At 45.3% G+C, this 230686-nt stretch carries 222 protein-coding genes, 1 tRNA gene, 1 pseudogene and 1 other annotated feature (1 of these 225 cut by a window edge); of the genes and pseudogenes, 46 read left to right on the top strand and 178 right to left on the bottom strand.

Annotated features, from left to right (window positions below; genetic code table 11):
- A partial coding sequence (locus ACI48K_RS13460; RefSeq protein WP_475028116.1) for a transposase occupies positions 1–869 on the top strand: 869 nt, incomplete at its 5' end.
- Positions 870–1371: 502 nt separating this feature from the next.
- Here the strand turns inward: ACI48K_RS13460 and gpr are convergent.
- On the bottom strand, positions 1372–2382 hold the full coding sequence (gene gpr / locus ACI48K_RS13465) for a GPR endopeptidase (RefSeq protein ID WP_475028117.1): 1011 nt from the start codon (positions 2380–2382) through the stop codon (positions 1372–1374).
- 157 nt (positions 2383–2539) lie between these two features.
- On the opposite strand from gpr, the gene rpsT reads away from it, so the two are divergent.
- Positions 2540–2812, top strand: coding sequence for a 30S ribosomal protein S20 (gene rpsT, locus ACI48K_RS13470; RefSeq protein WP_475028118.1), 273 nt, complete (start codon positions 2540–2542; stop codon positions 2810–2812).
- A gap of 242 nt (positions 2813–3054) precedes the next feature.
- Here the strand turns inward: rpsT and ACI48K_RS13475 are convergent, their stop codons facing one another.
- Complete coding sequence (locus tag ACI48K_RS13475; RefSeq protein ID WP_475028119.1) at positions 3055–4932, bottom strand: ABC transporter ATP-binding protein; 1878 nt, start codon at positions 4930–4932, stop codon at positions 3055–3057.
- Entirely contained in the window at positions 4932–6659 is a 1728-nt protein-coding gene (locus ACI48K_RS13480; RefSeq protein ID WP_475028120.1) for an ABC transporter ATP-binding protein, read from the bottom strand. Before ACI48K_RS13480 ends, ACI48K_RS13475 begins: the two co-directional genes overlap by 1 nt.
- Positions 6660–6755: 96 nt before the next feature.
- Here ACI48K_RS13480 and ACI48K_RS13485 point away from each other — a divergent pair, with 96 nt between their 5' ends.
- Entirely contained in the window at positions 6756–7103 is a 348-nt protein-coding gene (locus ACI48K_RS13485; protein WP_475028121.1) for a helix-turn-helix transcriptional regulator, read from the top strand.
- 239 nt (positions 7104–7342) lie between these two features.
- Here ACI48K_RS13485 and holA read toward each other — a convergent pair whose 3' ends face one another.
- From holA to ACI48K_RS13515, 6 genes are all read right to left on the bottom strand, one after another.
- Positions 7343–8362: a DNA polymerase III subunit delta gene (holA, locus tag ACI48K_RS13490; protein ID WP_475028122.1), complete on the bottom strand. Its 1020-nt coding sequence runs from the start codon at positions 8360–8362 to the stop codon at positions 7343–7345.
- Between the two features lie 304 nt (positions 8363–8666).
- The gene (locus tag ACI48K_RS13495; RefSeq protein WP_475028123.1) at positions 8667–9890 is read right to left on the bottom strand and encodes an anti-sigma factor family protein; all 1224 of its coding nucleotides are present in this window, start codon (positions 9888–9890) and stop codon (positions 8667–8669) included.
- On the bottom strand, positions 9887–10435 hold the full coding sequence (locus ACI48K_RS13500) for an RNA polymerase sigma factor (protein WP_475028124.1): 549 nt from the start codon (positions 10433–10435) through the stop codon (positions 9887–9889). The genes ACI48K_RS13495 and ACI48K_RS13500 overlap by 4 nt, the downstream gene beginning before the upstream one ends.
- Before the next feature lie 1423 nt (positions 10436–11858).
- The gene (locus tag ACI48K_RS13505) at positions 11859–14492 is read right to left on the bottom strand and encodes a ComEC/Rec2 family competence protein (protein ID WP_475028125.1); all 2634 of its coding nucleotides are present in this window, start codon (positions 14490–14492) and stop codon (positions 11859–11861) included.
- Between the two features lie 125 nt (positions 14493–14617).
- On the bottom strand, positions 14618–15139 hold the full coding sequence (locus ACI48K_RS13510; RefSeq protein WP_475028126.1) for a deoxycytidylate deaminase: 522 nt from the start codon (positions 15137–15139) through the stop codon (positions 14618–14620).
- Positions 15140–15158: 19 nt separating this feature from the next.
- Positions 15159–15668, bottom strand: a complete 510-nt coding sequence (locus ACI48K_RS13515) for a ComEA family DNA-binding protein (protein WP_475028127.1) — start codon at positions 15666–15668, stop codon at positions 15159–15161.
- A 204-nt stretch (positions 15669–15872) separates the two neighbouring features.
- On the opposite strand from ACI48K_RS13515, the gene comER reads away from it, so the two are divergent.
- Positions 15873–16748, top strand: a complete 876-nt coding sequence (gene comER / locus ACI48K_RS13520; protein ID WP_475028128.1) for a late competence protein ComER — start codon at positions 15873–15875, stop codon at positions 16746–16748.
- 67 nt (positions 16749–16815) lie between these two features.
- On the opposite strand, the gene leuS is transcribed toward comER, so the two are convergent.
- Complete coding sequence (leuS, locus tag ACI48K_RS13525) at positions 16816–19257, bottom strand: leucine--tRNA ligase (RefSeq protein WP_475028129.1); 2442 nt, start codon at positions 19255–19257, stop codon at positions 16816–16818.
- 76 nt (positions 19258–19333) lie between these two features.
- Positions 19334–19559, bottom strand: a binding site (T-box leader).
- Positions 19560–19734: 175 nt separating this feature from the next.
- On the opposite strand from leuS, the gene splB reads away from it, so the two are divergent.
- Positions 19735–20739 carry a spore photoproduct lyase gene (gene splB / locus ACI48K_RS13530; RefSeq protein ID WP_475028345.1) on the top strand — a complete coding sequence of 335 codons (1005 nt, stop codon included), beginning with the start codon at positions 19735–19737 and terminating at the stop codon, positions 20737–20739.
- A gap of 74 nt (positions 20740–20813) precedes the next feature.
- On the opposite strand, the gene ACI48K_RS13535 is transcribed toward splB, so the two are convergent.
- The 10 genes from ACI48K_RS13535 to ACI48K_RS13580 form a co-directional block, all read right to left on the bottom strand.
- Positions 20814–22532, bottom strand: coding sequence for a methyl-accepting chemotaxis protein (locus ACI48K_RS13535; protein ID WP_475028346.1), 1719 nt, complete (start codon positions 22530–22532; stop codon positions 20814–20816).
- A gap of 44 nt (positions 22533–22576) precedes the next feature.
- Entirely contained in the window at positions 22577–24238 is a 1662-nt protein-coding gene (locus tag ACI48K_RS13540) for a pyridoxal phosphate-dependent decarboxylase family protein (RefSeq protein WP_475028130.1), read from the bottom strand.
- Between the two features lie 767 nt (positions 24239–25005).
- Positions 25006–27492, bottom strand: a complete 2487-nt coding sequence (locus ACI48K_RS13545; RefSeq protein ID WP_475028131.1) for a beta-mannosidase — start codon at positions 27490–27492, stop codon at positions 25006–25008.
- Positions 27489–28595, bottom strand: a complete 1107-nt coding sequence (locus ACI48K_RS13550) for a class I mannose-6-phosphate isomerase (protein ID WP_475028132.1) — start codon at positions 28593–28595, stop codon at positions 27489–27491. Before ACI48K_RS13550 ends, ACI48K_RS13545 begins: the two co-directional genes overlap by 4 nt.
- On the bottom strand, positions 28592–30649 hold the full coding sequence (locus tag ACI48K_RS13555; protein WP_475028133.1) for a beta-galactosidase: 2058 nt from the start codon (positions 30647–30649) through the stop codon (positions 28592–28594). The genes ACI48K_RS13550 and ACI48K_RS13555 overlap by 4 nt, the downstream gene beginning before the upstream one ends.
- 112 nt (positions 30650–30761) lie before the next feature.
- Positions 30762–32363, bottom strand: a complete 1602-nt coding sequence (locus tag ACI48K_RS13560; protein WP_475028134.1) for a response regulator — start codon at positions 32361–32363, stop codon at positions 30762–30764.
- Positions 32360–34105 carry a cache domain-containing sensor histidine kinase gene (locus ACI48K_RS13565; protein WP_475028135.1) on the bottom strand — a complete coding sequence of 582 codons (1746 nt, stop codon included), beginning with the start codon at positions 34103–34105 and terminating at the stop codon, positions 32360–32362. Before ACI48K_RS13565 ends, ACI48K_RS13560 begins: the two co-directional genes overlap by 4 nt.
- 70 nt (positions 34106–34175) lie before the next feature.
- Positions 34176–35033 (bottom strand): carbohydrate ABC transporter permease, encoded by an 858-nt coding sequence (locus ACI48K_RS13570; protein WP_475028136.1) that lies wholly within the window; start codon positions 35031–35033, stop codon positions 34176–34178.
- Positions 35030–35911 carry a carbohydrate ABC transporter permease gene (locus ACI48K_RS13575; protein WP_475028137.1) on the bottom strand — a complete coding sequence of 294 codons (882 nt, stop codon included), beginning with the start codon at positions 35909–35911 and terminating at the stop codon, positions 35030–35032. The genes ACI48K_RS13570 and ACI48K_RS13575 overlap by 4 nt, the downstream gene beginning before the upstream one ends.
- Positions 35912–35991: 80 nt before the next feature.
- Entirely contained in the window at positions 35992–37350 is a 1359-nt protein-coding gene (locus ACI48K_RS13580) for an extracellular solute-binding protein (protein ID WP_475028138.1), read from the bottom strand.
- 398 nt (positions 37351–37748) lie between these two features.
- Here ACI48K_RS13580 and ACI48K_RS13585 point away from each other — a divergent pair.
- Positions 37749–37822 (top strand) — tRNA-Pro (locus ACI48K_RS13585).
- A 207-nt stretch (positions 37823–38029) separates the two neighbouring features.
- On the opposite strand, the gene ACI48K_RS13590 is transcribed toward ACI48K_RS13585, so the two are convergent.
- The 17 genes from ACI48K_RS13590 to ACI48K_RS13670 all read right to left on the bottom strand — a co-directional run bounded on the left by ACI48K_RS13590 (position 38030) and on the right by ACI48K_RS13670 (position 52419).
- Positions 38030–38233, bottom strand: coding sequence for a helix-turn-helix domain-containing protein (locus ACI48K_RS13590; protein WP_475028139.1), 204 nt, complete (start codon positions 38231–38233; stop codon positions 38030–38032).
- A gap of 84 nt (positions 38234–38317) precedes the next feature.
- Positions 38318–38995 carry a hypothetical protein gene (locus ACI48K_RS13595; protein WP_475028362.1) on the bottom strand — a complete coding sequence of 226 codons (678 nt, stop codon included), beginning with the start codon at positions 38993–38995 and terminating at the stop codon, positions 38318–38320.
- Entirely contained in the window at positions 38940–39908 is a 969-nt protein-coding gene (locus ACI48K_RS13600; protein ID WP_475028140.1) for a DUF262 domain-containing protein, read from the bottom strand. Before ACI48K_RS13600 ends, ACI48K_RS13595 begins: the two co-directional genes overlap by 56 nt.
- 58 nt (positions 39909–39966) lie before the next feature.
- A complete protein-coding gene (locus ACI48K_RS13605) occupies positions 39967–41322 on the bottom strand; it encodes a vWA domain-containing protein (RefSeq protein WP_475028141.1) in 1356 nt (451 codons plus the stop codon).
- A gap of 15 nt (positions 41323–41337) precedes the next feature.
- Positions 41338–42423: an AAA family ATPase gene (locus tag ACI48K_RS13610; protein WP_475028347.1), complete on the bottom strand. Its 1086-nt coding sequence runs from the start codon at positions 42421–42423 to the stop codon at positions 41338–41340.
- Positions 42424–42523: 100 nt separating this feature from the next.
- A complete protein-coding gene (locus tag ACI48K_RS13615; RefSeq protein WP_475028142.1) occupies positions 42524–42823 on the bottom strand; it encodes a hypothetical protein in 300 nt (99 codons plus the stop codon).
- Positions 42824–42894: 71 nt separating this feature from the next.
- Complete coding sequence (locus ACI48K_RS13620) at positions 42895–43254, bottom strand: hypothetical protein (RefSeq protein WP_475028143.1); 360 nt, start codon at positions 43252–43254, stop codon at positions 42895–42897.
- Positions 43255–43295: 41 nt separating this feature from the next.
- The gene (locus tag ACI48K_RS13625; RefSeq protein ID WP_475028144.1) at positions 43296–44192 is read right to left on the bottom strand and encodes a DUF6744 family protein; all 897 of its coding nucleotides are present in this window, start codon (positions 44190–44192) and stop codon (positions 43296–43298) included.
- Between the two features lie 100 nt (positions 44193–44292).
- Positions 44293–44739 (bottom strand): hypothetical protein, encoded by a 447-nt coding sequence (locus ACI48K_RS13630; protein ID WP_475028145.1) that lies wholly within the window; start codon positions 44737–44739, stop codon positions 44293–44295.
- Between the two features lie 724 nt (positions 44740–45463).
- Complete coding sequence (locus ACI48K_RS13635) at positions 45464–45658, bottom strand: hypothetical protein (protein WP_475028146.1); 195 nt, start codon at positions 45656–45658, stop codon at positions 45464–45466.
- Positions 45659–45759: 101 nt separating this feature from the next.
- Entirely contained in the window at positions 45760–46224 is a 465-nt protein-coding gene (locus ACI48K_RS13640) for a MarR family winged helix-turn-helix transcriptional regulator (RefSeq protein ID WP_475028147.1), read from the bottom strand.
- A gap of 180 nt (positions 46225–46404) precedes the next feature.
- Positions 46405–47796, bottom strand: a complete 1392-nt coding sequence (locus tag ACI48K_RS13645; RefSeq protein WP_475028148.1) for a sensor histidine kinase — start codon at positions 47794–47796, stop codon at positions 46405–46407.
- 4 nt (positions 47797–47800) lie between these two features.
- The gene (locus ACI48K_RS13650; protein ID WP_475028149.1) at positions 47801–48478 is read right to left on the bottom strand and encodes a response regulator transcription factor; all 678 of its coding nucleotides are present in this window, start codon (positions 48476–48478) and stop codon (positions 47801–47803) included.
- A gap of 62 nt (positions 48479–48540) precedes the next feature.
- A complete protein-coding gene (locus tag ACI48K_RS13655) occupies positions 48541–48936 on the bottom strand; it encodes a cupredoxin domain-containing protein (RefSeq protein ID WP_475028150.1) in 396 nt (131 codons plus the stop codon).
- Positions 48937–49154: 218 nt separating this feature from the next.
- Positions 49155–49352: a heavy-metal-associated domain-containing protein gene (locus tag ACI48K_RS13660; protein ID WP_475028151.1), complete on the bottom strand. Its 198-nt coding sequence runs from the start codon at positions 49350–49352 to the stop codon at positions 49155–49157.
- Between the two features lie 41 nt (positions 49353–49393).
- Positions 49394–51802, bottom strand: a complete 2409-nt coding sequence (locus ACI48K_RS13665; protein WP_475028152.1) for a heavy metal translocating P-type ATPase — start codon at positions 51800–51802, stop codon at positions 49394–49396.
- A gap of 269 nt (positions 51803–52071) precedes the next feature.
- Positions 52072–52419 (bottom strand): metal-sensitive transcriptional regulator, encoded by a 348-nt coding sequence (locus ACI48K_RS13670; RefSeq protein ID WP_475028153.1) that lies wholly within the window; start codon positions 52417–52419, stop codon positions 52072–52074.
- Positions 52420–52550: 131 nt separating this feature from the next.
- On the opposite strand from ACI48K_RS13670, the gene ACI48K_RS13675 reads away from it, so the two are divergent.
- Entirely contained in the window at positions 52551–53069 is a 519-nt protein-coding gene (locus ACI48K_RS13675) for a hypothetical protein (RefSeq protein ID WP_475028154.1), read from the top strand.
- Between the two features lie 57 nt (positions 53070–53126).
- Here the strand turns inward: ACI48K_RS13675 and ACI48K_RS13680 are convergent, their stop codons facing one another.
- The gene (locus ACI48K_RS13680) at positions 53127–53456 is read right to left on the bottom strand and encodes a four-helix bundle copper-binding protein (protein WP_475028155.1); all 330 of its coding nucleotides are present in this window, start codon (positions 53454–53456) and stop codon (positions 53127–53129) included.
- A 176-nt stretch (positions 53457–53632) separates the two neighbouring features.
- Here ACI48K_RS13680 and ACI48K_RS13685 point away from each other — a divergent pair, with 176 nt between their 5' ends.
- Positions 53633–54040, top strand: coding sequence for a NusG domain II-containing protein (locus ACI48K_RS13685; protein ID WP_475028156.1), 408 nt, complete (start codon positions 53633–53635; stop codon positions 54038–54040).
- 283 nt (positions 54041–54323) lie between these two features.
- On the opposite strand, the gene ACI48K_RS13690 is transcribed toward ACI48K_RS13685, so the two are convergent.
- From ACI48K_RS13690 to ACI48K_RS13720, 7 genes are all read right to left on the bottom strand, one after another.
- Positions 54324–54944, bottom strand: a complete 621-nt coding sequence (locus ACI48K_RS13690) for a class I SAM-dependent methyltransferase (RefSeq protein WP_475028157.1) — start codon at positions 54942–54944, stop codon at positions 54324–54326.
- 229 nt (positions 54945–55173) lie between these two features.
- Entirely contained in the window at positions 55174–56577 is a 1404-nt protein-coding gene (locus ACI48K_RS13695) for a sensor histidine kinase (RefSeq protein WP_475028158.1), read from the bottom strand.
- On the bottom strand, positions 56564–57280 hold the full coding sequence (locus tag ACI48K_RS13700; RefSeq protein ID WP_475028159.1) for a response regulator transcription factor: 717 nt from the start codon (positions 57278–57280) through the stop codon (positions 56564–56566). Before ACI48K_RS13700 ends, ACI48K_RS13695 begins: the two co-directional genes overlap by 14 nt.
- Before the next feature lie 33 nt (positions 57281–57313).
- Positions 57314–58096: a prolipoprotein diacylglyceryl transferase gene (lgt, locus tag ACI48K_RS13705; protein WP_475028160.1), complete on the bottom strand. Its 783-nt coding sequence runs from the start codon at positions 58094–58096 to the stop codon at positions 57314–57316.
- A gap of 150 nt (positions 58097–58246) precedes the next feature.
- Positions 58247–59668 (bottom strand): YncE family protein, encoded by a 1422-nt coding sequence (locus ACI48K_RS13710; protein WP_475028161.1) that lies wholly within the window; start codon positions 59666–59668, stop codon positions 58247–58249.
- A 315-nt stretch (positions 59669–59983) separates the two neighbouring features.
- Positions 59984–60184 carry a DUF2933 domain-containing protein gene (locus ACI48K_RS13715; protein ID WP_475028162.1) on the bottom strand — a complete coding sequence of 67 codons (201 nt, stop codon included), beginning with the start codon at positions 60182–60184 and terminating at the stop codon, positions 59984–59986.
- Positions 60185–60352: 168 nt separating this feature from the next.
- A complete protein-coding gene (locus tag ACI48K_RS13720; RefSeq protein ID WP_475028163.1) occupies positions 60353–61567 on the bottom strand; it encodes a cell wall-binding repeat-containing protein in 1215 nt (404 codons plus the stop codon).
- Between the two features lie 223 nt (positions 61568–61790).
- Between ACI48K_RS13720 and ACI48K_RS13725 the strand changes: the two genes are divergently transcribed.
- Complete coding sequence (locus tag ACI48K_RS13725) at positions 61791–62348, top strand: C40 family peptidase (RefSeq protein WP_475028164.1); 558 nt, start codon at positions 61791–61793, stop codon at positions 62346–62348.
- A 49-nt stretch (positions 62349–62397) separates the two neighbouring features.
- Here ACI48K_RS13725 and ACI48K_RS13730 read toward each other — a convergent pair whose 3' ends face one another.
- The 30 genes from ACI48K_RS13730 to ACI48K_RS13875 form a co-directional block, all read right to left on the bottom strand.
- The gene (locus ACI48K_RS13730; protein WP_475028165.1) at positions 62398–64074 is read right to left on the bottom strand and encodes a methyl-accepting chemotaxis protein; all 1677 of its coding nucleotides are present in this window, start codon (positions 64072–64074) and stop codon (positions 62398–62400) included.
- A 31-nt stretch (positions 64075–64105) separates the two neighbouring features.
- Positions 64106–64780, bottom strand: a complete 675-nt coding sequence (locus tag ACI48K_RS13735; RefSeq protein ID WP_475028166.1) for a methyltransferase family protein — start codon at positions 64778–64780, stop codon at positions 64106–64108.
- A 25-nt stretch (positions 64781–64805) separates the two neighbouring features.
- Positions 64806–67106, bottom strand: coding sequence for a spermine/spermidine synthase domain-containing protein (locus ACI48K_RS13740; RefSeq protein ID WP_475028167.1), 2301 nt, complete (start codon positions 67104–67106; stop codon positions 64806–64808).
- 134 nt (positions 67107–67240) lie between these two features.
- Entirely contained in the window at positions 67241–67711 is a 471-nt protein-coding gene (locus tag ACI48K_RS13745) for a C40 family peptidase (protein WP_475028168.1), read from the bottom strand.
- A gap of 454 nt (positions 67712–68165) precedes the next feature.
- Positions 68166–68417: a stage V sporulation protein S gene (locus ACI48K_RS13750; protein ID WP_475028169.1), complete on the bottom strand. Its 252-nt coding sequence runs from the start codon at positions 68415–68417 to the stop codon at positions 68166–68168.
- Positions 68414–68599 carry a hypothetical protein gene (locus tag ACI48K_RS13755; RefSeq protein WP_475028170.1) on the bottom strand — a complete coding sequence of 62 codons (186 nt, stop codon included), beginning with the start codon at positions 68597–68599 and terminating at the stop codon, positions 68414–68416. Before ACI48K_RS13755 ends, ACI48K_RS13750 begins: the two co-directional genes overlap by 4 nt.
- A complete protein-coding gene (locus ACI48K_RS13760) occupies positions 68596–69081 on the bottom strand; it encodes a JAB domain-containing protein (RefSeq protein WP_475028171.1) in 486 nt (161 codons plus the stop codon). The genes ACI48K_RS13755 and ACI48K_RS13760 overlap by 4 nt, the downstream gene beginning before the upstream one ends.
- Before the next feature lie 105 nt (positions 69082–69186).
- Complete coding sequence (locus tag ACI48K_RS13765; protein ID WP_475028172.1) at positions 69187–69543, bottom strand: hypothetical protein; 357 nt, start codon at positions 69541–69543, stop codon at positions 69187–69189.
- Positions 69540–70235, bottom strand: a complete 696-nt coding sequence (locus ACI48K_RS13770; RefSeq protein WP_475028173.1) for a PD-(D/E)XK nuclease family protein — start codon at positions 70233–70235, stop codon at positions 69540–69542. Before ACI48K_RS13770 ends, ACI48K_RS13765 begins: the two co-directional genes overlap by 4 nt.
- Positions 70235–70675 carry a single-stranded DNA-binding protein gene (ssb, locus tag ACI48K_RS13775; protein ID WP_475028174.1) on the bottom strand — a complete coding sequence of 147 codons (441 nt, stop codon included), beginning with the start codon at positions 70673–70675 and terminating at the stop codon, positions 70235–70237. Before ssb ends, ACI48K_RS13770 begins: the two co-directional genes overlap by 1 nt.
- The gene (locus ACI48K_RS13780; protein WP_475028175.1) at positions 70672–71352 is read right to left on the bottom strand and encodes a hypothetical protein; all 681 of its coding nucleotides are present in this window, start codon (positions 71350–71352) and stop codon (positions 70672–70674) included. Before ACI48K_RS13780 ends, ssb begins: the two co-directional genes overlap by 4 nt.
- A complete protein-coding gene (locus ACI48K_RS13785; RefSeq protein ID WP_475028176.1) occupies positions 71342–71668 on the bottom strand; it encodes a hypothetical protein in 327 nt (108 codons plus the stop codon). Before ACI48K_RS13785 ends, ACI48K_RS13780 begins: the two co-directional genes overlap by 11 nt.
- Positions 71665–73587, bottom strand: a complete 1923-nt coding sequence (locus ACI48K_RS13790) for a hypothetical protein (RefSeq protein WP_475028177.1) — start codon at positions 73585–73587, stop codon at positions 71665–71667. Before ACI48K_RS13790 ends, ACI48K_RS13785 begins: the two co-directional genes overlap by 4 nt.
- A gap of 114 nt (positions 73588–73701) precedes the next feature.
- Positions 73702–74019 carry a hypothetical protein gene (locus tag ACI48K_RS13795; RefSeq protein WP_475028178.1) on the bottom strand — a complete coding sequence of 106 codons (318 nt, stop codon included), beginning with the start codon at positions 74017–74019 and terminating at the stop codon, positions 73702–73704.
- Positions 74020–74432: 413 nt separating this feature from the next.
- Positions 74433–74885, bottom strand: coding sequence for a hypothetical protein (locus tag ACI48K_RS13800; RefSeq protein WP_475028179.1), 453 nt, complete (start codon positions 74883–74885; stop codon positions 74433–74435).
- Positions 74886–75226: 341 nt separating this feature from the next.
- Positions 75227–75679 (bottom strand): putative iron-sulfur cluster-binding metallochaperone, encoded by a 453-nt coding sequence (locus tag ACI48K_RS13805; protein ID WP_475028180.1) that lies wholly within the window; start codon positions 75677–75679, stop codon positions 75227–75229.
- Between the two features lie 25 nt (positions 75680–75704).
- Positions 75705–76100 (bottom strand): mercury resistance transcriptional regulator MerR1, encoded by a 396-nt coding sequence (merR1, locus tag ACI48K_RS13810; RefSeq protein WP_475028181.1) that lies wholly within the window; start codon positions 76098–76100, stop codon positions 75705–75707.
- 404 nt (positions 76101–76504) lie between these two features.
- Positions 76505–77554, bottom strand: coding sequence for a recombinase RecA (gene recA / locus ACI48K_RS13815; RefSeq protein WP_475028182.1), 1050 nt, complete (start codon positions 77552–77554; stop codon positions 76505–76507).
- Positions 77555–77663: 109 nt separating this feature from the next.
- The gene (locus tag ACI48K_RS13820; RefSeq protein WP_475028183.1) at positions 77664–78332 is read right to left on the bottom strand and encodes a hypothetical protein; all 669 of its coding nucleotides are present in this window, start codon (positions 78330–78332) and stop codon (positions 77664–77666) included.
- Between the two features lie 51 nt (positions 78333–78383).
- Positions 78384–79199, bottom strand: coding sequence for a S1 RNA-binding domain-containing protein (locus tag ACI48K_RS13825; RefSeq protein ID WP_475028184.1), 816 nt, complete (start codon positions 79197–79199; stop codon positions 78384–78386).
- Positions 79200–79266: 67 nt separating this feature from the next.
- Complete coding sequence (locus ACI48K_RS13830; protein ID WP_475028185.1) at positions 79267–80781, bottom strand: type IV secretory system conjugative DNA transfer family protein; 1515 nt, start codon at positions 80779–80781, stop codon at positions 79267–79269.
- 5 nt (positions 80782–80786) lie between these two features.
- A complete protein-coding gene (locus ACI48K_RS13835; protein ID WP_475028186.1) occupies positions 80787–81272 on the bottom strand; it encodes a hypothetical protein in 486 nt (161 codons plus the stop codon).
- A gap of 32 nt (positions 81273–81304) precedes the next feature.
- Entirely contained in the window at positions 81305–82315 is a 1011-nt protein-coding gene (locus ACI48K_RS13840) for a hypothetical protein (protein ID WP_475028187.1), read from the bottom strand.
- A gap of 266 nt (positions 82316–82581) precedes the next feature.
- Positions 82582–83178 (bottom strand): hypothetical protein, encoded by a 597-nt coding sequence (locus ACI48K_RS13845; protein WP_475028188.1) that lies wholly within the window; start codon positions 83176–83178, stop codon positions 82582–82584.
- A gap of 105 nt (positions 83179–83283) precedes the next feature.
- A complete protein-coding gene (locus tag ACI48K_RS13850) occupies positions 83284–84537 on the bottom strand; it encodes an FtsZ/tubulin family protein (protein ID WP_475028189.1) in 1254 nt (417 codons plus the stop codon).
- Complete coding sequence (locus tag ACI48K_RS13855) at positions 84534–84893, bottom strand: hypothetical protein (RefSeq protein ID WP_475028190.1); 360 nt, start codon at positions 84891–84893, stop codon at positions 84534–84536. The genes ACI48K_RS13850 and ACI48K_RS13855 overlap by 4 nt, the downstream gene beginning before the upstream one ends.
- Positions 84894–84967: 74 nt before the next feature.
- On the bottom strand, positions 84968–85537 hold the full coding sequence (locus ACI48K_RS13860; RefSeq protein ID WP_475028191.1) for a hypothetical protein: 570 nt from the start codon (positions 85535–85537) through the stop codon (positions 84968–84970).
- A 178-nt stretch (positions 85538–85715) separates the two neighbouring features.
- Positions 85716–85886, bottom strand: coding sequence for a hypothetical protein (locus ACI48K_RS13865; protein ID WP_475028192.1), 171 nt, complete (start codon positions 85884–85886; stop codon positions 85716–85718).
- A gap of 12 nt (positions 85887–85898) precedes the next feature.
- Positions 85899–86363: a hypothetical protein gene (locus ACI48K_RS13870; protein WP_475028193.1), complete on the bottom strand. Its 465-nt coding sequence runs from the start codon at positions 86361–86363 to the stop codon at positions 85899–85901.
- Positions 86364–86753: 390 nt separating this feature from the next.
- Positions 86754–87179 carry a prepilin peptidase gene (locus tag ACI48K_RS13875; RefSeq protein WP_475028194.1) on the bottom strand — a complete coding sequence of 142 codons (426 nt, stop codon included), beginning with the start codon at positions 87177–87179 and terminating at the stop codon, positions 86754–86756.
- Between the two features lie 148 nt (positions 87180–87327).
- Here ACI48K_RS13875 and ACI48K_RS13880 point away from each other — a divergent pair, with 148 nt between their 5' ends.
- Complete coding sequence (locus ACI48K_RS13880; RefSeq protein WP_475028195.1) at positions 87328–87417, top strand: putative holin-like toxin; 90 nt, start codon at positions 87328–87330, stop codon at positions 87415–87417.
- Between the two features lie 200 nt (positions 87418–87617).
- Here ACI48K_RS13880 and ACI48K_RS13885 read toward each other — a convergent pair whose 3' ends face one another.
- From ACI48K_RS13885 to ACI48K_RS14020, 28 genes are all read right to left on the bottom strand, one after another.
- Positions 87618–90014, bottom strand: coding sequence for a CARDB domain-containing protein (locus tag ACI48K_RS13885; RefSeq protein WP_475028196.1), 2397 nt, complete (start codon positions 90012–90014; stop codon positions 87618–87620).
- A gap of 93 nt (positions 90015–90107) precedes the next feature.
- Positions 90108–90974 carry a stalk domain-containing protein gene (locus ACI48K_RS13890; RefSeq protein WP_475028197.1) on the bottom strand — a complete coding sequence of 289 codons (867 nt, stop codon included), beginning with the start codon at positions 90972–90974 and terminating at the stop codon, positions 90108–90110.
- 231 nt (positions 90975–91205) lie between these two features.
- On the bottom strand, positions 91206–91388 hold the full coding sequence (locus ACI48K_RS13895) for a type II toxin-antitoxin system RelE family toxin (protein WP_475028348.1): 183 nt from the start codon (positions 91386–91388) through the stop codon (positions 91206–91208).
- A gap of 83 nt (positions 91389–91471) precedes the next feature.
- The gene (locus ACI48K_RS13900) at positions 91472–91693 is read right to left on the bottom strand and encodes a hypothetical protein (RefSeq protein ID WP_475028198.1); all 222 of its coding nucleotides are present in this window, start codon (positions 91691–91693) and stop codon (positions 91472–91474) included.
- A 315-nt stretch (positions 91694–92008) separates the two neighbouring features.
- Positions 92009–93061 (bottom strand): reverse transcriptase family protein, encoded by a 1053-nt coding sequence (locus ACI48K_RS13905; RefSeq protein WP_475028199.1) that lies wholly within the window; start codon positions 93059–93061, stop codon positions 92009–92011.
- Positions 93062–93347: 286 nt separating this feature from the next.
- Positions 93348–93662, bottom strand: coding sequence for a hypothetical protein (locus ACI48K_RS13910; protein ID WP_475028200.1), 315 nt, complete (start codon positions 93660–93662; stop codon positions 93348–93350).
- Positions 93659–94423 (bottom strand): phosphoribosyltransferase-like protein, encoded by a 765-nt coding sequence (locus tag ACI48K_RS13915; protein ID WP_475028201.1) that lies wholly within the window; start codon positions 94421–94423, stop codon positions 93659–93661. Before ACI48K_RS13915 ends, ACI48K_RS13910 begins: the two co-directional genes overlap by 4 nt.
- A gap of 250 nt (positions 94424–94673) precedes the next feature.
- The gene (locus tag ACI48K_RS13920) at positions 94674–96683 is read right to left on the bottom strand and encodes an ATP-binding protein (protein ID WP_475028202.1); all 2010 of its coding nucleotides are present in this window, start codon (positions 96681–96683) and stop codon (positions 94674–94676) included.
- A 322-nt stretch (positions 96684–97005) separates the two neighbouring features.
- Entirely contained in the window at positions 97006–97341 is a 336-nt protein-coding gene (locus ACI48K_RS13925) for a hypothetical protein (RefSeq protein ID WP_475028203.1), read from the bottom strand.
- Positions 97341–98465, bottom strand: a complete 1125-nt coding sequence (locus ACI48K_RS13930; RefSeq protein ID WP_475028204.1) for a hypothetical protein — start codon at positions 98463–98465, stop codon at positions 97341–97343. The genes ACI48K_RS13925 and ACI48K_RS13930 overlap by 1 nt, the downstream gene beginning before the upstream one ends.
- A gap of 326 nt (positions 98466–98791) precedes the next feature.
- On the bottom strand, positions 98792–99448 hold the full coding sequence (locus ACI48K_RS13935) for a hypothetical protein (RefSeq protein WP_475028205.1): 657 nt from the start codon (positions 99446–99448) through the stop codon (positions 98792–98794).
- A 28-nt stretch (positions 99449–99476) separates the two neighbouring features.
- Positions 99477–99704, bottom strand: coding sequence for a hypothetical protein (locus tag ACI48K_RS13940; RefSeq protein ID WP_475028206.1), 228 nt, complete (start codon positions 99702–99704; stop codon positions 99477–99479).
- Positions 99705–100522: 818 nt separating this feature from the next.
- A complete protein-coding gene (locus tag ACI48K_RS13945) occupies positions 100523–101242 on the bottom strand; it encodes an ABC transporter permease subunit (RefSeq protein ID WP_475028207.1) in 720 nt (239 codons plus the stop codon).
- 2 nt (positions 101243–101244) lie between these two features.
- A complete protein-coding gene (locus ACI48K_RS13950) occupies positions 101245–102150 on the bottom strand; it encodes an ABC transporter ATP-binding protein (RefSeq protein ID WP_475028208.1) in 906 nt (301 codons plus the stop codon).
- A gap of 17 nt (positions 102151–102167) precedes the next feature.
- Complete coding sequence (locus ACI48K_RS13955) at positions 102168–103064, bottom strand: ABC transporter ATP-binding protein (protein WP_475028209.1); 897 nt, start codon at positions 103062–103064, stop codon at positions 102168–102170.
- A 308-nt stretch (positions 103065–103372) separates the two neighbouring features.
- On the bottom strand, positions 103373–104431 hold the full coding sequence (locus ACI48K_RS13960; protein ID WP_475028210.1) for a HAMP domain-containing sensor histidine kinase: 1059 nt from the start codon (positions 104429–104431) through the stop codon (positions 103373–103375).
- Positions 104428–105099 (bottom strand): response regulator transcription factor, encoded by a 672-nt coding sequence (locus tag ACI48K_RS13965; RefSeq protein ID WP_475028211.1) that lies wholly within the window; start codon positions 105097–105099, stop codon positions 104428–104430. Before ACI48K_RS13965 ends, ACI48K_RS13960 begins: the two co-directional genes overlap by 4 nt.
- Positions 105100–105406: 307 nt before the next feature.
- Entirely contained in the window at positions 105407–105664 is a 258-nt protein-coding gene (locus ACI48K_RS13970) for a hypothetical protein (protein WP_475028212.1), read from the bottom strand.
- A gap of 355 nt (positions 105665–106019) precedes the next feature.
- Positions 106020–106460, bottom strand: coding sequence for a protein-tyrosine phosphatase family protein (locus ACI48K_RS13975; RefSeq protein ID WP_475028213.1), 441 nt, complete (start codon positions 106458–106460; stop codon positions 106020–106022).
- A 20-nt stretch (positions 106461–106480) separates the two neighbouring features.
- The gene (locus ACI48K_RS13980) at positions 106481–106762 is read right to left on the bottom strand and encodes a HesB/IscA family protein (protein ID WP_475028214.1); all 282 of its coding nucleotides are present in this window, start codon (positions 106760–106762) and stop codon (positions 106481–106483) included.
- A gap of 14 nt (positions 106763–106776) precedes the next feature.
- Positions 106777–108552, bottom strand: coding sequence for an arsenical pump-driving ATPase (arsA, locus tag ACI48K_RS13985; protein WP_475028215.1), 1776 nt, complete (start codon positions 108550–108552; stop codon positions 106777–106779).
- 18 nt (positions 108553–108570) lie between these two features.
- Positions 108571–108933, bottom strand: a complete 363-nt coding sequence (arsD, locus tag ACI48K_RS13990) for an arsenite efflux transporter metallochaperone ArsD (RefSeq protein WP_475028216.1) — start codon at positions 108931–108933, stop codon at positions 108571–108573.
- A gap of 60 nt (positions 108934–108993) precedes the next feature.
- Positions 108994–109413 carry an arsenate reductase (thioredoxin) gene (gene arsC / locus ACI48K_RS13995; protein WP_475028217.1) on the bottom strand — a complete coding sequence of 140 codons (420 nt, stop codon included), beginning with the start codon at positions 109411–109413 and terminating at the stop codon, positions 108994–108996.
- 21 nt (positions 109414–109434) lie between these two features.
- Positions 109435–110724: an arsenic transporter gene (locus tag ACI48K_RS14000; protein WP_475028349.1), complete on the bottom strand. Its 1290-nt coding sequence runs from the start codon at positions 110722–110724 to the stop codon at positions 109435–109437.
- A 21-nt stretch (positions 110725–110745) separates the two neighbouring features.
- Complete coding sequence (locus tag ACI48K_RS14005) at positions 110746–111090, bottom strand: ArsR/SmtB family transcription factor (RefSeq protein WP_475028218.1); 345 nt, start codon at positions 111088–111090, stop codon at positions 110746–110748.
- A 93-nt stretch (positions 111091–111183) separates the two neighbouring features.
- Positions 111184–111507 (bottom strand): ArsR/SmtB family transcription factor, encoded by a 324-nt coding sequence (locus ACI48K_RS14010; RefSeq protein WP_475028219.1) that lies wholly within the window; start codon positions 111505–111507, stop codon positions 111184–111186.
- Between the two features lie 101 nt (positions 111508–111608).
- On the bottom strand, positions 111609–112076 hold the full coding sequence (gene arsC, locus ACI48K_RS14015) for an arsenate reductase (thioredoxin) (protein ID WP_475028220.1): 468 nt from the start codon (positions 112074–112076) through the stop codon (positions 111609–111611).
- A gap of 73 nt (positions 112077–112149) precedes the next feature.
- On the bottom strand, positions 112150–112575 hold the full coding sequence (locus ACI48K_RS14020) for an arsenate reductase ArsC (RefSeq protein WP_475028221.1): 426 nt from the start codon (positions 112573–112575) through the stop codon (positions 112150–112152).
- A gap of 219 nt (positions 112576–112794) precedes the next feature.
- Here ACI48K_RS14020 and ACI48K_RS14025 point away from each other — a divergent pair, with 219 nt between their 5' ends.
- The 3 genes from ACI48K_RS14025 to ACI48K_RS14035 all read left to right on the top strand — a co-directional run bounded on the left by ACI48K_RS14025 (position 112795) and on the right by ACI48K_RS14035 (position 114865).
- A complete protein-coding gene (locus ACI48K_RS14025; protein WP_475028222.1) occupies positions 112795–113244 on the top strand; it encodes a MarR family winged helix-turn-helix transcriptional regulator in 450 nt (149 codons plus the stop codon).
- Positions 113245–113524: 280 nt separating this feature from the next.
- Positions 113525–114316 carry an arsenite methyltransferase gene (locus ACI48K_RS14030; RefSeq protein WP_475028223.1) on the top strand — a complete coding sequence of 264 codons (792 nt, stop codon included), beginning with the start codon at positions 113525–113527 and terminating at the stop codon, positions 114314–114316.
- A 24-nt stretch (positions 114317–114340) separates the two neighbouring features.
- On the top strand, positions 114341–114865 hold the full coding sequence (locus ACI48K_RS14035; protein WP_475028224.1) for an arsinothricin resistance N-acetyltransferase ArsN1 family A: 525 nt from the start codon (positions 114341–114343) through the stop codon (positions 114863–114865).
- 114 nt (positions 114866–114979) lie between these two features.
- Here the strand turns inward: ACI48K_RS14035 and ACI48K_RS14040 are convergent, their stop codons facing one another.
- Together ACI48K_RS14040 and ACI48K_RS14045 are read right to left on the bottom strand one after the other, a co-directional pair.
- Positions 114980–115453, bottom strand: coding sequence for a YhjD family protein (locus ACI48K_RS14040; protein WP_475028225.1), 474 nt, complete (start codon positions 115451–115453; stop codon positions 114980–114982).
- Complete coding sequence (locus tag ACI48K_RS14045; protein WP_475028226.1) at positions 115450–116718, bottom strand: DNA polymerase IV; 1269 nt, start codon at positions 116716–116718, stop codon at positions 115450–115452. The genes ACI48K_RS14040 and ACI48K_RS14045 overlap by 4 nt, the downstream gene beginning before the upstream one ends.
- Before the next feature lie 208 nt (positions 116719–116926).
- Here ACI48K_RS14045 and ACI48K_RS14050 point away from each other — a divergent pair, with 208 nt between their 5' ends.
- Positions 116927–117349, top strand: coding sequence for a hypothetical protein (locus tag ACI48K_RS14050; protein WP_475028227.1), 423 nt, complete (start codon positions 116927–116929; stop codon positions 117347–117349).
- Between the two features lie 154 nt (positions 117350–117503).
- Positions 117504–118175 carry an SOS response-associated peptidase gene (locus ACI48K_RS14055; protein WP_475028350.1) on the top strand — a complete coding sequence of 224 codons (672 nt, stop codon included), beginning with the start codon at positions 117504–117506 and terminating at the stop codon, positions 118173–118175.
- A 67-nt stretch (positions 118176–118242) separates the two neighbouring features.
- Here the strand turns inward: ACI48K_RS14055 and ACI48K_RS14060 are convergent, their stop codons facing one another.
- The 21 genes from ACI48K_RS14060 to ACI48K_RS14160 form a co-directional block, all read right to left on the bottom strand.
- Entirely contained in the window at positions 118243–123120 is a 4878-nt protein-coding gene (locus ACI48K_RS14060) for an S-layer homology domain-containing protein (RefSeq protein WP_475028228.1), read from the bottom strand.
- 41 nt (positions 123121–123161) lie between these two features.
- Positions 123162–123905: a CpaB family protein gene (locus ACI48K_RS14065; protein WP_475028229.1), complete on the bottom strand. Its 744-nt coding sequence runs from the start codon at positions 123903–123905 to the stop codon at positions 123162–123164.
- 15 nt (positions 123906–123920) lie between these two features.
- Entirely contained in the window at positions 123921–124346 is a 426-nt protein-coding gene (locus tag ACI48K_RS14070) for a hypothetical protein (protein WP_475028230.1), read from the bottom strand.
- A 14-nt stretch (positions 124347–124360) separates the two neighbouring features.
- Complete coding sequence (locus tag ACI48K_RS14075; RefSeq protein WP_475028231.1) at positions 124361–124780, bottom strand: DUF4320 family protein; 420 nt, start codon at positions 124778–124780, stop codon at positions 124361–124363.
- A 37-nt stretch (positions 124781–124817) separates the two neighbouring features.
- Complete coding sequence (locus ACI48K_RS14080; RefSeq protein WP_475028232.1) at positions 124818–125066, bottom strand: hypothetical protein; 249 nt, start codon at positions 125064–125066, stop codon at positions 124818–124820.
- A 20-nt stretch (positions 125067–125086) separates the two neighbouring features.
- Positions 125087–125986 (bottom strand): hypothetical protein, encoded by a 900-nt coding sequence (locus ACI48K_RS14085; RefSeq protein WP_475028233.1) that lies wholly within the window; start codon positions 125984–125986, stop codon positions 125087–125089.
- Between the two features lie 15 nt (positions 125987–126001).
- Positions 126002–126868 (bottom strand): type II secretion system F family protein, encoded by an 867-nt coding sequence (locus ACI48K_RS14090; protein WP_475028234.1) that lies wholly within the window; start codon positions 126866–126868, stop codon positions 126002–126004.
- A 4-nt stretch (positions 126869–126872) separates the two neighbouring features.
- Positions 126873–128216, bottom strand: coding sequence for an ATPase, T2SS/T4P/T4SS family (locus tag ACI48K_RS14095; protein ID WP_475028235.1), 1344 nt, complete (start codon positions 128214–128216; stop codon positions 126873–126875).
- Positions 128164–128892, bottom strand: coding sequence for a hypothetical protein (locus ACI48K_RS14100; protein WP_475028236.1), 729 nt, complete (start codon positions 128890–128892; stop codon positions 128164–128166). The genes ACI48K_RS14095 and ACI48K_RS14100 overlap by 53 nt, the downstream gene beginning before the upstream one ends.
- A gap of 99 nt (positions 128893–128991) precedes the next feature.
- Positions 128992–130257 carry a hypothetical protein gene (locus ACI48K_RS14105; RefSeq protein WP_475028237.1) on the bottom strand — a complete coding sequence of 422 codons (1266 nt, stop codon included), beginning with the start codon at positions 130255–130257 and terminating at the stop codon, positions 128992–128994.
- Complete coding sequence (locus ACI48K_RS14110; RefSeq protein ID WP_475028238.1) at positions 130235–130660, bottom strand: hypothetical protein; 426 nt, start codon at positions 130658–130660, stop codon at positions 130235–130237. Before ACI48K_RS14110 ends, ACI48K_RS14105 begins: the two co-directional genes overlap by 23 nt.
- A gap of 136 nt (positions 130661–130796) precedes the next feature.
- Positions 130797–132509 carry a M23 family metallopeptidase gene (locus tag ACI48K_RS14115; protein WP_475028239.1) on the bottom strand — a complete coding sequence of 571 codons (1713 nt, stop codon included), beginning with the start codon at positions 132507–132509 and terminating at the stop codon, positions 130797–130799.
- Between the two features lie 9 nt (positions 132510–132518).
- Complete coding sequence (locus ACI48K_RS14120) at positions 132519–134405, bottom strand: hypothetical protein (protein ID WP_475028240.1); 1887 nt, start codon at positions 134403–134405, stop codon at positions 132519–132521.
- 1 nt (position 134406) lies between these two features.
- Positions 134407–136401, bottom strand: a complete 1995-nt coding sequence (locus ACI48K_RS14125) for a VirB4 family type IV secretion system protein (RefSeq protein ID WP_475028241.1) — start codon at positions 136399–136401, stop codon at positions 134407–134409.
- A 28-nt stretch (positions 136402–136429) separates the two neighbouring features.
- The gene (locus tag ACI48K_RS14130; protein ID WP_475028242.1) at positions 136430–137215 is read right to left on the bottom strand and encodes a hypothetical protein; all 786 of its coding nucleotides are present in this window, start codon (positions 137213–137215) and stop codon (positions 136430–136432) included.
- A gap of 337 nt (positions 137216–137552) precedes the next feature.
- A complete protein-coding gene (locus ACI48K_RS14135) occupies positions 137553–137951 on the bottom strand; it encodes a hypothetical protein (RefSeq protein ID WP_475028243.1) in 399 nt (132 codons plus the stop codon).
- 198 nt (positions 137952–138149) lie between these two features.
- Positions 138150–138605, bottom strand: coding sequence for a metal-dependent hydrolase (locus ACI48K_RS14140; protein ID WP_475028244.1), 456 nt, complete (start codon positions 138603–138605; stop codon positions 138150–138152).
- Complete coding sequence (locus tag ACI48K_RS14145) at positions 138602–139144, bottom strand: HD-GYP domain-containing protein (protein ID WP_475028245.1); 543 nt, start codon at positions 139142–139144, stop codon at positions 138602–138604. The genes ACI48K_RS14140 and ACI48K_RS14145 overlap by 4 nt, the downstream gene beginning before the upstream one ends.
- Positions 139141–139980 (bottom strand): HNH endonuclease, encoded by an 840-nt coding sequence (locus ACI48K_RS14150; protein ID WP_475028246.1) that lies wholly within the window; start codon positions 139978–139980, stop codon positions 139141–139143. Before ACI48K_RS14150 ends, ACI48K_RS14145 begins: the two co-directional genes overlap by 4 nt.
- 15 nt (positions 139981–139995) lie before the next feature.
- Entirely contained in the window at positions 139996–140397 is a 402-nt protein-coding gene (locus tag ACI48K_RS14155) for a hypothetical protein (protein ID WP_475028247.1), read from the bottom strand.
- A gap of 53 nt (positions 140398–140450) precedes the next feature.
- Positions 140451–140723 carry a stage V sporulation protein S gene (locus ACI48K_RS14160; protein ID WP_475028248.1) on the bottom strand — a complete coding sequence of 91 codons (273 nt, stop codon included), beginning with the start codon at positions 140721–140723 and terminating at the stop codon, positions 140451–140453.
- Positions 140724–140914: 191 nt separating this feature from the next.
- On the opposite strand from ACI48K_RS14160, the gene ACI48K_RS14165 reads away from it, so the two are divergent.
- Positions 140915–141358 (top strand): hypothetical protein, encoded by a 444-nt coding sequence (locus tag ACI48K_RS14165; protein ID WP_475028249.1) that lies wholly within the window; start codon positions 140915–140917, stop codon positions 141356–141358.
- Positions 141359–141845: 487 nt separating this feature from the next.
- On the opposite strand, the gene ACI48K_RS14170 is transcribed toward ACI48K_RS14165, so the two are convergent.
- The 4 genes from ACI48K_RS14170 to ACI48K_RS14185 form a co-directional block, all read right to left on the bottom strand.
- Positions 141846–142502 carry a hypothetical protein gene (locus ACI48K_RS14170; protein ID WP_475028250.1) on the bottom strand — a complete coding sequence of 219 codons (657 nt, stop codon included), beginning with the start codon at positions 142500–142502 and terminating at the stop codon, positions 141846–141848.
- 47 nt (positions 142503–142549) lie between these two features.
- The gene (gene recD2 / locus ACI48K_RS14175; RefSeq protein WP_475028251.1) at positions 142550–144796 is read right to left on the bottom strand and encodes an SF1B family DNA helicase RecD2; all 2247 of its coding nucleotides are present in this window, start codon (positions 144794–144796) and stop codon (positions 142550–142552) included.
- The gene (locus tag ACI48K_RS14180) at positions 144796–145596 is read right to left on the bottom strand and encodes a transcription termination/antitermination NusG family protein (protein WP_475028252.1); all 801 of its coding nucleotides are present in this window, start codon (positions 145594–145596) and stop codon (positions 144796–144798) included. The genes recD2 and ACI48K_RS14180 overlap by 1 nt, the downstream gene beginning before the upstream one ends.
- Before the next feature lie 107 nt (positions 145597–145703).
- Complete coding sequence (locus ACI48K_RS14185) at positions 145704–145913, bottom strand: hypothetical protein (protein ID WP_475028253.1); 210 nt, start codon at positions 145911–145913, stop codon at positions 145704–145706.
- Positions 145914–146055: 142 nt separating this feature from the next.
- Here ACI48K_RS14185 and ACI48K_RS14190 point away from each other — a divergent pair, with 142 nt between their 5' ends.
- From ACI48K_RS14190 to ACI48K_RS14200, 3 genes are all read left to right on the top strand, one after another.
- Positions 146056–146490 (top strand): hypothetical protein, encoded by a 435-nt coding sequence (locus ACI48K_RS14190; protein ID WP_475028254.1) that lies wholly within the window; start codon positions 146056–146058, stop codon positions 146488–146490.
- Between the two features lie 99 nt (positions 146491–146589).
- Positions 146590–147069 (top strand): ImmA/IrrE family metallo-endopeptidase, encoded by a 480-nt coding sequence (locus ACI48K_RS14195; RefSeq protein WP_475028255.1) that lies wholly within the window; start codon positions 146590–146592, stop codon positions 147067–147069.
- 33 nt (positions 147070–147102) lie between these two features.
- Positions 147103–148251, top strand: coding sequence for a site-specific integrase (locus ACI48K_RS14200; RefSeq protein ID WP_475028256.1), 1149 nt, complete (start codon positions 147103–147105; stop codon positions 148249–148251).
- A gap of 1216 nt (positions 148252–149467) precedes the next feature.
- On the opposite strand, the gene ACI48K_RS14205 is transcribed toward ACI48K_RS14200, so the two are convergent.
- Entirely contained in the window at positions 149468–150199 is a 732-nt protein-coding gene (locus tag ACI48K_RS14205; protein ID WP_475028257.1) for a restriction endonuclease, read from the bottom strand.
- Between the two features lie 329 nt (positions 150200–150528).
- Between ACI48K_RS14205 and ACI48K_RS14210 the strand changes: the two are divergent.
- Positions 150529–150702 (top strand): annotated as a pseudogene (locus tag ACI48K_RS14210) (IS3 family transposase); the annotation flags it as partial.
- Between the two features lie 222 nt (positions 150703–150924).
- On the opposite strand, the gene ACI48K_RS14215 reads toward ACI48K_RS14210, so the two are convergent.
- Together ACI48K_RS14215 and ACI48K_RS14220 are read right to left on the bottom strand one after the other, a co-directional pair.
- Entirely contained in the window at positions 150925–151668 is a 744-nt protein-coding gene (locus ACI48K_RS14215) for a hypothetical protein (protein ID WP_475028258.1), read from the bottom strand.
- A gap of 40 nt (positions 151669–151708) precedes the next feature.
- Complete coding sequence (locus ACI48K_RS14220; RefSeq protein ID WP_475028259.1) at positions 151709–152167, bottom strand: prepilin peptidase; 459 nt, start codon at positions 152165–152167, stop codon at positions 151709–151711.
- Positions 152168–152288: 121 nt separating this feature from the next.
- On the opposite strand from ACI48K_RS14220, the gene ACI48K_RS14225 reads away from it, so the two are divergent.
- The gene (locus ACI48K_RS14225) at positions 152289–152378 is read left to right on the top strand and encodes a putative holin-like toxin (protein WP_222860704.1); all 90 of its coding nucleotides are present in this window, start codon (positions 152289–152291) and stop codon (positions 152376–152378) included.
- 1527 nt (positions 152379–153905) lie between these two features.
- Here the strand turns inward: ACI48K_RS14225 and ACI48K_RS14230 are convergent.
- The 8 genes from ACI48K_RS14230 to ACI48K_RS14265 form a co-directional block, all read right to left on the bottom strand.
- Positions 153906–154199, bottom strand: coding sequence for a DUF3888 domain-containing protein (locus ACI48K_RS14230; protein WP_475028351.1), 294 nt, complete (start codon positions 154197–154199; stop codon positions 153906–153908).
- 348 nt (positions 154200–154547) lie between these two features.
- On the bottom strand, positions 154548–156986 hold the full coding sequence (locus tag ACI48K_RS14235) for a glycoside hydrolase family 2 protein (RefSeq protein ID WP_475028352.1): 2439 nt from the start codon (positions 156984–156986) through the stop codon (positions 154548–154550).
- 101 nt (positions 156987–157087) lie between these two features.
- Entirely contained in the window at positions 157088–157924 is an 837-nt protein-coding gene (locus tag ACI48K_RS14240; RefSeq protein ID WP_475028260.1) for a carbohydrate ABC transporter permease, read from the bottom strand.
- Complete coding sequence (locus ACI48K_RS14245; protein WP_475028261.1) at positions 157924–158820, bottom strand: carbohydrate ABC transporter permease; 897 nt, start codon at positions 158818–158820, stop codon at positions 157924–157926. Before ACI48K_RS14245 ends, ACI48K_RS14240 begins: the two co-directional genes overlap by 1 nt.
- A gap of 107 nt (positions 158821–158927) precedes the next feature.
- The gene (locus ACI48K_RS14250; protein ID WP_475028262.1) at positions 158928–160289 is read right to left on the bottom strand and encodes an ABC transporter substrate-binding protein; all 1362 of its coding nucleotides are present in this window, start codon (positions 160287–160289) and stop codon (positions 158928–158930) included.
- A gap of 197 nt (positions 160290–160486) precedes the next feature.
- A complete protein-coding gene (locus tag ACI48K_RS14255) occupies positions 160487–162088 on the bottom strand; it encodes a response regulator (protein WP_475028263.1) in 1602 nt (533 codons plus the stop codon).
- A 15-nt stretch (positions 162089–162103) separates the two neighbouring features.
- Positions 162104–163891, bottom strand: a complete 1788-nt coding sequence (locus tag ACI48K_RS14260; protein ID WP_475028264.1) for a sensor histidine kinase — start codon at positions 163889–163891, stop codon at positions 162104–162106.
- 1062 nt (positions 163892–164953) lie between these two features.
- On the bottom strand, positions 164954–165379 hold the full coding sequence (locus ACI48K_RS14265; RefSeq protein WP_475028265.1) for a DUF3888 domain-containing protein: 426 nt from the start codon (positions 165377–165379) through the stop codon (positions 164954–164956).
- A gap of 347 nt (positions 165380–165726) precedes the next feature.
- Between ACI48K_RS14265 and ACI48K_RS14270 the strand changes: the two genes are divergently transcribed.
- On the top strand, positions 165727–166149 hold the full coding sequence (locus ACI48K_RS14270; protein ID WP_475028266.1) for a hypothetical protein: 423 nt from the start codon (positions 165727–165729) through the stop codon (positions 166147–166149).
- A 155-nt stretch (positions 166150–166304) separates the two neighbouring features.
- Positions 166305–166868: an SOS response-associated peptidase gene (locus ACI48K_RS14275; RefSeq protein WP_475028267.1), complete on the top strand. Its 564-nt coding sequence runs from the start codon at positions 166305–166307 to the stop codon at positions 166866–166868.
- 265 nt (positions 166869–167133) lie between these two features.
- On the opposite strand, the gene ACI48K_RS14280 is transcribed toward ACI48K_RS14275, so the two are convergent.
- The 6 genes from ACI48K_RS14280 to ACI48K_RS14305 form a co-directional block, all read right to left on the bottom strand.
- A complete protein-coding gene (locus tag ACI48K_RS14280) occupies positions 167134–167268 on the bottom strand; it encodes a hypothetical protein (RefSeq protein ID WP_475028268.1) in 135 nt (44 codons plus the stop codon).
- A 312-nt stretch (positions 167269–167580) separates the two neighbouring features.
- Positions 167581–167943: a hypothetical protein gene (locus ACI48K_RS14285; RefSeq protein ID WP_475028269.1), complete on the bottom strand. Its 363-nt coding sequence runs from the start codon at positions 167941–167943 to the stop codon at positions 167581–167583.
- Between the two features lie 13 nt (positions 167944–167956).
- Positions 167957–169195, bottom strand: coding sequence for a S8 family peptidase (locus tag ACI48K_RS14290; protein ID WP_475028270.1), 1239 nt, complete (start codon positions 169193–169195; stop codon positions 167957–167959).
- A gap of 19 nt (positions 169196–169214) precedes the next feature.
- The gene (locus ACI48K_RS14295) at positions 169215–169316 is read right to left on the bottom strand and encodes an S-layer homology domain-containing protein (RefSeq protein WP_475028353.1); all 102 of its coding nucleotides are present in this window, start codon (positions 169314–169316) and stop codon (positions 169215–169217) included.
- A complete protein-coding gene (locus ACI48K_RS14300; RefSeq protein ID WP_475028354.1) occupies positions 169313–169576 on the bottom strand; it encodes an S-layer homology domain-containing protein in 264 nt (87 codons plus the stop codon). The genes ACI48K_RS14295 and ACI48K_RS14300 overlap by 4 nt, the downstream gene beginning before the upstream one ends.
- 129 nt (positions 169577–169705) lie before the next feature.
- The gene (locus tag ACI48K_RS14305) at positions 169706–170692 is read right to left on the bottom strand and encodes an aldo/keto reductase (RefSeq protein ID WP_475028355.1); all 987 of its coding nucleotides are present in this window, start codon (positions 170690–170692) and stop codon (positions 169706–169708) included.
- A 283-nt stretch (positions 170693–170975) separates the two neighbouring features.
- Here ACI48K_RS14305 and ACI48K_RS14310 point away from each other — a divergent pair, with 283 nt between their 5' ends.
- Entirely contained in the window at positions 170976–171929 is a 954-nt protein-coding gene (locus ACI48K_RS14310; RefSeq protein ID WP_475028271.1) for an AraC family transcriptional regulator, read from the top strand.
- Here ACI48K_RS14310 and ACI48K_RS14315 read toward each other — a convergent pair.
- The gene (locus ACI48K_RS14315) at positions 171918–172331 is read right to left on the bottom strand and encodes a MerR family transcriptional regulator (protein WP_475028272.1); all 414 of its coding nucleotides are present in this window, start codon (positions 172329–172331) and stop codon (positions 171918–171920) included. The two genes, ACI48K_RS14310 and ACI48K_RS14315, sit on opposite strands and share 12 nt — an antisense overlap.
- 94 nt (positions 172332–172425) lie before the next feature.
- Here ACI48K_RS14315 and ACI48K_RS14320 point away from each other — a divergent pair, with 94 nt between their 5' ends.
- The gene (locus ACI48K_RS14320) at positions 172426–173271 is read left to right on the top strand and encodes an SDR family oxidoreductase (RefSeq protein ID WP_475028356.1); all 846 of its coding nucleotides are present in this window, start codon (positions 172426–172428) and stop codon (positions 173269–173271) included.
- A 157-nt stretch (positions 173272–173428) separates the two neighbouring features.
- Here ACI48K_RS14320 and ACI48K_RS14325 read toward each other — a convergent pair whose 3' ends face one another.
- The 5 genes from ACI48K_RS14325 to ACI48K_RS14345 all read right to left on the bottom strand — a co-directional run bounded on the left by ACI48K_RS14325 (position 173429) and on the right by ACI48K_RS14345 (position 180511).
- The gene (locus ACI48K_RS14325; RefSeq protein ID WP_475028273.1) at positions 173429–174064 is read right to left on the bottom strand and encodes an NAD(P)-dependent oxidoreductase; all 636 of its coding nucleotides are present in this window, start codon (positions 174062–174064) and stop codon (positions 173429–173431) included.
- Positions 174065–174325: 261 nt separating this feature from the next.
- The gene (locus ACI48K_RS14330) at positions 174326–174988 is read right to left on the bottom strand and encodes a hypothetical protein (RefSeq protein ID WP_475028274.1); all 663 of its coding nucleotides are present in this window, start codon (positions 174986–174988) and stop codon (positions 174326–174328) included.
- Complete coding sequence (locus ACI48K_RS14335; protein WP_475028275.1) at positions 174985–175509, bottom strand: flavodoxin family protein; 525 nt, start codon at positions 175507–175509, stop codon at positions 174985–174987. Before ACI48K_RS14335 ends, ACI48K_RS14330 begins: the two co-directional genes overlap by 4 nt.
- Before the next feature lie 3 nt (positions 175510–175512).
- Positions 175513–176100: a TetR/AcrR family transcriptional regulator gene (locus ACI48K_RS14340; RefSeq protein WP_475028276.1), complete on the bottom strand. Its 588-nt coding sequence runs from the start codon at positions 176098–176100 to the stop codon at positions 175513–175515.
- Positions 176101–177601: 1501 nt separating this feature from the next.
- On the bottom strand, positions 177602–180511 hold the full coding sequence (locus ACI48K_RS14345; RefSeq protein ID WP_475028277.1) for a glycoside hydrolase family 3 C-terminal domain-containing protein: 2910 nt from the start codon (positions 180509–180511) through the stop codon (positions 177602–177604).
- A 166-nt stretch (positions 180512–180677) separates the two neighbouring features.
- On the opposite strand from ACI48K_RS14345, the gene ACI48K_RS14350 reads away from it, so the two are divergent.
- Positions 180678–181541: a helix-turn-helix domain-containing protein gene (locus ACI48K_RS14350; protein ID WP_475028278.1), complete on the top strand. Its 864-nt coding sequence runs from the start codon at positions 180678–180680 to the stop codon at positions 181539–181541.
- A gap of 1 nt (position 181542) precedes the next feature.
- Here ACI48K_RS14350 and ACI48K_RS14355 read toward each other — a convergent pair whose 3' ends face one another.
- From ACI48K_RS14355 to ACI48K_RS14390, 8 genes are all read right to left on the bottom strand, one after another.
- Positions 181543–182976, bottom strand: coding sequence for a family 43 glycosylhydrolase (locus tag ACI48K_RS14355; RefSeq protein WP_475028279.1), 1434 nt, complete (start codon positions 182974–182976; stop codon positions 181543–181545).
- Between the two features lie 75 nt (positions 182977–183051).
- Positions 183052–184767 carry an ABC transporter substrate-binding protein gene (locus tag ACI48K_RS14360; protein WP_475028280.1) on the bottom strand — a complete coding sequence of 572 codons (1716 nt, stop codon included), beginning with the start codon at positions 184765–184767 and terminating at the stop codon, positions 183052–183054.
- A gap of 242 nt (positions 184768–185009) precedes the next feature.
- Positions 185010–185912, bottom strand: a complete 903-nt coding sequence (locus ACI48K_RS14365; RefSeq protein WP_475028281.1) for a carbohydrate ABC transporter permease — start codon at positions 185910–185912, stop codon at positions 185010–185012.
- A gap of 12 nt (positions 185913–185924) precedes the next feature.
- On the bottom strand, positions 185925–186989 hold the full coding sequence (locus tag ACI48K_RS14370; protein ID WP_475028282.1) for an ABC transporter permease: 1065 nt from the start codon (positions 186987–186989) through the stop codon (positions 185925–185927).
- 127 nt (positions 186990–187116) lie between these two features.
- Positions 187117–188898, bottom strand: coding sequence for a sensor histidine kinase (locus ACI48K_RS14375; RefSeq protein ID WP_475028283.1), 1782 nt, complete (start codon positions 188896–188898; stop codon positions 187117–187119).
- A 348-nt stretch (positions 188899–189246) separates the two neighbouring features.
- Positions 189247–190818: a response regulator gene (locus ACI48K_RS14380; protein WP_475028357.1), complete on the bottom strand. Its 1572-nt coding sequence runs from the start codon at positions 190816–190818 to the stop codon at positions 189247–189249.
- A gap of 53 nt (positions 190819–190871) precedes the next feature.
- The gene (locus ACI48K_RS14385; protein WP_475028284.1) at positions 190872–192395 is read right to left on the bottom strand and encodes a glycoside hydrolase family 43 protein; all 1524 of its coding nucleotides are present in this window, start codon (positions 192393–192395) and stop codon (positions 190872–190874) included.
- Between the two features lie 520 nt (positions 192396–192915).
- On the bottom strand, positions 192916–193770 hold the full coding sequence (locus ACI48K_RS14390) for a discoidin domain-containing protein (protein ID WP_475028285.1): 855 nt from the start codon (positions 193768–193770) through the stop codon (positions 192916–192918).
- Positions 193771–194992: 1222 nt separating this feature from the next.
- Here ACI48K_RS14390 and ACI48K_RS14395 point away from each other — a divergent pair.
- A complete protein-coding gene (locus ACI48K_RS14395) occupies positions 194993–195952 on the top strand; it encodes a sugar kinase (protein WP_475028286.1) in 960 nt (319 codons plus the stop codon).
- Positions 195953–196147: 195 nt separating this feature from the next.
- Here ACI48K_RS14395 and ACI48K_RS14400 read toward each other — a convergent pair whose 3' ends face one another.
- Entirely contained in the window at positions 196148–197173 is a 1026-nt protein-coding gene (locus ACI48K_RS14400; protein WP_475028358.1) for a LacI family DNA-binding transcriptional regulator, read from the bottom strand.
- 328 nt (positions 197174–197501) lie between these two features.
- Between ACI48K_RS14400 and ACI48K_RS14405 the strand changes: the two genes are divergently transcribed.
- The 4 genes from ACI48K_RS14405 (at position 197502) to uxaC (ending at position 202933) form a co-directional block, all read left to right on the top strand.
- A complete protein-coding gene (locus ACI48K_RS14405; protein WP_475028287.1) occupies positions 197502–198506 on the top strand; it encodes a LacI family DNA-binding transcriptional regulator in 1005 nt (334 codons plus the stop codon).
- Between the two features lie 113 nt (positions 198507–198619).
- Positions 198620–200032 (top strand): tagaturonate reductase, encoded by a 1413-nt coding sequence (locus tag ACI48K_RS14410; protein ID WP_475028288.1) that lies wholly within the window; start codon positions 198620–198622, stop codon positions 200030–200032.
- 13 nt (positions 200033–200045) lie between these two features.
- Positions 200046–201533: a UxaA family hydrolase gene (locus tag ACI48K_RS14415; RefSeq protein WP_475028289.1), complete on the top strand. Its 1488-nt coding sequence runs from the start codon at positions 200046–200048 to the stop codon at positions 201531–201533.
- Positions 201530–202933 (top strand): glucuronate isomerase, encoded by a 1404-nt coding sequence (uxaC, locus tag ACI48K_RS14420; RefSeq protein ID WP_475028290.1) that lies wholly within the window; start codon positions 201530–201532, stop codon positions 202931–202933. Before ACI48K_RS14415 ends, uxaC begins: the two co-directional genes overlap by 4 nt.
- Before the next feature lie 83 nt (positions 202934–203016).
- On the opposite strand, the gene ACI48K_RS14425 is transcribed toward uxaC, so the two are convergent.
- From ACI48K_RS14425 to ACI48K_RS14435, 3 genes are all read right to left on the bottom strand, one after another.
- The gene (locus ACI48K_RS14425; protein ID WP_475028291.1) at positions 203017–203655 is read right to left on the bottom strand and encodes a bifunctional 2-keto-4-hydroxyglutarate aldolase/2-keto-3-deoxy-6-phosphogluconate aldolase; all 639 of its coding nucleotides are present in this window, start codon (positions 203653–203655) and stop codon (positions 203017–203019) included.
- Positions 203656–203878: 223 nt separating this feature from the next.
- The gene (locus ACI48K_RS14430) at positions 203879–204109 is read right to left on the bottom strand and encodes a hypothetical protein (RefSeq protein ID WP_475028292.1); all 231 of its coding nucleotides are present in this window, start codon (positions 204107–204109) and stop codon (positions 203879–203881) included.
- Between the two features lie 12 nt (positions 204110–204121).
- On the bottom strand, positions 204122–204337 hold the full coding sequence (locus ACI48K_RS14435; protein WP_475028293.1) for a hypothetical protein: 216 nt from the start codon (positions 204335–204337) through the stop codon (positions 204122–204124).
- A gap of 210 nt (positions 204338–204547) precedes the next feature.
- On the opposite strand from ACI48K_RS14435, the gene ACI48K_RS14440 reads away from it, so the two are divergent.
- From ACI48K_RS14440 to ACI48K_RS14465, 6 genes are read left to right on the top strand one after another with little or no spacing between them, the layout of a single operon-like run.
- Positions 204548–204877, top strand: a complete 330-nt coding sequence (locus ACI48K_RS14440; RefSeq protein ID WP_475028294.1) for a PadR family transcriptional regulator — start codon at positions 204548–204550, stop codon at positions 204875–204877.
- Positions 204878–204892: 15 nt separating this feature from the next.
- Positions 204893–205762, top strand: a complete 870-nt coding sequence (locus ACI48K_RS14445; protein ID WP_475028295.1) for a pentapeptide repeat-containing protein — start codon at positions 204893–204895, stop codon at positions 205760–205762.
- 25 nt (positions 205763–205787) lie between these two features.
- Entirely contained in the window at positions 205788–206657 is an 870-nt protein-coding gene (locus ACI48K_RS14450; protein ID WP_475028295.1) for a pentapeptide repeat-containing protein, read from the top strand.
- A 25-nt stretch (positions 206658–206682) separates the two neighbouring features.
- Positions 206683–207549 (top strand): pentapeptide repeat-containing protein, encoded by an 867-nt coding sequence (locus ACI48K_RS14455; protein WP_475028296.1) that lies wholly within the window; start codon positions 206683–206685, stop codon positions 207547–207549.
- A 19-nt stretch (positions 207550–207568) separates the two neighbouring features.
- Positions 207569–208330, top strand: coding sequence for an ABC transporter ATP-binding protein (locus ACI48K_RS14460; RefSeq protein WP_475028297.1), 762 nt, complete (start codon positions 207569–207571; stop codon positions 208328–208330).
- A 2-nt stretch (positions 208331–208332) separates the two neighbouring features.
- Entirely contained in the window at positions 208333–209091 is a 759-nt protein-coding gene (locus ACI48K_RS14465) for an ABC transporter permease (RefSeq protein WP_475028298.1), read from the top strand.
- A gap of 114 nt (positions 209092–209205) precedes the next feature.
- Here ACI48K_RS14465 and ACI48K_RS14470 read toward each other — a convergent pair whose 3' ends face one another.
- Positions 209206–209970 (bottom strand): SDR family NAD(P)-dependent oxidoreductase, encoded by a 765-nt coding sequence (locus ACI48K_RS14470; RefSeq protein WP_475028299.1) that lies wholly within the window; start codon positions 209968–209970, stop codon positions 209206–209208.
- Positions 209971–210110: 140 nt separating this feature from the next.
- Between ACI48K_RS14470 and ACI48K_RS14475 the strand changes: the two genes are divergently transcribed.
- On the top strand, positions 210111–210689 hold the full coding sequence (locus ACI48K_RS14475) for a TetR family transcriptional regulator (protein ID WP_475028300.1): 579 nt from the start codon (positions 210111–210113) through the stop codon (positions 210687–210689).
- Between the two features lie 202 nt (positions 210690–210891).
- Positions 210892–211452: an LbetaH domain-containing protein gene (locus ACI48K_RS14480; protein ID WP_475028301.1), complete on the top strand. Its 561-nt coding sequence runs from the start codon at positions 210892–210894 to the stop codon at positions 211450–211452.
- A 71-nt stretch (positions 211453–211523) separates the two neighbouring features.
- On the opposite strand, the gene ACI48K_RS14485 is transcribed toward ACI48K_RS14480, so the two are convergent.
- Positions 211524–212063, bottom strand: coding sequence for a CueP family metal-binding protein (locus ACI48K_RS14485; protein WP_475028302.1), 540 nt, complete (start codon positions 212061–212063; stop codon positions 211524–211526).
- A 98-nt stretch (positions 212064–212161) separates the two neighbouring features.
- Positions 212162–213022, bottom strand: a complete 861-nt coding sequence (locus tag ACI48K_RS14490; protein ID WP_475028303.1) for a chemotaxis protein — start codon at positions 213020–213022, stop codon at positions 212162–212164.
- 124 nt (positions 213023–213146) lie between these two features.
- Between ACI48K_RS14490 and ACI48K_RS14495 the strand changes: the two genes are divergently transcribed.
- The 6 genes from ACI48K_RS14495 to hcp all read left to right on the top strand — a co-directional run bounded on the left by ACI48K_RS14495 (position 213147) and on the right by hcp (position 220441).
- Positions 213147–214991 carry a spore germination protein gene (locus ACI48K_RS14495; RefSeq protein ID WP_475028304.1) on the top strand — a complete coding sequence of 615 codons (1845 nt, stop codon included), beginning with the start codon at positions 213147–213149 and terminating at the stop codon, positions 214989–214991.
- A 7-nt stretch (positions 214992–214998) separates the two neighbouring features.
- Complete coding sequence (locus ACI48K_RS14500) at positions 214999–216102, top strand: GerAB/ArcD/ProY family transporter (protein WP_475028305.1); 1104 nt, start codon at positions 214999–215001, stop codon at positions 216100–216102.
- Complete coding sequence (locus ACI48K_RS14505; RefSeq protein WP_475028306.1) at positions 216099–217349, top strand: Ger(x)C family spore germination protein; 1251 nt, start codon at positions 216099–216101, stop codon at positions 217347–217349. Before ACI48K_RS14500 ends, ACI48K_RS14505 begins: the two co-directional genes overlap by 4 nt.
- A 6-nt stretch (positions 217350–217355) precedes the next feature.
- A complete protein-coding gene (locus ACI48K_RS14510; protein WP_475028307.1) occupies positions 217356–217589 on the top strand; it encodes a hypothetical protein in 234 nt (77 codons plus the stop codon).
- Positions 217590–217594: 5 nt separating this feature from the next.
- Positions 217595–218725: a GerAB/ArcD/ProY family transporter gene (locus tag ACI48K_RS14515; RefSeq protein ID WP_475028308.1), complete on the top strand. Its 1131-nt coding sequence runs from the start codon at positions 217595–217597 to the stop codon at positions 218723–218725.
- Between the two features lie 72 nt (positions 218726–218797).
- Positions 218798–220441 carry a hydroxylamine reductase gene (gene hcp / locus ACI48K_RS14520; protein WP_475028359.1) on the top strand — a complete coding sequence of 548 codons (1644 nt, stop codon included), beginning with the start codon at positions 218798–218800 and terminating at the stop codon, positions 220439–220441.
- Positions 220442–220530: 89 nt separating this feature from the next.
- Here the strand turns inward: hcp and ACI48K_RS14525 are convergent, their stop codons facing one another.
- Positions 220531–220854, bottom strand: coding sequence for an iron-sulfur cluster biosynthesis family protein (locus ACI48K_RS14525; protein ID WP_475028309.1), 324 nt, complete (start codon positions 220852–220854; stop codon positions 220531–220533).
- Positions 220855–220944: 90 nt separating this feature from the next.
- On the opposite strand from ACI48K_RS14525, the gene ACI48K_RS14530 reads away from it, so the two are divergent.
- Entirely contained in the window at positions 220945–221661 is a 717-nt protein-coding gene (locus tag ACI48K_RS14530) for a YwiC-like family protein (RefSeq protein ID WP_475028310.1), read from the top strand.
- Here the strand turns inward: ACI48K_RS14530 and moaA are convergent.
- The 9 genes from moaA to ACI48K_RS14575 all read right to left on the bottom strand — a co-directional run.
- Positions 221658–222674, bottom strand: coding sequence for a GTP 3',8-cyclase MoaA (gene moaA / locus ACI48K_RS14535; protein ID WP_475028311.1), 1017 nt, complete (start codon positions 222672–222674; stop codon positions 221658–221660). The two genes, ACI48K_RS14530 and moaA, sit on opposite strands and share 4 nt — an antisense overlap.
- Positions 222671–223834, bottom strand: a complete 1164-nt coding sequence (locus tag ACI48K_RS14540) for a nitrate/nitrite transporter (RefSeq protein WP_475028312.1) — start codon at positions 223832–223834, stop codon at positions 222671–222673. The genes moaA and ACI48K_RS14540 overlap by 4 nt, the downstream gene beginning before the upstream one ends.
- 189 nt (positions 223835–224023) lie before the next feature.
- Entirely contained in the window at positions 224024–224665 is a 642-nt protein-coding gene (locus tag ACI48K_RS14545; RefSeq protein ID WP_475028360.1) for a response regulator, read from the bottom strand.
- The gene (locus tag ACI48K_RS14550) at positions 224665–225729 is read right to left on the bottom strand and encodes a sensor histidine kinase (protein WP_475028361.1); all 1065 of its coding nucleotides are present in this window, start codon (positions 225727–225729) and stop codon (positions 224665–224667) included. The genes ACI48K_RS14545 and ACI48K_RS14550 overlap by 1 nt, the downstream gene beginning before the upstream one ends.
- Positions 225730–225731: 2 nt before the next feature.
- Complete coding sequence (locus ACI48K_RS14555; protein WP_475028313.1) at positions 225732–226190, bottom strand: GAF domain-containing protein; 459 nt, start codon at positions 226188–226190, stop codon at positions 225732–225734.
- Positions 226191–226230: 40 nt separating this feature from the next.
- Positions 226231–226917 carry a respiratory nitrate reductase subunit gamma gene (gene narI / locus ACI48K_RS14560; RefSeq protein WP_475028314.1) on the bottom strand — a complete coding sequence of 229 codons (687 nt, stop codon included), beginning with the start codon at positions 226915–226917 and terminating at the stop codon, positions 226231–226233.
- A complete protein-coding gene (narJ, locus tag ACI48K_RS14565) occupies positions 226914–227480 on the bottom strand; it encodes a nitrate reductase molybdenum cofactor assembly chaperone (protein ID WP_475028315.1) in 567 nt (188 codons plus the stop codon). Before narJ ends, narI begins: the two co-directional genes overlap by 4 nt.
- Positions 227473–229056: a nitrate reductase subunit beta gene (narH, locus tag ACI48K_RS14570; RefSeq protein ID WP_475028316.1), complete on the bottom strand. Its 1584-nt coding sequence runs from the start codon at positions 229054–229056 to the stop codon at positions 227473–227475. The genes narJ and narH overlap by 8 nt, the downstream gene beginning before the upstream one ends.
- A protein-coding gene (locus ACI48K_RS14575) for a nitrate reductase subunit alpha (RefSeq protein WP_475028317.1) crosses the window boundary here: on the bottom strand, positions 229046–230686 show its 3' portion. The gene runs 2034 nt beyond the window's last position; 1641 of the gene's 3675 nt are visible here — the last part of the coding sequence; its start codon lies off the right edge, out of view; it ends in the stop codon at positions 229046–229048. Before ACI48K_RS14575 ends, narH begins: the two co-directional genes overlap by 11 nt.

The following is a 230686-nucleotide window of genomic DNA, read 5'->3' on the forward strand; positions in this document are numbered from 1 at the left end:
GAATCGCCGAGTCAACCTATTACGATCGAAAAACTGCTTCAAAGACCGAACCGTCATCCGCAGGCAAGCGAGGGCGGCCTATCCCTGGGTACTCTCTGACGGTGACAGGCCTCCCCGTCAGCGACGAACAAATCAAGGAATGGCTCCTTGAGCTGCTGGAAGGCGAAGAACACATCTATGGCTATAAACTGTTGGGTCAGTGCATTCGAGATGTTCACCAAGTGATTCTGAACAAGAAAAAAAACTATCGACTTTGCAAAGAACTCGGCATTCTGCAAAAGGCTCGAAAACAGGTTCCGGCACATCCACGTACTCTCCCAAAGAATCGGTTTATTACCGGTTCCAATCAGTTGTGGCAAATGGATATCAAATACGGATATGTTGTGGGACAGAAGCGATTTTTCTTTGTTCTTAGCATCATCGATGTGTTCGACCGCGTGATCGTCTGGCAATATCGGGGGCGAACTTGTGAAGCGAAGCATGCCATTCAGACACTACGGTATGCCATAAAAAGCCGGATTCAGCCAGGAGAAGCACTACCGGTCATCCGGACAGACAATGGACCTCAATTCGTCAGTAAGTTGTTTGGAGATACCTGTGAGAGCTTGGAAATGATCCATGAGCGGATTCCGCCGCGGACCCCGAATATGAATGCCTACATTGAGTCGTTTCATAGCATACTTGAGCGCAACTTATTCAGCAAACGAGAGTTCATGACGTTTGAAGAAGCTTTTGAAGCGCTCGATCAATACATGGATTTTTATAATCATCGAAGAATGCATGGTAGCTTAAAACGAATGGCGCCGGTAAAGTTTTCATCATGGGTCAAGACGCTTAAGGATACCACGGAGTTCCATAAATCGATGTAAACACGCGAAAAAATGAGCTAGCCTGCGATTGCAAAAATCTTGTAGGTCAGGACTCCGGAATTAGGGGGCCTAGCCGATAATGCAGTTTTTTCTTGCCCCAAGTACCCGAAAATTCAAAACACCTGCAAATCTACAGTTATTTTTCATGTTTTCGGCTCTGACGGAGGGGAAACGCGGGAAATACCTGCACTTTTGCAGGTATTGTCCGATCAAGGGGAGTCAAGTGTGAAAAAAACTGTATTATTGCAGGAAAATCGCAGGAAGATCGCCCGGAGAAGCCGACCCTCCTCATGGAGAGGGGGAAAAAACTAGGAAATACCCCTAAATTGCTCATGAATCTCTTTCCAAAAAAAGAGCTCCCTGCCGTCTTGAAAACAAGACAGAGGGCTCTCGAAAATCCGGAAGTCCGCTAGATTAGCGGACTTGGGAGTCGGCGAAGCATCTTTATGTTGGTCGAGAACCGTTCAGTCAATTCAATCCGATTCCGCCGCATTCTTAGCAGCTAATGAGTATACGCGGCCACATTGTCATCGTTCACTGCCTCGTGCAGCGCCATATTTAGTCCGCTGGCGATGACATTGGCGATGTCCTCGATAAACTCGTCGATTTCCTTGGGCGTCACGATCAGGTCGTGCCCGAGCGGCTCCAGCACTTCCTTAACCAGCCCCAATCGTTCGCTTTCGCTGAGGTCGTTTAACAGTCCCATGATCTGCTTGGTATGTCCGCCGTCGCCGCTTTCCTGATTGAAGTGGGTCTTCATCAGGTCAAACACATTGTTGACGATCGTCGATGCGTAACATACGGTAGGCACGCCGATCGCGATGCATGGGATGCCCAATATTTCCTGGGTCAAGCCTCTTCGCTTGTTGCCGATTCCGGATCCCGGATGAATACCGATATCGGCGATCTGAACCGTCGTATTGACGCGTTCGAGCGAGCGGGAAGCCAATGCGTCGATTGCGATGATCAAATCCGGCTTCGTCCGGTCTACAATGCCTTGAACGACCTCACTCGATTCGATGCCGGTGATCCCCAGCACGCCGGGAGCAATGGCGCTAACTTCGCGGTAACCGGGCGCAACCCGTTCCGGCGCCAGTTCAAAGTAATGCCGGGTCACCATAACATTCTCCACGACCAGCGGCCCAAGAGCATCGGGGGTAACGTTCCAGTTTCCCAAACCCACAATTAACACCTTTGCTCCCCGGCCTACTCCGATTTTGTCCAAAAAAGCGGTGAACTCCTTGGCAAAAGCCGCAGATACCCGTTCCTGAAGCCCAGTATCCTGACTCCGCAATCCGGGCACCTCGAGCGTAATATAATGGCCTTTGATTTTTCCGATTTGCTTCGAGGCGGCCTCATCGGTTACATCCAGGCGAGTGATTTTGATCCCGTTCTCTTCCTCGACTTGTTCGTTCAGCCCCGGCACCGGCCCGCCGTGAGCGGTTTCGGCCAGCTCTTTCGACTCCACGGCCAGGTCGGTACGTACGGAATATTCCTGCAAATCCAGATTCATGGGTTGACGACCTCCTTTTCCTCGGTTGCCTATATTGTGCGGGAGTGGGAAAGCGATTATACATGATGAATTTATTGCATTTTGCTGTGCCCCGTGATAAACTATTTTAAGTTGTGAATCATCTGGGTTGATATATGCTTTACAGGAGGTGAATGCAATGCCAAACATTAAATCCGCAATCAAACGTGTGAAAACGAACGACAAGCGCCGCGCGTTGAACGCTTCGCAAAAATCCGCTCTGCGTACGGTAGTGAAATCCGCCGACAACGCTCTGGCGAACAACGAAGTAGATACAGCTAAAGCCGCTTTCGCCGCTGCAACCAAAAAATTGGACAAAGCCGTTACTAAAGGTTTGATCCACAAAAATGCAGCTGCCCGTAAGAAATCCCGCTTGGCTAAAAAATTGAACGCCCTTACGTCTGAAGCGTAAGCGTCGCTATTCATACAATGAAGCTCAAAAAGCCCCGAACGAATTCGTTCGGGGCTTTTTGATTTCGCTTGCTTTTCTCTAGAATTGAACGAAATAACAGACAGGATAGAAGCAAGTGTGAAATGTTCTGGCAGAAACGGCAGTGGTCGCCTTTGTGAGAGGATTTCAACTCTATATGAATGTAGTTAATCAGAGAAATCCACGAACAACAGCGATCGAAAGAACATTTTCACATGGCTACCCTAGTCCATACTGTTACTTAGTTCAATGCCTTCCTCCACCCTATTTTGAAACTGGCTGTAATAGAGATGATGATAAAATCCCTGCTGCGCCAGCAGGCTCTCGTGATTTCCCATTTCCCTAAGTTGCCCGCCTTCGATCACCATGATAATATCGGCACCCTTAATAGTGCTCAGCCGGTGGGCGATGATAAAGCAAGTGCGGCCTTTCATGAGCCGGACCATCGCTTCCTGGATGCGCATCTCCGTGCGGGTATCGACGCTGCTCGTCGCTTCGTCCAGGATGAGGATCGGCCGGTCCGCCAATATAGCCCGGGCAATCGCCAGCAGCTGGCGTTGGCCTTGACTGAGGTTGCTGCCGCTTTCCGACAGCATCGTATCATAGCCGTCCTTCAACTTGCGAATAAAACCGTCCGCTCCCGCTTCCGCCGCGGCCCGGCGCACTTCATCGTCCGTAGCGTCCAGCTTGCCGTAGCGGATATTTTCCCGGATCGAGCCGGAAAACAGATAGGTATCCTGCAGCACAATGCCGAAAATGTCCCGCAGGCTGGCGCGCGTAAACTCGCGAATATCGGCGCCGTCAAGCAAAATCCGTCCGCCCGTCACATCGTAAAACCGGTTCACGAGGTTCACGAGCGTCGTTTTCCCCGCTCCTGTCGGCCCTACGAGCGCAATCGTGCTTCCCGCCTCGGCTTTGAAGCTGATCCCTTTCAGAATCGGAGTGCCCCCGGGATAGGCGAAATCCACGTTTTGAAACTCGATTTCACCGCGAGGTTTCGATATATCCTGGGCTCCCTTGGAGTCGGCCGTTTCCTCGTCATCGTCCATGACCTCGAAGATCCGCTCCGCCCCGGCCACCGCCGTTTGCAACGTGTTAAAAATGTTGGCCACATCGTTTAACGGACGCGAGAACTGCTTGGAGTAAGTCAGAAAGCTTGCGATTACGCCGACGGTAATGATGTCCCGCACCGCCAGCACGCCTCCAACGCCGGCAATGACGGCAAAGCCGATATTGCTGATGATGTTCATGAGCGGCATCAGGTAACCAGAGGTGATCTGAGCTTTAAGACCAACCTTGAACAACTCGTTATTGATCCCGTCAAATTCGGCAATCGCCTCCTGCTCCCGATTAAACGCTTTGACGACCTGCAGCCCGGAAATATTCTCCTCGATGTGTCCGTTAAGCCGCCCCAGCGAGTTTTGCTGCTCCTTGAATAAAACGCGGGTGCGTTTGGCTATGGTCCGCGAAAGGATAAACACCAAAGGCACGGTGATCATACCCGCGAAGGTAAGCACGGGATTCAGGAAGAGCATCAGGATAAAAGAACCCAAAATCGAAACGACATCCGACATCAGGGATACGGTGGAGGTCGAGATCGTTGTGCTGATATTATCGATATCGTTCGTGAAACGACTCATTAAATCCCCATGCGTCCGTCTGTCAAAGAAAGCGATCGGCAGCCGCTGCAGCTTCGAAAACAGCGTCGTTCGCATGCTTTTGACGATACGCTGCGAGACTCCCGCCATGAGAAAGTTATTGGAAAAGGTCAGCATCAGATCGCAAAAATAAACGGCCAGCAAAACGGCGATCGCCGATTTCAGCGGAGCGAAATGCACCGCTCCTTGGCCGCCCGACATGAAGTCCACCGCCCGGCCGATCATATACGGAACAGTGAGCAGCAGGGCCGCATCCACCAGCACAAAACCAAAAATAAGCATCAGCAGCTTCTTTTCGGAGCCGAAAAATTCCCAAAGCCGCTGCAGCGTACCTTTGAAATCCTTCGGTTTAACCACGGGCATACCGCGCATCATTCCGCCCGCGGGCCGGCGCATGGGCATATAATTTTCCGAGCCGCGCTCTTTTCTTGTCGTGTCCGCCATCAGATTGCCGCCTCCCCGAACTGAGATACATAGATGTCCCGATAAATGTCGCAGCTTTGCATCAGCTCGGCGTGCGTGCCGCGCCCGGAGATTTCGCCGCCGTCCAGCACGAGGATCTGGTCCGCTCCCATCACGGAGGTGATGCGCTGACCGATAACCATACAGATCAGATCCCTGGAATGCTCCCGCAAGCCGTTTAAAATTTTGGACTCCGTAATGACGTCCACCGCGCTGGTGCAGTCGTCCAGGATCAATACATCCGAATTTCTGACCAGCGCCCGCGCGATCGACAAACGCTGCTTCTGTCCGCCGGAAAGATTCACGCCGCCTTGGCCAAGCATGGTATTGTATCCCTCGGGCAGGGACGCGATAAAATCATGTGCCTGGGCGACACGGGCCGCCTGCTCGATTTCGGCCATACTCGCGTTTTCGTTGCCCCAGCGAATATTGTCCAGGATCGTTCCCGTAAACAAAGTGTTCTTCTGCGGAACCATGGCGATACGGCCGCGCAGTTCATGCTCGTCGAGGCCGGTTACGTCCGCTCCGCCCACCAGCACACTGCCGGAAGTCGCCTCATAAAAACGCGGGATCAGGTTAATAATGCTTGATTTGCCCGAGCCGGTCGAACCGATGATGCCCAGCGTCATGCCCGAGTGGAGATCAAAGCTGATCCCCTTCAGCACCGGTTCAGCGAGATTCCCCGTGTAGGAAAAGCTTACGTTTCTAAACTCCACACTCATGTTTTCCGCGGCTTCCAGCGGCGTCCGCCCTTTATCCGCGACCTGTTCCTCCACGTTCATCACTTCGCCGATCCGCTCCGCGGAAGCGCGGGCGCGAACAAACATCGTAAATACCATCGAGAGCATCATCAGCGAATTCGAAAGCTGCGTCATATAGTTGATGAAAGCGATCGTTTTGCCCACTTCAAGCGAGCCGTTATTGATCGCAATTCCGCCGAACCAAAGCACGAACACAATCCCCAGATTAATGATCAGGGTAATTGTCGGCGAAAAGACCGCCATGACGCGCATAGCCTTAGTTTGTTCGTTCATCAGGTTTTCGCTCGCACCGGAAAAACGCGTTTCTTCAAAATCAAAGCGGTTGAACGCCTTAACGACGCGAATGCCCGATAAATACTCCCGCATGACGCCGTTAAGCCGGTCGATCGCATGCTGGACCCTTTTGAATAACGGATACCCTACTCTGGTGTTCAGAAAAATAATGACGATGACAACCGGAACAATAAACGCAATGATCAGGGAAAGCTTCGGATCAAGGATTACGGCCGTAACGATGCTGCCGATGCCAAGGAGCGGCGATTTGATGAAAATACGCATCATGCCGTTGACGAAGTTTTGCGTCTGGGTGACGTCGTTGGTAAGCCGGGTTACCAGTGAGGCGGTATCGAATTTCCCCGCGTTTTCATAAGAGAGCGTCTGGATCTTGCGGAAAAGATCGAGGCGCAGCTCGGTGCCGTATCGCTGCGAAACCCGGCTGGATATGTTGTTGCGCGCCACCGCGCCGATCGCACCGATCCCCGTCACGAGCAGCATAAATCCGCCGGCCAGCAGAACGTACCGCAGATCCCGATTCGCGATGCCGTTATCGACCATTTTGGACATGATCGTCGGCTGGAGCAAATCGCAAAAGGCTTCCACGGACAGAAAAAAGAGGCCCAGCAGCGCCAGCTTATAATACTTTTTCACATATTTTCCGAGGTATCCCAAGATTGTTCATATCCTTTCAAACGAGCCGCTTTCTTTGCTTTAGGCCCGTTTTGTAGTATGCTTTGTAATGAGAAAATTGTGTCATGGAGTGTAGCAATGATGGAAAGCAAATCAAAAAATCGGCGGACTTACCGCTTTGCCCCTGCCTTTATCCTGCTGTTTCTGGCGGAAAAAAAGCTGTACGGCTCAGCCATACTTAACGAATTCCGGGACAGACTTCCTGACTATAACGTGGACAGTGCGGTGGTCTACCGCTCACTGCAGGAGCTCGAGAAAGAAGGAGCCTTGAAATCGAGCTGGAATACGGAAAATCCGGGGCCCGCGACCAAATGGTACGAAATTACGGACACGGGACTGCAAAAGCTGGCCGTGTATCATGGGGATATCGAAAAACGCAAGAAAAATCTCGATTTTTTCCTCGACACCTACCGGAACCTGCCTTAAGAGAAGCGCTTGGCTCTCGGCTTATTACGATAGGTGTCTTTTTTCGGACTCGTATATGTTATTTACATATAGGTGCCCGACACATCAACGATTATATTCCCGGCCATTTTCAAAGTCAAGCATCCCAATCGGGAAGGGATATCTTGGATTATGACGGTTCAGCGCAAAAAAACAATCCCGAATCCCCCTTCAAGTTAATCAGGGGTTCATCGGGATTGTTAGGTTTGCACGCTTGCGGATCATGCGGCCAAATTCAGCAGGAACAGCTCAAGTCCCAGCACTTTGTCGATTTGTCCGCTTTTCATTCGGTAATCCAGCTCGGCCAATTCAGCCAAAATCCGCCGCAGATGGGACGTTTCGAATTTGCGGGCCTGATCGCCCGCGATTTTGACGGCGTACGGATGCAGACCAAGCTGCGAGGCGATTTGCTGTTGGGAATAGCTCTGCCTGCCCAGGTCTTTGACCTGCAGCATAATCCGGAACTGCCGGGCAATCAGGGCCGCGATTTTGATCGGCTCCTCGCGCTGCTTCAGCAGTTCGTAAAAGATGTTCAGCGCCTGCTCCAGCTTGAGCCCGGCGATATGTTCAACCATCGCGAACACATTTTGCTCCGTGCTGCGCGCGACAAGCTGATCCACCGCCGCCGTATCGACCGTTCCTCCCTTGCCCGCAAAAAGACACAGCTTGCCGATCTCCGCCGCCAGCGCGGCCATCTGCACACCGCTGGCCGCGATCAAGGCTTCGGCGGCTTCCTTGCCGATCCGGCATCCAAGTTTTTCCACCTCGCTCACGACCCACTGCACCAGCTCTCCTCCGCCCAGCGGCATAAACGAAAGCACCGTTCCGGAGATTTTCATCGCTTTGACGATCTTTTTGCGTTCATCCAATTTCTCGCCGTTTACGATAAACACGATGACGCTGTGCTCCGCAGGGTTGGAGATATAGGATTGCAGCGTCTCCACTTTATGCTCGATTTTACCGCCTTCCCGCCCCGCGGTAAACAGGCTGGCGTCGCGGACGATGATCAGCTTGCGCTCCACCAGAAACGGCAAGGTTTCCGCTTCCTCCACGACAACTTCAATAGGCGTTTCCGCCAAATCAAAAGCCGCCGTGGCGAAATCCCGCTGATCCGGGTCGACCAGCTTGTCCTGAAGGAGCCCGACAAACTCCTGTATCTGGTATTTTTCCGTACCGTAGCACAAATATAACGGGGAGATTCGCCCCTGTCCGACCTCTTTGATCGCCATTTTTGCGTCCATCCGGCATCTCCCTTTCCTGTTTTCTCTATATTTAAGATGATACTTGATTTCCGCAGCCAGGCCAAGGACAAACAAGAACTCCAACAACGCAACAAAGGGACCTTTGCCTCGCGGCCAAAGATCCCTCTGTCCCGTAACATCTATATAAACGCGGGCTGAAAAGCTCTAGAAACTCTCCCGCCGGCGGTCATACGACGTGTCAGGGTTAAAACCTCTCTCACTATCTATATAACCTATTCCATATCTCCTGAAAAGGTGCATTCTGTGTCTGTTTTTAGAAACCCGCCTGCCAAGGCAGGCATTCTCAAGGTTGGGTTGGAGCTTGTTCCGTCCCGTTCGCGCTCTCTACTTCAACCTTGTATGAGGTATTGGTCTGATCCTTTGCCGTTTCATAAGTAAAGACTTTGCTGTCTTCGGACCATTCTCCCTTAACCCAATCGCCGTCCAGCACTACATCGGATACAAGCAAGCGGTCCTGGAACTGATTTTTGTAAATATACAAATGTCCTTCCTGCAGCTCGGCTTCATACATCCCGTCGGGAGATGCCCACACGTTTGGAGCAATCATCACGGACATGCCCATGAATGATTTGAATGCCGGGTCTTCTCCGTCGATAATATTCTTCTTGAGCTCCGGCGGATTTCCGCTTTCGTCCGATGCGCTGTCGTCCACCGTACTGCTCATATCATGCATTTGGCCGTCCGTGTCCCCGCTTTCGGCAGGCGCGCCGCCGGCTTTGGAAGAATTGGAATCTTGCGCCTTCCGGTCTGCCGGAGCTACCGTATCATTAGCCGGTTTTTTCATGTCCTTCACACTGTCCCTGGCCGGAACCTCAGGTTTCTTGCTTCCGGTATCTACGGATCCGCCGGATCCATCCGAGCTGCCGCCATCCTTGACGCTTTCGCTCGTGTCCTGGTCTGCAGACGGAGCTGCCGGACTCTCGTCTATTGAAGATTTAGGCGCTGTCGAAGAAAATGCGTTTGGATCGGCCATATCCTGGCTTTGGGCGGAATCGTCTCCGCTCCCCCCCGCCGAACCGGAAGAGGAGGACATTTCGGAGTTCTGCATATCCATATTCGCCGATTGAGAAGCAATCTCCGCGTCGGGGATCGTTCGGGGTTCATATTGATATATGAATACGCCCAAAATCAAAGCCGCCGCCACGCCTAAAGTTCCCATTCGATAACCGCGGCTGCGCTGCCGCGTGTTGTTGCTGCGTTTGCTGCGGTCAGGCAAGCCCGCTTCCACGCCCGAGATCGTCCCTTTTGTCGTTTCCGCCGCACTTCCGCCTTCCCGCCGGGCCCGGTCGATTTCGTCCAACTGAGGCATAATCGCATCAACGAGGCTGAAGTTCGGAACTACCTTAGGAAGCTCCTCGAGCCGGGCGGAAAGCCGCTTCAGAATCTCGAAATCCTCCGCGCAATTTTTGCAATTGCGAATATGCTCAAACAGAAGAAAACTTTCCTTTTCGCTTAGGTCGTGGTCGACATAACGATGCATCCATTCCACCGCCTCCGGGCAATTCATCCTGATACACCACCTTTCTGATAATCTTGGAGTAATTGCTGCAATTGTTGCCTGGCCCTGAATATATACGATTTCACCGTGTTCAGCGGCAAATTCAGACTGTCGGCAATTTCGTTATACGAGAAATCCTGCAAATACCTCAACACAATCACTGAACGATGATGCTCCGGCAGCTGATCGATCGCGCTGCGGATATCTTCGGCCAAATAACCGGACATGACCTCCCGTTCAACACTTTCGCTGCCTTGAAAGACCAGTTCGTGTTCTTCGATGGAAACCGTCGGTTTATTCCGCCGAAATTTATCGATGCAAATGTTGGTCACGATGCGCTGCACCCAAGTTTTAAATTGAGCCTTTTCTTCATAGGAATCAATTTTGGTATAAATCCGGATCAGTGCTTCCTGGGCGGCATCGTGTGCATCCTGTTCATTATTTAAGATGTAGTAGGCTGTCCGATACACATGATTCTCGATTTCTCGCAATAGGGTGATTAGAGCGTCGCGATCGCCCGCTTGAGCGGCTCTGATGAGTCCTTGCTCCACCACAAAGGCTCCCCCTTCCTTGCAACCTTACAGACGCTATAGTCCGACAATATGTTGCAATGTTGTTACTATTTTTTTTATAATATAACGCCAATAATCTCACCTAAGGATACCAAAAAAAACAGGACCCGTCATCCCGGCCATAAGCGGCAAAATAGGGCAGAGGTCCGGCTGCGATTGGGACAAAAAACAGCCGGTCGGTTCCGCTTCTGCCGCACGTCGCCGAGGAGACGACCCGGTGTTACCGCGAGCACTACCGGATGCTGACCGGTCAAAAGCAAAGCTAGGAAGCCGTTGTAGCGGCTGCCCTGGTAATTTGGACGTTTGCACTTTGCACCATTTGCTAACGGGCTAGCAACGAAGGGGACGACGAAGGGACGATGACGACCACGATTCGGCCAATGCAGCTCCGCAATAAGCGAGGCAGCAAGCCACAACAAACGTGGCTGCGCGTCTGTCATTTGCCAAGGCGACTCCGCAAACTAGTATGGCTACGCGCCATTATTCGGCTGACGAACTCCCAAATCTGACTAACGTACGCACTCTGTGGCTGGCGGACTCCCCCAACCCGAATCACGCACCCGCTCTGCGGCTAACGGGCTCCCAACCCGAATAGTTCACCCACTCTTTGGCTGGCAAGCTCCCCAACCCGAATCACGCACCCACTCTGCGGCTAACGGACTCCCAACCCGAATAGTTCACCCACTCTTTGGCTGGCAAGCTCCCCAACCCGAATCACGCACCCGCTCTGCGGCTAACGGGCTCCCAACCCGAATAGTTCACCCACTCTTTGGCTGGCAAGCTCCCCAACCCGAATCACGCACCCACTCTGCGGCTAACGGACTCCCAACCCGAATAGTTCACCCACTCTTTGGCTGGCAAGCTCCCCAACCCGAATCACGCACCCACTCTGCGGCTAACAGACTCCCAACCCGAATAGTGCACCCACTCTTTGGCGGGCGAGCTCCCCAACCCGAACCACGCACCCACTCTGCGGCTAACGGACTCCCAACCCGAATAGTTCACCCACTCTTTGGCTGGCAAGCTCCCCAACCCGAATCACGCACCCACTCTGCGGCTAACAGACTCCAGGAGCGTTATTTGTAGAAAAAATGGCGGTTTGGGGATCTAACGGATCCAAGAGACCTTATTTCGGAGAAAATCATACAAATTGCCTCTGTTGGAGTCAAATAACGTCTGTGGAGTCCGTTAAATGGGAAGATCGTCAGAAAATGAGCGAATAACGTCATTACGATTCGTTACAGTGAGGGAAGGTAAGCGGAACCTGCTACTTCGGCTTACTTTAGCTTACTTTAGCTTACTTAGACTTACTTAGACTTACTTAGACTTACTTAGACTTACTTAGACTTACTATAGCTTACTTCGGCCACTCGGCACGGGAGTGATCGGCGGCGGCCCCCTTCGATTAAGGCAATTTGTGTCTAGCTTCGATCCTGCCATTCTTCACTTTCATCTGGACCTCTCCTTGTTCATCGGTCCGAAAAATGGCGGTATGCCAATCGCTCAAACGCTGAACCACCGTAGGATGAGGATGTCCGTAGCTATTATGCTCGCCTACCGAAATGACCGCGGCTTCCGGCTGCCAATAGTCAAGCCACTCGGAGGAGGTCGATGTTTTACTGCCGTGATGCGCCACCTTCAATACATCGATACGCGAGGAAGCCTCAGCCTCATGATCCCTCCGCTCCAACTCCAGCACCTCCAGTTCGGCCGGTTCGTCCATATCTCCGCCGAATAAAAAAATCACGCCGTCCATGTTCATGCGAAACACAACGGATTCATGGTTTTGTTCCTTTATATAAGGAAGCGGGCGATCGTGCTCCACTGAGGGCAGCGGATACAGAAATTCAAGCGACGTCTCGCGGTCCGGGTTCAGCTTCATCCCCCGGGAAGCCGAGTAGACCGGAATCCCTTTGGAGAGCGCCGTCTCAAGCATTTTCTCCATGGTACTCGTATCCGCCAAGCTGCCGTTAATGATCAGCGCCTCCGCCGGGATTTCTTCAAGAACCGCCTGCGCTCCCCCGATATGATCCTGATCCCCATGGGTCAAAATCATCGCATCCAAGCGGTGGATGCCTCTTTTTTTCAGCAGCGGCACAACGGTCTTGGCCCCGACTTCAAACGGTTCCTTCCGGTCGCGCCAGGAATCCGACGGCTTCCGAAACGAGACTGTGCCCCCGGCATCCACCAAGATATGGGCACCGCCCGGAGTTGTAATGAGCGCGCAATCTCCTTGTCCTACATCGATGAACTCCACATATCCGGTGCCTCCGGCAAAAGCCGGCTGGTAACCGGAATAGAACATAACCCCTAACAGACCAGCGAGAAAAATTCGCGCTCCGTCCTTTTGCCGTAAAATCGATGGCCTTTGCCGTCCGGATGAGCCTTGTCTAGCCGTCGCCTTTGCCGGGTGCCCCTCCAATGGAGGAAGCGGCGCCGTCTCATCTGACAATAGGCCGGGATCCGGCTTATATTTCTCGGCGAAGCGGTTCCCTAAACGGAGCAGCAGAAAAAATACCGCATAAAAAAGCATAATCCAAAACAGCGGCGGCGATTTCCAATACGTCATAAAGCCGCCCCGGCCGCTAAGCCATTCCGTAATCCAAAAGGTGGCCGAATTGAGCAGGCGAACGGGAAAAGCGATCCATTGCCCCAGCTTGAGCCAAAGGAAACTCAGCAGCAAAGCCGCCGTTCCGGCGGGGAGCGCAACCAATCCGATGACGGGAACGATCAGCAAATTCGCCGCCAAGGACAGCAGCGAAAATTGGTTGAAGTAGTACAATGTCAGAGGAAAAGAAACAATCTGCGCCGCCAGGGTGATCGCAGCCGTTCCGCGGATCTTCGGAGGAAGCCAGGCAAAGTACGGCATAATCAGCGGTACGAATACGATGATGCCCGCCGTCACGGCAAAAGAAAGCTGAAAGCTGACGTTCAGCATAAAATACGGATCCCACAAAAGCATCAGCAGCGCGGTGGCCGACAATACGTTCAGGCTGTCCTTCATCAGGCCGCGCCTCAGCAAATAGATGCCGAGCATCGTCATGATCCCGGAGCGGATTACGGAGGGAGAAAACCCTGTGATAAGCACGTAGACGGGAACGAAAAGCATAACGACGCGCAGCGAGGTTTCCCGGGTGACCCGGAGCAAGCGAAGCAAGCCAAACACCAGTGCCACATTGATCGCGACATGGCTGCCGGAGATCGCCAGGATATGGGTTAAGCCGAGTTTGGTGAATTCGGCATATTTGTCCGGGTCGAGTTCATCCGACAGGCCGATCAGCAGTCCTTTCATGTAACCGGCCTGCCAATCGGGGAACAGCCGCTCCAGACGGGCGCCGAGCCGCTGACGTAGAGAGTCTATTTCCCCAAACAGGGCCGCCGAACCGAATTTTCCAGGCAGCTCTTGAAGCGACGATGCGCCCGAAGCCGTGAGCAACCAATGAATTTGTTGATTTCTCAAGTACCGGCGATAATCGAAACCGCCGAAGTTTTTGGCGGTCTGGGGCTGCTCCAGACTCCCCAGCAGCTTGACGTTTTGGCCGCGCCGCCACGAGAATGCGGTCTTCAGCTCCTCGGAAGCGTCCAAACGAAGTTGTACCGCGAGCTTTTCTCCCGCAGCTGCCCGTTCCTGCCGATTCGCTTCGCCGCCTTCCGCTGCTTTGTCCGAAGCAATGCGGCTAAGCTTCAAGGTGAAGGACACCCGATCTCCATCGATCTCGACCGTGGATATGATTGTGCCTTCCGCCTTCACCGCTGCCCCGTCCACTTCTTCGAGCGACAGCGACAAAGCGGCGGGAATATGGCTGACATTTCGCATATCGTTATAAGCCCAGTAGGCCGCTCCTATCGTAAAGGACAGCCATAGCAAAGCCAGCTTCCGCCATGATAGGCGCAAGACAAGCCGAAGCAGCGGACTTATCAGTATCATGCCGCCAATAATAAGCCAAATGGTGGACCCATGCTGCATGTAAGTTAAGCCGCTTCCGGCAATCCAGCAGCATATAACGACAGCAAGAGGTCTTCGGTTAAACAACGACATGGCTAATCCCTCTCTCCGAAGCGATGGTGTTAAACCGCGAAAACAAAAAGAACCCCATCCGCCTATAGGCAGATGAGGTTCTTCCTTCATCTCAGGTAAAGCTATTCGTCTTTTTGCAAAAAAGTTCAGTTCACGACCTGGTCGCCAAGCGCATCATGAGGCGGTTGATAAGCTTCGATGCGCCGAAAATTGATGCCTTTTTGAGCCATCATTGCCGTAACCTTTCCCGTATCCTTCGGATAGGGACGATGGAACACGATTTCCGTTATGCCGCTGTTAGCCAGCATATTGGCGCAAGTCCAGCAAGGTTCGTCGGTCACGTATACGCTGGAGCCTTCCCGGTCGATCCGGTCGGTGAACAGCAGCAAATTCTGCTCGGCATGAATCGTCCGGACGCAGCGCTGTTTTTTCAGCACGGTCTCTTTCCCGTCCACGGTAACCAGTTCGAACTCTTCTGCAATCATGCAGCCGGCTTCCGAACAGTCGGGAACGCCTGAAGGAGCGCCGTTATAGGCGGTTCCCAGCAGCTTCTTGCCCTGCACCAGCACAGCTCCAACACGTCGCCGACTGCAGCGCGAACGCGTCGACACCATATAAGCGATATCCATAAAATACGTATCCCAATCTTTACGTTTGTCCGGACTCATCCCTTTGGCCTCCCCAGTTCTACAGCCCAATATATGGCTTCATTTTTTCCAGTATTTTATCTCCGATTCCTTTTACCTTCGTCAGATCGTTTACGGAAGCAAAATCGCCATGCGCACTGCGGTAATCGATAATCGCCTGCGCCTTTTTCTCGCCAATCCCGGGGATTTCCTGCAGTTCCCGGAGTCCGGCTTGATTGATATTGATCGCTTCCTTCTTGTTGGAAGCATCCGCTGCAACCTTTTTAGCGGAATCGCCTCCGATTGCCGCTCCGGTTCCAGCTTCCATGCCCGCTTCGCCTTGTGATTGTGAGGAAGTTCCGCCTTTGGCTGTATCGGAGACTTTCTCGTCCCTTTCCAGGCTTCCCGAATCAGGCTTCGCTTCATTTTGCTGCATGGCGGACACCACTTGCGAAGTAACCGGCGCCCAGCCTTCGATTCCCGCCGGATTCCCGCCGCCGACCGCCAGCAGCATCAATCCCGCACCCACAATTGCCGAAACGACCGACGTCAGCACGTGCTCTCGTCTCATGAAAGGCACTCCTATCTTAAAAGAATCTGTCTACCGCAGGTCATGAAGATCCATTCAAGATGCATACATATGAAAATAGTGAGATAGAAACGGCAGTGCCCTCCATCCGGAACACTAACCGTTTCTCGCATGAGATAGAAGCCGGGATATGCCCGTTCTTCTATTTCATAGAAATGGTGCGCTCAGCACGGAAGGGGGAACCGGATGAAAGTCGCATTCATCGGAACAGGATCCATGGGAAGTCTGCTCATCGAAGCTTTCCTGCGTTCCGGTGCGCTGCTCCCGCAAAGCATTTGCGTCAGCAACCGTTCTCCGTACAAACCGGAGATGCTGGCCCAGCGATATCCCGGGCTTCAGGTATGCGGAAGCAATGCGGAAGCCGCCCAAGGGGGCAAAATCATATTTTTGTGCGTCAAACCTCTGGATTTTCCTCAAGTTATTGAAGAAATCCGGGAAAGCTTGACCGAAAACCAGATTGTCGTCTCCATCACCAGCCCGGTGCAAATCCAAACGCTGGAGCAATTCCTGCCCGCCAAAATTGCCAAAATCGTTCCAAGCATTACGCATTCCGTACATAGCGGAGCTTCGCTATGTATATACGGAAGCCGGATTCGGCCCGAGGATCGACTGCTGCTAGAGCAGTTGATGTCTTCGATCAGTACTCCATTCACTCTAAAAGAACCGGAAATGCGCATCGCCTCGGACATCGCCAGCTGCGGTCCGGCCTTTATCGCATACATCCTGCAGCAATGGGCGGAAGCCGCCGCGGAATTGACCGGGATCCGTCGTTCGGAGGCCATTGCTCTCGGAGCCGAAATGCTGCTGGGCACCGGGCGCTTGCTGACGGAAGGCGGCTTTACGCCGGAAAACCTGCAGAAGCGCGTCGCCGTGCCCGGCGGCGTTACGGCCGAAGGCCTGGCCATCCTGGAGGTCGGACTTCGCGGGGTGTTCGCCAAGTTAATTGAAGCGACGCACCGCAAATACGATGATGACCTTAGTAAGCTGCATTCACTGTTTTCTGGAGCCGACAACGATTCAGCCCCGGCCCCGAAAGAGCCGGTTCCTAAATCCACGGAATGACGGCCCCGACTATCGAAAAAACGCAGCACCATTCGGGAACCGCTTCCGCTCGTATTGCATAAGCTTATCAGCCGACTACAATGTTGACCAGCTTGCCGGGAACGGCAATCACTTTGCGAACCGTTTTGCCTTCCACCGCCTGCTTGACGTTCGGCAGGCTTAAGCTATGCTCTTGCATAGCCGCTTGGTCCAGGTCCTTGGAAATTTTCGTCCGGTCAACGATTTTGCCGTTGACCTGGACGACGATTTCCACTTCGGACTCGCTGGTCCAGGCTTCATCAAAGGTTGGCCAAGACTCGTACGAGATCGATTCCGAATGGCCAAGACGCTCCCATAGCTCTTCCGCAAGATGCGGAGCCAGCGGGGACAGCAATTGCACGAAGTTTTCCGCGGCGGCTTTCGGAATGGAATCCGTCTTGTAGGCTTCATTGATGAAAATCATCAGTTGGCTGATCGCCGTGTTGAAACGCAAGTTATCAAAATCCTCGGTTACTTTTTTGATCGTTTTGTGCCAGGTCCGTTTGAAATCGTCGCTGCCGCCGTCGGCAGCGATTTTACTGTTCAGGCTGCCGTTCTCGGCCACGAACAGCCGCCATACCCGGGACAGGAACCGGTGCGTGCCTTCCACGCCGTTCGCGCTCCAAGGTTTGGTCGCCTCCAAAGGCCCCATAAACATTTCATACATGCGCAGCGTATCAGCCCCGAAGTCACCCACGATTTCGTCCGGGTTGATCACGTTGCCGCGGGATTTACTCATTTTTTCGTTATTCGTTCCGAGGATCATTCCTTGGTTCACCAGCTTGTGGAACGGTTCCTTCGTGGATACGACCCCGAGATCGTACAGCACTTTATGCCAGAAGCGGGCGTACAAAAGGTGAAGCACCGCATGCTCCGCGCCGCCGATATACAGATCAACCGGCAGCCACTCCTGCTGCTTCTCTTTGGAGCACAGCTCCTTATCGTTATGCGGATCGATATAGCGCAGGTAGTACCAGCAGCTTCCCGCCCATTGCGGCATCGTGTTCGTTTCGCGCCGGGCCGGAAGTCCCGTTTCCGGATCGGTGGTGTTCACCCATTCCGTGACGTTGGCCAACGGCGATTCGCCGGTTCCCGACGGCTTGATTGCGTCGACGTCCGGCAAGACAAGCGGCAGCTGATCCTCCGGCACCGGCTTCATCGTGCCGTCTTCCAGATGCAGAATCGGAATCGGCTCGCCCCAATAACGCTGCCGGCTGAACAGCCAATCGCGCAAACGGTAGGTCACTTTGCCGTGTCCCTTACCGTTTTCCTCAAGCCAGCCAATCATTTTACGGATCGCTTCCTCATTTCGAAGTCCGTTCAGGAACTCGGAGTTCACGTGAGCTCCGTCGCCCGCGTAAGCCTCTTTCGTTACGTCTCCGCCTTCGACAACCTCAACGATTGGCAGACCGAATTGTTTCGCGAACTCGAAATCGCGTTCGTCATGGCCCGGTACGGCCATAATCGCTCCGGTTCCGTATCCGGCAAGGACATAATCGGCAATCCAGATCGGCAGCTTGGCGCCGTTCACCGGGTTGATCGCATAAGCTCCGGTGAATACACCGGTTTTTTCTTTGGCAAGATCAGTCCGCTCAAGATCGCTTTTGCGGGCGGCTTGATCCTGATACGCTTGAACGGCTTCCCGCTGAGCGTCGGTCGTGATGGCCTTCACGAGCTCGTGCTCAGGTGCAAGCACCGCGTAGCTGGCGCCGAACAAAGTATCAGGACGCGTCGTAAATACGGTCAACATCGCTTCATGGCCTTCGATGCCGAAATTCACTTCCGCGCCTTCGGATTTGCCAATCCAGTTGCGCTGCATATCTTTGATGCTTTCCGACCAGTCCAATTCTTCCAGGTCTTCAAGCAAGCGCTCCGCATATTCCGTAATTTTCAGTACCCATTGGCGCATTGGCTTTCGAATAACCGGGTGGCCGCCGCGTTCGCTCTTGCCGTCGATGACTTCTTCGTTGGCAAGCACAGTTCCGAGCGCAGGACACCAGTTCACCGGCACCTCGGCTACGTAAGCGAGACCTCTTTTGTACAGCTGAATGAAAATCCACTGCGTCCATTTATAGTACTCCGGATCGGTTGTGCTGATTTCCCGGTCCCAATCGTAGGAGAAGCCCAGCGATTTGATCTGCCGCCGGAAGTTGTTGACGTTCTTGACCGTAATATCGCGCGGATGCTCGCCCGTATCAAGCGCATGCTGTTCCGCCGGCAAGCCGAATGCATCCCATCCCATCGGGTGCAGGACGTTGTAACCGCGCATCCGTTTGTAACGAGAAACGATATCCGTTGCCGTATATCCTTCAGGGTGACCTACATGCAGCCCCGCTCCCGAAGGATAAGGGAACATATCGAGCGCGTAAAACTTCGGTCTGCCCGCTTCTTCCCGGGTTTTGAAGGTATGGTGCTTATCCCAGTAAGCCTGCCATTTCGGTTCGATTTCCTGAGCCTTGTAAACATCTTGAGGCGTTTGATTGTCCGCCATAAACAAAATCCCCCTTGAACTGCCATCTTCTTAAATGGTAATAAACTAAAAAACCTCCCGATCCGTAGCGTATATCGCTAGGGACGAGAGGTATGTTTCCCGTGGTACCACCCTAGTTAGCGCCGGACATGCTTTGTCCTTCGCTCACTTTGACCCTTAACGCGGGCAAGACGATAGTGCCGCACAACCAGCGCCGCACCATAACTCCGAGGCGAGTTCGCTTCGATCGCCAACCGGCTTTCACCTTCCGCCGGCTCTCTGGGTGGTTTTTCGAAGCTAATAATCCTCATCACTGCTGCTTGCTTATGTTTGAAAACTGATTACCAATTATTATATCCAATATCGTCCTTTGAAGTCAACGACTTAGCTATTGGATAGCGCTCCTGATTTTCGGCCAAAATAGCTCCAGCCAAGCCGAAACGGTTCGAAAAATCTGGTATTCGGAGGTCGTTCGCAGTGAAACAATTCAATCCCGACATGGTATTTTTTGAGCCGGAATCGATAAAATACCCACTCGGAAGCAAGTTGCTGCTGCATTTCGAGAAATTGGGGACACCCATTAAAATGACCACGTCCCACAACCGGGTGACGGGCATCCCGGGTGAAACGGAAGCGGAGAAGTACCGCAGCGCCAAAAGAACGCTGGTCGTCGGCGTCAGGAAAACGCTTGATTTCGACACCTCGAAGCCGTCCGCCGAATACGCGATTCCGCTCACCACCGGATGCTCCGGCCACTGCCATTACTGCTATCTGCAAACCACTTTAAGTTCAAATCCGTATATCCGGATTTATGTGAATCTTGAGGAAATATTAGAGAGTGCCGCAAAATACATTGCCGAACGCAAACCCGAAATCACCCGGTTCGAAGCCGCTTGCACCGGCGACCCGGTCGCCCTGGAGCATCTTACCGGAGCGCTGGAACAGTTCATTTCCTTTATGGCGAAGCAGGAATTCGGCCGCCTCCGGTTTGTGACCAAGTTTGCCAATATCGATTCTCTGCTTGATGTCGATCACGGGGGACACACCCGAATCCGATTTTCCATTAACTCCGATTATGTCATCAGGAATTTCGAACCGGCCACATCCTCCTTCGAGGAACGAATTGAAGCGGCAGGACACGTTGCCGAAGCGGGCTATCCGCTGGGCTTCATCATCGCCCCGATTATCAAGCATGATGCGTGGCAGGAAGGGTATATGGAGCTTTTGACCAAACTGCATGACCGGCTAAAAAACATCGAGACGCCTGACCTGACTTTTGAGCTCATTCAGCATCGTTTCACGAAAGTGGCCAAAAATACGATTATGAGGCGCTACCCCAAATCCAAGCTCGACATGGACGAAGCGGAGCGGCAATTGAAATGGGGAAGATACGGAAGGTTCAAATACGTATATAAAATGGAAACGGTGGAGGAATTTCAAGAGCTTTTCCGGCAGGCCATCACGGAATATTTTCCGCAAGCCCGAATCGAATATTTTGTATAAACAAAGAAGATGTCCCGAAGTCATTGATCGACCCCTGGACATCCACCGTCACAAATATGATATTTATAAATCGATTAAAGCTTGAAGAGGGATACGGCTCTTTGCAGTTCTTCCGCCAGGCTGGAAAGCTGACGGATCGAGGCGGCAATCTGCTGCATAGCCGCGCTTTGCTGTTCCGATGCGGCGGCCACTTCTTCGGAAGCGGCTGCTTGCTCCTGCGTTACGCCGGAGATTTGCTGAACCGAATCGGCAATGTTCGTATAGGAGTTCTCCACCAGAATCAAGGATTGAAGCAGCTGATCCGTGCGGCTGGAGAAATCATTGATGCCTTGGAAGATACTTTGGAAATTTTGATAAGTGATGTTCATCAATTTTTGCCCTTCTTCGATAGCGCGGCTGCCCTCGCCGATACTATCAATAACAAGGCGGCTGTTTTCTTGGGTTCCCGCTACCAATTCGGTGATCGATGAAGCGGCGTCAGCCGACTGTTCGGCCAGCTTGCGAACTTCTCCCGCAACCACGGCAAAACCTTTCCCCAGTTCGCCAACTCTTGCCGCTTCGATCGAAGCGTTGAGCGCCAGCAGGTTCGTCTGCTGCGCAATCCCCGTGATCATGCCGATCACTTCGCCGATTTCTCTCGAGCGTTCTTGGAGCTGGCCGGCGGTTGTTTCCGAATGACGCATCACCTGCTCGATCAAATTCATTTGGCGAAGCGTTTGATCAACGACGTCTTGTCCCTCGGACGACTGCTTGCTGACCTTCTTGGCGATGAGCTGCATGTCGTTCACTTCAATCGCCACACCCGATAATTGATCTTTGATTTCCAGTACGGACGAAGAGCTTTGGCCGATGGATTCGACCACCTCGTTGATTCCTTCGCTCATGCTGTTCATCGATTGGGCTACCTGTTGAGCGCTTTCGCTCGATTCTTTCGTAACATGTTCGAGCTGCGCGCTAGTGCCGGCCACTTCTTGCGAAGAAGCCGAAATATGTCCGATAAGCTGCTTCATATTGCCGCTCATCGTGCGGAATGCCTCCGCTAATCGTCCCACTTCGTCTATCGTTTTGACCTCAACCTCGCGGGTTAAGTCGCCTTGAGCAAACTGCTCCGTGGCAAGCATCAGCTTTTTGAGCGGCTTCGAAATAATCCGGCCCTGCAGATAAGCGAAAAGCAAGCCGATCAGGAGCACGAGCAGCGAAATACCGACGCTGTACCACACCACCTTCGTTGTGGTATCCGGAATCACCGAAGCGTCGAGGTCGATCCCCAGCAGACCGGCATTGGCGCCGGCGTCGTTTTTCAGTGGAACGAAAATCGATTTATGTACTCCGAACTCATCTGTGTAAATTTCACTAATTGTCTCCTTTCCTTGTGTGATGGTATCCTTCATCTCCTGGGAGAAAGGGTAATCCATGTTGTAATCTCCCTCGGTATCCGAAAGGGCGATAATTCTTTCTTTCCCTCCATCGTTGGATAAAATATATACGTTCTCCAGATTGTGCGCCTTTTTCAGTTCATCCATCATTTTGCGGGTTTGCTGATACAGCGGACTGCCGGTTCCGTCGATTCCAAGCTTGTTGCCGCCAATTCGGTCAAGCTCGGTTTGTACAATATTGATGTTGCTCTCGAGACGTTTATCAAGTTCATTCTTGAGCTCCCCGCTCAAGGTGGTATTCACCACCGTGAGCAGCCCGATGAAGCAGAGAATTGCTGCAAGGATCAAACCCGTGGTACCCAGCATGATTTTCGAAGAGATATGTCCGAACAGCAATCGTTTGATCTTTTGATTCATTATCATGTTCATCTCCTGAATGTGAGTTCATTGATTGGAAAAAGCTATTTGCTCATCGCTACGCTAAACTGCTCACAAACCTCGGATATGCATTCTTTTAAATACTGCACGATCCCAGGCACATGCTCAGGCAAAGTATGAGGCGAAATGACAAAAAATTTGCTGACATAAAGCGGAATTTGACGCCCCTCGGCGGTACCGACCAGCAGATGCTTTTTCGTATCCCCGAAAAACATCCGGTCGCGCTGCTCACCGAGTTTCTCGAACACCCGCTCATTAAGCCGGTTATTTTGCTCGATTTCCGCAGCCCGGCATTTTCCGCTGATTTCTTCGGCAAGTCGCGGACCGTCCGGCTGATAAATCCGAATTAATGTAGAAATACCGGGATTCTCGGGATTTGCGATCTCGGCCTGCGGAATTTCGGCGACAAGCTGCTCCCGGAACTGGTGGCTTACCTCCATAAATTGGGCCAGAAGACGCTGATAACCCTCTACGCCAAAGGACAGCAGCGAGCTGTACATGCTGATTGAACTGGCCATGCGTGAGCATTCCAGCGTATAGCCGGTATGGTAATCGCCATAACCGCGATGCCCGACATATGGAGTTTCGTCCGCTTCCAGATCAAGCCGTCCCAAGTCGCTTCCTTTTTTCAGCAGGAACAAGCTGGAGACATAAGGCGCCTGCCCAAGCTTTTGGAAATCGAAGCACATGGAATCCGCCAAAGAAAGATGTCTCATTTTCTTCTGAATCGGCTTAAGCATTTCGATGACGCCGGTACTAAACTGAAGCGGATTCTTGTCCAGATCGTACTCGTTAAAGAAAGCAAAAAATCCGCCCAACGCCGAGTCCGCGTGGATGTGCGGGCTTGGAAACCCAAATCGCCGCGCGACTTCATCCGCCGTTTCGCGAATTTGGCGAACATCGTCGATCCCGAGGGCGTCCGTCGTTCCCGTCGTTGCAACAATGTACAACGGCACGCCGCCATTTGCGGCGACCTCTTCCATTTTGCGTTTCAAATCGAATACGTCCATCGAGCTGTCGGTCAGGGTTTTGATTTTGACAAGATGATCGCTGCCGATCCCCGTCGCTTCCATGGACTTGAACAAGCTGTAATGGGCCGACTCCGAGCAAAACGCGTACAGATTGCCCGGAACCCCGTGCTGAAGCGCGGCAGGGTCGTATTTGGCGATCGCGATCCGCAGTCCGGAGAATACGGCGCCCTGACCTCCCCAAGTCGTATACCCTCCGCTGACTTTGGAGTCATACCCGACCAGCTTGGACATCATGGCCGTTACTCTGACTTCGGCCTCGGCCCCGGCAGGTCCGTAAACATCCCATAGATTATTGCCGTTCACCAGCATCGCGGTAAGCATGCCAAGCATGCCCGGAATGGAGGCCATGGGCAAAATGTTCGTGAAGAAATATTTGGTATGATAGGGATGGCCGTGGAGCAGTTTCAATAATTCATCGTTCACCTCCTTCATCGGCGTCCCATCGTAAGGAATTTCGCTGGCCGCCGCCAATTGGCCGTAAAAATCCCCATCCCTCCGTTTTTCTCCTTTAAGATTGACTTGATCAGGATTCTTCAACTCATCCACGCCACGAATCATTTGCTCGATCAGTTCCAGCATCCGCCCGCGCTGCTCCGAATTTCCGTCCTCGCTTGGAAACCAATCCCTTACATCCGGTTTGCTGTCTGTTTTCATATGCATCTTCTCCTCATTGTTCCGATTGTGTAGAGTTTTCCTTGGACATACAGTTGAAGAAGTTTCCTGCCCCCCTATGATAAAATTTCGACGAATGAGATTGCTTTTATTAAAAAATCTTCATTTCCTTACATTTCTAAATTATACAAGCTATCCAAGGCAAACTACAGATACGAATAGGTATATATTCCATCAATTGTCATTAAATTTTTCTTACTTTAAATATCTTTACAAATTATTGAAGCACGCCAGTGTAAAATCTATAAACCGCAATTGATTACGGCCCTGTCAAATTTTGCAATGGGATAATTTGAAAATGAAACAAGAGGGTGCCCCTTTGTCACCTACGATGACTTTTGGGACACCCTCTAAATTTATATAACAACAGAGCAGAAAAACCCTGACAGACCGCTGCCAGATACCGGATCGACTTCAAGGAATGGACTGGCGTTCGAGCAAATGGTTAAGAACAAATGATTAGAACAAGTTGTCTGGCCTGATCAACGGCGTCCCCAAACGCCGCATCCCCCTGACCCTTAAAATAGCGACCTTTTGGGGCTTTATTTCCACTGTGGAACCTCATTCCGGGTGAATAGCGCCATTTTATGGCCTTATTTCTTCAGAAGAGCTCCTTTTCCCTCGATTTTGAACGTTTCGCCGAAAATAAGACCATTTTGCACCGCTATTCTCAGGAAAACGTGCTTTCGGAGTGAAATAGAGCCATTTTATAGCGCTATTCGAGAAATCGGCTGAAAGTCTTCCGCAGACTAAGCCCTGTCAAATGTGTCGCAAATACTTCGGATGCGCAGTTCCTTCAGCAGTTTACTAACGTCGGCTCCCTCCGGAAGCCCTGCCTTCTCCACCTCAACCGTGACTCCTTCCGGCCCGGTGTTATTAAAATAATTATCGGAAAGCACGGATTCAAACGACCGAAAAGACAGCTCGACATGCTGGGCGTAACGATCGGCGGACACCAGTATCTTATATTTTTCGCCCGCATCTTCTACTCGTGCTTGATAGCTGCAAACCGGAAAATCGAATTGTTTGGGACGGACAAACAAAAGACTGTCGCCGCATATCCTCCGCCCCTCCTCCAGCAATTCGAATGCCACGTAAGTCTTGTCTGCAGCTTGTTCCGCCATTCGCAGCGTAAAATCGCAGGCAAAGACGGAACCCGCGCTTAACGCTTCCGCTCGCACCTCTGCGGCATGCTCCTCCAGCACCTCGAAATTTGTATTCATCAGCTTGATCCGAAGCTGACCGCCCAGCGGCAGTCTGCTCTCGTTGTGCAAGAAGAAGGTTACCTTATACCCGTCGTTCACGGCCGTAAGCAAATGCGGCGCAAAAAAACGTTTCGCTGCATAATGCAGCGCTTTCCAACGGCCGAAATAATCGATGCTCGCCCAAGAAGCTACCGGCCAGCAATCGTTGAGCTGCCAATAGATAGCTCCCATACAGCGGCCGCGATGGCGCCGCCAATGCTCTACACCGTAGCGGATCGCTTCCGCCTGAAGTAGCTGCGAGACATAAAGCAGGCTGTCGAAATCTTTGGGATAACGATAATAACTCGATAAATAATACATGATTTTGCCGTTGGCCGCTCCGTTTTTCTGATGGCTTTCCATGACCGGGGAGAAAATGTTGCGATCCTCGGGCAATGTATAGCTTTTGACGGTTTCCAGCGAAGGGAACGACTGAAAGCCGAATTCGGAGCAAAACCGGAAAAAGTAGTTGCGATAATCCGTAAAGGGCTTCATACCGTGCCATACTTCCCAGTAGTGAACGTCGCCCCGGTTTTCATCATTCGGGTTGTCGAAACATCCCCCGGAAGAAGGTGAGGAAGCCCAGTAGAATGTTGCGGGATCGGCGCTTTTGACGGCTTTTGGCAAAATGTATTCAAATTGTTTGATATAATCCGCTTTCAGTTTATCCGAATGACAGGTAACTCTCGGCCAGCTGCACCAGCCTTCTTCCATTTCGTTATTGCCGCACCACAGCCCCAAACTGGCATGATGACGGATACGCCGTACGTTCTCCTCCACTTCCAGACGGATATTTTCCTCAAACGCCTCATTCAGGGAATAAACATTGCAGGCGAACATCAAATCCTGCCATACAATAAGACCGTTCCGGTCGCAGCTGTCGTAAAAGAAATCGTCCGGATAATATCCGCCGCCCCATACCCGGATACAGTTGAAGTTCGCCTTGGCGCAATCGGAAATCAGGCGCTCCGTTCCGTCCGCATTAACCCTGCTCAGCAGACTGTCCTCCGGGATATAGTCAGCCCCCATCGCGAAGATTTTGACGCCGTTGACGACAAAGGCAAATTCCTCTCCGTAGCCGTCTTTTTCCGTGCTTACGGTCAAAGTTCGGAGTCCGATCGTATGCACGGAGCTTTCGATTACATTTCCTGCAATCCGAAGGGAGGTTTCCAACTGATAAAGCGGTTGGCTCCCATAGCCGTTAGGCCACCAGAGGAGCGGATTCTCGACCGTAAGCCGAAGTTTCGTCCCTTCCGGTTCCCCGCTCACCGGCGCTTCGGTCTCCAAAACGGAGCCGTCCGGGCCGGTTAACCTCAAATGCGCCAAACCTTCACCAGACCGGAGACCCGAAACCTGAACCATAACATCCAATTCTACGGAGTCTTTGTTATGCTCCTGCAAAATTAACACATCGTCCAGTTTCGCTCCTCCACCCGCTTCCAGGCTGATCGGACGCCAAATTCCCGCGTCCGGAAGCTGCGGCCCCCAATCCCAGCCATACATGGAGTGGGCTTTGCGAATGAAGTTGCTTCCGCCGATTCCTCCGGTCGGTTCATAAGTGATGACATCCGGGCAAGCCTCCCGGGCCTCTTCGATATACCGCAAGGGAGAACGAAACACGATTTCCAGGAAGTTCGCTCCAGGACGCAGCAGCCCCTTAACGTTATAGCTCCAGGTGCGGTGCATATTGTCGGCTTTGCCCAGCGCTTTTCCGTTCAGCGAAAGCTCGGCGATTGTATCCAACCCGCGGCAGACCAGATCGGCCCGCTCTTGCTCCAGAATCTCGGCCGAGGGCTCGAACACGGTGGAATATACATAATCCTTCCGGAATAAATCCCGGGCGGGATATTCCTCCATCCGCCAATAAGGATCCCGGATCATTTTGTGCTCGAGCAGGGCGGACAGGACAGAGCCGGGGACCTTGGCGTCAATGGTCCAGTCTTCCTCTGAACATTTCAATTGCCAGGTTCCGTTCAAAGGTTGCTTCATCATTTTATTCTCTCCAATCTTGGAATTTGTACGGGTTTTACCAGAATCAGCTCCGCTTCGCCGGCCGACGTTCCTTCCACGGTCAAGTCAGGCGCATCGGCTGCAATGAACACGCTGTCCCCCTTCCCCAGCTCCAAAGCTTCCTCCCCGCAGCAAAGCCGGACCGATCCGCCCGTGACAAGGCCTATTTGCGGGAACCCGCCGTCAAGCCTTGCTTGTCCTCCTTGAATACTCAGTCTGTGAACCTCGAAACTGACCGTGATTTCATGGCCGATAAGCGACTCCAGCTTGTAGTTTGCAGCCTTTTTCAGCAAGTGAGGCTCCACCCGGTTTTTTTGCCGGATTTCGCCTACGGAGTAAGCACTGTAGTCGAAAATATCCAGGCAGAAATCAAGTCCTTTTCCCATAAAACGGGCTTCCGGCGGAACAATCACGCCCTCGCGCTCAAACTCGCACCGTACAACGAGATCGGAAGGCTCCATGATTTCCAGCATCAAAATATTCTCGCCTATGGCATGCGGCATTCCGCCGGGAATATACCAAACTTCTCCTTCATTAACCGGAACCGGTTCAAAACAAGCATCCATCGCGGGGATATCCTGCTCTTCAATCATTCGTTTCCATTCCCCCCGGCCCGGCGGATGCTGGAAACCGAGCCTTATGTAGGGACTGGTCCCCTCCCTGACTTTCAGGATATAATAGCACTCCAGCTTGCCGTACCGTGAATTCAGATATTGCTGCGCAAAGGCCGCGGAAGGGTGCGCCTGCACATGCAGCCGCATGGACGAATCCAGGATTTTAAACAGAAACCCCAGATCCAAGCCTTTTTGCCGAAAATAGTCCTTCCCCAGGTAAAACTCGGGATCCTGCCGAATCAGGTCGATCAGCAGCATCTCCCGGCCATCCGCTAAACATGCGGAGTAACCCTCGTTCCGGACGGGCGCCATGCCCGGATTGCTCGCCGGTACCAAGGAAGCGATCCATTCTTCCGGACGATCACCGTCCTGACCCTCTATTTGTCCATGCAGCCCGTCGATTCCGGCACCGCCCCGGTAATTTCGCCGTACCCGGTTGGGAGGGAGCTTGATAAAGGGACTCTTCGTCATGGCTTCTCCCAGGCGAAGACGGAACAAGCGGACGCCGGCAGCGAAATTTCGGTTTTCTGTTCCGCGCTGACATTCTTGCCGGTGAACAGATCGGTCATTACACATCCGTCCGGCAGTCCGCTCAGAACGACGCGCTGTTCTTCTCCGGTGAAGTTGATGGCCAGCATCGCTTTTTTGCTTGCGGATTCAATAAAGGACAGATGCACCTTTTCATTTTTCCAAGCACGAATACCGCCTTCCCCCTCCATAACGTCCATAATGAGCTTTTCCACCTCAGGGAGCGCTTGATCCAGCAAGGCCAGCCCCATGAAAGAATTGAAGTACAACGTTTTTCCCTTCCCTTTACGGTGCAAGACCACGGCCGGCGTCCCGTCTTCCATATAGGCCAGAACCTCGGAGTCTTCGCTTGCTTCAAGCTGCTGACTCATGTAAGCCGCAGGAATTTTCACCCCGTCCAGCACGAACTTCTCTCCCGAAGTCACATCCGCCTCTTTGATTCCAAACAACTCGGAAAGCCGTTTCCCGGGAATCCCTTCTTCCGGAACCACCGCTTTCTCGTTAATGGCAGCCATGCGTCCGTCGGCGATCAGAAGCCCGCCCCGTTCAACATATTCCGTCAATCTTATCGCCTCCGCCTCGCTTACCCGGACGGCGGCCGGCAAAATCAGAACGGGCGTCTGCATATCCTCCTCATCGAGCTTTTCCAGATTGGAGAATTCGGCAGGCATTCCGTTGTTCCAGAAAAGCTTGTACCAGCCCTCCGTATTTTTCGCCCAGAAGCTGCCGTTCCATTTAAGCAGAGAATCGAAGTACAGGCGGATCGAATAATTGTAAGCGATGCGAACGACCGGCTTCGACACGGTAAAGTCGTCAAACAGATCGCCGTTTTGGTGCATCATCTTGAGCAGCTTCGCCGTCGAATCGCTCCGGTCGTTGGGCGTTCCGTCGATGCGGGTAAGTCCGCGCCCGGTGGATTGATACCCATGCAGGAAAGGGCGCCAGCGCCACAGCTGCATGCCCGCCGGACCGGTAAAAACGCACATTAAAATCCAGTTCCGCAGTTCCTCCGGACTAACCTCGGAGCCCGGTGTAAGGACGGATTGCGTATGAGTTTGCAGCTCGTTGACGAAATAGGGCTTTCCCGCCTTGCGGGCGGCTCCTGCCGGAATGGAAAAATACATGGAAAGGGTCCAAGGCGTATCCCGGTAGTCGCGCCCCCAGCTTTTCGGATAAAAGGTGGCCCCGTAAACATCAGAGATATGCGCCGTTTCAAATTCGTCGTTGTTGCGAAGCGTCACGTTCCCGGCAAGGATATGGGCCGAAGTGCCGTCAATGATAATCGGGTGGGTGCTGTCGTATTTGCGCGCCGTTTCATACAAGAAGCGGCAAATCGCCGTCAAATTCTCGCTGCGGAACTTCTCGTATTCCACATCCGGCAGCAGGCTGCTCCAGATACTGTAGGGTGCGCGGCGTTTCTCGGGGCGAATCTGGGAGAAGCTTTCGTATCTGCGATACCAGTCGCGATTCAGATTTTGGATGCTGACGTATTTTTCGGCCAGCCATTCCTGATAAAGCCGGGTCGTGTAAGGATCGTCGCTGCGGAAATGCGCTTCGTTGAAAACATCCCAGCCATAAACGGCCGGGTGGTCCTTAAGCGCGACGATGGCCTCGCGAAAATAAGAATCAAAATATTCCCTCACGGTCGGATGGTTCAAATTGGCCCAAAAGCAGTCTTCATTGACAAAAAATCCGGTCTCATCCTTGATCTGCATATCCGGCGTAAGCGCGGCATCCGGCATAAACTCCTGGGCCTGGTTTTGCCCGAACAGCTGCATAACGGCTTTGAGCCCCAAGTTCTCGCAGATATCGAGTACCTTTCTTGTTTCGGTAAAGATCCACTCATGAGAGCTTTTGGCCAGCCAGGGATTGGCAACCGGCCACAAGGTGACCAGGTTGTATCCGCATTTTTGCATGTTGGACAGATCTCTCCTGATGGTTTCCTCACTGTAATCCTGCTCGATAATGTATACGGCGCCAAACAGATATTTGCCCATATAAACTAACCTCCATCCCATAGATTACGTTCAGTATATCGAGTGGCGGAGCCGCTTTAAATTCAGCAAAAATGCACAGTCATACCGTAAATCTACACACTTGACTTCGGCTTCACCCGCGAAGCTGTTTGTACGTCCCCGGGGTATAACCGGTATACTTTTTGAAAATATAGACGAAATACTTATAATCCTTAAATCCCACCTCCATGGCTATCTGGTAGGTCTTCAAGGTCGGCTGCTTCAGCACCTTCTCCTTGGCTTTTTCGATACGGTACTTATTCAGCCACTCCGTAAAATTCTCGCCCGTCTCCTGCTTGAAAATTTTGCTGAAATAGTTGGGTGTGACGAACACCGCTCCCGCAATATCGGCGACCTGGAGGGCTTCCGTATAATGCTCCTGTGCGTATTCGATGCCCTTTTTCACGATGTTTTTGTATTTGTTCGTATGCTGGCCCTCCAGCGCCTGGAGCGCCCGGACGAATATGTTCTTAATCCACAGCTCGATCTCGTCCAGCGTTTCGTATTTTTTGATCTCCTCATAAAGGTCGGCGCTTTCGGAAAATATCATTTGTGAAGTTATTTGCATCGCTTCCAGTTCTTTGAAAGCGATTCCAACAAGGTGGATGCAAAATTGCTCGGTGACCTTTCGGGGAACGTTTTTTCCTTTAAAATATTGCGCAAAAATCGTGTTCAATTTTTTCTGCACATCCATGTTCTTGAGCAGCTTCAGGTTTTCCCGCAGCTCTTGTTCATCCGCTTCCCGCAAAAACAGCGGAGTTTGTCTGGGCAAAGGCACGTCTTCAGCCACGATGACCCGGTTCTTTCCTTTATATATTTTGTTGTCAACCGCATCCCAGGCTTGACGGTAGGTATCCTTCAGCAGGCCGAGTTTGTCCACTTGCTGCCCCAAGCCGATCGTGACGGTAATTTTATAATATTGGGTAACGTAAAACTGGATTTGCTTGCAGCACTCCACGATTTCGTCGGTATGTGCCTTCGTGCTCAGCAGGACCAGCAGGCTGTTTTCCCCACTGTACCCAACAGTAACGGAGGCTTCGCTGCGGAAGATCTCTTCCGCGATATTGGCCAGGGAGTACCGCAGCAATTTCGGGTCGCAGATTGAATAACCGGCTTGATGACGGTCGTCGATATCGATCGCCACAACCTGAAAAAGCGGGCCGGCCAGATCCATATCAACCGCACCCGCCGCTTGACGGACGAATTGCCGCTCCGTGATCTCTCCCTCGATGAAATCCTTGATGCAGTTGGCGCGGATGATCGGAAGATTGCTGTTAAGAAGACGGTCGGCCAGGTCGGTCTCCATCTGCCGATGCTTCTCTTCCTCGATTTGGCGGCGCAAATTCAGCATCAGATCGGTAAGCTCGTCGACGCTGACCGGCTTGAGAATATAATCGATGGCTCCGGCTTTTAACGCCTGCCTCGAATATTCGAAATCATTGTAGCCGCTAAGAATAACGATTCTCGTATACGGAAGTTTTTCCTTGAGCCGATTGGCCATGTGAATCCCGTCCATCACCGGCATTTTTATATCGGTGATTACGATAGCCGGCTTGGTTACCAATGCTTTGGCCAGGCCGTCCCGGCCGTTAGCCGCTTCGCCTATGATCTCCATCCCCAGTTCCTGCCAGTCGATGGCAGTTGAGATGCCCTTTCGAATCGTGGCTTCATCATCCACGATCATCACCGTAATCATGCTGACGCCCCCCTATTGATATAAGGCTGTTCTACCACGGCCCTGACGCCTTGAGGCTTATTAGTATAAAAATGAAGGCCGTATTCCTGTCCATAATGAAGCTGAATTCGGCTGTTCACTCCCGAAATGGCCATGCCTCGCTTTCCTTGGGTGTAGCTGCGCAAGATATGCTCCATTTCTTCAATGTTGGCGTTTTCTCCATCGTTTTCTACAATATAAACCAGCCTGTCCTCTCTCCGGCAGATGGTGATCGAAATCGTACCGCCCTCCTCCCGGTTTTCAAGACCGTGATGAATGGCGTTTTCGATCAAAGGCTGGAGTACGAAGCTAACCGTCTCGCACTCTTCCAGTTCCGGTTCGACTTGAATCACGAAATTGATGGAATCGGAATACCTGCATTCCTGGATCATCAGATAATTGCGGGTATATTCCAACTCGCTCGCAACCGTGGTTTCCTTCTGTTCCGCTTGAACCGACATCCTAAACAACTTGGATAAAGCCTCGACCAGACTGCAGGTCTCATATGCATTTTCCATGCGGCTCATCCAGCATATCGTATCCAGTGTATTATAGAGAAAATGAGGGTTGATGTAAGCTTGCAGCGCCTTGATCTGCGCGTCCTTCTCGCGGAGTTCGGTTACATATACCTGGTTGACGAGTTCATCCAAGCGAACGCTCATCTTATTAAAGCTTCGCGCCAGCACGGTGATTTCGTCGTTTCCTTTCAACGGTACGCTGATATTGAAATTTTTCTTCTCCAGATTTTTCATCGATTGCGTCACGGTCTTAAGCGGCGAGAGGATATAAGCCGACACCCAATAGGCGATGATGCTGCAAATGACGGTGGCCAAAACAATGGTGGAGACCAGCATCTGAACGATCAGGGATTTCTCGCGGTTGATCTGCTCCAGCGAAAACAGGTTAACCACGTACCAATCGGGATATTTTAAATTATAGTAGGTCAGCATCTGCTTCGTTCCTTCTACCGGCAAAGTCGCGCTGCCCTTTTTCCCCTGGAGTTTAAAGTTCCCAAGAATATCGCCGATCGGTTTTCCAACGTATTGCTCCTCTTGAGAGATAATGATTTGTCCGTTCTGAACGATAAAATAACTGTTCCGGCTGGCCAGCGGGATGTTGGAGAACAGATCCAGGATGCGCTTCTTATCGATATACAGCTGCATCACACCCAGCGGTTTGCCGAGATTGTAAACGTCGTTGACCTTCCTAGTGAACACATAGGCCGCTTTGCCTTTGGGGAACAAGCTGTCCACCGAACCCATAAGCGTAAGTTTGCCGGTCTGTCCAAGGATTTCCTCAGCTTCGGTGTCGCCGATTCCATTATAATCGGAGCTGGAACGGTACTGGGTGCCGTCCAAACGGCGGATATCGACGGCGCTGAGGTATTTGTCGTAAGACAACATATTCAGGATGGAGGCGTCGAGGCGCAAATAGCTTTCCTTCAGATCATCGGACTGCCGCGCCTGGAGAAAGCTGCGAGCGTCGGCGTTCTGATAGATCAGCAGCGAATTCTGCTTGATATCGTCAAAGATGTACTCCAGATTAGTGCCGATTTGCGTCAAAGTATTCAGATTGGACTGATTCACCTTTTCGGAAATGATCTGGGCATTTTGACTGTAAAAGAAAACGCCTATTCCCGTGATCGGCAGCACAATCAAAGCGATGATGAGCGTAAACACCTTGACCTGAAGACTGACGAACCGCTTCTTTAATTTCCCCCCCACATAACCACCCCATCTGTTCCTGCCATGCTGATGAAAAAGGCAAACCCATAATAGAGTTCACCTTTTCGACTTATCCTTTTACCGCCCCCGCAACCATGCCTTCCATGATCTGATTATAGAATAAAAGATAGATAATGATAACCGGAAGCGTCGAAATGACTAAAGCGGCCATCATTAACGGGTAGTTGACGGTATAAGCGCCGACGAAATTGGTAAGTCCGATCGGCATTGTTTTTAGCTTGTTGCTGCGGATCAGCACTAAAGCCAACGGGAATTCGTTCCATGTATTTAAAAAGGTAAGAATCGCCGTGGTCGCCAGAACCGGCTTGCACACCGGCATAATGATAGAGAACATGCTCCGGACCAGAGAGCAGCCATCGATAAAAGCAGCCTCTTCCAATTCCGTCGGTATCCCCTTCACATAACTTTCAATCAAAAACACAGCGATAGGCAGCGCAAACGCAATATAAGGCAAGATCAGCGTGTAAGGCTTGTTCAAAAGGTCCAACGTTTTGAATTCGATAAAGATCGGGATCAACAGCGCATAGATAGGGATCAGCATTCCGGATAAGAACAAGTAATAGATGAAGCTGCGCCCCCGGAACACAAAACGCGACAAGCAGTACCCGGTGACGAAAGAAATCAGGATCACAACCGCCACCGTTATTACCGTATTGAACATGCTGGTGGTAAAATAATTTCCGATATTCCCTTCGACAAACGCCTGTTTATAATTTTCGAAATGCAGCTTTTTCGGCAGTCCTACGGTATCCAGCGAAAACTCCTTTTGGGATTTCAACGAGGAGTATATCATCCAGATGATCGGGAAAATACAAGTGATGGATAACAGGGTTACAAGCAGGTTGCTGGTTACGGCAGAAGCGCCGGTTTTGATTTTTAGCGAGATCTGTCCACTTGGTTGGCTCATGCCTTTTTCCTCCCTCCGACCAGCTTGCTGAGTCCGATTAGCGACAAACTGAGGATCAGGATGCCGATGGCTACCGCGCTTCCGTACCCGAAACGCATGCGGTCCATGGAGATGCTGTACGCGTACATGGCGACAACCTGGGAGCTTGTTCCCGGACCGCCTCCGGTCATGACGAAAATCTGGTCGAACGTCTTCATATTCCCCGAGATGCAAAGCATCACCGTAACGAGGAGCGTGTCCCTGATGAGAGGCATTACGATATAAACCGATTTTCTCCAGCCCGTGGCTCCGTCCAGCTCGGCCACTTCCAATATCTCTTTGTCGATGCTCTGAATCGAAGCCAAAAGAATGACCATATAATAGCCGATGTACTGCCATATTTTCGGAATCGCGAGCGAAGTGATTACGATCTTCGGATCATCCAGCCAAGGCTTGATCCATTGCTGCTGTCCGAGGAAATCAAGCAATTGATTCAGCAGGCCGTAATCCTTGTTATAAATGATTCTCCACAGGAAACCGACAACGACGGCGGATAAAATAACCGGGAAAAAGATGACGGTCCGATGCGCGGTTTTGAATTTGAGCAATCGGGATACCAGAAGCATCGATATAATAAACGCGATGCCGATTTGTCCGATCACCGTCCATATGATAAAAACCACATTGTTCTGAAAGGCGCTCCAGAAATCGGCATCCCTTGCCAATTCAAAATAGTTGCCTAAACCGAGAAAAGTCTTGTGCGGCCCTCCGTCCCATTTAAAAAAGCTGTAATAAAAAGCGACGAACAGAGGAGCAATGCTGCATAACGTAAAGAGAAGGGCGCCCGGGGCCAGCAAACCCGCCAAAAGGAATCTGCCTGGCTTAAGTTTCTCGCTCATATGATCACCTGCCTTTCAAGAATCCCGCACGCGTCTTGAAGAAGACGCGTGCGGTAAGAAGCGAGCTTCGAAAACTTGCGTTATTCCCGTGCGTATTCGTCTTGAACCGATTTCGCAAGTTCTTCCGGAGTCACTCCGCCGATCAGCAACTCCTGAAGGCCGGATTGAAGCGCGTCCATAATGCCGGAGGAGAGCTGATGATCGTACACCGGAATGAACGGGCGGTCCTTCTGGAACTCGTCGAATTCTTTGAAAACTACGGATTTGGGATCGATTTCGAAATCGTTCGGAGTTACCGCGGTAAGGCTGCCTGCCTTGGCTTCTTCCGTCGCAAATTCCACTCCGGTCATGGCGCGAATGAATTTTTCAACCGCCGGCAGTTTTGACTTGTCAATATTGGCGTTCACCGCGTAAGCCCAGCCGGCTCCGCCCGTAATGGCTTTCGGGTCGCCTTTGCCGCCGTCTACGGATGGGATGGCCGCAATTTTAGTGGCGTTTTTGATATCGTCGGGACTGTTGGCGTCCAGTTCGGCCAGCGCCCACGTCCCGTCAATGGACATCGCAGCCTTGCCGTTCATGTATACCTGGCGCTGCTGGGAATCGTCGATACTGTTCACATCCGAGTTGAAGGCGCCCGCTTTGGCCAAATCATTCAAGGCGGTAAGCGACGCAACAAACTCCGGATCCGTAAATTTGGCGCCGCTCTTGTCGCGGATGCTTTGATACCATTCGTCGCCGGTGTAGCGATTGCCCAGCGTACTCATGATGACCGATTCGGCGTTCCATTTCCCCTTGTTGCCAAGTTCAATCGGGGTTACGCCGGTAGCCTTAATTTTTTTCACGGCGTCAAGCAGTTCGCTCCATGTCGTCGGAAATTGGTCGACACCCGCGGCTTTCAGCAAAGTTTCGTTGTAGAAAATACACGTGTTGGTAATCTGATAAGGAATTCCGTAAATTTTATCGCCATAAGTAAAGTTGGAGAATACGCCGTCCTTGAAGCTCGCCTTCCAGTCCGGATCGTTATTCAAGAAATCGTCCAGCGGCATGACCTTTCCGTTATTTACAAAGGTTTCGGCCATTTGCCCTTTCAGCATAAAAATGTCGGGCAGTTCGTCGGCAGCGGCCAACGTCTGTACCTTGGTAGCCAAATCGGCGTTTGCGATCGTTTCTTCATCAATCGTAACGTTAGGATTCTCCTTCTGGAATTTGTCCAGAACATTGCGGAAGGCGACGCTCATTCCATCGCCGGGAGTAAACGAGTCCAGCATCGTCAGCGATACTTCGGCATCCTTGGAAGCGCCGTCATTGCCGCCGGAAGAAGCCGCTCCTTGGCCGTTATTGCTGTTATTGCTGTTGTTCCCGCCGCCGCACGCTGTTAATGCCAAACCAAGCGCAAGGGCACAGGTAAAACTTAAGATGGATTTCATGCGTTTGTTCATCTTTTCCCCTCCTGAATAACGTAATGGATATTGGATGTTTCTCGGCATGCCGGGACCCGCAAGGGATCCGTTGGCTTTATTATGCGGCGGTTCCCATCCCCGTAAAAGGCGACAAAACCATCATTGATTCCGTAAAACTACACGTTTTGCGTGCGACGGATGTTATTTTCTACGGCTGCATTCTTTGCCGTTTTGCGTCTCCATGATTTCATTGATGTTTACGTTTTCATTTTACCCGAGCCCTCTGCAACTTCGATATGAATTGAGCTCATTTCGATGTGGCTTGTCCTAATTCATTAACAGTTATAAATCGGCGTATTTCGGAAATTATCTAAGTTTATCTTCCCTTTACAAATGCCCTTAACCCGAGTAAAATTACATGTTGTCATCACCCTTAACGAGACGTGGCTCAGCTTGGTAGAGCGCTTGCTTCGGGAGCAAGAGGTCGCAGGTTCAAATCCTGTCGTCTCGATATCTTAAAATGCCAAAAACCCTTGATACATCAAGGGTTTTTTAATTTGTTATTTTTTTGAATTTCATTTTTTAATTCGATGTCTATCGAATTGGTGTCAATCTGGTGTCCTTTAGTTCACTAAAGTTTTTTGGGCTATGCATATTTACTCATACTCTCCATTATTTCTAGTGTGTGATTATTCAGAATAAAGCTGATATTCCCAAGCTATTTTAGGCTGACTTCCTCCCCTTTTAACCAACTCCGAAAAACCTCTTTATCAATCAGAAATTTTCTTCCGGATCTTACCACATGGAATTGTCCCGACTTTACCAGTGAATATGTTTGATCACGTCCAATACCTAAATATTCTTGAATATGTTCTACATAGAGAACGTCAGGATAATCAGCCAACGTCTTTTGATTTTCCAATTCCATCAACCTCCTCAATAAAATAAAAATAGACCCATGATGAATTCATCACAGGTCATATTTAAAATGACACCATTACTTTATCTAATATGTTACAGCATCCCCTGCTTTTATATCTGCCAGCTTCAAGAATTCTCCCCTTAGCCAATCAAACCACTCGCTGTCTGAGCGTTCTAAGCCAACTGTGTTCTTCGCATTTAACCGGTACTCTTTAATTTCTCCAGTCAGCCTCGCACGGAAAAGATAAAGCCACTTTGGGTCATACAAAATTGATAACTTGTCCGCCCAGCACAACTTGCTTGGTGGTTGGCCTTGAAGTCTCGCATAGTGTCGGCTATGATATAGAACCAGCTCACCATATTCCCTGCCAAGTAATTGAGTTGCAATTCTAGCTCCAAGTTCTGGATGTCGCTGTCCCTTAACCCCATCCATATTAGGAGCACTCCAATAGCCCCAATCATGAACGAAAATGCAAATGATCTCACGCCAACTTGGACGACCATATAAGCTCGTCCAAGCTCTGTATACCGTCCATGGATGCCACAAAAAATTATGAACGCCAAAGAGTAAACTCCGGCGTCCAAGCGGAAACAGTTTTTTCAAATCGACCACTCCTCTTTGGAAATGTTTCTTTTCAATTTTTACAAAAAAGGGCGAAGACGGTTTGAATCGCCATCTTCGCCCTAAAATTATAGGATATTCAGATTTAAGATCGAAATTGCTCCATATCTTTGGCCATGTGGTTAATGCGATTTGCAACAAATTGCTTACTCGTTGCTCCTTTCTGGCACAACTGGCCATATGGACTGTCTGTTGAGTAGCGATCAATTAAAAACGATCCAGCCCACTCACCAAAACTATCCTCTGTCCAGTTCTGCTCAAGGGCAAAGTCCACCACCTGAAACAGGCTCCCAACGTGAACCTTTTTCAGTACCTTCCGTTTGCTCTGATCCCAATTCCTGAATGCGGCATCCATATAGTCAATCTTTTGCTCTATCAGTTCCGTGACATGGGCTGGAACCTCATCCAAGCCGGATATGAACTTATTCAAACTTGCTCCTCCAAAGTCAATGTCCTGGTTGGAAGCTGAAGCGATAAACTGCCAAATTAATTGCTCATCCACATATCTATTGTGATCTGCTTTCGTGAAGGCAATTTTCTCGAAGAACAAACTCTTACCCAGCTCCTGTACCGTTTCACGAACCGCAGGACTTACCTTGACCCTGATCTTTTCAGTAGAAGTCAGGGGAACCGATTGATTTACCCGATAGAACATTTCTTCCACTTCTTCAAAGCTGCACTCGCGGAACTCTGTTACGGTAAAGTTGTATGTTAGGAATTCAAACTGAGTATCATCAGATAGTTCCCCATATTTCTTACCAGCAATGCATTCACCTTTAAAATCCGCTGTTCCCTTGCTCAGACGATAATCACCATCGGAAAAGAAGAAAATCGACTCCCAACGCTGCCTTCCATCTATAACCCAGATGTACCCGTCACCGTTATCCCAAATAAGAATGTTTGGAATGTAGCGATCCCGAATCGTCGAATCTACGAGATACGAGCGGCGATCGTTCTTCCACACACTGTTACGCTGGAACGGCAAATCAAAGCGAATACGGTCCCTCATATTCAAAAGGCTTTTTGTGGTGCGTTGAATACTTGATCTTTTCATGAATTGGTCCTCCCCAAAATTAAGGAGCAGAACAGTAAATATCTGCCCCGCTCCTTTTTTAAATTTCAAAAGCCTGATACACCGACTCATCTTCAAATGATGAGGCCCTGACAATTCGATCTGAGAAGCTTTGTACTCCTTGGATCGACTCACTACCAAGTAGTAAAGACAAGACCGAGAACCCCTTCTTTTCTTTTAACTCATTCCATGATCTTAAAAACTGATCACTCACATGAGATTCGCCATCTGTTACAAACACAATATCTGCTTGATTAAACCGGCTCAGCTTAATGACTTCGCTTGCGGCCTTTAGTGGCGGTTCAAATCTCGTTCCACCATCCAAGAAAAATGTTGCAAGCTGAATCATATCCTGTACAGCAATCTTCCCTCTCTCATAGATCATGGGATCAGCAGAATAAGAAGCAAACGGAATCCATGCAAAATCTCTTCTTTGCTTTCGGGAAATACTCATCAGCGCAAGAGCAAAGCCTTTTGAGATTGCATCTTGGTTTGTCATGCTTCCCGATTGATCCAAGCATAGAACAATCGGACCTTTACCAAGCTGTTCTGGCCCCTTTGTATCATACTGAAGCGTTTGGCCCTCAACATATCGGCGCAGGAAATCCATTTTGGTTAGAGGGCTGGCATAACTGCCAAGCTCCATCGGTAATAGCTGCTCTACAGCATTGCCCTGCCGGACACCATTACGGTTGATCGCATCCTTATGCTTGGAACGCTGCTTACGATTGGCGATTACTTTCATACGACCGGCCCATGTTGCAATCTCTTTCAATTTTTTATCGTGACTCAATTTTTCGGCCAAAAGCAGTTGATCCTTGAGGGGGATTTTTTTCAGCTCACTATCCCCACTTCCCGCTTTCACTCCACCTAAAAGAGACTTCACGTTTTCCTTGGCATCTATAGCTTCCTGAGCAGCTTGAGAAAGCATTTTTGATAAAGAATTCCCTTGCTGATTCAAGGCTGAGGACAAAGCCTCTGACGCCTGCTGTGAAGCACCCTGTTCTCCATTCATCAGGTTTCGTAATGCTTCCGCTAATTCCTGATCTCTCTGCGCTTGTTCCTTCACCCAGCCAAGAACTGTTTCGCTGTATTTTGTTGTACCAAGAGCAGCAGCCAGATCATCCAGACGGGTAAACTCACGAAACCCCTGATAGCCTTCATCCGTTATGACCTTTTCCATGAGTTGACGGTTCATCTCCATGTCATCAGGAACTTGCTCCAGTAATTCAGGCTTCATTTTGAATAATCCAGCCCACAAATCACCCATTAATGGCTGAAAGGAGGGGAATATCTCATTCCCCTCTTTCTCAACCTCCCGGAGCTTTTCGGACATATCCAAGAGCTGTCCGAAGCGTCTGCGATCATATGAATCTGTGTTTAAAACGGATTTCATCGGCCCCCTCATCCGCTACACTCCCAAAACTTGAGATGCAATATCATTTAGTGACTTCCGGACAAGAGCAATGGTTTGCTCAATCTCTGAACGGTTCGGATTATCCTTTTGAAGCTTTTTAAGCTCGTTGACCAAGGTCTTGAGCTTTTTTGTACTTTCTACGGCCATATCCGTGGAGTTGTTGGATTCATCGAGGTTTTTTAATATATCTGCTGCTTCGGCTTCAATTTCTTCCACGCGCGTCTTCACTGCATCTTGGGCATGATTTCGTACAATCTTCGCTACCTTATCACGCTGTTCCGGCTTCTCCCACAGGCTATGTTTAAGGATCAAGAGGTCTTCCAGTACGGCCTGATCCCTGCCTGCTAATACAGCTTTAGCACGAATCACAGAAAGAACTTGCTTAAACCGCCGATCAGAAGGTCGAATCCCCTCATCCATCAGTTCCCGTCGAATCTTACTCAGCGCATTGTAAACTTCATCTGGAATTGTTACCGTGTCGCTAAAAAATTGAAGTTCAAACAACTCCTCAACGCTCATATCGGCCGGAGATGGGGATGAACCTTTGAGCATAGAAACAAAGGATTGGTCTTCACCGATATAATCCACTTCATAACGAAGCAGGAACCGGTCAAACAATGCTTCTAAGCCCTCTCCTTCCTCGGGATATTCATTAGAAGAGCCGATTAAGCACATTAAAGGTGCCTGTGCCGGTATTCCATCGTTGTAGAAAATCCGTTCATTGATGAGCGTCAGCAAAGCATTCAATATCGCACTGTTAGCCTTGAAAATCTCATCTAGGAATGAAGTATGAGCTTCTGGCAGCTTACCAGCCGTATTCCTTTTATAAACGCCTTGTTCCAGCTCTTTGAGAGATACAGGGCCGAACAGTTCCTCCGGCGTGCTGAAGCGTGTCAGCAACCATTGAAAATAATTGGCTCCTGTAATCCGCTTGGTTAGATCACTAACAAGAGCGCTTTTTCCCGTTCCTGGTGGGCCAATCAAAAGAGCATGCTGCCGGGCGACCATTGCCACCATCAGCCCCTCAATGACTTCATCACGCTCTGAATATTGATTCGATAACGCTTGTTTAATATCCATGATTTTCAAAATAATCCCTCCACTTTTAGTGAAATAAAAAAGAGCTGAAGCTTCCTCTTTTGGAAGCCATCAGCTCTTCATTTTTATTTTGTGTTACACTTTAGTTTGGAAATGCGCCCTCTTGATCCAAGGTTTCCAACAGTTTACGCTCATGATCTGCGGCTTCCTTCGGATCTACTGAACGGATGCCCAGCTCTATCTTCACCTTGTTAAAATACGATTCGGGAATCCGGTCGTAATCAATAATAACGGAAGGTTTAACAGCATCCGGGATCTGTTCGGTAATGCTTTCAACCACTGCGGCAGAATGCAAAGGGTAATGTTCTTCCCCATCAATCACTTCGTAAGGAAAGTTTTGGGTTTTGACATTGTTAATCAACATGTCTTTTTTTCCTTTCATCTTCATTTTCACCGCCCGTTTTAAGATGTAGTTATTATACACCAAACCGGGGGATAAAGCATTTCATCAGGTTATTGCACATGCCGTCCATGTTCAGAATGCATGACCGTCACCACCGTAAATACAATGCCATGCTTTTTTCTTTTCATCGCTAATCCAACCGCAATCGTACGATGATCAAATTCCCCAACCACCGTCAGAACAGGATCGATATTGGTAAAAGGATGTTCGCCAAACGGATATTTCTTAACTTCGTGCATTTCTTTAGGATCATGATGATAAAGAACAGCTTCCACAGCTTTTTTGGTGATTTCTCGCTCTTCCATCCGTTCCCCAGCATGAAGGCTATACCGTACCTTATTGGAATTGATGTGGTCCTGCAACACCTGTCTAATCAAAGACCAGTGCTGCAAAAAGGCTTGTCCTTCCATAATATTATCCTTTCCGTTATCTTCCGATAACAAATCCTGTTTTAATCAGCCATGTTTGCCAGAGCCACCGCAACTTTTTCACGAATAAGTCCAACGTAAGCCTCCATCTCATACAAATCACCGGTGACGATGGCTTCATAATCCTTGTAATTGGAGACAACACTTTTTGCATCTTCCAGAATAGCTTTAAGCTCATTTTTTTTGAGTTGATTAGCTACACCATTTTCACAGGCTTGAAGTGTTCCGCGCAGATGGTCCAAAAGTTTCCTAGTAACCATGTGTTTCATATCCGTGGTGTTCATGACAGGAACCTTCTCAGCCTCGCCCTTTTCCAAAGACGTGACAAACCGGACTAATCCATCCAGGTTACCCTCAAACTGCGCCGGCACAAAATATACGCCTCCAGACGGCCTCACTGGCGTTGGAGACATACTCTTCAGGACGTTAGTGATCAGGGTTCGAAGTGTAGTGGAACCATAGTTATTCCGATAAATATCAAACTGTAACGCAGCGTTATTAGTCAGTTGCTGCGCCATCGCCGATATATAACTGACCTCTACCTTTTCCGTTTTTCGGTCCAATACCAATGCACCCGCATCAGAAACATAATTTAATCTGCGTCCTTTTGTATCCTTGGTTTCACAAACAAGATTCCGCTGCACAAAAGCGCTGGTAGATGCCACTTCACGAAACATGTAATTTTCATACACGCCCGGCGACATTTCCCGTTTGAACTTTTCACTTGTTGCTCGTCTGAATGCGTCCGGAAGCCGAATATCTTTCGGCATCCATCCAGCACCCAACCCGGAATCAACAAGCTTTTGTTTAAGCTCATTAGGTGTAATTAGCATCCCTGCCAACGAACTCCAGGTCAAAAAACCAATGGCATTTCCCTGAGTCAACGGAACGACAACAGCATTCTTGAGAATCGAATTCATTAGAAAGCCTCCTCATTTTTTAAAATATAAAAAAGCCAATTCCTTAAACATGCGAGGAATTAGCCTTTAAATAAAATCTTCAAATTCATAATTTAGTCAATTACACTCGGAGCAGTTTAGCTTTTATACCCACAATCTGACTTTCTTTCATTTTTTGCGTCAAAGAAGTCATGTCGGAAATAAGCTGATTTCTTCCTTCTTCTCTTTCCTTGATGTCATCCAGCAAATCATGCGCAAAATCCATAACCTGTTGAACACTCTGCCAAAAAGGTTGACCTTTCAGCAAGTGAACATTGGTCTCAAACTCGTCGCTTTCATTTTTGAAAAGGAAGTTTTTCTTGGTCATGTCGAATCTGACCGTATCACTTATTTTAACCTCTTGATCGGAGGTTCCCCATACTTCTTCAGCAACATAAAAAACGATCTCAACCATCATTTGAAGGAAATCCTCCGCATTTTTATGTCGCTTTTTTTCTTCCTGCAAAAATCCTCCCATTGCTTCATGGATTGTACCTTTCGTAATCTTTCCGTTAAATAAGTTGAACATTTTCAAATCATCCTCTCATTATTTTAAAATGCAAAAAAGCCGACCTCTACATAGAATGATCCATGCAAAAATCGGCTTTTAAATCACATTATCAACATTAACAGGCACATGCTCGTGCGATGAGATTTTTATCGGAGCCTTTCGGTACTCTTCTTCCCTTATTCTCGGCATTGGAGACTTCGGGCAAACTTACTTTATCCTACTTTTTCCTCACTTGTAACCAAGCTCGTAGGAGAGGTCTTGCATTACTTCACCAATAAGGTGCTCTTATCTCCGGCAAAATGGGAGTATAGAGATCAAGATTATTTACAGGAATATTATAGCATTAGGCTTACAAAAATACAATCATACGTTCGCAATTTTTTTGTGCAAATGTCGTTCAGTCTTTTTTTGAATCAGCCTTAAGTTTCCTCTCAAATAAAAAAAAGAGACCATTTCATCAATGTAGATAATTCATTTTTTCGTGACGCCTATTAATCCCTATTCAGGGAATAAAACTCCTTCAACATAATATTATTATCCGAACGTTTCTCTTTCGCCAATGCTTTAGCCTCTTCGACTGTTGAAGCCAATCCCATCTCGATTAAAAGAGCGATAACAATGGTTCCAGTCCGATTACGGTCACCTACACAGTGGAAATACACGATTTTCTACGGCTGCTTTCACCGCCAAAAGAATTTTGTCTATTTTGTATCAGAAAACATTAATATAAATGAAACGTAAATTACGACGATAAATCTTTAAGTTCCTTTTTCAGCCTTTCACTCTCAACCATCAATTCAAAGTATTCGGAATGAAGACCCCAATCAGACTCAGTTTGTCTAGAATATATAACCAAACTTTCATTAGTTTTTTTCCCAAATATAAATGATCCTACATTCATGGGAATAATCATAAACATGCGTAGCAATGATGGCATATTATAACCTCCTGTTTATAAAGCTTCTATTATTATTCTCTTTATTAAAAATTGTTTGCATAAAAAAACTTGTCGAAGATGAGTCAATCTAATAGATGATATTACTTTAAAAATTCTATTAACTTCTTTATTCCTTTCTCAAATGACCTAAGTTCTCTTTCATTAAGTTCATCTCGAATCCATTTATCAAACCGTAAAACATAAAACTCTTCGTAGGCAAAATAAGCTGATTTCCCTTTATCGGTTAATACGACATTTACTTTTCTTGAACCTCTAACAAGCGAGCGCTGTACCAATCCTTTGTTTTCCATTCGCTCAACGATTTGTGTAATGGCCCCATTGGTTACGTCAAGAGTGGCTGCCAACTGGCCCATGATAGTTCCTTTATGAATACCAATTGTTTGAATTACATGGATTTCGCTGGGAGTAAATGAGCCAACCGAGCCTAGATTTCTCGATTGTCGTTCACGTAACCTAATTTGGTGCAGTAGCCGTGTAAATATAAGACTAGTCACCGTACTAGAGAGTCCTTTCTCCAATGCAATAGAATCTAAGCTTTTGCTCATTTCCTCACTCCTTTGGTGTTTTTAAATCTTACATAGAAGGTTTTTTCATTTTCTAAATTTTACTTTCTAGCAATAGATTACTAAAAATAACTTAGATTACACTGAGACTATCCTTAGAATTTGATAAGAATATAATTTTGAAACAAATAATAATGCTCCCTTCGAGATATCGATGGAGCATTATTGGTTTCCATTTTTAATTTTAGGTAAACACACTTTGAAAATGCTTCCTTGGCCTGGAGTGCTTGTCACCACAATAGATCCATCGTGGAGGTCAACAATACTCTTTGCAAGTGCTAATCCCAGGCCAGTACCTTCGGATGCGTGCATTCTTGCAGATTTACTACGATAAAAACGTTCAAAAATATTTGGCATATCATTTGGTTCGATTCCAATACCCGTATCGGAAACTTGTATGCCACAATATTCCGAGTTATAAAATGTCGATAATATAATCAAGCCGCTTTCTGGTGTATATCTTATTGCATTTTCAAGTAATATGAGTACCAGTTGTTTAAGTAAATCTTCATTCCCCCAGGTCATAACTGTAGGATGATATTTAATAACAATTTCCGTTTCAAGACTGAAGGTTGGAATTCTAGGTTCTATATCCTTCAAGATATTGGATAAATCAACGACTCCTTTTTGAATCTCATTTCCAGCATCTGCCCTTGCAAGAGATAACAAGTCTCCTACTAGTTTCGACATCCGTTTGGCTTCTTTGGATGCGTCGTTCAAGATCTCAGCTTTTTCTTCGGAAGGAATATTACCGTTCTTCTGTAAGATATCCAAATTTCCACGTATTGTTGTCAAGGGAGCCCTAAGCTCATGAGATGCATAAGAAATAAATCTACGTTGGCTGACAAACGCTCTCTCTAAACTATCTAACATTTCATTAAAAGTCTCCGCAAGTTGACCAAGTTCATCTTTGGCTCCTGAATATACAACCCTTTGATTAAAGCTTTGTGATATTGTTATAGCTTGTGCCGTTTGGTTGATGATTTCTACTCCTTTCAATGACTTACGTGACATAAACCAACTGGCGATGGCTGCTAGAAACAGTCCTGTAAAAGTTATACCAAAGATCATCCAGCCTAAACGTACCAAGGAGGCATCAATTTGCTGTAAAGAAACCTCCGATTGTATATAACCAATTGTTTTTTGTCCAAATCGAATCGGTGTCACCATCACACGAAAACGAATATTTTTTTTAGGATCCGTGTAAGTTTGCAAATTGCTTTGCATCTTATTAAACTCGGTGATTTGAGTATCTGGAGCTTGATAAGAATTGGTGCTCTTTGCAATACTCTCCCCCATCAAATCCCTGACGATCACATAAACTCCATTTAAAGAAAACTCCTCGAAAGAAAGATTCGATTTGGTTAATGGAATTCCTTTTAATAAACTTTTCTCAAGTTCCTCCCTTATATGCAAGGATACACTCTTAAGTAATCGGTCTTGGTCTCGATAATATGAGACTTGATGCATAAAAAAAATCGATGATGTAATCCCAACCAACAACAATCCAAAAATTAAAGTACTCCAAAGAGTTAATCGCATACGTATTGGCATCGTACTAATCCCTCAAAACGTAACCGGCGCCTCTAACTGTATGAATTAGGCGAGGTTCCCCTTGCAATTCCAGTTTATTTCTTAAATAACCTACATAAACCTCCAATACATTTGACTCCCCTCGAAAATCGAATCCCCATACTCTTTCCATAAGAAGATCCCTAGTCAAAACTTGCTTAGGATGTTTCATAAAAAAGCAAAGTAGATTAAACTCGGTTGTCGAGAATTCAATCATTCGTTTTCCCCGAAATACCTCGCGCGTTGAAAAATTAAGTGTAAGGTCCGAAAAGGTAAGTTTTTCATCTTCTTTCTTTTGATGATCAAGACGTCGTAATAATGCTTTAACCCTTGCAACTAACTCTTCGAATGCAAATGGTTTTACCAAGTAATCATCAGCACCTGTTTCAAGGCCATTGACACGATCTGCAATGGAATCCATACCAGTAACCATAAGTATTGGTATGTTCACTTCTTTTCTTAACCTTTTACAAACTTCCAAGCCATCAAGGTCAGGCATCATGACATCAAGAACGATTAGATCAGGCTCATTCTCTAGCACATAATTTAGTCCTTCTCTTCCACCGTTCGCAACGGTTACCTCAAACCCTTCGTATGTTAATCCCCTTCGAATCATTGTAGATATTGTCTTGTCATCATCTATTATTAAAATTTTGGCACTCAATTAATTCCCACCTCTCAACTACCCATTAACCTTTGACTTTATTTATTGTAGTCCTAAGGGCTTTATTTATACTTTCCCATTGTATCTCGAACAACCATAGTCCCTTGATACTTTCCCATTTGACTAGTGAACAAGTAGCGCCCTTTATCTTTAGGAAACAGTTCGACAATTGTCTTTTGTCCGTATGGCAACAGTATACTTTTATGATAATGGGGGAATATTACAAGATCTGAATAAGCCGTTCTTTCCTCCCTGACAAATTCTATGCGTACAGGTTTACCACGTTGTACAGTTATCGTACTTGGTCTGTATCTTCCATTGACGCGAATCTTGACTTTTTGATAACCTGATGAGTCGAATGTAATTTGACTTGTTTTATTTTTCTTAATAAAAAGCCCGATAGTCACTACAAGAAATAATATCATTAATAAGATACCTCCCCATTGATAAATTCTCATGGAGCTCCCCGCTTTCAAGGATTTCATCTTTCAAATAGTTCACTACATATTCTTATTTCCGAATTATAATCAATGAAAATTAGATTATTATGAGATAAATTTAAGAACTTCATAAGAAATGTCTCACTTCCAAATCAATCTAATTTACTGAAATAAAAAACAAGCACTCAATTGAGTGCTTGTGGAGAATTAATTATCGGATATATCCCACTAAAGATTTAATTTACCTTGTATCCGGTCTTATTAATTGCTTCTTTAATTTCATTTAGAGTCACTTTACTTTCATCAAAATCAACAGAAACGGATTTAGATACCAAATCAACTTCTCCAAATGCCCCCACACTCTGTACTGATGCCTCAACCTTTTTAGCGCAACCTCCACAATGCATACCTTCAACGATTAGATTTGCTTTCATCTTAAATTACCTCCGAATGAATTTTAGTTTTTAACTCCGTATCACAGTTTTACCCTTTGAAGACGAAGTGAATTAAGCACGACGGATACAGAACTAAACGCCATCGCCGCCCCTGCAAGCCATGGGGCCAGGAAACCTAGAGCCGCAATCGGAATTCCCAAAGAGTTATAAGCCAACGCCCAAAAGAAGTTTTGTCTAATGTTGCTCATGGTTTTACGGCTCATAAAGATTGCATCTGGAATGCTGTTTAGATCTCCCCGCATTAAGGTGACATCTGCTGCTTCCATGGCCACGTCGGTACCTGTCCCAATTGCCATACCAATGTCCGCAGTTGCAAGAGCGGGAGCATCATTAATACCGTCACCAACCATCGCTACTTTTTTGCCTTGAGCTTGAAGCTTCTTAACTTCTTCAGCTTTACCTTCAGGTAAAACCTCCGCCAAAACATGTTCAATGCCTACTTCTTTGGCAATAGCGTTAGCCGTTCTTAGGTTGTCCCCTGTAATCATAACAACTTCTATACCAAGTTGTTTCAATCGAGAGACAGCTGCTTTTGATGTTTCTTTAATTGTATCGGCAACCGCTACGAGTCCGGCATAGGTACCGTTCATAGCAACCAACATTGCCGTTTTGCCACCCGTCTCAAGATCCTCCATTTTGGAAACTGCCTCAGTATAAACGATGCTACGAGAAGAAAGAAGTTTTCGAGTCCCAACCAGTAATTCTTGCCCATCTACAACAGCACGAATTCCATGGCCGGGTATGGCTTCAAATTGTTCAGTTTCCGGGATGTTGATCCCTCTAGATATGGCTCCATTCACGATTGCTTCTGCAAGCGGATGCTCCGACTTTTTCTCAGCAGCCGCAACCAAACGCAAAAGCTCATTTTCGTTTAATGCGTTTGTGATCACATCCGTAAGCTCAGGTTTCCCTTTGGTAAGAGTCCCCGTTTTATCCAGAATTATTGCATTAATCTTATGTGTCGACTCTAAATGCTCACCTCCCTTAAATAGTATTCCTGCCTCAGCAGCCCGTCCGGAACCAGCCATGATCGAAGTTGGCGTTGCTAATCCGAGTGCACAAGGGCATGCTATTACAAGAACGGCAATTAATTTTTCCAACGCCTCGGCAAAATCACCTGGTGCTACAAAGAAATACCATATTAGAAACGTTACTACAGCAATGGCAATAACGATCGGGACAAACACGCCCGATATACGATCTGCCACTCTTTGAATAGGAGCCTTCGTACCTTGGGCTTCTTCGACTACTTTTATAATTTGAGCCAAGGCAGTTTCCTTTCCAACTTTCGTAGCTTTAATTTTGAGAGAACCATTTTTATTGATTGTGGCTCCAATAACATCTTCACCAGGATTTTTTTCGACCGGGATACTTTCACCCGTAATCATGGACTCATCAATCGATGAAGTGCCATCCACAACTACGCCATCAACCGGTATCTTTTCACCTGGCTTGACCAAGATCAAGTCACCGACAATGACTTGTTCTACCGGCACCGACACTTCCTGGCCGTCACGAATAACCATAGCCGTTTTAGCCTGTAACCCCATTAATGTTTTTATCGCTTCAGAAGTACGTCCTTTTGCAAGCATTTCAAACAATTTACCTAAGATTACCAAAGTGATGAGGACTGAACTCGTTTCAAAATAAAGCTCAGCAGCCCCGTGATGACCCCCCATAAATTCCCACTCAAATGTCTTATATACACTATAGAAATAGGCTGCGGATGTACCAAGAGCAATCAGGACGTCCATATTTGCACTTTTGTTTCTAAGAGCTTTGTAAGCTCCCGTATAAAATTCTTTACCAATCCAAAATTGCACTGGAGCGGCTAGCACCAATTGAATCCAAGGATTCAATAGAAATTCAGGAATCCACATGGATGAGGTCCATTTGAAGTGTGCTATCATTGCCCAAAGTAATGGTAAGGAAAGTGCTGCGGATATAATCAACTTCATTTTCTGTTTTCGGATAGTCTTAGCTCTGTGGTCCTCTTGCTTCGACTCGCTTTTCGGTGTGGCTTGATAGCCCAACTTCTTAACCCTTTGAATCATATCCTCTACAGTAACCTCTGAAGGAGTGTATTCCACGTGAGCCGATTCCATAGCCAAATTCACATTAGCCATTGTTACTCCTGGAAGTTTGGAGAGCCCTTTCTCAATTCGTGTAGCACATGCGGCGCATGTCATTCCTCCAATTTGAAAATCCGCCGAAGACTTTACCGTTCCGTATCCAAGATCAGAAATTTTCTTCTCAAAGGCTTCGATGTTGGTTTTATCCGAATCAAAATGAACTGTTGCTTTTTCTAAAGCCAAGTTGACATTAGCTGACTCAACGCCGTTCACTTTTGTTAATCCTTTTTCTATCCTTGTAGCACAAGCAGCGCATGTCATACCTGAGATTTGCAAAGATACTTGTTTGCTTGCCATGGTCTATCCACCTCGTTTAATTTCATTAATTTCTTTAATCAAAATATACCCTACAGGGGTACCCTATGTCAACACTTATTTTTGTTTGTGAAGAGCTTTTCTTAGTTTGTCCACTTGTAAAAAAGAAACTCTACAGAGAAGTGTCTTAAGTTTTCAGTCATAAAAGAAAATTGCTTTAATGCAACCATTTGTTCAAATGGTTTAGAAAAAGGGGGAATTAAAATCAACAAAAAAAGAGCCCATTTTAGGGCTCCTTTCAAATTATTACGTTATCTCATCAACTTGTTGACTGTTACCATAAGTTCCTTTAATACTTCTGTATCCCCTTCTTGAATACGATCAATAACACAACTCTTCATATGGTGCTCCAAAAGCAATTTTGAAACGCCATTTAAAGCGGATTGTACCGAGGCTATTTGGTTTAGTACATTATCACAATAAGTATCCCGTTCAATCATTCCTTTTATTCCTCTAATCTGACCTTCAATTCGATTCAAGCGGTTAGATAGATCGTTTTTTGTAGCCTCTGAATGATGGCTCTTGCGATCTGTAGTTGAACAGCAATCCACTTTATCGCTTTCCGTTGCTTGATTCACGATTTCAGTCGTCAAGTTCATGTTACCACCTCCACTTATATAAACAATATACTCCCACCCCCTATGTTTTGCAATTGCAAAAATAAAATGCATATAAAAAATAAACAAGCCATATTCATTAATATATAATATAGGTATGGGGGGTATAAATATTGATCGTTTTACCAATCATTGCTTTGTTCTTTCTTCTAACTGCATGGGTTTATTGTTTTATTTTATCTTTCCGAACACAATTGAGTAATATGGCTGGCATGATGGCGGCAATGGCAACAGGAATGTCAGTTGGTTTGGGGATGGGCAGCCTCCTAACCATAATAATTTCAGGCGACTTTTTTACAACGACTTGGCTTAGCATGTTATTAGGTGGCCTTACCGGCACATTCATCGGATGGCCCAAAGGCCTTATGGCAGTGATAGATGGATTATTGTCTGGAGTTATGGCCGGAATGATGGGAACAATGCTTCTGGTAATGATACCCGATTCTTCAATTCAAACCATGTTGAATATTATTTCTTTGTTTACAATCGCAATCCTGTTCATGGTCTATATACTGCTGCACGGTGAAATCGCTCCTAGAGATTTATATAAAAAATCATTCCTTCTATCCAACCCACTTTGGATGTTTATAACAATTTGTTTTTTTCTAGCGGGAAATCTGTTTATCAAGTAAATTCGAAATTAAAAATAACCCCCAAAACCCGAATGAACGAATTTTGGGGCTTTGTAATTATGCTGCCATTTTACGGCATGCTTCAGCACATTTAAAGCATGCTTCAGCACATTGTTGGCAATGTTCTGAACCATGACTTTTGCATTCGTTTCCACATTCTTCACAAACGTCTGCGCAGATCTTACAAACCTGTTTCGCATAAGTACTGTTCATGGACATCGCTGTCGCAGCGAAAGTGCAAATATCAGCACATTCTCGATCCAATTGTATACATTTTTTCATCATCCCTACATTCTCTTCTTCCAAACAAGATGTGTAACAATGGTTGCATGCCACCATACAGCGAAGGCATTCATCGATGCAATGTTGAAACTGCTCATGAGACATCTGTGCTCAATCCTTTCTTTGGGTTAGTTGAAATAACATAAAGTATTATGTTCCCATATAATCAATAAAATTCAATTTGCACAGGATAATCGTTCTGAGTACCACATCATTTCCACAGAGAAAACACATACATTTTAGATAAAATAATAAAGACATTATTCTGGGGATGACAGCAAATGAACGATAGGCTTAAAAAAGGTGACTTGATATTAATTTTATGTATTGTTTTAGTGGCGTTCTTTTTAATGGGAGCCAAATGGCTAAAAAATAATTCTGTGAATGAATCGAATGAGGATTATTATGCAACAATTAGAGTGGATAATCAGGTCTTCAAGAAAGTGAAACTAACCGATGAACCCCAAGTTATCGAGGTTAGAACAAAACTAGGTTACGATATCCTGAAGATCCATGACAAAGGAATCGAAGTAATTGAGTCCGATTGCCCACAGAAGATTTGCTTTACTTTTGGGAAGATATCTAAACCAAATGAAGCTATAATTTGTTTGCCACTACGAATGTTCGTTGAAATTAGCAAATCAGAAAAACCAAATGATGAAAATGAGGTCGATGCCTATGTTCAATAAGCAAACCTTGTGAAATAGTAAAAATGATTTTGCTGCTCGCCTTATGAATTTCATGAACTGGGATACGACAACAAAAGTTCGATTCATTACGCTTGAAACAAAAACCAAAGTAAAAATAAGCTTTCTTAAAAAGAAGCTCATCTTTTATTTTGGTTTTTTAGTAAGAATGGTTATACGGTTAAAAATGTTAAGCATATTTTTGGGCTCAAAAATTTTATTTTTGTCTTTGATCGCATGATATTCAAGGCTGCTATGTCACTATTAGTAATACCGAATACAGAGTTTACTTAACAGTCCACTTTTTACTCATGGTTAAACTCCTAACTATGGTGGAAAGCAACCGCTCGTTGTGTTCTATATTGAGGCCTGCATTCTCAATGTTTTCTAATGTCTTTCGATTAATATTAGCTCCAGAGATTCGTACTGTTAATGGATTAAATAAATCCATGACAGCCCCCACAAACGGATTATCACTGCGCATGTGCTCCAATAAACGGATTTGACCTTCCGGCTTACATACGCGAGCTATTTCCTTCAGTCCTTGAACAGGATCCGGAACAGAACAAAAAACACAAGTGGCAATTACATAATCGAAGGTGTTGTCTGCAAAATCCAAGTGTTGTAAATCCATTTCAAATAAATTAACCTTCATTTTAAGTTCGGAAGCACGTACCTTTGCATAGTTCAGCATCTTCGGACTAAAATCGATGCCCGTTAATGAAAGAGATGAAGGATAATAAGAAAGATTAGCTCCTGTACCAATCCCAACCTCTAAAATGTTACCGCTTAATCCCGATAACAAATTCCTCCTCCAAGTTTTCATCATCTTGCTGTCTATTTTATGAAACAAAGGAGCTACACGGTTGTATCGCTTTTTTATTATTTCTGTTTTTGATTCATTCAAGGCTATAACCTCATCTTATGGATTTTGTTTTTAGGGTTTGTTCCTTTGCAAAAGCCAATATATAAAACCGATAATCCCAGTTAACACAATCATCAATAAACAAGCGCGTCCGATCGAAAGCCCCGTTTGAAGAAAAGATGTGCCGCGGAATGAGAAGGCTGATATAAATAAACATGACAATCCCATAGCTATAAGAAAAATAACAATAAGCCAATCCGCCCTCTTCATATTAGTTCCTCCCGGTATCAAGCACAAATCGGATCTCAAATCGAGTCCCTAGGCCTAATTTGCTGGAAACAAGGAGTTCGCCGTTTTGCAACTCCACCAGCTTTTTGGCAATCGGTAAACCAAGCCCTGTTCCGCCATGCTGCCTGGATCGGGATTTCTCCACTCGGTAAAAGCGTTCAAAGATATATGGGAGCTCCTCTTCCGGAATTCCAATACCGGTATCTTCCACCGCTAAATAAACATAGGAGTTGTTTTGGTATAATTCAACGGTAATGCTCCCCTTCTCCGTATAACGAACGGCATTTTCTAATAAGATTAGAAGAACTTGTTCCATCCGCAAACCATCTCCAAAAATCAGCGGATTATTCTTATTGATCTTTGTCTGAAGAGACAGGTTTTTCGTATCTGCTTTTAGTTTGATCTTATGCACCGCATTGTCCGCAATTTCAACTAAGTCAATCCACTCCAGGGACAAGCTGATTTTGCCTTCTTCCATCTTGGCAAGATCGAATAAATCATTTACTAGGTGTTGTAAACGAATGGCTTCCTCGTGAATAATATCTAAATACTTATTCTTCTCATCCTCTGTTTCATACAAATGATTCTTAAGGACTTGGGCGTATCCTTCCAAGTAAGTAATGGGAGTTCGAAGTTCGTGAGAGATATTTGCAAAAAATTCCTGTCTGGTATCCCGGTATCTTTGAAGCTCAATGCCCAGGTGATTAATGGAATCCGACAGAATACCAATTTCATCATTCCGTTTTATCGTTAATCGGGTTTCTAATTCCCCTGCGGCAATTTTTCGAGTTGCTGCTTGCATTTGCAATAATGGTCGAGAAAGGATTTGGGCAATGATCCAAGTGATTCCTATAGCGATTAAAAATGCCCCTATTCCAGACAACATCAGCACGCTACGAACGGCAGAAATGGATTCATCCATGTGTTGTGTTGAAGAAAGGACATAAACCGCTGCTTTAATATTTACTCCTGTTGCATCCATAATAGGTCTAGCTGCAATGAAATAACGATCTCCTTTGGGATCGGTATATTCAGTATCCAGAGATTTCCCGGAAAAAAGAAGCTGCAAATCCCTTGATTTAATAAATGTACGATCAGATAACTCAAGGGATCCCGAGTTGGCCAAGATGCTTCCTTTTTCCGAAACTAATATAATGCTGACATTTGAAAAATCAGCAAATTTGAGTAGTGTCTCTTCGGATAATATCTCAGGTGATTCGCTCATCGCTGTGAAATGAGTCGTTAGTTCATTGACCTCCGTTCTCAAATCCGAGTTATAGAAGTTCGTGAACATCCGATCAATGGTAAGGCCCAGTGAAAGAATTACAACGACAAAAGCGAAAAGAATCATCGAACCAAGCTTTAAACCAATCTTATTCCTTATCATTAGAAAAACCTGCTCCGTTAAATTTATAGCCCACTCCCCAGACCGTTTGAATCGGGTTATAACCGAGCCCAGCCTTCTGCACCTTTTCCCGGATGTTCTTGATATGGGTGTCTACGACGCGAGATTCTCCCTCATACTCATCTCCCCAGATTAAATTGACCAATTCTTCTCTGCTGAACGCACGTTGGCCATTTTTAGCAAGAGTGATGAATAAATCAAATTCTTTGGGCGTGAATTCAACAGAATGATCATGGATCATTACCTCTCTTCCCTCTGCTAGTATCCTTAGATGAGAAAACTCTAAAGCGGGTTCTTTTTGTCTTATGGACTGAGTAATCGTCGAACGACGAATTAAGGAATAGATCCGAGCAAGTAACTCCTCAGGTTCAAATGGCTTTGTCAAATAATCATCTGCGCCAATTCCAAGTCCAAAAATTTTGTCTTTTGTTTCTGAACGCGCCGTAAGCATCAAAATGGCAACATTATCACTCTCACGAATCTTTTTGCATACTTGCCACCCGTCCATATCCGGTAACATAAGGTCAAGCAGAATAATGTCGAAAATATGGTTGGCCGCCATTTCCAGAGCTTCGTTTCCATTGGTAGCCTCTTTAACCTCGAATCCCTCTCGAGTTAAATAAATCCGTAAAAGATTTCGCATATTCCATTCATCATCTACAATAAGCACTTGAAGTTTTGACATGCCGTCACCTACCTTTACCGACTTAACGTTGACTTATTTTTGCATGCTTACTGCCTCTTGGTTTCGTATGAAAAACCAAACCAATAAAGCTGTCGAGATCAGTAACATGACAATACTTGTCCATTGCCCGGCAGTCCACCCCAAGGCATATCGCGGTGAATCTCCTCGCAAGAATTCCAGCGAAAAACGAACAAAAGCGTACATGATATTATAACTTAAGAACAGCCCACCAACGGGAAGCTTAATATTCTTCATGGCTATGAGAACTCCAAATACGATAAGATCAAGCTGTCCCTCCCAAACTTCGGCCGGCCACAAAGGGGTGGAGCCGTATCGCTCAAAAGCAATTGTACCTTCAGGATACACAATTCCAAATCCTGTTCCCGTTGGAGCCCCGAATGCATCTCCGTTTAGGAAACAGGCAATCCTCCCTACAGCCTGCCCTAATATGATGGCAGGGGCTAAGATGTCTGCGAGCTCCCAAAACGAAATTTTATTTTTCCAGGTATATACAGCCGTGGTCAAGATACCACCGACCAATGCTCCCAGAATGGAAATTCCTCCATTCCAAATCGCAAAAATTTCGGATATATGATTCGAGTAGTATCCCCATTGAAAGAAAAATACATGCCATATTCTTGCTCCAATAATGGCACCAACAAGCACATAAAACAACAGATTAAAGATATGCTTTTGATATTGGGTACCCCGAGCTAAATAATATGCAACACCAACTGCAATTAAAATGGCTAAACCCACCACTACGCCATAGGATCTAAGGGAAAACCCTCCAATTTCAAATAAAATTACTCTCAAGTGAACTATCCCCTTATTTTTTATGGAGTCACAAATCAAAATAAAGTTTATTTTGCCTTACGACCGCGTTATATCAAATTTGTTTATTTGTATTTTTATATTTATCCCCAAAAAATATAGTGAGTGAGCTCACTATATTTCCAGATTCACTTACTCGCTCCAGGATAATGAAACATTGTCACCATTTGGCCCCTTGATGTTCATTTGTGCCTGGGCTCCTACCTCAGTTTTGGGAAACCAAGCCATATACAGCGGGTGGTGCGAGTCATTACTTACGGAAATCATCCGAGAAGGAGAAACATTTTTACCATCTGAGTCTTGCATGCTAATCATCTTCTCATTTAGTAAATTAGAAATATCTCCAGAATGAGCGGTCAATGAAATTCCAAATACATCATTCTTTTGAAAATCATCCGCTTTTAAATCCGCTAAAGAAGGATCACTGCCTAGGTCAGTTACTTGTAACTTTTGAACTGTGAGTTGTGCCGGTCCAAGAGTCCCGTTCTGGACAAGGGAATTCTGGTTATCGTCTGCAACCGTTAAATCTGTGGATTGGACAGGAACGATATTATCTTCTAGCGATATTTCATGCGGCTGAGATCCTACCGGTATCCTGTCTGCCACCTTTCTTTCCTCCCGGTTAATCTTTACAATATCGTTTGATTCCCGGTTTGAAACAAAGGCCCATAATCCATCAGGTGTAAAGCCTACGTGATTTGCGTAAGAACCTGTTGAAATGGTTGCCAAAACCCGAAAGGTATCCGTACTAATGACAGTCACATCATTTGATTTATTATTACTAACCCATAATTCCTTTCCATCTGGCGTAATAGTTACTCCATGCGGAGCCTCCCCTGCTTCAATATCCTTGATTACCTGCAGGGTTTTCATATCAATGACTGATACCTTATTTGATTCTACATTAGCTGTAAAAGCGTAACTAGAATCCGGCATGACTGCCACCTCATTGGGTACTTTTCCAACAGCAATTGTTTTTATAACCTTTGCCGATTTGGAGTCTACGACAGAAATCGTGTTATCGTTCACATTGGCTGTCCATATTTGGGAACCATCTGCAGTAACAGCAACATGAGCCGGACCCTCTCCCGTCTTGATCAAGGCAGTTTTTCTAAAATTAACCGTATCTACAATGGCCAATTCTCCGCCCAACTTTCCAAGCCCTGGATTGAGGGATACATACAAATTTTTGCCGTCTGGACTTATATCAATCCCATGAACACCTTCATCAAACGCGAGTTCCTTTAATTTCTTTTTGGTTTTTGTATCGATAGCAACTAGCGTTTTACCGTCAAAGCCGGTACCCGCATAGAGTACTTTTCGGTCTAAGCTTAATGCAATACCATGGGATGCTTGAGCTGTTCCCAGCTTAATTGTATCGACTGTTTTTCCCCGTTCATAATCAACTACAGAAATGGTTCCGTCTCCGGCGTTAGGCACGTAAAAAACCGAGGAAGAAGCTGCTTGCCCCTTGGGCAGTGTTACTATAATTAACAAACTGACAATGAGCAGCAAGAAAAGGAAAGCTCCCACCCATCTAAATTTATTTTTCATGAACTCATTCACCTCATGGTTTGTCGTTTGTTAATGTCGCTTCTTTCCCATCATCGGCATCAATAGCATGTGGAACAAAGGACAAATTAGTAGAAGTAAAAAAGGAATTATGTTCCCTGTAGAGCTATTTAATCCGTTAAAAAGCAATATTACCGCGAATAAAGCGATCGGCAGAACGCAGCATACTAACATCATCCAATTATGTTTTTTGGAATGGTTAGCATGCGACCCGTCAGCATGATTATTTTCGTCATGATTATGATTACCACAGCAACTCATAATAGTTCCTCCTTATAAAATCCGATTTTGAATGATTTACTTGGAAAGTCTTTGAAGTTCTTGCTTCATTTGCTCATTTTGAATTTTTAATTCATTAAGCTGTGATTGAATTGCTTGATCGTTCGAAGAATGGTCCGAATGAGAAGACCCATGACCGTGACCATGACCTTTCATTCCAAACATCATAAACACCATCATTAGTGGACAAGCCAACAACAGTAGCAAAGACCAATCCATTTATTATTCCTCCCTTATTAATCTCAAATTGCTTGATGAGTACATTGTATAAGGTGATTGTGTGGAAATCGTGTTGAAAGAGTGCGCATTCAATGAAGCTGGATATAATTTTAAAAAGAAAAAGCACAGCTCAAAGAACTGTGCTTTTCTTAATCATTTTTGATCACTTTAATGACTTCCGTGCCCTTCTCCAGATTTCGCAACAATTTCTAGCATAGAGTCAATCTCCCCTTGCGCAGCCTCACTAATTGTAGACACAGCACCTGTCAGCCAAGCATGATTGTATGGCCCTTCTGTAGGCGACTTTACAAACTTTGGTTGGACAGACATAACGAAGGACATGACGGATTCAGGCATGGAATCCTTATTAGTCCATAATAACGGAGCATGTTTTCCTAAATGAGAAAACGGCGCTGCGGCAATAGCCAAATCTGGTGAATCGCTACTTACAAAGGAGAAGTTATGCCCGGGAGTTGCGATTCCCCATCCAAAGCCGGTTTTAGGGTCTTTATACTTAGCAAATGCAACTGCATTTGCAAAAGGATCTTCACCGGAAATACGAACTGTATTACCGAATTGTTTTAGCTCATCTTCTACTTTTGAAGAAATTACAGATTTGGGTCCCAGAATATAAATATTTGCCCTCCCACCTCTTGTTTGCAACGCTTCAACGGTTTCTTTCGGAATTTCGTCTTTCATGACATACAACAATGGCTCCGGCATATGGGCGATCCAGTTGATTGCCGGCATGGTATACTCTTGTCTTTCCATCGATCCAATAATGACGGAAGATGGATTTTCCCCAGCTACTTTTGCGTAATACGCATCGATAATTTTAGCCAAAGCAGCAGGATTATCGGCAGTAAGTTTGTCCGTTTTAAATCCTAGCTTCTTTACCTGATCCTCTACTTTTTGACCGAGGTCACCTACCAAGATCACTTGGACTCCCCCGTTACTCTCCACACCTTTGGGCTGTAGTCTCTTCATTTCATTTGCGGTAGCTTCGGGTAGACCATCTTTATTTGCGAACAAAATGGGTCCATTGCTTGGATGGTGGATCAAATCGGCACTAACGACTGCATTTTGCCAGTCATCAGCAGAAGTAAGAATAATGCTTCCCGGGCGGTTATCCTCACTAGTGGCCATCCAAAGTGTTTTTGAAACCAAAACAGCAGCTTCCACAGGATCATCTGTATTAATCCGCGTCGTGTTTTTTGAGGAGATCCATGGGACCGCCACTTTTGTCTCTGAAATCGCTGCATTACTTGGAGTTTGAGAAAAACTATCCGCTTGTACTGCGTTGTTTTTTTCTGAATTCGTACATGCCGATAAAACAAGAACCACAGCAAAAAATACCATTCCAATTTGCACTGATTTCTTCATATAGCCTCCCGTAAATTGTCATTATTTAATAAGTATCATTATTAAATGAAACCTATTTTAACCAGAATTTTAATCAAAAAGAGTGTAGAAAGTATGTGGTTTCCGTGGAGTTCTCGTTTTATTATTAACTTTTTCACTTCCAAATATTACGTCTAAACAAACCCTCAAGGCATGTGTTAGTATGACGTCAGTTTCACAACAAAACAATTGGAGGGGATTCGATATGAAGAAATCTTTAGCAATTATAGTCATGTCCGTATCTTTGGTATTGAGTCTATTTGGAGTCCAAACAACTCATGCTGCAAGCAATGCTCCTGCATCAGCCCAAGCAACAGTAAGCAGTGTACGGGAAAATGTCATCTCAAAGGGAATGAAATATATAGGGACTCCTTACGAGTTTGGATCCAGTAGAAGTAATACCAAAACATTTGACTGTTCCGACTTTGTAAGACAAGCCTACCTGGAAGGGGCAGGAATTAAGCTGCCTGCGGACTCAAGAACTCAAGGCGCATATATCAAGAAAAACGGAACGTATACGACGAATTGGAAAAATCTAAAACGGGGAGATATTATGTTCTTTATGTCTTACCGGGGTAACAAAGCCTCAGACTATCAAGGAATCAATAAAAGTACTGCCCGTATTACCCATGACGGGATTTACCTTGGAAACGGAAAGATTCTACAAACTTATTCCAAAGAATCGGGGGGCGTTCGAATCGATAGTATTGAGGGTACACAATGGGAAAAACGCTTTCTCTTTGGAGGAAGTGTCCTGAAATAGAACAAACGAGCCAGTGTGAAATAATCACACTGGCTCATTTTCTTTTGAACTATACTTGGAATTGGTTAACCGCATTTTTCAATTTTTCAATAGTTTCTAGCATTTGGGATGAGGTTTCGGATATATCCTCTGTTCCATCTACTTGCGAATGGCTGGCATTCTTAATGAATTGAACATTTTTCACTGTTTCATCAGCGATTAAAGTAACCGTCTGAAATGAGGTGGCGATTTCTTCAGTTCCTGCAGATATTTCCTGAGTTAGGGCTGATACTTCCTGGTTTTGATGAGTTACAACTCTAGCAAAATTGACTATGTTACTAAATGCATGATCTGCTTCTTGTAAGACTTTCATCCCTCGATCAAGCTGTTCGAGTCCTATTTTTACCATCTCGGTAGCGCCATTTGTTTTATGTTGAACAGTACCAATTAATGAACGAATATCATTTGAGGAACTCTCAGATTGTTCAGCCAGCTTTTTCACTTCATCGGCAACTACTGTAAATCCTCTACCTTCCTCTCCTGCTCGAGCTGCCTCAATTGCGGCATTTAATGCCAAGAGGTGAGTTTGTGATGCAATTTCGGTAATCATGCCTGCAATAATACTAACGTTGTCAGACATATGGTACAACTCATTAATGCTTTCCGCCATTAATCGAGTCGTTTCATTAAGCTGATTGATTTCCTCAACTGCTGTTTGAATTGACTGATTTCCCCGGTCTGCTTGTTCCAACATTTCGGTTGAGGTTAATGCGACAATAGATGTTGTTTTAGCGATGTGCTGAATATTATTTGAAATATCTTCTAAAGCATTAGCACTGTCATTCATTCCTTGTGCCTGCTTTAACGCTCCTGTTTCGACTTGTATGATATTTGAATTCACATTTAATGCCGTCTCTGCAATTTGTTTCGTTTTCTCATCAACTGATAACGAAGAATGGTGAACACCTGTAGAAACTTCCTTGACGGAATACACCAATTCTTTAAGCCCTTGCACCATCTGGTTCACGCTTTTAGCGAGACTACCAAGTTCATCCTTTGTCTTTGGAACCATAAGATTTACCTTTAAATCACCTACTGATACCTTTTCCATAAGATGTGTCATCTGAACAATTGGCCTAACAAACCTAATGGACAAAAATGCAGCAACTGTTAAGGAAATTAAAAGACCCAGCAGGGCAAACCAGATAATACTTCTTTGAAAGTTTTGGGAGGCATGCTCATACATTTCTTTCGGCATACTTACATGAAATGCCCCAATGACATTGCCCTGCTTATCTTTTATTGGTTCGTATAAAGATAGTTCTTCCCCATTATGGGAAGAACCAAGATAATTTTCTCCTTTCTCTAAAACCACTTTTTGAACATCGGCTTCTAGAGAGATCATCGAATCATTATTTGCCATAGGGTCATCTGCAACTGAAACGCTGGTCTCACCTTTATAAATGACGATACTATCACCAGTCAATTTATTGATAGATTCTACTGCTTCAGTATTATTTTCCATTAGAGTGTCGCCCTTATACAATTTAGCATTTTTAACTTCCCATTCTCCAGGATATCTTTCGTTAAATAACGCTTTGGTCATAGCTTCATTCGTTACAAGTTTTTTTTCTGCAAGATGGGTGACCTCATTTTTCATAACAACTGCTGAGTACCCTCCCACTGAAACAATGACAATTAAAATAATGCTCGAAAACATAATCATCAATTTTATGGAAAGTTTCATTGTTACAGCTCCTTATAGTTTCTATAAAAATTCATTTATTTCTAAATGTTCCTGCGATTTCCGAAAATTCATTCTTTGTAAGAACTCTTCTTGGAATGAATGCCGGAACTGATTTTTTATACTCTAGATATTTTTCTCCGAATTGCTCAATCATTTGCTTTTCCTCTTTTTTAGAAAGCCTTGTATACATAACCAAAAGAACAGGTGCCATTAAAATCGTAATTATCGTTGGCCACTGCACCAGAAAGCCAATTATACTAAGTACAAACCCGCTGTACTGGGGGTGACGTACGATTCGGTAAATCCCACTGGTAACCATATCTCCCTTAGCACCATGGATTCCTTTCCAACCTACCCCAATAATTAAAATCCCCGCAAATATGAGAATGTTACTAAGAGGATGGAGAACGGAATATAGTGGTATTGAACCTCCAGCAAGCGCCACCCATAAATGGCCATTCAGATGGGTAAACGGATCTAACACAGGGTATCTACTTCCCAAGGTTGAAGTTAAAATGTATATGGTTAACGGGAATCCAAACATTTCGCTAAATAGCGCGATTATAAAAGCCGCAAAAGCTCCTAATGTTCGCCACTCCCTTTTCGTTTGCGGCTTATAAGCCGCAAATACAAACATACCAAAGAAGAGAATATTAACTATAACGGATCCCCAGAGACCATATGCGTACTGACCCAAAAGATGCATAATAACCATCCTCACTTATTTAGATTTACGGTCTATTCACAATACTTACCAATACATAGATGAATCCGCCAACTAATAATGCTTCATTGAATCCAAAACTCATGGATAAGATAACAGCTATTACAGAACCTACTACGGACATAATGCCGTTGATCCCAAACATTATGGGAATAGCATCTTCCTTTCCCGATTCTTCAAGAATTTTAAGACCTTTTGGAAAAGGAATCCCCATAAAGAAGCCTTGAGTCATTACCAATATTGACGTGATGATGATTTTGTAGGGTAAATTCCACCCCGATGTTAGGAGAAATAATTTATCTAAAACCAGTATCAAAACTATATTGACAAGCACAATTAAAAGAGGAGTAATTCGCTCACCTTTCTGAAATTTGTTGAACCATTTGTTTCTGCTGATGTACCCTCCTAATCCGCTACCAACCAACAATGCCGATAGTACATAGGTAAAAGTGGTCACAGGATGACCGAAGTAAAGAGAAAATTTTTGTATAAGCGGTGTTTCAATCGACATATACCCGACACCTAATAGCCCAAAATAAGTTGCAGGTTTCGTCAAACTACGATTTTTAACTAGAAAAGGTGCAAAGAGAACAACGCCTCCAGCTCCAACTGCAATAAGGAGAATGATTAGGGCTGAAGGTATCCCCTTCTCATAATTATAAAAATAGGGACTATCATCAGTAGACGGAACAACATTGTTACTAAACTTAGATGTAAATTCCTTGAAAGTATCATGTTCATCTTCTAGATGCTTTAATGGCCCATCCTCATAAATATTAGGAAGAAATAATGGAACATTTCCATTCTCCAATCCTTTTTTCAGTAACTGATTACTTTCCTCCTCCGAAAAAGGAGTATTTTTAATGATCACGACAGGATAATGTATATGTCCTGAGTCATCGCCGTGTCCTGATTCAGGTATATCTTTGGAGAAAATTGCAACATATTGAGGGGCTTCCTTTAAAGGAATTCCTCTATTTACTAGCGCTGAAACTGAGGTCGCCACTATTTTTTCGAGATCATTTTGATCATGTGTAAGAAAAGCAATTTTTCCGTTATTCTCTAATTTATTTAGATAATCTTGCATTGCCTCAACAGTATAAATATAGTTTTCCGAAAGAGCATACCCCAAACTTTGAGAAGCATTGGTCATCACTAAAGATAAAAAAATCATGTCGTATTTATCTTTCGTTCTTCTGACAAAATTCCGCCCATCTTCTGCATAAACCTTTACTTCCGGTAAATCGTAAATATTCCCATTAAATTCCGAGTACTTTTTTACGGCATTGATGCTTGATGTATTTATTTCTACTGCTGAAATATCTTTGCTTCCAGCTGCTAAAGCGTACAGGATGTCCCTTCCGCCTCCAGGCCCAATTACCAATGACTTATCATTCTTCCCAATTAAAAAAGGTAAAAACTCAGCTTCTTTTTTGTATTTTTCCAGACTGCTTAAATTCCCGTTATATTTCATCATAGGTGCGTTTGCCGCTCCATCAATGGTCACCACCATAAAGTCTGGGACCTCCGGCAATTTTATTACATCTGTTCTTGAAAATGAGTTCCATTCTGTAGATGAAATTTCTACATTTTCACCGTCATTTTTATACATCCCAAATGTTTTGCTTGTATTGGTCAATAGACCGTTGAAATTCTTCTCGATCATATTTACATATTGAACTGGAATAAATAAGCCCGAAGAAAGTAGAATAAGCGAAACTGAAGATATAATAATTAGCTTCTTGCTGTTTAAAAAAAGGGAACTGCTCAGAGCAGATAATACAGCAACGACCGCTAGAATTAGAGAAGATCTGAACATTCCCAGTGTATTCAACAAAAAAATCACAGCTATACTCCCTAAACCAGAGCCAAGTAAATCTGAAAAATAGATTTTATTACCTATATCTGAGGATATTCTAAAAAATAGGGCTACATAATAACCCCCTATTATGAAAGGAATAGTTCCCAGTAAGGAATAGATCAAAATACTATTTGTATAAGGCAGAATATAAATCACAGTTAATATAACCAGGTAATTTAGCGCTAATAAAAGCGCTACGAAGCTTAAACTATATAATTTCTGTTGCTTACCCAGTTCTATTAACTTTTTTTGCTGCATATATACTAGTACGCTTCCGACCCCAACTCCACATAATGCAAAAGATGTAATCAGAAAAGTATAGTGATATGACAAAAGTGCTGAAAATAATCTCGTTAGTATTATTTGGTATTGAAATAGGGAAACAGAAATAAAGAAAACACTTGATAGAATTAAAAAATTTCCTTTTCTGCTGATTGATTTAATCAAGAATGCCAACGCTCCTTAAAGAAATGAATGAAAAAGAAGTGCGTATTAAGCACTTCTTTTTACTGGTAGAGTTAAATATGTCTCATGAACACAACGAATTAAGTAGTTTAGCTGTAATTGCTCCAGACTATTTTTTACTCTGCTATATTTTTAAATTCATTATCAGATAATATTCGGCGAGCTGTTACATAGCGTTCCGCAAAGTAGTCTTCTGAAAGCTCGCTGATTTGAACTCCTTTACTTGCAGATGAATGAGAGAATAATCCGTTCCCCATATATATACCTTCATGAGAAATGCCCGTTCCGTCCGTATTAAAAAATACGAGATCTCCTGAGCGAAGGTTCTTCTTCTCAATCTTGACTCCTTCTTTTGCTTGTAATTTCGTAGTTCTAGGAAGGTCTACATTTAAATTTTTAAAAACATATTGAGTGAAACCAGAACAATCAAACCCTTCGGTTGTCGTTCCACCATAAAGATAGGGTGTTCCCAAGATTTTGTTTACTTCAGTTTGTAACGGTGATTTACTTTCTGCGAATGCGCTTCCCATATTGAACACTGTAAAAACGGAAAGAAACAAAAAAACTACTAAAAACTTCTTCTTCATGTACTTCTCCTTTCGTATTTAAGATAAATTCATTGTACATGGAAGATGTTGAGAATATATGTGGAAAGTAAGAAGTTGAAAAATTGAGGCGGTTCATGTCGATAGAACTTGTATGGATCGCACTCAAATAATTGTCCTTTCCATACATACACGCTACAGTTAATGAGAAGTAAAAATTTGATTAGGGGATAATACCAGAGGATGTGAGAGATAAATCGAGATTAGCAAACGGATAAAAATCGAAGGTTAAAGTACTTTACAAAAGGCAACAATGGCCTACTCTAAATTATTATTCGTAAATGAATTATTTTTCTTAAAACGCCGACCATTTCATTTATTGGCTTTATTATTATGATCGTAGGAACACATTTTTCCATCTACTATAAGTAAAGCATATGAAAAAAAGTGGTACCAATTTCACCAACGAATCAGCACATAACGAAGAAAGGGGGCATTACGCCTCCCTTTCCTCACATTTACCCATTACGCTTACTTCATAATATTCCCTATAAGTATGAAGTATAACCATATCAGTATTCGGTTCCGCCGACCCCTGTGCAATAGCAACAGCTTTGATCGCTTTGCTGATTGCGTTATCTCCCACAGCCTGCAGTTCGATCACACCACATTTCTGAATTACACTTGTAATTCGTTTGGCTGCATCAAGAGGATCAAAACGATCTGAAATTCTGCAAATTGATATCATGATGGAACTCTCCTTCTTACACTCGAATATGAGTTCATCTCTTTTTGAAAGAGCATAACGATACTTTGACCAGTAACATTACTCAAGACTTCAGGAGGGGCGGCAAGCATCAAAGCTGCCACCCATCTCTCCTTACCATTCCGCTTCAAAAGTTCATTTAAAAAGCGTTCCTTGGCTGTCATATAAGACCTTCTTCTCTTAAAGAAACATAGTCTTCAGTACCAACAATGACATGATCCAGAACATCAATATCAAGAATCTCACCAGCATTTATTAGCTTTTCAGTCATACTAATATCTTCAGGACTTGGAGTAGGATCACCTGAGGGATGGTTATGCACACAAATGATGGATGCTGCTCCTTTAATGATTGCAGGTTTGAATACTTCACGTGGATGTACAAGCGTGTGGTTTAAAATACCCGTTGAAATTGCCTCTTTAGATAAGATGCGGTTTTTTGTGTTCAAAATGAGGATCACAAACTGCTCCTTCTCCAATTCCACCATGTCGGATGCCACCAGATACACATCCTCTGGAGTACGAATGTAACGGGGAGCATTCTCTTCCATTACTCTTTTTACAAGCCCTAACAGCTTTTCAGCCTGTCTACGTCTTCTAGGTGGCAAAGCACTCAACTGAGATTCCATCACCATAAAGTCTTTCATAAAATCTCCTTCCCGTTTACCCCACCACCAGAACGGCGGTGTTGGAATAAACACCGCCGTTTAGCGCCGGGCGAGAGGCGAACTTATTCTGCTTTTTTATCGAATTTACGCTTTTTTGGAGTCAAAGCGTTTGGATTCCTTCAATGTTCCATATTGGGACAAAGCTGCATCTTCCCAACCAAGCTTCTTGATTGAGGCTGCTGGTAAGCTCAAATACTCCCAAGCATTCTTTCCCTCGGCGGTAATTGCTACCGCTAAATCTTTGAGGCTGTCAGCTCCGAATGCCCAAGAGATTGTGCTATAGTGATCCCAAATCTGATCACCTGCTTGCAGCGCCCCATTCTCATCCACATAAGCCTTCAAATTAATCTTCATCTGTTTTAAAGCTGCTTCAGTTCTTTCGATTTCTAATGCAAGTTGGGTTGCTTGTTCTACTGTCAATGTTTGAATTATCGTTGTCATATTTTCAACTTCCTCTCATTTTTCATGCATTCCAATACAAACGGACAATGCTTACAGTGGCTGCCCGGCAAAGAAGGAAATAAAGAAGAAGCCATATCCGGGAAAGATTCCAGGCATGACTTCTTCATTTCAGTCTCCTCTGCTAATCCAAGCGCCCATTCTCTGGCTTCATTCGTGTCAGAATAGCTATACACAAACGATTCTGCTTTCCTGAAGCGCAAAAAATACAGTGTCCCTTTGATCCGGTTTATACCTCGTATTTTCATGATCGCCCATGCATATAACGGGAGCTGCATCGTATGATTCGCTCCGTACGTCCTCCAATTGGATTTCCAGTCCCAAAAATCATCGTCCCGGAGCAAATCAATATAGCCCTGAAGATGAATTCCAGAATCAGTGTCAAGCGGAAGTTCAAAATGAACCTCCGTTTGCCCCGTTAATCTAGGTGCACGATGCATTAATTGAGCGATCTCTTCATAAGTGACTTCTGAATGGAAATCCGCTTCAATAATAGCGGCCAAAATTGCCTCTTCTTCCGTTGATCCCTGCACCGTAAGTTCTATCGCCTTATGAACCGCTTTTCCAAGTGCCAACGGCTTTGTAACCGGCTCCGATTTCCCCAAAATGTACTTCTGGTAAAATCGATATGGGCAAGTTTCATAAAGCGAGAGCCGAGAAAAAGAATACATCATCAGAATGGCAAATCGTCATCAGAAATACCCCAAGCATCTCCGTTAGAATTCGTCCCTCGACTATTTGTCGAATCTTGATGACTTGAAGTGTCTCCGCTTTGAGAAGAAGTTCCATTAGATTGAGTTGTGAGGAATTGTACATTTTGTCCAATTACCTCCGTCACATAAACACGGCGACCTTCATTGTTCTCATAATTACGAACCTGAATTCTTCCCGTAACCGCAACCTGATGTCCCTTCTTCACATAATTGGCTACATTTTCGGCAACTGCCTTCCAGACTACGACCGGAATAAAATCTGCTTCTCGTTCGCCTCCTTGATTTGTAAACGGACGGTCTACTGCTAAGGTAAACTGTGCCACTCCCACTCCAGAAGGTGTATACCGCAGTTCAGGGTCCTTCGTCAGTCTTCCGATTAACACCACTTGGTTCAAGCTCATTTTTTATCCTCCACATTCATGCCTGCCTCTGTAGGTTCAGGACTTACTGATTTTAAATTACAAACAAATCGTTCAGCGTCCTCTGTCCATTTCGGACGGGATGCGCACGAATAGATTTGGAGTGCATATTCCAAGAGAGGGGCTTCAATTTCCCTTTCTCTCTGCCTAATACGCTCAATGTATTTCTGATATTTACAGTTCATAATTCCGATGATCAGCCAGAGATAGGCGCCCTGCTGTTCTGTCTCCAGGAATTGATTCCATTGCTGCCAGAGAAGATCCATGGAACGCATGTAATAAGAAAAATCTCGTTCTCTCATTAGCTTCCAATTCGGCTCTTTTCCCCCAATGTATTGCCGCAACCATCTCCGTTGATTTCGACTGAGACGTTCCGCGGGATGAACAACTTTTCGTTTTCGATATCGTTGTCTAACCTGATCTTCAGGAACACCCTCCAAAAGCGAAATAAAGCGAAAAACGCCACCATTCTCTCCGCAAAACCAGCATTTGAATACCTGGTCTTTGCTATTAAGAGAGAGGTGGTATCTTCGCTTTTTCCCTGGCTTTGAGTCTTCATGACAGAAAGGGCATTTGCAAGACACTTCTTCTCGTGATTTAGAAAAGGGATTAATTTGTAATCCATGCTGCTCTGCAATGCTCACAATGTCAGGAAGCATGATCAATCACAGCTCGCAATTGTTCATCTGGGCTGGGAGGAAGCTGTATTTGCTCCCAATCAGCAGACAAAACAATTTTTTGAATGACGGTGTGAAGCTGCTTCTTGGGTTCCCACCATTGCCAACGCTCATAGGCTTCTACGGCCATTTGAACATGTTTGCATTGCTTATGTCCAAAGTGACATGCTGGACAGTCATGCGTGATGATCAGATCATTGTAGTGAGGTTCCGCTTTCACAAGATAAACGCCATTTTGTTTACTGGACGGGAAGGCACAAATCAGTGCATTCCCATCTGTAAATGTTACGGTACTCATGCAGCCTCACCAGCCATCTCAACGGATTTTACAATCTTAAATCCATTGTTCACTTCAAAATTGACTTTGAATTGAGAATTATTTGAGATGGCGTTCACTTGATCGATCGTCTCCGGTGTGTTGGCAATCATCACAGATTCTTCTCCAGTAGCCATATTAGCAACCTTCAACTTGGCGAATGTTACGCCCCCTGGAGATGTTCCTGTTCCCATGTCAAGCATTTTGTAAAGTTCTCCTGCACTCTTTTGATTTGAAGCTGTATTGTTCTCCCGGTTCTTACTTTCCGAAGGCTTTGACTCTGAGCGCGTCTTGGAGGCAGTAGATCCAGTTGAAGAAAGATCCTTCTGATTCTGTTTGGCTGCTTGAGTCGGCTCTCCCACTTCAATCCGCTCAACACCTTCAACGGTTTCAATTTCGCTCTCATCCATCATGCCTAGTCCAGAAAGTGACAAGGTTACCCGTCTCTTCGCCTTTGTATTTCCTGTGACCATGACTCGTCCACCCTGACGCATAACCCATGTTCCATATTGAGTTGTTGGGCACCATACATCACTTTTTCCTGCAGGTTCCAATTGCAAAAATGAAGCAGCTAAATGTCTGGTTTTCTTCATTCTAACTACAGAAACATGAGGCCGTTTCATTTCTTTTCCAATCGCGACGCCTTCTAAAGTGCATAGAATCTGGAATGCTTCGATAACTTCTGGTTTACTTTTTGCAAAGTTTCCTCTTTTATCTCCATCTGCACACATAAAAGCCTTTAGCATACTTTGTCGTGCTTCGGACGATAATTTTGTAACTATTCTAGGCAAATCAGAATTATCCCGGTATCCAGCTTTTTCAAGTAACGCTCGACTGACTTGGGATGGAAGATACCACCAATGTTGTTCTAAAGTTTTGTAAGTCTTTCCTGTTGGAAAAGTTCTCATTCGAGCTGGAGTAACAAGCTCTTTTTTTTCTCCTGCAACAGAAGCAACGATAGCACGAATTTTATCAAAGTTATTCGCTTTACTTTGGCAGATTCCAATACGTATATAATTTCCTCTTCTTTGTATGGTTCCATCAGTTACAGCCCATCCAAGAACAGCAGCCTCATCCGGGGAAAGTAAACTTGTGTTTGTTTCTGATTCTTTCGCTGCAAGAATAATACTATGGCTTGTTTTTAATTGATTTGCTTTAATCAACACTCTTTCCGGACCACGATTACTATATTGTCCCCTTGGCCCCCTACTTCCATCTCCTCTTTTGTCCGGTTTATAAGACTTCGCCCTTTTTACAGCCCATGAGTGATCTGGTGTGCATAATACTTCAAATTGTCCTTTTGGTGATTTTAACTTAGATATTTCAGCATTCTTAAACACCGATACTTTTTGTAACGGAGTCCAGACTGTAACATCTTTCTCACAATCGTATGCAAGAACCATGTCACCAACATGAACATCTGAATAACGTTTAAAGCCATTCATTGTGAGTATCTCTGAATCTAGAGGAACACACTCAGCCTTCATAATAGCATTGGCCAATTCATCTGCTGTCAGAGGAAGAATCCTACCTGTAGGAACCTTGCATTTACGCATTTCATCCCAAATTTTCTCCTCTTTCATCAAAGAAACGGCACCAATGGATTCATCGGTTCGATGATCCGGCGCTTCACCACGCGCGGTCACACAGTATACATCACCAATGCGTTCACGACTGGTAATGGTGATACTAATGCTGTGCATTTTACGAAGCTGATCTGTAGCATCACGTTTGGCATAGAGAACCAGTTTCCCATCCAGTCTCAGGTAATCAAATGGTTTCGTGAGTGGATTGAGTCCGACACTTTCACAAACCTTTGTGTAGTAAATTAACCGCTCCTCTGGCTTCAATGAGGAAAGATCGCCTTGAACCACTACCTTTTCCATAATCGATAAATCCATTTTTAACCTCCACCGTCAAATGACGTTCTGCATTGTTTATACCCGCAGAAAGGTAAAATAAAAAACGCCCTTCTCCCTATGGAGAGAAATAACGTTTTAGTTCACAACATTTAATTATTCAGGGGTATGTGTTTTTACAAGTTCATCTAGGTCACTCCATATTTGCTGGAGCTTAACCCTGAGCAAGCCTTCCGTTTCGACACAAGCATCGTCCAAAAGCGATAATGCTTCTTCGAGCATCCATCTTACTCTTTCCATCGCATCTGCCTCTTCCTGAATCAGAAGTTTCTTCAACGGGCTCTGCTCGTTTCTGGATTCCGCCCAAGTGCTCTTGAGCGCACGCCACTTTTCCTCATTTGGAATTTTGAACCTGCCACTCCTTACAGTTGTTGAAACCAGGGACTTGTACTTTTTCAACCAGTGTCTGAACATATTCGGATCACCCTTTCATTTTTTTGAAAAAACAAAAAAAGCCGATCTCTGCACAGAATAATCCATGCAAAAATCGGCTTTTAAAAACATATTTTTGTTTTCCCTCATGCATACGCATGCGCCTTGAAGCAAAGCTTTTTATCGGAGCCTTTCGGTACTCTTCTTCCCTTATTCTCAGCATGGAGACTTCGGGCAAACTTACTTTATCCTACTTTTTCCTCACTTGTAACCAAGCCTGTAGGGGAGGTCTTGCATTGCTTCACCAATAAGGTGTAAGTCGCTCTTGTCTCCTGCAAGTGGGAGTATAGAGGTAAAGAAATTTACAAGAATATTATACCATTGCCCCCACACTAATGCAATCGTATGTTCCCCTAGCATTATAGAAAAAACTAGGAAAAGTATTTGCTCTTTTATCAAACATAGTAATAAACAGTACCCCATTTAAGTTTTACAGTGCTACCAGATTTACCTTTGTTCACAAGTCGAATTTTTATATTATCTAATCCTTTTGGACTAGTAGTACTTGTAACCCAGCCACTGCCATTTACAATATCATCAGCAAAAAGAAAATTCCCATTACTATCATAATACTCGATATCAAACGTCGCACTTCCAATCACTTCTGCCTCAAAAACATCAAAAGAACCATAGAATATATTACCACTATTAACCCATATGTAGTTGGTAAATGATGTAGCATCAAATGAATAGTGTTCTGATGTCAACGCACTGATTGGTGAAATTTCTACGGAACTTGGGTTAACGATAGATTCTGGAGTTGTAATAGGTTCTAAGTCTTGAGCTTGTGCGACCGAAACTGAAAATATCGAAAAGGATAATACTGCTACTGAAAGAATCTTTTTCAATTTAATACCTCCAAATTTTATTTTTAACAACAATAGAATTATATTCCATTATTGGGTGCCGTACAATATTCTTGTTTTTGGGGTCCCGCCAACATTTTAACAAAAATATACGCTAAGCCCTTGATCATGCCCGGCTTGGCGTTTTTTCTTACTCTAAGGCGCAATACCAGCATAGTGTCACCACCCGCAAAGTAGATACTGGGGAGCGCTAACAAACGGAAATTTTTTACGCTAAGCAGTTTTTTACATAAAATAAAGCAGATTTCCTATACGTACAGGAAATCTGCTGATATGTACTTGCATATAGCTCTTTCGTAAGAATTTTTGAAGCTTACAAGAGATTAGATCACGTCAAGAGTCCGAATGAATGTAGTGACATTGCCCAAACAGCAGGCTCCTTGTGGGTTATTAACCTCACACCCACAACGATTAGCTTGAACTTGTTCTTGTATATGTTCAATTGGATGCTGATTTTCCTGAACAGCTTGTATTAAGCGTTCCCTTGTCCATCCAAAGCAGTAGCAAACAGGTACATCTAACGCATCGTCTTTTTGGAACACCGAGACTTTGAGTGTATCTTTGCCAAAGGTCTGCTCATCACTAAAATAGACGACTTCACAAGATGAATTCGTGCAAAAAGCGTAAGTCAATTCAGGGTGAATGGTTTCTAACGCTGTAGGTTGAAGCAATGCCTTGATTGTAATCAATTGAATACTTTTGCCCCTTTTGTGACAAACAGGGCATTGAATTAGTGTTGTTGGCTTTTCAGTGGATGTTTGACAACAGCTATCCATTTTGTATCACTCCTTAGGCAGGTTTTTAATTCGTCACTGTTTCAATAATGGGACATTCGTAAATATCTTTGTTTTCGGGGCACCTTTCTTTAAGATCCACCAGCATTCGTTCAATTCTTTGGAGATCTTCAATTTTACGCTGGATGTCCTCTATCTTTAGAACAGTGAAATCATACATATCGCGGCACTTTACTTCATCTCGATCAACAACACCTAACAATTTGTCGATTTCATTTAATGAGAATCCCAATTCCTGCATGCGTTTAATAAAACTTATACGATCAGCTGTTTGTTCTGAATAAATGCGGTAGCCTGAATCGGTACGTGAAGGTACTTCAATTAAACCGATTCGTTCATAATACCGAATAGTTTCTTTGTTAACATTACATTTATCAGCAAGTTCTCCGATACGAAACTGCATTTTCTTCACCTCATATGTAGTATAAACCCTGTACTTAAGTACAGGGTCAATAGATATTTTTCTCTCTAAGTTCCACCCACATCTAACTATGTCGCTTTTGGGAAGTCCTTAGCGTATATTTTCGTTAAAATGTTGGCGGGACCCCTTTTTAGATAAAAATTAAATAAGAGTCGAATTTCAAATATCTGGCCCTTTATTTTTTCTTGGAAACGGAGCGTCTAACTAGATATATGGTAAGAGATTAAAAATATATAAAATGTGTTCATGTACGTAAGAAAAAGTAATGCACATGTTGCTACGTATTATTCAGATAAACAAACGAAAATGATATTTAAAGAATAGCTAATAAAAAAGGGCGAGGCGGACATTACCGTATCTCGCCCTTTATTATGATAAGTCCTTTTTTATCCAGCCACACCGCTTTGTACTGAAGGAGCCAATTCATCTGATGAGTTTATTTTTAACGAGCTGCTCGACTCCCAGATTCGTTTTTCAATCTGCTGGGCAATCTCAATGTGATCTTTTAAGTACTGCTTCGTACTATCTCTTCCTTGGCCAATTCTTTCTTCGGCAAACGAATACCAAGATCCACTCTTTTCGATGACACCCATTTCGACCCCAAGGTCAATAATACTGCCTTCCTTTGAGATTCCTTCTCCAAACATCATATCGACCTCAACCTGTTTAAACGGCGGAGCGACTTTATTTTTGACGACTTTAATCCGTGTTCGATTTCCGGTAGCCTCGGTTCCTGTTTTCAATGTTTCTATTCGCCGTACATCAAGTCGCACGCTTGAGTAGAATTTTAAAGCTCTTCCTCCAGGAGTAACTTCCGGGTTTCCAAATGATACGCCAACTTTCTCCCGAAGTTGGTTGATAAAGATGGCTATGGTCTTGGATCTACTCAGTGACCCCGCAAGTTTTCTCATCGCTTGAGACATAAGCCGGGCTTGGAGCCCTACATGAGAATCCCCCATTTCTCCTTCGATCTCTGCTTTAGGAACAAGGGCTGCTACTGAGTCAATCACCAAGATCTCAACAGCCCCTGTGCGTACCAATGCATCTGCGATTTCAAGCGCCTGTTCACCGGTATCTGGCTGAGACAACAGCAATTCGTCTATATTGACACCCAAGTTCTTGGCATACATCGGATCAAGAGCGTGTTCTGCATCAATAAAAGCAGCTTGTCCGCCTAGCTTTTGTACTTCGGCAATCGCGTGAAGTGCCACCGTCGTTTTCCCGGAAGACTCTGGACCATAAATCTCAATGATTCGCCCGCGCGGAAATCCTCCCACGCCTAAAGCTAAATCAAGAGCGAGATTTCCACTTGAAACGGTCTCCACCTGAATGTGCGCAGCTTCCCCGAGCTTCATAATGGCCCCTTTACCAAAGGACTTCTCAATTTCTTTTAGTGCTTTTTCTAACGCAACTTTCCGGCTTTCTCCATTCTCCATGATCCTGTGCTCCCTTCTGAAGATGCGAATGTATGTTCTTACAGGAATAAAGTATCACACATATGTTCGCATTTCAATAACTTGTAGGAGAATATTCCCAATCTGTTCACTATTTGACCCATTTCCCCTCAACTTGTCTATAGAATCGATAGTCCTGATTCAAGTCTTGATCTAAAAGGAACTTGGCATCTTTAAGCAGATTGTTCAAAGGTTCAACCTCTTCTAGTGATTCTGAAATAACAATCATGGGATACACAGAATGACGTAGCAGATTAGGCAGATTACCCGTACTTCCACGAATGATAAGTACATTACGTAAATCTTTGCCTATCTCCACCCTTCCCGTAAAAGGATATGGAGCAGAATTTATTTGAAATGCCTTTTGCTTATCCCGCATGGCGCAGCAAAACTGAAAAAAGACCAAATGAGAGAGAATCTGTTCTACGGTCCAAATCCTCCAGAATTCATTTTTCCATTCCAAATTGAGTAATTGCGCCGCTCTTGGGCCAATGGTATAGATAGGAATCATGTTCTTATTTTTAATAAGTAGATGCTGAACCAGCTTCTTTTCATCCAGCATTCGCCGAATTTGGTGTCGCTTCCACTGGAATAGACGCCCCATTTGCACACTTCCTATGCAGCCAATCAGTCCAAGAGACCTCAGCCCATCTGCTTCTGTGGCTGCTCTCAGTGGTGCAAAGCCCGGAGTAATCCCTTCGGGAAATAAAGCTGGCTTAAACGCCCATTCATAATTTATAGAAAATGGCGATGTTTTCATCTGAAACTTCCTCCTGTATCAGAGTAAAGAAAGAGGCGAAAATCGCCCCTTTCATCTTCTCGGAATGATTCTTCCGTAGATACGCTCTTGTTTCGGATCAACGCCCCGTACCCGGATATAGACTGTATCTCCCCGCTTAACTTTACCGAATCTCATATGAGGAACAAGAGCATCTACCCCTCGTTCCAAGTTGACGAATATTCCGTACTCCATAACTCCTGATACTCTTCCCTTGTAGGTTCCTTTTGTAACATACCGCTTCGTGCAATCAGGCCAAGGACTTTTTTCTGCTGCCTTTTTGCTTACCTTCACAACCTTGTTCTCTGTATCCAACTCCACGACCTTTACTTTCAAGTGATCACCGATGTTTACTTCTTCTCGGAGATCATCGATCCAGCCGTAACCGTATTCCTGTACAGGCAGCTCCACCGTGATCCCCCCAATATCAAGCATCAGAGACTTCGGCAGAACAGTACGAGCTACAGCCGTAATGACCGAATCGGGTTCAAGCCATTTCCATGTAAGACCTTCCATATGTTCCAACGCAGCCTGGCGAGATGCAATAAAAGTGTCTCCATCCCGGTCATAGGTCACGATCTTGAAAGCAACTGGCTCCCCAAGTAAGCGCCGGAAAGCATGCGCATCGTTCGTACCGGAGTATTCCTGCGGAATATATCCCCTCACACCGCCGACCATGACCACGCCACACAATTTATTCAGTTTCGGCTCAAGACCAATCAACTCAGCTTGCAACACCAGATCATTTTGCCGAGCACTATAAATTTGCGCCCAACCTTCATCGTAGTCCTGGTGAAGCATCTTGTCTTCCTGATAACCTTCAATCAATACTCTTTTCAATTCTTCCATGTTCTTAACCTCCATAAATTTGTTTTAGAAAATATTAAAAATCCTCACGCTAAAAGCAGTGAGGGTATTACTCAAACGGATCGTCTTCAAAATTCGGTTTTTGAACTTCGGTTTGTTCGTCCAAATAAACCGGTTGTGCCTGTGAAAAAGAAACTTCGGAATCCTTTATCGATTCCGAAGAAAAGGATAAGCGGGATAAGGACGAGAAAGCCGGCTCCTGATTAAGCGTTTCACTGGCATGAGATTGATGTCTTTTCTCAAAAGGGAATCGAAATCCTCTCCACCATAAACGTTTTGGCTCCCACTCTCGAAGTTCTTTCCAGTCACGAGGAATAAACGCACCTTTGCCGATCTTCGGCGGTAACGGCGTTCCATCTTCCAGTAGCTTAGCCACATAATGAAACTTGGGTAAGCCATCCATGAGCTGCGTATAAAAGATGCGGTCCTCTTCCTTTTCCGTATCCCTATAACTTTCCGGTAGCAGATTAGGAAGAAGCAACTGCTGTTTAAATGTGCTTTGTCTGCTGATAATCTGCTTTTTGCCAAACTCCCGGCTGAATTCCAACGCATCTTGGTAGGACAAGCCGCCAAATGAAATTTTGTTCCGGCAGCTTGTTAGAATGGATTGCTTCATCGCCTTCGCGTTGATTTTGCCGGATTCCACTTCAAGCTGGCCAAGTGATTGAATGGCAAAAATCCCTGCTGTTTTATATTCAGCTGCAATAGACAGAAACAGCTCCACATCCGGGTTAATATAACGGGAATACTCGTCCACAATTATAATATGCGGTACGCGCGTGCGCTCCGTTCCTGGGCGGCGAAAAGTGCCGCTCTGTAAGTGCATCACGACAAACTGTCCGAAAGCATCCCCAGCTTTCCGCAGCTTCCCCATTGCGGTATTGACGGCCAATACGCCACCGGATGCAAAGTGCTTGTCCATGTCAAAATCGGATTGCCCTGTTAAGATCGGTTCCAGATGCCGATTAGAAGTCAAGTTCTCAAGCTGTGCGCGAAGACCAATAACAAACTGCTGGTACTTTTCTTTCTGCGTTCCGAGCAGTTCGGATTGAAAGAACTGCACCAAATCTGATTCACCTTCCTTGAAGCGTAGCTCCTGCACCTTGTCTTCCAAAAGTCGTTGATCCCGCATTGTTCGTAGAACATCACCCAAATTGACATCATCCAGATAAAGACGTTTCAGGAGCTTCGTGATATTCCGTCCGGCCAACTCTTGTACCGTAGCGAAAAAAGCTTCCTGTTTGCCAAACATAGATTTGAGTACCGTCACTGTCGCTTCAGCTACGTCGTCCTCGTCTCCCTTCATTACAGGAAAACGAGCGCTATTTGAAATCGTGGGGTCAACATGGACACAGGGCAAGTCCATTTCCCCGCACATTTCATTAACCATCGCGGCCATATCCCCCTTAGGTTCAACAACAGACAATCCCAGGGGAATACCCCGTTTCTTCATAAGCAGTAACTGATAAATGATTGGCTTCAGCAAGGTTGCTGTCTTCCCGCAGCGGGTTGGGCCGACAACAAGCATGTGCGTAAACAGATCATCCCCATTCCAGCGGATCATAAGCCTCACTCCTTCATTGGGATTTCTTCGCCAAGATTCAGTTCAATTTCTTTACTACGAATAAATAGGCGTTTGAACTTCTTCCAACGGTCTATAGCTGTCGGCTTTACGACTACGAGCTGCTGCTTGCTGACATTGCCCCGCCGATTGAGTAAATTATGCTGCATTCGATGATTGGCAAAGGTGACGAATGATGAGAAGACAAGTCCAGCAATAAGAGCAGTGTGAAACCCGACTGCAGCAGACAACGGAAAATCAGGTTCGCCGATTAGAAAAGCATGCAATCTCCCACTCAATGCCATACCCGTCCACAATAGACCCGTAAAGAAATAAATAATCTTATTTCGATGCTCCAGCACCCAGCCGTACAGGTAGACTATGAAACACAGAATCACCGGGAGCCAACCCCAGAAGCCGGCCCAACCTGGTAAACGCCAATACAAATAAGCCCACCCGCTAAGAGTGAGCAAGAGCCAGATGAAACGTATCATGATCTAAGTACATCCCTCCTTCAAAAAAGCATTCAAATTAATTCCTTCGAAATACCCACAATATCCACATGTGCCGCACTTAACAACTCCTGCTGGTATCGTTCAACTTCGTCTTCATAACAAAAAAGAAGGACTCTTCGCCCCTCTCTTTGGCTTGCAGTTATGTTGTAGGTCATCAAACACCGCTTCAAAATCATGATATTGCCTGTCAGCAATTCAATGACATATGGCCCGCGCTTACCTGCTTCTTGATGAAGACCGTATACAAAACCGTATTTACTCGGTGCCGGAACCGGTGTCAGTTCGCCATAGGGTTTAAATAACTTCTTTAGCTTTAAAAACTCATTTGAAAGAATGTAGTCGTAAGTCAGGTGTACCCCATACTCGTCATACGGCAGCAAATACACTGGAGCCCCGCCTGTAACCAGTTCCTGTTTATGACAAAGTGATTCAAAAGCGTGTTTAACGGACGGACTCTTGTAGTATACGAGATAGCCCCTAACATTGTCCTTTCCACTAATCTCCATCACAATTTTTTGCAAAGTTTGTTCCTTTGCATCTCCATTCAGGATGAAAATCATGTAGTCCCCCCGACCATCACTAAAACCACCGACTGTCAAATTACCACGATTTAAGTTGTATTTTCGTTTGATTGCACGCGAATCCATATACGCCACATTTGGCATACGAAGATGAAGCTCGTTCGCATCAATAATATACTGCCGCTGCTGTACCGAAAGCTCCATGTCCCGCGCTCGATAATTACTCTCTCCTATGACTCCCCTAGTTCGCAGCAATTGCAAACCTTGTGTTGTCAATCGGTAGTACGCCGTTCGGACTCGCTTTCCTGTCTTCCCATTGCCTCCATGTACTTCTGATGTTACAAGTCCTTCATCCCTCAGAATATACAACCGCCTGCTTCCATACTTCTCATTTCCCTCAAAAAACGTCTGTATGATCTGCTGCTTCGTCATCTCCCTGACTCGATACAGTTCGCGCAAAATATCCACATCTCGCTCCGTCCATTCTCGCCTTCTTGGCATCTTATACCCCCTTTCTGCTGGAAATTTTCTTCGCCGGATTTGCGCTGTTTAGACTGGTTTGGCTTGGATTCATGCTGAGCGTTGGCGACGGTCATTCCGGCCCACCTTACAACTTCGTTGTGCGGTAGACCTCCATGACTTTTTCCTTTCAGATTTTCGGGCAAACCATCAAAAGTCCAGTAACCACAAGGTTTACAGGCTTTTTCTACGATAAATCACCGTGTTATTTTGCGACCTTCCTATATCGGGTTGTAAATCACACGATATTAGCCCATTTTTTCAAGCTCATTTTCTACATAATTAATTAAATTTGACGTATTCTTGATGTGTGTAACATAGATGAACACACGATCTTTTTTCATGAGATCATGAATTCCAGATTCCATTGTTGATATTTTTTGCCAGCAATCATCTTCGATAATTCGTGTACTGCGAACAGCATTAATCAAGTGGCTACGATTTCGGTTATCCAAATCTCGGATACGCATATCGCTGAAAAAGTGACACATATAAACAAATGCTCGGTCAAATGGTTCTGGCTGAGTATATCGAAATTTCCCCATGAACGCTTCTAGCGTTACTGTGTTGTAGTAATCACGAAGTTTCTTCTGATACTCCCTATCCTCTATATAGAGTGGAAGCATCCCCTCGTAACTAAACTGATACACGGAATAATCACCCAACTCAAAACATTCGAGCTGACAAGGTGGGTAAGCCTTCGGATCAGGCGATGTGCTTTCTGGCAAGGAAGGCATTCGTTCTGAAATTACGTTTCCAAGACTCAAAGATAAGATAACGGCTTGCTTATACAATTCCCTTAAAGATTCAACATCTTTTTGAGCTTGCTTTTCCCAAATTGACATCTGCTTCACTCCCCATTTCTCCATAAATTCTATGTGCATCACTTATCAGAACAATAACAAAAATCTCAATTTCTATTTGCAGCATATAGGCTTTGCTGAATCGTATCACTTCAAATGGTTTAAAAAATCAAACGGGTCTTTGGAAATCACCTTCTCTTGGGCTGAGTCTGATTCTTCTTCCAAGAGTAAGGCTTCCAAATCCACCACCGCTTTTTTCCCTTGAGATTTGAACCCAGCCAACGCTTCAGCAATAGTATCCGTCTTCTGATTACGTTCCTCAGCCTTTCTCTCCAGCTCCGCAAGTTCTTCCATCAGTTTTGTCACGCTGTCCGGAAAATTGAGCCCCGCGAATACAGTATAAATCGCTACTTGTCCCGGCTGATCTCCGACATAGGTCGCCACTGGATTTTCATCCAGGATCGGTGTACAGTTGTGAAGGAATGATTGAATCCCTTCGACAAACGCATGAGTGAATACTCTCTTTGCCGCCGTACTGTCAGCTACGATGCTGACGGCGCTGCTGGTTGCATCCTGAAGATCGTAACCGGCTGACAGTTCTCCATTCAGCACGCTTTGTTTAATTGCTTCCATGTATGTTACCGGAGAAGCCAGGTCAACCGACTGAGTTGGCAACACGCATTTACCGATGTGCAAGCAGCCACCAGTTTTGAGCATGTTCAACCACTCCGAGGAGTCAAAGTGATAACTTCCATATGGTTTGTAGCTGGCAGTGACAGTGTTCAGGTCATGCAACAGCCGGGCTACATGCCGGTTGCTTGATTTCATGAAGTCCTCTACACTCCGCTCCTGACTCAAGCCAGTCTGGAACAACTTCTCGTTATCCACGACCACAATAGCACCCAGACCCTGCATCGCCCTCTTAATGACCTGAAGACGCTGTAATGCGTTGCCCAACACCTTCCGGCCCTCGTTTTTGCGCGGTAAGGTGAGTAGCAAGCTGAAACGACCCTCAAAGCCTACCGTATGCAGCATACGAATCGCTTCAATCACAGCTCCTGTACCGGTGCCACCACCCAAACCGCAGCAGATAAAAATGTAGTCACGATCACCAAAATAGCTTTGAATAGTTTCTGCAATGCTGGTCTTGTGAACATTGAATGCTTCTTGCCCAAGTTGAATATCCCGGCCTACTCCTCGTTCATAACCAGACAGCGTGATCTTCTTGATATTCGGGTAATCCGGCAGCTTCAGGAGATCCATTTCATTGCTGTTAATCAAAACAGCAGTATATGGCCGTTGTGCATTTTTAGCGGATAGTCTCATCCCCGCACACGCATGAGCAATGGAGGTTCCTCCCATCCCCAATCCCAAAAATCCGTACTTCAAACTGATATTCATTGCGCCGCTTCCTTTCGCTCATTTTGTTCCTGCTTCAATCGCTCCTGTCTGTAATTCAACAATTCATTGCCTAACCGAGATAAGGTGTATTGCTTGGACTTGGCAACCTCAGCTACATGTACCAGTGCAGCTCCTTCGAGCATGGCAGCTGCTTCATCCAGCAAATGGCGTGAGCGTATAGGCATTTGTTCGGCATGAGAATGAATCTGCTTGTAGAGGGCATTTGTTACATCACGTAATTGCTCCTTCTGAATTGGCCGATCGGCCATCCTTAGAGCTGCAAGCACCCACATCATATTTTCATTCTCAACAGTAGCCGTTAATAGTGCCTCCAAAATGGCTTCCCTGCTCATCAAAATCGTTTCCCTCCTTTCACTCTTGGTAAAAAACAAAAAAGCCCCTACCCGAAGGCAGAGGCTAAACATCTAATTCATTTAATGCCTAAACGTCGATATTGTTCTACAATCATTTTTCGCATGACTTGTTCGACTTCACGATCCCTATCGTCTACTTGAAAAAACATGTACAATTCCTTAACCGTTTCCCTATCCAACATGGGCAATAATTTATTCCACCAAAGCAGAACTTTAAAATCCTCTGACCATTCAGGCTCAGGGAGCAAGCCAGCCTTAGCGATATTTTTCCGCAAGAAACTGAAATAAAACCTCTTTAAATATCGATCACTAGTGTCTAGGGATTTCTGATTTACATCTCTTACATCTTGCCCTGTCTCTGAGTTCTCAATTAATTCAATCAGGCGTCCTTTTTCCTCTTGGACGTAGTTCTCCAGTTCCCTGAGCTTACGATATTTTTCGAGAATGTAATTACTCTTTCCTAGGGGCTGAAGGTCAGATCTTCCTGAATCCTTCCCCTTTTCTTCAATTAACTTCGCTCGAATTCGGGCATTAATCAACCGAGCTTCCGCATTCATTCGACGGATTTCCATTTCTTCTTGGACGACTTCATTAACATTGCGATTATTTAATTCTGCCAAACTCATTTATTCTCCTTCCCGTTTATCCCGAACCGCCTCACGGCGGTGTCGGAAAATAAACACCGCCGTTTAGCGCCGGGCGAGAGGCGAAATTAGGTTTTATTAAATAGCAAAAAAGCCAATAACTACAGGAGGTTCCCTGTGTATCGACTTTTAAAAAGAATCAGTTATTTACAAAATGCTCCTACGAACGAGCCTTTGTCGTTCGTTCAGCCTTCATTTTGGCAATCGCTTCACTGATGATCCTGTCACGCTCTGGGTCGTCACCAGGAACAGACGGAACGACATAATGTCCGTTGGTTAAGCGACGTGCCGCTTCATCAATGCTTTCCTCTGGGTATTTCATTCCTTCCATGGTCATCACCTCTTATTTTAAGTATAACATAATAAGCTTTCTGGCGTCAGCCTCGTTAATGATCATGCGACCGCCGCCTATGTGCGTAGCACACATATTTCGAGCATAGTAGGCAATCAGGTGTGTCTTTGCGTCAAAAGCTACGAAGCCTTCAAAACCAAGATCAAAACTTCGTTGACAGGCAAAGGCAACTAAAGTCTCTCCTACAAAATCAAATACTTTATCAAAGCGATTATGAGGTGCACTTTCGATCAAGTGAACATACACATGATCTTCCCTTCGTTCTAAGGCAATTGCCCCTTGAATGATATCATTACCTTGGATCACAAGTTTATACAGTTCTATATTTCGGTAGGTAAAATAGATACCCCAATCGAAGGCATCCTCCCAGTCAGCCATATCTCCTTGCATTTCATTTAAATAAAGTGGAAGGAAATTGACCGGATATAACTCTTTAGTCTTGATATGAACTAGCAAAAGAAATCCCTCCAAGTTGATGAACCAAAGCTAAAATCAATTTTTAATGCCTTCTCCTTTCTCTTAATTATATATAAAAAGCCGATCTCTACACAGACGAATCCATGTGATGATCGGCTTTTAATTATCAATAATTCCATTAGATACGATTAATAAAAATCTTATCAGAGCCTTCCGGTCCTCTTCTTCCCTTGTTCTCGGCACATGGAGATTTCGGGACACTTCTTTATCCTACTTTTTCCTCAGCTCAAGAGCCTGTAGGAGAGGGCTTGCAATCTTCACCAATAAGGTGCTCTTTGTCTCCAGCAACATTTGGGAGTATAGAGGTAAAGAGATTCACAAGAATATTATACCATTCCCTTACCAAAAGGCAAACATACATTCTGATACTTACATACACAATATTATTAATTCTGTTACAAGGATGAATGGAGCCATGGGAATACTCAAATTTCGGTCTCTTCGAATGACCAGTAGGATCGTGGCAAATAAACCAGCAATAATAAGAAGCAGACAAAGAAATAATAAGGAGTCTCTCCATCCTACAGCTATCCCAACTACTGCCATTAACTTAATATCCCCACCGCCGACAGAGCCAGGAATCAATAAGGCTGCCACGTACAATACTCCTGAAGCTGCAATAGACCCTATCAAATAGTGTCCATATCCTTGATCCGTAATAAAAAGTCTAATCAAAAGCATATAGCCTAGCCCAATTATCACCAACCAATCAGGTATTATGCGCTTCTTTAAATCAGTATAAGTAGCGCCCCCCAATATGAGCAGCAATGGAAAATCAATCCACCGTAACTCCATTTGTTTCGCCCTCCCGAAGTAAATGAACTGTTATTCTATGTACAAAAAAAGCAGCCCCCAAAGAGACTGCTTCTAGCAAATCATGGTATAATATAACTTGCAACAGAAAGGCTTAAAGGCGGTCGGCTAATCTCCCGGAAGGGAGGTGATGCCTGTGGAAGTATATCAATCGTTGACGCTAATGATTTCATTTGCGACACTTATTGTACTTATACTTTCTTTCCACAACAAAAAGTAGACCGCCCTCGCCAAAGGTAAATGGTCTACTTTTTGTCATTATCCTTTTGCTATGCCGAACCGCCCTTAAAAGCGGCTGTTGCAGGGGACGGTTACCGCCGTCCCTTTATTAATAACTTTATTATAAAACTGAAAATACATAGATGCAATAATACCATGCAAATAATTATATGCAACATGCATGCAACGGGTCTTAGATTCTTAATACCACTCAGAAGTATCCAGCTTTGTTTGCCAATCATCATACATGCTGCCGTAGATAGTTATCTTTTTAATGTAGCAGGACGACAAATCATTCTGCCCCGCATGCATAGCAACAATTTTGAAGGTGTATTCACCATCAGGAGCATGAACATCCGTATAGAATTTGCGTTCATAGATATCAAGGAACTTGGATTTAAAATGCTCCCTCGGTAATTCCCAGGTTGCTGTCTTATCATCCCCACTTGTCTTCACCAAACCGATACTGGTCACATAGTCGCCGTCGGTATCCCAAATGTATGCCCTGACCTCTGTCGGCCCTTTCAGTTCACCTCCTAGCGGCTGCGCTGTGCCTTCCAGTCCTTTTGGAACCTTCGTCTCCCAATCAGTCGTGTAGTTCGTCTTCACTTTGATTTCAACGCCATAGCCGGCACGAGTGACCTCATTCGGATTTAGTCCCTTCTCCTCAGCCCAAGGGATAATCTCCCACGATCCTCTACTCTCCCGATCTTCATCCTTCGGGTTATCCGGGTCTGTAGGAATCCCCTGCTTTGTATTCAGCTCTGCTGAAACAGTCAGTTTCTCATTATAAGTGACGTCCCGCGTTTCCCAAATGGGATCGCTGTAATCCGTGTACGATTCTGTGGAGCTGTGCGACTTACCTTCATTATCCGTCCATGTTACGGTTCGGGTCTTTGTGTGGTATCCAGTAATCAAAGGATAAGAAACATCCCAACTGGCTTGAGGTTTGGTGGTATCGCAATACGCATCTCCCCCATTGCTGGTTACGGAGCATCCCGTTGTAGCCACGTTGTTAGATCGGTCCTTATCCAGTTTCTCCTGTTCAGGGTCAACATGGACGCTCAAGGTATGAATGCCAACGTCACCGGTCCACTTGAAACCGCCTACGGAAATAGGTGTATTGGCTGGCATGTCCTTTCTGGTTTCATAGATGGTTTTCTTTCCATCCTGCATAAATCGAATCAGGACATTGGAAACATCTGCGGCCCCTATGTTCTTCACCTTTGCTGTAACCGTAGACGATTGGCCCACAGTCAACGCCGATGGGCTGGCGGTAATGGATTGGGCTATCAGGTCGTTCTGCGCCCCTTCCCTGGTAATCGTCCAGCCACCATGAATATCGTTATTGTGGTATGCCTCAGTTGGTGATTCTAGCGCACGGTCAGGATGGTTCGGATTGTTGATCGTAACATCTGCCTTGATGTAATACGTACCTGGATCATCGCTGATCTCAATCTTCCCAAGCATATAGGTGTACTCTTTACCTATAACAAACTGCTCTGGTAGTTCCTTGTCCATGGACGACAAATCGAAGTTGGTTGAAACCGAGCCGCCGATAGTTACTTTAGCTGTCATTGGCATTCCACGCTCACTTGCGTAATCTCCTGAAATAATGTCTTCGTCTCCATCATAGCGGAACTTCACCCACAGCTGACCTGCTTCGGTTAACGTCAGTTTGGTCGGCACATAATCCATATTGAGATCATCTGCCAAGGTCACGCTCTCGATCTGAGTACGTCCGTAGCCATCGTCAACGATGATATCCACGTCTTTGCCTAGTACACGAGACAACTCCTTGCTTTCGATCTTAACGGTATTGCTGTACTCTGCATTAGTCGTGATGATAGAGGTCAGCTTCACTCGTTTACTCATATCAGGGAATGCATCTTTAGGTAGCGCATAGACATCTACCTGACGCTCACCATTTTCAACGCCAGCAGTTGTAAAGCTCACTGTCAGTTCCTCGCCTTGTGTGACTTTCAATGTGGGCCATGCAGTGACATTAAAGTAGGCACGGCCTTCGCCGTCTACTTTTTGAGTACGGTCGAACTGAACGCCCATACGGCTTACGACGCCGGAGGTGCGGAGGAACTCATAAAAATCCTGTACGATGTAGTAATATTCATGACCCTTACCATAATCTATACCACGTTCAGTAAAAGTATCTCGAAAATACTGTTTCTGTTGTTGAGATACACCATTCATATGATTTGACCACACGGCTTCAAATAAATCACCTACAGCTTCTTTGCTCCTATACGTAAGCCCAAAGCCGTTTTGATCAGAAAATTCCGGATCTCCGGGTTTTTCTTTAACTGCAAACACATCGTAATTGTCGATAGCTTGCCGCTGATTATCTGCAAATGTGAAGACTCCTTGCCACTGGTATAGTTTCCATGGATTGTTCGTTACTTTACTTCCCAATGCTGGAATGTAACCCTCAAAATGAACTCCAGTTTTTCCGTATACCCACGAGTTATCTGACGGATCAACTTTTTTCATATACTTTTGCAGCATCGGTGTTCCCGCCGCTGAAGCCACGGACACTACTAACACAACCAGAATTAAAAAAACCATACTTACTTTTTTCTTCATACCCTTTCCTCCCACTAAATAAAAAAATAAAAAGAGCCTGCGAGTTACTCGCAGACCCCTAAGAAATTTAGCTCAAACAGATGTTATATTCGGTTACAGGTTTTTAGCAGATAGAATTACATCAGTTAACGGAGAGGCAGAATGCCCACTGGAATTAACTACAATCGCATCATTTATACCTCCAAAAAGCGCGGCTAAGTCTTCATTGAAACTGTTATCCAACGCTACGCTGTACCCTTCCTGCTCATCTCGTCCTGGATACACCTTCGCAAAAGAAATAAACCCGCTACCTTTGCCAATGGAATAAGTATAGGTCTTACCAGGAACGAGTGCTTCCCCTCTATAATCAGCTTCAACACCCTTTGGAAGTGTAAATGTCAATTTACCGTTTGTAACTTTCATATTATCGACAAACAGTTGCTTAGCCAAATCTGTATAACCGTCTTTCCATTCAAAATCCGTACTGTACATGTTGTCGTCACTTGGAACCGGATCCGGGTTAGTTACAACTTTACCAGTTGAAATACTCACAAGATTTTGTTGAGGCTTCCAGTCAACCGTAGCACCCAGTGCCTGAGAAACGAATCTTAACGGTACAAATACACGCTCTTGCTTTACCCTGGCTGGTACATCAAGCGTCACGATGCTGCCATCTACTAGCACCTTGTTACTGTTGACCCCCAAACTGATGTTTTTGTTGCCCAAGGTAACGTACACAGTACGAGTTACTTTGTTACCGACAGTCTCTTTCTTGTAGTCCACCTTCGCACCCAGCGATTCACTCACGAAGCGAACCGGGACCAGTACCCTATCACTTTCAGTATAAGGTTTGGCATCTGGGAAGCTTACATTTTTACCGTCGACTTGAACATGAATTGTTTGAGCCGCCGAAGCTGATCCTATGGCCATTCCCAATAATATAACGGTAGACATCAAAATAAGTGCTACTTTTTTCAACATATCTATACAACTCCTTTTTCGTAATTATCAGGGGTATGCGCATCCCCCCCTTTGATTTTAAAATCTTCAAATTCCGACACACAACATAGGTTCCATTATAATCCAACAGCTATTCTCGCTCAATTGCTTTCAATCATTGCTTTCAATCATTTCTTTCCTCCCTTATTATTTTGCCTCTATAAAATGCGAAAAACTCCACCAACCGAAGTCAGTGGAGTTAAAGGAAGAGTTTCATCTATAAATATCGCCGCGCGATCCTATTGCTCTTATATAAATGACCTTTTCTTGATTATTTACTTCAAATAAGATCCGGTCACTTCCGACTCGTAGTCTATACAAGCCATCATACCCTTTCATTGATCTAATATCACCAACTGGAGGAGATAAAAGCAACCCGGCTAAACTTTGGGCAATGCGCTACTGTACCGCCGTCTCGTGCTTACTTAAATATTTGACCGCTTCTTTATGGTAAATCAACTTGTAGCCCGAACTCACGCTTAGCTTCCTCCCCCCGAAACAAACTCAGTCGAAGCCTTTAATTGTCTGAGTTCATCATCACTAAGCTGTTCATTGTCTGGTTCCAGCTGGCTAATCTCATCCCAGCCCTTATTTTTCTCAGAACGGTCAATTAGATATCGAAGGAAATCATATGCTGTGTTTTGATCATGCTCATTTAGGTGATCAATTAATTTGTACAAATCCTCTTTACGAGCCGCCATAACAATTCCTCCAATACATTTAATACGTTACTTGTTATCCTTTATTGTATCACTATTCATTAGTTCAATCCACGCACCCCACATGGATTGCGACAGCCTGTCACCTAAGAGGTGGGGCAATAAAGCTACTGTTCCAAGCTTACATGCTAGTTCCTAACCTAACAAAAAAACAACCCCTTTTCAGGGGATGAATTAATTGGAATTAAATCCCATATTTTAATTTATAGCTTCGCTATTGAATTTATTCTATTATATACCTTTTCAGAACGATAAGCAAGAACATATATTCGCCTCTTATCCAGTTCAAATATTTTACTACTGAATATCGTAATTAATTGTTTTTACAAGAGGTAAAAGGGTTTTTAAATATTCAATATCATTCTTTGTTTGAAAATCTTTATTATTAATAAATAAAATAAAATTTCCTTGTCCAAGCAATTGGTACAAGTATTTAAGCTTATTAGTTATATTTAATTTTTCGCAATGTGAGTCCAATCCATATTTTCTAATATAATATACATCCTGCCTAAAATTTTTTCTATAGTTCCTTGGTGCTTGTAATTTCTCATTTACTACAATTCCTGTCACTTCCTGCTGTTGAGAAGAAAGTCTAGTACGGGTTTTAGTTTCATTAATTTGAAACCCTTCAGAAGTAATGATCTTTTTTAGAACTTTAATAATGTGTCCTTCTTCAAAATCTCCAGATATAGTAATATCATCAGCATATCTTGTATACCTTAGACTATTCTTAACAGCAAATGATGATATTCTCTTATCCATATTTTTCGTGATTAAATTTGATAAAGCTGGACTTGTTGGAGCTCCTTGTGGTAATACTCCTTTAAAAGTACAAAGATTTGCAAGCATAAGACTGACTGAAGAACTATAACCTACTTTAAAAAAGAAAATATATACTTGTTTTTTTGTAATTGTTCCAAAATAATTTTTAATATCAACAGTTAAAACCTTTTGTTGACCCTTATGAAAGCGAGCATTATCCCTAATAGACTGATTCTTTTTATAAGCCTTTGAAAAACTGCTAGTCTCGAACTTATATAATATTTCGTCTAATATCCATTTCTGAATCATTTTCAAATTAGGTAGGGGTTCATCTATTTCTCTTAAAGCACCATTCTTTTTAGGTATTTTAAAGCTTCTATAAAATAATCTTTGTGAATTTGACACTTTATTTATATAAGTTAGTTTAATTCCGACCAACATTGAGAAGTGTTCTTGGTCAAATATTACAGGTGCATTATTCAAGAATAATCTTTTAGCATAGTCCAGACAAGCACGAATATAACTTCTATCTTTTTTGTCAAGCAATCCAAGTAAAAGAAATTTTTTTGAGTATTCTTCCCAGTTCATAACATCATCCAATTTTATTTAATGATTTAGGTGAAGTAATTACTATCAGGCTTTGTATCTAGCTCATCAAAAGGGGCATAAAGTACTTCCTTCATCGAGTTGCTTTCTTTGTACTTTATGGCCGTTTTGATCCGCCGAGGCGATAGCCGAGGTGTGTTGATAACTTTGAAAATTGACTCCGTCGGTTTTCGGAGTTATCAACACTAGGCTTGAAAAGAAAGTCCTTCTTCTGCTTGACGACTCGTCAAACAAGTACAGAAATTGCACTGTACTATAAGTCTAATTCTTACCTAAAATCAGTTTTTGAAGGAAAATAAATATCGTTAATACTCATTTTCTTAATTATATATTCTTCTTGAGGGCTTATCCATGTTTCAGACTTCTTACGACCTAATTTCTCATTGAGTTGCTTTAACATTTCCTGACCTTTTTGTGTTAAGTCTATACCAATCTCATCACTTACCACTATAAGATCATTCCTTAACGAGTCAGTTATTAAATCAGAAATCTGATTATAATTTAATCCAACTCTTAACAAAGAATCAACAGAACCATTACTTTTGATTAGTTGTAAAAATAATACAATATGTTGTTCCTTCAATTTTTATACCTCGGAAACGGGCCAAAAATCTTCTTATTTTTATTATCGTACCAGAACACTGGAAAAGTATTATTTGGTGTTCTAATCATTGAAATTAACGCTTCTGATCTTTTATATCCAAATCTGTCTGTTTTTTTGACCCGTATCTTCCTTTCGATTTTTTCCATTAATTCACTTTTATCCAATAATTCTTGTTCGGTAAAATAGCCACTAATTCCCTTTTGAAGCACCAATGAAGCATATACTTTCGTTTTATACTCTTTAATCTTTTCTATTCCTTGTTCCATAGCTGCTATCGAAGCTATAACCATATGTTCAATTGGAACTTCTTCGGTTATTAAATATTTTATCGCATCTTGAGCAGTGTCCCCTGTTCCTATAAAGTCATCTACCAAGACAATTAATGCAGTTTCTTTTAATTGTTCTTTCAACTCGTCAATATTATTGGGGAACACAAAACGTTTATTTCTAAGATATTGCTTCTGAGTAAACTCAACTCCTCGGAAAATATATTGCACCGTTTGTGAACTTTTATTTTTCCCAAAATCTACAGGTGCTATCAAAGGATAGATTATTAATTTTTCATAGCTGGTAAAATTCAACGCCGAATCTTCACTCATAGTTTTTAAAATCATTAGTAATCGTGGTACATATTCCTCAAGCTTAATTTTCAAAAATTTTTTTGTTAATTCTAAAAATAATTCCTGTTCTTTTTCGTCTAAGATAGCTAGTATTGAACAGAATCTGCTGAACAAACTCAATTCATTTTCTTCCTCGTCAATACTCCACTTCTTATGTTCGAAAAGTAAAGTGAGCTGTGCCAAAACACTAATGTTTATAGAATATTTTTTTGTCGTCAATTTACACCACAACTTTTTAAAAGAGTATAGCAATATTCGACAAAGATCTTTCATAACCCTTTAATCTCTAAATATTTTCACTTTCTTCATATCATAGAATTGATACTGTGAAACATCATCCCTTAAGCAACCTAACTTCTTGACAGTTTTATTACGCAGAAGTCACCTTGTGTTGTCCAGGCAATATTGCTGAATTCTTCTCCAACTGATCAATAATTTCATCGGCATGTTTATAATGGTCGTCTAATTTTGCCCTTTCTAACATTAACTGATCCTCTAAGAACTTATGTCTAACTTCAAATTCGTTGAAAATATCAGACCATTTTCTAACGTAAATTTTATACTTACCGGGGTTAAAAACAAGACCTCGCTTTTTTTCACCATGTTGAGCTGCATTCTCAATAAAATTGTTTATGTAATCAGTTGAATCAAAGTCGTTGCCGACAAGAATAAATTCCCACTGCATATTGGATGCGTTAAACTCTTCTTGTTTCATTATTACATCCATATAAGTTTGAACCTGATCCAATTGTTTTTTACCAAGTTTGATATTGGGATGCTTTAACTCCACAACAATACTTCTAATCATATCGACTTGCTTATCCCAGCGAACCATGAATATATCCATCTCTTTATTCTTATCAGGATGATCAATCTGTCTTTCAATGTCCTCACTCTTAAGCAGATGTACAAAACGGCGAAGTGCTTCCTCAAATTTTGGCTCTGCTGCTGTGACAAGATGATATTGCTCACCAAAAATCCAATAATGCTTTTCTACAAAATGCTGAATATGATTTACTTCATTAGCTTTAAGTGATTTATCAAAAACAAGCTGCTTTAACTGACTGATTGCTCTAAACCTATCTTGTATTAGTCGAATAGTTTTGACAATACTCGACAATTTTGTGCTTTTGAGAATATCTGCAAGTTCTTGTCTTTCGTCAAAATCAAGACTTACAACTTCGCTAATAATTTCAAAAAGGCGATCTTGTTCACCCGAATCCATTATTAGATCCAAGAAACGTACAAAAGTCTTTTTCTGCTCAATATTTAACTTTGCAAAAACCCGAGGTTCGACCTGATAAAGTTCACGTATAAATTCTTCCAATTCTTGCTTACGGATAAGATCCCATGAGTTATTGCTATACTTAGGAAATGCATCCACTTGAATAAAATCTTGTATTAAATTATCCGAATATTTTTTCAAAAAAGGTCTGCGTTTATCTCGAAGATACTTGTTGACTCTTTCCATTAGGTACTTGAACTCTTCGGACGCTGTTGAATAGTCAAAGGAAGTTGCCTGATTTTCATCAATATTTTGAAAATCAAAACTTTCGAATAAATTACTTTTAATGTAAAGGCTGTGATAAAACGCATCGCCCTTATTATTTAGACTGGTCGCTTGTTTAAAGACTTCCTTATCCTCAGAATTTATAAAATAATACCTAGAATATTCATTATTTATCCTTTCATCCCAACGCACAAATCTAAGATTAAATTCAACATTAGTAGGTTCGTACATTAGTTTGAAGTCCTCAGATTCACCTATTATCTCTTTATAGTCCAAAGACTCCCCATCAATTATTATTTGGAACCCCTTCTCTTTGTTCAATTCAAGGAACCAGCCAAATTCCCTATTAAGAAACTTCTTGAGTGATTCTATAGAAATATCAACACTTAGTAGTCGAAACGTAACCTGAGTCCCTTGTTCTTGCTCTGTAGTCACCGCTTCAGTCATTGAGTATGTATCCAAGCTGTCACCTTTTATTGTGATCGAATAACAGCAGTTTCCTACATTATCTTTATATGTTGTATCCCATTCTGCCTCAGAACAAAAGCGGTGAAAAGTCAACCTTCCGATACCATTTTTCCCATGAACAGCTGATTGTATATTCCTAACTCGGTTTAAAGGATCAATTAACTTTTCCGACTCAAAAAATGGAGTGAATTTACTTTCCAACTCAGTACGCTTAATTCCGTAACCATTATCAGATATAATTACTTCATCAACTGCCCCTAAAACATTTCTCCCGAATGCAATAGTTACCCTTGTTGCCTGTGCGTCAAAACCATTCCATAAATACTCAGCTACTGACTGAGAATAATCAAATCTCTTTAATGATCGTTTTATACCTTTTGTGGTGATTTGGATTTTCCTCAAAATTGGCTCACCTCTAATTATTCATTTCCGAATGTATATTGGTATAATTTTCTCCAAATAGCTAGAGATTCCTGCTTTCCTCAATCATCTGAATTTATATAAACAGGAGGTTTGTGTGTATTAAAGAGTTTAAAACTGAACTAAAAATACAATAAATCTTAAAGTTACAGAACATGAACTCGAACAATACGCACTCATGCCCTCTATACAGTTTTAAGGCTTTTCATTGTCTTAATTTTCGCAAGCTTATTTAGAATTTTGATGGCTGGCTAGATTTAGCTTACTCCTCGGAGATCAGAAGCGATTTTCGACCACTCTATATTTATTTAACTAATAATTTTTCGTTATGTTTACAGGGAGGTTTAATGCACATACATACAGTCGCTGGGTCTATATCATATTTCGACGCCAAGATGTTAAACTCAACTATGGTACAAGTCAAGTACATATCTTCATTGTCAGTTGCTACAGTAGATTTTAACTTTTCTTCACGTTCAGACCACTCTTTTGAAATTTGGAACCGTTTATCAGGTGTAAGAGCATTAAACTGCCGAATAATTACCATCGGATTTTCTAAACTCCCAGAAAGCATTTGACATGCAAACAGCACTCCCTGAAATTCTTTTTTTGATATTCTTATATATTTAATATTTCCCATTACATTTTCCTCCAAAAGTCTTGAACGCTCTCAAATTTCAACCTACCCGTCGCACTTAGCTTAGGAAATATAGTTTCTACTTTTACTCGTTCACTTTGACTAAAAAAGTAATATGTACATTCATTGAGCGGTGCATCATCAATTATTTCGAAAAGATGATAGTCATTATAAGGAGACAATCCTAATATCGATAATTCCCCAGAAATCTCCGACAACTCTTTGATTGGATATTCTTCTTGGAAACTTAATTGAGGATTGGCGTTTTTTAGCTTTATTGCATTCGCAAGATTTGTAACGATATGGTTGCTATCATGTTCCCAACTGTCAATTTCAGCTTTTATAGAAACATTTTGCAAATATGCACTTGCCATTTTTTCTACAGCATCATTTGCTAAAACATTTTGTTTAATTTGAAATTGTTTATAATCCCCACAATAAGTAGATATCGCAGTTGAGTAGAGATAATTATGTGCTGAATCAAGTGATACTCCAGCTATCGGTGAATCATGCATTTGATTTCTAAAGGAGTCTGGATTAAAAACTTCGCTTAATCGGTCAAATTGCCCGTGAATATGAAATACACTTTTTCCAATTGCAGATTCAATATTTTTATCATAGTTCGTTGAAAAAATATTATCAAATGCTGAAAGAAACTGTTTAAATGTATTGCTATACTGCTCATGCAACAAATCCAATTTCCCATGATTGTATATAGAATGAAAATAGACCATTTTCATTGATTCTCGAATAGCGAATTGTTCAGGGTTGGTAATTCCATGCTTGTGACATAATAAATCGTGAATCAAGTAATAGTCCTCAAAACCTATATCTGCAATTCGCAAGCTTTGCTTTTTGTCCTTGTAACGTTCAATAAAGTCAACCAAGGCACACCTTTCTGCTGTGCATGTAGTTGAAGTGTTAAACGTACCATCAATGGCTTTACGTGCAAATAGAAATAGTTTACCTATATAATGCTTAAACAAAATGGGTTCGTTACCAATAATGTGATTAGGGAAATTAGGCGAATTTAATTCCTCTAAAATCCGTATAATAATTGCTTGTGTAGTATAGTTGTCGTGATCGAACTGTATATTTATTCCGTTCCCTACCAATAAGTTATTCATTTTCATGCCCCATTAAGTAATGTTTTAATTTCAGGATAAGACTTCTCTTTCGTATCCAATGAATCATAGTCTCCACTCCTAGATTCTTAGCAGCTTGTTCAATTAGCTCTCCCCAAGATAATGCAATTTCATCGCCATCTTCATTCAGAACAGCCTTTGAAAAACCGGCGCCAATAAACAATCCAAGGTTCCGTAAATATAAGAACTGGCCAACTTTTGAAGAACCTCAGATCTTTCCATGATTTATTCTCTCCTTTATCGCAAAGTGATGTAATTGATGTTTTAGGAGTTAATGACATGTTCTTTTTGTTCGCAACTTCGAAATCTCATCCTTTAACAGCTTTACTTGACTCGGTAGAACTTGCACCCTTCTCTTGATCCAGTCCGCTTTTTATACCTACAACTTCCATAGCCTTTTCAACTAGCTTGTTTAGTACACCAAATATGAATTCCGAACTGTACCCACCAACAAATACGATTAAATTAATAGTTGATATGCCATCGATGGCATTATTTCTGATATTAAATATATTTAGAAATATGATTGGAAATATAACCGATAATGCCATTCGATAAATGAATGTCTCAGTTTCTTTAATTCCTTTTATATAGATATATGTGACTGCGCCTAATATTCCAAGAAAAACCAATGCGAATGTATTGCTAATATCTTCATCTGCTCCACTTAGTTTTGGAGCAGATTTAAGAAAAATTGTCATAAACTCAAGTGCCATAATTAAATAAACTAAAATAGTAGAGTTTTTATTAAGTTTATTTTCATTATAAGTCTCGATATCTTTCTGAAGTCTTATCAATCTATACTTAGCTTCAATTAATGACTCTGGACTAAGCTCATTTAAAAAAACTAATTCCATATTTCTGCATCTTTTAATCAACTTTTTAGGGTATAACTTGTAATTGCTCTGTAACTCATTTCTTAACTTCTTTAACTCCTCAACAAGTGCTTCTTGACTAATGTCCATATATTTTTCAATCCTCACTTTCAAGGGGTTATTTTGAATCATTATACCGAAAGATCAATCCAGTATAAGGATCTTTTATTTTCTTAGGATTCTCATGCTTTACAATAGAATTTGCTGATAATTCCCCTATAATTCTAAATCCACAATTTCCAATGTCCCCATATTTAAAAATCTCATTGATATCCTCAATATAGTCACTTGGAATATCGTTTATTGGAACATCACAATGAAAAATCGTTGGAATACCTTGTCCCATTAATTGCTCTTGGCATTTTAATTCAGCAGCAATAGCGTTGATGAATTCACTTCCATAAAATCAGGTAATGGCCACTATAGTTAATCAATTCATTTCTAGTTAAAGTGAACCAGACATGTTTATGTACCTGATCGAGCTCGTTCCATCGTTTATTAAACAACGCCAACACTCGGTCTTTAGAAACCCTGTCACTTGAAAGTAACTTTATCGCATGTTCCCGTGCAGATTCCTCTTCTATTGGGACTATCCCGTACTCATAGTAGCTATCAATATTGGCTGCACAGCATCCGTGATATGCTCTGATGTGAGTAAAGTCCCTTTTAAGGTTAATCTCTGAGGAAACTTCTCTCGTTTCGGATTCGTCGCAAATAAAGACTCTTTTTGGGTTCATCATCCATATTCCCCTTAGGAAACTCTCAAAATATCAGGAAACTACATTATCTGATAATTCTTTTATATTATTTTCGTTATAAGGAAAGCTTTTCCTGCTTTTCACTAGAACTTTATACCTATTTCTCATTGTTTCACTTTAAATATAAATGGCATCTTCACTACAATAAGTAGCTGCTATTTAAGGGATCTACAATGTAAAAATAAAGAAGCCTTTCATACTAAAAAGATCAGTCAGTAAATCTGACTGATCTTTTTTTTGACTCATTTTAACCTTTACTCAAATTGAATGAGTTGAGCGAATACGATGATTCTTTAGGTCTGTGTATTAATGATGATTGTCATCGTTCCCGTTTACCATGCTGTTCTGTTCTGGGTCTTATCCCAAACAAAGCGATATCGTTATTGTAGTTACTTCTTCCTCACAGTTACAATGGTAAATCTCTTTTGGTAAAGGCCGCACTACCGATGAAATAGGTTACCAGCCCAATTCCGGCTAATACCAGAAACTTCCAAATGAAGTCCGTCGTACCAGCCATGACGGATGGAATATCATAGAGCGTAACGATGGTAAAATCTGACATCCATTTGAAACTTGCACCAAACATCCCCATCATGGACAAAAGGTGGAACGCTCCCGTTAAACCGCCGCCAACAGCAATTGTGAATTTTGAGAGATTAAAAACACTGGATGCCAAGAAACAAATTCCGCTAATTGCAACATCAAGCACAAACAAACCTAAGTTGAGTAAGATTATAGTTTTAACGTCAGTGGCGCTTATACTATCAGCCGAAGTGTAACTCGCAAGGATGTGTGTTCCGGCGATGATTGTATACATCAAAAACAAGGAGCCAATGAAAAATATAGCTTGTGTGATTGCCACTTTTGAGCGCTTCGTGGGTGTTGACAGGATATACGCCATTGTTCCCTTGTCCACTTGTGCAGCTATCAGTTTGCTGGATGTTATGATAACATAGATAGCCGATATAATGCCTGGCAACAAATTGTAGAACGTAAGCCCCGTCGTTTGTATCGGCACGCCCGTACTAGCTACCAAGGCTATCATGGCTGTCTGAACAGCCGTTAATATCACCCAAAGGGCAAGGTTAGATTTAATGGTTTGCTTCATTAAGGTTCGGCTAATCATGGTTAAGCTACCTCCGTGCTGTTATAAATTTCTTTGAAAGTGGCTTCAAGTGTGCGTGGCTTATGCGAAATAAACCGCACATCCATTTTTAAAAGGACGCCAAACAGCGCGTCAACATCTTCGTCGTGGATATGGATGATTGCCTGGTTGAAGTCATCTTGTTGCCGGACTATGTTAAAAGGTCGTGTAAGAAAGTCCCGGTAATCACTTTCTTTATTGAACTCAATTTTATATTCCTTTACCTTCTCGTTGCCCCGAATTGTAGACATATCCACAATATGGATGATACGACCATTTTTCAGAAAAGCAACACGGTCACAAGTGCTTTCCATCTCATCAAACATATGGCTGCTCATAAAAATCGTTTTACCTTTTTTCTTTTCATTTTTGATGATATCTGTAAATGATTTTTGCATAAGCGGGTCAAGGCCGGTTGTTGCTTCATCAAGCAGCAAAATATCCGCATCAGTCATAAAGGCGTTGACAATAGCCGTTTTCTGTTTCATTCCTTTACTCATACTTTTTAGCCGCGCACTTGCATCAAGATTCAATATTTTAAGCAGATTGTTTGCATAAGACATATCTTTTAACCCCATATATTCTGCCTGTAGCTTTAGAAAGTCCATGCCGCTATAAACATCGGGGAACGATATTTCACCGGGTATATATCCGATGTGCTTTTTTAACTCGTCAGCATTTCGCCAACAATCCTTGCCATAGATACTGGATTTTCCAGCACCCGGTTTTAGGAATCCCATAAGGTGACGCATAATCGTTGTCTTTCCGCATCCGTTGATACCGGCAAGCCCAAAAACCTCGCCTTGCTTGATGTTTAGGTCAACACCGAATACCCCTCGTCCTTGTCCAAAGTCTTTTGTAAGATCTTTTATCTCGATCATTGAGTCCATTGTAACTTTCCTCCCAATTAGGCGCTTTTTTCATAAAAGCGCATGAAATAGCTTTCCAATGTGAACTTCTTTTCTTTGAAGCTCTCCACATGGTACTTGGCAAGCGCTTCGATGAGCAAATTAATTTCAGAATCATGGATGCCGACTTCGGCTATATGTTTTTCCGGGTTGGAGTACGAAACCGATAGATTCGATTCTGACCGAAATAGATTCACTTCTTTTGCGGTTGAAAAAATGATTTCAAACATCTTATTTTGATTGTGACGGATATCGTCAGCTTTCACGGTGGAAACGAGTTTTCCATCCTTGATGATAGCGATTGTGTCACAGATAGCGTCAATTTCGCTGAATATATGGCTAGAAAGCAGAATCGTTTTCCCGCGCTTCTTTTCTTCTTTCATATATTCAATGAAAGCTGTCTGCATCACAGGGTCAAGCCCGCTTGTAGGCTCATCCAAAATATAAATGTCCGGGTCTGCCATAAACGCCGTGACAACGGCCAGCTTTCGCTTATTACCAAGGCTCATGCGCTTTGTCTTACCTCTGGGGTCAAGCTGGAATGTTTCAAGCAGATGAGTAAGCCGCTTCTCATCATGCGAATGACGTAGGCCCTGCATCATACGGATAAACTCCATGCCTGTGAGACCTTCCGGCAAAGCAATTTCTCCCGGTAAGTAGCCGACATTTTCTAGTATTTTACTTGTTTGTCTGTTACAAGACATACCATCAATCGTTGTATGCCCACTCTGTGGATTGGAAAAGCCCATCAGATGCCGGATTGTTGTTGTTTTTCCGGCTCCGTTCGGCCCAAGAAAACCGAATACCTCTCCTTGCTGTACTTGAAACGAAACATCAAAAATGCCCCGTCCATGTCCATAGTCTTTCGTCAAGTTATCGACCTCAATGACTGCCATACTAACCTCCTATTGTGTCTTAGAATCTAATGACCTATCTACTTTGTAGGCAAGCCAATGTATTTTTATTTCTGCCAATCATAAAAAAGAGGATTGCAAGTACAAGAATACCCAAAATCACACTATAACAGTAAGTCCTGCAATTAAAATGATTCTGAGCTTTTTTTGTCCTCCCTTCATGCGTTCGGCTTGCTTTCTACGCCCTATTATCACACCAAAATACTTCATAGTATTTCACGATTGTTAAAGTAATGTTAATGCAAAAAATCCCTTAACCTGTAAACGGTCAAAGGATTTTTCTTTTATTCCTATAACTTTAGCTTAATGGTAAAGGTCGTCCCCTCATTGATACGGCTCACAAGCGATATTTGACAGTTTAAAATATCAATCACTTTTTTTACAAGCGACAGCCCCAAGCCATTGCCCTCGGTAGAATGTGAAGTATCGCCTTGATAGAACCTATCGAAAATATGCTTTATCGTTTCTTCGCTCATGCCGCAACCAGTATCTTTCACCGTTACCTCAGCATAACCGGATTCTTCTTTGAGCGTGAGAGTAACTTCACCGCCGCTATCGGTAAACTTAATAGCGTTTGTAATCAAGTTGTTCCATACAAGCTCCAGCAACGCCTTATCGTAATTAACGTTGACTTTATTAATGCCATCACCTATAAATGTAATACCTTTCTTTTCGCCCAATTCCTCATTTTCGATGATGCAGTCATAGAGCTGTTCGTCGAGCGCATATGGCTCCGATACGGGTATGATTTCTTGGTTTTCTAACTTACTTAATTTCAGAATGTTAGTAACCAGTTCGGATAGTCTTTTAGATGCCTCAACAATGGTTTTACTGTATTCATGCCGTTCTTCCGGCGACAAAGTATCATCCTGAATAGCTGCTGCGTAACTCTGAATAACAGACAACGGTGATTTTATCTCATGGGATACATTGGCGATAAAGTCAGTTTTAAGTGTTTCGATTGTTGCAAGTTCCTCGGTCATGGTATTAAAATCTTCGACAAGCACTTCTATTTCGTCTTTTTTTCCGTCTTTTCTGAATGGGTGAATTCTCACGGTAAAATCACCCCCGGCTACCTTCCTTGCGGCTTCCGCGATTTTCCGTATCGGTTTGCCAAATAGGTATCTTTTTGCATAACCTAATAAGACAGTAGTTATAACAGTTAAAAATAGTAGGTTACCAAGGAGTACATTTGGCAATATTGTAAGGTCGGCAGGCTTTTGATAATCATACAACAAATAGATTGAATTATAGCTGGCGCACATTAACGTTATGACGAAAAATAAAATAAGGAATTGCTTTAATGAAAAAAATCCGGCATTGATACGCTTATCTTTTCTCAGTTTCATTTGAGCACTGCCTTATAACCAAACCCACGAAGCGTGACGATCTCAAAATCCTTGCAACCCGAAAATTTGTCGCGGAGTCTTGTGATGTAAACATCCACCGTCCGCAAACCGGATTCACTTTCAATACCCCAAAATTCATTGATAAGCTGGCTGCGCTTAAACGTTTTTTTTGGATAAGATAACAGCTTGAAAAGAATGTTAAACTCTCTTACCGACAAAGGGATTTCTTCATCGTCCAATGTGGCGCTTAATTCGTCCTCATTCAGAACAAGGCTTCCTATGATCAGTTTTCTATCATTGGCGATGTTGGCGCGGCGAAGCAGCGCACCCACGCGCAAGATCATCTCGTCCATGTCGATTGGCTTAACCATATAGTCGTCTATCCCAATACGAAAGCCTTTTTGCTTAGAGGATATATCGTCCCGAGAGGTTATAAAAAGGATGGGAATTGTTTTGTTCTGATTGCGTATGGTTTCGGCAAACTCATAACCATCAATCTCCGGCATCATGATGTCGGAGATAATAAGGTCAAAATTGGATGTATATAACAAGTCATACGCTTCCGCAGGTTTTTTGCAGCCAACGGCATGATAACTGCTTTTATTAAGATAAGAACAGACAATTTGATTAAACTTCATGTCGTCTTCGACAACCAGTATATTTATCATGAAATCATCCTCCTAATCGGCGTAATTGTTATTCTAACTACCTCATAAACTACTATATCGAGATTTAATTATTGCACTGCCTAATTATAAAAGCTTGGGTGTTATCCTTCAATAATATACGCACATTCAGCAATATGCACATTTTAGGGATTCCACGCTAATTGGCACGCAATGTGACTGCGGCCACAGTCTTTGATAAGATACTGAAAAGATCAGTCGTTGTTTCTGACTGATCTTTTTTTGGCTCATTGCAAACTTCACTTGCATTAAATGTGTTGAAGCGAATTATTACTTGCTGTTGAACTTATTATTCATGAAAAGTTTTTGCCACCAGAAAAAGATCTGGAGCTGCCGGTCCTGGCAAATAATGAATCACTTGTCCCACCCACATTTGTGGTGTTACTGCTTCAGGAAACTCCGCTCTGACTCTTTCCCAAATCACTTCATTAAGAACAACGACATCCCCAGCCCGCAATTCAAGCGGGTATTCAACGATACCTAACTCCATGCTTTTTATTTCTGATGTTTCGACTTTACTTTGAAAAAAAAGATTGAATTGATTCATGTTATTTCCTCCTTAATAAATTTTGATCTTAAATCCTGTCTTTAGATTTATGCTCCTTTCTAGACGAAAAAAAGCACTATTCCCCTGTAAAGGGAGAACGGTGCTTCCGTCTTTGAGTATTTGATTATTTATATAATAATCCATGCTCCAAATTCTGTCTATACTTAGAGATATTAACCAACAAACAAACGTGTCCAATAATATTCTATCTTCTAAAAAACTTGCCATCTGTTTATTCGCGCAGGATAAAATCAACCTGTTGTGGGTTTCAATAGGTGTTCTGCCTTATATGTTAGTTATTTTAACCTGACGTATGCTAGATTTAAAGAAAAATCATCCTTATGTGACATGATACCTATTCATCCCTATTCAGAGGATAAAACGCCTTCAACATATCACGCATTTCCTGCTTAATATTAATATCCGGACGTTTCTCTTTCGCCAATGCTTCAGCCTCTTCAACTGTTGAAGCCAATCCCATCTCGATTAAAAGAGCGGTAGCAACAGTTCCAGTCCGATTACGGCCACCTGCACAGTGGAAATAAACGGTTTTCCCGCCTTTTACGGCTGCTGTCACCGCTTGAATGGCTGCCTGAACAAAATTTTCCTGCCCACTCTCATCTTCCACGATCGGAAAATGATGATGGGTTACCTCCTTTGGAAATTCTTCTGCCTTCGTCCCATTATCTCGCAAGTCAAATACATCAGAAATCGGTTGTTCTTGGAGGGCTTCTAGAAGTGCTTTTTCTCCACCGATATAGACCTTACCTGGAATTAATTCATGATAATTTGCCATTATAGTCCTCCCTTACCTCTCTAGCAGCAGTTGCTTCCGCCACTTACAGTCAGTCCTGCACCTTGCTCGTCTTCTATAAAACTCAGCGTAAGCTCGCGGATTTGATCAGCAACCCGAGCATCAATGGCAACCTCAATCCCATTCACCGAAGTCACAGTATCGTTTAGTTGCGGTTTCTCGAGCGACAACTCGTAGCTCGGCCCGCAACATCCCTCACCGCTATATCCAAACCGCAAAGTGGAGATTCCTGCTTCTTTCATCATGCTCTTAATAAATATTTTGGCTTCATCCGTAATAACCATAGCTCCCCCTCTTTCTAAAAAATTATCGGTTTCGTAAGCTCAATTAGCTGGTTAACTCCCACCACTTCACTTGGCTTCCAAGGAATCATGACCGTATATCCTTCTGCTTTATTCATCACTTCTTGAATCCAATACTCTTCCGCTTGCGCACGGCCACTAAGTACAGGGTCCATTGTTTCTACCGCAGCGAAACTCTGGTTGATCACCCACCATTTTGTAGGAATGCCTGCTCGCTCTAAATCCTTTTCGAGTCGCGAAGCTTCATAAACGGGCGTAGCTTCCGGCAAGGTAACAATAACGACGCTTGTCTCTTTCGGATCACGAAGTCTCGGCAATAAATGTTGGACAGACACTGGAGCGGCGCCTGAAGAACGGGCTATTTCTTTATGATATTCCTGCGTAGCATCCAGTAATAACAAGGTATGGCCAGTCGGCGCCGTATCAATTACAACGATCTCATCCCTTGAATGCTCGACCAAATCGGCAAACGCCCGAAAAACAGCGATCTCTTCGGTGCAAGGCGACCTTAGATCCTCTTCCAGAAAGGCAAGTCCCTCTTCATCAAGTGAATCCGCATGTTGACTGATCACTTCTTGCCGATATTTTTCAAGCGCCACTTTAGGGTTCACTCGGCTACGAGTGATTTGCTCTGAATGGTCGTCAAATACAGCCTCCAGATGCGCTGCCGGATCAGTTGTGCTGAGATGAACTCGGTGTCCTCGTTCGGCCAGTCCTACTGCAATCGCAGATGCGATCGTTGTCTTGCCCACTCCTCCTTTGCCCATTGTAAAAATCACACGAATTGAATTTGCCTCCATATCCGAAATTAAAGCCTCAAGAGATGGCATAGCAGCGCCGGGCTCTTTTCGCTGTAGCGGACCTTTAGCACCTTCAGGATGAGCGAAAAATGCACGTAGGCTTTCGATACCCGTCACATTAAAAGGGGCTAGAGGAACATGGTAATTTTCTAATCTTTGTAGCTCATTTGGCATCTGCGCTAATGCCTTCTGCTGGCGATCTGCAAAACCCTGGGCTACTTCATCCCCACTGACCAAAGACGTGAATAGTCCATTGATAATGAGCATCTGATTTTCGATTCCGACTCCCCTTAGTTCGGAAGATGCACGCGCGGCTTCCATAATTGGAGAGGAGTCAGGACGCGTAACCAAAATCAGGCTGGTTTGCTTGCTGTCTGATAAGGTATTGACAGCCTCCTGGTAAAGGTTTTTCTTAGCCTCTAAACCCGCAAGCGGACCTAAGCACGAAGCACCGTGTGAACTTTCATTTAAGAATCCACTCCATGCCATAGGGAGTTGTAAAAGGCGCAGCGTATGGCCAGTTGGGGCCGTGTCAAATAAAATATGGTCATATTGGGATTTGATAGCTTCATGGGTCAAGAGGTTTGAAAACTCATCAAAGGCGGCGATTTCCACCGTACACGCCCCAGAAAGCTGTTCTTCCATGGAAACGATGACTGCACCAGGTAGAACCCCACGATAAGGAGCTACAACCTTCGCCTTATACGCTTCAGCTGCCTTTTCCGGGTCTAAATTAGCCGCAAATAAATGAGGAATCCCTTCAATCGGTGTAGGCTGAGTGGAAATCATGGTACCGAAAACGTCCTGCAAATTAGAGGCGGGATCTGTACTTACAAGCAATACCCGTTTCCCGGCATCAGCTAATTTCACTGCAGTTGCACAGGCTACAGAGGTTTTCCCTACGCCTCCTTTACCGGTAAAGAACAGAAAGGGTGTATGGAGCTTAGTAAGTGGATCAAACCGTGTGGACATAAGCAGCCCCCTTTCTTTTTAGAGTGTCTTCTTTTTTACTTCAAGTCGAATCCGAGGCTTAGCGGTCAGTTCCGATGCAGAAATCCCTGTCCATTGCTCTAACTCTTCATTGGAAGGGTAAGCCCGTTTTTTTGCGACCTTTCCGTTAAACAAAACGACCGGCAATACACTTGGACCCTCATCCGTCAGTAATTGTTTAATTACCGTATTAGAGATAAAGGCATCCGGCTCGCTGGTCAGGTTGTATCGTGACACTTGTACTTCCTGCTTTTTCAAATTATGGACCACTGCCGAGATACGAATTAATTCAGGATCAACAACAGGGCCGCATACCCCTGTAGAGCAGCACATCGCTGGATCATAGATTTCTATGCTCTTCATGCACGCCATCTCCTTTACTTAGAAATCCAGCCGGGAAATTCCCGGCTGGATGTAAATGAATTATTCACCCGTTTCTGCAAATTGCTTAATACGTTCCCCCACTTCATCCCGAACCCGCTGAAAGACGGCCCATTTTTCATCTTCTGTCCCTTGGGCTCTGGCCGGATCATCAAATCCCCAGTGTTCCCGTTTCACTGAAGGCGGCGTAACGGGACATTTATCTGCCGCATCCCCACATAAGGTGACAACAAGGTCGGCTTTATTCAGCAACTGCGGATCAATGATATCCGAAGTTTGAACTGAAATATCAATTCCAACTTCGCTCATTGCTTGAACAGCTTTTGGATTTAGCCCATGAGCTTCAATGCCGGCGCTATATACGTTCCATTCATCGCCTAGATATTTCTTCGCCCAGCCTTCAGCCATCTGGCTGCGGCATGAGTTTCCTGTACACAGAAAGTAAACTGTTTTCTTATCCATAAGTTATAATCTCCTCTCAATTTAAAACCAGATCAACCGCAGGTATAACCCAAGCAGCGTGATAAACAAGGTTGGAATTGTTAATAGAATACCGGTTTTGAAATACGTTCCCCATGATATCTTTACACCCTTGGACGAAAGCACATGGAGCCATAATAAAGTAGCAAGAGAGCCAATCGGTGTGATCTTCGGCCCTAAGTCTGAGCCAATGACATTTGCATAGATCAAGGCCCCCTTGATCAATTCGGAAGTATGCGTAGCATGAATCGCCAGAGCATCGATCATAACGGTAGGCATGTTATTCATCACCGAAGAAAGGATCGCAGCGATAAAACCCATCCCTATTGTTGCAGCAAAGAGCCCCTGATCAGCAACCACCTGAATGACATCAGCCAGTACATCGGTTAGGCCAGCATTCCGCAATCCATATACGACCACGTACATGCCAATCGAAAAGAAAACGATCGCCCATGGGGCACCCTTAACGACTGCCAATGTCTCTACAGCAGGACTTTTTCTAGCCATCAATAGGAAGAAGATGGCGATAACTCCGGCTACGGCTGATACCGGGATGTTTAGGAATTCACTGACAAAGTATCCTACGAGCAGTACTCCAAGTACCCACCAAGATAATTTAAACATCTTTTTATCTTTAATGGCCTCTTCCGGGTTCCGCAATTGTGAACTTTCAAAATTTCTGGGGATGCTTTTTCGGAAAAAGAGGTATAACACCAGGATACTTGCCCCCAAAGAAAATAAGGTCGGCATGATCATATGTCCCGCGTACTCCATAAACGTAACCCCAAAAAAGTCTGCCGATACAATGTTAACCAGATTACTGACAACAAGCGGCAACGATGTGGTGTCCGCAATAAATCCGCTCGCGATGATAAATGGAAATACCTTTTTTTCATCGAAATGCAGAGCACGAACCATTGCCAACACAATGGGAGTCAGGATAAGAGCAGCACCATCGTTGGCAAAAAAAGCAGCTACGACAGCTCCAAGAATCGTGACATAGACAAACATCCTGGTCCCGTTTCCATGGGCAGCTCTGGCCATATGTAGGGCAGCCCATTCAAAGAATCCAATTTTATCGAGGATTAAGGAAATGAGAATGATCGCAATAAATGCTAAGGTAGCATTCCAGACGATCATAGTCACATCGAGGACATCCGTAAAGCTGACCACGCCTGCGATCAAAGCAAGCAACGCTCCGCCGCAAGCAGACCATCCAATCGACAATTTCTTAGGCTGCCAAATCACAAAAATTAAAGTGACGACGAAAATGAAAAAAGCTGTAAAAACCAAAGACAATCCACTAACCCCCATTTAATCGCATGAAATTCGTAAACCTTTCTTATCAAGTTCCTCTAACTCATGATCTTGGGGAGGAACAAAAGCAATAAGATTTTGAATCAATTCATGCTGCATACTGTTGGGATTGACGGAATAAAAAACCCACTGGCCCCTCCGATTCTCTTTCAACAATCCTGCATCTTTTAATTTTCGCAAATGCTGACTCACCGATGGTTGACTTGTCTTGAATATTTCCACGAGTTCACAAACGCAGCATTCTTGTTTTTCAAGAAGCTTCATCATCGTCAGCCGAGTCTTATCCCCAAGAAGCTTCAGCATTTGCGACACTTCATCCAATTCATCCAGATCAAACCCCATGATTTGCCCCCTCTCCTAAATCATTATATAACTATATGCTTATATGCACAAGCGAAAAAGACCCGTTATCCGGGTCTCTTCCTTGTCTGCTTCTTAATCACAAGCACACATTGTATAATCCCCTTTTAATAAGGATAATAACGTTTGAGAATCCGGTAATGCATTTAATATCGTTTGAATATAAGGAAAGTCTTCAATACTTAGTGAGTAATATACCCACTGTGCACGCTTGGTTTCCTTTACTAATCCTTGTGCCTTTAATTTTCTCAAATGCTGGCTCACGTTTGGTTGAGACATATTCAATATTTCTACTAAATCGCATACACACCATTCTCTATCCTTAAGGAGCCCGAGTATGGTGAGCCTGGTTTTATCACCCAGTAACTTAAGCTTTTCAGCCATTTCTATATTATTCATCTACTCAGCCCTCTCAAGAAAACAAACGAAACGATCCTTTAAATCGATAACACTATCTTAAGGTTCATTTCATTCAAAATCAAGAATGGCTTAGCTTCACCTTATTGAAGAGCTTCTTTAAATTTTTGCCGATCGCTTTTAGCCAATCCTTCTATAAACCACTTCATTTTAATGTTAATCAAGTCTCTTATCTCACGGAATTTATTCATGATCTCTTCTTCCGAGCCTGTAGCCTTGGCTGGATCTTCAAACCCCCAGTGTACCTTTTTTACTTTCGGAGGCAATACCGGACAATGCTCATCTGCATGCCCACATAACGTAATAATGATATCGGAACGTGCAATAAGGGATAGTGTCACAATGTCCGATGTATGATTGATAATGCTTACCCCTGCTTCCTCCATGACTTTCACCGCTCTGGGGTTAAGACCATGTGCTTCCAGACCTGCACTGTAAATCTCAAAATCACTTGAGTGCAGCATGTTATAGTACCGGGCAAACCCTTCAGCCATCTGACTTCGGCAAGAATTACCTGTACAAAGAAATAAAATAACAAAGGACTCTTTCATGGATGTTTTCCTCCTTGATCGAATGATCAGTTATGTACTTTCTAAGTAAAGAATAGCAAATGCACCTGATTTTCTACTCCGCCACCGTGATGTTCAGTTCTTTTAGCAGTTCAACCACTTTCACCCGAATCTCATCGCGAGCAGCCCTCACATCTTCTATACTTCCTCCATGAGTAAGCGGATCTGTAATTTCCCATTGAACATTTCTAATCATAAAGGGCACCGTTGGACATTTTTCATTGACCTGCACACATAATTTCACAATGACTTTCGAATGCATTAATGTTTTAATATCCAACATTTTGGAACGGTGAGCAGTAATATCGATACCTATTTCCTTCATGGCCTCGATGGTATAGGGGTGAATCTCACCAGATTCGATACCAGCACTTTCAGCGATAACATGCTCCGAACCATAATATCTTGCAAAAGCCTCCGCCATTTGACTGCGACAACGATTCTGGATGCAAAGAAAATAAATGCGAATAGGTTGTTCCATGCCTACACCTCTTTCATATTTTTATATCATTATATAATTAAATGATTATATAGAGATCATACTTTATGTTTTTCGTATGTAAAAGCTCGACAATGGGGTCAGTTCTTTCATGGGACAAGTCTGTACTTAAAGATAAAACTTAGGAATGGTAAGTTTTCGAAAAATATATTTGCAATCTGCAATGAAATGTTTTATAACATAACTATGAGGTGAATGGAAATGAAACACGCGCGTGAATTATTTCAATTGATGACCCGGCGCTTAGGTTTACTCAATAAAGTCTGTTGTAGCGTGGGTGGATGTAACCTCTCTGTAGTTCAAAGTCAGATCCTATATGAAGTTGACCGTAGGCATACCCCTTCCATGCAGCAAATCGCAGAAACGTTAGGCATTGATGTAACAACGTTCAGTAGACAGGTCCAGTCCTTAATCAACATGAAGCTCATCGCAAAGACGCATGATCTTCATGATCGAAGAGTGTACCTTCTCTCCCTCACGGCGCAAGGGAAAATGATTGCTACCACGATTGATCAGCAGATGAACGCTTACTTAGACGAGGTTTTTTCGAATATGAGCAAGTTTGAAAAAGAGACATTGCTTAGTTCCATTGCCTTATTTAATGAAGCTATGGAGAAATCCAGCAATTGCTGTGCACCTGTAAATAGGTGATTTCTCTTAACTTATACTTGTAATTTGCAGGTATTTATAATTTTATAACAGGAGGATGGGATGATGTACAGAGATCTTTACGTTGCAGAAGTATTACAAAAATATCGTGAAATGGAATTACATCAGATTACTCGGCATGCTTGGGAATATTCGCAGGAAAAAACCACATTTAAGTTGCCGTTCCTCTCTTCGTTCTTCCGTCCTAAACTAGTCGTTCGCTACGAGCTCTGCTGCTAAGGTTTCAAAGAATCTAAAATAAAATTCAAAGGAGTGATTGATCATGTCTAAACTAACAGAAGATCAAATCCGTCAAAACGTTCGAGGTCGCTACCAGAAAATCGCTATTAAAAAAGAACCTGAGGCTTCAACTTCAAATAGTTGCTGCAGCTCACCCCCTGATTTTAATGCCATTTCTGCTAAGCTTGGGTATTCCAATGAGGAGCTGAATGCAGTCCCTGAAGGCGCTAATTTAGGTCTTGGATGTGGAAACCCGCAAGCCATTGCGGAACTTCAGGCAGGTGAGCATGTATTGGATCTAGGCAGTGGCGGCGGTTTTGATTGCTTTCTTGCATCCCGGCAGGTTGGGAACGAGGGGCATGTAATCGGCGTCGATATGACTCCGGAGATGATTAGCCGTGCACGGGAAAACGCTCTTAAAGGCGGTTTTGATAACACAGAGTTTCGGTTAGGGGAAATCGAGCACCTTCCTGTTGCAGACAACTCCATAAATGTGATCATTTCTAACTGCGTAATTAATCTCTCACCGAATAAACAACAGGTTTTCAGTGAAGCTTACCGGGTTCTGCAACCGGGTGGCCGGCTGGCTATCTCTGATGTTGTAACAACGGTGGAGCTCCCACCCGAAATTCGAAACAATTTAGAGGATTTGTACTCCGGCTGCATATCTGGTGCTTCTTTCATTGCCGATATTGAAACGATGCTTCGGGAAAGTGGTTTTTCCGAAGTTAGTATCGAACCCAAGGATGAGTCCAAAACATTTATTAAGGATTGGGTTCCAGGAGCAAATATTGAACAATACATCGTTTCTGCTGTCATAAAAGCGAAAAAGTAACGTTGTTGTTAGGAGGAATGGTTTATGATCGCTACTCTTGCTATTCGCCCAGCAAATCGGGATGACCTTGAAAGCATCCTTCGTATTTATAATCAGGGTATTGAAGATCGGATCGCCACCTTGGAAACCGACTCAAAAAACTTATCTTACATGGAAACATGGTTCCAGGATCACCAAGGGCGATATCGCCTTTTAATAGCGGAAACAGAAGGCGAAGTAATTGGATGGGCTTCGCTTAATCCTTATTCACACCGCTGTGCCTACAGCGGAGTAGCTGACCTCTCCATTTATATTGAGCGAAGCTTTCGTGGGCAGGGCGTAGGTAGCTCTCTGTTAAAATCTTTAGAGAGCTCTGCCAGCGAACTGGGGTTTTACAAAATCGTCCTCTTCACCTTCCCTTTCAATCAGGGAGGCCAAAAGCTGTATCAAAAAATGAATTACCGACAGGTTGGCATTTTTGAGAAGCAAGGGATTTTGGACGGAGAAATGATTGACGTCATGATTATGGAGAAATTGTTGCCTAAAGTAACGGATAAATCAGAATCGTAAGGCCGACTCCATTTCAAAACAAAGTAACAGCCCCCAATGTGTACTGAACACATGGGGGCTTAAAATTATATATTTGATTTCAAAATAAAACCTCATCAACTGGAACGGGATTCATTATTTTGAATGCTCCTTTAAAAGTGCTCCGATTTCTGAAACATACCGGGTCAGTCTCAAGCTTATTTCCGCCTTCATCACGTCTCGGGTAAGTCCAAAGCGCTCCTGGTAGCCGCGGCATAAGATTTGAAAATAAATGATAAAATCATCCTGTTCATTTTCCAACACTTTGATATTCCGCTGCTTCAATTCCCTCCGCAATTCGTAAGTATCCTGGAGGATTCGTTTTTGGACATTCTGCCCAAATATTAAATACAAGCCTTTCAGGGCGTTCGTGGAATGCGCAATTTCGTTGATGCTTTTTTCCACCATAGTGTCAATATACGGTAGAAGGATCATGTCACGGACTTTCGTTCGTTCTTCAATGGTCAACTTTTTACCCGATGTCCCTCGCTGTTGATCGTCATATTGCTCTGAGTGCTCCGCCATCAGCATTTTTGTCTTCCAGCGCTCATTTCCGTCCAGCTTGCTCATTTAAAATGACCTCCAATTTGCCCCGCTCTCTCGCGGGCCACACCAGAATCAAGTAAAGAAGATGCTCTCATGATGGCATCGCTACCGTACCTTTCTTTAATTTCATCAATGGCATGTTCCCTATTGCGCGCCCGGACACGATCATCAAACAAGGTGAGTTGCATGGCGCTATCATCTGACAGCTGCGAAAGCGTGATTGCAAGTCGTGCAACGGGAAGACCAGTCCAATTATCAATAAATAGCTTGAAAACTGCGGCGGCTACCTCGTGCGTCAAATATGATGGATCTTGCAGCTTCATTTGCCGACTATAAGATTTGGATTTATTGCCGTCGGTCTCCGAGACTGCTATGGAAACCAACGCCCCCATATACCGGTATCGCCGCGCTCGTTGACAGACCTCGATAACTAACTCCAGCAGAACTACTTCAATCTCAGAGAGGCGTGTATAAAGGTTCCATCGTAACGCCTTACCGTGTCCCACCGACTTGAGCTGATGGCGGATCTCCGTGACAACGGGACTTGGATCGACCCCACGGGCAGTTTGCCAATAATATTCGGCTTGAATGTCGCTTTGCTTGCCCATCACCACCCGCATGCGCCGCTTAAATTCTCCCAGCTCCATTCGGGCAATATCGCCGATCGTAGTTATGCCAATGCGCGAAAAGTTTCGCGTCATCCGGCCAGCCACCATAAACATATTCTGTACCGGCAAGTTCCAAAGTGTAGATGTTAAGTCATCAAAGGTGAGCTCATATATGCCATCTTTAGCTTTTTTGGCGTAATTATCCGTGGCCATCTTGGCTAACACTTTTGTCGGGCCGATGCCCGAGCGAGTCCAAACCCCTGTTGAAAGTAATATATGGTGCTGGATGCTGCTGATCATATCCTTCAGGTTTCCACCGAAATAAGCCAGCGATCCGGTCACGTCGAGAAATTGTTCATCAATGGAATAAGGTTCGACTAAATCGGTGTAATTACGATAGATCTCCGAAATGAGTAAAGAGACCTTTATATAGGTCCCCATTCGTGGCCGAATTACCACAAGCTCTGGGCATTTTGACATCGCTTCACCAACACGAGAAGCCGTCGTAACACCTTTCGCTTTTGCGATTGGGCATGCCGCAAGGACAATACCATTCATCCGGGTCGGATCGCCTACAGCCACCGGCTTATCTTTTAGATCGGGGTGCGCGGCTTTTTCTACACTAGCGTAAAAACTCTGGCAGTCCGACAATAAAATAACTCTGTCTTTAGTTTGCAGCACACCACGCGCCTCCAAATAAGAACATTTGTTTGTATTATATGCGAATGTTTGTTCCCCATGCAAAGGTAATAATATCCACCAATAACTATGCCGATATATTTATTTCTTTATGACGCCCTTAGCTTATATTTTTAATAACAAAATTAATTTTATTGCCGAAAATGGAATAAACATGTAATTTATATCCAATAAATGGGAGGGTTTTTCAATGAAAAGAAACTGGTTAATTGGTTTACTGGTAATCATGTTGGTTGGTTTAGTACCGGCAACCGGGTTTGCTGCATCGCCTAATCCTTCAATAACACAAAGCCCAATAACTATTATGGGGGATGGTTCCTTCAGTTATGACGGAGTTATAATGGATTCTGTTGAGGCTTTCGAGTTTGCATACGACAAATCAGATGGGGCTCATCTTAGATTTTACCTTGATGATAAAGAACATGTAGGGATGAAATTAGTAGTTTATTCTCCAGATGGAAAAGTATTTTATAACGGCCATACTCAATCTAGTAATGGATTTAAAGTTTTGAGAGATGGGGCTGCTGGACCAGAAGGAACTTACACAATAAAAGTTGTAACTGATGATGGTAGTTGGGGCTGGTATTATGGTGTTGCAGCTCGAGCATACTAAGTAAAGCTGAAAAACCTTCGTCGACCAAATATGGGTTGTTGCGAAGCCTTGTTTTGGTTGAGTTTAAACTCTAAACCCGGGCCGTTATGGTGCCTGGGTTTCTTTTGTTTGGGAAAGGTTTAAAATGAAAACAAGCAATGAAGGAGGGAACGTTATGTGCGGGCGATTTACATTAGCACTTCCTATAGATGAGTTATTATTACGATACATCATATACGAATCAACAATCACGGATTTTACCCCAAAGTATAATATTGCCCCTATGCAGCAGGTCCCGGCTGTAATCGGCAGCAAGTATGGAAACCGCTTAGGACTACTGCGCTGGGGACTGGTCCCATCATGGGCCAAAGATGACAAAATCGGGAGCAAGATGATAAATGCGCGGGCCGAGACACTCACGGAAAAGCCAGCTTTTAATCGCCTTTTGGCAACGCGCCGCTGTATCATCCCAGCCGATGGGTTTTATGAATGGCAGCAGCGCACTGGCTCGAAGCAGCCATACCGGATCCTGATGAGGGACGGAGGTATTTTCTCCTTCGCCGGTTTATACGATATTTGGGTGGATCCCGATGGTAACAAACTAGCCACTTGCACCATCATCACAACGGAGCCAAACAGCCTCATGGCTGACATCCATAACCGTATGCCGGTCATACTCCGACAGGGCGATGAGGCCGAGTGGATTGATCGTGAGAATGCGGATGCTCCCTCGCTTCTGAGACTGCTTAAGCCCTACGATGCCATTAAGATGAGAGCTTATCCCGTTTCTGCCGCTGTAGGAAATGTACGTAATGACTCCCCTGAACTTCTAATGGAAATAAAATAAGCCCGCTGACCAATTAAGGTTAGCGGGCTTTTCACCATTACTGCCGAATATTGCAACGGCTCCATAATTAATGCATCAGTTCAAATGCTCGGAAAATCAACGCGGCGCATTCAGCACGACTCAAGTCACGTTTCGGCTTAAACGTTGAGTCTGGATAACCGGTGATCACTTGCTCAGCGGACAATGCTGCCACTTCCGGTTTGGCCCAAACAGCGATCAAATATGCGTCCTTAAAACTAGCTTGAGCAGTAGGAATGCTATCTTTATAGGCGGCATTAGCAATCATTTTTGCAGCCTGCTCTCTTGTGATCGGATCGAAAGGCCGAAACTCCTTCGTGTTGATGCCTTTAGCCACACCGTTAAGAACGGCTGTCGATAACTCTGGAGCGTACCAGGCTGAACGTTGGACATCCTCAAAGGTAAGTGGAACATCAGATGTCTCCTGCAATTCCAAGGCGCGAACAAGCATGGAAGCAAATTCAACGCGCGTAACTTCTCGGTCCGGCTCAAATTGTGAATCAGATACTCCTTTGATAATCCCTTTATCATAAAGGGCAAGGATCTCATTCTTCGCGAAGGAATTGCCGATGTCATTGAAGCCATGCTTACTCCCATCACTCCCGAGTGATTCATTACCTTGACCCGAAGATGGAACTGGCTTTTCCACTGGCTGGTTCGGATTTGTAGGATTTTCAGAAGGGGCTCCTCCGCTCCCAGATTCTCCTGACGGTGGCGTAGGCGCAGGCAAAGTTTGGCCTGTGGCTGCTTTCGGATCTGTCTTATCGCCTACACTGTTCTCAGTCCAAACATCGATGGTGTAACTTTGATCAGACTTTAAGGTATTCACAGTAAACGATTTGTCCTTACCACGATGTAGTTCCTTACCACCCATTGCATAAACAAAGACTTCGTTCACGAGCAGAGTGTCTACTTTGACCGTCAGCGACGATGTAGTGGGATTAACAACTGAAACCTTAAAACCAGAAGACGGCAGCGTCACAAATGGAGGAACCGGAACTGCATGACCTTCACCAGCTCCATTAACTGGAACAACCGTCCAATCATCATATTCCTTAGCACTTTCCAGCCCGTCGATCTCTTTCGCAGTTTCCGGGGCTGTGATGATACCAACCACATTACCATCGCCATCTACGACTTTATACTGATCAGCACCCGCTACAGGCTTGACGATGATCACTACAGAATGCTCATCTCGATCTCCGATAGTGATCGGCTGGTCACCATCTGGATCGTTCGGATCAACGCTCCAGTCCGCTGGGAGGGTTCGCTGCGTGAAACTCGATTTCTCTCCTTCGCCGGTGTCGTTGACCGCCGCTATAAAGACAGTTCGCGTTTCACCGGGCTTCATGTTTGCGGCAGTGTAGTTCGCTTCTTCCGTTTCGGCGACCTGTTCATATTTGTCATTATAGACGAGATATTTTATGGCACTTTCTACCTTATCCCAAGCCAGAGTGAATCCATCAGATTTAACCTCTACAATATGCAGGTTACTAGGGCTGCCCGGTAGGGTAAGCACTCCATTTAAGTATGCAATATCCCCAAAACCTGATTCATTCTTTGCTGAAATTGAGTAATCATGTTCCGTTCCGCTTCCCAGTCCTGTGTCGATATATGACAAATCAGGGCCACTATAACGACTAGCAGCATCGCGTAGCAGTTCGTAGATCGAAGCAGTTGGGGAAGCGCTCCATCCAAGCTCTAATTCCTTTTCCCTGATTAGCACTGATTTAAACTCACCGGGAGCAGCTGGTAATGACAAAAAGCCAAGAATACTACTCTGCCCGTATCCACTGGCATTTTTGGCTGAAACCATAGCAGTGTATTGCTTGCCCGGTTCGATCCCGGTTACTTGATGTACTCCAGCGGAGTTAAGTTCCTTTTCATAAACGGGGTTAGCGCCTTCCTTTACTGTAAGAAGATATCCCTCAGCGGACATAGCATCATCAAATGAAACGTTGACCGTACTGCTATTGTTCGGTACAAATGAGACTTTCAAATTCTCAACCGCAGCAGGCAGCGTGAGCACTTTGAATGGTCCGCTCCAAGCGCTTTCGCCTAGATGGTTTGAGGCTTTAATCCGATACTGATAGGTTGATCCAGCGACTAATCCCTCTTCCTTGATCTGGTTTACTGGGTAGTTTACAGTCCACTGTTTTCCGGTTGTGATATCTTCCACTGTATATTGATAGCCATCCGTTAATCCAGTAGGCAACGTCCATCCGATTTGTGCAAAATCGCTTCCCACATTGTCAACATTGAGCACAGGAATGTCTGGTTGTTTTTGAAACTGCAAAGGGCCGCTGACAACCGTGGTAGTATTGCCAGCCATATCCTGCGCTTTTGCATGCACGTACCACTCGCCCTCGTCCGCCAACTTCAGGTCAACTTGGTCTTGGTCTGCAAGATCCCACGTAGCCGGTTCATCCGGCGTATGGGTCACCTTATATAACCGATTGTTAGGATCCACACCAGAGAGTGCATCCGAAAACATGATTTCGACGTTGATCGGATCACTCGTCCAAGCTTTTTCGGTCGGCGTGATGCTCAAGATCGGCGCGGTTTTATCCATGATAAGGGTTCCGACATACTGAACCTGGTCGGTTCCTTCCTTCCCATCGTCCGCGTGAACGTCAATATTTGTATAAATCCCTTCCGGGATATCACTAAGATTCCAAGTAAGCTCCCACGGCTTGGGCAGGGTAGCATTTGTAACTTGAACTGATTTTTCAATTCCATTTAGGCTGGCCGTGATCGTGACCGGATCTCCGTCCACATCCACTATTGTCCCTTGAATGGAAAGGCTTGGAGCACTCGAACTTACAGTACGATCGGAATTATCTACCGAAAGGACTGGAAACATATTCATAGTTTGTTTTTTCACATACCAGAATCCATCCGAGTGCAAACCATCATTCGGATAGGTTCCATCTACATCCAAAATATTGGTCTGCAAAAGTTGATCCTTTACCTCCGTTATTACTGCGGTTGCTCCCTTTTTATATTGAGTAACCCAAATATATTGACCAGCCGAATTTACAACTCTAAATCTGTACAAAGTTGTCCCACTTAAACCCGAGCCGGATGTTTTATAATAGTCGATCCCTTGATTAAGCTTTTCTTGATTATTCTTAACTGTATAGTTCCCGGTAGACGGATTAAAAGAATAATCAATGTACTTACCGCCACTACTATAAGCATCCCAAGTAGACTCTCTAGAGTCAAAGTCGCTAGTCCATTTTGTATCTTCAGTATATTCTGTTGCATTTTTTATACTGTACTTATCCCAATAAAACAAAGGCGTTTTATCAACTGTTAGCTGCCCAGTATACGAACCTGTTATCGTTCCGCCCCTACCGTCATCCACAGTAACTTGAATAGGCGTGAATGTTCCTGCTGTAGAAAATTCGTTAGTCCGCCATGACAATGACCAAGTTTTAGAAGTAGAAGTGTTCGAGATGGCAACTTGTTTAGCCACCCCGTTAATGGTTGCAGAAATTGATAAGGTATCACCATCCAGATCAGATGCACTCCCGGAAATCGTAAAGGTATCGAAGCCAGGTTTTAAGTTTATGTTTCTATCTCCTGATTGCGTAATCAGAGCTTGAGGTTGATTATTGGGCACCGTTCCACCTTTAACATACCAAAAACCATCTGAGTGTAATCCGTTATCTGGATATGACCCCTGAGCAGCGCGGATATTGGACTGAATTAAAGTCCCCTTGCCTTTTACCGTTCGCTGAGCCAATTGGTGCCAATAAGTGTCCACATACCACGAGCTTGTAGGTTCACCGGGTTTATTATAAACGTAATACTGCATAATATTTGAACTACCAGTTTGACCACTATAATAAAGAGCCGGGGATGTCACGCCTTCAAATGATGTGATGTGTTCCTGCATAATATAAGTCCCATTATTTTCTATACGATAAGACCTATACTGATCACCAGTAATTCCAAACGCGTTCTGGAACCAATACGGCCCCCGTCCAATATCACTATTATTTACATATTCGGTCCAAATTTGTGTATCTACAGCCGTATATTTACTCCAATAATAATAAACTTGAGGATTAACAGTTATTTTACCGTTATACGTGGTAGTGGAGCTTCCACCTTTTGCGTCTGTAGCGGTTACTATAATGGAGTTATCCGTCCCAACCGCAAGCTCAGATCCAGACCAGGTTAACGTCCACGTCTTAGCAGTTGAATTAGCTGCTATAGCTACTGTTTTTGCAGCCCCTCGAACTGTCGCAGATATATTCACACTTTCGCTGTCCGTATCGGCTATGGTTCCAGAAATCGAAAAGGTTCCACCGTCATTATAAAGGCTTTTATCCCCATTCTGATTAACGATTAATGTTGGCAGATTATCCGGCCCTAGGTACTCATAATAAAAAGACCCATTTACCCCATCACGAGGATATGCCGCGATATTAGTTGATGTGACATACCTCCCGGTAGGTTGGTCTTTTAATGTGCCATTCATAAGGGTGATGTCATATGCTGCATAAGTCTGAACCACTTCATAATCGGACCACCCCGGAGTTACCTGGCCCTTATACTGCAAGTAACTATACAAGCTCTTGTGATCTGAAGAGATGGTGTAGTACACAAAACTGTCAGCTGTTCCTCCGGTGTTCACAGAAATCATCGCTGATGCAGGGTCTGTCAATGTAGTAGTGCCAGTTGCAGGGTCAAGTTTATAGTTAGTATACTGAGTCCCCGAAAACCACGATGATCCTAAACCCCTTATATCAGATGCAGTTCGATACAGACCCCAATACTGACCTTGTTTTGTCGTATACTCCTTCCAGGTGTACGCTTGACCAGCAGCAAAAACATTCCCGCCCCCCCAAAATGAAAAGCCTGAAAGCAAGATTGCAACCGAAAGAATTAAGCTAGTTGCCTTTTTATACCATTTCACTTTATATCCCTCCCTTTTTAATTCAAATAAGAAAGGCCCTGTCATTGGACAGCGGCCTCATTACTATTCATCTTATCCTCAAAATTAAAGTCGAGCTGAACGCCTGTAGGAACAAGATAAATTTCGCCTTCCTCTTGATAATGAATAAGTGCTGCCGCTACACCGGGGCTTTTTGTTTCTACTACCGCAATGGCTGGAATTGGATTCTGATTCCCTGTTCCCTCGCTTTGCGGTTCATAGCCGTTCTGATTTTGACGATCCTTTATCAAAAGTCCTTTCAAAAGCGGATCGACGGCAGGTGTTATCAGTTTTGATGGCTGTCGGTCCTCGCCCTTAATGTAAACATAGGCATCAGCAACAGTTCCGGGCTTAATCATATCGCCCGCACTCTTAACCTGGTCTGTTTGAACCCCGACGAACATGGCCCCATCTTTCAGCTCTAGGCTTTCTCCATACTTACTGTCCTTCGCTGGAACGAGCATGGATTTGGATACCGGTATTCCCTTCGGAATCCCAATCTCTGTTGTTACCCAAGCTCCACCATCCAGTTCCTTTAGGTCTCGGATGGCATCAACCGGAACTTCGCTCTTTACAACCTTGCGTTGGACAAGCATGCCCTCAACCATGCTATTTGGCGGCAAATTATCCTCCGCCACATAAACAAGCTCTGTTGTTACCTGCTTTTTCACGATACTGCTTTGTATGACGATTGCTACCCCTGCCAAGATTAAAGCAGCAACCACAATCAGTATTCGCCGCATTGCTTTATTCCAAAATTTCTTCAACCTACGTTCACTCCTCTACTTAAATTCACCAAGATACGGTGTATGTCTTTTGATTGTGAGCCGATAGGCATCCAGTCCGAATATCCTACCAGCAACGAGCTTCACATTCGTATCAAATTGGGCTTCGATTCTTGGCACTGTCCCCAGATAAGTCACAGATACCCTCAACTCACTATCCAAAAAGTGATCATTAGTGAGGTCAGTATTCAGTTTTAAATTATTTTTCAAAATACTATGGACAGTTCCTTCGGCTACAGCTTCATTCAATTCCAAACGGCCGCGCTGGTTTTCTATTTCCTGTGTACTTGCTATAATGGCCCCATCCAGCGCCTGATCTACCGCCTTTTCAATTTTTAAATGTGCGTTGTACAAAAAAAGAAAGTCGGTCAAGAAGAACAAAGCAAAGGCGCCGAATAGGATCAGCGCCAGATTTCGAAACATATTTCATCACTTCCTTATCGGAAGAATGTATGAGCCAGGCCGTTCGCCTTAACACGAATCGGAAGCTGCACCGTCTTTCCTAATGGCTTTAGACCGATACATTCATATACCATACTGGTTTCAACTACAACGGTTTCTCCTCGCGCTACCCTCTTGGGTGTAGCCGTAAGAGATACCCTAGCCGGATCAATGCCCGACTTTTGCACAAGATGATCGAACTGTTCCCGATTCACACTGTCGTAGCCATTCTCTGCCTTTACAACCTCAAGCAACTCATTCGTAGCAACCGTCAATTTCTGTTGCTGGACGATGTAGCCGTACAGATCGATCCCAAGGTAGAGAAATATGGCTGCAATCAGCATGAAAAACATTAGTGGGATGGAGCCAACAGCTCCAAGGCGATTTTTAAGTGGAGCAAACATCTTCTTTTTCAATAGTTTCACCTCCTGCTACAAAACCAGAAATATGTCATTACGAAAGATTATCAAGTCTTCCTGTGATATTTTCCCAGAAGGTCGGTAGCCAGCCCTTGATCAATCCCCACACAACCACAATGGCCAATACAGCCAACAGCGCATAACCCAAAATCTCTACAATGGATGCCCCTTGCTGATTTTGTAAAGGATTGATCAATCTGAGGACGACAGTTTCAAAGCGGCGGACCACTTTCCACTTAACATCATTTTTCCAAGCCACCACTTTGTTCAAAAATCTTTTCATTTCAAATACCTCCTGAATTTTTATAAATTTTGAATTTGTGAAAAAATATCAATGAATGCAATAATAACTGCTGCAAAGGCATGAAGGGCAACCAGAACATATAGCAGCTTAATCTTCTCTGGCTGACTACGAGTGACTTCCTTTAGTGCGGCAAGCCGGAGTTTTCGGAGATCCCCCTTAATGCTGTCGAAATACTTTTTGGCCTCGCCATACCCACTGTTCACCCCGATCTTTACGGCAGAGGCAAAATCCCGCATAACAGGCACATCAGTTTCAGCTGCAAATAAGTCAACAGCATCAGTGAGCTTCATAATTCGGATATTGGCGTTTAATCGAGAGAGCATCTTCTTCATTCGTGGGCCACTCGTTTCTTCAAGCCTCTGAATGGTTGTCATAAATGACTTCCCCGTTTCAAGCGCAATCATCATTTTGCTGATCAGCTGAGGAAGATCACGAATAATTTCATCCTGCCTACGTTTGTAGGCTTTTGGAATCTCACCCATTTGTGCAAAGAAAAATACGACCATCGCAACAGGAATCGCCAGAAACAACATGGGCATGTGAAGCAAGAAAGGCAGCACGAAAAAAGGAAGGCTTCCGGCAAGCGATTTGACCGCTTTATCAGCAAGCTCTTCCTCAAATGTGTTTTCCTTCCCAAGTAAGTTGTACATACGCCGACGCTTCCCGCTCCCATTGAAAATAGGCAGTTTCAGTTGCATTAATCTGGGTATGATTCGATCTACGAAAAATACGGTGAACGGATCCATTCTTAATTGACGCAATTCCTTCTGGTTTTTCTGGAGTAAAGCTGCTTGGTTCGCATATCGCTTCTCCGAATCAAACCCCGGTAAAAGATTTTTCAATACCAGCCCGGTCAATATAAGGATGGACAAAAATAATAGAGCACTTGACACAAGCAATGGGCATTCCCCCTTTTAAATTTTATCGAGATTGAGCGATAAATAATCGTCCCCTTTGCCGACTGCATATAAAGTCGCAGCAGCAAAAGAAACGATATATATTTGTCCATGCAACGTATTCAAAAATACATTGGCGTTCCCATTATTCATAAAAGACATCATGATCGGCATCATCCACGCCATGCCGATCACGGTAAATAGCTGCTTCCGTTTACTTTTCGCTTCGATATCCAACTCCTGTATTTGAGTTATATCCTCCCCGATTTCTTCAACAGTTTCCTTCAAGCTGTCCAATGATTGGGGATGGAAACCTTCCATTTGAGCCAGCTTCAATTTGTCTAAGAAATCTTCCATCCTTCGTATCCGCAAATCGCCCATCATTTCATCAAACACACGATCAACGGGAAGACCAACACGTAGTTGATTCGATGCTTTTTCAAATACAGGCTTAGTCACTCCATCCATATCAAGCACCGCATTTTCCAAAGCCTTTTGAACATTCGGAAAGTCAGTGAGCTTACTGATGAAAAGACGCAAGTTGGAGGGCAGATCAAATAAAACATTCTGCCTTATTTTCCGTTTAACCTTGAGGACGATGGTTCTCGGCAATGTAAAACATAACACTGCACCCAGGCCAACGAAAAAGTAATTACCTGTAAACACTGCAATCGCCCCAATCACCATGATGGATAGCAAAACCAGGAAACTGAATTCCCGAAATGAAAGCGACCATCCAACCGTCTCAGCTTCTTTCCTTATTTGTTCATAGCCGAGCAATTTAGATAAAGAAAAGCCTTTATTCTCATTTGTTTTAGGAATGATTAAGGCCAAGGTTATAAAGGCCAAACTAAAAAAGTAAATGTAGAACATCCAGATCGGCATTGTCTCACTCCTCACACCAACGGGATACGACAGCATCAGGAGCACCTTCTGCGATGAGCTTCCGTCTTAATTTCTTTAGCTTTCCTACCTGATTGAACTGACGATTAACAGGATCATATTGAAAAATGGGCTGAATAAGGGGTTGATCACCTTCAAAGCCTATAAGCTCCCCTATCTCAAATACAACTCTTTTGCCTGTTGATGCCTCATATTTTTGATACAAAATAAGATCAAAAGACATGGCTATTTGCGAGGCTGCCATAGTGTTGTTTCCCGAAAGCTGAAGGAAGCGCACAGCCGCTTCTTCCGTCCCGTTGGCATGTATCGTCAGATGTACAATATGTCCTGTATTCGCAGCTACAAGCGCTTGGCTGGCTGCAAATTCATCCCGGACTTCACCGACCAGAATAACATCAGGATTTTGCCGAAGACTTGTTTTCACGAGCTTAGGAATGAGGTAGGCCTTCCGTTCATCCTCGTGCTCCTTGGCAATTACACTGGCTATGTTCGGATAGTTCTGGTAGGTTGTCTTCCCTTTGAGTATCATTTCTTCCGAGTCTTCGATGCAAAAAAATCGCGTCAGCCGGTCATAATAGGCCGGGAAACGAATGAGTTGCGTGGTCTTCCCACTGTTGGTGCCTCCAGCAATCACCGTATTAATACCGTAGGGCAGGATATCCGCAAGAAACCGGGAAATGTCCGGCGAGATATTCCCGTAAGCGATGCATTGCTCGTCCGAAAATACATCTGGAGGAAACTTGCGAATGGAAATGACAGGGCTACCAGTACTAACCCCGCCTCTTGTTACATCCATGATTACATTGATGCGAAACCCCCGATAATTGGCGTCAATTACTGGTTCATTCGCAGTCAGTGTCTTGCCGATCGGCATGAGCATTTTATCAATGGTCTGATAGATATGATCATTGTCTCGAAACCGGATTTCAATCATATGCATAGGAAAGCCGTCGCGTTCGACAATAACTTCAGCCGGGCCATTAATCTCGATACTACTGATGCGGTCATCGTCAAGGGCAGGCTGCAATACTCCCATTTCCGTAATCTCAGTACGGATATAGTCAATAACCTCTCCGATATCTACGCTAAACTTCATATCCCGTTGATCCCGAATGTAGTCAGAAATATGGTATTTGACCCGGTTTCGCGCCTGCTCATCAATAATGGCCCGAACAAATTCATCGTTGTAATTAGTGATGAGATATTGCTGTGTTCTCTCCAACAATGTTTTCAAATTTTCATCGTCCGTCTTGCTACGAGCATTTGTCGCCTTAATTTCAGGCCGACGGTACTGCACGTACTCTGCCGGATTGATCATTCCGATTGCCATGCTCCCCCTCCTCCCAAGCAGCAAATAATTGTTCTGGATGACTCAGAATGGTCTCTTCCTTGAAATCGCCATTCTTGAACTCACTGAACAGGCTGACATTCCGTACATCGTAATCCTGCCTTAAAACTTTGTAAGCGGCATAGGCCCGGATAATTTCAACCGGCTCATTCATGTTCAGCACAACGTGATCAGCTTCACGCAGTGAGAAGAAAGTCATCGGGTGAATCAACTGGCCCTGCAAAATCATAAAGATATAATGATAGCCGGACAAATGAACTTTTAAATAGGCAGGCATCTCTTGCAGCGTTTTATCCTGCTGAAGCTTAATCAGTGTAGGACTATCCAGCTTACTTTTGGGTTGAATCAGGAGTCCATCGAAACCATCAAAATGTTGAAGATAGCTATGAATCCCCTGCAACATTCCTCGGTCATAGTCGATCAGCAACTGATCCACCGTCTGTGCATGCCCCAGCTCTGAAACGCCCATGCGATAGGCGACACGCGGCAGCCCCAAACATGGAAGCTCTACGACAACAGCCGTTTCTTCTCGCTTTTTGACAAAGCTCAGTAGCTTCTCAAGAAGCAGTGACGAATCACTTCCTGCCGGATTCCAAAGTGCAATCATGCAGCCTTTGGTGGAACGAGGCATCCCTTTCTTTTTATTTTTGTTGAACACAAAACATCTCTCCTCTCGTATCTGCAAAGTGGATAAAGCTTCCCCTTCATCCTTTGAACATAAAAAAAGCCCCTACTCAATAAAGAGTAGAGGCCTTGTTCAGTGTGCAAACCATCGTTTTCGTTTTTCTTTGGGCTGATCCAGCCAATAAGCCAGCTCGCCTGCATCAGTAAAAGGATTCGCCTTTAAAGGATTTAATAAGGAGGGAACAGCCGGGAACATTTCCCGAAACTCTTTAATCATTTCTTCATCCGCATAGTTAACCACAACAGATGATTTTCGCATAAGGACTTGAACATTATTAATATGCTGAACAAGAAAGTGCAGATCCCAGGGAGCGGCTGACAAGGTTATGAATTGGAATTGGCTACGCAAAAATTCTTGTGCCGCCGAATTTAAATTTAACCTTTCCTCAGCTTCATCAACCAAGACGCTCAAGTCAAGAATAACAGCTTCATAACCAAGCGTATAAATTTCAGCCACATCAAAAGGTGAACGGTTTGGATAAAAATCAATTCCTTGCCGGTGAAATTTCAGTCCATCAAAATCCGTTGCGAAACTGACGATATCAGATGGTCGCGGTTCACTCCGATATTCCACAAAAGCTGTCTTCAATCCCCTACTCGCTGTTTCATAGGCAATTTGCAGGGTCGTATGTGTATTTCCGCTCCGTTTCATTAAACTTCCAACAGCGACAATATAGGGCTGAGGCACATGCGGAATGAGAGGTTTTTCAGCTTGGAGAGCTGGTTCAGTAGAGAAATCCTCCTGACCCACTTCTGGTGACTCCTGTTCTTTCGTTTCTTCCGCAGGCTCCAAGAGCAATTCTTCCTCCCTTGATTGCTTTTTAGGAATTACTTTCAATCCTTTTGTCCAATCTGTCAGCAAAGCCTGAATCTTGCCTTTGTTCTTCTCTAAGGAAAATCCAACTTTACTGCCGACTTTCTCTTTGGACAGTTGCGGAGATTCAGTATGAAAATTAGGAATATCAGCCAGCGTCTTCTTAGTTTGAATCCATTTTTGTATATCCTCTATGCTAAAATTTTCAGCCGCATAAACATCGTATATACCATACATCCCAAGACTTTTTTGCCAGCCAACATCCACTTCAGGCAGTACAACAATTAGACGCATTTCAGGTACGCGCATGCGCACTTCTTTAAGATAATTCACGCATTCCTGCTTACGAATCACCCCCAGCCCCCCGTCCACAATAGCAATTTCTGCATCAACTTGTCCTGCCGATGCAGCAACAGCAAATTGTTCCAGGGTTACATCTGTTCCCGAAATATCATCCCCCTGTGTTTTTAGCGCTTCAGTAAGAGGGGGCAAAATTGAAAGATCAAATACCAGATGCAACTTCACCGCTAGTTCCTCCTTTATCGAAAAGCCAGTCCAAAATGGACATCATCGCTTCAAAAATTTGGGGCCAGAAATTGATGATCAAATACCCAATAACGGATAGAAACAACACTAAAAAAGCAAATGACAACAGCTTTTTGTAAAATAATCCTCCAATGAGTAAGACCAGAAAAACAGCGAGTGCAAGGTAAATGTAGAAGTTACTTCCTGATCGGGCTGCTTCAAAAAGCTCCTCCCCCTTTTGATTCAAACGATTACCAACCTCTTCCGGATCAAATCCTTTGGAACCTTCTTTAATCTCTTGAGTTACAGAAGTCGTTTCGCTCGAATCCGCACTAACACTGAAAGGGATACATCCAAACAATAGAACCATGGACATCAGAATAATCCGCACCTTTGAAATCATTTCTGCTTCCTCCCTTTTATAGCAAAACAAAAACAACCCCTAATATTAGAGGTTGTTTATTTGGCATACATTTACATCCATGAGAACATAGCTTCGCTAAGGACAAGGTAATAATAAACTACTTTGAAGCTGTATGTCAATCCCTCAAACCCGTTAATTCTTGATAAAAACTGGATACATTTTTCGACCACATAGAACCTGTTGCATATACCCCATTTGGATTAGTCGGATTACTCAGCCATTCAATCGAGTTCGTATCAGGCGGTCTGTTCTTAGATAGCTTCACAATCGTCTTGGCTGCTATTTCGGCGGCTTCTCCTGTTGTCAGCTCTGATCCTTTTCCTTCCTTCCAGCTTCCGAAAACGTTCCAAGGATTCTTAATAATTTTGTCCGCATACTTATTACTTTTCGGTACAAAAGACTGTTCCGCGCCTGTGATAGCAATGAGAAAATAAGGATCAATCCCTTGAACTTTAGCAGCAGCATCAATCATCCTCAGTGTTTCTTCGTTGGCAAGCAATGAATTCCGTTTATTCAACCACTTTATCAAGACTGGAATATCCAATGCACGATAAGTCAGAATATCAGAAGAACCGGAATAGCCGAAATAAAGTAGCGGGTTAACAGGTTCTCCGTTAATGCGTACTTCAAAATGCAGATGCGGCCCGGTTGAGCTTCCAGTGTTGCCTGACTCTGCAATCTCTTCCCCAGCCTTTACCTCCTGTCCAGATTTGACTTCAATTTTATCTAGATGGTAATACCTCGTTTCCATATCACTATGCTGGATCATGATCGCGTTCCCCGCAGAACCCATGTAATCGGCAAAGATCACTTTTCCCGCCTTCGCCGCGTAGACTGGTGACCCACTAGGCACTCCAATGTCGACTCCTGCATGCAGCTTGATTACCCCGGTAATCGGGTGGACTCGGCTCCCAAAAGTGGATGTAACGTTTGTCCCATTTGTCGGCCAGATCAAGTCTCCGGCAATCGGAGACCAGCCTATTAGCGATTCTCCCTCTCCGTCACCATCAGAAAGGTAAGATAGCCAATATTCCAAAAGAAAGTCCTGGTCCTCTGCTCTTTTGGCTCCATGAACAGATAGGATTTCTCTTAGCGGTTCCCAATCTTCGCTGTACATCGGTTCAATACGCTGTAACTTATCTTGGGTCACTGTTGTAGTTAAAGGACCGCATGAAGAGGATGCCGTTTCGATTGTTGTATCAGAGGTGTAAGTATAGCGATAATCATTTTGAATTGTTTCTGCTTGTTCAAGGAGAAGCACAGGCTGTCGTTCCGTCACTGTCGATTTTTCATATCCGACTTCTCCATCCTCATCTTCTTTTTGAACGCAGACTTCTTTTACCGTAACTACCTCTGAATTTTCCCATGTAAACTTAGGACGAACTTCTTCAAAAGTTTCCTCTGGCTTCAGCTCCACTTCTTTGACATGTTCATCTAAAAAAGTGTTAAAAAAAGAAGGATCGTTCAATGAACGATCCACTTGAGCCAGCCATTGCCAATTCAAAACGTAGGGCTGAACCTGCACTTCCTGATCCGCTGTCAATTCTTCACTCCAACGGTTAGCTATATTCTGATAGGTGTCAAACAACTGTTCATCCACTGCTTCTTTGGTTCCATAGAAGAAACCGGATGATCGTTCTTGAGCAGTATTGTAACTGCCCATCACAGATTGTTTGGGAAGTTCAAATATGACGAAGTAAACCAGAAACAGTATAAGGAAAATCCCCAATGCACCAAGTACATACGGAAGAACAGCTTTTAATAGCGACTTTATTCCTTTGTTTAGAAGTATTCTACCGCCCTGCTTCAACAATTTTTCAGGATCCATAATCTCCCCCTAAACATGATAATTATAGTGTTTCCCTCCATGTGGCGGCGTTTTTGACCGCACCGCCGAAGAAGAAGGTGAGGGCACTGGATTTTTCGCGACTTCCTTATTCTCAGAAATGAGATTGTCGCTTGATTTCTCCGGTTCCTTTCTCAATTCACGCTGGATATCCGCCCCACGACCAGGATTGGGGTTCTTCAAATCTGAAGTAACCGTTTTATCAAAGAATGGATTTTTCGTGCTATAGTTATTGTTTACTTTATTAAATCCAACTCCAGTGTGATTTCTAAATGGTTGCTCCATTGAAGTAAAGTCAGATGTTCGTTGCATTGGCTTTTCTTCATAGTAAGGGCTCGATGATTCTATCATCATTTCAGCTTCATTCCCCCTACCAGCAATTACTTGATCAGCATTTTTACGAATCCCCGAGTATGCTTTATTCCCCAGCCACATTCCTCCTTGTCCTGCCTTCTGGATTGTTTTACCCCCGAAACCTCCGATTGCTCCACCGATAATAGCGCCCTCTGCGGGTTTCCCGGCCATAAGCCCGATGGAAGTTCCTAGCGCAGCTCCAACACCCTTGGCTCCTTGATTCAAAGCAAAGCTTGCTACATTCTTGCTGGCCTTGGATGCCCTACTTCTCCAATTTGACTTTGACAAAGACGTAGCGCCTGAAGACGAACTGATAGCAGGCGTTGTCCCCCGCATAGATGCGGTATCACCAACCGTACCGTCCGCCGATTCAGCCGCGCCTCCGTTCTCCCCTCCAGATTGGTCTTTAGCTAGGTTTGCTTTTCCGCCGTTAGATTTTTTCCCAGAGAACATTCTCCCCATTGCTAGTATCGTACCGAATCCCAAAGCTCTGCCCATTTTGGAATCCGGCTGCTCTGTCCCGAGGAGCCGTTGAACAAGATTCTGGATGGAAGAAAAACCAAATAAGTATGCCACGATCACCCAATTAGATACGCCATCATTGCTAAAATAGAGCAACAAAAAAAATAGCCCTAACGCCAGAGCGTGGGCGCAAGGCAATATCATATTGGCGATAAATTGATCCCACCATGTTTGCAGAGCATTGCGATAACGAGGAAACAAGGTCAGCATACAACATGCAACAAAAGTAGCTAGCAGTACCATCAGGTTAATCGATCGCATGGTATAGTCGTAGTTTAATTTTGCCGTCATGAATGCTGCTAACAGCACCAAGACAGCAACCACAAATCCGCGATAGCTGACCATATCATCATATCCAGATTCTCCAGTACCCCAAATCGTATTTAGGAACAAACCAGGATTCAGTCCATGATCAACCATAGTCGCCCAGATTAAATCTGTAACCCAACCGACTATCGTAGCAACAAACTTCCACAGGTACACGCCGAAACGAATAGATAATAGCCCAACAACAAAGGCTGTGGCATAATCTTTGGCTTTCGTTCTCCCCTCCCCGGTGTATCCATGCCAAAGTAGCAAAAAAGCCATCAACAGAAGTGCGATGATAACAGGATATGGTATAAAGTGTTCAAATGCAGTATAAATCGCATCTACCGCATTCATCATTCCTTCTGAGAAGACACCAAGATATAAACTAGAGCGAAGGCCTTCGGTACTTCCTCCTTGAAGAAAACCATCGCTTGTTGGATCAGGATTTTTCCCGAATACCAGCAAGGTTACATCCTTCATTCCAAAAGCCTTGATTAGAAAATTGGCTGCTCCGATAAGGACATCAGAAAGTGTTCTTTCAAGTAAGCCAGGCTTATTATCATCATCCGAATAATACTCATCAACTTGCTTGCTGATCACTCCCTTGTCATCGGCCGCCATGGTCGGTGTAGCAAAGACAAAGCTATGAACAAATATAAGAGCCAAGCAAAAAATGATTGTGATGCGGCGCAATCTAACTCCCCTCCTTCTCAGCTCGTTCCCTAATCCTTTCCTTGATGTAGCGTTTCCGTTCTGCATATAGGGGGTCATTAGGATCTGAGGTGAACAGCATCTCTTCAAAAGGAGCGGCGTCTACGTGGACAATGGCAGACTGGTTGTCTACTTTGACGAGCATATCTCCCTTACGCGCTTGATAGACCAGGAAATCCGCTTCTCCTTCGGTCAACGCCAGTTTTCCTCTGACCGCATCAATATCTAAAGACTCCTGAATGCCAATGATTTTAATCGGGCTATTCTTAATAGCAGCCATGCCTGCCTGTGAACGAGTAAATACCTCCAAGCCTTGCGTAACAGGTACGATCCCTGTATTCGTAGCACGCCCTTCACGAAACACACTCTCTGCCCAAACCGCTCCAAAGTCTTCATCCAAGAAAATATTTTGACATTCTTCAATGATAAGGAGCTTCTTTATTTCTGGATGTTTTTTCGCCCATCTTTCCATCATCCACCGTTCTGTAACAAACAGACCGATGGGCCTCATGATTTCTGGATCAAGGCGGTTAATGGCAAATCCAAAAATAGGAGCATTCTTAGGCTCAACGGTGGACTGTCCATCAAAGATGGCATACGAACTCATTTCTCCTTTTCGAGTAAATGGCTGCAACAATTCACTAGCCTTTCTGATCGCTTCACTTTTGTGGGTGCTCATCTTCTCCCAAAGTCCAATTAGCTCCGGCATTACTTTTCTAACCCTGCCGGTTCTAAAAACGCCATCCTGTACAACTTGACCCGAAGTATATAAGCTGTCAGGATCTGTATTAATTCCGCATTCTGTATATTGCTGCCTGATAGCACGACCGACATACACTTTGACTTCTCCAGTTAAAATAGAACGATCATAAACAGAGATCATCTTAAATGCTAATGCTTGCACCGAATTAGCTGCTTCTTCAATATCAACAAACCTTGTTCCATCTGCTAACTCCGTAATATCAACATCATAAGGATTAATTCGATGTTTCGAATGTTCATGAAGCTCAATAAATGGACACCCCAAAGCACGAAGGAAGTCGCCGTATTCCCCTTTCCAATCAATAATTCCAATCTGTCTGCCTATATGTGATGAGCGATGCGTAATGAGCATCGTAACAAAGGTCTTCCCAGCACCTGAACGACCAATAACACACATATTGTAATTCGCTAGTTCTGGATGCCAATTATCAAGCCATACTGGTCGCCCCATTCGGTCTTTGCCAATCACGATTCCGCTACGATGGTTAAGACCGCCGCCACCAAACGGAAATAGGTCGGCCACATTGGAGCTTTCGAGTGACAAAAAGTGTTCTTTGGATATGGATACCTCCGGGGCTGCCGGCATTATGGATTGCAGCGCTGCAAGTTGTTGTCCATCGGCTGAACGAAGATAAATAGACTTCCCCGCAAAACGCTGTACAAGCGAACGGCACAACTTCATAAGCTCCTTCCATTCAGGAGCGCTCACGATAACTTGAATGGAAACCCGGAAACTTCGTTCGACATTCAGACGAATCCGTTTTTGTCGCTCTTTCAGATCGGCGATTTCATCCCGCATGGCGTCAATTTTTCGGACATCCTTTTCATCAGCTAAGTCGGATAAAAGCCCGGCAATTCGCCTACCGATTTCATCCAATTCCTTATCGTTGGAAGAAGGATGAATATGGATCGCCAAATCCACATCTCCTTTACCATAGTCGCCTCTGACCAAAGAATCCAACATGCCCGCCCAGGTATTACCGGATGAAATTTCAGCGTAAAAACTGCGAAAGTACCTGGCTGGCGTAATCGTAGTCCCAATTTCTACAGCGAAATCATCGACCGCAACTTGGTTTGCGCTTATGTCTTTGGGGATCGTTTCTCGTATAAAGGAAGGGGCCGAAAAATCAGCTCCACTCGCTTTTCCGACATCAAGAAGGGGCTGCCCTTCTTCGGACAACCCCTTGCCAGTTCTTCTTTTCCATTTGAATATCAATTTTTCACCTTCTCAACTGATTTTCCCGCTAATCAACTTGGATTTCATCCAAAGTCAAGGAGTGTTTCACCCTTTTGAAGCTATCTGCCCGAATAGCATCAATCATCCGAGCTTGCGGGGCTAATTCGCGCTGTAATGTCTGGTAGGTGTAATTCCAAACCCCTGCTTTATCTAGTCGCTGATAGCGCATCCCTATTTGCTCACAGAAGCCATACAAGGTACTCTCCGCTTCCTCCAAAATTTGTAATGCCAGATCGGATCGTTCTTCCTCCGATAGATTGTTCTTTTTGGGTGCGGCTTTATCTAGCAGGGCATTTAATTTTTCTGCTCCAGCTTGAACACCTGTTTCTGCAACCATCGGATTATATTCAAAGATGACGTAACCGTGATAATTCCTGATCGTACCCTGATCCAGATTTTCCACCAAATACTCCCGAACTGTCTCTCCTGATTTCTTCAGGTCAGGATACTCGTCCGGGAGTTCTTGAACAGATTGCCCATACGCATCCGTGTAGTCCTTCATTTCAAACAGTTGGGATTGTGTGATTAAGGTATACGGCAACGATAACGTATTTATCAATCCCGAAAAATTGATCCAAACTGTTTTATTTTCTTCCTCTGATGCATTGTCCAGATTAATCGGCTCGACTTCAATCACCAAACGGTATTGATTTGCATTTTGAGAAAGCCCCTCCCATGCTACCTTAGAAGTCTTACTCCCTATCAGCCCCTGAACTGTCATCGGCTCATCTTTCCGATGCCGGAAAAAAAGAAATATAGCGCAAACCAAAGCAATGATGAGTATAAAAATCATCTCACGCCCCTCCTTTCTTATACAGGAACTTTCTCTGACGAAACCGCAGGCGTAACATCAAATAGTAATATTTCCATACCGGGAGGTTAGTCCCGGTATGTTTGAAATAGCAGAGATACATGCAAATCAGGAAGGGAATCGCGTAGTGCAATCTTGAATAAAACCAGTCCGTTCCTATGCGCGGTACTACTTTAGACATCTGAACGGACAGGTATCCTCCTACTCCCCACCAAACTGTCTGACTGAAGCTAAGACCAATGCCAAGCAGCGTTATGAACTTCTCTTTGATCTTGCTTTTGTACGGTATCGGATGATATTGTCCCCACATCACTTTCCCTCACAATTTCGACAAGTCTATACCCAAGAATTTAAATACCGCACCGAGTATATCTTCTGTCCAGAATGACAAAATCAGAAAGAGTACGAAAAACAAAATACGTCCCTTCGTTTCCCGCAATGTATCTGGTGAAAAACCTGCTCTCAGATAAGAAATCGCAAGCCATAGACCAAAGATAACGGTAAGAGTAACAAAAATACGCCTTGCCATATCCACACCGTTTGTCGTGGATTCATCGACTTTCTTTTCCAATTCAGTAGTTTCGCTTCCTTGGCTACCTTGTATTCTGTCTTTAATGCTCTCCGCATGTGCGACGTATTGAGCGGAACCGACACTAAGCATAAGGACTATGCATGCCGTCAAAATAACGAAAACCTGCTTAATTCTCCTGAATAACATCGATGTTCCTCCTTCAGTTTGATGTTGGCTTTTTACAAGCTCCAACCCGCTTGTCTTTCCGAAACTCGCTTACCGACCATGCGATACCATACTTTCTACTGATCCAACCTGCGAACATGGAATGACCTCCCTTCATATGTTCTCGATAAAAGCAAAAAAGCTCCCGCAGCAATGTGCAGGAGCTCCAAAATTAATGGATCAAGTTATATAAAAAAAGTTGTAGCCGCCTAATACCATCCAAGCCCCCCAAACTGCCACTGCTACTGTTTCTACAAACACTGGAGGGACGCCAAATAAGGGAATTCCCATCTTCCAAGGGAGGGGCCACAAAAAGGCGATACGTCCTGTAAAGATATCCAAGATTAGGTGCGAAACATAACCAATACAGAAAGCTAATCCCATGCTCGGAATAAACAGCTGGAATAGAAACCAAATTCCCGCTCCAAATAGCAGGCTATGAGTCAAAGTTCGTTTACCTGGAACCTTCTCCAAGATACTTGGCAGCACAGGAATAAATCTGCCAAGCAAACTGTTCGGGCGGTCTATATCAGCCAATAAGGCAGAAACGGCTACAACGGCAAGATGGGCTGGGGAATGGATGCCCAGCACTACAGCAGCGGTGATTCCACCCGCCAAATGGGAAGCCCCGTTCATACCACAGCTCCTTCATAAATAATATGCAAAAATGCTTCCGTCAATTTTGGATCAAATGCCTTTTCAGCTTGTTCCTTGATATAATCCAGCACCTTCCCAAGCGGCCATGCTGCCTTATAGGGTCTCTCAGAGCATAAGGCGTCAAACACATCACAGATCGCTACGATCCGGCCATACAGCGGGATCTCTTCGCCCATTAAACCATATGGATAGCCATGACCATCCCAGCGTTCATGATGCGATGCAACTATGGCCTTAGCCGCCTCCATCTCCTCGCCTGTATGAACAGAGAGTATGGATAGCCCATACTCCACATGCCGCTGCATTAATCTGCGTTCTTCCTCATTAAATTTTTCTGCTGACTCTAATAAGGACGCTGGAATAGCTATTTTTCCGATATCATGATACAAGGCCCCCTGACCGATAAGTCTGACCTCATGATCACTCAGTCCCATATGTCGAGCTAAGGACATTGAAAGCTCACTCACCCGCTTGGCATGTTCACGATCCAGCATATTAAGCACATTTTCCAAAATCAATTCTTCTCCTCCTTAAGCAACTGCTTTAATTCATCTTCAAACCACTTGGCGGCCTCGCTTCCGGTATCCAGCATCTTTTGTACAGATGCCAATAACCGCTGAGCCTTCTTATGTTCCTGATCTGCATCTTGCTTAACAAGCTGATCCGCCCCTTCTTGCTTCAAAATGGCATTTCGCAAATCTCTGGTGCTCATAGACTCATCGCCAGCTTTCACTAACATGACAGCCGGTTCATTTGAATGACTGGCTACACGATGGTGATACCAACTTAATGCCGGATGCCTAGACTCCTGCGTAGGAAACGTCCGGTAGACATGTACCAATTCCCGAATTTGCGCCGGGCTAATCCCTATTTGAGAAGACAGAAACTTTTGCTTGGCTCCGGCAACCAACATTGCATCCAGCAACTGCCCTTTAACGAACCTTGTTTCTTGCTCCTGTTCGTCAATCTGAATATAGGCCTGCAACAGTTCCTCCACTTTGGGCTGAGGATCTGGCTGGGCTACAGGAGGCTGGTACGGCAGCTTTAGAACATCAGTTATAACCTCCGGCGTTACGCCCTCTCGCTTGGCTACAATGGCAATCAGCTCATTGCGATCCAGATTTCCATCATGAAAAAGGCGGTGATGCCACCCACACAAATGAATGAGATTTTCCCGAATGTCCTCGCCACCAGCCCCACGTGTGCGGATATGGTGAGGCTCACCTTCTGCTGGATGATTACAGCGTTCGCCAGTTAGAGGATCAACATATTCACATGCGTGTCCCGATTCTTCACGAATGCTTTGAATGTTTTCTCTGCTCCGAACTCGTTCTGGTTTCATTAATGTCTCCATATTCCCTCCATACAGCTAAGCCTCAAAAGAAGAGCGGCGAAGCTCGATAGCTTGAAGCGCTACAAGATACAATTCCTCGTCCCAAGTGTACAGCCCCTCTGACAAATCTAATTCTCTCCCGTTCCACAAATTCAGACCCAACTCAACCAATCTTCTGGTTTGTCCGGTAAGCGGAGCTGTATCTCCTGTTGTTTTCCCGCGATCCCTCCGCTCGATAAAATCATCTGGATCATCCAAATAATCAAAGTACCAATCGAATGGACCATGTTTTTGCTCAGCTAGAGAGAAACATTTGAAGATTTCAGGATATGCCCCAATATAACAAGCAGAGCAATAATCCTTTGCTTTTTTAACAGCAGGGAACTTCGCTGTCATATGCTGAAAATTGATTTGGTGTTGTTCATTAGCCAAATACATATCACTTCCCCTTCCCCCTAAAAATGAAAGATCGTCTTGATCTTACATATCCATCAGTTGATAGGTGCCACAATCAACTTCAATGCAGTGCGTTCTTTACCATCAATCACCACATCCACGAAAGCAGGGGTGCAAGCCAAATTGACCCCTTGTGGTGATACATATCCCCTGGCAACAGCCACTGCTTTCAAGGCCTGATTTACGGCCCCTGCACCAATTGCTTGCAGCTCCACCTTTCCCTCACCCTCACGAACGCAACCTGCTACAGCTCCTGCCAATGCATTGACTTGAGACTTTGAAGACACCTTTAATACTTTTTCAGACATATAAAATTCCTCCATGAGCTTAATTTTGAGGGTTACCTCACCCTTTAAAAACAAAAAGCCTCTGACCTGACTTTGCAGGGCAGAGGCTATCTTGGTATTGCATTGTATTTTCGTACTGTCTTCAGCACATATATTCACTCATTATCGCATATTCCTGTATCAAAAATGATGCCCAAAGGAGTGGGAAATCCATGAGTATAGCAGAATGGCCACCACGGAACTATTGTAATTTTCATATAAACAATGCATTAGATAAAACGCTTAGAATTTACTGGGGCGGCGATATATGGGGAGGATTTCAAATTCAAGATATAGCACCTAATACTCATAGTTCAATAAGCTCAAGAAATGTCAGGAGACAAGGAGCAGATCTTGTTTTCCGCTTGAATATCAAAAGAGTACGTGCAGATCTTACAGAACACGAAATAGGAATAACCTCATTCAGTTTTTCTGTACCTCCCGTTTGGAACTGTCCCGAAACGACAATTATTCTATCAGGAGAAGCTGAATCTCTCAGCTTTTTTGCATTTAAGATAACGTATTTTTATGGTTGGCCCACCCAAATCTTTTCACACAAATTAACAAGTGTTTACCTTGGTGATTGGATATGCGACGAGGATTGTCCTCCAAGGTAGATGTTTACTGTACAATTTGTTTCGTTTCTGCATTAAGGTAGCTCAATATGGGCTGGAGATACTAGGGATGGTCAGCTCCCGTTTCTTCTTTATCCATCGTGTCTGCCTTCGCTCCGGTTCCATTCCACTAAACCTCTGCCCTTCCTTTAATCTCTCTCAGCCCATGAGCCAAACGTGTCACCGATACAAAAGGTGTTTGGAAACAAGCTCAAGTAGCAGGATTAGCAACCATAAAATCACTTTCGTAAGCTTCCTTTCTAAACGCCCAACACACACGCGCATGCGCATAGCTGTAGACAAATCTAGGCTACAACTGCAGTCGTATATATAAAGAGTAAGAAAAACCTCCACACCCAAAATGTCCAAAAACCTTGATATATCAATATTTCCTAGCATTTTGGGGTGTTAAAATTCTTTAACACAGGTGTTAAGAAATCTTAACACCCCCCTTCGACACTTCCCCCTTTCATTGAAAAGCGCTAAAAAATTACTTGGTCGCTTTGCGAATCTCCAAATACTGCTTACGGCCAATCAGCTTACCGTATTTGGCATTGGGTAACCGAACTGCTTTGATAGGAAGTTTGATCCCCTTCCTCTCCAAAATGTTGAAGTGAACCATCAAATCGACAATACCCGCATCCAATTTGGATTTATCCCCGCAGCAAATAATCTCTGGATTCATAAAAAAGGGGCGCTGTGTCACTGTGCGACCATATAATTTCAATTCAATCGCATTTACAAATTCATACAAAATTCCTTTGTGAAGCAAGGCATCAATAATTAAACTGGCATTTGTACGACTAATCCCCAACTTTTTGGCAATGTCAGACACACTAAAAAACTGACCCGTTTTCCGGTCAGTGAGCGCATTCGTATTTGTTTGCAGATAAGGGGCCAATTTAAATACAAAGGAATTCTCTGCCCCGGTTAAGTATTTCTTCTCATTCAGATACTCAATATTTTCCGATATATTTTGTGAAAACGGGGTGCGGTTATGTTCCCTCTTTTTGACAAGCATGAATCCTTGTTCATTTGCTTTCGTCTCTTCCGTATTAACTACATCTAAGTTGACTTCTAATCGACGTTTAGCTTGAAGCTCTGCCCGATCCAGCGTCCTCTTCAATTTCACTGCTTTATCTGTCACAGAATTTCCACTCCGATGTGCTCTCCTTTTAGCAAAACCACTCCCCATTACAGTCCATTCGTTGCAGTCGCATGAATATGTGGGATGGGACTCATTTCTTTCATATATTGCATTATTCGATCTCTCAGCCCTGTATTGCGCTGTACCATCTTGTTATTATTTATGGCCATACTCAGCGCCTTACGGGTTCCAATCATGGCACAGACTCTCTCCGCTCTCGTTAGCCCTGTATAAATCAGATTCCTCGCCAGCATAACATAATGAGTAGTCGAAACAGGTATAATGACGACTGGAGCCTGTCCGCCTTGGGCCTTATGGATAGTTATCGCATAGGCCAAGAGAAGATCCCTGAGCTCTTGTTTTCTGTAGAGAATAGTTTTTCCTCGAAAATCACAAGCCAGCCCTAATTCATCTGTTAGTTCACCATCTTCATTTTTCAAAAAGGTGGTTCCGATAACCGTTCCAATATCACCATTCAGAACTTGTTTGCTGTAGTCATTGCGGACTTGAATAACCTTATCTCCTTGACGATAAGTCTTGTCTCCTACAACCAGTTCCACCTTGTCTTGAGAAGCAGGGTTCACTGCATCTTGTAGCCGCCGGTTGAGTTCATCTGTGCCAATTACTCCTTTCTTCATTGGGCTGAGTACCATGATGTCCTCAAGAGAATAACCTTTTTCCAAAAAGCGCAGCACACTAAGCACAACAAGATGAGCAATTCGTTCCGGCTCAGGTTGTTCAATAAAGAAGAAATCATCCTTACTCTTGTCAATGACGATCTGCTCTCCATGATTAATGCGATGAGCGTTCATGATAATCTGGCTTTCTTGAGCTTGACGAAATATTTCCGTCAAGCGGATATTCGGAATACCCGCTGCCATCATGTCATTCAACACATTCCCTGGACCAACGGAAGGGAGTTGATCACTATCTCCAATAAGCACTACTTTCGTATTTGGCCCAACGGCTTGAAATAAGTGATAGGCCAGCTGTAAGTCCTTCATGGACACTTCATCCGTAAATATGAGGTCAAATGGCAGCGGCAAATTATCACCATACTCTGGTTCCTGCCCCGGACGAAATCCAAGCATCATATGAATTGTCGAGGAATCCATCCCCGTCAACTCCCCTAGCTTACGAGCTGCACGACCTGTCGGCGCACATAACCCTATCGCTGCGTCAGGATAGTGCCTGCGGTAAATGTCGATCATGGCCTTAACAACCGTTGTTTTTCCTGTACCTGGATTGCCTGTTACAATGACCAGTTGTTGCCTGAACAGCTCTCGTATGGCTTCACGCTGCTTTTCAGCCAACAAAATCCCCTGTTTCATTTGATATTGTTTGATTGCAATATCTAAAGAGGGCATAGCTCCGCCACTCCGGTTTGCCATGCAAGCCAGCTTGTGTGCAAGTTTATTTTCATATATGAATAGATGCTTCGGATAAATCTTATCCTCTTCCCAAATCACTTGTTCGTGAGCTGACATTAACTGGACCTCGGTTAAAATGTCCTGCTCTGGAACACCCTTCAAAAGCTCCATCGTCCGATCTATTAGATCACGTTCAGACATAAAACAATGGCCGCCGCCGTAGCATGTTTCATTTAATATATATTGCAACGCAGCATTCAATCGGTATGGTGAATCAATAGTGATACCGATGGCCATTGCAATTTCATCTGCCTTTAGAAAGCCGATTAAACGGATTTCAGTAAGCCGGTATGGATTACGTCGCACAATATCTACACACTCCGCGCCCCACTGCTTATACATTTTGGTTACGGTATCCGCAGTGATGCCATACGGAAGTAAGGTCATCATAATCTGCTTAATTTCAAAATTGCTTTTAATGCTTTCAACAATCTGTAAGGCATTTTTCGTACCAATCCCTTTAATCCCTACGAGGCAGTCAGCACCTTCAGACATAATTCGTTCGAGCGCTTGATCTCCAAAATGCTGCACGATCAACTCTGCTCTTTTCTTCCCGCAGCCCTTTACAAATTTAGAACCGAGAAACGAAACAATCTGATCTTTGGTTTTAGGCAAAGGACGCTCCCAATTCTCTACTGAAAATTGCTGGCCATATTTGGCATGAGTTCCCCATTTTCCATGAACTGCAATTCGCTCACCTTTGTTTAAACCAAAGAGATTTCCTTTTATAGCAAAGGGTTCACCGCCGTTATCCGGCTGCCATCGTGCTATGCCAAAGTTATTCTCCTCGCTTAAACTACCATTACGTGGGTGAATAAAATAAACGACATGACCTGTACTGGTTTCTAATATTGGAGCTTCCATCAGCTTGCCCCTAGCTGCTGACGTAAATAGTCAAATAACCGGGTAGCCATTGTATGCGGGGATGATTTGCTTTGGAACTCTGTTCGCATTATAATCTTTTCCAATAACGTTTTAGGAAAGTTAATAATTTCTTTGCTGTTCCGCAGAAAGACTTTAACCTTCTCAGCCATAGTGTCCTTAGTTGCTACATGCTGTATATCACTAAGTTCCGCAGCCATTACTCCAACCGGTTCCTCATACACCTTTTCAACCAATTCGTTCATCTGCTGTTCAGCCACTTCTAATGCCTGCCGCGCTTGTATCCGTTCTTCTAAAGTTCTGGCTTTATTGATTTGATCCAAAGCACTTTTCATAGTACTTTCAATTTTATTGACTTGAGCGGCTTCTACGAATACTTCTTCAATGGGAACTGCAATCTCTACTTGCTGCTCCTCTGGTTCAAGCCCAAGCATTTTTTGAAACTCGGCTGCCCCAATAATCTGACCTGAACCGGTGAACTGTTTTAAAACTCCTGGGATACTTTTGATAAGGTGCCACACATCAGCGGGAAGATGAGCTGAACAATTGTTTTCATCAACAGAATAGTTCATTTCGATGAAAATGTAGCCCGGCATAATAGCTCGTTTTATTTCTTTGCCCAGCTTTCCCTGATCAAGCAAACGGCGTGTTGTAGTTGTAAATGTATGTACGGATTTAATCCATTTTGCAGCAGTTTCACTTCTTGAAAATGACCAATCCATCAGCTTCTTAACATTATTTTCTTTACCCGTCATGACTTGAATCGCAAACGCAGCAGCCATTATCTTACCCCCAAATCCGTTTTTATTGTTTATTAGCAATGAATATTCAAAAAATAATGCTACGAAAAAGTAGATAAATTACACAAATATTGTTTATAGACAATGGATTAGGCAAAAAAAACGAACTCTTCAATGTTCAACTTCTGTTCTTTACAAAGTTTATAAATCCCACCGAACAATTTTATGCCACCGGTCTTTTCCTTCTTCAAGACTCTTGTAAGATAGGAATAATCAACCCCTAAAGCATCTGCTAACCCGGGGATGCTAATACCCTTTTCCTCTGAAAAGGCAAGCAACTTATCTACATTTATCTCCAAGTAAATCACCTCGATTATTGTTTTCTAACAATGAAAATATATCATGTCCACAGACAATAATCAAGCAATTATTTTATCTTTTTTAACTGGTTTCATTGCCTACAGACAATTTCTTATGTAAAATAAATCTGAGGTGTTTAAAATGTCGTTTGAAAAAGAAAAATTTGCTCAGCTCCTTACAAAGGCTAAAGGGAATCGCTCAATTAATAAGTATGGAAACGAAACCGGAGTTGATCCCGGCTATATTTCAAGGCTTATGCGTGAATTAGTAAATTCTCCTCCAAGCCCAACCGTAATAAAGAAGCTTGCAGAAAAAAGCCACAACGAAGTCACTTATGAAGATTTAATGACTTCCTCTGGTTATTTAGACGATGGTAAAAATAACACTTTGACAAAAGTTGATACTACAAAGCTTCCTTTGCTCGAACGAATTTTCTTTGATGGTTTTTTAGAAGCATCGAAAGAAGAGAAAGAAGAACTCATTAGATATTGGCACGAGGAAATTATGCAAAAGAAAAAATCCCCACCTACGGAAGACACGAATACTTCATCAGCTTGGGATTTAAAAGATAAATGAATGTTGGTATAATTTAGGCAAAGTCCCTCTGGGGCTTTTCTTTTCACCAAAAAACAGAACATACATTCGCTTTAAACGCGCATTTAAAGGAGGACTTCCATGAATTTGGAACAACACGTCTACGATTTGCTTAATTTTCTAAATATTCATTATCCTCATCAAATTGATGTCGAGGCTATCGCTTATGCATGCAACGCTGAAATTTTTCCAACCCCACTTCGCAGCCACTGCGTTCCCCATCCTACAAAAATAGGCTGGAGCGCTTTATATATTCAGGATGATTTATCCCTACCCGAATGGCGGCAGCTTGTGGCTCATGAATTATGCCATCACGTCCTACATGTAGCATCGCATCTCGAAATTTCAAAATTACATATTCAGCGGCACGAGACTGAGGCAAAGCACTTCGCTGATTATTTACTTGTTCCATTCTTCATGATCCATCCATCTGATTTAACCCACATCAATTATTTTGAACAAGGGGTGGAATGGATCGAAAATCAATTCAAAGTTCCAGTTGATTTGGCAAAAAGAAGATGGATTCAGTGGAATGAGAAAACGGCTGTTATTTCAAAGTAAATACGCAACTTTAGAATGAGGTGATATGGTTATATGGCTGTTCTTAAAGACAAGAATATTAAAGTTAACCCTTGGTACTTTATCATTGATGAAACTATTGATGGTGAGCGTGTTAGATTTAAACGTCGAGGCTTTAAGGGCAAACAGGATGCTAAGGAGGCAATGGATCAATTTATAGAGGATCTAAAAAATATAGCTAAAGAAAAGAAGCAAGCCGAGGAACAGAAAAAGAAGGAAGAAGAAAAGCTAACCTTAGCTCAACATATTGATTTGTGGATCAGAACAAAAAAATACTCAGTAAAACAAAGCACTTATGATATCTATCTGTCCCATATAAATAATCACATTATTCCTTTCTTTGGGGAAAAAGATGTGTCCGCATTAACTGCTGATGATTGTGACGAGTTCTTGTTATATTTAATTAATGAGAAAAAATTGAAACCACGTTCAATAAAAGGCATCTTCAAGGTTTTAAAAACTGCTCTTGAACAAGCTGTTGAAAGAGGACGCCTTAAAAAAAATGTAGCGGCAATGGTTACTTTACCACGAATAGGTAAGAAGGAAATAAGAGTATGGAATTTAGAGCAACTACGAAAATTTGATGAGATATCAAAGAATCATCCATACTATGTTTCATTCCTTTTAGCATATGCTGGTGGCTTTAGACAAGGGGAAGCACTTGGAGTGAATATCGTCGACGTATACACTGATTCAAGAACCATTTCAATTGTCCAAACGCTATCGCACGATGGAAAGAGACTTGAACCAGGTGCTAAAAATGATGGGAGTGTTCGTAACGTCTCGTTCGACAAGAAGACAATGAACGAAATTGAACAACGAATTAAGATCGTTGAGGCAGATAAAAACAGAGCTGGCAAGAACATATACCAAGATTACGGACTACTTTGCTGTACTGCGATCGGAACACCAATAAATCCAAGGAACCAGCTTCGAGCATTTAATGGACTAATTAAAAAAGCCGAACTTCCCAAAATTTCGATCCATGATTTAAGGCATACTCATGCTACCCTTCTTCTTATGCAAGGTGCCCACCCTAAGAAGGTGGCAGAAAGGCTTGGCCATACCGATGTAACCATGACTCTAAACACGTACAGCCACCTATTGCCAAACATGCAGAAAGAGTTGGCTGATGACTTTGGTTCCTTTTTATTTTCTGAATGATTAACCGAATATTCGCCTTTATACAGAAAAGTGCATAAATATAAATGTCGTTTGGTGTCCGATTTGGTGTCTGAATAGAAAAAATTAACCCGAATTAGGGATTCTCACCGAGTAATTAAAAAAAGTATAATCCGTATTACTAAAGGCTTTTTCGGACTATCCCGGGTTAATACGGAAAGCGTCTCTTAATTCGGGAGCAAGAGGTCGCAGGTTCAAATCCTGTCGTCTCGATATCTCAAAATGCCGAAAACCCTTGATACATAAGGGTTTTTTCTTTTATCTTTTTTAGAGGAATTCCAAGCTGATTTGATATTTACCTAATGTGGTGCCGAATTGGTGCCCTTTATCTCACTAAAGTGTCTCATGCCCCCTTTAACCACCGTTTGAACACTTCTTTATCAATGAGAAACAGTCTCCCCGACCTTACCACATGGAACTGCCCTGACTTTACCAATGAATATGCTTGATCTTGCCTGCTTTGTCCCTTCACATCGGCCCATATACATCCCTTGCACCGTTCCGGCTGCTTTGATTCGGATCGTAACCGCTGGAGCTTAATCCGTTTCCCGGCCATGTCTCCGCTCATCCCGGTTTCTTGGCGAATTAGCCCTGCCATAGGTAACCCTGATCAGCCATTTGATGATCTTCACGATCCACCACGCTTCATTCAAAATAAAAAAGCCGCTCCGATTAAGGAACGACTTTTTGAATTATGTACTGAGTTTATTTCGCAAGTCTAGCCTCATAAACTGCTTGAAGATACGGAATGCCATGATAAATGAAAAAGTAAGCATAAGCTGTTGCTACATCCCAAAAGTGACCCTAAACCCTTGTCCCTTCAATCTGAATACGTATCTTAGAAGCAAAGCGGCTATAATTGGCACCGCAACATACAAGCCCAGTGTTTCAATTATTGACATGGCCATTACTTTCATTGAGTTTTCGAAGGAATTCCCAATAATATCCATATAACACCCCCCTGTCTCTTTTTTCGACAAAGGGGTTAAAATCCCAGCAAGAGGATGGCGACCGTGCCGGCCGCCGCAAAAACGCTGATATCTTTGCTTATAAGAATACGTACTTTATAACTAGTGCGGAATGACAAAATCATTTTATTAAGCCGAAGAAAACCGGGTCAAAAATTGAATTGCTAGATTTTACCGAAAGACATGAGTTGTAGCCAACTGATATCATTAAACATCTAACTATTTCGTATCTATCCAACCTGGCTTTTCATTATGTACCGGCATTTCGGAAAACTACTACATCCATAAAACTGCCCTTTTACACTGTTCCGAAGAACTAATTTGCTCCCGCATCTCGGACATATCATTTCGTCCACAGGGGTTTCTGCTATAACAGCCTTTGGCGTTGGGGCGTTTCCCGGGTTCATTGCTAATATCATTTCGACCAACGCTTCACGATTAACCAGACGGACACGGTTTGACTTGGCCAACTCATATGCTGCTGCGGTGAAATCGTTATTTGTGACAACCCAGGCTTCCGAAGCCCCGTAATGAGCAATAGCAGCCTTAGCTTCTTGTACAGCTTTGATTCCAACATTTTTACTGTATCGTTTCGCTTGGACGACGATCTTCATTCCATCCTTTTGAAGGAGTAAATCAGCACCGTAGTCGCCTGTGGCCTTGGTCACTTGCGTCTTATAACCTTGAGCATAGAATAAATGGCCAAGATAGCGTTCGAACTGAACGCCTTCCATTTTGTCTATGTCAGCGATACCGGATTGTTTCAGGCGCTCAGTTCTTTTGATACCAATCATAATAAGTACCACGATAAATACGGCCACGGCCAGCACAGTAACAATAAGGGTCGCTTGGAATGACTTCGTCAGCCCGAACGTCCCGAATATAGAAACAAATAACACCAATCCTAAAAGCCCCTGGATAAACTCCTCTTGTTGCTTTGCCTTGCTCTTTTTCCTTGCCATAAAAAGACCTCCGTCGAATTGGTATATTTCCAAATTATTCGACAATAGGGACTTTTCTCCTGCCTGAAATGGGAAAAGGCGAGAAGAGTTAAGCCCCGGTTTCAGCCCCGCATTCATGCGGGCGAACGTGTCATTCTCACCTTTTTCCATACTCCCATACAGTCACGAGAATCCACCATATGGTGTTCAAATTAGGATCAAAATCCATTCAAATTTTGTTTATTCATCAAACTTATATATCTTCACGCAATGTCCGAGAACAGAATAAAACAGATGAGCTTGTTGTACGCGTTCATGAGCTGTATCAGAAGCATCGCTTCCGCTATGGGTACCGTAAATCACATAAGTCTGAAACGTTCTACCTTGAAAATCTCACTTGTACGACGACTGCAAACGTCGTGCAAACGGTACTTCAGTAAATCTATTACTATAGCTCAATTCGGATTCAAGCGAAACTAAACAACCAGTCACCGATTGAATATCGGCAACTGGCTGCTAGTTAAATAAGGTGTTTTGATCCCTGTCTTACAAAACGGGGGGGGGGGGGCAGTCCCGGCAGAGGCTCATTTTGCTTTACAGACCTAAACGTCTGTATTACTCCAAAATTATTTTTAAGCTTACTGAAAACCAAAATTCAATTACGGCAAGCCCTTATCTCCTGAGATATTGGTAGTTTAGGGCAACTTAATTATATGATTTTCTATTTCTACATCCAAATTACCTTACTAATCAATAACTTTATAATATCTCAACATTGCATTCTCTTTGGGGTAATAGATATAAAATGAATCATCGAGTTTTTTTATATCCACTAATTCACTAAGTACATGACGCTCATTGTCAAACATGTAAAGTAAATTCAACTCATTTAATTTGTCATTAGGATTTGTAATTCGTTCAATTCGATACTTGTTTATCTCGAATTTGTAAAAATGTCTCAGTAAAGATGCATGAATCTGGAATACTAAGTCTATAAATATAACTCCCGTCAAAAATATTAGTAAACCCAATACATAGTTTCCTTTAATAGTACTCAAAAACCCTTGTTCTGGTTCCAGTATCATTAAAAGGAAAAATGGAGTAGTGGACCAAATGAGGCAATTTATCATGATAATTTGACTTAATATTTTACTTTTGATTTGTTTAAACCATGTATATATCCAAAAAACAAAAATCGATAATACTCCTATTACCCAAAGAATCGACCACAACGTAATTAATTTATCTAAAAATGATTTACTTATTTGAAATGCTAAAAGTGGGGTTAAGAGTGATACAGCAATTATAGTAGATATCATAAATCCTTCTGCAAAATTATCTAACAAATAGTTGACTCTTGGCTCTAAAATCATATTAACAATAGTCTTATTGGATGTTCTTATAAAAAGCTTTATAAAAACGTATATTAGTGTTAGTGCCGGAATTATAGCTAATATGCCTGGGATACCTTTATCAATCAAATCCTTCATGTTGGTGTTCGCTCCTTAATATCTTTCGTAATTTCAAATATTATAATACTATCATGACTAAAACTGTAGCCATAAGATAATAGAAAGCAAGTGGAATTGAATTAGACATATTCTTCTCTAGAATACTAATTGTTATTGCATATAATCCCGCCAATAGAAGCATTTTCCATAAAAAGACAAAAGAAGCTAGCCATCCTATAGCCACTCCAACTACTGCCATTAACTTAAAATCTCCACCGCCGACAGAACCAGAAATCAATAGGGCTGCCAGATGCAATACTTCCGAAGCTGTAATAAAGCCTAGCAGATATTGTCCATAACCCTGATCCGCAATGAAAAGTCTGATCAAAAGCATGTAGTCTAGCCCAATTATCACCAACCAATCAGGTATTATGTGCTTCTTTAAATCAGTATAAGTAGCGCCCCCCCAATATGAGCAGCACGGGAAAATCAACCCACCATAACTCCACTTCTTTCTCCCTACCGAAGTAAAAATCAAGTGTTACTCTATGTATAAAAAAACAGCCTCCAAAGAAACTGCTTTTAGCAAATCATGGTATAATATGACTTGCAACAGAAAGGCTTAAAGGGCGGTCGGCTAGTCTCCCGGAAGGGAGGTGATGCCTGTGGAAGTATATCAATCGTTGACGCTAATGATTTCATTTGCGACACTCGTTGTACTTATACTTTCTTTCCACAACAAAAAGTAGACCGCCCCTGACAAGGTAAATGGCCTACTTTTTGTCCATCATCCATTTGTTAAAGCCTGACCGCCCTTAAAAGCGGCTGTTGCAGGGGACGGTTACCGCCGTCCCTTTCTTATTCTTATTATACATTATATAGTGTAATATTACATAGTTGCAACGCCCTGTTTTAAAAGCCGCTAATAAATAATAATGGCAAGAATAACATCAGTGACAAAGATAGTAGTTTAACTTTTACCATTTTACCACACCTCTAAAGTCAGTATTGCAGCTGCAGTTTTTTTCCACAAAAATCAAGTAATGTAATATAATTATTTTTATTACAGTTAAATGTATACCATTATTCATATTATGGAATTACAATGAGTAAAGTGATTTTTTTCGCAAAAGATGTAAGATTGTAATTAGAACCCGCACCATAAAAAACTATTCTTAATACTCTTACCTGTTTAAAAATTATCTTGATAATAGGGGTGTGAATAAAATAGACAATAAAATCCACGAAACTCAATCGAGTAAAAATGTTATTATCGAGGAACGTTCTACCTTTGAAGATGAACAGATAAGGCTTATCCAACAAGTTAAAGGCGGTGGACCTCCGAAACGAGTTGATTTGCATAGTCTCCCGAAGCCAGTACGTTATATCGGATACTTTTTAATATTTAGTGTAACTCTATTCTGCCTGTTAATTATCATTCTCAGTATTTTTAAATAAATTAATGTAAAATATTGGATAACGAAATTGTATTAGTCGTAATTGTTGACTATAACGTGCATTATTGAGTATCAAGAAAGGACCAGTCATTGTTTCTGACTGGTCCTTTCTTTTACAACAATACATATTTTTTGCCTTTGAGGTGATTTTTCTTAGAATTTATTCTTTTCCTAAGGGCCTTTGTACTACTAAAAAAGATCCGGGGCTGCTGGTCCTGGCAAAAAGTGAATCACTTGCCCCACCCACATTTGTGGTGATACTGCTTCAGGAAATTCCGCTCCCAAATCACTTCATTAAGGACAACGTCATCCCCAGCCCGCAATGCGAGCGGGTATTCAACAATACCTAACTTCATGCTCTTTCATCTGCTGTTCCTATCTTGCTTTGAAAAATGACATTGTACTGATTCTTGCTATTTCCTCCTTAATAAATTTTGAAGTTAAATCCTGTCTTTAGATTTAAGCTCCTTTCTAGACGAAAAAAAGCACCATCCCCCCGTAAAGGGAAAACGGTGCTTCCGTCTTTAGATTATTTGATTATTTAAAATATACTCCATACTCCAAATTCTCTACACATAGAGATATTAACCAACATAGAAACGTGTCCTATAATAATCGATCTTCTAAAAAAACTTGCCATCTGTTTATTCGCGCAGGACAAAATCAACCTGTTGCAGGTTTCAATAGGTGTTCTTCCTTTAACCCTATTTATTTAATATCCATGGCAATAAACCATTCACCATAAACTGTCCGGTCTCCTGATCTAACCGTTCAATTACCCTTATCATGCGTACAACATCAATTTCGCCAACCGAGATTTCACTCAGCTGGCACGTATTTTAAAGGCTCTTCAACAGGCGCTCTACACTTGAAATTTTGAGGAATCCGGCCTGTTTCGAACTTTGTCATTTCCCAATTTCCAGAAGGATTTTCAAAAGTAATTGTTGCTAATTTATTTAGAGGATTATGCGGACCCTCAAATGTTCTCACTTCAATAATTATCTTGAAATTAAATGAACCGCTTTGTATCTTTTGTATTTTTTTCACTTCTTGACAATCGTATGAAACATTATCTCCAAGACTAGAATGAACCTCCTTAGTTATTTCAGGAATTAATAAAGCAAATCGTACTCTGGACTAGCTCTTTTAGCCAATGTGGCAGGCATCTGTCCGCCTTTCCAAGCTGAGTGAAGTCAGCGATTTTCTTAACTGGTATGATGCAAAAGATGCTGGTAAAGATTTCGTACCAAAAAAAGAAAAATAAGCCCGTCGACCAATTTAGGTAAAACGGGCTTTTTGCCTCAATATTAAGTTGTAGTAAAATCCTTGACAGAAGAGGGAAGAGCATGTGCGCGCGATTTACATTAGCAGTTCCTCAAGAATTTTTTTATTAAATGCATTCCACCGTAATACATTCACGACCCATTACCTTCATTTACAGCAGTTGGTATTAAAACATAATCAATCATATATCTCAATTCTAGAAACTGCTACCGGAAATTGCGGAAAGAAAACTCTGAGATACCGTAAACCTCCCTGCAACTCCAACTCGACAGCCAACTGATTCACGAAATGGCCGGTGCGTAAGTTTCTAAACAGCTTGCCATCATAAGAGTAAGAGATCTCTACCTTATCTGAAAAGGTTTCCTTAAAAACAACGACTGCCTTATTCACATTCTTTCTGCCCTCAAGATCTACCATGATCCATTGGCCGGATCCTTGGACATTTGCTTTCCAGAATGTGTCCACGCTTCCATCGACCGCGTTCATGGCCGGATGCTCTGGTGCGTAACTACTGCAAAACACAGGGCGGCTTTTGGCAATATTGGTATTTCCACTGCTACTTGGTATTCGCCGCACATCAGGAGGTCCAGTCTGAATATGGAGTTTCTGTCCCTTCCATTCCCGCTCACCCTCAGCCCTCAACTCAATTAGGGCCGCCTGAACCCCCTTGGCCCTGGCTGAAATCTGGATTCTTCCTGCATAATAGGAACGAACCTCAATAGCTCCGGCCCCATCTAGGAAGCTTCCATTCTCTCCTGTGAGCTCCATTATTCTTCCTGTAGGGAAAACAGCGCCTCCTTGCACAATCTCCAGCGTAACGTTAATGGTGTTGCTGATCCGTTTACCCTTCTGATCCAGCAGTTCGACCATAACGTATGCATCATCCGAACCGTCCGTTCCAATTATTTGTTTGTCCGTAGTTAGTCTGAGTGCATATGGCGTCCCTTCTAGGAGTTCCGGAGGAGGGGTAATGCCAAGTAATTCGTTACGATACCAATACCAGGAACGGAGAGGAAGCCGGTGATAATCGATCATCCCCATTGAACCCATATCAAATACAAAGCTTCCATGATGAAAGCCACACCATAGAGCCTTTCCGGAGCGCCATTCGGGATTTTGCTCAACACCGTCTGTATAACTTGATGAAAATTCTCCGGGCCGCTGACCGATGGTACTTCCGTATTCGGATACTAAGCTAGGGAATCCGGGATTGATATAAAGTGATGCCCCATCACCGTTATAACCGGCTAAATCTCCCAGTGTGTCAAAACCCTGACGTTGGGCACCGCCCACTGCCGCTGGCCGGGCAGGATCAAGCAGATGGCTCTCTTCAACTAGACGAACAATCAGCGCTCTTGCCTTGTCCATTACCTCTTCTTCACTAAAGAAAGGCTCATTGCACATGCTCCAAACAATAATGCTGGGATGATTCCTGTTGGTCCGGATCATTTCACGCAGCGTTTGCAGGCAGCTTTCTTCAAATTCAGCTTCATCTTCTTCGTGAATCGGATAGGCGCTGGCCGTCCAGTATCCTTCTATGTTTGCCCCGCCGACTCCCCAAAAGCAAAGCTCAGACCAAAACAGAATACCCTGTATGTCACATTCGGCTGCAAAATAAGGATGGTGGGGATAATGAGACCCTCGAATAAAGTTCATGCCGCAGTCCTTGATCAGCTTCACGTCACGGCGGATTCCTGCACGTGTTACTGCATCGCCCCATCCTGCATGGTCCTGATGGACATTCGCGCCGTGAATATCATAATGGCTTCCATTAAGAAAGAAACCTTTCTGTGCATCGAAATGGAACCAACGTATGCCGAAAGTGGTCACATACTGGTCCCTCAACGTACCGTTTTCGTAAACTTGACTGGTTAGCGTATATAAATGCGGAGTGTCCGGATGCCATAATTGCGGTTGATTCACAACTCCATGTTGCTTGAAAATATAATGCTCACCAGATTGCAGATACTCTGAATGGATTAGCTCAAGTATGGGAACTCCAGCATAATCAACTCGTGAAACCAGCTTGCACTCCAAGGGGTGTGTATTTGCGTTAATGACCTCTGTCTCCATATTTAAGACTGCCTGTTCAGTTGATACTTCGGATGTCGCTACATATGTCCCGTACCACTCAACGTGCAAAGGATTGGTAACTATCAGATGGACATCCCGGTAGATCCCGCCATTGAACACATGCTCGCCCGCCCGGGGGGCCAACCGTGGATTCCACTGGTTGTTCAGTCTTACAAAAAGCATATTCTCTCCCTCTTGAACCAGAGATGATATGTTGACGGCGAATGCCGTATAACCACCTTTGTGCCGGCCAGCCAATCGGCCGTTCACATAGACTTCGGCATCCTGGAAGGCAGCTTGAAATTCAAGCAGAATTTCATTTCCGATCCATTCGGGCTGGATCAGCAGCACTTTTCGATAACAACCATAGCCAACATAAAATTCATTCTCCATAAAATAAGGAGTCCCAAACGAATGCGGAATCCCAACGTCATACCAAGCCGAATCGTCGAACTCCTTCTCCTTGCCGGAAATGAAATCCCCATACGAGAATTTCCAGCTATCATTTATTAGCTTCTTGATGCGTTTAGTAAATACTTTCAGCTTTTTTCCACTCCTTCATATATGGCGCTCACTTAAAAAAGACAGGGAGGTTGATCGTAAACAGCCCTATCTTACTTTGGAGCCGAATTCAAGCGTCCGAATCAGCCCTTAATACCTGTTGAAGCTATCCCTTCAATAAAGAAACGTTGAAAGACACTAAAGATGATTACGGTAGGAATAACGGCCAGAGTCGCACCCGCCATCTGCAGGGCATAATTCGTTCCCCCCATTCCCTGGAATGTAGATAGCCCGACAGTTAGGGTCTGGTTCTTGATACTGCTGATAAATACATACGGGCTGGCATAATCATTCCACAGCCAAATGAACGTGAATAAAACCATCGTCACCAAAGGTGGTTGGATCAGTGGCAGCATAATTCTGGAATAGATTCTGAAATGGCCGCATCCGTCTACAATTGCCGCTTCGGACAATTCTTTGGGAATCCCCATTAAAAATTGCCGCAGCATGAAAATAAAATAAACATCAAAAGCAGCGGGCAATACGAGTGCCCAGAACGTATCTGTCAAATGAATGCTTTTGTAGAGTAAGAATCGCGACACAATCGTAGTGTCTGGAGTGATCATCATCGTCGACAGAAGCACCAGAAATAATAGGTTCTTTAACCTAAATTCAATTTTAGCAAAAGCATAGGCGGCCATCGTTACTAATATTCCTCGGAGAATAATAGTCAATGCTACGACCCGGAAGCTGTTGAAATACCACCGAAAATAGTACTGATCCTTAAAAATATGTGAATAGTTGTCCAGTATAATTTTATCCGGAATAATAGTTCCGAGCGGATTGACAAACACCATGGCTGTTGGTTTGAATGAGGCAGAGATCATGATGATCAAGGGGATAATCATCAGTATTCCGACGATTAACATCAGAACGGAAAATAAGGCTTTCCGAATTTTCTTCGGATTATATTTAGACATTAATCTTGCACCCACTTTTTCTGTGACTTCCATTGGATAATCGTAATAATTAGAATGATGACAAACAAGACCATGGCTTGCGCCGAAGCATAGCTATAGCGGTTGAAGTTAAAAGCTTCTTCATAGATATTAAGAGAGATAACCCGTGAAGACGTGCCGGGACCGCCGTTAGTAAGAAGCTTGACGATAGAATAATTCTGGAATGACCCTATGGTAGTTGTAATAATTAGAAAGAAGGTTACTGGGGAAATAAACGGCAATGTAATGTTGAAGAATTTTCTCCAGTAGCCGGCACCATCGATATCAGCCGCTTCAAAAAGCTCCTTGGATACCCCTTGCAGAGCTGCCAGAAAGACAATTGTCTGAAAGGCCAGGTTAATCCAAACATTCACAATGATAATTGAAATAAGGGAAGAATTAACGCCTCCTAACCAAAGCGGAGGGTTCGTTACTCCTATAAGCTTTAAAAACTGGTTAACAGGCCCTTTATATGGGTCAAGCAGCAAGGACCATACTAACGCGACCGCTGTAATATTCGATACGTACGGAACGAAAATCATGGTCCGGGTAGTTGCCCTGAGATAAAAACGCTTGTTCAGGAGAACCGCCATCAGAAGGGCCAAAATGATCGTTGCAGGAACATACCCGACGGTAAAGCAAAAGCTTTTCCAATAGGCATTCATGGCGACATCGTCCGAGAAAATACGAACGAAATTGTCAAAACCCACAAAGTCCAATCTTAAAGCTCCGAGCTTGTTATAATCTACAAAACTAAGAACGACAGAAAAAAGGATGGGGATTAAATTAAACAGAATAAAACCGATAATAAACGGTGCCAAAAAGAGAAATGCGGATAATTCTTCAGTCTTTCTTAGAGATGTTGATCTTATCTTCATGTTCATACCTCTCAATTTTTGCCGGCAGGTTTTAATCTGCACGAAGCCATGGCCTGCCGGCATCATTTTGCACTTACATAAACCTTCCTTCTTGGTCTTGATCCGGGTTAATTGGTTTCGGCTTTAATGGCCTGGTCAGACTTCTGCTTGATGGCCGCAACCGCATCATCCAATGATTTCTGTCCAACCATGTACAGCTCGCCCTCTTGCAGCACGGTTTGACTGATGATTGTAGCACCCGGTCCGGAAATCTTCTCATCCGCTACGCCTAAGGTATTATCAAAGATAACATTACGAAGTTCATCAACCGTCACACTTCCGTTGGAAGAGTCCGCAATATCCTGAAGCAGCGCCGTTTTATCGGCTTCGCTCACGTTTTGCAGTGGCGGAATAGATTTGTTTTTCTTGTAGATGTTTTCAGTCAGATAATTGACGAATTTGAATGCCGCCTCTTTATGCTTAGAGTTGCTATTTACGCCGAATGCGCCCCCTGCAACCAGTGTGCGATCGCCGTCACCGGAATCCGGAACAGGCACCTGCGTCATTCCCCATTTCCATGTTATTGGATAAGATTTTTTGTCTGTAAGAACGCCTGTATACCATCCACCGATCAAATGCATGCCATAGTTGCCAGTCATGAATGCATCCCAGGCAATCTTCTGCGTCTTGAATTCGCTCCAGCTTGGCTGTACTTTGTACACATTGCCCAGATCACCGAAAAATTTCAGTGCATCTTTATAGGCTGGATCATCGAAATTGGAGGTGCCGTCTTTCTTATAAGCCGGCACGTCTTTTTGTCTTGCAGTGAAATAGAGGTAGTTATCATAATCGAGCATCAGAGAGCCATAGATTTCTTTTTTAGGATTCGTCAGCTTCTTAGCTGTTTCGATATAATCGCTCCAGGTCCATTTCCCTGAAGGGTACGGCACTTTGGCATCGTCAAAGATTTGTTTGTTGTAAAAGATGTACCATTTGCCGACATCTGATCTTAGGTAATAAGTTTCCCCCGCGTCGTTCTTCACCAGATATTGCCCGTAAAGGCTATCCAGGTCCACTCCGGCGGTCTTGGCTAATTCGTTTAACGGAGCCAGATATCCGGCAGCCGCATATTTATTTTGGATGATGGGATTATCGAGCATGACTACATCTGTTTCATCACCGGAGCTCATGAGAATATCCATTTTCTGAATGGCCGCCGTCCCATCTCCGGGCAGTACATTCATTTCAACCTGATCTCCGCCAAGTGCGTTATACTCTGTAATCAAATCTTTAAATACATTATTTTGCGATTTGGCCGAATCCAGAAAAACAGTAATCGTTTCCGGTTTCTTTGAATCATTGCCATTTGATGCGGATTGATTTTGATTTCCAGAAGACCCGGAAGATGAATTTCCGCCACATGCGGTAACCGTACTAACAAGCATCGCAGCGGCCAGCACTAATAATAACGTTCTCAATGGCTTTTTCATTTCTCGTTTTCCCCTCGTTTGTAATTTTGCTTACGAACCAATTATAGGGCAGCGTAGAATTGACCTTAATGCATATCCTTTCGACATCTTACACTTTATTCGCTAGTTTGGCCGAACTCTCTTAATAAGGCTTTTGGCCCTAACAAAAAAAGTTCACTTTTTTTGAAAAAGTGAACTTTTTAATGAAAGAATACTTCTCAAATCCTAAACTGAAGTGGGGATTTACCTGTTTTCCGCTTAAACACCCGACTGAAATAATGCTCATTCTCATACCCGACCATCTGAGAAATTTCATAAATTTTATACTTTTGCTCCTTGATTAATTTTTTGGCGGCTTCAATCCGTATGTTAGTTATATAATCAATAAAGTTAATTCCGGTTTCCTTCTTAAAAACGGTGCTCAGGTAGTTGGGAGAAATATTGATGTGATTTGCCACCGACTCTAGAGAGATGTCTTCCATGTAATATTTATTCACGAATTGCTTTACCCTTGTAATCATCCTGTTGGGCCCAACCAGACTTGTCATGTCCAAAATACGATTCTTCAAATCATCCATCCATAAGATGAAATCGCTTTGCGTCTTCATCTCCTCCAGTTGTTTATACGGATCTGCTTTCCATAGCTCTCCCTTGTCCACCTCCTGATCATCCAGAAAAGAATTGATAATAAAGACAATGGCAGCACAGGACGCTTTAAAGCTCTCCTTTGTAATATTCCCAGTTGCTTCAGCAAAATTACGCTCGATAGATTCAAAGGAATCGCGAATCCCCGCGGAATCCGCCGTTTCCAAAAATCCTTCAAACTCCTTAAGGTCGAGCTTGATGAACATCTCCCCTACAACCTCTTTAACGAGTGTATCGCTGTATTTGATGGTGCTGCCAACCGGAAAGCTGAAACTTTGATTCACTGCGTATAGAGCCTGCTGGTACGCAGTCTGCAGCTTGATATACTCCTGAAAAAAATCACTTAGACCGATGGATACACTTATATTCAAATACTCCTTCAGAAAGCGTTTAATCGACCGTTCCAGCCTTGAAACCTTAACCTGAAGAGGTTCCTCACTGCCTTCTTTACCTAAAGAATACACGACAACATATTCCTCCGGACCAGGACAAAAGACATATGCAAATGAGTGATCTGATAGAATTTCATTGATGATATTAATGATTGTAAAATCGAGCAAATAGTAATCCTTCACATCCCTGTTTTCAAAACGGCCTCGGCTATCGGGACGAATAACCATGCACATCAGATTTTCAGACGGAAGTTCCATTCCGATTAAATTCAGCTTTTCTTTAAATTCATCATTCCGGTACTTCTTACCGAAGAGCATGTCTTTAAGAAGCTTCTCTTTAATGGTCGATATATTCTCCTTGGTCTGAAGAGCATATTTTTCCTCTTGTGATTTTTTGGCTTTCTCCGTGTCAATCTTTTCTTTCAACTTATTTAGGAGCTCAATCAAGGCCTCTGATTCCACTTCAAGCTTCAATATGTAATCATCGGCTCCGAGCTTTAGCGCCTCCTTCACATATTCGAAGTCATCATAGGCACTTAACACAAGAACCTTAAGAGGGATTTTTTCCGCCTTAACCGCTTTGATCAACTCAATTCCGTTCATTACAGGCATATGAATATCGGTTATCAGAATATCAGGCTGCAACTCCTTAATCATGGCAAGCGCCTTTTTTCCGTTTTCCGCCTCTCCGATGATCTCAAATCCTGCTTCTTCCCACTGAATAAATGATTTGATCCCTACTCTAGCCAATACCTCATCGTCAGCAATAAGTATCCTGTACAATTGGATCCCCCTTTGTCAGTCTTGTTGTGCAGTTATGGCAGGCAGTGTCAGCGTATAAGTGGTATACTCATTTTCCCCGCTTTCGATTTTTACGCCATATGACGGCCCATATTCCATTTTGATGCGATCATCTATATTTTTGACCCCGATTCCATTGAAACGGTTGCGTTCCTCTGGCATTCCGTTCAATACATCATTAATCTTCTGCTCCGGCATTCCGACACCGTCATCTTTAACAATGAAAATCAGCAGGTTGTCTTTAAGCTCAGCGTGAATCCAAATCGTTCCTCTTCCCTCTTTCGGTTCGATTCCATGGAAAATCGCATTTTCAACAATCGGCTGCAAAATAAATTTAATGCATTGACAATCCAGGCATTCTTGCTGAACGTCGTATACAATTTCAAATTTATCCTTATATCTAAGCTTTTGAATAAACACATAGTCTTTCAGGTTGCTTAGCTCCTCTTCAACTTGAATGTATGGCTCCATCTTGCTCGTACTATTCCGGAGGAGTCTTCCTAACGCTTCAACAACGGCTTTAATATTGTCTTCCTTCTGAATAATGGCCATCCACCGGATTGTATTTAACGTGTTGTACAAAAAATGCGGATTGATTTGCGCCTGAAGCGCTTTGTACTCTGCATCTCGTTTCTGGTTCTGCTCGCTTACGATGGTATCGATCAGAACGTTCAGCCTATCCAGCATATAATCGAAGCTTTGTCCTAGTATGCCCATCTCATCTTCTCCGCTAAGCCCGGATCTTATGCTCAGGTTTCCGTTTCTCACATTTCTCATGGTCTTGGTAAGCCTTTTAATCGGTTTCACAATCGCCGATGAAATAAAGTACATGATAACAACAAAAATCAGAAATGAAATACTGCATATTAATGAAGTGGCATAAAAAATTTTCTTATTGTCTTTAATCAGTTCACTGTATGGAATCTTCTCCACAACCCACCAACCATATCGGCTTATGGATTGGTATGCGACTAAATATTTTTGCCCCTGCTCAGAGGTGAGATAGCTCCCATTTGTATTATTCTGGAGTTGGTCCATATCCTCAAACGTTTGATTCACCTGGTCGGAACCAGCGTGATAAACGATCTTTCCTTTGTTGTCGAGAAGCAAAATTTCATTACTGGATGCAGTGTTGACTTTTTTAAGAGAATTGGAGAAGAATTGATTGGTGACAGCGATAAAGGATACGCCGATAGGACGGGTAAAGTTTGCGTCTTTAATGACACGGGCAAATGAAACAACCGTTCGTTTTCCTCCAGTTGTCGTATATAGCTCCTGCAGTCCAATCCAATTTATCTTTCCGTTCAGAGATACCGTTTCGTTATACCAACCGGATTGCAGCATACTTTTGGCATTAATGCGAATACTCTCATTCCCATAAAGAAATAAGGAATTGTTGTTGCCAAGCAAGGCAATCAAGGACACGTACGGGGAGAGCCCGACATAAGAAAAGTAGTTGTCAAGACTGTTATTTAATGTTTTGAAATCGAGAAAAGATTCATTCGTACTTTTATATTGATTCATCAAGTATGAATAGTTGTGCGAATTTGTATAAATAAAGTCATTCAACTGCTCCAATTTATACAGATCCTGCTCAATCCCGTTGCCAATATACATCGCAGTCTCAATATAAGAAGTGCTCACTTTGTTTTTTAGAATCTGTACGGAGATGTGATAAGAGCTTACGCTCACTATGACGACGGGTAAAAGCAGCACCAGTATAAAGGTAAGAAAAATTTTGCTGTGAATGCTTTTATTTACACGGAGAAAGTTCAGTATTCTCATTCTAATCGCCTGCCTGGAATTCATTTATGATCGGACCAAAGAAGCCTTCTCTCGGATGGTCGTCTTCACTCCATTTTACCAAGGATCGGCTTCTTTGGGCTTGTTTATTAATCTACGCTACTTTCAAAACCACTTACCATCTCTACCATTGCCGATACTTGAGTGGTTGCTCCGTCGCTCCATCGCATAAGCTGCTGCCGGAAGGCCGGAGATTATGGGAAAGAAGGATTCGATTATGGTAATAACTAAGAACAGCACATCGGGCTTCTTTATCTTTCGCTTAGTTAACTCAGTTCTTAACACATATTCGTCTCCTTTACAGTAAAACTCATTCATCCTTATGCAAAGGTTATCAGCAAACGCTTTCAGAAATGAATATTCCCAATCACTTTGTTGGTGACATACTTCTTACTAAGAGAAGGCACTCATAAAAGCCGCCGGAACCCCCTTCCTTATAAGTTCTAGTTACTTTTTTAGTATAGAACAGTTATTTTTATGCTTTTAATGCACTTCCTATCGAATTTTTACACTTTCTTATGAGATATACACCATGTTGATCGAAGCTCCACAGCCGGGCTTGAACAACAGAAAGAAAAGTTCACTAACTTTAAAAAAAGTGCATTATTTACATATGCCCTAAAAAGCTACCTAGATTAAAGATTCGAGATACATTCGTGCGTAGAGCAACTGCAAATTCACCATAAGGAGTGACGAAGCCAAGTCTTCCTAGGAGTAGCTTGGCAATTCAACATGGATCGGAGCTCATGCAATCGGCGGGAATCATTTAGGATAGATGCGCTGGGTTTAGTCCCATCTTGGGCTATCAGAGAATCGGAAACAAAATAATTAACGCTCTGAAAAAAATTGTGACGGCACGTCCACGATGGTCCCCATCCCATAGCTTCGCTTGTGATCATCCGATGTCGATTGCCTCAATCAACTCAAACGTGGTCATTGGAGATAGTAGGAGAGCAGTTTTTTATGGGAGCTAGTCCCCTAGACCGTCAACTTGCTCCCGGCTACTTTCACCGTAAAACAACCATAAATAAGCCAACCGAGATTTTACTCAGTTGGCACATATATTAAAGGCTCTTCAACAGGCGCTCTACACTTGAAATTTTGAGGAATAGGGCCCGATTCGAACTTTATCATTTCCCAATTTCCAGAAGGATTTTCAAAAGTAATTGTTATTAATTTATTTGGAGGATTATGCGGCCCCTCAAATGTTCTCACTTCAATAATTATCTTAAAATTAAATGAACCGCTTTGTATCTTTTGTACTTTTTTCACTTTTTGACAATCGTATGAAACATTATCACCAAGACTTGAATGAACCGCCTTAGTTATTTCAGGAATTAATAAAGCAATAATAGTGTCTTCTAACAAAGCATTTTCATTATTCGCTGTCGCAAATACTTTTTCGCCTAAACCAACCAAATTAACCAAGAACAGTGTGCACAGAATTATTGGGACCAATTTTCTTGCCATTTGAAATCAGCTCCTAATGTTTTTAAAACATATTTCCCATTAAAGCCAAAAAAACTCATAAGAGCCAATAAATATTCCCGAAGCACACATAGTTTAGTTGTAATACTGATTTCTATCTCTAGGCTGCATGCTATTCGCCTTCAGGACAGGAATGCTCGTTCGCATGCAAGTAGTGTGTTCCCTATGCAAAAAAATTATAACCACCAATAACTATGCCATTGTGGTTATTTTTTTGTGGTGCGTGCTTAGCTTATATTTTTAATAATTAAATTAAATTTATTGCCAAAAATGGAATAACATGTAATTTATATATGGAATTATATTCCAATAAATGGGAGGGTTTTTAAATGAAAAGAAAATGGTTAGTTTGTTTACTGGTAATCGCGTTAGTTGGTTTAGTACCGGCAACTGGGTTTGCTGCATCGCCTAATCCTTCAATAACACAAAGCCCTACAACTATTATGGGGGATGGTTCCTTCAGTTATGATGGAGTTATAATGGATTCTGTTGAGGCTTTCGAGTTTGCATACGATAAATCAGATGGGGCTCATCTTAGATTTTACCTTGATGATAAAGAACATGTAGGGATGAAATTAGTAGTTTATTCTCCAGATGGAAAAGTTTTTTATAACGGTCATACTCAATCTAGTAATGGATTTAAAGTTTTGAGAGATGGGGCTGCTGGACCAGAAGGAACTTACACAATAAAAGTTGTAACTGATGATGGTAGTTGGGGCTGGTATTATGGTGTTGCAGCTAGAGCATACTAAGTAAAGCTGAAAAACCTTCGTCGACCAAATTTGGGTTGTTGCGAAGCCTTGTTTTGGTTGAGTTTAAACTCTAAACCCGGGCCGTTATGGTGCCGGGTTTCTTCTCTTTGGGAAAGGTTTAAAATGAAAACAAGCAATGAAGGAGGGAACATTATGTGCGGGCGTTTTCACTAACACTTCCTATAGATGAGTTATTATTACGATACATCATATACGAATCAACAATCACGGATTTTACCCCAAAGTATAATATTGCCCCTATGCAGCAGGTCCCGGCTGTAATCGGCAGTAAGGGTGGAAATCGTTTAGGACAGATGTGCTGGGGGTTAGTCCCGGCATGGGCCAAAGATAACAAAATCGGGAGCAAGATGATAAATGCGCGGGCCGAGACACTCACGGAAAAGCCAGCTTTTAATCGCCTTTTGGCAACGCGCCGCTGTATCATCCGATTTTATGAATGGCAGCAGCGCGCTGGCTCGAAGCTGCCATACCGGATCCTGATGAGGGACGGAGGTATTTTCTCCTTCGCCGGTTTATACGATATTTGGGTGGATCCCGATGGTAACAAACTAGCCACTTGCACCATCATCACAACGGAGCCAAACAGCCTCATGGCAGACATCCATAGCCGTATGCCGCTCATACTCCGGCAGGATGATGAGGCCGAGTGGCTTGATCGTGAAAATGCGGATGCTCCCCTCGCTTCTGAGACTACTTAAGTCCTACGATGCCATTAAGATGAGAGCTTATCCCGTTTCTGCCGCTGTAGGAAATGTACGTAATGACTCCCCTGAACTTCTAATGGAAATAAAATAAGCCCGCTGACCAATGAAGGTTAGAGGGCTTTTTCACCACTACTGCCGGATCACACAATTGTAGGTAAATTTATTGATTAGTTGTGTTCTCTGCTTCAAGGAAATACTACGCATAGGCTTATCAAAAATGTTATTATCTCTCATTAGATATCTCTTCAGGAGAACTGGTCTAATGAATAGCCAAATCCAGAACAACGACATCCCCAGCCCACAATTCGAGCGGATATTCAACGATACCTAACTCCATGCTTTTTACTTCTGCTGTTTCAGAATTACTTTGAAAAATGACATTGAACTGATTCATGTTACTTCCTCCTTTAAATTATAACTCTTTGGTCTTAAGTCAGTCGTTCTTTGCTCCTTTCCAAATGAAAAAACACCGTTTCAAATAAAGGAATCAATTCCCCCATTGAAACGGTGCTTCCGTTTTATAAAAATTTACCCTTTACCAAATTCATTTATAGATTAGCCTATATTTTGAAATTTGTCCACAATATCCACAAATCACATATTTATAGGTTGAATGATTATTTATATGTATTTGTGATTATTGAATACCGGACTGCATAGAGAAACCACATGGAGTTGTCGGACTCGCATGTGGTCTTGTATAAGACTAATTTTCTTTCTCTAAATCGTGCTTTACTAAATCTAAGGCAACTGCTAACTTTATTTGATTTAATTTGCTTAGACCTACTTTGTATTCTGTAATTGACAATGAACTTATAAGAGACTCTGTTTGCATATTAGTCCTATCCAGTTCAACTTTAAGGATTACCTCATTGTCAATAAGTATTATATATATTTCTTCTCCTTGCTCAGGTATCCAATTTAATACATAGGCAGATTTTAAATTAGGTTTGAATTTCCTAATAAGAGCTAACAACCTTTCCTTTCCACTTTCCTCAAATAGTGACTTTTTTGATAAAGTTAATTCTTGCCTAATATCTTGTTCAGTCTTGCTCCCTATGAGTTTCAATTGCACCACTCTCCTAATTAATCAATCCTGGTGTGGCAGTAATTAAGTTTCCGTACTTATCTGTTAGAATTGTTATTGTAAAAGTAGGCGAAAAATTATTGAATTTGTCTAAGCCAATTGGAGCATTTAAATTAATTACTCTTACATATCGAGTTCCGTCAGCGCTATCTAAAGTCCCGATAATAGGAGATTTAATAATATCTTTACTTGACAGTATGGATCGAAGTTGCTCTTGAGAAATAAAAAATTGTGATTTGTTTTTACTCGAAAAATGTTCACTTATTACTGATGGTTTTGGATCAGACAATCTCAAAGAAACTGCTGCTGTTTCACCAGGAGAAACATGTTGTCCATTGCCTACTAAATCATATGCTAAAATACCAATATTATCTGACTTCTTGATTTGTGATAAGTCTTCGCCAAATTTGTTTATCGCTGATTTGTACAGATTCTCCAATTTATTAAATTCGTCCTGGTTCAAGCTATAATACTCATTTTCTTTTTGGAAATTTAATGAGGGAGCATCTTTATCATGTTCTTCTTTTACAAAATTAGGAAGTTGATGCAATTGATTATTCTTTATTAAATATTCATTATAAACATTAGAAATTTCTTTTGATAACTCATTAAAATTATTATCTTCAGATAATTTTTGCAGTGATAGTAATTCTGCCTGATATTCAATGAACTTATTATCTAATATATTTATATCAAACCCATTGTTGGAACCATTATCCTCTGAAGGGGCTGTCCATTCCGGATTGTCGGAACTTTGTAAAGGATCAATAGGGGCGTCAGTAAAGCCTAGAGCCTTAGCAAGGTTGATCAACCCATGTCCATACTCATGTTCATTGCCAAAATGGGTAGCTGTATTATACAAAGTATCTTTGACTTCAGAAGCTGAAAGTGTTGGTTTAGATGACCATAATGCTGCTGCTGCAGCCGTGACATGTGGAGTAGCCATAGATGTTCCTGACATATAACCATATTTACCATCAATAGTAGTACCTAATATATCAGAGCCTGGAGCTACTAAATCCAACTGACTACCTGTACTAGAATAACTTTTTACATGATGACTTTTATCAACTGCGCCAACAGAAATTACTTCAAGAAAAAGAGCTGGATAAAGCTCAGTCTCATCTCCTGGCCCTCTATTGCCAGCTGCTGCAATAACAATAATACCTTTGTCAGCCGCAGCTTTTATAGCTTTCTCAAGTGCTTGGCTGTACACTTGTCCGCCAAAACTCATGGAAATGATATTCAGATAATTAATGCATCAGTTCAAATGCTCGGAATATCAACGCGGCGCATTCAGCACGACTCAAGTCACGTTTCGGCTCAAATGTTGAGTCTGGGTAACCGGTGATCACTTGCTCAGCGACAATGCTGCCACTTCCGGTTTGGCCCAAACAGCGATCAAATTTGCGTCCTTAAAACTAGCTTGAGCAGTAGGAATGCTATCTTTATAGGCGGCATTAGCAATCATTTTTGCAGCCTGCTCTCTTGTGATCGGACCGAAAGGCCGAAACTCCTTCGCGTTGATGCCTTTAGCCACACCGTTAAGAACGGCTGTCGATAACTCTGGAGCGTACCAAGCTGAACGTTGGACGTCCTCGAAGGTAAGTGGAATATCAGATGTAGTCCCTGGGCTTTCCTCTTTTCAGTTTTCACCTTCCGCAAATACCGTCTGATGTTAAACCGTTAATTTCGCCTGAACTTTTGCTATGCCATAACTAACTCCTGGGATATCCCTGGTCGCTCAGCCCCGATCAATCGTCGCCATAACCCAATCGGGGTAACGCTTCCCGGATACTTTTCCCGCCGCTAAAGCATTGTCGAGGGCCTTCATTTCTGACGGATCAAGCATTACGGCTTCAGCTGCCAGGTTTTCTTCTAGATGCTTCAAGCGCTTGGTTCCAGGTATCGGTACAATGCTGTCACCCTTCTGCAACAGCCAAGCAAGCGCGATCTGCCCGGATTTCGCGTTTTTGGCCACGGCAATATCGTGCACGATTTGCGCCGCCTTTATATTCGTGTCGTAATTCTCTCCCTGATAGCGCGGGTCATTATGACGCGTATCATCCTCCGGATACTCTTCCGCACGTTTGACAGCACCGGTCAAAAAGCCGCGGCCAAGGGGACAAAAGGCTACGAGACCGATGCCAAGCTCCCGCAGCACCGGGATCACGTCCGGTTCCAGATTCCTTTCCCATAGCGAGTATTCGCTCTGCAGCGCGGAAACCGGATGGACGGCATGAGCGCGGCGGATGTTGGTGGGGCCGGCTTCGGAAAGGCCAAAAAATCGCACTTTACCCTCCTTGACCAGATCCCCTACCGTACCGGCCACCTCCTCGATCGGCACTGTAGGATCGCCGCGGTGCTGATAGAGCAAGTCGATATAATCGGTGCCAAGCCGGAGCAGGCAGCCTTCCACCGCCTCTCGGATATGCTTGGGCTGGCTGCTGAAACCTACAATTTTGTTATCCACGATACGTGAACCAAATTTCGTTGCGATCACCGCTTGGTCGCGCCGACCCCTGAACGCCCGGCCGAGCAGTTCTTCGTTGGTGAATGGCCCGTAGTTCTCGGCCGTGTCGAAGAAGTTGCACCCTAGTTCTATGGCGCGATGGAGTGTGGCGATGGACTCTCTCTCATCTGCGGGACCATAAGACTGGCTCATGGGCATGCAGCCGAGGCCAATCGACGATACCTCCAGTCCTTGATTTCCTAGCTTGCGTTTATGCATCGCCATTGTCGATATCTTCCAATCGAATAGATGATAAAATGTGTGCGCAGGACTTCACGAAGAAGTTCATAAACCGATTATCAGCTAAATAGAGAAAATCGTTGAGCCTATTCTTGCATAAAAACTGCCTAAAACTGCATTCCGTATTGCGTTCATCCGCGATAAACGTATAATTTATCTGACACAGGATCAAAGATAACGCATCGTCATTTAGAGTTTTCCTAACCATTCCGAACACTTTACAATTGAACAATCATGTCGGGAAGGAGTGCTTATGCCCCCAATGAAAACAGAAGAAAAAAACAGCTCAAACCTTCAAAGAATTCTGGACCGTCTTATTGATATGACCGAGAAAATGACGAATGCAGATGGAAGCACGAAGACTGTCATTCCGTATCTTACCATCGACCGGCACAGTCATGAAAGACCGCCGATTCCCTGCGTATTGACGCCTTCTTTTTGTCTGTTTCTTCAAGGAACGAAGAAATTCCATTTTGGCCAAAACTTGTTCTATGCGCACCCGGGCGAATTCTCAGCCGCTGTGATTGATCTGCCCGGAACTACGCAAGTCGTCCGAGCTTCCAAGGAGTCTCCATTTATTGGTCTGCGCATCGATTTTACAACACAGGAGATCGCTTCCGTAATGACGGAGGCGGAAATCAAAATTAAACCCAAGGCAAAGAAATTGAACGCCGGGGCCTTCATCGGTAAATCCGATGCCGATTTTCTTGATTTGTTTATCAGGCTTCTGAAGCTGATTGACGAACCCGAAAGAGCTCGTTATCTATCCGCTCTAATCAAGACTGAAATGATTTTTAAATTATTGTCTGGCGATTACGGGCATTTGTTTTTCCAGCAAGTGCTCTTTGACCAACAGGCCGAAGGTATCGGAAAAGCGATTGCCTGGATCAGGGAGAATTATTCGCGTTCCTTTACAGCCAGCGAGCTTGCCGGCTATACGAACATGAGCGTTTCGGGACTTCAGCATAAGTTTAAGGTCATCACGTCGATGGGGCCGCTGCAGTATCAGAAGCAGCTTCGCCTTCAGGAAGCAAGACGAATGATGTTAAGCGGCTCTATGGATGTTACCACCGCTGCACTGGAAGTCGGCTATGAAAGTCCCTCGCAATTCAATCGGGAATATAAGAGGCTTTTTGGTTTGTCGCCTCTGAAGGATATTAAAGAAATTCAAAACCCCAAAACTCATGAAAAAGCTCCAAAGCACTCAATCGGATGAACCGGCATGCCAAGCCTTTAACATCTCTTGAGCTTTTTGCGGATCGTCCATGAGCAAAATCCGATACTCCAGCATTTTGTTGAGGGTGTCCAGCATTTGGTCGTATTCTTCTTTCTTGCGTTCAATCTCCTTTTTCTTGCCGCGAATCCAATCGATAATTTCCAGGTTGGTGCTCGCATTGGCGTCGTGGTCCCGCAGAGCTTCCTTCAGTTCGGCCAGCGAACAGCCGATGGACTGGAACTTCTTGATGAGCTTCAACCGTTCGACAGCCTCCTCCGAATAGTTGCGGTAATTGTTGCTTTCTCGGCGGACATGCCGGTCATCCAGCAGGCCTTCCTTTTCATAAAAACGGATCGTATGGATCGTTAATCCCATCCTGTTCGCCAGTTCCTGAATTTTCATCATCATTTCTCCTTTGGGGCGCTTGCCCTAGAGTTCACTTCATAGTTTATACTTAGCGTGTTCAAGCAGTCAACTTATGAAGGAGGATGTCATGATGCATGTTTTTGTTACAGGAGCAACAGGATATATTGGTTCCGCGGTCGTCCGGGAACTGATCGGCGCGGGACATACCGTGACAGGATTTTGCCGTTCTGAAGAGAAAGCCGCGGGCTTAAAGGCGGCGGGAGCCGAAGCGCTGTACGGCACGCTGGAGGATCTTGATACTCTGCGCAGCGGCGCAACGGCTGCGGACGGCGTGATTCATCTGGCCTTTACCAATGATTTTTCCGACTTTGAAGGTGCGCTCGCCCTGGATTTGCGGGCAATTGAAGCCATGGGGGCGGCGCTCGAAGGCTCCGGGAAGCCGTTTATTACCACGGCTCACGCAAACGGACATACCGTGGACAATACGGTGCTCGCCATGGCAGAACGGGGTGTTCGGGCCGCCATCGTCACGCTTGCACCGTCCGTGCACGGCGAAGGCGATAGGGGCTTTGTGCCGATGATGATCAACATCGCCCGGGCGAAGGGCTTCGCCGCCTACATCGGCGACGGAACGAACCGATGGCCGGCGGTTCACCGCCTGGATGCGGCGGTTCTGTACCGTCTGGCGCTGGAATCCGCCCCGGCGGGCTCGCGGCTGCTTGGTGCCGGCGACGAAGGTATCCCGCTCCGCGAGATCGCCGAGGTCATCGGGCGGCAACTGAACGTGCCGGCGGCCAGCATCACACCTGAAGAAGCTTCAGCCCATTTCGGATTTCTTGGCGCCATTGCGGCCTACGACATCGCAGGCCTGTACAACACGGCGCAGGCGAGTCTGGCCACAAGGGAGCTTCTGGGCTGGAAACCGGTGCAGCCCGGATTGATCACCGATCTAGAAGCAGGGCATTATTTTGCATAAAAAAAGAAAGTGCTAATTCGGGATCAAGAGGTTATAAGTGCAAATCCTGTCGTCCGATATTTAAAAGCGCCAAAAAGCCCTTGATATATCAAGGGCTTTTCATATGGGAAAAACCAGTTAAGTCGGTTGTCATCTATTGTAGTGCCATCTACCCCATTCAAACTCCCGCGACTGTACACATCATATCAAGATGCCTAGGTTGCCGGACTTCATCAATCAATGCCAGAGCATAGTCTGCATAACTTATCATCGACTTCCCTCTGCTGTTTTTCAATATGACATCCGCCCCAATCTGGTATTTGCCGGTTCTTGGTCCGTTATAAGAATAGTTCACGGCAGGTGCCATGTAGGTCCAGGAAAATCCCTGACTTTTTTTAAGCTCTAAATAAGACTGTTCTAAAATCAAAGAAGGCTTGCGTAACCTGATCAATTTCATCCATAGAGTGTCATACAGCTTTTTTGTCCGCGTTTCATTTATATAGAGATGCCCTGCCGCTCCCACAGTAATAAGGCGCTTATGTGTGTTTTTCAGTATAGTCATATAATGTTTGACCACTTCTATATGCAGCATGAGATTGTTGGGGACATCGTTACCGAATGCGCTTACTAACACATCGAATGGTTCTATATCTTCACGGGTTATTTCAAAAACATCCCGTTTTATAAAGGGGACCTCATTTTCTAACCGCTTCGGATTACGCACGATCGCCGTTACATCCATTCCCCGTTGTAGCGCTTCTTTCAAAATCATACGACCGGATTGGCCTGTGGCAGCAATGATGGCAATTTTCATCTCATCTCTCCTTACCCGGCAAGTTAGGGATTTTATGAACCAAAGACACCTGTCAGTTCTTCTTGATTTTGATCATTCGAAGTTTTGAAGTCTTGGGCATGTGCTGTAGCTGCATTTTAATTATATGAAAATCATGACCAGTGGTCAATTCTACATGCCTATGGTCCATTTATTTTTTCTAAATACGAAACCAGTTCCGGCAATTGACCGTTAACATAAAAAACAGGCGGATAAGCTGGTTCAGCTCCGCCTGTCTTTTTATCATTTGCTCGGTTCGTTTGTGGAAAGGCTGTTCCAGGGCTTGGCGTACATCTGGCGTCTGCGCACACCATTTTTCTTCGCCTGCTGAACCCAAAACCAGTGGGCCGAGTACAAGAAGGCAAAACGCGGAAAATTGGGATTTACAAAACCGTTGTCCCCTTCGCTTCGGCTCAGGATGTTGTGCTCCAATTCATGTAAAGCTTTGCCAAGGCTTTTCTTAGGACCCGCGCCCAAGGGAACGGACGTTAAATTACCGAGCATTTCGCCTCCGCCCACACCTATTCCTTGCCCCCAAGGAAGACCTGCTCTGCGGCACCAATGCTGCAGCATTTCCAGGGCCAGGCGGGTCTGTTTTCCCTCGAAAAAACCATTGTTTACGATGGCGAATACCCGCGGTTTATTGGCCTGCCGCTTAAAAAGCAGTTCCCAATCCTGCAGCACCCGCAGCAGATGGGAAGGTATGCCGTCAACATATAACGGGAAACACAACACCAGAATCTCAGAGCGGCTTATTTTCTCTAAATCTTCTTCTTTAACTTGGGCTTTCATAACCCGGATCTGGGATACGGTTTGCCCAGGCAGCAGTTCCTCAACCTCGTCGGCAAAATACTGGGAGTTGCTATGCCCTGTCTTTGGACTGCCGTTTACGATCAAAATGTTCATAACAAACTCCCCTCCAGCTCATCGATATCATGATAAAAGCGGACGCTGCAACCGCCGGCGTTCAGGTTAAGCGCATTGGCGCGCACCAGCTCTTCCGCCGTTTTGCGTTCGCCCGGCGTAAGGTCATGACCGTAAAAATGGACGGAAATACGCGGCCGGTTTTGGGTTCGCGGGCGATGATGAAGTTGTCCGTTGACGACCGAGAAAAAAGGAAGCATGAAGCCGATGCTGCGATCGAGTACATTTTTCACGAAAGAGCTAAACCCTCCGTACACGCATTCGCTGATTAACACGATTTCCTCCGTAGGCTCGTCAAACCAACCGCCCATTTGATTAAACTCATCCTTTAGCACGCATTTCCCCGGTGTCTTGACCCAGCAGCCAAAACAACCGACACATTGTGTGATTCGTTGGTCCTTTGCGTGAAATGCTGCATTGTCTCCAAGCGCCGAAAATTTCCGCCGCCATTCCTCTGCCTCCAGGTCGTGAATAATCAGTCTGCCGGACCGAAGATGTTCCATTCCTTAGTCCCTCCATACCAAATTTTTTAAAATTTCTCCCGCCTGCTCGCTCCAATCCCCGTCAAACTGGATGCCCTGCATATTCGCCAGGGACGCTATGCCATGGACCATAGCCCATTTCGCCAGCAGCAGCTTTTGATGCAAATGCTCCGGAATTCCTTTTTCCCGCGCATCCTCCAGAAAGGCTTTCCTGAATACCTCAAACGGCCGGTTATTGGCTGCGGAATCAAGCTGACCCAAATCAACGTCTCCGCCGTACTGAGTGGTATAAAAGCGAAAGTAATGCGGATTCTTCTGGAAAAACCGGATGTAATCCTGCCCCAATACCATCATGCGGCCAGGTTCATTTTGATGTTTATTCCATGAATCCTCCAGCATTGAAGCGAACTTTTCCGAAACATGGCGCTGCATCGCCCGCAGCAGTTCGTCTTTATCGGCAAAATGCTTGTAAGGTGCAGCATGGCTGACTCCACAGGCCGCAGCAACCTTGCGGATCGAAAAATGCTCAACCCCCTCTTTATTAATGATCTCAATTCCCGCCTCAATCAGCGTTTCTTCAAGATTCCCGTGATGATAAGGTTTGCGTGTCATGTTGGATAAGCCCCCATTGTATAGAAAGATTTAGAAGTTGGTTTGAATGCAGGCGTGTTGATTAACCAATATTAGGGAATGAGATTCCGTTCAACAAATACGATTTCCACTCAACAAGTAATTCTTGCACCTTAACAAGCGGTCGAATTGGTCAAACGACAACAGAGCGGGAACGTGAACCACTGAGTTCCCCAGTTCAAACAAAGCTTAAGCAACATTTACGAGCAAGGCAAGGCCGTATACAACTGGCGTATACCGCATTAGGCTTTGTCCCAAACAGCTTAGTGACATTCAGATGCTGTTTGATCCCACATAAAAGCACTTCATTTTGCTATCGGGTCTTGTGATAGTGTCCAGGCTTTGAACCGTTCACCACGCTCGATCGTGTCGCTAGAAGACTTGAAAGACTGGGCGGGCTGGAAAGGCTGGAGAGCTGGAAGTTACAAAAAAACCGCAAAAATGCATCTTTTTCTTCTCACAACACCAATAGGACTACAATTCCTGCAAAACTGCATCTTTTCACGCCATAATCGCTTGCATAGGTGTCTGAACCCGCTATTTTCCTGCACTTTTGCAGGTTTTTCTGGAAAATCGGCCCATTTCACCGAAAAAACCTGTATTTTTGCAGGAATTGAACGTGGACTCTGCCGCTTGGCACGCAGCCGTTTATTTACTTACGGGAGAAATACCGTTTGCAAAACAGTGGATCGTTTCGGATGTTTACAGGGGTACAAACAATTTACGAATCGGCGTCCTTTTTTCTATCCTTTTTAGCTAATCAACAGGTCTGGTTTAAATGGAACAAATATATGTATAAAAATTTCGATATCGCTCTTCCCCGATGTTCCTCCCTTTGAGATTAGCGGATAATGTTTATAGTGTCAACATAGTTTTCAATGTAAACATTAATTTAATAAAAAAACAAACGCCCTTTAGGAAACATTGCACGGCCCTGGGCGTCTTTCATGCCGCCGGAATCATCCACTGAATGCGCGGAATGCATCTCTTAATTCGGATCAAGAGGCCACAGGTTCTAGTCCTGTCGTCTCGATATTTTGAAATGCCAAAAAAGAGTGCCCCAAAGCCAGCATAGACGACTGTTGGGACACCCTCTAAAATTACCATAACAGCAGAGCAAAACGCCTACCGGATTGCCACCAGGTTACCAGATCAACCTAAAGGATTTACATCGGAACAAATGGTTTGTTCTGGTCAAGCGACGTCCCCTCCCCCGCATCCCTCCGACACTTAAAATAACGGCCTTTATTGGCCTTATTTCCGAGAGAGAGGCCTCATTCTGCATGAATAGCGCCGTTTTATGGCCTTATTTCTTCAGTAGCGTCCCTCTCCCCCCTGTTTTTGGACGCTTTGCCGAAAATAGGGCCATTTTGTGCCGCTATTTTCAGGAAAACGCGGTCTCGGGGTGAAATAAGGCCATTTGATACTGCTATTCGAGAAATCAAAGTATGCCGGTCCCGAACCACGATTCGGAATGACAATCTTAAGCCATCATTCTAAACCAACTAAGCGAGATCGGTCCCTGCAAGATGAGGTACACATCTCTCCTGCCAACCGGGGCCGTCAAACCGAACGTGAAGCTTCGCCAGGCCTGCTCGCCGCCGGCCGGAATCATGCATCGGCCGGCCAATGGTCCATCCGGCCCGTCCAGCCGGACTTCTACTGCGGCTTCCCGGGAACTGGCGGCTCTTAGTTCGATGGCCGTGATTCCTTCTCCAAGCTCCGCATCTTTGAAGGCAAGCCGGCCTGTCCCGGAATTTACGATGGCCGCGCTGCCTCCCTCGGAGCACTCGCCGAGATAGATGCCTTCGGAAGCGTCGTAGTTAACGGCTCGCGTTACCCTTTTCAAGTCTCTCGGAGGGATCGTCTCGCCGACAACCATGATACGGCCGTCCAGACGCAGATCATCGGAAGAGGAACCGATAAGGAGATGGTATTCACCGCTTTCGATGCAAAAGCGCTCGCGCGTCACATCCCAGATACGGAGTGATTCGAGCGGCAGACAAAATGTCACTTCTGCCGTTTCTCCCGGCGTCAACGAAATCCGCCCGAAGTCGGCCAGTTGCAGGTGCGGACGCTTCACGCGGGAGTCCCCTGCCCGAACATAGAGCTGCACCACTTCCTCGCCCGCGCGTCCGCTTGCGTTGGTCACGCGGCAGGACAATTCGACTGCGTCGTCTCTTCCGGCGTCAAGCAGGTTTGCGGACATTTGCAGATCCTCATATCGAAATTCGCTGTAAGAAAGTCCATGCCCAAACGGATAAAGCGGTGTGCCCTCAAAATATTGGTACGTGCGGCCGCCTTGAATGATATCGTAGTCCATGAAAGGCGGCAGCTGATCGACGGACTTGTACCAAGTCATGTTCACGCGACCCGCCGGATTGATATCGCCGAACAGCACATCGGCAACGGCATGACCTAATTCTTGGCCCGCATGGGACGTGTATATGATGGCCGGCGCCTTTTCCTGCAAGGCGTTCAGGGCAAAAGGATAGCTGCCGACAACGACCACAACCGTGTTCGGGTTGGCTTTAAGCACCTCGAGCGCCAGCTTTTCCTGCGAAGCCGCCAGCTTAATGTCGGGGCGATCCGTCGTCTCTTTGCCGTTGATTAGCGGATGGTTGCCGACAAACACGATCGCCGCATCCGCGCCGCTTGCCGCCGCGACGGCCTCTTCCACGCCGCTGACGGCGCATTCGAGCTCAAATGCCTCGGCTGCCGTTTCAGCATGGGCCCGAGCAACCTCCGTCGCACCTCCTACATTTATCGCGTTCGCAGTCTCGGCCGCAAGGCCGTCGCCCGCGAGCAGCACACCGGTTCGATCATCGACGGTCACCGGGATGTTGTTCCAGGTTGAAATGGTCGAAAGCGACGGATCGGAAGCCTCCGGCCGGATCATGAACACTTCTTTCGTAAACCATTCCCAGATCCGATTTGCCGACGCCTGAATAGTCTTGTCGTCCGTCGTCAAATAGAGGCCGTTCTTCTCCGCGATTAGCGTATGGCTTCCCCAGCCCCAGTCCGTAACTTCGAACAGCTCGCCATCCCCCGCCGATTGGCCGGTTGCGGCCAGCACCGCTCCGTCATCGATCTGGACATACCGGCCTGTGCGAACCGATTTCAGCCGAACACGGTCGCTTCCGCCGGCAACCACCGTCTTTGCATCGGCACCGGCTGCCGCAAGACGCTCACATATTCCCTGCAGCGGGGTAACGGCATAAGGCAATGTACCGCTGTACCAATCGCTGTAAACGATATCCGCGAGAGGGCCAATCACCGCAACCTTGCGCAGCTTTTCGGCCTGAAGCGGCAGCACGCCGCCATCGTTCTTGAGCAGTACGACCGCCTTCTGCGCCGCTTCACGCGACAGCTCCGCATGCGCGGGCCGGAGGATGGCCTTCTCGTCCAAGACGGCATAAGGATTCCGCTCGGCCGGATCGAACTCTCCTAGCCGAAAACGAACACGAAACGTGTTGCGCAGCGCGGCATCAAGATCGTTTTCCGTCAAAAGCCCGTCCGCAAGAGCCAGGCGAATCGCCTCCGTCACCACGTCGGCTTCATCCGTAATGCTGTCGATGCCGCCCTCCCGGATGGACCGCGCCACGGCCTCTTTTAACGTCCCCACGTAATGGTGATCCCTTACGGTACCCGTTACGTCGAAGGCGTCGCTGACCACAAACCCGTTCATGCCCCATTCGCGCTTGACGATATCGATCACGTCGCGGTTGAGGTTCGCCGGCACGCCGTTAATCGCATTGTACGAGGTCATCATCGACATGGCGCCGCCTTCCTTGAACGGAATCTCGAACGCCTTCAGATAATACTCACGCAAATTACGCGGATCCAGGCTGACAGAAGCTTCGCCCCTGCCCGATTCATTGTTGTTGCCGATAAAATGCTTCAACGTCGCGACCGCTTTCAGGTAAAACGGATGGTCGCCTTGGATGCCTTGCACCAGAGCTGCGGTTAGCTTGCCGGCAAGCACGGGATCCTCCCCATACGCTTCTTCCGTTCGTCCCCAGCGGGGGTCGCGCTCCATGTCGACCGTCGGCGCCCACAGGGTCAAACCGTTATGCGCCGGGTTCCGCCGGTAAAAACCCCGCGCCTCGTCGCCGATCGCGCTGCCGATCCGTTTCAACAGATCCTTGTCCCATGTGCAAGCCAGTCCGATCGGCTGCGGGTAGCCCGTAGCCTCCCCGAGCCAGGCCATGCCGTGAGCCGCCTCGGTACCGTGCTTGTAAGCTTGAACGCCAAGCCGATCTACAGCGATTTGATATTGCGGCATCAAACCGATTTTTTCTTCCAGCGTTAGCCTTGCGATCAAATCGTTTACGCGATCCTCCAGCGGCAGATCAGGGTTCCAATAGGGGGATTTTTTCATATAAGTAGTCATTTTTTCACACTCCTTGAGCCTTTTTAAAACATTATGTTTCAGAGGGGCATCTTCTTAGAATCTTATTGTAATTTGCAACTTCGTCCCCATGCCTTGATTTTAGAGTCCGAAAATAGCATGATTAGGACAAGTAGTAATCATAGCCATTGATATGGAGGGAGTCCCGTTGGGAAGCGTTCATTTGAACTGGTTTACGACCGATGAGCAGTTTAAATTTTATATAGAGTACGGCGGGCATAAGGAAGACATGTATGTGCACCATCATGTTGATTTCTCCGAACTCGTTATCGTTTTGCATGGGAATGCCACTCATATCGTCAATGCGGAAGAATCCTTCATTAAAAAGGGGGACGTATTTGTCATTAACGGCACAACCTCCCATGGTTACAAGGATCCGCATGAGTTTCGCATTTGCAACATCATGTATAAGCCCGAGTTTCTGGAATCGGCAGGTCCCGAGTTAAGAAAATCGAATGGATATCAGGCGCTTTTCGTATTGGAGCCGTATTACCGCAATATTAACCATTCCTTGAGTAAAATGAGCTTGCCCATTTCAAGTCTGGACTACGTATCGTCCGTTGTTGACTTCATGATTGAGGAATACACGAACAAGCTTCAGGGATATCAGACTATTTTGCGTTCACGTTTTATGGAGCTTGTTGTCCAATTATCAAGGCAGTATGAGAATCAGGAGCGTCAAGGTGCCCAAAGCAATCTGATGCATTTGGCAAAAGCGATTTCTTTTATGGAGGATCATTATCTTGAGCCCCTTTCTCGCGAAGAAATTGCCTCCAAATCAAATATTTCCGTTCGGCACTTGAACCGGATCTTCCAATCGTATTATCAAACGACGCCCTTCGCCTATCTTCAGCAGCTTCGCCTGGAGCACGCATGCAGGCTGCTGAAGACAACCAACTTTCCCGTTTCGGAAGTTTCATATCAGAGCGGATTTAATGACAGCAACTATTTTACTCGCCAGTTCACCAAGGCCTTTGGCATTTCTCCAAAAACGTATCGAAAAAACCGGTAAGTCATCCCCGATAGTTAAAGTTCTTAAACGTTACCCCGCCGCGCCCCTTCGCCCATAGAGCAATCCGCAAGGCAAGAAAGCCTCCAAGCGTATTATGATGCCAGCCGGAAGTCTCGAACGAATGTTCAAATTTATTCCATTCCAATCCATCCGCGCTATAATAAAATACAACTTCATGCTCCTTATTTTCGAGACGAACGAACACCCGACGATGCCGGTAAGGCTTGGCAGGCGTTTCCCATCCTCGAAGGATGCCGTATATGCCGTCTTTGGAAATGCCAAAACCGCTGTAAGCCGATTCATTATAAAACATTAAAAACTGTCCTTCGGATTCTTCGGAAATTTCAATCTCCACTTGTGCCGCATATGAATGGTCTTCAGGCATAAAAACCAAAGGCATGCACCAGGGTGCAGCCTGGATCGTCACCGCTCTTTTCTGCAGGGTATATTGAATATCGTTGCTTGATTTATACCAACTCCACGGATAACTCAGCTCACCGGACGCCGTTTGGAATTCATCGTAAATCAGGCCGTGCGAAACGGCTTCCCCCGGCGGCTTTGGAATAGGGGCGTCAGTCTTGCAGTCGGGCGGGACGCGGAACCATCCGTCTTCCGTCCATTCCAGCGGTTCGAGAAGCGTTTGCCTGCCGAGGGTATAATACTCTTTTTCGTAGGCATGATAGACCATCCACCAGCCGCCATCGGGGGTGTCAACCAACGAACCGTGTCCTTTAGAGCACCATCGCTCGTTCCGGCTTTGCGTGCGGATAATGGGATTGAAGGGCGAGTTCTCGTAGGGGCCCCAGGGATCTCTTGATCTCGCCGAAACGACCATATGACTTGTTGAAGGGCCTGAGGTCCCTCCCTGCGCCACTGTTAAATAGAAATAACCGTTACGGAACGTCAGCTTGGGAGACTCCATAAAATTCCCTTCCACAATCCATTCCTGCGGAAATGACCACCCATCGTATACTTTTCGTGGAGAACCGACAATCGATAGACCGTCTTCGGCCAGTTCCACCATATTTCCGTCGCTAAAAAATAAATACCGGTTCCCTTTTTGATCCATGACATGTCCCGGGTCAATCCCTCGAATTCCCACTTTTTGAGGACCACTCCAAGGCCCGGAAGGATTTTGCGCCGTAAGCACCATGATCTCTTCATCGATTGGAACATAAATATAAAATCGCTCTTCGCAATATATCAAATCAGGCGCCCAGACATCCCCTACATAATTAGTTAATGCTTTGCCGATCGGCTCCCAGTTCACCAGGTCCTTGGAGTGCCAAATCAATAATCCCGGCGCAAATTGAAAACTTGAATGCGTCATATAATAATCAGATCCGACTCTGACCACACTTGGATCCGCATAATCGCCGGCCAAAATCGGATTTTGAAACATACCGTTGCCCAAATCTCCTCTTATTTGCATCATAAACTCCTTAAAAAGTCATTAGAATAACTTGCATAGAAAGGTCTTCCGGCAAATTTGCCGGAAGACCGTATCTTACTATTGAACGTCCTTGCCGGTAAACAGCGAAACTCTTTGTTTTACCAACTCGGTGTATTCTTTCTCCATCTTTTCGGCTCCGGCCTTATTCAAGTCATCGATAAACGCGTCGTAAATTTTGTCAAAATCGGCCGTTTTCGCCAAAATGGCTTCAGGAATCCGTTTGCGGATAATATCCTGCGTTTTTTGGTAAATGATTTGATAATCTCCATCCGTAGGCACCTGCATATTGTACAAAGCGCCCCACTCTTTTACCGGAAAATCCTTTTCGCTAGGGAACAAATCTTTCCAGGTTGTGGCATGGTAAGCAGCCAATGCGTCCTTCTCCGCTTGCGAATAGTTGGCGACGATTTGCTCAGGGAAGTTGGTTGTATAGTAATTTCCCGTAGTATCCTTCACGCCGTCTCCATAGAAAGGAGCCAATAAATTATACAAGCCAATCCCGGTCTCCTTGGTGAAATTCGCCGCGTCGTTCACTTTTCTGTTCTGAATGTCTTGCGGAATGACGCGTTGTCCGTTGTCAACATTGTATTGCTTGCCTTCGATTCCCCAGTTTCGCAGTACCTGACCTTCGTCGGACGCCAGCCAATCGATAAATTTGATCGCCCGAACCGGATCTTTACATGCGGTAGTGATGCTGATGCCGTACCCGTCAACGCCGAAGGATTGCAAAGCGTGATCCTTATATTGGTCACTCAGTGTCACCGGGAAATGAGCGTAAGTATAATCTTCCTTGCCGGCGGTTTTCAGCGCGTTTTCCGCGTCGGCGTATTCCCATTCATCGGAAGTAAGTCCAAGGACGCGGCCGCTGGAGATTTTTGCTTTATATTGGTCTTCCTTTTGGATAAAGGAATCCTTATCCAGCAAGCCCGTATTGTACATATGGTTCAACCAGCGGAAATATTCTCTTTCTTCCGGGCGTTTGTAATGGAGAATCGTATCGTAAGACTTCGGATCTACGTAGTACTCGCCGTCGTACTCTCCGCCCGTGGTGTTGGTAGCCTGGTTGGTTACCGTAATCATGATTTTCCAATCATCGGCGTTTAGCGTCATCGGGATCGTAGGCTGTCCATCCGTTGTCGGATGTTTGGCTACATACTCCTTCAGCACATTTTCGTAATCCTGAACCGTTCTGATTTGCGGATAACCAAGCTCTTTTAATACACGAAGCTGAACCTCGAAACCGCTGGTGATATCGAAATATTGCTGGCCTACCCCAATATTGGTAGGGATCGAATAAATCGCAGGATCGTCATTGCTGTATTTCATGCGGTTCATGTTTTCGCTCATAATCTTTTTAATATGAGGCGCATATTTGTCAATAAGATCCGTCAAGTCTATAACCGCTCCGGCATCAACCAGCTTGCCAAGCTCCCCCTTAGCATAAATGAGTTCCGGATATTGGCCGCTTGCGGCCATTAAAGCGATTTTACTTTGTCCACCGCCGCTCCCCACATCATATTCCGCGTCAAGAGTTACGCCTGTCTTAGCCGTAATTTCTTTTCCCACTTCATCCTGCATATTATTCCAGTTCGGACTGGCATCGGCGCCGAAGAAACTGAAGGTAACCGGCGAGGTATCATCCGCCGAACTTGCGGCGTTGCCGCTGTTGGAAGAACCGTCGCTGGCGTTGTTGTTATTGCCTCCGCAACCGCTAAGCAAGAGTACGCCAACTAGAGCAAAAACAGCAAGCGATTTGGGATTTTTCCATTTCATTCTACTTTCCCCCTATTAAAGTTAATTGATTCTATGCTGTACATCAGGCCATGCCTGGACATACCTTAGTCATTCCACGATGCCGCCAAACCATGCTGGTATATCGGTCTTAGTCTGGCACCGCTTACAATTAAGGGATTCATGATTCTTACTATTGTCATAGAGCGGCTTGCTCCGGAAAATAGCTATCCCGAGCAAGCCTGCTTCATCGGTCATGATCAAAGTTTTCAAGATTAGACCAATTAAGCTTTCACCGCACCTAAGGTCATGCCGCCTACAAAGTATTTTTGCAAAAACGGATACACCATCAAAATCGGAACGGTAACCACAATGGTAATCGCCATTTTAATGGACTCCGGCGAAATTTGAGCCATCTGGTTCGCCAAATCATTGGCATTGGTCATCGCGCTCCCCTGCTGCGTGCTGTCCAAGATTTTCATCAGTTCATATTGCAGTGTGGTCAAGCTGAGTTTGTTCCCATTGTAGAGGTACGTATCAAACCAGGAATTCCACTGGCCTACCGCCAGGAACAGAGCGATCGTTGCAAGCACCGGTTTGCAAAGCGGCAGGATAATTTTGTAGTAGATTACGAAGTCGTTCGCACCGTCCAGCTTGGCCGATTCCTGAAGAGCATAAGGCAGGCCGTCGATGAAAGAGCGGATCACAAATACATTAAATGCGCTTACCAAGCCAGGCAGGACATAGATACCGAAGGTGCCGAGCAGGTGCAAGTCACGCATCAGAATATAGACGGGAACCATGCCGCCGGAGAAATACATCGTCATCGCCAGAAAGACCGAAACAAATCTGCGGCTTCTGAAATCGGGTCGGCTAAGCGTGTAAGCCAGCATGGAAGAACTGAGCAATCCAAGTACGGTGCCGATGATCGTACGCAGGATTGAAATTTTAAAACCTTGAATTAATGAAGTGTACCCAAAAATGGTTTTGTAGTTTTCCAGCGTAAATTCTCTAGGCCAGATATATATACCGCCCCGGACCGTGTCGGTTGAATCGTTCAACGAAATCGCCAGCACGTTAAGGAACGGATACAGCGTTATTACAAGCACCAGGCCGAGAAGGATATAGTTGATGACATCAAATAACCGCTCGCCTTTGGTCGTATTAAATGCTGTGCTGCTTGCCATTCTGCCCACCTCCTACATGATGCTTTCTTTCGCGAATTTTTTGAACAAACCGTTGACGGTAAAGAGCAAGATGATACTGATAACCGAGTTGAACATGCTGATCGCCGTACCATAAGAGAAGTGAGCGATTTTTATACCGTAGTTCAATGCGTATAAGTCAAGCACTTGGGAGTAGTCCGTTACCAAGCTGTTGCCAAGGAGCATTTGTTTTTCAAAGCCAATGCTAAGCAAATGTCCGATCGACATAATGAACAAGACCATAATCGTGGAACGGATACCCGGCAAGGTGATATTCCAAATTTGTCTGAATCGTCCGGCGCCATCCACCCGTGAAGCTTCATATAGCTCCTTGTCAATCCCCGTAATGGCGGCCAGATAAATAATGGCGTTCCACCCCGTCTCCTTCCATAAATCGGAAGCGGTTACAATCCCCCAAAACCAATGCCCCTTCGCCATAAATTGAATGGGAGCATCAATAATATGCAGCCACACCAAGATATGATTGATAATTCCGTCAATGGAAAGGAGATTGGTAATGATCCCGGCAACAACGACCCAGGATACAAAATGCGGCAGATAAGAAACGGTTTGCGTTATCCGTTTAAATCCCAGGCCACGAACTTCATTGAGCAATATCGCAAAAACAATGGGAACGACAAATCCGAAAATCAGCCCTAGTACACTCATCGCAAGCGTGTTGCGCAACACCAGATAAAACTGATCATCCTGAAACAATCTGGCAAAGTTATCGAACCCTACCCATTTCTGTTCGCCGAAGGTTTTGGCAGGCTTATAGTTTTGAAAAGCCATCGTCCAACCCCAAAGGGGCAGATAGTTAAAAACAAACAACCAAATGACAAAGGGTAAGGACATGAGATATAAATACCTTTGCTGAATAAGGCTTCGCCAAAAGCCATTATGTTTCTTCGGCTGCCATCCGGTTCGACCTTCATTCCCGGATAAATTTGCATGCTTTCGGAACCTTTTTGACTCTGAATCTTTCTTTTTTTCCCGTTCCGCAGGTACAGAGGATACGCTTTCATTCCTTGATGCCGCGTTAGCTGTCAGCGTTTCCATTGATTTGCTCCCCCTCTCTTCTATAGCTTAATTCTAGCTTGAAAGCGCTTTTGGAAATACCCGACGGATTGGGGGAAAAAACATATAAAAATTAGGCCCCGCGTAAAAAACAGAGTCTTTCGATTCTCTAGAATAAAGCAAGAGGAATCGAAAAACTCATCCGTGTTCCTTTCCCGTATTCACTTTCAATGACCAGACCGCTGTCTACCCCGTAAGTCAATATTAACCGCTGATGAACGTTGCGCAGACCAATCCGGTTGTTTTCCACTTCCGGCCCCGAGATCAACGCATGCACTTCTTCCAGCCGTTCCGGTGTCATGCCGCTTCCATTATCCTCTACAACGACTCGAAAATGGTTGTTCAAAACGGCAAGATCTACGGTAACTTTTACATTTTCTTTTTTATTCTCCAGACCGTGGACCACCGCGTTCTCAATGAGCGGCTGGACGATGAGAGCCGGAAGCCGCAGTTTCAGCGTTTCGGGAGCTACATTCAGCTCATACTCCAACCTGTCCTCATAACGAAATCTTTGAATCTCCAAATAGGAAGAAACCATTTCCATCTCACTTTGCAGCGTCGTGTTCTCACTGCCGACTTCCAGATTTCTGCGCATCAGTTTTCCCAGCAGCCGGACAATGTTGGCGAGTTCCTTTTCTCCCTTCAAATAGGCATTCATCCGAATCGATTCCAACGCGTTGAACAAAAAATGAGGGTTGATCTGGCTGGCCATCATCTTCAGCTTGATTTCCCGCTGCGCAATTTCAAGCTGGTTGTTCTGCTCCGTTTTTTCCACCACCTGGTTCATCAGCCGGCTGATGCTATCCACCATGTAATTAAATTGGCGAGACAATTGACCGATTTCATCGCTGCCGTCGATTTGGGAAGTCACGTTCAAATTCCCCATCGCAAGCTTGTTGATCCGCCGGCTAAGCAGCAATAAGCGTTTCGTAGTCAAGAAGGAAACCGTATATACGAAAAAGAGCGCGAACAGCAGCACCATCACGATCATAAGCAAGCCAATCAAGCTGACTTTGTTGGCTCCCTTTACAATATTTCGCGTTTCAAACAAGGAAATGACCTTTAACCCATTCATACTGGAGTCCGGATATACCGAATCCACGATGATATAGGTGTTGTTGCCATTAATTTTTTTCAAATAAGTACCTTTCATCATATGATTCAAAAAATCGCGGTCAAAGCCGATTTCGTCCAGTTTTTTGCCGACTATGCCCGTATTTTTGGCGGCTACCACATAGCCGGTCTCATCTGCGATAACCGTTTCAAAAGGCTCCTGAATCAGCATCCGGTTTAATTCTGACTGGTTCAATGCAACCATCAGTACGCCCGAGGTATGATAATCCTGAAATGAAACCTGCCGAACCAGCGACAACCGATTCACCGACAACTCGTTCTCTCCTTTAACATACAGCCAGTTAACCCCTTTGGTTCTCATGGCCTGATTGTACCAATCCTCCGTTTTCATAGCGGGTGTCAAGGGGATGATTTCCAGATTGTTAGCCAATGTCGGGTTATCGAAGTAAATACGGATGCCGGAAATTTCCCGGTATTGGCTCTTGTATTCTTTAAAATCCGTAAAATTCAAGTAGGCTTTGGTTATCTCCCAAATATTCGAATAACGCGTATTGACGATCGTCTTCATCTGATTATCAAGCATTAGCAAATCGGACACGCTCAGCGGCACTTTTAACATCGTTTCCGTTTGCATTGTAAGTTTAGCAACGTTGTTTGTAGCCTGCTCAACCGCCCGTTCCAACGTCTGCTGCCGGAAATAATAAGTGACTGCTCCGCCTATGATCAGAATTGGAATCATAACGATCAAAATATAGGAAACGATGAATTTATGCTTCAGCTTCAGGTTATTGGTCTTTTGCAGCAAATTATCCAGCAATATTCAGGCCTCGCTTTCAAAGAGACGCTTACGGTTCGAAAGGTTCTCTCGCCCATCCGATAAAATGAAAAAAACGGCGACAAAGCTAAGTTTCTATATAAGTTGAACTAATGTTTGAGCGTATACAGGCAGCCGTGTGAAATATTCTTTCGATCGCTGTTGTTCCCGGATTTCATGGATTTATTTAATTCAGAATTAGTGAAAATCCGGTTACAAAGGCGAACGAAGCCTATGCTTCCGATGCAGCTTTCTTTCAGAAAGCTTTTAGCTTCTGCCAGAACATTTCACACTCTTGCCAAGTTACTTCTCTTTGTTTCAACATAAATATTTTGCCGCATCTCTTCATTTTTAAGTGATGGTTGTACCTTCATCCGGCTGCTGCTCGCTGCTTTTCCGGTATAAAGAAGGAGAAGTTCCGACATATTTCCGAAACTTGCTGTGAAAATAATCCACGCTCGTATATCCGACCTTCTCGGCCACCTGATATACCTTCATGCCCTGCCGCAAGTATTGTTTGGCGTGCTCAATCCGCACTTTATCGAGATAAGTATTGAAATGGTCGCCGGTCGTATTTTTGAACGTCTTGCCCAAGTATGCAGGGGTGTAATTATAGACGGAGGCCAACGATTCCAGCCTCAAATTTTCGTTGAAATTACGGTGAATGAAATCCAGCAGAGCTGTCATATTCTGTTCTTGCGTGCGAACGTTCAGCGATTCTTTGACAGTATCCAGCAGCTCTTCGATATGTTTGTACAAATCCAGTAAAGTCCGCTGCTGGTAAATTAGAGCGATCCTATCGGTATAATCCTTCAACTTACTTCCAGGAATGGAACGGTTCAAAGACAGCCGGGACAGCAAGCTGCTCAGCAGTTCCGCAAAGTACCTTTTGACCTCCGCTTCTGCCGCGCCTGAAGCTACCCGCCACTCTCCTGCCGACCGAATCAGCGATTCCAGCGCCCCCTTATTACCGATATCTAACGCGTAATACATCTGATCCTCCAGATGTTTGGGCTCTTTAACCGAATCCTCCGGCAACCGAATAAGTTGTTCATTCTCTTCACTTAAAACGCTATCTTTCCCAATAAAAAATTCACGCATCAACAAATCCCGCGCAGCCTCATAGGATACCGGCACTTCACTCAAAGAGCGAACAAGCGGACCAAATGCAGCTGTCGCCTGCACGCCGGTTCCTTCCAAAACGGACGAAATTTCACCGTATAACTCCCTGCGCATCTGCTCCCCAAGAACAGGAGATTTCAGTAAAATTCCCGCTTGAAAATGTACCGTAAAAAGCACGCCTTTTCCGGAGAGCTCGAAATAATCGCCAATCCGCTTTTGGGCTTCCTCTAAAATAACGGTATCGTTTAGGTTCCCTCTCGGAATATAGCAATTAACCAGCATAACCTGATAATTCATCCATTTCAGGCCAAGTCTCTCCGCCGTCGTTTCCTGTCTCTGGCGATCTTCATCCCACGGCTCGGTCAAAAGCGTTTGGACAAAAATGTCGCGGGTCCACTTTTCCGATACATCATCCCATCGCCGCTTTTCCTGCTCCTCCGCATAATCGTCCCTAATTTTCTCCAGATAAGAAACCATCTCTTCCTCATCCACCGGTTTCAGCAAATAACCATCGGCTTTGTGCTCCATCGCTTTCTTGGCATAACTAAAATCCGCATATCCGCTTAATATCAGGATACGAAGCTTTTCGTCTTTTTCCCGCAACGTTTGAATCAGCTGCAAGCCGTCCATTTCCGGCATCCGCATATCCGCAACCACCAAATCCGGCTTGATTACTTCATATTTATCGATAGCTTCAAATCCGTTGGAAGCGGTAGCCGCTACTGTAAATCCGCAGGACTCCCAAGGAATCATCGCCATTAACCCTTCACGGACTTTAGGTTCGTCATCTACAATCAGCACCTTCAGCAAAATCGAGTCCCCCCTTCGGCCCAAATCCCATAGCATTTTACATCCTATTTATGAATAGGCCGGTAATCAAACCAATCGAAATATGCCGGTTCCAGGTTTTTCTTTCCATTGCCGGTAGCATACAGCACCATATACACACCCGTGAATTTTCCGCCAACCTCGGTAGAAAGGTAGTGAACCTCTCCCGAACCAACTTTTTTGTTATCTTTGCCTTCCCCTTCGGAATAACTGAAGCTGTAGGTATGGCTGTCGGCATCCAATCGCAGCAAAACGCTGGAGTTCTCATAATCGGTGCAATGCTCAATCTTCCATAAGGAGCCGATTCGTCTGCGAAAAATGATTTTTTTCTTTCCGGCGATCCGAGTCAGAGCAATTTCATAATGATGCTCACAGTTTAGAAAAATGCTTAAGCCCGCTTCCTCGCCGTCATTTTTCGGGTCAAACTCAAGCAGCGTTCGTGCGGAACACTCCATATGCTCTTGTCTTCTGCCCAGCCATGCCGAAGTTTCCTTATCGTCCAAATTGATTTCGTTCCCTCTCAGCGTCAAAAAACCTTTTTGTTCGTCTAATGACCAGAGCTCCGGATCAGGGTTATAAATAAAGTTCCATGAGTAGTCCAAACGGTTGGCCTCAAAGTCATCCCGAACCTCTCTTTCGGCAAATTTAACCTCCGGCAGGCAATCCGCCTCCATCTCCATATCAATCGTTCCATGGTTCCCGACGACAGGCCACAGATCATCATCCCATTTTACCGGAGCAAGAAACGTTTCTCTGCCTAAATGATGTCTGTCAGGGTAAGGAACGGGACGAATTCCGAGACAAACCGCCCACCAGTTCCCGTTATGATCCTGAATGAAATCCGCATGACCTGTAGCTTTAATAGGCAGAGGCATACTTCGGTTGCTTAGGACCGGATTTCTTGGACAAGGCTCATATGGCCCCCAAATGTTTTGGCTTCTCGCTCCCGTTATCATATGGCCCTGGGAAGTTCCGCCCTCCGAGATGAACAAATAATAGTATTCACCAATTTTGTACAAATGAGGTCCCTCGGGATCAGCGGCCCCCGTCCCTTTCCAAATGCTCACAGGATCGCCGAGCAGCCTGCCCGTATCCAAATCAATTTCGCACATATAAATACTTTCGGAAGTACCCGTGTAGTAAACCCGGCCATCCTCTCCAAAATAAAGCGAAGGGTCTATTCCCGGCAAATCGATCCATACCGGATCCGACCATTCCCCGTAAGGATCGTTTGTCCGTACCACGAAATTGCCGCCTTTGGCCAAGCCATAGGTGACATTGGTGGTAATGACGTAAAAATAGCCGTCATGATAACGGATGGTAGGAGCATAAATGCCCATACTGTTCGGAACCTCTTTGGTTAATTGGATTTGACTGTTCCGATTCAAACAATGTCCGATTTGCCGCCAATTTACCAAGTCCTTGCTATGAAAAATCGGAATACCCGGAAAGTATTCAAATGAGCTCGTCACCAGATAATAGTCCTCTCCTACTCGGCAAGCACTAGGATCAGGATGAAAGCCGGAAATAATCGGATTGTTGTATTTCATTCATTTTCTCTCCTATGCTCAAATTCCCACTAGAACGAGATTAAGAGTAAACATCATCATTCAAGAGGGGCGCTGCGTTCAGCTGTATTATATTTGATGTCTCGATCCGCAAGCCTTGATTTAAAGGTCCAAAAATAGCATAAGAAGGACATCCGTTCTTTTACATGCGGTTAAACAGGATAATCCGTCAGCGTCTTAGGATTTCTTACCTTTATTTACCTTCTCCATAAAATAAAAAAAGGGCCTATGATGAGTTCATCACAGGCCGTCAATTTTTGCGTTTTCTGGAAAATGTCCTGCGGTGTTCCTCCTCCCCCCCCAAATGTTGCTATTCCAAAGCCTTTACTTGGTCATAAATATCCGTGTATCCGATTTTGGCACGAGCATGTTATCGTTTTTTATGCTTCACTCGAAAAGGCGGCTCGTCTGGAACATAACCAATTAAACGCTGATTTTCACGATTCCATCACACTCTATTGAACATAAAAAAGCCGCCCATGAAAATGAGCGACTTTTTTCTTTAATATTCACTTACCTCGAAGGTTATTATTTTATCAAAAATTATGTAATCCCTCCTAGACTTGAACGGTCCTTTATTATTTTCGTGTTTATCAATTCCGAAAGAGATGGACCCATTGCCGGCCGCCTTCGCTTCGTACCAACTAATGAATTGATCTACCTCATTCATAGATAGATCAAATTCTTTTGTGGTGCCATTTATGAGCATTATATCAAGAATTGCCCGATTATCGTCGGGAGTTGTCGGTTGTTCCGGATCTGTGGGTTGTTCTGGAACTGTAGCTATTTTACTCATCATTTCCAATTCATCGATACTAACATATACCCCGCCATTATTGGCTGTCACATTGATACGATACTTTTTATATGGCGTCAGGTTTTCAAATGTATACTCTCTTATTTCTCCGCTAACCCAGCCTGTTTCATTACTTCGAGTATCAAGAATATCCCATGATTGATTTTGTTCATTCCAACCTTCAAAGGTCCAGTCTTTAGGAGCCCTATCTATATTCTCCGATAATCGCGGTGTGATATTCTTTATTGTATATTTAGAAATAACTTGAGGAGAAGCAAATTCGTATGCTAACCACCCTGTTGGAACCCGGGGCTCCCAAGTATCTTCATAAGATTGACTTGTGCTTCTATTGAAGGCCTTCCAGGCAGCATACATCGGGCCGTATTCCTGACTTGCTGACGCTGTACCACTTGGAGCAGTATAGTTCGTCATCTTAGGTATTAAGTTCTCTGAATATTGATCTTGGGCAGACCCAGCAGATATTTCTGGCGAGAAAATAATTGTTGCAAGTAACAAAATACTGGAGAAAATCACAGCGCTCTTTTTAATTAGTTTGGACATTTATCTTCCTCCTATATGGTGTATGTTTTTAGGGTACAAGAGGAAATTCTTTTTGTCTAAACATTAAATGAATAATTATGTAAATTACACTATATATTTCAATTTAATCAAATTATTAAACTATTTAATTGATTATTCATAAAAAGGAAAAAAAGGACATCGATTCAGTAAAGGGTTTGTCCCCCTGAAAACATCCTAAACGAAGCGACCTCATGACAAAGTCTACTCCTTGTTCGGCAAACGGTTAATCTCACGTAAACAAATAAACGGTGACGAGCCAAGCTGGTGAGTTTGAGTCCAATTCCTGCAAAAATACAGGTTTTTTCGGTGAAATGTGCCGATTGAATAGAAAACCTGCGAAAGTGCAGGAAATTAGCGGGGACATTCACCTATGCAAGCGATTAAGGTGTGAAAAAATGCACTTTTGCAGGAATTGAGATCATATCGCCGTCGTAAGAAGAAAAAGATGCATTTTTGCATTTCTGTAGTTTTTTAGCAACTTCCAGCATCCGGCCTTTCCATCCCTCCCCGTCTTTCAGTCTTCCAGCGACTACGCAATCGAGGCACGGTGAACGGGTTCAACGTCTGGAGATGATTTGTAAGGCCCGATGACCATTTGCTGTTCTTGTTCGTTGGACATACGAGCAAGGCCGTATAACCGGACGTACACCGCATTAGGCATTGCTCCAAACCGTGCAGTGACATTCAGACGCTTTGGTTTGAACAGGGGGGGACTCATGGGTTCATGTTTCCGCTCCGTTGTCGTTTGCCCCATTCGGCCGCCGATTTAAGGTGCAGGAATGACCTGTTGAGTGGCATCTGTACATCGTATGCGTTGAACACAATCTCATTCTCTAATATTAGCTAATCAAACAGGCTTGCTGTAATTGCGAACTATAGTTGCGAATCCCTTCTGAAATTACTTTACTAAATATAAACTTTACTAAATTTTTTTATTAAAAATAACAATAAATCGAGCATTTTTTATTTCAAATTAATATTAAACGCACTAGCCGTCCCCGTCTAACGCTTTTTTCGCACTTCTCCGCCAAAAAGAAAAAAATCATTTAGAACTCCTTGTATAATCAATGAAATTATCCTCACTATTCGCACCTTACCAATCGCCCATAGATGATTCTCACAAAAAATGGAGCGACCATCATTGTACAAAACCGGTTTATATGATATTTTGAAGGAAAGTGGTCTACAGGGGGAATCTTACATGTCAAACACATTGGCTGCGGTTACTTTCGGCGAACCGATGGTGATGTTCCGCGCCGACGAGATCGGCGAACTTCACGAAGCGGTTTCTTTCTCCAAGGCGCTGGCCGGAGCCGAAAGCAACGTGGCAACCGGTCTCTGCCGCCTTGGCCATCCGACCGGTTACGTTACTAAGCTGGGCCAAGACAGCTTTAGCCGATTTATTTTGGATGCCCAAAACCGGGAAGGGATCGATACTTCCGGCGTAACCTTCACTCCGGAACGGCCGACCGGCATGCTCTTGAAATCAAGGGTGCTCAGCGGAGATCCCAAAGTGGAGTATTTCCGCAAAGGCTCCGCCGCCTCTACCCTCAGCGTCGCCGAATTTGATCCGGCCTACTTTGCTTCGGCCGGTCATCTGCACGTCACGGGAATTTCCGCCGCGCTTTCGTCCTCCATGCTGGAATTTTCGCGCCACGCCATGGACTATATGAAGAGTTTAAACCGGACCGTATCGTTCGATCCTAATCTGCGCCCGGTGTTATGGAGCGACCGGGAGACGATGATTCGGACTATCAACGAATTGGCTGCCCGCGCCGACTGGTTCCTTCCCGGGATCGGCGAGGCGCGTCTATTGACGGGTCTGGAAGAGCCGGAGGAAATTGCCGATTTCTATCTTAAGCAAGGCGTATCGCTGGTTGTCATCAAAATGGGGCCTGGCGGTGCCTTTTACAAAACCGCTCAAGACTCCGCCTTTGTGCCCGGCTTCAAAGTGGCGCGGGTCGTGGACACGGTCGGCGCCGGGGACGGGTTTGCCGCCGGTGTCATCAGCGGCATGCTGGAGAAGCTGGACGTGCGATCGGCCGTTTCTAGAGGAAATGCGATCGGCGCGCTCGCAGTCATGTCGCCGGGAGACATGGACGGTCTGCCGAATAGAGCCGAGCTTGAGGCATTTATGGCCTCCGCCGCCACAGTCGGCTGAAGACGCCGGGTATTGGGATAGGTCCGCCACCGGCTTTCGGCCAATTCCGCCTTATTTCTGTTCGATCCCAATGGAACCCGGAAACACTCCGAATCAGCATGACAAACAAAAGGACTTTGACTTCCGCACGGCGGAGATCAAAGTCCTTTTTAAGTTCTGGCCGGCTTCATTTGGCGGCACGATAAATCCTACGGATTACACGCCCGCCCCGACCTTTTTCACCGACTCCCCGCGCCGCAACGCGGGCGGGAACCGGTATACAATCGGTACCTGCCCATCCATATCCTCGATCCCCGACAGGATGACCTTGGCGGCACGAACGCCGATTTCATGCGCGGGCTGGCAGATGGTCGTGATCACCGGATTGTAGATTTGGGCAAAATCGGCATCGTCGATTCCGATGACCGACAGCCTTTCCGGAATGGCGATCCCCAAGCGGTTCGACGCCTTAAGCAGCTCAGCCAGCACAATATCGTTGCCCGCGATCAGCGCCGTTGGCGGCTCCGGCAGCGCCATAAGCTCCGAAAGCCTCGCCGCGACCGCTTCCCCGGGCGTGCTCGCCAGGTATTCCTCTCTCAGCGGCAGCCCCGCTTCCCCCATTGCTTTGCGGAATCCGTCCAGCCGCTCCTTACGCGGGGTGATGCCCTGCTCCCCGAGCGGCAGCGTTATCATCCCGATCCGGGTATGCCCGCTGCGTACCAGCTCCTCTACCCCCAGCCTGGCCGCAGCGTCGTTGTCCAGCAGCAAGCTTTGCGTGCTGACGCCCTCAACCAAGCGGTCAATGAACGCAAACGGCACTTGCAGTTCGCTCAGCCGGCTGTAGGCCGATGATTGATGCCCCGTGGGAAATACGATCAGGCCGTCCACCTGCCGGGCCATCAGCGTCTCGATATAAAGCCCTTCCTTCTCCGGGTTCTCGTCGGCGTTGCAGATCAAAACCTGGATCCCGCGGCTCTGCAGCTCGCTTTCGATGGCCCTTACGCACTGAATGGAAAAGGTATAGTTGATATCGGCCACGATAACGCCGACAAGATGCGTCCGGTTCTGCTTCAAACTCCGGGCAAGGCCGTTCGGCCGGTAATTCAGTTCGTCGATCACTTCGGCGATCCGCTGCCGGGTCGCATCGCTCATATATTTGTATCGCTGGTTCAGATACTGGGAAACGGTGCTTTTGGATACGCCCGCCTTACGGGCGACATCGTCGATCGTCAGCTTTTTCATCACATCAATGCTCCGCTCTTTGCCATAAGATTATCCTTTTATGATAACACAGATCGAAGGCCAATTCCTTAAGGTAAAAGCGGAACACCGCTTGCCGCCGAATGCAAGTCGGCCTGATCCTTAAAAAGGCGGGGCTCGGCAGCGTTACGCATTTAGGGAGAATGTTCAAGCTGGTCACCGGTCACGCTCCGTTGTTCTGCGGAAAGGGGTAGACGAACGCTTTTTGATGAACAAAATTTTCACGTGTGCAAAACGTTTTTTTCTTGACATGCAGAGGGTTGGTTATATAAAATGAAAGCGTTAAATAAACTGTTTTGGAGCGGATTTTATGATTACGATCAAGGACATAGCCAGGGCGGCGGGCGTTTCGCATACCACCGTTTCCCGCGCTCTCAACGGCAACCCGCTGATTAAGCCGGATACGCGCGAACGTATTATGAAAATCGCTTCGGAAATGAATTACGTGCCCAATTACAATGCCAAAAGTCTGGTTACCAAACGCTCGCATACGATCGGGTTGTTTTTCTCCAGCATCCATCAAGGGACGTCCGCCAGCTTCCTGGTCGACGCCATCAAAGGCATCCATCAAGTGCTTGACGAGAATTACCTGCTTACGGTCAGCGGCATCGACAATATCGGCCATCTGGAGTCCATCAACCCTCGCCGTTATGACGGCATTCTGACGATGAGCCAAAGCGACATGGACAACGAATTTATTTATCACGTCAAAACGGCCGGCATCCCGTTGGTTGTTCTCAATCGTCATCTGGACGATCCGGCAATCACCAATGTAGCGGCGGATGACCGGAAAGGCGTCAAGGCCGCGGTCGACCACGCTTTTGCCATGGGACACCGAAAAATTGCTATTATTGAGGGCAAAACCGGGTTCAAGTCTTCATCCGAACGCAAACAAGGTTATTTGGACAGCCTGATTGCCAATAATCTGACGCTCGACCCGCTCTATTTTGCGCAAGGCGATTACAGCATTGAAAGCGGCTATGCGGCCATGCAGCGGCTTTTGTCGCTGCCCGAACGCCCCACCGCCGTCTTCTGCTGCAACGACGATATGGCGATCGGGGCGCTGAACGCCAGCTTTGATAACGGATTGGCCGTTCCGGGCGACCTGTCGTTGATCGGCTTCGACGACATCATGTTTGCGCAGTATACCAACCCTGCCTTGACCACAATTCGCAAATCCGTCGCGGAAATCAGCAAGGAGGGCACAAAACTGCTGATTCAACTTATGGAGCATCCGGACTCTCCTGCCGTACAGCGTTTAATAGAAACGGAACTGATTCGGCGCAGATCGGTCGCCCGCTTCCCTGAGCCTTGAAGATGACGGGTCAGGATAAACCGTTGGTTTAAAAAAAGAGATTCCCCTCTTTTTTTAGATATAAATGTTCACGTGTGCATTATCATTTCAAACGAAAAGGAGTTCTGATTTTCATGACAAGCACCCAGCTATCGCGCGCCGCGTTTCCCGACCTTCCCTCTTTTCCCGAGCGCGTCATCCAGTTCGGCGAAGGCAACTTTATGCGCGCTTTTGTCGATTGGCAGCTTCAGCAAATGAACAACCGCGGACTGTTCGGCGGCAGCGCGGTATTGGTTCAACCCATCGCCAAGGGCCCCAGCGCCCTGTTTGCCGAACAGGACCATCTGTACACGGTGCTGCTCAACGGGATTTTGAACGGCGAACTCGTCAATTCCAACGAAGTCATCTCCAGCGTTAGCCGTGTGCTCAATCCTTATAACGATTATGAAGCGTTCCTTGCCTTGGCAGAGGATGATCGATTGGAGTTTATCACCTCCAATACGACGGAAGCCGGCATCGCCTACCATCCCGGGGATAAAGCGGACGACGCTCCGCCCGTCAGCTTTCCCGGCAAGCTGACGGCACTGCTCCATCGGCGTTATCAGCTTGGCAAGAAGGGATTTGTCGTCATTCCCTGCGAGCTCATTGACCGCAACGGCGATAAGCTGCTGGAAATCGTAAAGCGGTACGCGGAGGAGTGGCGGCTCGGCGAAAACTTCCTGCGCTGGCTGAATGAAGAGAACACCTTCTGCTGCAGTCTGGTTGACCGGATCGTTCCCGGATATCCGCGGGCGCAGGAAACCGAACTGGAAGAGCGTCTCGGTTACCGCGACAATCTGATGGTAACGGCAGAACCGTTCCTGTTGTGGGTTATCGAGGGCCCGGAATCGCTCCGCGACTCCCTTCCGCTGGAAGAGGCCGGTCTCAACGTGGTCGTAACGCCGGATATGACCCCGTACCGGGAACGCAAAGTGCATCTGCTTAACGGGCCGCATACCGCCATGGTTCCGCTTGGGCTGCTGGCGGGTCTGGAAACGGTCGAGGAAGTAGTGACAAACGAAACCTTTTCCGTATTTGTACGCGAACTGCTTGACAATGAACTGATCCCCATGCTCGATTTGCCGTCGGAGGAGCTTAATGCTTATGCGCAAGCGGTGCTTGAACGGTTCCGGAACCCTTTTATCCGGCATGAACTTAAATCCATCGCCCTAAACAGCATTTCCAAATTCAAAACCCGTCTGCTGCCGCTGCTGCTCCGCTTCGTTTCCGAACGCGGCGAACTTCCGCCTTTGCTGACCTTGTCGTTTGCGGCGCTGCTGTACAGCTACCGGGGGGACCGGATTCCAAGACAAGACGGCACCGAGGTTATTGAAATATTCGACAAGGCCTGGACCGATCCGGCGGCGTTCGTGGAATTCATTTTAGGGGAAACAGCCCTATGGGGAATGGATTTGACGGCAGTTCCAGGGCTTACCGCGCGCTTAAGAGCGCAAATCGGCGAACTGGAAACGCAAGGCGCCCGGTCTGTTCTGCAACAACTGGTTTAGGAGAGTGAACGGCATGAGAACGTTAATGAAAATGAATGCGCGCGACAATGTCGCGGTTGCGCTTCGTCCCATCACCCAAGGGGAAGCCCTGGAAGCGGCCGGCGGCACACTGACGGCAGCGCAGGATATTTCCCAAGGGCACAAGATCGCTTTGACCGCTATTCCGGAAGGCGGGATCGTGGTCAAGTACGGTTATCCAATCGGTTACGCCACGGAAAACATCGCTGCCGGCCAGTGGGTGCACACCCACAACATAAGAACGACCCTAGCCGGTGAAGAACAATACGAATATGTGCCCGACTTGCATCCTGTCCGCTACCCCTCTCGAGATCTGACCTTTGACGGCTACCGCCGCAAAAACGGTAAGGTGGGGATTCGCAATGATTTGTTCATCGTGCCGACGGTCGGGTGCGTGAACGGCATGGCCGAGCAGATGCTGTCGGAGTTCAAGGCCAAACATCCGGATCTTGGCCCGTTTGACAACATCACGGTGCTGAAGCATCCTTACGGCTGCTCGCAGCTTGGCGACGACCACCGGATGACGCGCAGCATTCTGCTGGACGCGGTGCATCATCCCAACGCAGGCGGCGTGCTCGTCTTCGGGCTGGGCTGCGAGAACAACGTGGTTTCCGATTTCCGGCAGCTCCTGGGCAGCTTCGACGAATCCCGGGTCAAATTTCTGGTGGCCCAAGAAGTGGACAATGAAGTGGAAGCCGGAGCCCTCCTGCTGGAAGAACTGCATGAAGCCGCCCTTGGCGACGTTCGGGAACCGGTGCCGCTGAATGAATTGAACGTAGGCCTGAAATGCGGCGGTTCCGACGGTTTTTCGGGCATTACAGCCAATCCGCTGCTGGGCGCATTTTCCGACTTTCTGATCAGCCAAGGCGGCAGTTCGGTGTTGACCGAGGTGCCGGAAATGTTCGGTGCGGAAAAGATGCTGATGGCTCGCGCCGAAAACCGCGAGGTTTTTGAGAAAATCGTCTCGCTTATCAACAATTTCAAACAGTATTTCCTCTCTTATGGGGAACCTGTCTATGAGAACCCGTCTCCGGGAAATAAAGCCGGCGGAATCAGCACGCTGGAAGACAAGTCGCTAGGTTGCACGCAAAAGGCGGGTACCTCGGCGGTTGCTGACGTGCTGCAATACGGCGAAAAACTGAGAAAAAAGGGGCTCAGCCTGCTTCAAGCCCCGGGAAACGATCTTGTGGCGGCATCTGCTTTAGCTTCCGCCGATTGCCAGCTGGTTCTATTTACGACCGGGCGCGGTACCCCGTTTGGAAGTTTTGTGCCGACCGTCAAAATCGCGACGAACAACGATCTTTTCAACAAAAAGGGGCACTGGATGGATTTCAACGCCGGGCCTCTGCTGGAAACGCCCATGGAAGAAGTGCTTGAGCAATTTATAAACTATATCATTGAAGTCGCCAGCGGCCGAAAGACGCGCAACGAAGAAAACGAGGTTCGGGAGCTGGCCATCTTTAAAACGGGGGTAACGTTATGAGCACCGAATTTTTAAACGATCATTTTCTGCTGTCTACCGAGACGGCGCGCCATTTGTTTCATCAACATGCCAAAAATATGCCCATTGTCGATTATCACTGCCATCTTGACCCCAAGGAAATTTATGAAGACCGTCCTTTTGCCAACATAACCGAAGCCTGGTTGTATGGGGATCATTACAAATGGCGGCTTATGCGGGCAAACGGAATTCCGGAAAACCGGATTACCGGGGACGCCTCCGACTACGACAAATTTATGGCATGGGCCGTTACCGTACCCAAAACGGTCGGCAATCCGCTGTACAGCTGGACCCATTTGGAACTGCGCCGTTTCTTCGGGGTCGATACTCCGCTTAACGAGCAAACAGCTCCGGAAATTTGGGATAAAATAAACGCTAAGCTCGCGGAGCCGGCCTTTACCCGGCGCTCCCTGATCGCAGGCTCCAACGTTCGGGTGGTGTGCACCACGGACGACCCGGCCGACAGCCTCGAGTACCACCGGTTGCTGGCCGAGGAAGAGACACGTTTTGCGGTTTTCCCGACCTTCCGCCCCGACAAGGCGCTGAACATCGACGCTCCGGGATTCGCGGATTGGATCGGCCGGCTCGAGGCGGCCTCAGGCCGCAAAGCTTCCACCTTTGCCGAACTGACAAACATTTTGGAAGAACGTATCCGCTTTTTCCACGATCATGGCTGCCGCCTGTCCGATCATGCGCTTGATGTGCTGCGGTATCGGGCGGCCGACCGGGAAACCGTGGAGGCGATTTACGCCAAGCGCCTTTCCGGCGCGGAGTTGTCCGAAGATGAAGTGACCGAATACCGAACCGAACTGCTGATTCAATTGATCGCCATGTACGAAAAACAAGGCTGGACCATGCAGCTTCACCTGCACGCTTACCGAAACAACAACACGCCTATGTTCCAGAAGCTAGGGCCGGATACCGGATACGACGGCATAAACGACCTCTCGATCACCGCGTCCCTGTCAAAGCTGCTGGACCGCGCCGAAAGCGGCTCGGGATTGCCGAAAACGATCCTCTATTCGCTGAATCCCGGCGATTATCCGGCGCTGCTGGCGCTAATGGGCTGTTATCAAAAAGAAATTCCCGGCAAACTGCAGCTCGGCTCCGGCTGGTGGTTCAACGATACCCGCGACGGCATGAGACGGCAAATGACGCTGCTTGCCGACAACGGCTTGCTGTCCCGCTTTGTCGGCATGCTGACCGATTCGCGCAGCTTCCTGTCCTATACGCGCCACGAATACTTCCGGCGGGTGCTGTGCGAGTGGATCGGAGAATTGGCAGAGCGGGGCGAAGCGCCCGACGATTTGAAACTGCTGGGTGAAATGGCGGAGGATATTGCGTACCGCAACGCGGCTTCGTATTTCGGCTTCAACCGCTAGACCGGATCTAACCAAAAAGGAAGCAGAGGATCGGCTTATCCGCCTGTCCGTCTGCTTCCTTTTTTACTTATATTGGTCCGGCTTTAACCGCGCAGCGCCCGGTACTTGGCCACGTAGGCCGCCGCCAATTCCGTGATTTTGTTATACTGCCCCTGCTTCGCCGGAGCGGTCAGATTGCCGCCGATCCCCACGGCGATACAGCCGGCCTTCAGCCAATGCTCCATGTTTTCAAGGTCAACGCCGCCCGTCGGCATGATGCTGATGTGCGGCATTGGGCCTTTAACCGCCTTGACGAAATCGGGACCAAAGGCGCTGCCCGGGAACAGTTTCAGAACGTCAACCCCGAGTTTTAACGCCTCCTTGATTTCGCCCAGCGTCAGAACGCCCGGCATATACGGGATGCCGTACAGGTTGCACATTTGCGCCGTCTCCTTGTCAAACGACGGACTTACCACAAATTCCGCCCCCGCGAGAATGGCAATCCGGGCCGTAACCGGATCAAGCACGGTGCCGGCGCCGATGACCGCCCGGTCCCCGTATTCCGCAACGAGCCGGCGGATCGCTTCTTCGGCGCCCGGCGTCGTGAACGTTACCTCTATGTTGATCAGACCGCCTTCAATGCAGGCCGCCGACATTTTGCAAGCTTCTTCCGCGTTTTCCGCTCGGATGACCGCCACTACACCGCACTCTTTCAGACTTCCCAGGACTTTTAATTTTTTCATGACTTTCTTCTCCTTTGCCTTGATGGAATGAGTTTCGATCAATAATAAATTTTACTAAATATTTTTATCCATTTCGGAAAATCACTGCGATTTTTTTCATCAATTTGATACTAACATAATTACCGCTAACGTCAATGTTTTTTCCGTTTTATGTTGACCCATACGGCATTGCATCAGTCTTGCGTAAGACTTGACGTAAAGATGGCCATTATACAAAACCGATTTATTTATCTATGCCCATTTCCCGAATATCCACGGTATTAAACCACTCACCATCCACCATAAACCGTCCGGTTTCCTGATCTAACCGCTCAATCACCCCTATCACGCGAGCGTCGTCAATTTCGTCAAACATACGTATGTTAACCGACGTTTTTGTTCGGAAGGTTTCAAAGAGAAAACGCAAAATTTGTTCATTAAGCAGCGAGCGAACACGGGCATCTGACATCTTCATTAAATCTCCTCCTCAATAGTGCTGGGCCTTTTCGATTTTGATTGAGCTAAGCGCACGGGCGGTCCAAGTGATGTATCCCTTTTGATTGAGGCTATCCAGTGTCTGCTCAATTTTGGCGTACTTGCGGCCTGTCATATGTTCCAGCTCCGTCTGCGTGGGGTTGCGGCGATGACGCAGGCCGAAATTATATAAGATTCTTAACAACTTCCGTTCGGAATCAGAAAGCATACTCCATCACCTCAATATATCGAACATATGTTTGTATTATATGCGAATATACATTCGATTAACAATTAAAAAAAATAACATCTTGGCTAGAAACCTTGATGATTATTCCGTTTTTAAATTTCTCAATTCCTCAATCAAGGTAATATGATCAAAAGACTACCTTGACAGTCACAGTAGTATGTCGTATTATGCATTTGTAGAGGTGATCCTATGAGTGATAACAAAATCACATCCGACCTGCTGCGCGGACACAGCGACACGATGATTTTACGGCTATTATCCGAATCCGACCGCTACGGGTACGAAATTGTCAAGCTGATTGCCGAGCGATCGGGCGGCGAGTATGAATTAAAGGAAGCCACGATGTACTCCAGTGTCCGGAGGCTTGAAGCAGACGGTGATATCGAGTGGTATTGGGGCGATGAATCTCAGGGAGGACGGCGCAAGTATTTTCGGATTACCGAAAAGGGCAAGGCTGCTTACGCCCGCAACAAAAGCAATTGGGAGTATGCAAAACGCGTGCTTGATAACCTATTGTAAAGGAGATTTGATGGTATGAATGAGAAATTGACCCATTATTTAAACGGCGTTTTTGCGCCATACGACGGGGTAAAAAGCGTCAGTGAATTAAAAGCCGACCTGCACTTGGATTTGCAGGAACGGTTTCGTGAACTCAAAGCCGAGGGCAAAGACGATGAAACGGCTTTTGAGATGACCATTGACAGCATCGGCGACATTGAGCAAACGGTACTCGAGGTCGCAAACCTCTCCCGCTCGCTGGAACGGCAAATGCAGATAAACCTCCGTGCGATCGATCTTCAAGAGAGTGACTTCGCGGGCGTTACTTTACACAAAGGGGAATTCAAAGCGGCCGCCTTGCGCAAAGCCGACTTTTCCGGCGCCGACATGACCGGTACCTCGTTTGCAGTCAGCGATGCGCGTGAAGCCAATTTTGACGGCGCAAATCTGACAGACTGCAGCTTTTCCATCACTGACCTCGCGAATGCGAGCTTCCGAAAATCCATCCTTGTACGTACCGACTTCAACAAGTCGTCGTTAGACGGAACCAAATTTGTCGATGTTAAACTGACCGACGTGAAGTTCACCATCGCCGACCTTAAAAACACAATCTTTGAAAGCTGTATCTTTAACGGTGTGGACTTCACAAAGTCCGACCTGCGAGGAATGCGTTTTGACGGATATACCTTCATCGGCGTCAAGTTTGACAAATCCGCACTGAACAACGCTTCGTTTAGTGGAGCGACACTCAAGAACGTCTCATTCCGTCTGCCTTTTTCCATGACCAACAAATCTTACAACGACTTCAAAACGGTCAGCTTTGACGGAGCGACGATGGATAAGTTGACCTATGCTGCGCTTAAAGGCTTATGGGTCGTAGATTTGTCAAAAGTTACGGTTATCTAACTTATTGCAAAGGAGATTTGATGGTATGAATGAGAAATTGACCCATTATTTAAACGGCGTTTTTGCGCCATACGACGGAGTAAAAAGCGTCAGCGAATTAAAAGCCGACCTGCACTTGGATTTGCAGGAACGGTTTCGTGAACTCAAAGCCGAGGGCAAAGACGATGAAACGGCTTTTGAGATGACCATTGACAGCATCGGCGACATTGAGCAAACGGTACTCGAGGTCGCAAACCTCTCCCGCTCGCTGGAACGGCAAATGCAGATAAACCTCCGTGCGATCGATCTTCAAGAGAGTGACTTCGCGGGCGTTACTTTACACAAAGGGGAATTCAAAGCGGCCGCCTTGCGCAAAGCCGACTTTTCCGGCGCCGACATGACCGGTACCTCGTTTGCAGTCAGCGATGCGCGTGAAGCCAATTTTGACGGCGCAAATCTGACAGACTGCAGCTTTTCCATCACTGACCTCGCGAATGCGAGCTTCCGAAAATCCATCCTTGTACGTACCGACTTCAACAAGTCGTCGTTAGACGGAACCAAATTTGTCGATGTTAAACTGACCGACGTGAAGTTCACCATCGCCGACCTTAAAAACACAATCTTTGAAAGCTGTATCTTTAACGGTGTGGACTTCACAAAGTCCGACCTGCGAGGAATGCGTTTTGACGGATATACCTTCATCGGCGTCAAGTTTGACAAATCCGCACTGAACAACGCTTCGTTTAGTGGAGCGACACTCAAGAACGTCTCATTCCGTCTGCCTTTTTCCATGACCAACAAATCTTACAACGACTTCAAAACGGTCAGCTTTGACGGAGCGACGATGGATAAGTTGACCTATGCTGCGCTTAAAGGCTTATGGGTCGTAGATTTGTCAAAAGTTACGGTTATCTAACTTATTGCAAAGGAGATTTGATGGTATGAATGAGAAATTGACCCATTATTTAAACGGCGTTTTTGCGCCATACGACGGAGTAAAAAGCGTCAGCGAATTAAAAGCCGACCTGCACTTGGATTTGCAGGAACGGTTTCGTGAACTCAAAGCCGAGGGCAAAGACGATGAAACGGCTTTTGAGATGACCATTGACAGCATCGGCGACATTGAGCAAACGGTGCAGGAGGTCGCCGGCCTCTCCCGTTCGCTGGAGCGGCAGTTGTTGATCAACTTCAGCGCGGGCAACTTGCCAAAAAGCGACTTCGCGGGTGTTACCGCGCATAAAGGAAAATTTGAAGCGAGCGCGCTTCGCGGCTCCGACTTTTCGGGCGCGGACCTGACCGGCAGCTCATTCAAGGCCAGCGACGTGCGCGAAGCCAATTTTGACGGCGCAAACCTGACAGACTGCGGCTTTTACGCTCTGGATCTGGCGGGTGCGAGCTTCCGCCGTTCCACCCTTGTGCGCACCAATTTCAATGCTTCCGGGCTGAAGGGGGCCCAGTTCATCGACGTAAAGCTGACCGACGTCAAACTGACCCTGAGCGATCTTAGAAAAGCGGTTTTCAAAAACTGTATTTTCGACGGCGTGGACTTCGACAAATCCGACCTGCGGGGCTTGCGCTTTGACGGGCATACCTTTAACGGCGTCAAGTTTGGCGGGGCGGCGCTGAATGAAGTTACGTTTAAAGACGCGACACTTAGAAATGTGTCCTTTACACCGCCGTTTTCCCTGACCAAGAAATATTACCGTGCCATCAAAACCATTCGTTTTGACGGAGCCATGATGGATAAGTTGACCTACGCCGGGCTCCAAGGCATGGAAGCCAATTTAACGGGGGTTACTATCATTTAAAATTTAAGGAGGAATGAATATGCCAAACCAAGCAATCCAGGTGAAAGGACTGCAAAAATCCTACAAGCAGCTTCAAGTGTTGAAAGGCGTAGATTTTGAAGTGGAGAAGGGCAGTATTTTTGCTCTTCTTGGATCCAACGGTGCGGGCAAGACAACGATTGTCAAAATTCTCTCTACGCTGCTCAAGCATGACGATGGAGTCGCCACCGTAAACGGATTCGATGTTTCGTCAAAGCCGGACTCCGTACGGCAGTCGATCAGCCTGACCGGGCAGTTTGCCGCCGTAGACGAGGTCTTGACCGGGCGGGAAAATCTGATCATGATCGCCAAGCTGCGGCACCTCGATAATCCGCGTCAAGTTGCGGACGATTTGCTGAAACGCTTCGGATTGCCTGACGCCGCCGACCGTAAGGCATCTACTTATTCCGGCGGTATGCGCCGCAGGCTGGACATCGCTATGAGCCTTGTAGGAAAACCGCAGCTTATTTTCCTCGATGAGCCAACCACCGGGCTTGACCCCGAGGCGCGCATTGAGACATGGAAGATTGTCAAGGAGCTTGCCGGCGGCGGGACAACGGTATTCTTGACCACGCAGTACCTGGAAGAAGCGGAACAGCTTGCCGATCGAATTGCCATTTTGCATGAAGGCAGAATTATTGCACATGGCACGCTGGAGGAATTGAAAATGATGTTCCCGCCCGCTAAGGTGGAGTATGTGGAGAAACAACCTTCATTGGAAGAGATATTCCTCGCAATCATCGGTAAAAAGGAGGCGAAGTAACCATGAATAACTATTTTTTCAGCGACATGAGCGTTATGCTTGGGCGCTCCATGCGCCATATTATGCGAAGCATGGATACCATCATCACGGTCTGCATCACTCCGATTGCAATGATGCTGCTGTTCGTCTATGTGCTTGGCGGCTCGATCCAGGCAGGCACGGATAACTATGTGAACTACCTGCTGCCCGGTATCCTGCTGATTGCGATTGCAAGCGGCATATCCTATACGGCTTACCGCCTGTTTTTGGATAAGCAACGGGGTATCATTGAGCGGTTCCACTCCATGCCGATTTCGCGTTCCGCCGTGCTATGGGGGCACGTGCTGACCTCAATCGTATCCAACGTCATTTCTCTGGTCGTCATCATTCTCGTAGCGCTCATTATGGGCTTCCGCTCATCGGCAGGGATATTGCCCTGGCTAGCCGTAGCCGGTATACTCGTGCTGTTCACGCTTGCTTTAACTTGGATCGCGGCAATTGCCGGACTGTCCGCAAAATCGGTGGAGGGTGCAAGCGCGTTTTCCTATCCGCTTATCTTCCTGCCGTTTATCAGCTCGGCCTTTGTGCCGACCGATTCAATGCCGAAGATCGTTCGAGCTTTTGCCGATAACCAGCCGGTGACTTCGATCGTGGAAACCATCCGGGCACTGCTGTCAGGTCAGCCGGTGGGCAATGATATCTGGGTCGCACTGGCATGGTGTGTCGGAATTACACTCGTGGCTTACATCTTTGCAGTAAGAACGTATAAAAAGCAAATGTGATGGGCGGAAAAGTAAAAAGCAGACGATCGCATGAAGAGAATTCATGCGATCGTCTGCTTTTGATTGCGACAACGGATATATAAGAACAATACCTGCTGTTGTTCGTTCGTAAAGTCAGATCGACATGCCGCCGGAAACTTCGATGCGCTGCGCGTTAACCCAGCGATTTTCCTCGGATAAGAGCGAAGCGATCATCGGGCCGATGTCGTCCGGCTCACCGGCGCGGCCGAGCGCCGTCATTTCGGCAACCTGCTTGTTCAGTTCAGGGTTGTCGCGAACCATGCCGCCGCTGAAGTCGGTCGCAATGGCCCCCGGAGCAACGGTGTTGACCCCGATTCGGCGTGGCCCCAGTTCCTTTGCGAGATAGCGTGTCAGAACCTCAACTGCGCCTTTCATGGCTCCGTAGGCTGCGCTGCCCGGTACGATAATACGGGTCAGGCCCGAAGAAATGTTGACGATCCGTCCGCCGTCATTCATCAGCGGGAGAAGCTTTTGCGTCAGGAAAAACACGCCTTTGAAGTGAACATTATAGAGTTGATCCAGCTCTGCTTCGGTAGTCCGGGCAATGGAATTATGGTGAGAGGTGCCGGCGTTGTTGACGAGATAATCGAAACGTTCGGCTCCCAGTTCTTTAAGCGCTTCGCTTGCATGTTGAACGAACGAATCAAATGTGGTGATATCGCTGGTATCAAGCTGCAAAGCGATTGCATTTCTTCCCGTTTCGCGCGCCAAATGAACGACCTTTTCGGCTTCCGCTTGATTTGAACGGTAAGTAAAGATGGAGTCCACTCCCTGTTTGGCGAGGTTCAAAACGGTATTACGGCCCAGGCCGCGGCTTCCGCCTGTAACGACAGCGATTTTGGCATGTTGTTGTGTCAATTTAACCATTCCTTCTTTCTATCAGGCTCAATCAAATTATAACTGACCGGTTAGTTATATAATGCTCTTATCTAACCGGTTTGTCAACTCATTCTTATTCATGTTATATTGTAGCCATTAAATTGCATGGAGGAACTGCTATGCGAAATGCTGAAGCAACACGCGAACGGATTCTGGATGCGGCTACGGCGGAGTTCTCCGCTTACGGCATTGCGGGGGCGCGAGTCGACCGTATCGCCAAAACAGCCGGATGCAACAAAAACTTGATCTATATCTACTTTGAAAATAAAGAAAATCTTTTCACCACGGTTCTCAGGAAACATTTGGCGCTGGTTTATGAGGATATTGTTTTTACGCCGGAAGACCTGCCGGGCTACGCGGTGCGGGTGTTCGAATACAATATGGCCCACCCCGATTTGCTAAGACTGATGGCATGGTTTAATCTTGAGCAAAAAGAGAATATTATGCCCGAGCGTATTCTGGCTCACGAGGGGAAAATTTCATTAATCCGGGATGCGCAAAATTCCGGCCAAATTGGAAAAACGCTTTCCGCCAGCTTTCTGCTGAACACGATCATGGCCCTTGCCACAGCTTGGACGGCGGCAAGCCCCTTTAACTTTAACGAGCTTAACCCGGAATCCGCAAGCGATACATCCGCATTGAAAGACGAGATTGCCAAAGCGATTAGGCTGTTGGCTAAAGGCGAAGATCCAAAGTAAATAGTCAATGTTTTATTTGAATTTCTTAAACCCTTGATCTCCAAGGGTTTTTAATTTTGACCTTTTAAAATTCCATATCCTCCTTGCAAACTCAACCAACATCGGCTATGATGAGGATAACTTATTAAAGATGTTTAAAAAGTCCTCAAATCCTTCAAAGCTTATTCCCTATAAGCTTAGAAAATCCTAATGGGGTGTCCACATGATGAATGCAAAAGATATGAGAAATAGGGCGGTCGGCATTCAAATCACAGATGATACTAAAGACGACCGGGAAAGACAAAACTCATTGGACCGCATTTGGCAATTTAATCATGGCACGGAAGCCGGGCCTCATGACCGGAAAGAGCTGGTCAAAGGCTGGTTCGGCTCAACCGGCAGAGATTTGCGTATCGTTCCGCCTTTTCAATGCTATTATGGTTCCAATATCCATGTAGGCGAAAATTTCTATGCCCATTTTGATTGTGAATTGATGGATGTCGGCAAAATTCAAATTGGAAACAACGGCTTTCTTGCGCAAGGCGTCCGCATACGCACCGAGCCGGGAAAAGAAGTCACGATCGGCAACGATGTCTGGGTTTTAAACCACGCAATGATCGAACCCGGTGTTCATATAGGAAGCAATGTCGTTATCTCCGCCGGAACCACTGTAACGGAAGATGTCCCGGATAACGTTGTTATAGGGGGTAATCCCGCTAGAATAATCAAGCGGTTTTCCCTGGACGCGAACGCTCCCGCCCAAATCCTTCATCTGCTCGTTTAGGAAAAGACAGAAAAAGCCTCCGCTCATCCATTCGGGCAGAGGCTTTATTTTTACCGACTATTGCTAAAAAATCAGCTCAGTTGCATTGTTGTAACACAGGTGTCGCTGTCTTCGAACGTCGGAACATCCGATTCCACCGTTTTTCCGTCATGACTGATCGTGACATGGTAGGTCTTATCGCGAGGCAGCCACAAATCAAGGAAGCCGTTCTTTTCGGCTTTCATATCTTGATTCACGACGACATTCCCCTTCTCGTCCTCCACACGCACGGTGAATTCCTCTCCGGCCATTTCGCCTTGGCAACCGGCCAGGTTGTGGGTTGCGCAAGGATGCGTACCCTTCTCATAAGGAGCGATGGCTACGAAAAACTCATCCTTGGGAAGTTTATATTGGGTCGATTTTTCACTTTCATCGGTTACGGTCAGCGTTTTGGAAGTGATTGAAGCGGATTCGGCCTGAACCGTGCCGGCGGTAATATCTTCTACCAGCTGTTTGATATCGGTCCCATTGCTCGCACTGGAAGAGGAATCGTTCCCAAAGCCTCTTGCCATGATAAAAATTCCAACCCCGATGACGGCTACTCCAATAATTGCTGATATCCATTTTTTCATCTTATCGATCATTCTCCTTATATTTGTCCGGTTCCTCCCTGATAGTATCACTCCGTACCATTGCTAATCAAGTCGGTTAAAAATCGTCTATTTCAATTTTAAAACGAAGCCGAATTGACCTCATTCCACACACGATGGATCCCCTTGGCAATAATCGTAGTTACCGTTCTGCTCTTGAAGTATCCGTCATGGCAAAGGGGATTCCAGCCGGTCAGCAAATTTCCGACACGAACCTCCTTATCCTCCGTTACCGCTTCTTCGTAAGCCGGGTGAATGCCTTGCAGCGGATACGCCAAAATATCGTCTTTGTCATAAAAATTGATCCATTCTCCCGTAAGATGCGGGATTCGCCCGGACAGCTCTTTGCTGGGAACGCGAATCGGTCTGTCAAAATCCTTATACCGCAGGCTCCATAGCGGCAAGGTCGTGCCGCATGAATAAAATAAGGCCAGCGTTTCTCCTCGCTCCAACGCAGATCCTGCGGTACTTCTATCGGACTGCCGGTTTTCAACCGCTTGCAAATCATAGAAAAAGTTGCTTGCTATAACGGTGCCCAAGCTGTGCGCAACGACGCAAAGCGGCGCATCGGGGCCAACCTCGATGGCCAACCGCCGAAGTTCCGTACCGATCATTTGGTGAACGGCCTCGTAATTGTTGTCGCCCATAGCCGATTTCAGAGGCTGGTAGGCTACGGCATCCGCCAAATCATTGATCAGATAATCCCGTAATGTTCTGTAACGAAGATGATAGGGTTCGACTACTTTCTCGGTTAGCCTCTCCTTCCTGCCGGCGAACACGTTAGCCCAGTAAACAGGGCGTATGACCATGCATTGGGCGGGATCCGGTTCTCCTGAAACCTTCGTAAAGTCCTTCTTCAGCAATTCCATGAAATCCTTTGCAAAGTCTTCTTTTTGCTTGCCCAAGCCGTGAATCACAATGACTGCCAGTTTCTGCGCCATGCCGTCTCTCCACCTTTCCTGATTTGTAGCAGGTTATTCAAAAGAAACAGGGCGGGCCTTACAGGAAGAATAAGGAACCCTCCTCCGGGAATAATACAACATCATACGCCGAGGAGAAAATTCTATGAAACCCTTGTTTACGTTCACGATCAACAAAAATAAGGATTCGGATAAAGCTAAAAACAAGAAACAAAATCAAGGGCAGGACCAGGACCAAAACCAAGAGCAAGACCAAGGAAGGGAGCAACAACGCCAAGACAAACAGGATCAAGCGCAAAACGGACAAAACGAAAATAAAGATGAGGTTCAGGATCAAAGCAAGGATCAAAGCAAGGATCAAAACAAAGAACAGAAGCGAGATCAAGGAAAAGAGCAAAAAAAAACAAAAAACAAACAAAAAAACAATGGGCAAAAACAGGATCAAGAGGTTAAAAGCGTTCCCTCCTCGCGTCCATTATACCATTCCCTGGAAGTCAATCTGCTGGAACTGCAAAATTCGGTGGGAAAGAGCTCCGACGTTGTTTTCAGACGCATTGGGCAATCTTTGGGGAACTCTTCCCTTGCCCTGGTATATATCGACGGTCTGGTCAAATCGGATACGATCAATCAGACGCTCCTCCAGCCATTGACTTCCGCCCAGTTTTCAAAAGAAGGAGAACCGGAACCCGAAGCGGCATTTTCGATGATTCAGGAAAACCTGCTGCCCATCGGCAAACTAAACGAATGCAAAACGTTTGAAGTCTTGACCGCAATGCTCTTCGAGGGCCACACGATTATCCTCATGGAGGGAATCAACACCGCCCTTTCCGCGGACACCACCGGCTGGGAGAAACGGAGTATCAGCGAACCCAGTTCGCAGGGGGTTATCCGGGGACCAAAGGAAAGCTTCAACGAAGACCTCCGTACGGGAACCTCGCTGCTTCGGCGTAAAATCAAATCCACCGATTTGCGGATCGAAGAGTATAAAATCGGGCAGCGGACGCATACCGGCATTGCGCTTGTTTACATGAAGGGAATCGTCAATGAGCAGGTGCTCGCCGAGATCCGCAGCCGGCTGGACGCCATCAATACGGATAACATCCTGGAGAGCAATTACATTGAAGAGTTGATTCAGGACGGGGGCTTCACCCCCTTTCCTACCATTCAGAATACGGAGCGGCCCGATGCCATTGCCGGAGGCATTTTGGAGGGGCAAGTCGGCATTCTGATTGACGGAACTCCATTTGCTTTGCTCGCTCCCTCGAATTTTTTCAGCTTTTTTCAGTCCAGCGAAGATTATTACCAGCGGTATGACATTGCGTCCTTCCTACGCATCATCCGGTACACTTCCTTTTTCGTGTCCATGCTGCTGCCGGCCTTGTATATCGCCATCACGACTTTTCATCAGGAGATGGTGCCGACGACCTTGCTTGTCAGCATCGCGGCCCAGCGGGAAGGCGTTCCTTTTCCGGCGCTGATTGAAGCCTTGATGATGGAACTTACCTTTGACGTCTTGCGCGAAGCCGGGATTCGCATGCCGCGCGCCATCGGCCCCGCGATTTCCATCGTAGGCGCGCTGGTGCTGGGACAAGCAGCCGTTCAGGCCGGACTGGTGTCCGCAGCCATGGTTATCGTCGTGTCGTTCACCGCGATTTGCAACTTCGTCATTCCTTCGCTCGCGATTGCGAACGCCATCCGGCTGATTCGTTTCTTGATGATGATCATAGCGGGAATGATGGGCTTATTCGGCATCATGTCTTTTCTGGTCTTGCTGATGACTCATATGGCCGGGCTTCATTCCTTCGGAGTGCCGTATTTGACTCCCGTCGCTCCGCTCAAGCCGCGATACCTGAAGGACATCTTTATTCGAGCGCCGCATCCGCTGATGCGGGTTCGTCCGAAAATCAGTGCAAATGAAGAATCGATAAGACAAACCGCAGTCATGGGAACGAAGTCGCAAAAAGAACAAAAAGACGGGCAAGGAGAGTGAGGTTCGTATGAACGAAAAAATCAGCAATGCGCAACTTACGATGCTGGTGATCAATACCATCTTGCCGACGGCGACGATCGTGCTGCCCAACATTGTCGGCACCCACCTTGAGCAGGATTCCCCATGGGGCATCCTGTTTTCCGCCATCTTCGGAATCGCCATCGCGATATTGATCGGTACCATCGTCCGCCAGAGCAAAGGGACTCCTCTGCTGGAATGGGTCACCTCCAAAAGCTCGCCAATTGTGGCCACGATTTTGGGGCTGCTGCTGCTGCAATACTACCTTGACACCTCTGCGGCGATTCTGCGGGAGTTTATCAACTTCGTAAAAGACAATGTGCTGATCAACACTCCCGTCTTCATCTTGACGACGACGATTTTTATAGTCATGATTTTCATGGTTTACAGGGGGATTGAAGCGATCGCCAGAATAAACAGCATCGTGATTTTCCTGTACATTTTGTTTGTGCCCCTCTATTTATTCGGTCTGATGAAAGATGTGAACGTGCATCGCCTGCTGCCGATGTTCCAACATTCCATGGGTTCCGTTGGAATTGCTTCCATGTCCCCGATCGCCTGGATGTCCGAAGTCTCCGTCTTATTGTTTCTGGCCCCCTATTTGAAGTCTCCGGAAAAAGCCCGGCGGGCGGGAGTCATGGGACTCATTTATTCGTCCCTTCTTATGCTGACGATCATGGTTCTCTCCTTGGTGGTGTATGGTCCCGAATATATCAAATCCTCCGCCTATCCGGTGGTTTCGGCGATTGCACTCATCAAATTCGGCAACTTTCTGGAGAACTTGGGGATTATCTTTATCTCTTACTGGATCATGTCGGTTTATCTGAAGCTTGGCATTTTTGTATTTGCCACGCTTCAATGCTTTCAGCAGACCTTTAGGGTCACCGAAAAAGGCCCCTATTTGGTGGCGTTGTCACTGATCATCGCAATGGAAAGCTTATACACATGGAAAGACCCCGCCAAATTGAACAACTTTAATGCGGAAGGACGTTTTCCGGTGTTTATACTGATTAATGTGCTTATCCCGTTGTCCATTTACTTGCTTGGCGTATTCAGAAAGAAAACAAGCAAACGAAAGGAATACAGTTCATGAATAAGCCCTCTTCTGCGCGAACTCGCAAGAGCCTAATCGTCCTCATATGCCTTGTCTTGGCGGCTTTGGGACTTACCGGCTGCTGGGACAACCGGGAATTGAACGAACTTGGGATCGTTTCGGGAACGGCTTATGATTGGGAAAACAACGAGTGGGTAGCCACCTATCAGATCATCAACCCCAGCTCCAGCACCAGCGCCACCGGAGGCGGCGGAGGCGGCGCCGGTTCCAGTACTCCCCCCTTCGTCACTTTTACCGAGCGGGGGGCAACCATCTTGGAAGCCGTAAATCGAGGCAATTTAACCAGTACCCGGCAGTTTTTCTTCGCCCACTCCCGCATCACTGTCATTCATGTAGACATTGCCCGCAAAGGCATCGAACAACTACTGGACCTGTTCATCCGCAAACCGGATGCAAGCGAGACGGTATATGTATTTTTGAGCGAAAGAAAGGCCGGCGATATTCTCAAGCAGCTCTTGCAAATGACCAAAAACCAGGCGACCGGCATTCAGTTGATGATCCAGCAGGAAAGCCAGCTTACCTCCTTTTATCCGGGAATCCAGATGTATGAGCTGTCGATGGCATTGGCCTCGGAATCTCACTGCGCCGCGATTCCGGAAATCAAACTAAGCGACCAGGAAATCATGGATTCGTCGCAGGAAATCCAAGTGACCGATCTTCCCAGCCGCATCCAGTTGGGACGTTTGGGTATCCTCAAAGATGACCAATTCGTCGGTTGGATGTCGGATGAGGAGGCTTTCGGCCTTTCTTTTATGACGAATAAAATCCGATCGGCAGCCATCCCCTTTTCATCTAATCCAAAGCAAAGCGAGAAAAAAGACTCGTCTTTTTCGTTGCTGAAATCCAAGACTAAAGTTCGCCCCATTTGGGAGGGGGATCATTTTGTCATGGACATTCAAGTCAAGGGCGAAGGCATGATCCTGGAGCTCGGAGGCAAAGTGGATTTAAGCAAGCCCGCGGAAACGACCGGCCTCGAAAAAAGCATCGAACAAGAGGTGCTGGAATATATCCAAAACTCATGGACAAAAGTCCATAGTATGAATGCCGATGTAACAGGATTTGCGACGCTGGTTCATCGCACTTACCCCGATCGCTGGAAACAGATCAAGAAAGAAGACAATTGGGATCAAATTTTCAAAGAGATCGAGATTCGTCCTCACGTAACCATGAGCATCGATCGTTTCGGGCTCAGCAACAAATCCTATAAGTCGGTCGAACAGGATTGAGGAAAAATGATGATCGTGTGGATTATTGTCTGCTACACCGCTTTACTGGTTTGGGGCTGCATCAAACTTAAAGGAAAAAAACGCTGGTTGAAATGGCTTCTGCTCGCGGGTCTGCTCGGATGGTGCGCATACGTTCAAATCCGTGGGCTCTCCGATAAGTCATTCATCAGCATATCGACCCCATACGTCAAATATTTTCAGCCGATCGGTCACGCGATCATCGTATGGTTAGGAGGCTAATGAACTTGAACTCTGACAAGGAGCAACTCTCTTCCCTGCAAATATCGTTTATGGTGGTGCTGTTTGAAATCGGCAGTACGCCGCTGTTTTTGCTTGGAAGTAAAGCCAAACAGGACTCCTGGATAGCCATGTCTGTGGGGTCGGTTGCCGGGTTGATTCTGCTGATGTATTTTCTGTGGATCCAGAGCAGGTCCCCTCGCAGCGGATTGATGGAGCTTTTCAAAAGCGGCTTCGGAAAAGTAGCCGGAGCCGTTATCGGATGCATTTACTGCTTGTATTTCGCTTATGAATCCATGCGTAATGTTCGCGACTTGGGCGAATTAAGCGCGCTGACCTTGCTCCCCAGAAGCCCGATGTTTGTGACGATGCTGATTTTCGTCATTGCCGGCGGCTATGCCATTTGGCAGGGAGCCATGGTGTTCTTTCGGCTTCCGGAACTGATTCTTCCCGCGTTAATGGTCTTTTACGGCTTGATCGTCGCGCTGCTGATTCTGCTGGGAACCGTAGATTTTCAAAAACTCACTCCAATGCTCGAAGACGGTTTTGGATCCGTCGTAAAAACGGCTCTCCCGGACATCGTCTCTTTCCCGTTTGGCCAGATGCTTGTCTTCCTCATGGTTTGGTCTTTATGGGAAAAACCCGGTACCCCCATAAAAAGCACCTTGCTGGGTTATATTTACGTGAGCTTGTTTCTGATTGCCATGAACGTATTGAACATGGCCATCCTTGGTCCAACCATCGCCGGAGTAAGCCAGCTTCCATTATTAAAGGCGGTTCGAACCGTATCGCATATGAAATTCATCGAAAGACTGGACATTCTGGTTACGATTTTGCTGTACCTCGGTCTGCTGGTCAAAATGGCCATGTTTTACTTCTGCGCCGTACAGGGAATGGCTCAATTGACCCAAAAATCGTACAAGTGGTGGGTTATACCGGTAGGGGCTTTGATTTTCGGGGCCTCTTTCATCGAAAGAGATTACACGCAGCATTTTGCGTTCGGACTTGGGCCCAGTTTAAAAATGGATGTGGGGTTTCAAGTCGGAGTTCCTCTGCTGCTTGGCATTTTTCTGTTATTCCGCGGTCAAAAGAAAAAGAAAAGTCCGTCCGGCAGTTCCGCGGCAGCTCCGAAAAAGTGATCACGATCACCCGCCCTCTTGACTTCCCTGTATATACTTCCTACTAAAAGGAGGAATATGGGAATGAATAATATGTTCTGTTTCCAATGTCAAGAAGCGTCCAAGGGCACGGGCTGCACCGTCGTTGGCGTCTGCGGCAAGCCGCACGACGTGGCCAACCTGCAGGATCTGCTCGTTTATCTGCTGAAGGGCTTGGCTTTCGTCAGCCTGGATGTCGAGTTGCCCGAGGAGCTGGACCGGCGGACATCCCTGTTCATCATGGACTCTCTGTTTGCGACGATCACCAATGCCAACTTTGACCGGAACGTTTTTGTTGCGAAAATCCGCGAAGCGCTGGAGCTGCGAAGCGGGCTTCAGGGATTCCGGGACGAACAATATCCGGAATCGGCCGGGGTTCTTCCCGACGCCGCGCTCTGGACGGCGGATACCGAGGAAGATTTTGATGCGAAAGCCCAGTTTGTCGGAGTGCTGTCCACAAGCAATGAAGATATCCGGTCGCTGCGTGAATTACTGACCTATGGATTAAAAGGCATGGCAGCCTACACCTATCACGCTCACCATTTGGAGCACGAGAATCATCAGGTCGATCTGTTCATGCGCCGGGCTCTTGCCGCAACGCTTGACGATTCGCTGGAAGCCCAGGACTTGATTTCTCTCATCATGGAGACGGGCAAGTTTGGCGTTGAAGCGATGTCGCTGCTCGATCAAGCCAATACAAGCGCTTACGGAAATCCGGAAATTACGAAGGTCAACATCGGAGTCAAGGACCGCCCGGGCATTTTGATCAGCGGCCATGACCTGAAGGATTTGGAGGAGCTTCTGAAACAAACCGAAGGAACCGGAGTAGACGTTTACACCCACAGCGAGATGCTCCCCGCCCATTATTATCCGGCCTTCAAAAAATACAGCCATTTCGTCGGCAACTACGGCAACGCCTGGTGGAAGCAAAATACGGAGTTTGAAGCCTTTAACGGCCCCATTCTGATGACTACGAACTGTATTGTGCCGCCTCAGGACAGCTATATCGGCCGCTTGTACACCACCGGCAACGCCGGATATCCCGGTGTCCGTCATATTTCGGACGGGGATCAAGGACAGCCCAAGGATTTCTCCGCACTGATCGAGCAAGCCAAAAGCTGCCCGTCCCCGACGGAGCTGGAAACGGGCGAGATCGTCGGCGGGTTCGCCCACGCGGCGGTGATGTCCGTTGCCGACCAGGTAGTGGATGCGGTCAAATCCGGCGAGATCCGGAGATTTTTCGTAATGGCCGGCTGCGACGGACGGATGAAATCCCGCAATTACTACACGGATTTCGCGGAGCAGTTGCCGAGCGATACCGTCATTTTGACCGCCGGCTGCGCCAAATTCAAATACAATAAACTCGACCTTGGAGCCATCGGCGGCATCCCGAGGGTGCTCGACGCCGGACAGTGCAACGACTCCTATTCGCTGGCCGTTATCGCGCTGAAGTTGAAAGAAGCTTTTGGCCTCGATGATATCAATGAACTCCCGATCTCTTACAATATTGCCTGGTACGAGCAAAAGGCGGTCATCGTGCTGCTTGCGCTGCTGTATCTTGGCGTCAAAAACATCCATCTCGGACCAACGCTGCCCGCGTTCCTTTCGCCGGGTGTCGCTAAGGTATTGGTTGAAAACTTCGGCATCGGAACGATCGACAATGTTGAGGACGACATCAAGATGTTTATGGGCGCATAAGTCCGCTCTGCCTGCAAACGGGTAAAAAACAAGGACTGTTCCGGCCTTCATCGGGTTTCCGGACAGTCCTTTGGTTTTTAATACGGCTTTTAATTCCGCCGCATATCTTCGACTCTGACATTGCTGCTGTACAGCGCGGAATCGCTGCTGACCCTGAATGAAGGATAATTCTCGTCCGCTTTTAGCGTCAGCGTATCGTCAAACTGGCTGCTTTGCTGGAGATCAACCAGAAAAGTAAACGGTCCAGCCTGAAACCGGATATCCGTTTCAAGGGGCTGATCCAATATTTTTATCGTTAATACCCCGTTGCAGCCGCAATTTTCCGTATCGTAAAACAGCTTGAAAAACCCAAGGCGAGATCCCTTGCTTTCCTGCAGCTTTTTCTCCGTAAGCGAATCCATCTGAATGTTCATGGCGGCAGGCCTCCTTTTTGAGCTATAGAATAATTGTAAAAAAGAATTCATTGTCGATCAAGAAATATCGGGAACAGGAGATCAATCAAAATGAGAAAATATATTCCGAATCAGCACGGCGCCTGGGCAATGCTGGTTCTTCCCTTCATGTTCGGGATAACGGCTTCCGAAGGACGGCCGCTGCATATTCCGCTTTTTATTTGCTGGCTGCTTGCTTACTTGTTCAGTTTTCCCCTGCTGCAGCTGATCAAAACGGGAAAACGCGAGAGGTTCGGCCGGCCGGTAGTGGTATATGGAGTAATGCTGGCTCCTTTTTTGATCGGCTTGTCCATAGCGGAACCCAATCTTCTATGGCTTGCCCTGCCGATCTGCCCCCTTTTCGCCGTCAACGCGCACTATGCAAAAACCAAAAACGAACGCGCGCTGCCCAATGATATCGCGGCCGTTCTGGTTTTTAGCCTTATGGTTTATCCGGCCTTTTTTATCGGAGGAGGAGACAACTTGCGAACGGCAACGGAATTGTTCTTATTGTCGGTTTTTTATTTCATCGGGACGGCCCTCTACGTGAAAACGATCATCCGGGAAAGGAAAAATCCCCGATATTATCTGGCTTCGGCAATATATCACGCCTTGCTGGCGCTAATCAGCCTGCCGCTGTTCCCGGCCTTGTTTCCCGCTCTCTTCGTCTTGCTGCTGCGGGCGCTTGTTTTACCAAAGACGAAAATTACCGCCAAGCTTGCCGGGATAAGTGAAATCGGTTTTTCCGCCATGCTTTATTTATTCGTGGCCCTTGTATTTTACTCTTAACCTCCGATGTAGGACATGTCCGGCTTTTTGCCGGTCCGGGCCGTTCGGCCGGCGCGTTCCTCCGAATAACGGTCGCTGCGCCGTCCCCAAGCCCCGGCGATGGCATCAAGCAGCATGTCGTCATCGGCACCGCCGCGGAGCAGAGATTTAAGCTCAAGAGCTTCCGAAGCAAACAAACACGAATAAAATTTTCCGTCGGATGACAAACGAGCCCTCGTACATGAAGAGCAAAATGGCTCCGAAACCGATGTAATAAAGCCGACCCGGGTTTTGCAGCCTTTGTAGCGGTAATACTGCGCGACCTCTCCATTGGGCTCACGAGTTAACGGTTCCAGCTCGTAGACTTCCTGAAGACGCCCGATCATTTCGCTTTTGGTTAAAACTTCTCCTAAACTCCAGCCATTGCTGCATCCGGCATCCATAAACTCGATAAAGCGGAGCGTAATTCCGCGCTCTTTAAAATAAGCGGCCATCGGCAAAATCTCGGTATCGTTTACGCCCTTCTGCACAACCATGTTCACTTTGACCTCAAAACCGATTGCGGACGCTTGATCGATTTGCCGCAAAATTCGCGAAGCGTCAATTCCGCGGCCGTTCATTCGTCCGAAAAGCCCGGGATCCAGGGCGTCCAAGCTGATATTCAGCCGTCGCAGACCCGCTTCATACAGCGGTTCGGCCTGCCGCTCAAGCAAAATCCCGTTGGTTGTCAAACCAATGTCCTTCACTCCGCCGATGGCCGTTATTTGGGCGACAAGCCCGGGAAGGGAAGGACGCAGCAGCGGCTCCCCTCCGGTCAACCGGATCTTGGTAACTCCAAGCGACACAAACAGCTTCACGAGCCGGCAAATTTCTTCGTCGGACAGCAGCTCTTCTTTGGGAAGAAATGCGTGATCATCGCCGAAAATTTCTTTGGGCATGCAATAAGTACAGCGAAAATTACAGTGATCCGTTACCGATATCCTTAAATCCCGAATAGGCCGCTGCAACCGGTCCAATAGGGGGAATGCGCTCATGCTGCCACCGACGACGCGAGCCGGTCTTGATAATGCAGCCACATGACCAGAACCAGACTGGCCAGAGCGACCTGGGACAACAGCATAAAACCGATGGAGTACTGGCCCGTGTAGGAGTGGATGGCCGAAAGCATAATCGGCGGAAAAAATCCGCCAAGTCCGCCCATCATGGAAACGATACCGTTGGCGATTCCCGCTTGCTTATTAAAGTAAAGCGGAACCAGTTTGAAGATGACACCGTTTCCGATTCCTGCGCTAACCGCAATGGCTAAGGTTCCCGCAGCATAAAGAGCGATGGAGGGAGAGAAGGCCAAGACGATCGCCGCAGCCGTATAGACGGCAAAAGTTGCGGCAAGCAAAAGCAAAGGCCGAAACCGATCCGCGAGCCAGCCGCCAACCGGCCGGAGAAAAGTTGCGGCGGCGATAAACCCCGCTGTCCGCATACCGGCGTCCACTTTTCCCAATTCGAAATTCGATACCAGAAAGTTGGGCAAATAAACGGTAAACGCAACGAAAGATCCGAAGGTAATAAAATAAAACAGGGAGAACAGCCATAGTTTTTCATTTTTATATACGCCCTTGATCTGCTCGATGATCGGTGTCTTCACTTTTGTCTCCCGGCGGTCTCCGAAAAAGAAATTGAAAGCGATAAACGCCAGCAGCAGAACAAGGTACAGCTTCACGGTTAATGGCCAGCCCATCTTTGCCGCCACAATCGGCGCCGAAAATGTCGTGATCGCTGTCCCGATATTTCCCAATCCGTAAATGCCGTTTACGAATCCATGCCTTTCTTGCGGATAATATTTCGGCAGCGAGGTTACTCCGACGGAAAACACGGCCCCGCCGATTCCGAGAAACAAACCTCCGATGATCAAATCGGTCAGGGAGGACGCCTCGCTGATATAATAGACCGGAAACAAAAGCAAAACGAAGCTGACCAGGAAAACGATCCGAGCTCCCAGGATATTCGCGTAATAACCAAGCGGTATTCTCAAAACCGAGCCCAGCACGACGGGAATGGCGGTCACCAGGGCCAGCCTGTCTTGAGGAATGCGGATATCCTCGGAAATAAACGGCATCAGGGAGGATAAGATAACCCACACCATGAACCCGAGAACTAGATTCAACGTTTGAAGCGGAAGCTGGATTTTTTTAAACATCGCAATCACCTTTTCGAATTATTTCTGCCAAATGTGCAGCACGAAGTGTTGACTTTATTGTATCCGCCTCCAATCCGCCCAGATATAGGGAACTCCCCATTCCTGAGCCGGGGAAAACCCTTGAAAATAAAAAAAGCAGCTTCCCTGGGAAGCGGCAGTTGTTCAAAAAGGATTCATATTGTTCATAAACTAAAAATCCAGCAATCTTCGTTTCAGAGCATACTCAACCAGTTCGGGACGGCTTTTCAAATTCAGCTTCTCCATGATTTTTGCCTTGTGCGCCTCCACGGTCTTAACCGAGACAAACAGCTTCTCGGCAATTTCCTTGTTCCCGTATCCCTTCGCAATCAGCGGCAATATCTCCAATTCCCGCTTTGACAGCAGCTCCAAGGGATCCTCACTTTGCGCCGCCTTTTTGACGAACTCGCGAACGAGTGAATTCGCCATTTGCGGATGGATGTAAGTCCCGCCTTTGTAAATGGTCCTGATGGCATGCAAAAGCTCCTCGTCCGGCGCGTTTTTCAATACATAACCGGAAGCTCCGTTCTTCAACACATGAAACAGATACTCTTCTTCATCATGCATCGTCAAAATCAGTATTTTCGTATCCGGGAAATCCTCTTTGATCTTGCCCGACGCAATCAATCCGCTCTCTCCCGGCGGCATGCTGAGATCCATGATGAGGATATCCGGCTTGTGTTTGGAGACTGCGGCATAAGCCTCCATGCCATCCGCCGCCGTTCCGATGACCTCCATATCCTCCTGAAAATTCAGAATCATCGAGAACCCGCTCCGTACAATGGCATGGTCGTCCGCGATCACGATGCTGATCAAACCTCATCCCTTCCTTCTCCCCTAGGGATTTGCAAGAGGACTTTCGTTCCCTTGCCGGGCTCCGAAGCCACTTTCAGTTTTCCGCTCACCAGTTCGGCCCGCTCCTGCATGCCATATAGGCCCAGACCGGTGCCCACCGGCTTGTCGCCCGGATCAAAACCGACGCCGTCATCCTCTACAGCCAATTGGAGCATATGGTTCTCTTCGGACAAAGATATAGTCACGTTGTCTACTTGCGCATATTTCAAAGCGTTTAATACAGCTTCCTGACAGATTCTATAGATTACCGTTTCAATCTCGCTTCCATAACGTTTTTGCGCGAGATTGGACGTGAACTTTACAATCAGGCCATAACTTTGCTCGATACGCTTGAAATGCGAACGAAACGCCGCCTCGAGCCCCAGATCGTCCAGAGCCGCGGGGCGAAGCTCCACCGACAGGCTCCGGATATCCTCCAGCAGCCTTGTCATGGAGGCCTCGGTTTGCTTCATTTTTTTCAGGAGCTGTTCATCGTCCGTCATATACTTCAACACCCGAAGGTCGACAACCGCGCTCATGATTTCCTGGGCGACGCTGTCATGCAGTTCCCTGGATATTCGCTTTCGTTCATTTTCCTGGGCTTCAATGACATGCTTGATCATTTTATTATGATAAAACGTTTCCTGCGTCTTGATCTGCTTCGTCAAATTCCTCAGCATAAACGCGTGAATTCCCCGCTCGGCGTCAATGACGTGAAAGGAAGCGGAATAGGGCAAAATCCCTTTGCCCTTGGTTTCCAAAAAAACCTGGAAAGAAGTAAAATCCTTCGAGTCGGGCGAAGCAAAATAGCAATCAAGGCAGGTGCGCAGCTCCGTTTCGCTCGTGTAACCCCGGCAGGTTCCGCATATAGCCTGGCTTTGTCCCCGGTAAAACCGCTCCAGAATCTCGTCGTCGATCATTTCCTCGGCCGCCGGATTCATGGCCAGGACTTTTCCTTCTTTATCGAAAAAGATAATGGCTTCCAAGCTGTTTTCGAACAGCTTCAGCACGAGCGGGCTTAAATGGCTCATCTCCGTACGCATGATCAATTCGGCATCGGCTCCTTCCCGTTTAAATCCCCCAATCCTTGATCCGCCAGACGCTTCAAATCGCGCAGCATCTCTTCCGTGACCCGCCGTTCCCCCCTAAAACCGCCAAGCAATACGCCGGCCACGCGGGCATCGTTCCACAGCGGTACGGCCGCAAGGCTCCGCAGTTCCTCGGATCTGACGATCGGGTAATTAAACAGGCTGTCGGCTGCGACATATTCTTGAACGGATGGGATCAGCATGGGTTTTCCCGTTTTGAAAACGATGCCCGCTATTCCTTTCCCGGATTTAAGCACGATTCTTTTAAAGCGTTCGTTTAAATTTCCGGAGGCATATTTCCATTTGATCACATATTGATATTCCGCCGATTCAACCAACGCGAGCGCCATGAAATCATAACCGAAAGTTTCGCGGATTCGATCGATCTCCAGTTGAAAATCGAGTTTATTGGGCATGGGGTTCAATCTCCTAATTTAAACAGGGAAAACCGGCTCCCTAGCTTGATTTATGTCTTCTGTATAGGATATAACTTCTGCGAATATAATTCAACGGAACACTCCACACATGCACCAGCCGCGAGAACGGCCAAAAGGCCAAAATGGAAAACCCGAGAAAAATATGAATCTTGAAGGATAAAGGCACTCCGGTCATGAACGAAGCGTCCGGCCGGAACAAAAACAATCCCCGGAACCAGATCGAGACGGTTTCCCGGTAGTCGAATTCCGGCTGAACGGCGTTGGTCACCAAGGTGGAGTACATTCCCATCATCACGATAAGCAGCAAAAATACGTTTACGATCAGATCGGAAGCCGAGCTTAATCGCCGTACATTTCGTATCGTGAAACGGCGCGCGGTCAAAATCACCATGCCCAGAAAAGTGATGGCCCCAAATAACGCCCCGATATACACCGCTCCAATATGGTACAAATGATCGTCCACTCCGATGGCGCGCATCCAGGGCTTTGGAATCGCCAAGCCGGCGATATGTCCGAAAGCGACCGGAATGATGCCAAGGTGAAATAATATACTGCCCAGCATCAGCCGTTTCTTCTCCACGAATTCGCTCGATTTTGCCGTCCAATGAAATTGATCCGTCCGGTAGCGGTAGATGTGTCCAACGATAAAGACGGCCAGACAAAGATAGGGAAAGATAACCCACGTAAACTGGTTCGCCAAATTCATGGATACGCAACCTCCCGTCGCTCGCAGGCTTTGAAAGTTTCGCGAAGCCCCCGAATCAAATGGGCATAGGGGCTTCCCATCTTCTCAAGCGCTTGCAGCAGGTGAAAGGTTCCGTCCTCAAAAATAGCGGTCAGCATACGGAAATTTTCTTGAGCCTTGGGATCTCCCTTCCACTCCGCGGCATAAAGAAATTCGCACATGAGCGGCAGATAATCCGGCAGTTCGCCTTCCGGCATCTCCAGTCCGAACATTTCATACAAGATTTTCAGCTTCGCCAGCATTTGTCCGCGCTCTTTCGCGTCCTCCAGCTTGAAGTACGTCATATAAAGCGCGCAATCCTTTTGAAAGTCGAAAGTTGCCGTGTAATTCTCCTGAATTTCTTCCAAGCTGTAATTTTGGATGAGCGACCAGAATCTATCCGCAAACGGATATGCGGGATGGCCGGCATCCAGCAATTCCTCCAAAGCGGAGGGTTGAAAACTCGGTTTTTCCGGATACATCAAGTACCTGGCAAAAAAACCGAATGAATGCTTGAACCCGTATAATTCTTTTACGTCAATCACGCCAAATCCCTCCGTAGAAGTTTTCCCCGACCGATTCTCCGTCCGATTTTCCGTCCGGTTGGAGTTTTTGTTCCGCTATACTTACCGCCCCGCAGCCGTCACATTCGGCGCCCGTTCCCATATTGCCCATCAGATTACCGTATCCGGCGGAACCTTGAGCGCGGAAAGAATCCATTTGTCCTTCCTTGTGGGAGGTTGGAATCACAAAACGGTCTTCGTATTTGGCGATGGCCAAAAGACGGTACATTTGCTCCGTCTGCGGTGCCGTCAAACCAACCCGTTCAAGACGGTCCGCGTCAAATTCCTGCTTCGTCTCCAGCGCCCGCATATAAGAGCGCATCATGGCCATCCGCTGCAGGGCTTCCTTAACCGCCTGCGTATCCCCCGCCGTAAGCAGGTTAGCCAGATACCGGATCGGTATTCGCATGTCATCAATAGCCGGAAAGATGGAATCCGGGGTTTGCGCGGAATCCTTCCCTTCGAAACAATTCATAATCGGACTAAGCGGCGGAACATACCACACCATCGGAAGGGTACGATACTCCGGATGAAGCGGAAAAGCCAGCCGATGTTCGATGGCGAGCTTGTAAACCGGCGAATGCTGCGCGGCTTCGATCCAATCCTGCGAGATGCCGTCTTTACTCGCCTGTGCGATCACGTCCGGGTCGTTCGGATTCAAGAACAATTCGCATTGCGCTTGATAAAGGTCTTTCGGATCCGGCGTGGACGCCGCCTCAAGCACCCGGTCCGCATCATACAGCAGGACGCCGAGGTAGCGAATTCGTCCGGTGCAGGTCTCGGAGCAAACGGTCGGAAGTCCGGCTTCCACACGCGGAAAGCAAAACGTGCATTTTTCCGCTTTATTGGTCTGCCAGTTGAAGTAAACCTTTTTATACGGGCAGCCCGTCATGCAATACCTCCAGCCGCGGCAAGCCTCCTGATCCACCAGGACAATGCCGTCCTCATCGCGCTTATACATCGCTCCCGAAGGACAGGACGCAACGCAGCTCGGGTTCAGGCAGTGTTCGCAAAGCCGGGGAAGATACATCATAAAGGACTGCTCAAAGCTGAATTTGATCTCTTCCTCGATCTTTTGGATATTCGGATCAAGCGGCCCGGTGACATGCCCTCCCGCCAGATCGTCTTCCCAGTTCGGGCCCCACTCCGGATTCATCTTCTCTCCCGTTACGACGGAATGCGCGCGTGCAACCGGTGAGTGCTTTTGTTCCTTGGCACCGGTCAGATGCTCGTAGTTATACGTCCACGGCTCGTAATAATCTTTCATCTCCGGCATATCCGGGTTGTAGAAAATTTTCCCGAGCGCCACCTTGGACAATTTGCTGCCCGATTTCAACTCAAGCTTCCCTTTGCGGAGCTTCCACCCGCCTTTATACAGCTCCTGATCTTCCCAACGCTTCGGGAATCCGATCCCGGGTTTGGTCTCTACATTGTTGAACCACATGTATTCGGCGCCTTTCCGGTTGGTCCACGTCGTTTTGCAGGTCACGCTGCAGGTATGGCAGCCGATGCATTTATCCAGGTTCAGAACCATGGCGATTTGCGCTTTAATCTTCAAGCCAGTTAACCTCCTTCATTTTGCGGACCGCCACATATTCGTCCCGTTGATTGCCGATCGGCCCGTAATAATTGAACCCGTAGCTGAGCTGCGCATATCCGCCGACCATTTGGGTGGGCTTCATATGGATCCGGGTTGGAGCATTATGGCTGCCGCCGCGGGTTTGCGTGATTTCCGAGCCCGGCACCTGAATGTGTCTATCCTGAGCGTGGTACATGAACAGGGTTCCTCTGGGCATCCGGTGGCTGACGACCGCCCGCGCCGTCACGGCGCCGTTGCGATTGTAGACTTCCACCCAATCGTTGTCGTTAATTCCATGCGCCTTCGCATCCTCATGGTTGATCCAGACGGTTGGGCCGCCGCGGAATAACGTCAGCATATGCTGATTATCCTGATAGGTCGAATGGATGTTCCATTTGCCGTGAGGCGTCAAATACCGCAGCACAAGCGAGTCCGCTTCTCCGTTCACCTTCTTATCTCGCGCGCCAAGTACCATAGGTGGCAAGGTTGGCTTGTATACGGGCAGCGATTCTCCGAATTGACGGAAGATTTCATGGTCGATGTAAAAATGCTGTCTGCCCGTTAACGTGCGGAACGGTACTAGACGTTCAATGTTGGTAGTAAATGGCGAGTAACGGCGGCCCTGTTTATTCGAACCGCTGAACACCGGCGTCGGAATGACCTCGCGCGGCTGGACCGTAATGCTTTGAAACGTAATTTTTTCCGCCGCTCTGTCCGCCGAAATATCCCGGAGCGTCACGCCCGAGTCCGACTCCGCTTGGGCGTAGGCCTTTTGAGACACGCGGCCGTTCGTGGCGGATGACAGCCGCAATATGGCCTCCGCCGTCTGCCGGGCCGTCTCGATTTGGGGCAGCCCGTTCTTAACGGTGCTATCCGAATAAGTCCCGTTAATCCGTTTAAGCTCCTCATACTCATCGGCCACGGAGAAGCTTACGCCATGCGCGCCGATTTTGCCGGTCGTTAAATTCGGACCCAGCGAAACATACTTATTGTGGATTTGCGTATAATCCCGTTCAATAATGCTGAGCTTGGGCATGGTTTGTCCCGGAATCGCTTCGGTCTCTCCTTTGGCCCAATCCTTCACAAGCCCCATAGGCTGAGAAATCTCTCCCAGCGAATCGTGCCCAAGCGGGGAAGTTACCAGATCTTTATAGACACCCGGCAGATGCCGCTTAGCCATCTCCGAAAAAACCTCGGACAGCTTGCGGTAGATATCCCAGTCCGAGCGGGATTCCCAAAGCGGGTTGATCGCCGGATTGAAAGGATGCACGAAGGGGTGCATATCCGTGGAGGACAGATCCGTTTTTTCGTACCAGGTTGCCGCCGGCAGCACAACATCGGCATGCATCGGCGTAGTGGTCATGCGAAAATCCAGCGCTACCAGCAGGTCGAGTTTTCCCGTCGCATCTTCCCGCCAAATCATTTCTTCCGGCTTCTGCTCCTCGTTGGGCCGGGCCAAAAGGGCGTCCGATGCGCCAAGCAAGTGCTTCATGAAATACTCCTGCCCTTTCGCCGAGCTGGAAATCAGATTGGAGCGCCAAACAAACAACGAACGGGGGAAGTTTTCGGGCGCTCCCGGATCTTCCGCCGCAAAGCGGATTGTGCGAGA

Source organism: Paenibacillus terrisolis (genome assembly GCF_056171975.1).

Bases quoted from the DNA above. Each gene is read 5' to 3' on its own strand.
- ACI48K_RS13955 (WP_475028209.1), bottom strand. From the start codon at position 103,064: ATGGCAGTCATTGAGGTCGATAACTTGACGAAAGACTATGGACATGGA.
- ACI48K_RS14440 (WP_475028294.1), top strand. From the start codon at position 204,548: ATGAGTGATAACAAAATCACATCCGACCTGCTGCGCGGACACAGCGAC.
- ACI48K_RS13610 (WP_475028347.1), bottom strand. From the start codon at position 42,423: ATGGATATTAAACAAGCGTTATCGAATCAATATTCAGAGCGTGATGAA.
- ACI48K_RS14425 (WP_475028291.1), bottom strand. From the start codon at position 203,655: ATGAAAAAATTAAAAGTCCTGGGAAGTCTGAAAGAGTGCGGTGTAGTG.
- ACI48K_RS13575 (WP_475028137.1), bottom strand. From the start codon at position 35,911: ATGAGCGAGAAACTTAAGCCAGGCAGATTCCTTTTGGCGGGTTTGCTG.
- ACI48K_RS14365 (WP_475028281.1), bottom strand. From the start codon at position 185,912: ATGGCAAGCAGCACAGCATTTAATACGACCAAAGGCGAGCGGTTATTT.
- ACI48K_RS14070 (WP_475028230.1), bottom strand. From the start codon at position 124,346: ATGTTTCGAAATCTGGCGCTGATCCTATTCGGCGCCTTTGCTTTGTTC.
- ACI48K_RS14525 (WP_475028309.1), bottom strand. From the start codon at position 220,854: ATGAACATTCAGATGGATTCGCTTACGGAGAAAAAGCTGCAGGAAAGC.
- ACI48K_RS14430 (WP_475028292.1), bottom strand. From the start codon at position 204,109: ATGAAGATGTCAGATGCCCGTGTTCGCTCGCTGCTTAATGAACAAATT.
- ACI48K_RS13960 (WP_475028210.1), bottom strand. From the start codon at position 104,431: ATGAAACTGAGAAAAGATAAGCGTATCAATGCCGGATTTTTTTCATTA.
- ACI48K_RS14195 (WP_475028255.1), top strand. From the start codon at position 146,590: ATGAATTTGGAACAACACGTCTACGATTTGCTTAATTTTCTAAATATT.
- ACI48K_RS13550 (WP_475028132.1), bottom strand. From the start codon at position 28,595: ATGACGAAGAGTCCCTTTATCAAGCTCCCTCCCAACCGGGTACGGCGA.
- ACI48K_RS13970 (WP_475028212.1), bottom strand. From the start codon at position 105,664: ATGAATCAATTCAATCTTTTTTTTCAAAGTAAAGTCGAAACATCAGAA.
- holA (WP_475028122.1), bottom strand. From the start codon at position 8,362: ATGGACGCAAAAATGGCGATCAAAGAGGTCGGACAGGGGCGAATCTCC.
- ACI48K_RS13625 (WP_475028144.1), bottom strand. From the start codon at position 44,192: ATGAATTCGATTCTCAAGAATGCTGTTGTCGTTCCGTTGACTCAGGGA.
- ACI48K_RS13680 (WP_475028155.1), bottom strand. From the start codon at position 53,456: ATGTCTCATGAGCAGTTTCAACATTGCATCGATGAATGCCTTCGCTGT.
- ACI48K_RS14280 (WP_475028268.1), bottom strand. From the start codon at position 167,268: ATGAATCAGTTCAATGTCATTTTTCAAAGTAATTCTGAAACAGCAGAA.
- ACI48K_RS14465 (WP_475028298.1), top strand. From the start codon at position 208,333: ATGAATAACTATTTTTTCAGCGACATGAGCGTTATGCTTGGGCGCTCC.
- ACI48K_RS14550 (WP_475028361.1), bottom strand. From the start codon at position 225,729: ATGCGTACGGAGATGAGCCATTTAAGCCCGCTCGTGCTGAAGCTGTTC.
- ACI48K_RS13845 (WP_475028188.1), bottom strand. From the start codon at position 83,178: ATGTCAATTTGGGAAAAGCAAGCTCAAAAAGATGTTGAATCTTTAAGG.
- ACI48K_RS14530 (WP_475028310.1), top strand. From the start codon at position 220,945: ATGAGAAAATATATTCCGAATCAGCACGGCGCCTGGGCAATGCTGGTT.
- ACI48K_RS14190 (WP_475028254.1), top strand. From the start codon at position 146,056: ATGTCGTTTGAAAAAGAAAAATTTGCTCAGCTCCTTACAAAGGCTAAA.
- ACI48K_RS14035 (WP_475028224.1), top strand. From the start codon at position 114,341: ATGATCGCTACTCTTGCTATTCGCCCAGCAAATCGGGATGACCTTGAA.
- comER (WP_475028128.1), top strand. From the start codon at position 15,873: ATGAAAGTCGCATTCATCGGAACAGGATCCATGGGAAGTCTGCTCATC.
- ACI48K_RS13485 (WP_475028121.1), top strand. From the start codon at position 6,756: ATGATGGAAAGCAAATCAAAAAATCGGCGGACTTACCGCTTTGCCCCT.
- splB (WP_475028345.1), top strand. From the start codon at position 19,735: ATGGTATTTTTTGAGCCGGAATCGATAAAATACCCACTCGGAAGCAAG.
- ACI48K_RS14435 (WP_475028293.1), bottom strand. From the start codon at position 204,337: ATGCTTTCTGATTCCGAACGGAAGTTGTTAAGAATCTTATATAATTTC.
- ACI48K_RS13750 (WP_475028169.1), bottom strand. From the start codon at position 68,417: ATGATATCAATTTGCAGAATTTCAGATCGTTTTGATCCTCTTGATGCA.
- ACI48K_RS14160 (WP_475028248.1), bottom strand. From the start codon at position 140,723: ATGTCTGAAAAAGTATTAAAGGTGTCTTCAAAGTCTCAAGTCAATGCA.
- ACI48K_RS13720 (WP_475028163.1), bottom strand. From the start codon at position 61,567: ATGAAGAAATCAGTGCAAATTGGAATGGTATTTTTTGCTGTGGTTCTT.
- ACI48K_RS13535 (WP_475028346.1), bottom strand. From the start codon at position 22,532: ATGAATCAAAAGATCAAACGATTGCTGTTCGGACATATCTCTTCGAAA.
- ACI48K_RS13605 (WP_475028141.1), bottom strand. From the start codon at position 41,322: ATGAAATCCGTTTTAAACACAGATTCATATGATCGCAGACGCTTCGGA.
- ACI48K_RS14355 (WP_475028279.1), bottom strand. From the start codon at position 182,976: ATGATGCAAATAAGAGGAGATTTGGGCAACGGTATGTTTCAAAATCCG.
- ACI48K_RS14040 (WP_475028225.1), bottom strand. From the start codon at position 115,453: ATGAGCAAGCTGGACGGAAATGAGCGCTGGAAGACAAAAATGCTGATG.
- ACI48K_RS14130 (WP_475028242.1), bottom strand. From the start codon at position 137,215: ATGATTTTTATACTCATCATTGCTTTGGTTTGCGCTATATTTCTTTTT.
- ACI48K_RS14555 (WP_475028313.1), bottom strand. From the start codon at position 226,190: ATGCCCAATAAACTCGATTTTCAACTGGAGATCGATCGAATCCGCGAA.
- ACI48K_RS13825 (WP_475028184.1), bottom strand. From the start codon at position 79,199: ATGGAAGAATTGAAAAGAGTATTGATTGAAGGTTATCAGGAAGACAAG.
- ACI48K_RS14215 (WP_475028258.1), bottom strand. From the start codon at position 151,668: ATGAAGGATTTGATTGATAAAGGTATCCCAGGCATATTAGCTATAATT.
- ACI48K_RS14225 (WP_222860704.1), top strand. From the start codon at position 152,289: ATGCCTGTGGAAGTATATCAATCGTTGACGCTAATGATTTCATTTGCG.
- ACI48K_RS14345 (WP_475028277.1), bottom strand. From the start codon at position 180,511: ATGACTACTTATATGAAAAAATCCCCCTATTGGAACCCTGATCTGCCG.
- ACI48K_RS13965 (WP_475028211.1), bottom strand. From the start codon at position 105,099: ATGATAAATATACTGGTTGTCGAAGACGACATGAAGTTTAATCAAATT.
- ACI48K_RS14250 (WP_475028262.1), bottom strand. From the start codon at position 160,289: ATGAAAAAGCCATTGAGAACGTTATTATTAGTGCTGGCCGCTGCGATG.
- ACI48K_RS13615 (WP_475028142.1), bottom strand. From the start codon at position 42,823: ATGAAAGGAAAAAAAGACATGTTGATTAACAATGTCAAAACCCAAAAC.
- ACI48K_RS13790 (WP_475028177.1), bottom strand. From the start codon at position 73,587: ATGGATTTATCGATTATGGAAAAGGTAGTGGTTCAAGGCGATCTTTCC.
- ACI48K_RS13930 (WP_475028204.1), bottom strand. From the start codon at position 98,465: ATGAATAACTTATTGGTAGGGAACGGAATAAATATACAGTTCGATCAC.
- ACI48K_RS14110 (WP_475028238.1), bottom strand. From the start codon at position 130,660: ATGATTTCAAAGGTGCGGATTATTCTGATGTCCATGGTTCTATTGTTT.
- ACI48K_RS14200 (WP_475028256.1), top strand. From the start codon at position 147,103: ATGGCTGTTCTTAAAGACAAGAATATTAAAGTTAACCCTTGGTACTTT.
- ACI48K_RS13670 (WP_475028153.1), bottom strand. From the start codon at position 52,419: ATGAACTTGACGACTGAAATCGTGAATCAAGCAACGGAAAGCGATAAA.
- ACI48K_RS13495 (WP_475028123.1), bottom strand. From the start codon at position 9,890: ATGAATTGCCCGGAGGCGGTGGAATGGATGCATCGTTATGTCGACCAC.
- ACI48K_RS14010 (WP_475028219.1), bottom strand. From the start codon at position 111,507: ATGAATAATATAGAAATGGCTGAAAAGCTTAAGTTACTGGGTGATAAA.
- ACI48K_RS14245 (WP_475028261.1), bottom strand. From the start codon at position 158,820: ATGAAGATAAGATCAACATCTCTAAGAAAGACTGAAGAATTATCCGCA.
- ACI48K_RS14340 (WP_475028276.1), bottom strand. From the start codon at position 176,100: ATGACACGCAAACCTTATCATCACGGGAATCTTGAAGAAACGCTGATT.
- ACI48K_RS13860 (WP_475028191.1), bottom strand. From the start codon at position 85,537: ATGAGTTTGGCAGAATTAAATAATCGCAATGTTAATGAAGTCGTCCAA.
- ACI48K_RS13820 (WP_475028183.1), bottom strand. From the start codon at position 78,332: ATGAAAACATCGCCATTTTCTATAAATTATGAATGGGCGTTTAAGCCA.
- ACI48K_RS14390 (WP_475028285.1), bottom strand. From the start codon at position 193,770: ATGTCCAAACTAATTAAAAAGAGCGCTGTGATTTTCTCCAGTATTTTG.
- ACI48K_RS13905 (WP_475028199.1), bottom strand. From the start codon at position 93,061: ATGAACTGGGAAGAATACTCAAAAAAATTTCTTTTACTTGGATTGCTT.
- ACI48K_RS13540 (WP_475028130.1), bottom strand. From the start codon at position 24,238: ATGAAAACAGACAGCAAACCGGATGTAAGGGATTGGTTTCCAAGCGAG.
- recA (WP_475028182.1), bottom strand. From the start codon at position 77,554: ATGGAGAATGGAGAAAGCCGGAAAGTTGCGTTAGAAAAAGCACTAAAA.
- ACI48K_RS13780 (WP_475028175.1), bottom strand. From the start codon at position 71,352: ATGCTTCCTGACATTGTGAGCATTGCAGAGCAGCATGGATTACAAATT.
- ACI48K_RS14460 (WP_475028297.1), top strand. From the start codon at position 207,569: ATGCCAAACCAAGCAATCCAGGTGAAAGGACTGCAAAAATCCTACAAG.
- ACI48K_RS14290 (WP_475028270.1), bottom strand. From the start codon at position 169,195: ATGAGTTTTGGCGGACAAGTGTACAGCCAAGCACTTGAGAAAGCTATA.
- ACI48K_RS13760 (WP_475028171.1), bottom strand. From the start codon at position 69,081: ATGAAAGACTTTATGGTGATGGAATCTCAGTTGAGTGCTTTGCCACCT.
- ACI48K_RS13475 (WP_475028119.1), bottom strand. From the start codon at position 4,932: ATGGCGGACACGACAAGAAAAGAGCGCGGCTCGGAAAATTATATGCCC.
- ACI48K_RS14405 (WP_475028287.1), top strand. From the start codon at position 197,502: ATGATTACGATCAAGGACATAGCCAGGGCGGCGGGCGTTTCGCATACC.
- ACI48K_RS14410 (WP_475028288.1), top strand. From the start codon at position 198,620: ATGACAAGCACCCAGCTATCGCGCGCCGCGTTTCCCGACCTTCCCTCT.
- ACI48K_RS14475 (WP_475028300.1), top strand. From the start codon at position 210,111: ATGCGAAATGCTGAAGCAACACGCGAACGGATTCTGGATGCGGCTACG.
- ACI48K_RS14510 (WP_475028307.1), top strand. From the start codon at position 217,356: ATGATGATCGTGTGGATTATTGTCTGCTACACCGCTTTACTGGTTTGG.
- ACI48K_RS13885 (WP_475028196.1), bottom strand. From the start codon at position 90,014: ATGAAGAAAAAAGTAAGTATGGTTTTTTTAATTCTGGTTGTGTTAGTA.
- ACI48K_RS14155 (WP_475028247.1), bottom strand. From the start codon at position 140,397: ATGTATTTGGCTAATGAACAACACCAAATCAATTTTCAGCATATGACA.
- ACI48K_RS13945 (WP_475028207.1), bottom strand. From the start codon at position 101,242: ATGATTAGCCGAACCTTAATGAAGCAAACCATTAAATCTAACCTTGCC.
- ACI48K_RS13980 (WP_475028214.1), bottom strand. From the start codon at position 106,762: ATGGTTATTACGGATGAAGCCAAAATATTTATTAAGAGCATGATGAAA.
- ACI48K_RS13805 (WP_475028180.1), bottom strand. From the start codon at position 75,679: ATGGATAGCTGTTGTCAAACATCCACTGAAAAGCCAACAACACTAATT.
- ACI48K_RS14320 (WP_475028356.1), top strand. From the start codon at position 172,426: ATGCATGTTTTTGTTACAGGAGCAACAGGATATATTGGTTCCGCGGTC.
- leuS (WP_475028129.1), bottom strand. From the start codon at position 19,257: ATGGCGGACAATCAAACGCCTCAAGATGTTTACAAGGCTCAGGAAATC.
- ACI48K_RS14135 (WP_475028243.1), bottom strand. From the start codon at position 137,951: ATGTTATTCAGGAGAATTAAGCAGGTTTTCGTTATTTTGACGGCATGC.
- ACI48K_RS13840 (WP_475028187.1), bottom strand. From the start codon at position 82,315: ATGCCAAGAAGGCGAGAATGGACGGAGCGAGATGTGGATATTTTGCGC.
- ACI48K_RS14540 (WP_475028312.1), bottom strand. From the start codon at position 223,834: ATGTTTAAAAAAATCCAGCTTCCGCTTCAAACGTTGAATCTAGTTCTC.
- ACI48K_RS13580 (WP_475028138.1), bottom strand. From the start codon at position 37,350: ATGAACAAACGCATGAAATCCATCTTAAGTTTTACCTGTGCCCTTGCG.
- ACI48K_RS13630 (WP_475028145.1), bottom strand. From the start codon at position 44,739: ATGTTCAACTTATTTAACGGAAAGATTACGAAAGGTACAATCCATGAA.
- ACI48K_RS13510 (WP_475028126.1), bottom strand. From the start codon at position 15,139: ATGAGTCCGGACAAACGTAAAGATTGGGATACGTATTTTATGGATATC.
- ACI48K_RS13655 (WP_475028150.1), bottom strand. From the start codon at position 48,936: ATGAGAATTTATCAATGGGGAGGTATCTTATTAATGATATTATTTCTT.
- ACI48K_RS14330 (WP_475028274.1), bottom strand. From the start codon at position 174,988: ATGAACATTTTGATCGTAAACGGCAGTCCAAAGACAGGGCATAGCAAC.
- ACI48K_RS13545 (WP_475028131.1), bottom strand. From the start codon at position 27,492: ATGATGAAGCAACCTTTGAACGGAACCTGGCAATTGAAATGTTCAGAG.
- ACI48K_RS14415 (WP_475028289.1), top strand. From the start codon at position 200,046: ATGAGAACGTTAATGAAAATGAATGCGCGCGACAATGTCGCGGTTGCG.
- ACI48K_RS13770 (WP_475028173.1), bottom strand. From the start codon at position 70,235: ATGATGTATTCTTTTTCTCGGCTCTCGCTTTATGAAACTTGCCCATAT.
- ACI48K_RS14360 (WP_475028280.1), bottom strand. From the start codon at position 184,767: ATGAAATGGAAAAATCCCAAATCGCTTGCTGTTTTTGCTCTAGTTGGC.
- ACI48K_RS13890 (WP_475028197.1), bottom strand. From the start codon at position 90,974: ATGTTGAAAAAAGTAGCACTTATTTTGATGTCTACCGTTATATTATTG.
- ACI48K_RS14260 (WP_475028264.1), bottom strand. From the start codon at position 163,891: ATGAGAATACTGAACTTTCTCCGTGTAAATAAAAGCATTCACAGCAAA.
- ACI48K_RS13560 (WP_475028134.1), bottom strand. From the start codon at position 32,363: ATGATTACGGTGATGATCGTGGATGATGAAGCCACGATTCGAAAGGGC.
- ACI48K_RS14020 (WP_475028221.1), bottom strand. From the start codon at position 112,575: ATGGAACAACCTATTCGCATTTATTTTCTTTGCATCCAGAATCGTTGT.
- ACI48K_RS13645 (WP_475028148.1), bottom strand. From the start codon at position 47,796: ATGCCAATACGTATGCGATTAACTCTTTGGAGTACTTTAATTTTTGGA.
- ACI48K_RS14115 (WP_475028239.1), bottom strand. From the start codon at position 132,509: ATGGATCCTGAAAAATTGTTGAAGCAGGGCGGTAGAATACTTCTAAAC.
- ACI48K_RS13925 (WP_475028203.1), bottom strand. From the start codon at position 97,341: ATGGGAAATATTAAATATATAAGAATATCAAAAAAAGAATTTCAGGGA.
- ACI48K_RS13635 (WP_475028146.1), bottom strand. From the start codon at position 45,658: ATGCCATCATTGCTACGCATGTTTATGATTATTCCCATGAATGTAGGA.
- ACI48K_RS14485 (WP_475028302.1), bottom strand. From the start codon at position 212,063: ATGAAAAAATGGATATCAGCAATTATTGGAGTAGCCGTCATCGGGGTT.
- ACI48K_RS14335 (WP_475028275.1), bottom strand. From the start codon at position 175,509: ATGGAACATCTTCGGTCCGGCAGACTGATTATTCACGACCTGGAGGCA.
- arsC (WP_475028220.1), bottom strand. From the start codon at position 112,076: ATGAAAGAGTCCTTTGTTATTTTATTTCTTTGTACAGGTAATTCTTGC.
- ACI48K_RS13515 (WP_475028127.1), bottom strand. From the start codon at position 15,668: ATGAGACGAGAGCACGTGCTGACGTCGGTCGTTTCGGCAATTGTGGGT.
- ACI48K_RS13600 (WP_475028140.1), bottom strand. From the start codon at position 39,908: ATGAAAAGATCAAGTATTCAACGCACCACAAAAAGCCTTTTGAATATG.
- ACI48K_RS13835 (WP_475028186.1), bottom strand. From the start codon at position 81,272: ATGATACGTTTCATCTGGCTCTTGCTCACTCTTAGCGGGTGGGCTTAT.
- ACI48K_RS13900 (WP_475028198.1), bottom strand. From the start codon at position 91,693: ATGGCGGCTCGTAAAGAGGATTTGTACAAATTAATTGATCACCTAAAT.
- ACI48K_RS14165 (WP_475028249.1), top strand. From the start codon at position 140,915: ATGAGTATAGCAGAATGGCCACCACGGAACTATTGTAATTTTCATATA.
- arsD (WP_475028216.1), bottom strand. From the start codon at position 108,933: ATGAAGAGCATAGAAATCTATGATCCAGCGATGTGCTGCTCTACAGGG.
- uxaC (WP_475028290.1), top strand. From the start codon at position 201,530: ATGAGCACCGAATTTTTAAACGATCATTTTCTGCTGTCTACCGAGACG.
- ACI48K_RS14310 (WP_475028271.1), top strand. From the start codon at position 170,976: ATGAAAACAGAAGAAAAAAACAGCTCAAACCTTCAAAGAATTCTGGAC.
- ACI48K_RS13725 (WP_475028164.1), top strand. From the start codon at position 61,791: ATGAAGAAATCTTTAGCAATTATAGTCATGTCCGTATCTTTGGTATTG.
- ACI48K_RS13935 (WP_475028205.1), bottom strand. From the start codon at position 99,448: ATGGACATTAGTCAAGAAGCACTTGTTGAGGAGTTAAAGAAGTTAAGA.
- ACI48K_RS13620 (WP_475028143.1), bottom strand. From the start codon at position 43,254: ATGGAAGGACAAGCCTTTTTGCAGCACTGGTCTTTGATTAGACAGGTG.
- ACI48K_RS13755 (WP_475028170.1), bottom strand. From the start codon at position 68,599: ATGACAGCCAAGGAACGCTTTTTAAATGAACTTTTGAAGCGGAATGGT.
- ACI48K_RS14385 (WP_475028284.1), bottom strand. From the start codon at position 192,395: ATGAAATACAACAATCCGATTATTTCCGGCTTTCATCCTGATCCTAGT.
- ACI48K_RS13715 (WP_475028162.1), bottom strand. From the start codon at position 60,184: ATGGATTGGTCTTTGCTACTGTTGTTGGCTTGTCCACTAATGATGGTG.
- ACI48K_RS14025 (WP_475028222.1), top strand. From the start codon at position 112,795: ATGAAACACGCGCGTGAATTATTTCAATTGATGACCCGGCGCTTAGGT.
- ACI48K_RS13830 (WP_475028185.1), bottom strand. From the start codon at position 80,781: ATGATCCGCTGGAATGGGGATGATCTGTTTACGCACATGCTTGTTGTC.
- ACI48K_RS14500 (WP_475028305.1), top strand. From the start codon at position 214,999: ATGAACGAAAAAATCAGCAATGCGCAACTTACGATGCTGGTGATCAAT.
- arsA (WP_475028215.1), bottom strand. From the start codon at position 108,552: ATGTCCACACGGTTTGATCCACTTACTAAGCTCCATACACCCTTTCTG.
- arsC (WP_475028217.1), bottom strand. From the start codon at position 109,413: ATGGATAAGAAAACAGTTTACTTTCTGTGTACAGGAAACTCATGCCGC.
- ACI48K_RS13700 (WP_475028159.1), bottom strand. From the start codon at position 57,280: ATGTCAAAACTTCAAGTGCTTATTGTAGATGATGAATGGAATATGCGA.
- ACI48K_RS13570 (WP_475028136.1), bottom strand. From the start codon at position 35,033: ATGAGCCAACCAAGTGGACAGATCTCGCTAAAAATCAAAACCGGCGCT.
- ACI48K_RS13745 (WP_475028168.1), bottom strand. From the start codon at position 67,711: ATGAAGAAGAAGTTTTTAGTAGTTTTTTTGTTTCTTTCCGTTTTTACA.
- ACI48K_RS13865 (WP_475028192.1), bottom strand. From the start codon at position 85,886: ATGGAAGGAATGAAATACCCAGAGGAAAGCATTGATGAAGCGGCACGT.
- ACI48K_RS13765 (WP_475028172.1), bottom strand. From the start codon at position 69,543: ATGACAACGATAATTCAAACATTGACAGTAGAACAAGCAACCCAACTT.
- ssb (WP_475028174.1), bottom strand. From the start codon at position 70,675: ATGAGCTTGAACCAAGTGGTGTTAATCGGAAGACTGACGAAGGACCCT.
- ACI48K_RS14205 (WP_475028257.1), bottom strand. From the start codon at position 150,199: ATGGCAAGGAAAAAGAGCAAGGCAAAGCAACAAGAGGAGTTTATCCAG.
- recD2 (WP_475028251.1), bottom strand. From the start codon at position 144,796: ATGGAAGCTCCAATATTAGAAACCAGTACAGGTCATGTCGTTTATTTT.
- ACI48K_RS13660 (WP_475028151.1), bottom strand. From the start codon at position 49,352: ATGAAAGCAAATCTAATCGTTGAAGGTATGCATTGTGGAGGTTGCGCT.
- ACI48K_RS14240 (WP_475028260.1), bottom strand. From the start codon at position 157,924: ATGTCTAAATATAATCCGAAGAAAATTCGGAAAGCCTTATTTTCCGTT.
- rpsT (WP_475028118.1), top strand. From the start codon at position 2,540: ATGCCAAACATTAAATCCGCAATCAAACGTGTGAAAACGAACGACAAG.
- gpr (WP_475028117.1), bottom strand. From the start codon at position 2,382: ATGAATCTGGATTTGCAGGAATATTCCGTACGTACCGACCTGGCCGTG.
- ACI48K_RS13695 (WP_475028158.1), bottom strand. From the start codon at position 56,577: ATGATAAGGAATAAGATTGGTTTAAAGCTTGGTTCGATGATTCTTTTC.
- ACI48K_RS14090 (WP_475028234.1), bottom strand. From the start codon at position 126,868: ATGCCGATCTGGATGTTCTACATTTACTTTTTTAGTTTGGCCTTTATA.
- ACI48K_RS14080 (WP_475028232.1), bottom strand. From the start codon at position 125,066: ATGAAAAGATTTTTGAACAAAGTGGTGGCTTGGAAAAATGATGTTAAG.
- ACI48K_RS13875 (WP_475028194.1), bottom strand. From the start codon at position 87,179: ATGGAGTTACGGTGGATTGATTTTCCATTGCTGCTCATATTGGGGGGC.
- ACI48K_RS13505 (WP_475028125.1), bottom strand. From the start codon at position 14,492: ATGTCGTTGTTTAACCGAAGACCTCTTGCTGTCGTTATATGCTGCTGG.
- ACI48K_RS14055 (WP_475028350.1), top strand. From the start codon at position 117,504: ATGTGCGGGCGATTTACATTAGCACTTCCTATAGATGAGTTATTATTA.
- ACI48K_RS13685 (WP_475028156.1), top strand. From the start codon at position 53,633: ATGAACGATAGGCTTAAAAAAGGTGACTTGATATTAATTTTATGTATT.
- ACI48K_RS14270 (WP_475028266.1), top strand. From the start codon at position 165,727: ATGAAAAGAAAATGGTTAGTTTGTTTACTGGTAATCGCGTTAGTTGGT.
- ACI48K_RS14315 (WP_475028272.1), bottom strand. From the start codon at position 172,331: ATGAAAATTCAGGAACTGGCGAACAGGATGGGATTAACGATCCATACG.
- ACI48K_RS14450 (WP_475028295.1), top strand. From the start codon at position 205,788: ATGAATGAGAAATTGACCCATTATTTAAACGGCGTTTTTGCGCCATAC.
- ACI48K_RS14095 (WP_475028235.1), bottom strand. From the start codon at position 128,216: ATGGCAATCGGAATGATCAATCCGGCAGAGTACGTGCAGTACCGTCGG.
- ACI48K_RS14395 (WP_475028286.1), top strand. From the start codon at position 194,993: ATGTCAAACACATTGGCTGCGGTTACTTTCGGCGAACCGATGGTGATG.
- ACI48K_RS13950 (WP_475028208.1), bottom strand. From the start codon at position 102,150: ATGGACTCAATGATCGAGATAAAAGATCTTACAAAAGACTTTGGACAA.
- ACI48K_RS13710 (WP_475028161.1), bottom strand. From the start codon at position 59,668: ATGAAAAATAAATTTAGATGGGTGGGAGCTTTCCTTTTCTTGCTGCTC.
- ACI48K_RS14505 (WP_475028306.1), top strand. From the start codon at position 216,099: ATGAATAAGCCCTCTTCTGCGCGAACTCGCAAGAGCCTAATCGTCCTC.
- ACI48K_RS13735 (WP_475028166.1), bottom strand. From the start codon at position 64,780: ATGCATCTTTTGGGTCAGTACGCATATGGTCTCTGGGGATCCGTTATA.
- ACI48K_RS14480 (WP_475028301.1), top strand. From the start codon at position 210,892: ATGATGAATGCAAAAGATATGAGAAATAGGGCGGTCGGCATTCAAATC.
- ACI48K_RS14400 (WP_475028358.1), bottom strand. From the start codon at position 197,173: ATGAAAAAGCTGACGATCGACGATGTCGCCCGTAAGGCGGGCGTATCC.
- ACI48K_RS14050 (WP_475028227.1), top strand. From the start codon at position 116,927: ATGAAAAGAAACTGGTTAATTGGTTTACTGGTAATCATGTTGGTTGGT.
- ACI48K_RS13640 (WP_475028147.1), bottom strand. From the start codon at position 46,224: ATGAGCAAAAGCTTAGATTCTATTGCATTGGAGAAAGGACTCTCTAGT.
- ACI48K_RS13665 (WP_475028152.1), bottom strand. From the start codon at position 51,802: ATGGCAAGCAAACAAGTATCTTTGCAAATCTCAGGTATGACATGCGCT.
- ACI48K_RS14305 (WP_475028355.1), bottom strand. From the start codon at position 170,692: ATGCATAAACGCAAGCTAGGAAATCAAGGACTGGAGGTATCGTCGATT.
- ACI48K_RS14140 (WP_475028244.1), bottom strand. From the start codon at position 138,605: ATGAACGGGGCTTCCCATTTGGCGGGTGGAATCACCGCTGCTGTAGTG.
- ACI48K_RS13785 (WP_475028176.1), bottom strand. From the start codon at position 71,668: ATGAGTACCGTAACATTTACAGATGGGAATGCACTGATTTGTGCCTTC.
- ACI48K_RS14455 (WP_475028296.1), top strand. From the start codon at position 206,683: ATGAATGAGAAATTGACCCATTATTTAAACGGCGTTTTTGCGCCATAC.
- ACI48K_RS13880 (WP_475028195.1), top strand. From the start codon at position 87,328: ATGCCTGTGGAAGTATATCAATCGTTGACGCTAATGATTTCATTTGCG.
- ACI48K_RS14495 (WP_475028304.1), top strand. From the start codon at position 213,147: ATGAAACCCTTGTTTACGTTCACGATCAACAAAAATAAGGATTCGGAT.
- ACI48K_RS14370 (WP_475028282.1), bottom strand. From the start codon at position 186,989: ATGGAAACGCTGACAGCTAACGCGGCATCAAGGAATGAAAGCGTATCC.
- ACI48K_RS14150 (WP_475028246.1), bottom strand. From the start codon at position 139,980: ATGGAGACATTAATGAAACCAGAACGAGTTCGGAGCAGAGAAAACATT.
- ACI48K_RS13730 (WP_475028165.1), bottom strand. From the start codon at position 64,074: ATGAAACTTTCCATAAAATTGATGATTATGTTTTCGAGCATTATTTTA.
- ACI48K_RS14445 (WP_475028295.1), top strand. From the start codon at position 204,893: ATGAATGAGAAATTGACCCATTATTTAAACGGCGTTTTTGCGCCATAC.
- hcp (WP_475028359.1), top strand. From the start codon at position 218,798: ATGTTCTGTTTCCAATGTCAAGAAGCGTCCAAGGGCACGGGCTGCACC.
- ACI48K_RS14180 (WP_475028252.1), bottom strand. From the start codon at position 145,596: ATGGCTGCTGCGTTTGCGATTCAAGTCATGACGGGTAAAGAAAATAAT.
- moaA (WP_475028311.1), bottom strand. From the start codon at position 222,674: ATGAGCGCATTCCCCCTATTGGACCGGTTGCAGCGGCCTATTCGGGAT.
- ACI48K_RS14325 (WP_475028273.1), bottom strand. From the start codon at position 174,064: ATGAAAATTGCCATCATTGCTGCCACAGGCCAATCCGGTCGTATGATT.
- ACI48K_RS14030 (WP_475028223.1), top strand. From the start codon at position 113,525: ATGTCTAAACTAACAGAAGATCAAATCCGTCAAAACGTTCGAGGTCGC.
- merR1 (WP_475028181.1), bottom strand. From the start codon at position 76,100: ATGCAGTTTCGTATCGGAGAACTTGCTGATAAATGTAATGTTAACAAA.
- narI (WP_475028314.1), bottom strand. From the start codon at position 226,917: ATGAATTTGGCGAACCAGTTTACGTGGGTTATCTTTCCCTATCTTTGT.
- ACI48K_RS14490 (WP_475028303.1), bottom strand. From the start codon at position 213,022: ATGGCGCAGAAACTGGCAGTCATTGTGATTCACGGCTTGGGCAAGCAA.
- ACI48K_RS13940 (WP_475028206.1), bottom strand. From the start codon at position 99,704: ATGGGACAAGGTATTCCAACGATTTTTCATTGTGATGTTCCAATAAAC.
- ACI48K_RS14005 (WP_475028218.1), bottom strand. From the start codon at position 111,090: ATGGGGTTTGATCTGGATGAATTGGATGAAGTGTCGCAAATGCTGAAG.
- ACI48K_RS13795 (WP_475028178.1), bottom strand. From the start codon at position 74,019: ATGTTCAGACACTGGTTGAAAAAGTACAAGTCCCTGGTTTCAACAACT.
- ACI48K_RS14265 (WP_475028265.1), bottom strand. From the start codon at position 165,379: ATGGCAAGAAAATTGGTCCCAATAATTCTGTGCACACTGTTCTTGGTT.
- ACI48K_RS13975 (WP_475028213.1), bottom strand. From the start codon at position 106,460: ATGGCAAATTATCATGAATTAATTCCAGGTAAGGTCTATATCGGTGGA.
- ACI48K_RS13850 (WP_475028189.1), bottom strand. From the start codon at position 84,537: ATGAATATCAGTTTGAAGTACGGATTTTTGGGATTGGGGATGGGAGGA.
- ACI48K_RS13555 (WP_475028133.1), bottom strand. From the start codon at position 30,649: ATGGGCAAATATCTGTTTGGCGCCGTATACATTATCGAGCAGGATTAC.